The following is a 224024-nucleotide window of genomic DNA, read 5'->3' as shown; positions in this document are numbered from 1 at the left end:
CCGCCAGCCACCCGGGGACTCGCGGGGGTAGACGCCGGTGAACTCGCCCGCGAGCCCCACCGACCCGGCCGGGACGCGGGTGCGCGGGGAATCCAGGCGCGGCTGCCGCAACGCCTGCGGAAGTCCGGTCAGGTAACCGAAACCGGGCGCGAAGCCGGTGAACGCGACCGTGTAGCCGGCGCCCGTGTGGAGGTCGACGACGGCGTCTTCGGAACAGCCCGCGTCGGCCGCCACCAGGGCGAGGTCGTCGCCGTCGTAGTGGACGTCGAGGGTCACTTCGCGCGGGTCGCCGTCGGGCGGGTGCGTGAGGTCGGCGCCGTCCAGGACCGCGCGTGCCGCGGCGACGTCGCCGACCACCAGGAGGCTGCGCGCGCCGGGTACGACGTCGGTGACGCCGTCCGGGCGCGCCGCGAGCAGCGTCGCGTGTGCGGCCCGCATCTGGTCGAGCGAATCGCAGTCCAGCAGGGCGGCGTCCTCGCCACACCGCCGCCAGCGCATGCCGGGTGCCGTCAGCCGACCACGCGGTGCAGCAGGGCCGAGGTGTGCGGCTGCAGCTCCTGGCCCATCATCGCGCGCTCCTCGACGTAGCCGAGCGAGCCCTCGATCAGGCCGTACAGCCGCTGGGCGGCCTTGACCTCCTTCGCGCTGGCCGTGCGGATCACCGCGTCGGTGCCCAGCTCCCAGGACGTCTGGTTGCGCGGCTTGCCGTAGTACAGCTCGACGAGACCGGTGTTGTGCGTGAGCAGCAGCTCGAGCGTGTCGTCGGCCTGCGGCCGCCAGAAGCCGGACTCGCGGGCGGCGGGGCGGATGACGTTGCCCTCGTCGTCGAGCAGCCAGGACCGCGACTCGTGGATCAGGAACGGGCGGCCGTCGTGCGCGATCGTCAGCTGCTGCGCGAACTTGCGGGGGCCTTCGATGGTCGGGTAGTCGACCTCGCCCTCACCGCGCCAGACACCGACCATCGGCAGCAGCGCGAGGCAGGCCTCGTTGAGGTCCGGTCCCTCGCGCAGGTTGGCCGTGTCGTTGGGGATGGGCAGGTCGTCCCACAACGGGAGGTTGCGCGTGCGGGTGCTCTGCGCGCGCATGTCCGCTGCTGCGATGGCGTCGTCGCCGCTGTCGGTCATGGGTCAGCGCTGGTCCGCGTAAAGCCGGTAGACGACGTACACGGCGAACCAGGTGATCGCGACGCCGGCGAGCACCAGCAAGGTCGTAAACAGAGCTTCCACGCCCAGCAGGATAGTCCGCCGCCGCTCACCCGGCCCGGCGCAGGGTCACCGCGGTGAGCACGGTCACGGTTCTACGGCCCGACGAGCTGCACCGGCTGGCCGCGGCGAAGATGCTGCAGGACACCGGCCTCTGCACGCTCGACGAGATCGCCGCCGTGCTGCGCGGCCCCGAGCACGGCGACTGGCGGGCCGTGGTCCGTGACCGGATCACCGAGTTGGTCGAGCAGCAGCGGACGCTCGCGATCGCGGAGACGTTCCTCAACCACTTCCTGCGCTGCCCGCGCGACCACCCGATCGAGACGTGCCCCTCACTCCGGGACTACACCACCCGCGTCCTGGCCGCCGCCGGAAAGCCGTGAAGGCCACCTTGAGGGACTCAGAGTCCCTCAAGGTGGCCTTCACGGACCGTTGAACGTCAGGCGACCGAGATGGCCAGCTGGTGCAGGCCGGGGCCTTCCGCGGTGACGGACGCTTCGCCGTTGCCGCTGCGGTGCAGCGCGCGCACGGTCCACTCGCCCGGTGCCGCGTAGAAGCGGAAGTCGCCGTCGGCCGAGGAGACGACCTCGCCCGTGAAGTCGCCGCCGCCGTCCAGGAGCCGGACGAACGCGCCGCCGACCGGCCCGTCCGCGCCGGTCACCTTGCCGGCCAGGACGACCTGGCCCTTGGTGTCGTAGTCCGCCGGCGTGGCCTCCTGGACCGGTGCGCCGCAGCTGTCGTCGACCGCCATCACTTGGCTCCCAACTCGACCGGCACGCCGACCAGCGAGCCGTATTCCGTCCACGAACCGTCGTAGTTCTTCACGTCGTCGTAGCCGAGCAGCTCGTGCAGCGCGAACCACGCGATCGACGAGCGCTCACCGATGCGGCAGTAGGCGATGGTGCCCTTGCCGGCGTCGATGCCCTGGTCCTTGTACAGCTCTTCGATCTCGCCCTCGGTCTTGAAGGTGCCGTCCTCGTTGGCGACCTTCGCCCACGGCACGTTCAGCGCGCCCGGGATGTGCCCGGGGACCTGGGACTGCTCCTGCGGCAGGTGCGCCGGGGCGAGCAGCTTGCCGGAGAACTCGTCCGGCGACCGGACGTCGACGAAGTTCTTCGCGCCGATGGACTGGACGACCTCGTCGCGGAACGCGCGCAGGGTCAGGTCCTGGTCCTTGGCCTTGTAGTCGGTCGTGTCGCGCTTGACCTCGTCGGAGTTCAGCTCGCGGCCGTCGAGCTCCCACTTCTTGCGGCCGCCGTCGAGCAGCTGCACGTTGTCGTGGCCGTAGAGCTTGAAGTACCAGTACGCGTAGGCGGCGAACCAGTTGTTGTTGCCGCCGTAGAGGATCACGCGGTCGTCGTTCGAGATGCCCTTCTCCGACAGGAGCTTCTCGAAGCCCTCCTTGGAGACGAAGTCGCGGCGCACCCCGTCCTGCAGGTCCTTCCGCCAGTCGAACTTCACCGCGCCCCGGATGTGGCCTCCGTCGTAGGCGGTGGTGTCCTCGTCGACCTCGGCGAACACGACGCCGGGGGTGTCCAGGTTCTCCTCGGCCCACTGGGTGGTGACCAGGACGTCTTCACGGCTCATGGAGATGAACTCTCTTTCTGGGTTAGGACTTCAGGACGACGCGCGGGCGGGACTGAAGCGTTTGATCAGCAAGAACATTTCGCAGCCCAGGCAGAAGTTGAAGGCCGCGTTGAGGAAGGCGGCGAACAGCGCGAACGCCGTCGCGACGATGCCGAGCGGGGTGACGTCGAGCGCGAAGCCGAGGGTCCCGACCAGCGCGAACACGAACCCGACCGCCTGGGCGAACCGCAGCGGCGCCGCGTCCTCCCGCTCGGTGGCCGGGCCGAGGCGCGGGGCCACCAGGTAGCGGTACACCAGCGAGTACGGCGCGGGCTTGAGCCCGACGAACGCTCCGATGGCGAAGACGACGGTCTGGATCGCCAGCAGCGGCCACCACTGGGTGACCAGGACGACCGCGAGCACGATCGTCGTCAGGATGGCGGCGAACCGCGGGCCACGCGGGTCGACGGCCGGTCCGGCGGACATGGTTCCTCCAGCTGGAGCAGAGAAGGTGCGTGCATCCGGCACGCGTCAGCGGCATCAGGGCTGGCTGGGGACCGAAGCGATGAGAAGACGTCGTTCAGCGCCGGTCGGGCTGAACACGACACAGGCTGCTGCGGACGCGGCAGAGGTCGACTGCGCGTCGCTGCGTCAAGAAGGTGGTCAGCCCGGTCACGGGTGCGAGGGTACCCAGAGCTCCCTCAGAGTGGGAACCACGTTCATACCTTGGGACGATTCCCGCCCGATGGGACACGGGCCCGGTCAGGACGTCCGCAGAGTGAGATGCGGGCGCAGCGCCTCCAGCAGCTCCGCGCCCTTCGGGACGCCGCTGACCCGCAGCAGCTCCCGGCCGTCCGGGGCCAGCGCGATCGTGGTCGGCGTCCGCAGCACGGAGAGGGACTGCGCGACCTCGGGCTGGTTCGTGACGTCGAGTTCGACGTGGTGCAGGCCCTCGGTCCGCTCGGCGAGCGGCGCGAGGACGGCCTTCGCGTGCCGGCAGGGCGCGCAGAAGGTGGTGGAGATCTGGACCAGCGTCACGGCGGACGCCGGGTCGAGGACGGCGGCGACGGGGCCGGGCAGCTCACGCACGGGCCCGGCGTCCCGCGCCTCGCGCACGCGGCCGTTGCGGGCCCGCAGCAGCAGCCCGGCGGCCGTCCCGGCCACCAGTACCGCCACGAGCACCCACAGCCCCGTCACCGGCCACTCCTACTTGCTCAGGTCCGCGAAGGAGACGTTCGACGCCTCACCCTTGATCGTCACCGATCCGCTCTGCACCCGCACGCCGGTCGGGGTCACCGACAGCGGCAGGTCCTTCGTCGCGATCGAGGCGTTGAAGTTCGGCAGCAGCGCCTTCTGCACCGCCTGGGGAACGACCGTGGTCTCCTGGTCATTCCCGAACTGCAGCCGCTTCGGCGCGAAGGTGATCGTTCCCGCCTTCGCGTCCGCCTCGATCATCGCGAAGCAGAAGATTTCCAGATCCTTGCCCGCGAACTGAAGGTGTCCCGAAATGCGGACACCCGTGCTCGACTCGTCGACGGTCTGGCCGTCCGCGGCGGTCGTGGTGGTCGTCGGGGTCGGCTCGCTCTGCCCGGAGTCGCCGTTCTGGACGTAGTCCGTGGTCGCCGGCTCGATCCGCAGGTCCTTGATCTTGTCCAGCGGCGAGATGCGGGCCAGGTCGGCGGCCTTGATGGTGACCGCCCCGGTCAGCTTGCCGATGGTGATGGCCTTGGTGTTGCCGTTGGTGAGGTCCGACAGCGGCGCGGTGACGTCCTCGAGCTCGGCGTTCAGCGCGACGTCCTGCAGCTTGTCGCCGACCGGCACACCGGCGGCCGACACGCTGATGTGACTGTAGTCACCGCCCAGCGCCTGCGTGAGGAACGGGAAGCCGTGGATCGTCACCGACGGGTCGTCGGTCAGCTGCAGCTGTTCGCGCGCCTTCTGCGAGATCGTGTGCTCGGCGAACGCGGCGGCCCCGAAATCGGCGCCGACGAGCAGCAGCACCAGCACGACCAGGGCGATCACCCAGCGACGGCCCCGGCGGCCGCGGCGTCGCGCGTCCGGCCTCGGTGCGGGTCGGTCGTCCCGGGTCACGGGCCTGCTCACCATCGCGTCCGTACTCCTGTTTCGTCGGGGATCATCGGGGTTCGTCGGGCGCACCGGGGGTTTCTCCAGGTGTGATCGATCCAGCAAGGGTTAGGTACCCGGCCGTCGAGCCGCTATTCTCACTTAGCACCGACTAACGCCACCGTGAGGCGACGATTTTGAGAAGGCGGTGCGGCTCATGAGCCTGGACCTTCTGGTACTCACCGCGGAAGCGGACGCCACTTCGGTGCTTCCCGCGCTGGACTTGCTGCCGCACACCGTACGCGTCCGTCCTCCCGAGGTGACCGCCCTGCTCGACGCGGGGCACCGGGACGTCATCCTGCTGGACGCGCGCAGCGACCTGGCCTCGGCGAAGAGCCTCTGCCGGCTGCTCAAGGGCACCGGCGAGGACGAGGCGTCCACCCCGATCATCGCCGTCGTCGGCGAGGGCGGGCTGGTGGCGGTCAGCGCCGAATGGCGCACCGACGACATCCTCCTGCCGACGGCCGGCCCGGCCGAGGTCGACGCCCGGTTGCGGCTGGTCACGACCCGCGACGGCGGTTCCGCGCAGGTCGACGCCGAGCTGCGGGTCGGCGAGCTGGTCATCGACGAGGCGACCTACACCGCACGGCTCAAGCGGCGCACGCTGGAACTCACGTACAAGGAGTTCGAGCTGCTCAAGTACCTCGCGCAGCACGCCGGCCGGGTCTTCACCCGCGCCCAGCTGCTGCAGGAGGTCTGGGGCTACGACTTCTTCGGGGGCACCCGCACGGTCGACGTCCACGTCCGGCGGCTGCGCGCCAAGCTCGGCCCGGAGCACGAGCAGATGATCGGCACCGTGCGCAACGTCGGGTACAAGTTCGAGCGGCCCGCCAAGGGCGCGCCGCGCGGCAGCGTGCCGGTGCAGGCGCCCGCCGAGGCGCCGGCCGACACCCCCGAACTCGCGCGCTAGGTCCCCCACGCTCTGAAGGACGTTTCGCACGACCTTCGCGTTGCTCCGGTCCCGGGTACGGTCACGGGGTGAGTGGAGACGGGGAGTGGCGCCAGGAACTGGACGGGCAGCAGCTCGCGGACGTGCGGCAGCTGCTGCTGGCCGTGCGCGACGCGGACGGGCGGCCCGAGGTCGAGCCCGAGGGCGCGCTGCCGGGTGAGTTCGACGGCGGTGAGCACCTCGTCGCCTGCGTCGACGGCGACGTCGTCGGGTACGCCCACCTCGACACCACCGGCGACTCCTTCGGCCACCAGGTCGCGGAGCTGTTCGTGCACCCCGCCCACCGCAGCCGCGGGTGCGGCGCGAAGCTGCTTCAGGCGCTCGACGAGCGCGCCGCGGTCGGCTTCCGGGTCTGGGCGCACGGCGACCACCCCGCGGCCCGTCAGCTCGCGCTGAGGGCCGGGCTGGAGCGCAAGCGCGAACTGCTGATCCTGCACACCACCGTCGAGGGCGCGGACTGGCCGGAGCCGACGCTGCGCGACGGCGTCACGCTGCGCGCGTTCGTGCCGGGCCAGGACGAGGACGCCGTCGTGCGGGTCAACGCGCGGGCCTTCGACTGGCACCCCGAGCAGGGCGCGCTGACCGCCGAGGACGTCCGCGCCGACGAGGGGCGGCCGTGGTTCGATCCGGCCGGCTTCTTCCTCGCCGAGGAAAACGGCGAGGTGATCGGCTTCCACTGGACGAAGGTGCACGAGGCCACCCCGGGCCGGTTCGACGGCGAGCGCGTCGGCGAGGTGTACGTCGTCGGCGTCGATCCCGCGGCGCAGGGCGGGGGTCTCGGCCGGGCGTTGACGCTGGCCGGGCTGCGGTACCTCGCGAGCCAGGGGTTGCGTCAGATCATCCTGTACGTGGAGGGTGACAACGCTCCGGCGCTGGCCGTTTACACGAAGCTCGGGTTCGCCCGTCACGAGACCGACGTGCAGTACGGTCGGTGACCACGTTGGACGCCGTGCAAGCACTCCGTCACTGTGGGCAAACCCGCAGGTCACGGCCAGGACACGGCACCCTTTCAGAGTAGTAGCACTGCTCACACCGGCGCCCTTGTTCACTTTGCGTTCATTTGTTCACGGCCGACCGTCCACCAGGGCTGCCTAATGTCCGGATCCGGCGCGGCACCACGCCGCGGGTGTTCCGGTCAAGCTCCTGATGGAGGAAACAGCAGTGAAGATCATGCGGCCCCTGAGCGCGGTGGGCATCGTGGCGAGCGCCGCCCTCGTGCTCGCCGCCTGTGGTTCCGACCCCGCGGCGTCGAACAGCAGCGGCTCGTCCTCGGCGGCCGCTCCGGCCGCCACCGGTACGGCCGACGTGGAGTGCGGTGGCAAGAGCCCGCTGTCCGCGGAAGGATCGTCCGCGCAGAAGAACGCGATCGACATCTTCACGCAGCAGTACAGCAAGAAGTGCTCGGGCCAGCAGGTCAACTACAACCCCAGCGGTTCGGGCGCCGGCGTCAAGCAGTTCAACGCCAACCAGATCGACTTCGGCGGCTCGGACTCGCCGATCACCGGTGCGGACCTCGACGCGGCCAAGAAGCGCTGCGCGAGTGACGCCTGGAACATCCCGATGGTCGTCGGCCCGGTGGCCGTCGCCTACAAGCTCTCGGGTGTCGACAAGCTGACGCTGACCCCGTCGGTCATCGCCAAGATCTTCAGCGGTGGCATCACGAAGTGGAACGACCCGGCCATCAAGGCGGTCAAGGGCAACGAGAGCGCGAACCTGCCGGACAAGGCCATCCAGGTCGTCTCCCGCTCCGACGAGTCGGGCACCACCGACAACTTCCAGAAGTACCTGGGTGCGGCGGCGAAGGCCGACTGGACCAAGGGTGCCGGCAAGAAGTTCAACGGTGGCGTCGGCAACGGTGCGCAGGGCTCCAACGGTGTCGCGACCGCGGTGAAGGCCGCCGACGGCGCCATCACCTACGTCGAGGGCGCGTTCGCCAAGGACGGCCTGACCCCGGCCCTGATCGACAGCGGTTCCGGCGGTGTCGAGCTGAACTCGGAGAACGTGGCGAAGTCCCTCGAGGCGGCCAAGTTCCTCAAGGACGGCACGAACGACCTCGCGCTCGACCTCAACGGCATCTACGCCAGCAACACCCCGGGTGCCTACCCGCTGCTGCTGACGACCTACGAGATCGTCTGCTCGAAGTACGCGAACGCGGACGTCGCGAAGGCCGTCAAGGCGTACCTGACGGTGGCCGCCACCGACGGCCAGCAGCCGCTGTCCGCCAAGGGCTACGTGCCGATCCCGCAGTCGCTGCAGACCAAGGTCCTGGCCGCGGTCAAGGCGATTTCCTGACCGGCATTGCGACTGACAACCGAGTGATAGAGGCTGGTCAGAAGTAGCTGATGAGCGAGTCATCCTCGACGCGAACGCCCACCGGCGACCCCGGTGGGCGTTCGTCGTCCGCCACCACGCCCCCGGAGGATCCGATTTCGGAGCAACCCACCTCGACGGCGGCGCCCGAGCCGCCCGCGAGCGAGAAGCCGAAGAAGGTGCGGCCCGGTGACCGCATCTTCCAGAACCTGACCACCGGGGCCGGGATCTTCGTCGTCGCCCTGATCGGCCTGATCGGGCTCTTCCTGCTCATCCAGGCGATCCCGGCGCTGCGGGCCGACAAGGCCAACTTCCTCTTCAACCACGGCTGGTCGACCAACGACCCCACGAACATGTCGTTCGGCATCCTCGACCTCCTCGAGGTCACGGTGGCGACGTCGCTCGTGGCGCTGATCATCGCGATGCCGGTCTCGCTGGGCATCGCGCTGTTCCTGACGCAGTACGCGCCGAAGCGGCTCGCGCGGCCGTTCGCCTACGTCATCGACCTGCTCGCCGCGGTGCCGTCGATCATCTTCGGCCTCTGGGGCATCCTGGTCTTCGCCCCGGCGATCGAGCCGTTCTCGCAGTGGATCAACGACACGTTCTCGTGGTTCCCACTGCTGGCGCCGGGCAACGTCGCGCCGAGCGTGCGCGGCACGATCTTCACCGCCGGCATCGTGCTGGCCGTGATGATCCTGCCGATCATCACGTCGCTCTCGCGCGAGGTGTTCGAGCGGACGCCGACCCCGCACATCGAGGGCGCGCTCGCCCTCGGCGCCACGCGCTGGGAGGTCATCCGCACCACGGTGCTCCCGTTCGGCAAGGCCGGCTACGTCGGCGCGTCGATGCTCGGCCTCGGCCGGGCGCTCGGTGAGACGATCGCGCTGGCCGTCATCCTGCTCATCCCGCAGGGCCGCAACTTCGACTGGAGCCTCTTCGACGGCGGTTCCACGTTCGCCTCCAAGATCGCGGCCAACTACAGCGAGTTCAACAACGAGGTCTCCGCCGGCGCGTACATCGCGGCCGGCCTCGTGCTGTTCGTGCTCACGTTCCTCGTCAACTTCGCGGCCCGGTCCGTCATCGGCAAGAAGGGAGACTGAGCATGACCACCACGCTCGACGCCCCTGCCACGACCCCCGCGTTCCAGCAGGTCAGCCTGGCTCGCAAGGTCAAGAACGGCCTCGCGACGACGCTGGTCTGGCTGTCGTTCCTGATCGCCGTCGTCCCCCTGGTGTGGGTGCTGTACACGGTCGTCGCGAACGGCATCAAGCGCATCCCGTACTCCAACTGGTGGACGCAGGACCTGGGCAACTACCTGTCCGACGAGGTCGGCGGCGGTGTGCTGCACGCGATCATCGGCAGCCTGCTGCAGGGCCTGGTCTGCGCGATCATCGCGGTGCCGATCGGCATGCTCGTCGCGATCTACCTCGTCGAGTACGGCCGCGGCCGGCTCGCGAAGGTGACGACGTTCATGGTCGACATCCTCTCCGGCGTCCCCTCGATCGTCGCCGCGCTGTTCATCTACGCGCTCTGGATCACCACGTTCGGCCTGCCGCGCAGCGGTTTCGCCGTGTCGCTGGCCCTGGTGCTGCTGATGATCCCGGTGGTCGTCCGCTCGTCGGAGGAGATGCTGCGGATCGTCCCGGACGACCTGCGCGAGGCGTCCTACGCGCTGGGTGTGCCGAAGTGGAAGACGATCGTGAAGATCGTCCTGCCGACGGCGCTGTCCGGCATCATCGGCGGCATCATGATGGCGCTCGCCCGGGTCATGGGCGAGACCGCGCCGTTGCTGGTCCTGGTCGGCTACTCCGCCTACACGAACTGGGACATCTTCCACAACGAGCAGGCGGCGCTGCCGCTGCTGATGAACAACGAGCGCGTCACCAACTCCATGGACCCGGGCTCGGTCGGCTTCGACCGGATCTGGGGCGCGGCGCTGACGCTGGTGCTCATCATCGCGATCATCAACCTCCTCGCCACCGTGTTCGCGCGCCTTGTCGCCCCGAAGAAGAAGTGAGCTGTAAGCCATGGCAAAGCGAATCGACGTCAAGGACGTCGACATCTACTACGGCAAGTTCCACGCCGTCGACGGTGTCACCCTGTCCGTGCCCCCGCGCAACGTCACCGCGTTCATCGGCCCCTCGGGCTGTGGCAAGTCGACGGTGCTGCGCACGCTGAACCGCATGCACGAGGTCATCCCCGGCGCCCGCGTCGAGGGCGACGTCCTGCTGGACGGCGAGAACATCTACGCCTCGGCCGTCGACCCGGTCCAGGTGCGCCGCACGATCGGCATGGTGTTCCAGCGCCCCAACCCGTTCCCGACGATGTCCATCAAGGACAACGTCGTCGCGGGCCTGAAGCTGGGCGGCACCAAGGGAAAGAAGACGCTCGACGAAATCGCCGAGCGCGCCCTGCGCGGCGCGAACCTGTGGAACGAGGTCAAGGACCGCCTGAACAAGCCGGGCGGCGGCCTCTCCGGCGGTCAGCAGCAGCGTCTCTGCATCGCCCGCGCCATCGCGGTGCAGCCGGACGTCCTGCTGATGGACGAGCCGTGCTCGGCGCTGGACCCGATCTCGACCCTGGCGATCGAGGACCTGATCGGTGAGCTGAAGAAGGAATACACGATCGTCATCGTCACGCACAACATGCAGCAGGCGGCCCGGGTTTCCGACCAGACGGCGTTCTTCAACCTCGCCGGCGTGGGGCAGCCGGGCCGGTTGGTGGAGCTCAACGACACGGAGAAGATCTTCTCCAACCCGGACGAAAAGGCCACGGAAGATTACATTTCCGGCCGCTTCGGCTGAGTAGTCGTTGTTGCGGAAGGCCTTTCTCGCCCGTGCTCGGGGCCGGCGAGAAAGGCCTTCTTTTTTGTTGTCCACATAGTGTTGCATTGTCCGAAGTGGATTGAGTCAAAGCCATTGGCCCGCAAAGAAAAAGCCCCCGGCACCAGCCGGGGGCTTCCTCGTCGAACGAGGACTCAGATGTCGTCGTCGGAGCCGTAGCCCGGCATCTTGCCGGTGACCACGAAGATCATGCGCTTCGCGACCGACACCGCGTGGTCGGCGTAGCGCTCGTAGAAGCGGCCCAGGAGGGTCACGTCGACCGCCGCGGCGACGCCGTGGGGCCATTCGCGGTCCATCAGGACCGTGAAGAGGTGGCGGTGGATGTCGTCCACCTGGTCGTCGTCGGACTCGAGCGTCTTCGCCGCTTCGACGTCCTTCGTCTTGATGACCACTTCGGTCTGCCGGGCCAGCTTCACCGCGACCTGGCCCATCTCGGCGAAGTACGGCTTCACGGCCTCGGGCAGCACGGGTTCGGGGTGCCGCCGCCGCGCGGCCTTCGCCACGTGCAGAGCCAGGTCGCCCATCCGCTCCAGGCTTTCCGCGGCGTGGATCGCCGCCAGCACGGTGCGCAGATCGGTCGCCACCGGAGCCTGGAGGGCGAGCAGGGCGTACGCCTGCTCCTCGCACAGGGCGCGGGCGTCGTCGACCTTCGCGTCGTCGCTGATCACCTGCTCGGCGAGACTGAGATCGACCTCCAGAAGGGCCTGTGTGGCACGCTCCATGGCGTCGGCGACCTGAAGCGACATGGCCGCCAGGTTGTCGGCGAGCTGTTCGAGTTCGACATGGTAAGCCTCACGCATGGCCCAACCCTACGGGCAACCATGACCGAACACCGCATCGCTGGGTGAACCGCACGTGAACCCGGACTAACAATCCCTCGCGGCTCAGCCGGTGGTGCCGGTCTTCTTGCTGCTCGAGGTCTTGGACGTGGTCTTCGACGACGACGATTTCGACGACGACGACGAGGAAGACGACGACTTCGAGGTGCTGGTGGGTGCCGGCTGCTCGGTCTGCGGGACCGGGGCGTTCGGGTCGGGCAGCGTGGTGTTGTTGCGCAGCGCGTCGAAGAGCGCCTTCGTCTTGCTGCGGACGAGGACCTCGTTGCCGCGGCTGTTCGCGATGCCGACCGTCGGCACCGTGAGGAACGTGATCTTCGACTGGTCGAGGCCCTTCATCGACTGCGCCAGCGTCATCATCTGCTTGACACCGAGGTTGTCGCCGAAGGTGGCCTTCGCGAACGCCGTGATGAAGTCGCTGAGCTTGCCCGGGTCGAGGACGACGTCGGACGACATGACCTTCTTCAGCAGCGCGCCGATGAACTCCTGCTGCCGCTTGATCCGGCCGTAGTCGGACGTCGGGTCACCCTTGACGTGCCGCGCGCGGACGAAGTTCAGCGCCTGGTCACCGGAGATCGAGACGTCGCCGGTCTCCAGCAGCACCTTGCCGAGCACGGAGTCGTCGATCGGGATCTCGTTGTGGACGGTGACGCCGTGGACCGCGTCGACCATCTCCTTGAAGCCGTTGAAGTCGATGCCGACGAAGTGGTTGATCCGCAGCCCGGTGAGCTGCTGGATCACCTTGGTCACGCACGAGGGCCCGCCGACCGCGTACGCGGTGTTGAGCTTCGCGATCTTCTGGCCGGGGACCTTCTCGTCGGTGTTCTTGTTCTGCGCCGGGTCCCAGCGCTGGCAGTCGGGCCGGTCGATCTCGAGGTCGCGCGGGAACGACGTGACGACGACGCGCTTACGGTCGGCCGGGATGTGCGCCACCATCACGGTGTCCGAGCGCGCGCCCGGCGTGCTGTCCGCGGTGCCGACGCCCTCTTCTGCCGCGGCGCCGTCACGGGTGTCGGACCCGACCATGAGGAAGTTCTCGTCGTTGGCCTGCGCCGCGGCGTCCTGGATGTCGGACGAGTTCTCGTCGAGGGCCGAGATCTGCGTGAACTTCGCGTCGAAGTAGGTCTGGGCGCCCCACGCACCGCCGACGCCGAGGAAGACGAGCGCGGCGACGACGGCGGCGGCGATCCGCCCGAACCGGCCCGCCCGCTCGTGCTTGTGCTGCTTCTTCTCCTGCAGCCGCGTCTGCGCGGCCAGCTCGGCGGCGTCCGTCTCGGGCTCGACCGGGGTGACCACGCGCTGGAGGGCCGTGCGCGTGCTTTCGATCAGGGAGGCCGGCGAGAGGCGCTCACGGCGTTCGCGCCGCTTCGCCTCTTCGGCGTTCCCCTCGTCGTGCGCGGCCGAGAACCGGGCGAGGGTGTGGTCGATCTTGCGGCGGTACTGCGTCGCCTCGTCGATCGCTTCCATCTCGTCGGTCATGGTCAGCGGGTCGAGCTCGGAGCGCGGCGGGACCGCGCTCGCCGGACGTGCCGGGGCGTCGGCCTGGGGACGGCGGGTGTCGCCGGCGGGCCGGGCGCGTCCCGGCGCCGAGGATTCGGACGCGGCGGCGCGCTGGGCGGCCGGGCCGTCGGCCTGCGGGCGGCTGGCGGGCCGGGTGCGTCCCGGTGCCGACGATTCCGACGCGGCCGCGCGCTTCGCGGCCGGGCTGTCAGCGGTAGTTGGTGGCCGCTTCACCGCCGGTGCGTCGGGGGCCGGGGGGCGCTGGGGGGCCGGCGCGTCCGCCCGCGGCGGCACGGCGCCGTCCGGAGCGGCCGCGGGGCGGCGGGGCCGCCGGGGCGGCTGCGGCGCGGCCGACGTCTGCTGCTGGCCCGGGTTCGCGGCCGGCGGGCGGCGCTGGAGCGGGGCCTCGGGCTGCGGGGCGGCGGCGGTCGTGCGGCGGGGCTGACGCGGCCGCGGGGGACGCGGTTGACGAGTGGCGTCCGTGGGTACTGGGTTGTCGGAGGGCGGCTGCGCCGGCCGCGGCGCGCGGCGGGGCGGCTGCGCGGCCAGGGGCGGTTCGGCCGTGCGCCCGCGGTGTCCCGGCTGGTCAACGCGGTCCGGCTGGTCGCGCGGCGGGACGGGGCGGACACCGGTGGTCTTCGCGACGACGTCCGAAACGCTGATCCCGCCGTGGTCCTCCATGGACCTGCGTCTGCCGCTTCGGGGTCGCGCGGGACCATCCACGCGGCGACCGGTTCCCGGGCTGTCGTGCTCGTCCGGCACTCGGTCTCCTTTCGCGCGATCGGGGGCGGGCCGTCGACTCGGCCGTCTTCCCCCGCGAGAGGTGATCGTTCTCCCGGAGGTTTTCGTTATCGTACGGATACCCCCCGTTCGTGACGACACCCTCCCGGAATTTTCTTCACCTTGAGTCGACGAACGGCCGCCTGGCGTCGACTAACGGGTGAACGCGGTTGTGCGCAATCGGGGGTAATGCAGAGTTTACGTTACTCTGAGTGGGTTATTAACCGAGTCGTTTGCGCGTCGTGATAGGCGACTTTGTTCCGCCCGGCCCGTTTCGCGGCGTAGAGCAGGGTGTCGGCGCAGCGCAGCTGCCGCTCGGGGGTCGCGTCCGCGTCCGGCTCGGCCGCGGAATCGTGCGCGAGCCCGGCGCTGATGGTCACGCAGAGTCCTGGCTGGAGTTCTGACCAGGGGTGACGGGCGACGCGCAGCCGGGCGGCGTCGACGATGCGGACGGCGTCCCCGACGTCGACGCCGGGCAGCCACAGGACGAACTCCTCGCCGCCGTACCGGGCGCAGAAGCCGTCTTCGGGCAGCTCCTCCTGCAGGAGGTCCGCCACCCGGCGGAGAACGCGGTCGCCGACGAGGTGACCGTACGTGTCGTTGACGCGCTTGAAGCGGTCGAGATCGATCAACGCGATCGCCAGCGGGGGCCGCGGCCGGGCGGTCTGGTGGCCGGTGAGCGGTCCGTACAGGCGCTCGTCGAGGTAGCGGCGGTTGTAGCTGGACGTCAGCGCGTCACGCAGGCTGCCGTCGCGGGCGATGTCCAGTGCGGAGCGCAGGTGCTGGTAGGCGCGGCGCCAGTCGCCCTGGGTCGCGAACAGGCTCGCGACGGTCTCGTGGAGGCGGAGCAGGTCCGGCGGCTGCGGGCCGCGTGCCCGGCGCAGCGCGGCTTCGTCCTCGGCGACCATGCCCACCTCCACCACGCATTGGTTGTCGTCGTAGAGGTGGCCGCGCTTGAGGTGTGGGTACGGACGAAAGTGAATTTCGCTCAAACGGGAGGTCTTCGGTGACTCAGCGGAGTCGGGTGTTCAGAGGCTGGAGAACGGCTCGATGCCCTTGAGCTGGGCGTACTGGTCCTTGGCCCAGTAACTCACATTAGCCGTTTTGTCGTTCAGCAACTCCGTGTAGTCACCCCAGGGGATCCAGCGCCAGCCGCCGACCTCGGCCGGGTTCGGTGCGGGCTCGGTGTCGGTCCAGGCGGCGAACACCGGGCAGAACTCGTTCTCGACGATCCCCTCGAACGGCGGCGTCCGGTACCGGTACTTCGGCAGCACGCAGTGCAGCCCGGACAGCGTCGGCAGCCCGAGCTCGTAGGCGGCCCGGCGGCGGACGGCGTCCTCGAGGGACTCGCCGGGCGCCGGGTGCCCGCAGACGCTGTTGGTCCAGACCCCCGGCCAGACCTTCTTCTCGTGCGCGCGCTGGGTGATCAGCAGGGCCTGGTCGCTGCGGCGCAGGACGTAGCAGGAGAACGCCAGGTGCAGGCGGGTGTGCTCGTGGTGGCTGGCCAGCTTGGGCCCGGTCTCGCCGGTGGGCACACCGTCCTCGGTGACGAAGACGACGCGCTCGGTCTCGGTTTCGGTCGCGGTATCCACCGGCCCAGTAGACACGACGGCCACGGGCGTCCCGTACCGCAAGGCGGGTGGCCGCGCGGCTCACGGCAGGGTGATCGGCCGCTACCGCGCGTTGAGGTGCTCGACGAGCAGCGTCGTCACGGCCTCCGGCGCCTCCTCGGGCGCCCAGTGCGTGACGTCTTCGAGCATCTCGAAGCGGTAGGGCCCGGTGACCCAGTTGCCGGTGTCGAGTGCGGCGGTCGAGCCGAACGAGACGTCCTCGGTGCTCCAGACGTAGAGCGTCGGCAGGTCGATCTTGCCGATCTTCCCACCGGGCCGTCCCGCGCGGTACCAGTTGAGGGCGGCGGTGAGCGCGCCCGGCTCGGACAGCCGCTGGATGTACTCGTCGACCTTGCTCGGTGAGACCCGCCGCTCGAACATCTCCCGCAGCGCGCGGCCGTCATTCTCCAGCATCCGCCGCTCGGTGACGCGCGTCTGCCGCCACTCCGTCATGTACTGCGTCCGGAGGTACTGGTCCTCGTCGCTCTTCATGGCCGCGGAGAGCGCGGCCGGATGCGGCGTCGACACGACGGCGAGGCTGCGCAGCCGTTCGGGATGCGCGTCGGCGGTCCACCAGGCAACGGCGCCACCCCAGTCGTGCCCCACGAGGTCGAACTGCTGCCACCCGAGCTGGTCGGCAATGGCGATGACATCCCCGACGAGATGATCGATCCGGTAGTCGGCGGCCGGCTCGGGCCGCACCCCGGGCGAGTACCCCCGCTGATCCGGCGCGACGGCCCGGAAACCGAGCACCCCGAGCGTGGCCACCTGGTGCTCCCACTCGACGGCGGCTTCGGGAAAACCGTGCAACAGCATGACCGGCCGCCCGTCCTCGGGCCCGGCGGCAATCCCGTCGAAGGAACCGGCTTCGGTGGTGACGCTGATGTGGTCGATCACAACCCTGAATCTACTGGCCGCCGGGGAACACCAGGCCAACGGCGTGGGACGGTCGCCGGTTCGACCGTGCTCCCCGGTCCCAACAGGTCGGCACCGATCGGTCGGATCTGCTTGCCCACCACGATCTGGAGGTCGGCGCGTTCAGCGAGCGGGCGCAGATCCAGCTCACCCGTTCCGTCCACCGTCAGTACCTTGAGTCCATCGAGGGCGGCGAGCGGTGTCAGATCGGGTACGGACTTCACCTCGCGCAACCGCAGCTCCTCCAGGTGCTGCAGTCCGGAGAGCAACGACAGGTCGGACGGTCTGATGTCCATCAGCTCGAGGAGCCGGAGTTCGGTCAGGGTGGCGATCGGTGCCGGATCGACTTGCGGACAGGTGATCAGCCGCAGATACCGCAGCTCAGGAAACCGGTGGAGCAGAGCCAGGTCCCTGAGGTCCGGGCAGCCCTGGAAACTCAGGGACACCGGCGCGGTGAGGAACCCCAGCGGTATTAGGTCCGTGAGGTCGAAGACGTTGCTGAGCGCCAAGGACCGCAGCCCGCTCAACGGCGCGAGTTCGGCAAGCCGGGACGGATCGTCGATCCGGCTCAGCTGCAGGTGCTCCAGCTGGGGCAGGCTGGCCAGCGCCGCCCAGCCTCGGGAGGGCAGCTTGGCTTCGATCGATGTCAACCCGCGCACGTCGGTGAGTGGGGCGAGGTCGACTGCTTCCGGCTGGGGCCGGCCGATCAGTGCCAGTCCGGTCAACGAGCTGCCCGCCAAAGCCGGAAGGTCGTAGCCGGCCGGGTCGGCGATTTCGAGCATTTCGAGCTTGGGCAGGTCGTGGACGAAATCCAGGCGCCCGTAGCCGTCTTCGAACCGGCACCGCAGCCAGGTGAGGTGACGCAGGTGCTTCAGGCTCGCGAGCATCGTCGGTTCGTGCACGCTGAGAGACCCGCCCCGCAGTGGGGACCCGGCGAGCACACGCTCCGCGTATTCCGTGTAGTCGAACCTGGGCCAGGCCTCGATCAGTTCCTCGGCGACAGCCAGCTCTTCGCGGCCGCTGTACCGGGCGAGCAGGGCGATGGCTCCCGGGCCGCCGATCAACGCGGCCGTGCGCAGCAGGAGAGGCACCTCGCCCGGCTCCGGGTCGCAGTCGGCGAGGAGGTCCAGCACGAACTCTCCGGCACCGGCCAGCTCTTCCACCTGCTGGTGGTTCGACGGCGGGATCAGCGTGCTCGCCCGGTCCTCGATCTCGTTGCGCAGCCGCTCGTTCAGCTCCGGTGACGTCTCCAGGCAAGCCAACGCCACGAGGTCGAGCTTCAGGCGTTGCGCCTCGTCCGCGTCCCAGGTGAGCACGCCGTCCAGCAGGCGTTCGCGTTGCCGGGGATGGGCATGCCCGGCCGCCAGCACCACTACCTCGCGCCACTCGTCCAGGTGGGCGTTGGCGATGAGGATCCCGATGTCGTCCTCTTCGACGGCCGCCTGGGCCGCCAGGTACTCCTGGAACGTCCGGTGCACGAAGTCGATCCGGCCCGGTACCGGCTCGCGGAGGACGCCGCCGCGGTCGAGGAGGTGGCGGAACACCGTCTTCGGCGTGACGTCGATCTGGCCCATCGAACGTAGCTTCGCCGTGATCCGGGCCTGGGCGTCCGCCACCGACGTGTCCGTGTGGCCGTTGCGCACCAGCCAATAGGCTATGTGCCGCACCAGAACCAGCTTCTCGGTCAGCGAAAGCCGGACGGGCGACTCGATCCGCCGCTCGACGTCGCGGCTGTCGAGCAGCATGCGCAGCGCGACTTCGTACAGCTCCATCCGGTTGTCCGGCAGCCGTCCGTTGCCCTCGTGGTGCAACGCACAGAGCAGCGCGCACAGCAACGGGTTCTCGGCGAGCCGCCGCAACGCGCCGCGCGCGCCGATGGCGGCGACCAAGGCGTCGCGCCGGTCGTCGAGGGGCTCGCCGGGCATCGCCGCGTGCCAGCGCGTGACGAACGTCCGGACGTCGCGGGGTGTCATCGGCTGGAGCCGGACCTCGGTGAAACCCTCGCCCCTCAGCCAATCCGGGGCCACCGCGGCCGGGCGCGTGGTGACGACGTACCGCGCTCGCGGGAACGCGACGACGAGTTCGCGCAGCCACTCCCGCACCTCGCGGCGGCGGTCGTCCGGCAGCTCGTCGAGGCCGTCGACGAGCAGCACGGCTTGGCCGCGCCGCAGGCGGTTCTGCACCCACCCGCGCGGCATCTCGTCGGCGATGTGGCGGCCGACCTCGTCGAGGAACTGCTCCGGAGCCGGCAACGGTGACCGGCTAAACCGCCGCAGCCGCACCAGGAACGGCTCGAGGTCGGCCCAGCCGTCGACGTCCCGCAGCTGCCGGCTCGCGCACTGGACGGCCAGCCACTGAAGCAGCGTCGTCTTCCCCGAACCCGCCTCGCCGCGCAGCAGGATCCGCGACGAGTGCGGCAGCACGTGCTCGATCCGGTCGCCCGCCGCACCGCCGTGCTCGGTGGCGACGCTGAGGCTCAGGTAGGCGACCGACAACGGGTACAGCCGGGTCGCGTCGGCCAAGCCGGCGCCGAACAGCGCCATCCGGTCCAGCGCCGTCACGACCTGACGTCGGAAGTCGGCGGCGAAGTCGTCCGGGTGCCGGCGTTCGGGCAGCGCGGCCAGCACGCTCCGGACCGTCTCGAGGATCTCAGTCTCCCGCTGGAGGATCTCGACGAGCGCGCCGGGCTGGAAGCGGGGCAGGGTGCTCGTGACCTGCACCAGGTACGCGCAGCATTCCCGCAGGACCCGCTGGTACAGCTCGACGGCGTCGGCCGAAAGCAGGAACTCGCGCGGTACACCGGGGACGGTCCGGAGCAAGGAGCGGTACAGGAACGCGGCGTCGAGGTCGGAGGCGAACAGGTCGTCCTCGGTCAGCGCGGCGCGGTCGAACGTCTCGCGCGCCGCGTCCACCGCCGCCGCCCGCTCGTGGTCCGGCAACGCGCGGAACTCGACGTCGAGGAACGGCAGCAGGCGGTCGGCCACCCGGGACTCGAGATTGGTGAACAGCAGCCGCAGCTTGCGGCGGTCGTTGAGCCCGGTGACCTGCTTCTCGAGCAGGTCGAAGACCTTGGCGGTGGCGTCGGCGGCGATGACCCGGTCGCCCAGCCACACCTTCGCGGCCGCCTTCACGACGGCCGTGGTCAACGCGATCGCCGACGCTTCGAGGCTCACCGGATCGAGCCTAGCCGAGCACCTCCTCCGCCGTGGCCACCTTCACCAGCGGCCCGTACAGGCGCAGGATGTCGAGCGTCTTCGCGTGGCTCTCGTCGTCGACGCCGGCGCATGCGTCCGCCACCACCGTGACCGCCACGCCCGCGTCCGCCGCGGCCAACGCCGTCGACAGCACGCAGCAGTCCGTCGACACCCCCGCCAGCATCAGAGGTGCCTCGCCCACCCGGGCGGCCATTTCCGACGTCCACTTTCCGAAGGTCGTCGCGTCCACTGTGGACGCTGGCTGGAAGTCGGAGATCACTTGGTACAACGGCGATTCCGGCGGTTGCAACGCGAACGGCCACTGCGCGTAGTACTGCTTCCACGCGCCCTCCGGCTGGGTGGGCGCGATGAACCGCGTGAACACGACGTCGTCGCCGAACGCTTTCACCAGGCGCTGGATCGGGGGCACCACCTCGGCGAAGCGCGGCGTGAACCACTCGCTCGCCGGGTCGCCGAAGACGTTCTGCAGGTCGATGACCGCCAGGACCGGTTTCACGCGGCCTCCTGGGCGCGGATCCGGGAGCGTGTCGCCAGGGTGACGAGGAACCCGAGCGCCAGTGCCAGCAGCACGCCGAGGTTCGCGAACGCCCACGAGCCGTCGCGGCCGCCGAGCCCGAGCGGCTCCAGCAGGTAACCCTGCCAGTTCAGCCAGCCCGCGGACGTGTTCGTCACCAGGCCCCAGCCGAGGGCCGTCGCGACCACGATCAGCGCGATCGGGCCGACCCGGACGTCACCGTAGCGACCCGCCCGGTCGAACAGCTCCCGCTCGGCGTAGTCCCGGCGGCGCAGCAGGACGTCCGCCAGCATCACGCCGCACCAGGCCGCGACCGGGACGCCCAGCGTGACCAGGAAACCCTGGAACTGCCCGAGGAAACCGTCGCTGAAGAAGACGATGTAGACCGTGCCGAGCACCATCAGCACGCCGTCGACCAGTGCCGCGATCGGCCGCGGGATCCGCAGCCCGGCCGAGAGCAGCGCCAGCCCGGACGAGTAGATGTCCAGCACCGCCCCGCCGACCAGGCCCAGCACCGCGACGATCGCGAACGGCACCAGGAACCACAGCGGCAGCAACGTCGTCAGCGCGCCGATCGGGTCGAGGCCGATCGCCTTGCTCAGCTCCTCCGACGACCCGGCCAGCAGCAGCCCGAACACCAGCAGCACCAGCGGGGCGACCGACGCGCCGAACGTCGTCCAGCCGATCACCCCGCGCCCGGACGACGAGCGCGGCAGGTAGCGCGAGTAGTCCGCGGCCGCGTTGACCCAGCCGAGGCCGAACCCGGTCATCAGGAACACCAGCGCGCCCACCCACTGCTGCGCCGAGCCGGATGGCAGCGCACTGACCGCGTCCCAGTGGATGTCGCCCACGACGAGGATCACATAGACGACCGTGAGCACACCGGTGATCCAGGTGATCCACGTCTGCAGCTTCATGATCGCGTCGAAGCCGAGCACGCCCGCCCCGACGATCAGCGCCGCGACCACGACCAGCGCGATCACCCTCGCCGTCGTCCCGTCGCCCCAGCCGAGCCGCTGGACCACGGTGCCCGTGGCGAGCGTCGCCAGCGCCGTGAGCACGGTTTCCCAGCCCACGGTGAGGATCCACGAGATCGCCGACGGCAGCCGGTTCCCGCGGACGCCGAAGGCCGCGCGCGAGAGCAGCATCGTCGGCGCGGACCCGCGTTTGCCCGCGATGGCGACGAACCCGCACAGCAGGAACGAGAACAGGATCCCGACCACGCCGGCGACCAGCGCCTGCCAGAACGAGATGCCGAACGCGAGGGTGAACGAGCCGTAGCTCAGCCCGAGCACCGAGACGTTCGCGCCGAACCACGGCCAGAACAGCCCGCGCGGGCTGCCGCGGCGCTCGGCGTCGTCGATCACGTCGAGGCCGTTGGTCTCCACCTTGAGCTTGCGTTCGGTCGCGGTCATGGCCCGTCCCTGGTCAGTAGGCGGTCGATCGCCGCCCGGTCCGGCGCGGTCGCCGGACCCCGGCGGGTCACCGAAAGCGCCGCCGCCGCGTTGGCGCGCCGGGCAGCGTCGAGGAGGGTACTTCCGCGCAACAGCTCCGCGGCCAGTACGCCGCAGTGCGTGTCGCCCGCGCCGTTCGTGTCGACGGCGTCGACCGAGAAGCCCGGTACGTCGGTCGTCCGGCCGTCTTCGTGGACCCGGCAGCCCTTCGCGCCGTCGCGGACGACTGCAACCGGCGGCAGCTCGCCGAGCACGTCGGCTTCGCGCGCGTTGCAGCTCAAGATGTCTACAGTGGACAGTACTTCGTATAAGCCTCCAGGGTCTATTTCGGCCACGAGCGGGCCGGGGTCGAACAGGATCCTCGAGCCGGGCCGGCGGGGTAGCCACTCGAGGAGAGCCGTGCGATTGGTCTCGTGCAACAGACTGTATCCGGTCACGTACACAACGTCGTCATACTTTGGGACGACTTGATCGAGTAGCTCGGCACGCAGCCGTCCTTCGGCGCCCGTCCCGGTCGCGAAGGTGCGTTCACCGGTCGCGTCGACCAGCGTGACGACCACACCGGTGTCCAGGCCCGGCGTCGGTGCATGGGCCACCGCGATGCCTTCGCGTGACAGGGCTTCGCGAGCGAGGTCGCCGAAGGCACCGGTGCCGTGGCTGCCCGCGTACAGCACGTCGGCGCCGGACCGCGCGGCCGCGGACATCACGTTGAAACCGCCGCCCGGCAGCAGGTTCGTCGAAGACGCCATGACGTCCCCGCCCGGCGGCGGCAGCGCGGGCACCGTCATGACCAGGTCGATCACGACCTGCCCGGTGTGCACCAGCCGCCCGGTCACCGCGAACGCCGTCTCAGCTTGAGAAGTTCGTCCACCAACGGGCCGAGGTCGAGGTGGTTCACGCTGAGCACGGTCTCGGCGAGGTCCGCCGGGATGGCATCGACGCCGTGCGCGGCGCCGAGCATCGCGCCGCAGATCGCGGCGACCGTGTCGGTGTCACCGCCGAGGCCCGCGGCCAGGCGCAGCGCCGCCGCCGGGTCGTCACCCATGGCTTCGGCCAGCGCGAACGCGGCCACGACGGACTCCTGCGACGCGACCGACGTCCCGATCACCGTGCCGACCGCGTCGGCGACGGCGTCGTGGGCCATGCCCCGCACCCAGCCGCGCGCCCAGCCGATCCGGGCGGCGATTTCGCCGCCCGCCGCCCAGTATCCGCGTTCGCCGCCGACGACGGCCGCGCGTTCACCCGCGTCGAGTGCGTCGGTCAGGCTCGCGCCGTCGACCCCGGCGGAGACGACGGCCGCGACCGCCGCCGCGGCGGCGATGCCGAGGCTGGTGTTGTGGGTGACGCGCGCGGTCGCGACCACGGCGTCGACCAGGGCGTGCAGGTCCTCCGACGGCGTCGCGATGCCGACCGGGGTGACGCGCATGGCGGCACCGTTGGTGGTTCCGGTGCGCCCGGCCTCGTCGGCGGGGACGCCGTCCTGGAGGCGGGAGAGCGCGCGTTTCGTCGACGGGCCGAGCAGGTCCGCGGAGCCGCGGCGGACCATGTCCGCCTCCCAGATCAGCAGGGCGTCGGCGAAGACGCGCGGCTCGACGGTGCCGCGGCCGTCGATGAGCAGCCGGGCCAGCAGGATGGCCTGCTCGGTGTCGTCGGTGACCGAGCCGGCGGGCATGGACGGCGCGATCGGCTGCTCGGCGACGGCGGTGAGCAGCCCGGTGACCGGCCCGTAGGCGGCGGCGATGGCGGCGCGGGACATGGACTGCGTCGGCATCCCCAGTGCGTCGCCGACGGCGAGCCCGGTGAACGCGCCGAGCGCCCGGTCCCGCGCGTTCACCGGTGTCCGAAGGTGAGGTGGAACTGGAAGCGGTCCGGGTCCAGGAGGCTGACGACGCGTTCGACGAGCTGGCCCTCGACGTCGACCGAGGTGCGCTCGGCGCGGAGGAAGAGTTCGCCGATCGCGCGGCCGAGGAGTTCGGCGGCGCAGGCGTCGAGCCGTTCGGTGCTGATCCACTGGTCCCCGCCGACCGAGACCCGCCCGGCGGCTTCGAGCGTCTTGGTCAGGGAGTCGTCCCGCAGGCCGGTTTCGGGGAGTTCGGCGAGCGGCCCGATCGCGGGCACGGTCGCCGTCTCGAGGGAGATGCCGCGCCCGTGCTCCCGCCGCAACCGCCGTACCGCGATGTAGTTGTGGTCGCCGAACTCCTCTTCGAGGGCCTCGTCTTCGACGGCCTCGATGCCGAGGAGTTCGGTGGTGACGGGCGCCCCGGCGTCGGCGAGTGCGCGGGCCCAGCCGAGCCGCTGGTCGAGCTGGACGCCGTCGAACGTGACGAACGAGCCGACGCCGGCCTGGGTGGAGATGAGCTCGAGCTGCTGCAGTTCGGAGAGCGCGCTGCGCACGGTCCCGCGGCTGACCTGGTACTGGAGGGCGAGCTGGTTCTCACCGGGCAGCCGGTCACCGTGGGCGAGCCGCCCGGAGCGGATCAGGTCGCTGAGGTCGCCGACCAGCTGCTCCCGCTTGCTGTACATGTACACACCTGTACACCCTGGGTTTCCGCAGGTCAAGCGGCGACGAGCTCCCGGGTGTCCTGGGCGGCCTCGTTCGCGACCATCTCACCGGCCGTCTTCGCCGCGATTCCGGCGACGACCATGATCACGGCGAACGAGCCGATGAAGAGGACGGTGCTCAGCCAGACCATGGTCTCGACGGGCAGCGTGAACGCCCCGACGACCCGAGCGGCGCTTTCCAGCACGAAGCCGATCCCCCAGATGAAACTGGCGCGCCGCAGGGCGCTCTCGAACCGGCGCCCACCACTGAGCCGCTCCCAGGCGGCTTCGTGGTCGGCCTTGCCGTGGGTGAGGAACGGGCGCAGGGCCTTGGTCATGATCGGCTGCGCGGTGAACGCGGAGATCAGGATGACGATCCCGGTGAAGCCGCTCCCGATCGAGTCCTTGGCGATCATCATCCGCGCGTCCCCGGCGACGAAGGTCAGCAGCATGCCGACGACGTTGGTCACCAGGACGACCAGCGCAAGGCCGTTGATCGTGCGGTTCTTGGCGAACTGGAAGAGGGTCCGGGCCAGCGGAAAGACCCCGCTGAGGGCGAGAGAGAGGAAGACGCTGACACCGAGCGAGTGGAGCCCGTAGTAGACGCCGGTGGGGACGGCGATCTCGACGGCGAGGGTCTTGAGGAGCGAGGCGGGAGCGTTGTCGTTCGTCATGGGAAGAGCTTGTCGCGGCAAGGGGTTCGGCAGAGATGCCGTCCGCCACGACTTCGGGCTGACAGATGTCACGGGCTCGGCTTGCTAGGATCGGCGGTGCGATGAGCTGGCTGTTGGGGATCAGCAAGTTCGGAATGTCGCTAGTGCTGAGACGAGGGACAACTCGGCCTACCCAGTGGAAACGCTGGTCGGGTTGGCCCCTGCGCCTTGCTTACCCGATCCGGTAGGTAAGGAGTGGGAGCATGGCAGCCGGACTTCCCGAGCTGGCGGCAATCGTGGGCGCGAGCGGAATCGCGGTCGGGTCTGTCGTCAGACCGCTCTGCAAATGGCTGACCGCGAAGACCCTCGTGTCCAAGGCTCGGCCGGAGGACATCCCCGAGATCGCGAAGGCCCTGAACCCGCCGCTCGACATCAGGCGCAAGGACCGCGAGCAGCCGTGAAGCTCAGCCGCCGGAGTGCATGTCTTCCGCTTCCGGGACGCAGTCGTCGTCCGGGTCGTTGAGCCAGCCGTGCGGGAGCGTCACCTTGCCCGGTGAGCCCTGGCGTCCGCGCGGGCCGTCCGCGTTGTCGGGGAACGGGGCGTCGTGGTCCAGGCGGGTGATGAGGTCGTCCAGTTCCGGCAGGCTGGACACCATCGCGAAGCCGCGGCGCAGTTCGGAGCCGACCGGGAAGTTCATGAAGTACCAGGCCATGTGCTTGCGCAGGTCGCGCAGGGCCTTGGTCTCGCCGTCGTGCTGGATGAGCAGCTCGGCGTGCCGGCGCAGTACGACGGCGACTTCGCCCAGGTTCGGCGGGGTCGGCAGTGGCCGCCCGGCGAACGCCGCCTCCAGCTCTCCGAACAGCCACGGGCGGCCCAGGCAGCCGCGGCCGACGACGACGCCGTCGCAGCCCGTTTCCGCGACCATGCGCAGGGCGTCGTCCGCGCAGAAGATGTCGCCGTTGCCCAGCACCGGGATGCTGGTGACGGCCTCCTTCAGCGCCGCGATCTTCGTCCAGTCGGCCTGGCCCGAGTAGCGCTGGGCCGCCGTGCGCGCGTGCAGGCTGACGGCCGCCGCGCCTTCGGCCTCGGCGATGCGGCCGGCGTCGAGGTAGGTCAGGTGGTCGTCGTCGATGCCGACGCGGAACTTCACCGTGAACGGAACGCCGGCCTCGGCGGCCGCGGCGGCGGACTCGCGCACGATGTCGGCGAACAGCTTCCGCTTGAACGGCAACGCCGCCCCGCCGCCCTTGCGCGTCACCTTCGCGACCGGGCAGCCGAAGTTGGAGTCGATGTGGTCGGCGAGCCCCTCGCCGACGATGATCTTCACGGCCTCGCGCATGGTCTTCGGGTCGACGCCGTAGAGCTGCATCGACCTGGGCTTTTCGTCGGCCCCGAAGGTCATCATGTGCATGGTCCCGGGGTGCCGTTCGACGACGGCCCGCGCGGTGATCATTTCGCAGACGTAGATCCCGGCGCCGTACTCCGCGCACAGCTGCCGGAAGGCGACGTTGGTGATCCCGGCCATGGGCGCGAGCACGACCGGCGGATCGACCTCGTACGGGCCGATCTTCAGGGCGGGCTTGCTCAGCAGGGCAGTCACGTCCTCCATTGTCACCTGTGCTGTCGATCACGTCGACCAGGGGCCGGAGTCGGATCCCCGTGAACGGTTTTCGTGGACGCCACGTGTCCGGAGGGTGGAGGCGAGACGCAGGGAGACGAACGCGCCGGTCGGGGTGGATCCGAGCCGGGCCAGCATCGCGCGGATGTACGACTTCGTGCTCGGCGGGAAGGACCACTACCAGGTCGACCGGGACGAGCTGGCGCGGCTGCAGCGGGTGCTGCCCGAGGTCGCGGACCTGGCCCTCGAGAACCGCCGGTACCTGATCCGCGTCTGCCGCTTCCTCGCCGAACGCGCCGGCGTCGACCAGTACCTCGACTGCGGGTCGGGCCTGCCGACGACGGAGAACGTGCACCAAGTCGTCCAGCGCGTCGAGAAGCTGTCCAAGGTCGTCTACGTCGACAACGACCCGGTCGTCGTCGCGCACGGCCACGCCCTGCTGGAGGAGAACGACCGGACCCGGTTCATCAGCGGCGACATCTTCGAGCCCGAGACGATCCTCGGCCACGACCTCGTGCGGGAGCACCTCGACTGGAGGCGGCCGATCGCGCTGATGTTCGTGGCCACGCTGCACCACTACCAGGGTGACCGGCACCGCCCGGCCGATATCATGCGTGAGTACGTCGACGCGCTGCCTTCGGGCTCGTACGTCGCCATTTCGCACCTGTTCGACCCCGGCGAGGGCGGCGACCACGACACGGTGGACGCCTTCCAGCGGGCCGTCGCAAGCGGTTCGCTCGGCGGCGCCACCGCGCGCACCGAGCAGGAGATCGAGGAACTGCTGCCCGGCCTGGAGATCGTCGACCCCGGCATCGTGCTGCTCGCGAACTGGTGGCCTGACGGCCCGAGCCTCAAGCCGCTCAACTCCGCGCAGCGGCTCATCGCCGGGGTGGTCGCCCGCAAGCTCTGACGGCGGCTATTCCGCGAGCATCCGCGCCGCGCGGAGGAACGCCTCGCGGTCGGTCGTGGGTAGCTTGGCCAGCAGCTTCTCTTCCCGCGCCTGGATCCGGTCCTGCGCGGCCCGCCGTCGTTCCCGGCCTGCCGCGGTGATCTCCAGCAGCCGGACGCGGCGGTCGGCCGGGTCCGGCTCGCGGCTGATCAGGCCTGCGTCCTGCAGTTCGTCGAGCGTGCCGATGATGCGCGTCTTGTCCGCGCCGATCGCCTGGGCGAGCGCGGCCTGGGTGCGGACCGGGCCGTCGTCGAGGGCGCTGAGCACGACGTAACCCCACATGCTCAGCCGCTGCTCTTCGAGCACCGGCGTCTCCAGCGCGACCAGGGTGCGCACCAGCCCGCCGAGCATCGCCGCCAGATCCGGTCGCTCCGCCATGCGCCGACCCTAGCCGCTTGACAGATGATAAGCATGCGTAGACGATATGCGTATGCTTATCAATGAATTGGACGCCGTCGCGACCCGGACCAGCCTCGACCTCGTCGCCCGCAGCACACCGGCCGACTTCGGCAAGGCGACGCCGTGCGAGGCGTGGACCCTCTACGGCCTGGTGGCCCACATGACCACCCAGAACCTCGGCTTCGCCGCGTCGGCGCGCGGTGACGGCGACCTCGCCCACTGGAAGCTGGTCTCCCTCGGCGACGACCCGGTCGCCACCTACCGCGACTCGGTGGAGCGGGTCCTGGACGCCTTCGCGGCCATCGACCGCGACGAGCTGCCGCTGCCGGAGTTCAGCACCGAGATCACGTTCCGCCCGGAGCAGGTGCTCGGGTTCCACTTCGTCGACTACGTCGTGCACTCCTGGGACGTCGCACGCACCCTCGGCCTGCCGGTCCACTTCGACCAAGACGTCCTCGACGCCGCGTTGCGCATCACCGAATCCGTCCCGGGTGGACAGTCCCGGCTCGTTCCCGGCGCGGCCTTCGGGCCGGCGGTCGACGGCACGGAACTGTCCGGTTTGGACCGCGTCGTCGCGCTCCTCGGCCGTTCGCCGAAGTGGCCGGAGCGCCTAGAGTCGGTGGCATGACGACCACACCCCTGCGCTGGGGAATCATGGGCACCGGCGGGATCGCCGCGGCCTTCGCCGAAGACCTGAAGCTGACCGACTCCGGTGTCGTCGCCGCGGTCGGGTCGCGGACCGCCGGGAGCGCGGCCGCCTTCGCCGACCGGTTCGGGATCGAAACCCGGCACAGCAGCTACGAAGCTCTTGCCAATGACCCTGACATCGATGTCGTCTACGTCGCGACGCCGCACCCGATGCACCACGGCAACGCCCGGCTCGCGCTCGAGGTGGGGAAAGCCGTGCTCGTCGAAAAGCCGTTCACGATGAACGCCGAGGAGGCGCGCGACCTCGTCGCGCTGGCGCGGGAGCGCGGGCTCTTCCTGATGGAGGCGATGTGGACGCGCTTCCTGCCGCACATCCGGCACGTCCGGGAGCTGCTGCCGCAGCTCGGCGACGTCGTCACGGTCACCGCCGACCACGGGCAGTGGTTCGCCGAGGACCCGGCCTTCCGGCTGTTCGCGCCGGAACTGGGCGGCGGTGCCCTGCTCGACCTGGGGATCTACCCGGTTTCGTTCGCGTCGATGGTGCTCGGCACGCCCGAACGCGTCGTCAGCACGGCCGCGCCGGCGTTCACCGGCGTCGACGCGCAGACGTCGATGCTGTTCGGCTACGCCGGCGGCGCGCAGGCCGTGCTGAGCTGCACGTTGCGCGCGATTTCCCCGACGACGGCGACGATCGTCGGCACGGACGCCCGGATCGAGATCGAAGGCCCGTTCTACGCGCCCGCGTCGTTCACGCTCATCCCGCGCGAAGGCGACCGGAGCCGCTTCGAGTACGTCGACGAGGGCCGCGGCCTGCGGCACCAGGCCGACGAGGTGGCGCTGCGGCTGGCTGCCGGCGAGCTAGAGAGCCCGCACATGCCGCTCGACGAAACCGTCTCGATCATGGGGACGATGGACGAGGTGGTGGCCGCGACCAGGACGTGACCACGGATTGAGTAGTGCTACGGATCCGCAGGTGGGCGCCGGTACGTGACCCTGTCCGGTATGACCACCGAAGCGAATGTGCTCCTCCGGCTCGCCGGCGAGATCGACGACCTGGGGCGTCGGCTCGCAGAGGTGGGTTCCGAACTACGGACCGCCGAGGGCGAGGTACGGCCGAAGCTGGCTGAAGCGCCGAAGGGGGCTGAAGGGGCGAAGCAGGCCGAAGCGGCGAAGGCGGGTGAAGCGGCGAAGTCGGCCGAGGTGCCGACGCTGACTGGAGCGCCGAAGTCGGCGGAAGGGCCGAAGGCGACCGAAGGGCCGCAGCAGGCTGAAGCTGCGAAGCAGGCCGAGACACCGAGGCAGGGCGAAGCGCCGAAGGCGGACGAAGCACCGAAGGCGGACGAAGCACCGAAGCAGGCTGAAGCGGCGAAGGCTGCTGAAGCGGCGAGGGCTGCCGAGGTGCCGAAGCAGGCTGGAGCGGCGAACTCGGCGGAAGCGCCGAAGGCGACCGAAGGGCCGAAGGGGGCTGAAGCGGCGAAGGCGGCTGAAGAGCCGAAGCTGGCTGAAGCACCGAAGGCTGCTGACGCGGCGAAGTCGACAGAAGCGCCGAAGCAAGCTGAAGCGTCGAAGGCGACCGAAGGGCCCCAGCCGGCACCGCAGCCGTGGGCTGCTGCGCCGCCGCAGCCCACGGCGCAGCAGGCGCCGCCGCAGCCCACGGCGCAGCAGGCGCCGCCGCAGCAGTCCGTCCCGCAGCAGCCGCAGGGTCAGCAGGGGCCGCAGGCCTTGCCGCCGCAGCTGGTGCAGCCGCCGCGGGTCGCCCCGCAGCAGGCGGTGCCGCAGCAGCAGCCCGCGGCGAAGCAGGCGCAGCAGGGGCCGCCGCAGCAGGCTCAGCAGCCGCAGATGCCGCCGCCGTGGCCGCCGCAGTACGCGTGGCAGCCGCCCTACCCGCAGCCTCCTCAGCAGCAGTACTTTCCGCCGCAGCCGCCTTACCAGCCCGCTCCCCGCCAGACGCTGGGCGAGAAGCTCGGCAAGGAGGGCGCCGGCAGTCGGGTTCTGGCCTGGGTCGGTGGTGGTGTGACTCTGCTGGGCGTCGTCCTGTTGCTGGTGCTGGCCGTGCAGCGGGGGTGGCTCGGGCCGCTGCCGCGGGTGCTCGTCGGCGCCGCGTTCGGGCTGGCGTTGACCGGCACCGGCGTGTGGCTGCACCGCAAGCCCGCCGGTCGGACCGGCGCGTTCGCGCTGGCCGCTACCGGCATTGCGACGCTTTACCTGGACGCCGTCGCGGCGACGTCGTTGTACGAGTACCTGCCGGTGCTCGCCGGCCTCGCGATCGGGTTGGCCATCACCGTCGGCGGGCTGCTCGTGGCCGTGCGCTGGGAGTCGCCGCTGCTGGCGTCGGCCGTCGTCGTCGGGTGTGTCGTGTGCGCGCCGATGATCACCGGCGGCTTCAGCCCGGAACTGGTCACCTTCCTGCTGATGGTCCAGCTCGCGACGACGCCGGTGCAGCTGCGCCGTGACTGGTCCTCGCTGACGCTGGCCGCCGGCATCCCGCCGCTGTTAGCCTCCGTCATCGCCACCGTCGTCGAGGGCGGCAGCTGGGCGAACACCGCCGCGGCCGCCGGCACCTCCGTCGTCGGCGTTGGGCTCGCGCTGATCGTGGTGCGCCGCCGGGAGAACGACCCCGCCGCGCTGTCCGTGCTGGCGACGGCGGTGGTGCCGACCCTGGTCGCCGCGCTGGTGCTGCCGAAGGTCCAGGCCGTGCCGGTCGCGGCCGGGGCGGGGGTCGTCCTGCTCGCGGTGTGGGCCGCGCGCCGCTTCTGGTCCGGCCTCGCCGGGCAGCTCGCCGGGCTCGCCGGGCTGCTGGCGATCCTGCAGGCGACGGTCACCCAGTTCGACGGCCCGGCCCGCGCCGGGGTGCTGCTGGGTGAGGCGTTGCTGCTGGTCGTGGCCGCGCTGGGCGGGCGCAACCGGCTCGCGCTCGGCGCCGCGCTGGCCTTCGCCACCCTCGGCGGCCTGATCGCCGTGTTCTTCGACGTCACGCCCGTGCTGCTGATCGTCCCCCGCCCGCACTCGGCCGCCGAACTGGCCGGCGCGCTCGCGGTTTCCGTGCTGATCCTCGCCGTTTCGGTCGCGCTGCCCTGGGCGGCGGCACGGCTGGACGTCTTCAAGGGACCGGCGGACGACCTGCCCGTGTGGCTGCTGGCCGGGGTCGCCGCGCTGTACGGCGCCGGCGGGGTCGTGCTGAGCGGGTCGATGCTGGCGGTCCCCGGCCGCCCCGGATTCCTGCTCGGCCACGCGCTGATCACGGTGTCCTGGACGGTCGCGGCGCTCGTCCTGCTGTTGCGCGGGATCGACCTCGTGGCGCTGCGCGTGATCGGGCTGGTGCTGGTCGGCGCCGCGGTGCTGAAGCTGGTGCTGTTCGACCTTTCGGCTCTGGACGGCCTGGCCCGGGTCGGCGCGTTCCTCGGCGCCGGGCTGGTGCTGCTGGCGGCCGGGTCGCGGTACGCGCGGCGCGTCACCTCACGCTGACCGGGAAGAAATTGTCGGTGCCTCGTGGTTACGTGGATCACAACACCGACCCACAGGGGGTAACGCGGACATGGCACCGAAACTCGCCGACCGAGCCGGGGAACCGATCGGCTGGCTGACCACCGTGACACCGAAGGGGCGGCCCGCGCCACGGCCGGTCTGGTTCGTCCTCGACGGTGAAGACATCCTGGTGTTCAGCAAGCCTGGCACCGCGAAACTGCGGCACATCGAGGCGAACCCCGAGGTCACGCTGAACCTGAACAGCGCCGACGACGGCGGTGCGATCCTCGTCGTCAACGGGAAGGCGCGGATCGAGGAGGGCAAGGCCTCGGAAGCGCCCGGGTACCTCGACAAGTACGGCTCCCGTTACGAGGGCATCGGCTTCACGACGCCGGAGGCGTTCGACGCCGAATACTCCGTCCGCATCCGCGTGGTGCCCGAGCGTTCTTGGGGGTTCTGACGGGGTTCTGGAAGGAGACGGCCAGGCAGGCGAGGCGGCACCGGCGGTTCCCGCACGGGTTTCGTCTGCTCCACAGTGGACAGCGACGGACGGCTTCACCGGGTATCGTTTTGCCGTGCCCGAACACACCGGTGAAACCCGTAACCAGCAGCTGACGCGCAACGTCGGCGAGCTGCTGCAGGAGTTGCGGGTGGCGCAGGCCGGCGTGCAGATCCTCTTCGGCTTCCTGCTGTCCGTCGTGTTCACCGACCGGTTCCACAACGCCAGCGGGTTCGAGAAGTCGTTGCACCTGACCGCGGTGATGCTCTCGGTCGCGGCGACGGCGCTGCTGACCGCACCCGCGGCGTGGCACCGGCTGCTGTTCCGCACGGGCAGCCGTGAGCGGATCCTGACCGTCGGCAACCGGTTCGTGCTGGTCGGGCTCGTCTGCCTGGCCCTGGCGATCACGTCGACCGTCGCGCTCATCGCGAAGGTCGTCTACGGCGAACCCGCGATGATCGTCGTCGCGGTGCTCACGTTGCTGATCTTCGGCGTGCTCTGGTTCGTCATCCCGTTCCGGCTGCATCCGACCGACGGTGATCCGCTGGAAGACGCTCAGCCGACGGGACCGCCCAAGTAGAGCGTGTCCTCCTGGACGAAGCAGAGCGGGTTGCCGAACGGGTCGTCGGCGTAGAAGGAGCGTTCGCCCCAGAACTGGGTCGCGATGCCGTCGTCGATCCAGCGCGGCCCGGCGGCCCGGACCTGCTCGAACGTCGCTTCGACGTCGTCGACCGCCAGGTAGACGATCCGCGGATCCTTGTCGGGCCGCGGTTCCCGGCGTTCGAGCGGTGCTTCGACGCAGGCGAGGACCACGCTGCCGCAGGTGAAGTAGTGCCGGTTGAGCGCGATCCGCTCACCGGCGTCGCCGAGGACCCGGCCGTAGAACGCCACCGCCGTCTCGATGTCGTCGACGGGCTGGATCAACCGGAATACCCGTGGACCGCTCATGCGTCGAGACAGTACCGGATGCCGCTCTTGACAGCGGGTGGACAATAAAAAATCGACGTGCTCTCCGAAAACAAATAGGAGAACCCGCCGAATGTGTTGTCAGTCTAACCGCTGTGAGGGGAACTTGTCAAATCAGGGGTACGACGAGGAATTGCGGTCCGAACGCGCGTACACGGCCGAGCTGTACGCGCGTCTCGACCGTGAACGCGAGCAGGCGGCGCGCCGCTTTCGTGCCGCACTGGGGGAAACCGGCATCGCGCTCGTGGAGCGGGACGCCGACGTGCGCGTCCGGGCGCGTGAGACGGCCCGGCTGAACGTCGTCGACAACGGGCTCTGCTTCGGCAGGCTCGACGCCCTTTCCGGCGAACGGAGTTACATCGGCCGGATCGGGATCTTCGACAGCGAAAACGACTACGAACCGCTTCTGCTGGATTGGCGGGCGCCGGCGTCGCGCGCGTTCTACGTCGCCACCGCGGCGACTCCGGAAGACATGCGGCGGCGACGTCAGTTCCACACGATGGGCCGCCGGGTCGTCGACTTCACGGACGAGGTGTTCGGCCGGCCCGGCGACCAGGAGCGCGGTGACGCGGCGCTGCTGGCGGCCGTCAACGCGCCGCGCGGCGCGGGCATGCGCGACATCGTCGCGACCATCCAGGCCGAGCAGGACGAGATCATCCGGCTCGGCCACGCGGGGGTGCTGGTCGTCGAAGGCGGGCCCGGCACCGGCAAGACCGCCGTCGCGCTGCACCGGGTGGCCTACCTGCTCTACACCCAGCGTGAGCGGATGTCGCGCAGCGGCGTGCTGGTGGTCGGGCCGAGCCCGGTGTTCCTGGACCACATCGGCCGCGTGCTGCCGTCGCTCGGCGAGTCGGACGTCGTCTTCACGACGACCGGCGGGCTCGTGCCCGGCTTGCGCGTCACGGCCGAGGACGCGCCCGGGATCGCGGAGCTCAAGGGCTCACTGAAGATCCTCGACGTCCTCGCGGCGGCGGTCGCCGACCGGCAGAAGGTGCCCGACGAGCCGGTGCCGGTCGAGCTGGCCGACGTCACGGTGGCGCTCGACGCCGACGTCGCCGACGAGGCCAGGCTCGAGGCGCGGCGGACGGAGCTGCCGCACAACGAGGCCCGCCAGGTGTTCCGCGAGGTCGCCGTCCGGCTCCTGGCCGAGCGGGCCGTGGCGGTGATCGGCCAGGGCTGGCTGAGCCGGGAGGACCAGGGCGCGTGGGCCAACCTCCGCGCCGACGTCCGCGAAGAGCTGGCAGAGCACGAAGAACTCGCGGCCGCGCTCGACGCGTTGTGGCCGTCGCTGACGCCGGAGACGCTGCTGGCACCGCTCTACATGTCGCCCCGACGGCTCGAGGCGGCCGGAGCAGACCCGTCGTTGTTCCGCGTGGACGGCGGGGCCTGGACGGTCTCGGACGTGCCGTTGCTCGACGAGCTGGCCGACTTGCTCGGCCGGGACGACGCGGCCGAACGCGCCGCCGCGAAGCAGCAGGCGGAGGAGGACGAGGAGTACGCGGGCGGGGTCATGGACCTCCTGAAGCTGGACCGCGAGGAACTGGACGAGGACGTCCAGCTGGTCGCCACCGACCTGCTCTACGCCCAGGACCTCGCCGGCCGGTTCGCCGAGCGCGACACCCGTGACCTAGCCGAGCGCGCGGTCGAGGACCGCGACTGGACGTACGGGCACGTCGTCGTCGACGAGGCGCAGGAACTGTCCGAAATGGACTGGCGGGTGCTGATGCGGCGGTGCCCGAGCCGGTCGTTCACGATCGTCGGCGACCTCGCGCAGCGGCGGTCGGCGGCCGGGGCGAAGGCGTGGGCGCCGGTGCTCGCGCCGTACGTCCGCGACCGCTGGCAGTACCGCGAACTGACCGTGAACTACCGGACCCCGGCGGAGATCATGACCGTCGCCGGCGCGCTGCTCGCCGAGTTCGCCCCGGACGCGCGGGTGCCGGAATCGGTGCGCGCGTGCGGGATCCGGCCGTGGTCCAGACAGGTTGCGGACGGCGACTTGCAAGCCGCCATCGACGAATTCGCACAGGACGAAGCCGACCGTGAAGGCACCAGCGTCGTGATCGGCCCGGAAGGCGTGCCGGGCGCGATCCCGCCGTCGGCGGCCAAGGGCCTCGAGTTCGACGCCGTCCTCGTCGTCGAACCGGAGCGGATCCTCGCCGAGGGCCCGCGCGGCGCGGCGGAGCTGTACGTCGCGCTCACGCGCGCCACGCAGCGCCTCGGGGTGCTCCACCGGGAGGCGCTGCCGCAGGCGCTGAGCGGGCTCGCCGAAGCCGGGCTACCGGTCTCCGCAGGCCACCGCCGCTTCCTGTAGCCGGTCGGGGTGGCGAGCGGGGTCTCGGCCCGTCACCCCGGCCGGCTACGCGGTGAGCCGGCCCCAGGCGTAGTTCTGCTTGGCCAGCTTCAGGTACACGAACAACTCGGTGCCGGAGACGCCCGGGATCTTCCGGATCTCCTCACCCAGCACTTCGAGCATGTGGTCGTCGTCCCGGCAGACGAGTTCGGCCAGCAGGTCGTAGCGTCCGGCGCAGAGCACGACGTAGTGCACGTTCGGCAGCTCGGACAACTTCTCCGCCACCGCACGGGGATCCGCGCCGTCGACGCTGATCCCGACCATCGCCTGCCGCGTCAGGTCGACGTTGGCGGGATCGGTCACCGCGACGATCTGCATCAGGTCGTCGCGCAGCAGCCGCTGCACCCGCTGGCGGACGGCACCCTCCGACAGGCCGACCGCCTTGGCAAGAGCGGTGAACGAGGCCCGGCCGTCCTGCTGGAGCAGAGCGATCAACGATCTGTCCGTATTGTCCAGTCCTCGCGCACGTGATTCGTCACCCATGCCGTCCCTCCCTGTGTTTCGGCATGTGATTTGTCAAGTGCGCAGCGTATCGAGACCTGACCAGAAAGCGAGAGTCCCGGAGCAGCTTCACGTGATCCGGCGTGCGCGCCGCGCTCAGCCGAGGAATCGGTGGCCCGGGAGGAAAAACACAAGCCAATCCGAGGCTCCTCTGTGCGTCCGAGCACAGCCGGGGGCGCTCACGGGCCGCCGCCGGGTACCGTCTGGCGGCTCGTCGTCACCGAACCGGAACTCCAGGAGGACCAACACATGCCGGACGCCGTGGCCCTCGGCGGCCGACCCGCGCCCGCCGTCACGGAGAAAGGGCTGCGCAGCGGTGCGCTGGGCATGGTGTCGTCGATGGTCATCGGGATGTCGTCGACGGCCCCGGCGTACTCGATCGCGGCGACGCTCGGGCTGATCGTGCTCGCCGGTACCGGTTTCAAGGCGGCCGCGTTCGTCCTGCTTTCGTTCGTCCCGGTGCTGTTCGTCGCCTTCGCGTTCCGGGAGCTGAACAGCGCGGAACCCGACTGTGGCACCAACTTCACGTGGGCGACCCGCGCGTTCGGCGCCCACGCGGGGTGGTTCACCGGCTGGGTCGTCACGGTCGCCCAGCTGCTGGTGATGAGCAGCCAGTCCGCGCTCACCGGCCGGTACACGCTGCTGCTGTTCGGTGCGTCCGACGTCGCGGAGAACCGGTGGGTGACGACGGCGATCGGCGCCGCCTGGCTGCTCGCGTTGTGCTGGCTGTGCCACCGCGGCATCGAGGTGTCCGCGCGGGCGCAGTGGATCCTGCTCGGGGTCGAGCTGGCGGTGCTGGCGCTGTTCTCGGTCGTCGCGCTCGTCCGCGTCTTCGACGGCACCGCGGGACCGCAGGCTTCGGTGCCGCGCCTCGACTGGTTGTGGCCCGGCGGGGTCGGCGTCGGCACCGCGGTCTCGGCGGTGCTCCTGGCCGTCTTCATCTACTGGGGCTGGGAAAGCTCGCTCTCGGTCAACGAGGAGTCGGCCGACCCGCGCCACGCGCCGGGCCGCGCGGCGGTGCTCTCGACGGTGTTGCTGGTGCTGAACTACCTGCTCGTCACGGTCGCGGCGCTCGCCTTCGCGGGTGTCGGCCCCGACGGCGTCGGGCTGGGCAACGAGGCGAACTCCGACGACGTCCTGGCCGGGCTCGGTGGTGCCGTGTTCGGGGACGGGACCACCGGGAAGGTGCTGGGCGTTCTGCTGATCGTCTCGGTGCTGACCAGCGGCGCGGCGACCAGCCAGGCGACGATCATGCCCGCCGCGCGCACGACGTTGTCGATGGCCAGCCACGGCGCGCTGCCGCGGGTGTTCGGCCGCGTGCACCCCCGGTTCCGGACGCCGTCGGTGGCCACCTGGGCGTTCGGGCTGGTGTCGCTCGCGGTGTACGTGCTGCTCGCGCTGGTGAGTGACAACGTGCTCTCGGACAGCGTCGACGCCGTCGGGCTGACCATCGCCATCGAGTACACGATGACCGCCCTCGCGTGTGTCTGGGTGTTCCGCCGGACGCTGTTCGCGAGCGTGCGCAACTTCGTGCTGCGCGGGCTGTTGCCGTTCGCTGGCGGGGTGTTCTTCCTCGCCGTGCTGGTGTTCGCGCTGATCGAGTACGCGCGGCCGGACGCGGGCGAGACCACGGTGTTCGGCGTCGGCGGGGTCGCGGTGATCGGCGTGGTGTCGATCGTGCTGGGGGTGCCGCTGATGTTCGCGGTGCACCGGGCGTGCCGCGAGTTCTTCGCCGGGCGTCGCCTGCCGCGCGGTCTGGTGCCGCGCGGCGGCGACGTGATCGTTACCCGAGATCCCGCCGGCTGAGGTCCTCCTCGGTCTCGCGGCGCACCAAGAGCGTCGCGACGCCGTCCTTGACGCCGACCAGCGGCGGGCGGCCGACCTGGTTGTAGTTCGAGGCCAGCGAGTGGTGGTACGCGCCGGTGCACGGCACGGCCAGCAGGTCACCGGCGTGCAGGTCGCCGGGCAGGAGGATGCCGTCGGCGAGGACGTCACCGGACTCGCAGTGCCGGCCGACGACGGTCATCGGGGTGCGCTTCTCCTTCGAGTGCCGTCCGACGAGCCGTGTGGTGTAGCGCGCGCCGTAGAGGGACGGGCGCGCGTTGTCGCTCATCCCGCCGTCGACCGCGACGAACGTGCGGCTGCCGCGCTTGACCGCGCACACGCGGTAGACCGTGATCCCGGCCGGGCCGACGATCGCCCGGCCCGGCTCGATCGTCAAGCGTGGCAACGGAAAGCCGTGCGCCGCGCACTCGTACCCGAGCGCCACGCGCAGGCGTCGCGAGTAGCCGCCCAGGTCGAACGCGGGCTCGCCGCCGACGTACGGCACCGCGTGCCCGCCGCCGAGGTCGAGCTCCCGCAGCGTGACGCCGTGGACGTCGCGGATCCGGACGAGCACCTCGGCCATCCGCCGCGCGGCCGCCTCGTACCGGTCGACGCGCGAGACCTGCGAGCCGATGTGGCAGTGCAGCCCGGCCAGCCTGAGCCCGGGCTAGTTTCGCACGGCCTTCACGGCCGCGTCGACGTTGTCCGGGACGCCGTCGAGCAGGGAGAAGCCGAACTTCTGGCCCTCGGTGCCGGTGCTGATCGCCGCGTGCGCGCCGGCCGCGACACCCGGCGTCACGCGGATCATCACCTGCTGCGCGCCGTGCGCGAGGGCGCCGAGCTGCTCGATCTCGTCGAGCGAGTCGACGACGATCCGCCGGACGCCGTACTCGAGCGCGGCCTTCAGGTCCTCGGGCGTCTTCGCGTTGCCGTGCAACAGCATCCGTTCCGGCGGAAAGCCGATCCCGCGGGCGACCGCGATCTCACCCGCGGAGCACGTGTCGAGCGACAACCCCTCTTCGGCCACCCAGCGCAGCACGGACCGCGTGCACAGCGCCTTGCTCGCGTACGCGACTTCGACGTCCGGCAGCGCCTGCCGGTACTCACGCGCGGTGTTGCGGACCTGCTGCTCGTCGATGAGGTACGACGGCGTCCCGAAGCGGGCGGCGAGGTGGCTGACCTTCGCGCCGGCGAGGAGCAGCTCGCCGTCCTCGCCGAGTCGGGTGCTTCGCGGCCAGACTCCTGGCTCGAGGTGGTCGGCGGCTTCACAGCCGAGGCTGGGAAGAAGCTCGCTGAGCGTCACGGGTGCCTCCGGGCATCGCGGCGGATCGGACTCCCCCAGGACAACCCTCCGGCGGGCTCCGCAGGCCGGCCGCCGATGCCGTCCTGACGGGTTCCCCGCTCCCGCTGACGTGTTCTTAACGCGCGAGTAACCTCGGCCACACCCCGGCTGACCTGCGAAGAGCTGACTTCGTGCGGCGGTCGCCGTCACATAGGGCATGGTGACTACCGAGATGGACGAGACGGAGTTCGCGGACCTGGCCGAGGCGCACCGGCGTGAGCTGCAGGTGCACTGCTACCGGCTGCTGGGGTCGCTCGACGAGGCCGAGGACCTGGTCCAGGAGACGTTCCTGCGTGCGTGGCGCGCCCGCGAGCAGTACGCCGGGCGGGCGAGCCTGCGGGCGTGGCTCTACAAGATCGCGACCAACACGTGCCTCGACTTCCTCGACCGCGCGCCGCGGGTGGTGCCGTCCGTCGACTTGCCGGTGGCTTCCGGCTCGCACCTGGCGCCCCGGCCCGCGGCGGCGGTGCCGTGGCTGCAGCCCGGCCCGGACGACCTGCTCGACGCGGCGGTCGCGCGCGAGACGGTCGAGCTGGCGTTCCTCGCGGCGGTCCAGTACCTCTCGCCGCGGCAACGCGCGGTGCTGATCCTGCGCGACGTCGTCGGCTGGACGGCGAAGGAGACAGCGACAACGCTGGAGACGACCCCGGCCTCGGTGAACAGCTCGCTTCTGCGGGCGCGGGCGGAGTTGAAGGAGCAGCTGCCGTCGCGGCGCACGGAGTGGCGCGTCGAGTCGAGCGGCGACGAGCGCGCGGTGGTCTCCCGCTACATGGCGGCGATCACGGCGGGCGACGACCAGGCCATCGCGGCGGTCCTGCGCGACGACGTCCGCTGCAGCCACCAGCCGGGCGCCGGCGGCCACGAAGGGCCGGAGCCGACGTGGTACGGCGGCCGCGCGACGGTGCTGGCGGGCTGGGCGCCGGTGCTGCACGGGCCGGACGCGATGGAGCTGCGGATGCGCGAAGTGCGAGCCAACGGCGGCCCCGCCGTAGCGACGTACCTCCGCCACGACGGGGCGTTCCGCGCGTTCGGCCTGAACACGCTGCTCGTCGTGGACGGTTCGGTCGCCGAAGTGACGACGTTCGTCCCGGGCGCGTTCAAGGCGTTCGGACTGCCGGAGGTCCTGCCGGCCTGACACTCAGCGCACGGGCTCGGGAACGGTGTCGAGCTCGTGCACCATCCGCACGGCGAGCGCGAGCGCCTTGGTGTCGCTCAGCTTGGTGTCTTCCATGACGATCTTCTTCACGCGCTCGACGCGCAGGTGGTAGCGACTGGTGGGTTCGATCTGGGCGGTCATGGTGAATCCTGTCCGGTGGGTCGATCGAGCGAGTTGGTTCGATGGGGTTGGGGCGGCGGCTTCAGGTGAAGGTCGATCCGGCCGCGGTCGCGATCCGGCTCAACGGGTTGGGTGCCGCGTTCGTTGCCTCGAAGAGCGCGTGCACGAAGAGTTCCCGGGTTCGTGCACCCATACCCGGGTGAAGTGGCCTCGGCCGCCGTCGGCAGGGCTGCCGCCGCGTGCTCAGCGGGCCTTGTGGTCCTGCGCGCTGCCGCAGACGCAGCCGCGGTCGGTGCCCTGGCCGGCTGCCGTGGCCGCGCAGTAGCGGCGGGCGATCGTGTCGTGGGTGCCGAGGGGGTGCGGGCAGCTCGGGCAGCGCTCGCCTGAGCGGGGTACTTCGGTCTCGTCCGGCGCCGGTGCTGTCACGCCATCACCTTCTTCGTCCGGAGCGGCTCGCCCGCCTCATGCAGGTGCTGCAACACGTAACCGTAGGAGCGGGCCCAGCCGCACTCGGCGTAGGAAATCCCGTACCGGGCGCAGAACTCCCGGACGATCACCTGCGCGTGCTTCAGGTTCGGCCGCGGCATGCTCGGGAACAGGTGGTGCTCGATCTGGTAGTTCAGCCCGCCGAGAGCGAAGTCGACGACCGGCCCACCGCGGACGTTGCGCGAGGTGAGCACCTGCTTGCGCAGGAAGTCCAGCTTGTGCCCGCTCTCGAGCATCTCCATGCCCTTGTGGTTGGGCGCGAACGAGCAGCCCATGTACAGCCCCCACAGGAACTGGTGCACGAGGATGAAGATGATCCCGGTCAGCGGCGAGAGCACGATGAACACGGCGGCGAGGTAGGCCACCAGGTGCGCGATCAGGAGTGCCGACTCCAGTTTGCGCCGGCGGATGTCCTTGTTCAGCACCGCCTTCACGCTCGAAACGTGCAGGTTGAGGCCTTCGAGCAGCAGCAGCGGGAAGAACAGGAACGCCTGGTACTTCGCCATCCAGCGGAGGAACCCGCGCTTGCGCGAGCTCTGCGCCTTGCTGAACGCGAGCGCGGCGATGTCGACGTCCGGGTCCTCGTCCTCGTGGTTCGGGTTGGCGTGGTGGCGCGAATGCGTGCCGACCCACCAGCCGTAGCTGAGGCCGGTCAGTCCACCGTGGACGAACCCGGTCGCTTCGTTCGCCCTGCGGCTGCTGAAGATCTGCTTGTGCCCGGCGTCGTGGCCGATGAACGACAGCTGCGCGAACATCATCGCGAAGAACGCGGCGAGGAACAGCTGCCACCAGGAGTCGCCGAGGTAGGCGAACGCGACCCAGCCGCCACCGAAGGCGGCGAGGTTCAACCCGATCCGCACGATGTAGTAGCGCCGTCGACGCTGGAGGAGTCCGGCGGCCTTGACGAGCCGGGACAGCTCGGCGAAGTCGCTGCCGGTGGACACAGGGGTATCCGGAACTTGGGTGGCACTCATCGGCACAACCGCTCTGGGTAAGTCGTAAAGGCTTGTCCAGCAACGGTTTCCGGCCCCGACAGGGTCCGGGTCCGGTCCGGGAAAAGGGCACTGGGGCCTGGTCGCGGTGGTACCGCGTCCTTAGGCAAGCCTCTCACTCCACCGCCGGATTGGCAATTCCCCGCAGGTTGCCGAGCAGGTGTACAGTCAGCCACATCGGGATTACGGTGACTTACCGCACACCCGTGACCTTCCGGCCGGATCGCTCCGGTTGGAGACAGGAGCCTGTCAGGCCCGAACCCGTCTCGTACCGCAACCGTGCCAGCCGTTCGGCCGGCGAGCAGCCGCCCGCAGTCGCGCAGAGCGACGCCCGGGGCGCCCAGTTGGGTTGCTACAGCGAGGATCGAGCCGAGCAGACCGCTGTCACAGGGTGGTTCGTCGGCGAGTTGTGGTTCGGCGTCACCGCGCTTCCGACCCGTCGACGGGCCACCATGTTCACGAGAGCCCCCAGGACGAGAGCAGGCCGAAGAGCCGTTCCCGTTCGGCCGCCGTCAGCAGCCGGCTGGGGGGCCGGACGTCCGGGCGGCACAGGCCCAGCTGGGCGAGCGCGTCCTTGACGACGCTGACGTTGTTCGCGTTCCCGTTGGCGGCACGGAGTTCTTCGAAGGGCCGGATCCGCTCCCAGACGGCCATCGCCGCCGGATAGTCCCCTGTGGACAGTGAGCGGAACATGTCCAGCGAGATCGACGGGTCGACGTTCACCAGCCCGGACGTGAACCCCGTGGCGCCCACCGCGAAGTAGCCGGGGGCGGAGAGCTCGGCCAGCCCGGCGATCCACACGAACCGCTCGAAGCCGGTGTCCCGCGCGACAGAACCGAACCGCACCGGGTCCGGCACCGCGTACTTGACCCCTATGACGTTGGGCGCCGCGACGCCCAGTGCGTGCAGCTGCTCACCGCCGATGGCGGGGTTGCGCACGTAGAGCACCACGCCGAGTTCCGGCACCGCGGCGGCGATCGAGGCGTGGTAGTCGACCCAGCCGTCGCCGGAGATGTAAGGGTGCACCGGCTGGTGGATCATGACCATGTCCGCGCCGGCGTCCCGCGCGTGCGCCGCGGCCCGCGTCGCCGACGCGACGTCGTGCCCGATCCCGGCGAGCACGCTCGCCCGCCCGGCCACGGCCTCGACGGTGACCTCGAGACACTGCCGGGCCTCGTCCGCGTCGAGCGCGTAGAACTCGCCGGTGTTCCCGTTCGGCGTCACGACCTCGATGCCGCTGGTCACCAGGCGGTCGACCAGCTTCGCGTAGGTCGGGCCGTCGACGGCGCCCTCGGCGTCGAACGGCGTGACGGGGATGGCCACCACCCCGGAAAGCCGCCGCCTCTGCTGCTCGAACGTCATCGGGTCCCTTCCGGATCACGGTCTCCCCGGACGGCCCGACAGGGAGCGAAAGTGCTCGCCAAGGACGTGTCCGATCTGATATATGATGCGACATACAACATTATCACGGGCAAGGAGCAGCCATGCAGGGTCGCAGCGGCTTCCGATTCCGACGAGCGCTGCTGGTGGTGAGCCTCGCCGCCGGCCTCACGGCGTGCGGCGCCCCCGGCGGCGACGGCGGCCAGGCAGCGGCCCCGCAGGCCGTGCCGGACAAGCCGAGCAAACCGGTCGAGCTCAACATCCTCGACATCGCCGGCAACCTGCAGCTCACCAAGCAGATGATCGAGAACTTCAAGGCCGCGCACCCCGAAGTGCTCTCCAAGGTCACCTATTCGACGGCCCCCGCCCCGAGCATGGCGGGCAAGCTCAAGGCCGAGCAGGACGGCGGCGTCGCCCAGACCCACCTGGTCCTCAGCGGCACCGACGGCCTCTCCGCGGGCATAGCGAACGGCACCCTCGCGAAGATCCTCCCGGACTTCGCCGGCCGGTTCCCGAACCTGATGCAGAACTACCTGGAGCCCGCGGCCAAGATGCAGGACCTGGCCAACGGCTACGGCGTCGAGGTCGTCTACTACCCGTCCGGGCCGCTGCTGGAGTTCAACCCGGCCGCGGCCGCGACGCCACCGGCGTCACCGCAGGAGCTGCTCGACTGGGCGAAGGCGCACCCGGACAAGTTCCAGTACGCCCAGCCGTCCAACTCCGGCCCGGGCCGGACCTTCCTGATGGGGCTGCCGTACCTCCTCGGGGACAAGGATCCGAAGGATCCGGACAAGGGCTGGGACAAGACCTGGGCGTTCCTGCAGGAGCTGGGCAAGTACGTGAAGTACTACCCGTCGGGCACCACGGAGGCGATGAAGAACGTCGCCTCCGGCTCGGTCGACATGGTCATGTCGACCACGGGCTGGGACATCAACCCGCGCAAGCTCGGCACGGTGCCGAACACGGTCAAGACCGCGATCATGCAGCCGATGCACTGGGTCACCGACGCCCAGTACGCCCTGATCCCCAAGGGGCTCTCGGGCGACCAGGAGTCGGCGATCCTGCAGCTCGTCGCCTGGATGCTCAAGCCGGACCAGCAGGCCATCGCCTACGACGACGGCTACTTCTACCCCGGCCCGGCGGTCAAGGACGTCACCCTCCAGATGGCGCCGCAGAAGAGCCAGGACACGATCAAGCAGTTCGGCCGCCCGGAGTACGAGCAGTGGATCGCCCAGTACCCCAAGGAGACCTCGCTGCCGGCCGAGCAGCAGGTCAAGGCGTTCGACAAGTGGAACCAGCTGGTCGGCGGCTCGAAGGTCGGCAAGAAGTGACGTTCGAGCAGCTCCGGCTGGACGGTGTCTCGCGCAGCTTCGGCACTGCGAACGCCCTGCGCGGCCTCGACCTCGCCATCACCCGCGGCGAGTTCGTGGCCCTGCTGGGCCCGTCCGGCTGCGGCAAGTCGACGGCCTTGAACTGCCTGGCCGGCCTCCTGCCGCTGACCGGCGGCAGCATCTGGCTCGACGACACCCGCATCGACGGCCGGCCACCGGAGCAGCGCGGGTTCGGGATGGTGTTCCAGAACTACGCGCTGTTCCCGCACCTGTCCGTCCGCGCGAACGTCGGCTTCGGCCTCAAGATGCGCAAGGTCGCCCGCGCCGACGCCCGCCGGCGAGTCGACGAAGCCCTTCGCCTGGTGCAGCTCTCCGAGCACGCGGCGAAGTTCCCCGCCCAGCTGTCCGGCGGCCAGCAGCAGCGCGTCGCCATCGCCCGGGCCGTGGTGCTGGAGCCGGCGGTCGTCCTGATGGACGAGCCGCTGTCCAACCTGGACGCCAAGCTCCGCCTCGAGATGCGGATGGAGATCCGCCGCCTCCACCAGACGCTCGGTCTCACCACGGTCTACGTCACCCACGACCAGGAGGAGGCCCTCTCGCTCGCCGACCGCCTGGTGGTGCTGCGCGAGGGCGCGGTGCAGCAGATCGGCACACCCGAGGAGGTCTACGCCCAGCCGGTGAACAGCTACGTCGCGTCCTTCATGGGCTACCGCAACCTCCTGGACCTCACGGTCACCGGCCCGGCCGCCGGGTCGGTCACCGTGGAAGGCGACGGCATCCGCCTGACCGGCACCAACCGCGACGACCTCACGGACGGCCCGGCGAAGGTCGCCATCCGTCCCGAGGACTTCGTCGTGGGCGAAGGTGCCGAGAACGCCCTCGACGTCACGGTCGAGATCGTCGAGTACCACGGCCGCGAGCTGTCGGTCTCGGCCCGCTTGCCGAACGGGGTGCCGGTCTACTTCCGCACGGACAAGCGTCTCGCCCCCGGCGACCCGGCGAAGATCGGTGTCCCGGCCGAGCGGGTCCTGGTGTTCGCGCCGTGACCGCCGTGACGACCACCCGCCCGGCGTTGCGCCACCGCCTGGCCGAACGGGGCATCGACCGCGCGTTGCTGCTCCTGGTGCCCGGGTTGCTGGTCACCGCCTGCCTGTTCCTGTATCCGTTCCTCTACGGCCTCCAGTTGTCGTTCGCCCCTCGCCAGGGCGGTGTCTTCGCGAACTACGCCAGGTTCTTCGGCGACCCGTACCTGCGCGACACGATCTGGACGACGCTGGGCATCGCGCTGCCCGCGACGTTCGTCAACGTGCTCGCCAGCATCCCGATCGCCTACGTCATGCGCGGCCGGGTGCGCGGCAAGCGCCTCCTGACGACGATCCTGGTCGTCCCGATCACGCTCGGCACGGTGCTCACCGCGCAGGGCCTGCTCATGTACGGCGGCGAAGGGGGCTGGCTGAACAAGGTGCTCACCGCCGTCGGGATCACCGACCAGCCGCTCCCGCTGGTCCACAACTACACGGGTGTCGTGCTGTCGCTGGTCATCACCGGCTTCCCGTTCTCGTTCCTGCTGACGTTGTCCTATCTCTCGGGCATCGACCCCTCCTTGGAGAAGGCCGCCGCGACGCTCGGCGCCAACTGGGTGCAGCGCTTCCGGCGGATCACGCTGCCCCTGCTCGCGCCCGGCCTGGCGATCACCTTCTGCCTTTCGTTCGTGATGGCGTTCTCGGTGTTCCCGTCGGCGCAGCTCGTCGGCGACCCGGCCAACGAGACCCGTGTCATCTCGATCGCGGCCTACCACGCCGCGTTCGAGGAGTACGACTACTCGATGGGCTCGGCCGTCGCGATGATCATGGCGGTGCTCATGCTGATCGTGATCGGCCTGGTCATGGCGTGGCGCGGCACGCTGTACCGCGGAGCGACCGGAGGCAAGGGATGACCGGTTGGGTCACGCGTCCCGGACGTTGGGTCGTCTGGGCCGTCGTCGCGTTCTTCTTCGTCAACCTCGCCGGCGTGGTCCTTTCCGTCGTCGTCGATTCGTTCGGGGTGCAGTGGTTCGGCACCTGGCTCCCGGACGGCTTCACCACCCACTGGTACGCCGACGCCTGGCGCGAGTTCGGCCTCGCGGACGTCCTCCTCACGACGGCGATCGTCGCCCTGGTGGTGATCGCGGTGTCGGTGGCGGTCGGCGTCCCGGCCGCGTACGCACTGGCCCGCCGGACGTTCCCCGGCAAGCGCCTGGTGATGCTCCTGTTCGTGCTGCCGATCCTGATCCCGCCGATCACCTACGGCATCCCGCTGGCCACGGTTCTCTACAAGTTCCACCTGGCCGGCTCGATGACCGGGGTCATCCTGGCGAACCTGGTGCCGTCGGTGCCGTTCGTCGTGCTGACGATGACGCCCTTCATCGAGCAGATCGACCCGAAGATCGAAGCGGCCGCGCGCATGTCGGGCGCGCGCACGCTGTCGGTGTTCACCAGGATCCTCGGGCCGTTGCTGCTGCCGGGCATCCTGGCCGCGTCGATCCTGGTGCTGGTGCGCACCGTCGGCATGTTCGAGCTGACGTTCCTGACGGCAGGCCCGGACTCGACGACCCTCGTCGTGGCCCTCTACAACTCCGTGTTCGCCGCGGGCATCCGCGCCAACCAGTCGGTCGACGCGATGGCCACCATCTACACGGGTTCCATGCTGATCCTCCTCATCGTGGCGTTGCGGTTCGTGAATCCGACGCAGCTGGTGACCCGGATCCGCGAAGATGCTTGAGGTGTTCGAAACCATGAGCAGGGCAGTGGCCTGGGACGGCTTCTTCAACACGAGGGATCTCGGCGGCTTGCCGACCAGGTCCGGGGAGACGACCGCCTACGGCGCCTTCTTCAGATCGGCGGACCCTCGGTTCGTCACGGACTCGGGCTGGGCCCAAGCGCGCGAAGCGGGCGTCCGCACCATCGTCGACCTCCGCAACGAGGACGAGATCCAGCCCGGGGCCGGATCGCGAACAGCGCAGGCAGGTTCGGCGCAGTTCACCGCCCACTCCGCAGGACCGGCCACGCCGACTGGCATCACCCGGCTCGAAGTACCGCTCGACGACATCGACGACGTCGAGTTCTGGCAGCAGCTCAACCGTGACCAGCTCAACGGCACGCCGCTCTATTACCCCCTCTTCCTCCAGCGGAAAGCCGGCCGCTGCGCCGCCGTCGTCAAGGCGATCGCGCACGCCGATCCCGGCGGTGTCCTGTTCCACTGCGGCGCCGGCCGAGACCGGACCGGGCTGATCACGCTCCTGCTGCTCGCGCTGGTCGGCGTCGAACCCCGGGCGATCGCCGCGGACTACGACGTGTCGGCCGAGGCCGTCAAAACGCTGTTCGCCGCGATGGGCACCGACGATCAAGCTCCGATCATCGAGGCCGTCCTCGCGGAGCGAGGCACCACGGCCGAAGAAGCCGTCTTGGCGGTCCTCGATGGTTTCGATGTCGAGCACTATCTGCTCGATGCCGGTGTCTCCCGCGACGAACTCCGCAGCGTTCGCCATCGGCTCCTGGGTTCACACGCTCACTGACTGTCGCTTCCACGTGATCGACTCTACCGCCGTTCTTCGAACATGTGATCGACACGATGAGGTGAAACCGGTCTTGCGCCTCCCCTGGGAGGAGGTGCCAGGCTGAACCGCATGCGCTACTCGATCGGCGAGCTGGCCCGGCGGACGGGGCTGACCGTCAAGGCCGTCCGGTTCTACTCCGATCGCGGTCTCGTGCTGCCGGCCGAGCGCAATTCCGCAGGTCACCGGCTATACGACGGGACTGCGCTCGCGAGGCTCGACCTAATCCGCACGCTCCGCGAACTGGGGCTGGACCTCGCCACGATCCGGCGCGTCGTCGACGGCGAAGCCACCGTCGCCGACGTCGCGGCGAGGCACGTGGAAGCCCTCTCGGCGCAAATCCGGCTGCTGCGACTGCGTCGCGCTGTCCTGACCGTCGTCGCGGAGCGTGGTTCGACACCCGAGGAGACAAGCCTGATGAACCAGTTGGCCCAGCTGTCGGACACCGAGCGTCGCCGGCTCGTCGACGACTTCCTCCGGGATGCCCTCGGCGACCGTCCCGAACTCGCGGGCATCGCGCGCACGTTGACCCCCGAACTGCCGGACCACCCGGAATCCGCGCAGTTCGAGGCCTGGATCGAGCTGGCGGAGCTGACTCAGGACGCGGAGTTCCGCGGCGTCCTGCGGCGGCTCGCGGACGACCACCCCGGCGGCCTCCGCCGCGACCTCACCGCGGAGGTCCGGACGGCCGTCGACGCCGGTGTCGCGCCGGATTCGCCGGAGGCCGCCGAGATCGTCGACGGCCTCGGCCGGGATCCCGGGCGGCTGCGCGCCTGGCTGGCCGCCGCCCGGGATCCGCGTCGTGCGCGCTACCTGGAACTGCTCGCGATCGTCAACGGCTGGGCGGCTCCGGAAAGCCTGGCCCCGACGCTGGATTGGCTGGCCGAAGCGGTTTCCTGATCTCGTCGGCGAGCCACGCGAGAACGTCGTCGACGGGTCTGGCGTCCAATTGGCTCCCATCGCGCAGCCGCACCGAAAGCCCGCCCGACGAAACCTCCCGAGGGCCGATCACGGCCTGGTACGGCGCCAGCCGTCCGTCCCTGATCCGCGCGCCCAGGCTGCCCCGCGACGCGTCGACCACCTCGATGCGCAGGTCGTCGTGCCGAATCCGGTTCGCGTAGGGCAGTTCGGCGTCGGACACGGGGAGCAGGCGGAGCTGCACCGGCGCCAACCAGGCCGGGAACGCGCCGCCGTGGACCTCGATCAGCTGCGCCATCGCCCGCTCGATGCTGCCGATGATGCTGCGGTGGACCATCACCGGCCGGTGTTTCGCGCCGTCCGCGCCGACGTACTCGAGCGCGAACTGCTCCGGCTGGTGGAAGTCGACCTGGACGGTGGACAGGGTCGATTCGCGACCGGCGCTGTCGACGACCTGGACGTCGATCTTCGGTCCGTAGAAGGCTGCTTCGCCCTCTACGGCGTCGTACGCGAGTCCGGCGCGATCGAGGACGGAACGTAAGATATCCGCCGCTCGCAGCCACTTTCCGGCGTCACCGACGTACTTCCCGGAGTCCCCGGCGAGGGAGAGCCGGTAGCGTGCCGGCTGGATGCCGAGAGCGTCGTAAGCCCGCCTGATCAGGGCCAACGCTGCGGCGGCCTCGTCTTCGACCTGGTCGAGGGTGCAGAAGACGTGCGCGTCGTTCAGCTGGATCGCGCGCACCCGGCTCAGGCCGCCGAGCACGCCGGACAGTTCGGCACGGTACATCCCGCCGAGCTCCGCGAGCCGCAGCGGCAGCTCGCGGTAGCTGCGCCCGCGCGAACGGTAGATCAGCGCGTGGTGCGGGCACAGGCTCGGCCGCAGCACGACCTGCTCACCGCCGAGGTCCATGGGCGGGAACATGTCGTCGCGGTAGTGCGACCAGTGCCCGGACAGCTCGTACAGCTCGCGCTTGCCGAGCACGGGCGAATGGACGTGCCGGTAGCCCGCGCGGCGTTCGACGTCGCGGACGTACTCCTCCAGGCTGTGGCGGACGATCGCACCGTCGGGCAGCCAGTACGGCAGGCCGGCGCCGAGCAGTGGATCGGAGCCGAACAGCTCCAGCTCGCGGCCGAGCTTGCGGTGATCGTGCATTGTGGACTCCTCGCGGACGGCGAGGCGGGTGACCACAAGACGAAGCCCGGGGCAACCGCCCCGGGCTGGAAACGTCGTTCAGCGCGCCGGGACACTCTCCGGCGTCGTCGTCATGGCGCGCATCATGGGTCCACGGTAACCAGCGGCGTCCGGCGCCGCGACGGAATTACTCCGTCACCAGCTGGAACGTGTCGTGCCGAGGCTTGCCGGCCGGTCGCAGGACCAGCACGTTGGCGCCCGTCGACGTCTGACGGGTCTCGATGTGCTCGAACGACTTCGGCGTCACGCCCTCCGGGAACAGCTTGCGCCCCTTGCCCAGTACCACCGGGTAGAACCAGAGCCGGTATTCGTCGACGAGGTCGTGGGCGATGAGGGTTTGCAGCAGGTCGCCGCTGCCGTGGACCTGGATCTCGCCGCCCGGCCGGGCTTTCAGCTCGCGGACGAACTCGACGACGTCGCCGTTCACGAACGACACGCCGGACCAGTCCGAACTCGACAGCGTGCGGGACGCGACGTACTTCGGCAGGTCGTTCATGGCGACCCCGATCGCGTTGTCCGGGTCGGTGGCCTTCGGCCAGTACTGGACGAAAATGTCATAGGTCCGGCGCCCGATCAGCAGGGCGCCGGCCTTGGACAGCCACTCCGTGGCGTAAGCGGCCATGTCGTCCTCGTAGAACGGCGTCACCCAGCCGCCCAGGTCGAAGCCGCCCGACGTGTCCTCCTCGACACCGCCGGGGCCCTGGTAGACGCCGTCCAGGGACAGGAACGTCGTGACGATCAGTTCGGCCATGGTGCCTCCTCGAATCAGGGTTCTCGGAAGACCGTCGTACGAGGCAGGCGCCAGATCGACAAACCCGTCCGAGGGATTTTCAGGAGGCCAGGAACAGCTCCAGCTGCTCGACGACGAACGCGTGGTCGTCGGCCTGCGGGAGGCCGGAGACGCCGACCGTGCCGACCGGTCCGACGCCGCGGACCAGCACCGGGAACACGCCGCCGTGGGCCGCGTACCGGTCCGGGTCGAGGCGGGAGTCCTTTTCGAACGTGCCGCCCTTCGCGCGGAACTGGCTGCCGACCAGGAAGGAGCTGTGGCCGTAGCGGTCGACGACACGGCTCTTGCGCTCGATCCAGGCGTCGTTGTCGGCCGACGTCCCGGGCAGCGCGGCGTGGAAGAGGCGCTGGCCGTTGCGTCGGACGGAGATCGTCACCGGCAGGCCGCGGTCCCGCGCGGCGGCCAGCAGCTGGGTGCCGAGGGCGAGCGCGGTCTCGTTGTCGAACTTCGTGAACTGGAGGCGTTCCTCCTGGTCAGCGAGCTGGGCGAGGCGTTCGGCGTCAGTCATGCACCTATTAAATCAACACTGTTGTTTAATGGCCAGTGAACTCGGTCAGGGACAGCACGTTGCCGTCCGGATCGGGGAACCAGGCGATCCGGCCGCCGGGCGTGGTCCAGATTTTGTCGGTGTCCTGTGGCAGGTTGTCGAAGGTCAGGAACTCGACGCCCCGGGCGCGCAGTTCGGCGACGGACGCGTGGATGTCGGCCACCGCCCAGCCGAGCACGGTGAACGGGTGCGGCGTGAACTCCGGCACGGCGGTGACACGCAGCATCGTGCCCCCGCTGCGGAACACACAGGCGAAAGGAGACTGCTCGATGAACTCGAGCCCGGCGACATCCGTGTAGAAGGCACGTGAGCGCTCCAGGTCGGTCGACGGTGCGAAGGCGACCAGATCCGCTGAGTCGAGCATGGCTGCACCTTTCTCTCGGCGGTGAACGTACTCCTCGTCCGCGTCCTCGGCGTGCGTGAAGCTCGCGCCCGAGGAGGTGGGCATGGGCCGGATCCGGCGACGCACGGTGCTCGGCGGTGCGGCCGCGGTGACCGTGGCCGGTGCGCTGCCCGCGGCGTGCGCGGTGCCGGCGTCGCGCACGGGCACCATCGAAGACGTCCGCCACGTCGTGGTGCTGATGCAGGAGAACCGGTCGTTCGACCACTACTACGGGACGATGGCCGGGGTGCGCGGTTTCGGTGACCGCGCGGCCCTGCGGGACGTCTTCCGTCAGCGCGGCGGCGGTGGCGGCGACCCGGTGCTGCCGTTCCGGATCGACACGTCCGTCGTGGACGGTCAGGACCTCGGCGAGCTGCCGCACGACTGGAACAGCACGCACCGCGCGTGGAACGGCGGCGCGTACGACAGCTGGGTCGCGGCGAAGAGCCCGATGACGATGGGGCACTTCGCGCGTGACGACATCCCGTTCCAGCGTGCGCTGGCGAGCGCGTTCACTCTGTGCGATCACTACTTCTGCGCGATTCAAGGGCCCACACAGCCGAACCGGCTGTTCCACTGGACCGGCACGATCGACCCCGACGGGGTCGCGGGCGGTCCGGCCACGCACAACTCGCCGGACTACGAGCCGTCGTTCCGCTGGACGACGTACCCGGAGCGGCTGGAAGCCGCCGGGGTCTCGTGGCGCATCTACGCGAACGACGAGGAGCGTGGCGTACCCGAGCACTTCGTGGGCGACTACGGCGACAACCCGTTGTGGCTGTTCCAGAACTACCATGACGCGTTGTACTCGATGGACCCCGTGAAGCGGCGGCTGGCCGAGCGCGCGAACCTGCGGACGAAGCTGAAACCGGACTCGGGGCGGGGCAAGGACCTCGACCACGTGCTGGCCGAGTTCCTCGCGGACTGCGACGCCGGGACGCTGCCCGCGGTGTCGTGGGTCGTGGCGCCCTACGGCTACTGCGAGCACCCCGCGGCCCGGCCGGTCGACGGTGCCGCCTACGTCCAACGGATGCTGAAAGCGTTGTGGGACAAGCCGGAGCTCTGGGAATCCACGGTCGTGTTCGTCAACTACGACGAAAACGACGGGTTCTTCGACCACGTCGTCCCGCCGACGCCGGCACCCGGGACGCCCGGCGAGTTCCTGCCGGCGAAGCAGCCCTGGAACGGAGTGCCGTCCGGGCCGCCCGTCCCGATCGGGCTGGGGCCGCGGGTGCCGATGACGGTGATCTCGCCCTGGAGCCGTGGTGGCTGGGTGAACTCGCAGGTCTTCGACCACACGTCGGTGCTGCGGTTCCTCGAGACGTGGACGGGCGTGCGGGAGCCGAACATCTCGGCGTGGCGCCGGGCGATCTGCGGCGACCTGACCAGCTGTTTCGACTTCCGGACGCACGAAACGACGATCCCGCTGCTGCCGGACGTCGACGCGTTGCGCGCCGAGGCCGACCGGACGCAGGCGCGGCTGCCGAAGCCGGGCGTACGACCCGGTGCGCTGACGCAGGAGCCAGGCACGGCGAAGGCGCGTCCGCTGCCGTACCAGCCGGTCGCGTGGGTGGCCGTGGAGACGGGTGCGCTCAAGCTGCACCTGGCCAACCACGGCACGCAGGCGCTGCAGCTGGCCGCGTACGCCTACCACGCCGGTGGGACGTCACAACGCTTCGACGTCCCGCCGAACGGTGTCGTCACGGGCGAAGTCGCGTACAGCGGCGGCTACGACGTCGCGATCCACGGTCCGAACGGCTTCCTGGTGGAGGCTTCGGGCGGTGTGGGCCTCGACGCCGCGGTCACGTTCGCGCCGACGCCGTCGCTGCGGGTGACCGTGACCAACCGCGGGCCGGCGCCGGTCGTGCTGAACGGCGTCACGATCCCGCCGGGCGGCGAGCACGACTTCCCGGTGGCGACGTCGAACGGCTGGTACGACGTCACGTTCGAGGTGCCCGGCTGGCGTCGCCGCTTCGCCGGTCACCTGGAGGACGGCCGCCCGTCGCGCACCGGGCCCTAGCTGAGGGCGTCCAGGGCGAAGGCCGCCAGCATCGCGACGCCGTTCGGCATGGCGTCCTCGTCGAAGAGCACGCGGTTCGAGTGGTTCGCCGCCGCCTCCGCCGGGTCGACGCCGGGCGGGCACGCGCCGAGGAACGCGTACGCGCCCTGAACGCGTTGCAGGACGTAGGAAAAGTCCTCGGCGCCCATCAGCGGGTCGGCCATCAGCTCGACGTTCTGCGGGCCCAGCACGGCCTCGCCGATCGTCAGGACTTCGGCGGCGACGCGGTCGTCGTTGACGGTCACCGGGTAGCCCGGCTCGACGTCGGCGACGACGCGGCAGCCGTACGCCGCGCCGACCTGCTCGCAGACCTTCGGCAGCTCGGCGCGGACCAGCGCGCGCGTGTGCTCGGACAGGGCGCGGATCGTGCCCTCGAGCTCGGCGCTCTCCGGGATGATGTTCGTCGTCGTGCCGGCCTGGATCCGCGTGACCGACAGCACGGCCGGGTCGAACACGCTGACCCGGCGCGTGATCATCGTGTGCAGCGCGCCGACCATCGCCGCGGCCGCGGGCACCGGGTCGATCGTGTGCTGCGGCGCCGAACCGTGGCCGCCCTTGCCGACGACGCGCACGTGGAACGAGTCCGCCGACGCCATCTGCGGGCCCGGGCGGACCGACAGGAGGCCGCTGCGCAGGTTGGCGAGGATGTGGATGCCGAACGCGCGCTCGACCCGCGTCCCGGCGGCGTCGAGCACGCCCTCGTGGATCATGAACCGGGCGCCGTGGTGGCCCTCCTCGCCCGGCTGGAACATGAACACGACCGACCCGGCCAGCTTGTCCTTCCGCTCGGCGAGCAGGCGCGCGGCGGAGGCGAGCATCGCGACGTGCGTGTCGTGCCCGCACGCGTGCATCGACTCCTCGTCCTCGGACGCGAAGTCCAAACCGGTCTCCTCGGTGAGCGGCAGCGCGTCCATGTCACCGCGCAGCAGCACCGCCGGGCCGGGCCGGGAGCCGCGCAGGACGGCCGTCAGCGACGTCGTGGACTTGCCCTCCGTGATCTCCAACGGCAGGTCAGCGAGTGCTTCGCGGATCGCCGCCTGGGTGATCGGGAGGTGCAGGCCCTGTTCCGGCCGTCGGTGCACCGCCCGCCGGAGCGCGACGGTGCGGTCCTGCAGCGCCCGCGCGTCGTCGAGGAGGCCGGCGAACGGCGTGCCGGGCAGGGTGGGCAGGTCAGTGGGGCCGGTCATGCTCCCGATAGTGCCCCATCCGGCGCTTCGGGCGCACCGTGCGTGCGCTCGGTCGGGCGGCGGAATACGGTGTGCGCATGGCGGTGGATGAGCCGGTCACGGGCTTCGCGGTAGCCGTGGTCCGGGAGGACGGTCGGTGGCGGTGCAGTGCGCTCGACCCGGGGGCGTTGACAGAGCTGGACGCGGCGATCACTGAACTGGGCAAACTACGTTCCACCGGCGCGGCCTTCGGGCTACTGGCGGTCGACGACGAGTTCTTCGTCCTCGTCCGGCCGAGCCCGCGGGGACCGGCGTTGCTGCTTTCGGACGCGGCGGCGGCACTCGACTACGACATCGCGGCGGACGTCCTCGACGTCCTGCGCGTCGAACCGCCGGACGAGGAGGACGACTCGGTCTGGCCCGAAGGTGATCTCGAGATCCTCGCGGACCTCGGGCTGCCGGCGCCGGAGCTGGAGGTGATCGTCGGCGAGGTCGACCTGTACCCGGACGAGCAGCTGCAGATGATCGCGCAGCGCGTCGGGTTCGGCACCGAGTTCGCCAAGCTCCTGGACGAGCTCTGAGACGCCCGTCCGACACCGAAGCCGTGGAGGCGGCGCTGGAGGCCGCGCACGCCCCCGGCGCGGACGTCCCGATCGGCGCGGTCGTGTTCGGCCCCGACGGGCTCCCCCTTGCCGCGGCGCGCAACGCGCGGACCGAGCTGGGCGACCCGACGGCGCACGCGGAGGTCCTGGCCCTGCGCGCGGCCGCCCAGGTGGTGGGCGACGGCTGGCGGCTCGAGGGCTGCACGCTGGCGGTGACGCTGGAGCCGTGCACGATGTGCGCGGGCGCGCTGGTGCTGGCGCGCATCTCACGGCTGGTGTTCGGCGCGTGGGAGCCCAAGACGGGCGCGGTCGGGTCCCTGTGGGACGTCGTGCGCGACCGGCGGCTGAACCACCGCCCGGAAGTCCACGGCGGGGTGCTCGAGGCGGAGTGCGCGTCCCTGCTGGAGACGTACTTCGCGACGCGTCGCTGAGTCCGTCGGTGGGTACCCCCTCAGGGAGGTCCCCGTCGAAGGAGGAACCGTCGTGACGATGAAGGACAAGGTCCAGCAGGCAGTCGGCGGCGCTCGCGAGAAGCTCGGAGACGTGACCGGCAACCGGCGTCTGAGGGCATCCGGCCGAGCCCAGCGAAGGACCGCCCAGGTCCGCGAAGTGGCCCACGACCTGCGAGACAAGGCGAGCGGCGTGATCCGGGACGTTCAGTCCCGGCGCCGGCCCGAGCGGCCAGCCGACCCCATGTGAGGCAGCGGGAGGCCCTCCGGTATATTTCTCGGCGGTGGCGTGTCCGAGCGGCCGAAGGAGCACGACTCGAAATCGTGTGACGGCTAATCCCCGTCCGTGGGTTCAAATCCCACCGCCACCGCTCTACCGGACCCCCGGTCGGCTCAGCCGGCCGGGGGTTTTGCTGTGCCGCCACCGGGCATCGCGTTCTTGACTTGAAGAGGGCTTGAAGTGTGACCGTGGTCGGGTAACCGATCACGAAGGAGCGCACCATGACTGTTCTCGTCACCGGGGCCACCGGCCACACCGGACGCCATGTCGTCAGCGACCTGGTGGACGCTGGAGTGCGGGTTCGTGTTCTTGTCCGGGATACGGCGAAGGCGCCCGAGGGTGTGGACGTCGTGCGGGGCGACATCACTGATCTTGGCGAAGCTGCCGAGGGAGTCGACGCCGTTTACCTGCTCTGGCCCTTCTTCGATCCAAAGGGGATTGAAGCCGCCGTGGAACCCTTGAAAGGCAAGAAGGTCGTCTATCTCTCCGCGATGAGTGCGGAGCACGGTGGCGTTTGGGGTGACGTCGAAAATGCCGTCCGAAAGGTCACCGACGACTGGACGTTCCTCAGGGTCACCGGCCTCGCCACCAACGCCCTCGGGTGGGCGGAGCAAATCAGGAACGGCGTCGTGCGGGGGCCCTATGGTCAAGCCAAAAGGTCACTCGTGCACGAGCGGGACGTCGCCGATATGGCGGTGAAGGCGCTCACTTCGGACCATGCCAGGCAGACGAATCTCGTCACCGGGCCGGAGGCGATCACCCAGGCTGAACAGGTGAGACTCATCGGGGTCGCGCTGGGAACGCCGGCCGTGTGGGAAGAACAGCCGATCGCGGAAGCGAAAACGGAGCTGAGTCGGCAAATGGGTGCGGAATTCGCGGCCAGTGCACTGGGTTATTGGGCGTCGCTGGTCGAGGAACCGGAGCCCGTGTCGCTGGACGTCGTCCGCGTCACCGGGCATCCTGCGCGGGCCTTCGAGGACTGGGCCCGGGAGCACTTCAGCTGAGGTCGACCGCCGGGGTCGTCAGCGGTTCCAGTTGCGCGGCAAGGGAAGACAGCGAGGCGACCTTCTGCTGGACCGTGCGGACCACCGACGCGCACGCGCCGCTGACCGTGCTCACCACCTCGGCCGATCGGTCGTCCGAGAGGACCGCGGACGCCGCCGGCTGCGCGGCCTCGGCGATCGCGGACACCTCGGTCGCCGTCGAGACGGCCAGGGCGTCCAGCCGGTCGGCGATCAGGAGCCCCAGCGCCGCCGTCGACGCCGCCGCGCGGGCCGCCTCGGCGTACTGACCGTCCACTGTGTCCGCCCAGGTGCCGAACGTCTCCGCGCTGCCGCCGGTTTCCGCGAGGTCGACTCCGGTGCGGAACTCGGCGGCGGCCGTCGTCACCACGACGGAACCCGCGTCGACCGCCGCGGCCGAGGTGCGGATCGCCGAGGGGGCGCAGTCGAGGTGGCGCAGGACGGCGACCGGGTCCGGGGCGCCGATCCGGCCCGCCGCGGCGCGCAAGGAGGCCAGCCGGGCGGCCGTCGAGGTCAGCGCCGGGTGTTCGAACAGTTCGAGCGTCACGGTGCCACCGCGATCCGCCCCCGGAAGCCCGAACTCCTCGTGGTGTCGGCGGCCATCCGGAGCCGGCCGGCCAGGTCGGACGTCGCGTCGCCGAGGACGCGCGCGTCCGCTTCCCGGGCCGCGAGAGCGGACGACCAGCGGGCCGCGAGCTCGCGGGCCTGCGCCGAGATGCCGAACGGCGTCGAGTCGACGCGGGCTTCGGCGAACCGGCCGGCGGCCTTGTCGTCCGCGGCCGCGGCTTGGTCAAGCTGGTCGGCTGCGGTGCGCAACCGGTCGCTGTCGATCCGCGAGCCTCTGCCTTCCGGCATGGGGTGACCTCCGTCGTCAAGGGCGCTCACTCGATCGTGGAAGATCTTGCCTCATGCTCCCGGGCCGCCCGCATCGCGGTGACCTGCGGCATTGAGGCGTTCCACCAAGTGGACGTCTTGACCGCGGGGCGGGACAACGGTGACCATGAACCCATGCCCGCCACCTCGGAAAGCACGCCTATCCGGTGGCACGACCGCGCCTCCAAGCGGTCGGTTGGGGAAGGCACCGTGGAGCTGCTCCTGCGCCGCGGCCGCCTGGGCTCGCCTCCGGCCTGACGCGAGCCCGGCGTCCGAAAACCCCCGAAAACCTTGGAGCACAACCATGTCCGTAGACCTGCCTGCCCGGATTCAGCTACGCGAGGCCGTGACGCCCGCCGACGGCATCGTCGAAGGCCCGCGCGTCCTGCGTCAGACGTCCGAACCGTACGAGCTGTTCACCCTCCGCCCGCTCGGCCGGGTGATCGGCGCCGAGGTCAAAGGCGTCGATCTCAGCGAGCCTGTCACCCTTGAGCTGCGCGAAGAGCTCAACCGTGCGCTGCTCGAGTGGAAGGTGGTCTTCTTCCGCGACCAGCGGATCACGTCCGCGCAGCAGCGCGCCTTCGCCGCGAACTGGGGTGAGCTGGAGACCAACCCGTTCATCGCGCGGGGCGACGACGAGCACGTCACGCGCTTCGAGCGCACGGCTGCCATGCCCGGCTACGAGAACATCTGGCACACCGACGTCACCTGGCGGCCCAACCCGGCGCTCGGCTCGGTGCTGCGGCTGATCGAGGTGCCGCCGGTCGGCGGCGACACGATGTGGGCCGACATGGCCGCCGCCTACGACAACCTGCCCGAAGACGTCCGCGCCCGCATCGACGGGCTCACCGCGGTGCACGACTACCTCCCCGGCTTCGACCGGTTCGCCGATCCGGCGCTGCTCGCGCAGTGGCAGGAGCGGTTCCCGCCGGTCGAGCACCCGGTGGTCCGCACGCACCCGGAGACCGGGCGGCGCACCCTGTTCGTCAACCAGGCGTTCACGACGCACGTCGTCGGACTGGAACGCGCCGAGAGCGACCGGCTGCTGCGGTACCTGTTCCTGCAGGCGCACACGCCCGAGTTCCAGGTGCGGTTCAGCTGGCGGCCGGACTCGGTGGCGTTCTGGGACAACCGCGCGACGCAGCACTACGCGGTGAACGACTACCACCCGCACGTCCGGATCGCGGAGCGCGTCGCCATCGCGGGCGACCGGCCGTTCTGAGCCTTAGCCTGGGGGCATGACCGAAGAACCCCAGGCAGTGGTGACCGGTTTCCTCAAGGCTCTGGAAGACCTCGACATCGACCGCGCGCTGACGTTCGCGGCGAGCGACATCGTGTACCAGAACGTGCCGTTGCCGCCCGCTCGCGGCGTCGCCGCGGTCGAAAAGCAGCTGCGGCTGATGGCCCGGTTCGGCTCCGGGTTCGAGGCGCGGACGCACCACATCGCGGCGGACGGCAACGTCGTGCTCACCGAACGCACCGACGTGCTGCGCCGCGGCGCGTGGGAAGCGGAGTTCTGGGTGTGCGGCACGTTCGAGGTCGAAGGCGGCCGGATCGTGCTGTGGCGCGACTACTTCGACTGGACGACGGTGCTCGCGGCGAGCGCGAAGGGCGCCGGGCGGGTCGCGCTGGCCGGCGCGCGGACGCTCATCGGCCGTTATCGGGCGAGGTCCGCCGTCCGCTGACCCGGCTACGGCCGCGGTCGTGGGCCCGAAGGTCCACGACCGCGGCGGTCCCCAGTACCAGCACGAACACGCAGCTGAGAACGATCAACCCCCACATGATCATTCTCCCTCCCCCCGTGTCGTGCTGACTCCTCGTGCCTCCTGAGTGGTCTGCGCCACTTTTCCGGCGGCCGAAACAGACCGTACCGCTGCTTCACACCGGTGACTCCGGTCCTTGACCTGCATTTAAGGCAGATGCGCCGGATGGGTGACAGGCGTAACGCGAGCTGTAACTCCTCGCGCGCGATCCGTTACGCCCCAACGCCTAATCCCGCGACGGAGGCGATTCCGTCCCGCACGGTCACCGCGGTGGCGCGCTGTGCGGAGACGTCCGCGACGTAGCGCAGCACCAGGTCCGCTTCCTCGCCCGTGAGCGGTTCGCACTCGTTGTCGGCGTTGCGCCGCACCGGGATGAGCTCGAGCCGGGGTTCGTCGCCGAAGATGCAGCCGGCCAGCAGTCCGTCGACGTGCCGGCCGCGCATCGCGGGCCAGTCGAACACGAGGTTGCCGAGGCTGTAGAGGATGGCGCGGCCGCGGTACACCTCGACGGCCTGGATCGTGTGCGGGCCGTGTCCGGCGACCAGGTCGGCGCCGGCGTCGATCGCCGCCCGGCCGTAGGTCACCTGGTACTCCGTGAGGTCCGCGCCCGGCAGGCCCCAGTGCATCGAGACGACGACGTGGTCGTTGGCCGCCTTCGCCCGGCGCACGTCGGCGACGAGCCGCTCCAGGTCCTCGGGCACCGGCGCCGTGCGCACCAGCGGCGGCCGTCCCGGGACGTCGGCGACGCGCGGGTCCGGCTGGTAGGACGTGGTCGCAAGCGCTTGCGCGACGCCCGGAGCCGTCACCTGCACCCCTTGGCCGAACGGCCAGCAGAGCGACGTGTAGGCGAGGAAGGCGACCTTCTGCCCGGCGCGCTCGAGCACGGCCGGCGCGTGCGCCGCGGCGAGGCCCGCGCCGGCGCCGCAGTGCGCGATCCCGGCTTCGTCGAGCACGGCGAGGCTCGCCAGCGCGGCGGCCGGCGGGTAGGTCACGTTGTTGGCGCACGACACGACGTCGATGCCGGCGGCCGTCAGCGCTTCGACCATCTCCGGCGCGGAATGCCGCCAGTTCGGTTCGTGCGGGATGTCCGCGACGCCGGAGTTCCCGGCGGTGCCCGAGAGCGGTCCTTCGAGATTCACGAAGCGGAGATCGGCGCCCTGGAGCAGGGGATTCACCAGTTCGAACGCCTTCGACGGCTCCGCGCGGCCCTGAACGTTGACGTCCCCGCCGAGTACCAGCGTGATCACGAAACCTGCTCTGCCGATCGAGTGACGACGAAAGTAGTTGTTACGAATCGTTGCATCTTTGTCTTCCTGCTCCTCATCTGTTCGGGGGACTATGCCACGACTGTTCAAGCAAAAAGGGGACTCAGGGTGACCAAGACCCACAGATCCAAGGCTGCGCTGACCGTGGCCGTCGCGTCGGGCCTGGTGCTCGGCGGGGTGGCCGCACCGGCCGCCTTCGCCACACCCAGCGCCGACGCGGTCATCGCCGAGGTCTACGGCGGTGGCGGCAACTCCGGCGCCACACTGACCAACGACTTCGTCGAACTCGGCAACCACGGTACTGCGGCCGCGAGCCTGGCCGGCTTCAGCGTCCAGTACCTGCCCGGTTCGCCGAGCGCGTCGAGCACCTGGCAGGTGACGCAGCTGACCGGCAGCGTCGCGCCGAACGGGCGCTACCTGGTGGCCGAGGGCAAGGGCTCTGGGGGCACCGTCGCCCTGCCCGCGCCGGACGCGACCGGCACGATCGCGATGTCGGCGACCGCGGGCACGATCGCCCTCGTCTCCGGGACCACCGCGCTGACCTGCAAGACCGCCGCGGACTGCGCGGCCGACACCCGGGTCAAGGACCTCGTCGGCTTCGGCACCGCCACCGTCCGGGAGGGCAACCCGACCGCCGCGCCGTCGAACTCGACGTCCGTCGCGCGCGGGACGGCGCTCGCCGACACCGACGACAACGCCACCGACTTCACCGTCGGCGACCCGACGCCGACGAACGCCGCGGGCGAGACCACCGGCGGCAGCGGCCCCGGTGAGCCAGGGACGCCCGCGAAGATCCACGAAATCCAGGGCACCACGCGGATCTCGCCGTTCAAGGACCAGAAGGTCAGCGGCGTCACCGGGATCGTCACCGCGACCCGGACGTTCGGCTCGTCCCACGGCTTCTGGTTCACCGACCCGGCTCCGGACAGTGACCCGCGCACCAGCGAGGGCCTGTTCGTGTTCACCGGATCGACGAGCCCGGCCGTCACCGTGGGTGACGCCGTGACCGCGACCGGCACCGTCCGCGAGTTCTACCCGGACACACCCTCGACGTCGGTCTACCAGTCGCTGACCGAGCTGAGCAGTGCACAGTGGACGGTCGACTCGCACAGCAACCCGCTGCCCGCGCCGACCGTGCTGAGCCCGACGACGGTGCCCGAGACGTACGCGCCGTCGCCCGGCGGGAACATCGAGGCGCTGCCCCTGGAGCCGGCGAAGTACGCGCTGGACTTCTGGGAGGCGCACGAGAGCGAGATCGTGAGCGTCACCGACGCCCGCGTCGTCGGCCCGTCGAACTCGTTCAACGAGCTGTACGTGACGACCAAGCCGGACCAGCACAAGTCGGTCCGCGGCGGCAGCGTCTACCTGGGCTACGACAAGCTCAACAGCGGTGTCCTCAAGGTGCAGTCGCTGATCTCGTTCGACCAGCGGCCGTTCCCGAAGCTCAACGTCGGGGACGCGCTGACCGGCGTCACCTCCGGTCCGGTTGAGTACAGCACCTTCGGCGGCTACACGCTGCTGGCCAGCGTGCTCGGGGCCGAAAAGGACAACGGGCTGCAGGCCGAGACCACGCGCAAGCAGCGCACGGGTGAGCTGGCCGTGGCGACGTACAACGTCGAGAACCTGGCTCCGAGCGACCCGCAGGCGAAGTACGACCGGCTCGGCGAGGCGATCGTGACGCACCTGGCCACGCCGGACATCGTGAACCTGGAGGAGATCCAGGACAACACGGGTGCGACCGACGACGGCGTCGTCGCCGCGGACCAGACCCTGCAGAAGTTCACCGACGCGATCGTCGCCAAGGGCGGCCCGCGCTACCAGTGGCGTTCGATCGACCCGGTGAACGACCAGGACGGCGGCCAGCCGGGCGGCAACATCCGTGTGGCGTTCCTGTACAACCCGGCTCGGGTGTCCTTTGTGGACCGCCCGGGCGGGTCGTCGACCACGCCGGTCAGCGTGGTCCGTGACCACGGCAAGGCGCATCTGTCGGCGTCCCCGGGGCGCGTCGACCCGGCGAACGAGGCCTGGACGTCCAGCCGCAAGCCGCTCGCCGGCGAGTTCGTCTTCCAGGGCCGCACGGTGTTCGTCATCGCCAACCACTTCAACTCGAAGGGCGGCGACCAGCCGACGCACGGCCGCAACCAGCCGCCGGTGCGTAGTTCCGAGGTGCAGCGCACCAAGCAGGCGACGGTGCTGCGCGGGTTCGTCGACTCCCTGCTGGCGGCCGACAAGAACGCGAACATCGTGGTGGCGGGCGACCTGAACGATTACCCGTTCTCGCCGGCCGTCCAGACGCTCACCGCGGGTGGCGCGCTGAAGGACCTGATCGCGACGGTGCCGGAGGCGGAGCGCTACAGCTACGTGTTCGAGGGCCAGTCGCAGGTGCTGGACCACATCCTGGCGTCGAAGGCGCCGCGCGGGGTGGACTACGACGTCGTCCACATCAACGCGGAGTTCGCCGACCAGGCCAGTGACCACGACCCGCAGGTGATCCGGTTCCGGCCGAGCACCGGCAACGCGATCCAGGACGCGCTGTACGACCTGCTCGACTACCTGGAGCAGCTGCTCGGGAAGTACTTCCCGCAGCCGTAGTCGTCGTTTTTCCGAAGGCCGCCATCGGGCTTTGCCCGGTGGCGGCTTTTTCGTGCCCACTCCTTCGAGTGACATTGGGTGACATCGAAACCGCTCTGCGTGTTCGGTCGTCTTACCGGGCGATGGGACCACAGGGAGAGTGGCGTGGACGGTTACGCGGTGAAGGTCGAGGAGCTGGGCAAGCTCATCGGCGACCTCGGCACGGCGGCGGACGGAATGGCCGACGCGAACAGGAAGCTCGGCGGAGGTGGAGCGTTCGGTTCGCTCGGCCAAGCCGACCTGGGCCGGGCGGGCGTCGAGTTCGAGGAGGCATGGAGGTACGGCATCGGCCGGCTCGGCGACGCGGCGGCCGGAATCACGGAGCGGCTGAAGGAGGCGAAGCAGAAGTACGAGCAGATCGAAGCCGAGTTCGGCGGAGAGCTGGGGAGGTTCGGCTCCGCGGTGTTCGGCACGGGTGATGGTCCGGTGGGCGGCGGGGTCACGGGCGGGGTGCCGGGCGTGGGTGAGCTGGCGGACCAGCCGGGCGACGGTCCGGTCGGTGGCGGGTACACGGGTGGGGTGCCGGGCATTGATCGGCTGGCCGGGTCCGGGGCAGTGGGCGGGGAAGGTGGGCTCGGAATCGGCGACTCAGCTGGAGCAGTGGCACCCGCGAGCGATCAACCGGCCGGGTCCGGGGCAACCGGTGTGGATCTCGGCTCGGTCGGTGGTGGCTACACGGGCGGAGTGTCGGGGATCGACCGGCTGGCTGAGCGTGAGAGCCCCGGCGACCCGCCAGTGGGCGGCGGCGCCACAAAAGGCATCGCCGACATCCTGAACGGTCTCGACCGGTGAGCGCCCGCGACTTCCCCGCCCTGGGCTTCGATCCCGCGCCCGGTGAGCTTGACGGCGTCGCCGACCTGGCCGGCAAATACCGCGTCGTGAGCCGCGATCTCGCCGAGGCGAACGTTTCGCTGCGCGAGATCGTCACCAAGCAGGGCGTCTGGCAGGGCGAAGCTAGCGAGGCGTTCACCCGGCGCGTCGGGCCGTTGCCCGGGTACCTCGACGGCGCGGCCAAGTCGATGGGGCAGGCCGCCGACGCGCTGGATGCCTGGTGCCACGACCTCGGTGACCTGCAGAAACGCGCAGCCGATCTGGAGGCCCGCGCGGAGGCGGCGGCGCGCGCGGCGGAGGAGGCTCGGGCGAACCCCGACCTCGCGCTGGCGAACCGGACGTTCCAGGACCAGCCGTCGTTGCAGATCGCGCAGCGGCTGCTGGACAACGCCGGCCGGCAGCTCGAGAACGCTCTCGACGGCTGCCAGAACGTCCAAGACGCGGCGAAACAACTGCTGGCCGAGCACACCCAGGCCGCGGGCCGGGTCGCGGCGCTGCTGCGGAAGGCGAAGGAACTGGCCCCGGACGAGCCGGACCTGCTCGACAAGCTGGGCGACGCGGTGGGCGGCGCCCTGACGGACCTGTCGAACACCCTGGCCGACTCGGTCGACGACGCCTGGGACTTCGTCCAGGACCACGCCGAGGTGATCTCGAAGGTCTCCGATGTCACGGGCGATCTGGGCAACATGCTTGGCATCGTCGGCGACTGCTTGCCCCCGCCCGTCGACGTCGTCATGGGCGCGATCGCCACGGGGCTGGGCATCGGAGCCCTGCAAGGCCACCTGGTGGCGAAGGCGGCCGGGGCCGATGTGGCTCCCGAGACCCTCACGTTCGATGCCCTCGGAACGGTCACTTCGTTGTTGGGTGCCGTTCCCGGCGTGTCGGGAACCGTCTCCAAAGCAGTCGCTCTCGGCAGCTTGGGACTGCTCGGGGAACAGGTGGGAGGCGAGCTGGCCGCCGACGGCATGGGCCAGGAGTTCGAAGGCCCGATCGGCGACCTCGAGCAGTACTGGGTACCGAAGAACGCCGACCAGTGGAGTGTGGTCGCGGCTTCGCCGGCCGGGGTCGCGTACTGGAACGCCGTCGACGTCGGAACCAAGGCCGACAACGCGCCGGAACGGCGTCGTGAGCGGGCGGAAGACGAGGTGTGGAACTGATGCCGCTGCAGATCGACCTGCCGCCCGGGTTCGCCGGGATGCCGGTGGGCAGTGACGACAGGATGAACCGCGGGCACGCCTGGACCGTCGCCGAAAACCTCGCGGCCGGCGCCGGGACGACGATCGAGCAGTTCGGCAGCTACCTGATGGCGCTGGTGCCGGCCATGCAGGCCAACGGCATCCGGGTGTTCGGCAAGTTCGCCGTCGGGCCGCGACAGGGGGACGTCGCGACGCTGACACTGGGCATGGCGCAGTGGCCGGAACACGCCGGGAACCCGGACGCCGTCGTCGCGGCGATGGTCACCGAGTACCGGGTCCGTCATCCACGCGCCGTGGCGCATCCGGTACGGCTGCCGATCGGCCCGGCCGTGGTCGCGATCAGCGGCGGTGAATACCGGTTCCCGGAACGGGACGTGCGCACGCAGATCAAGGCCGAGTACCAGATCCCGTTGCCGGACGGGCGATCCGTGGTGATCCTCGCGGTGGTCGCGGAGTCCGAGGACGCCTGGCCCGCCGTCGCCGAGGCGACGGCGAAGGTGGCTTGGAGCCTGCGCAGCGGGCAGGAGAACGGCGGCCCGCAGTGATCGGGACAGTCCGGAGGCCGGCTTGAGCAATCCACAGCTGATCGAGGAGCTGCGCTGGCAGCTCAAGCAGATCGAGGAACGCAGGGCCGAGAACCAGCGCCTGCTCAGCGGAACCTCGCCGGACCGGGTCGTCACTGTGGTCGCCGGGCCCGGCGGTGGGGTCCGCGAGGTGAGGCTCGCGCCGGAGGCCATGCGGCTCGATGCCGCCGCGCTCGGGCGAGCCATCACCACAGCCATCCGGGAAGCCACCGGAGCGCCGCAACAGCCGCTCCGCCGACGGACCGCGGGGGAGGACGACGAGCCCTACGACACCGTCTTCGACGTCTGAGCTAGGCCTGCGGTGGTTCCTCCCCGCGCTTCGCCGCCGCGCGCTTGGCTCGCCAGCCCAGGCCCAGGACCGCCTGGACCAGTTCCTGGTAGCTCGGCTTGACCTCCTCGAGGTAACGCTCGAGGTAGGCCGCGCGGGCCGTCGAGACCGGGTGGGGGTTGTCGCCCGGGGGGAGCCACGTCAGGCCCTGGATGTTGTGCAGCGCCATCTTCCACCAGCGCGTCGCGCGCTCGGACGCGCGCTGTTCGCGTTCGGCGGCCACCTCGATCGCGGCCTTCGCTTCCTCGATCTCGCCTTCGAGCTCCTGCGCGCGGTTCAGCTCCCAGGCGCGCAGGTTCTCCGCCGAGCCCCGCGAAAGGGCGATGGTCTCCTTGTACCGCATGGCCGCGGTGGCACCGTCGTCGGTCATTGCGCGTTCTCCGGACGCTGGAACGGGATGATCACTTCGGGTGCGCCGTGCGTCGTCCGGTCGAAGAACAACGCGCGGCCCGGCCGCGGTGACCAGTGCACGACCTGGCCGGCCGCGAACGGCGCGAGCTCGTTGCCCTGGACGTCGAGTGCGGCCCACGCGCCGATGTCGTCGGTGCCCGCGAACCCCAGCGTGTCCTTGAGCCGGGCGATGCTGCGCCACCAGCCGATCGTGTGGATGCCGTGGGTCGGGCCCTGTTTCAGGATCACGCGCAGGTGGTCGAGCCCGCTCTTCAGCTGCCCGATCGCCTTCGCCTCGAGGTGGGGCAGGGCCGCGTCGACGCCGTAGAGCAGCAGGATCTTCGCGCCGCCGGTCATCGAGCCCGTCATCGACTCGAGGACGCCGGTCAGGTCGTCGACGAGGGTCGCCGCGTGGCCGTCCTCGCGCAGCCGGTAGGTCAGCTCCAGCGCGGCCGGCGCGCACGCCTCGATGGGGCAGCTCAGCAGGAACTCGACCTCGCCGGCGTCGTACTGCCGGGACAGCGAGCGTGCCGAGGAGTCCATGATGGACAGCGCCTCGGCGGTGGCGGACCCGAGCACCGCGACGTTGCGGCCCGGTGCCCGCGGCAGCTCGACGCCGCACGCCGCTTCGGTGACGTCGATCGACTGGCCCAGCAGCGCCCGCGGCTTGGACGTCGGCTTCAGGTCGAGGAACGCCGGGAACTGTTCCAGGATCGGTGAATGCGCGCCGTCGAACAGACGGGGCCGCGGGAACCGGCCCTGGTACTCCTCCCACAGCCGGTGCTGCAGCCGGACGAACACGTTCTTGCTGCTCGCGTCCGGCACGTGGGACAGCTGGTTGCCGTGCGCGATGCCGGAGTCGTGGTTGATCACCGCGTGCCACTTCGGGGCCGACACGGCCGCGTTGTTCGTCTCGGCCAGCACGCGCCGCGCCTTCGGCATCGCGATCCGCAGCGTGCACTGCTCGAACACCGCGGGCTTGCCCCAGAACGCTTCGATGCCGGCGACGTCCTGGCTGGCCAGCACCATGTGGATGCCCTGCGACCGGCCGCGGCGGGCGATGTCCTCGAGCAGCTGGGTCGCCGTCGCGGTCACCTGGTCGCGCCCGGCGAACAGGTACTGGAACTCGTCGATCACCGCGACGATCCGCGGCCAGTGCCCACCGGGGTCGGCTTCGCGCAGGTCGGCGAGGTTCGTGACCTCGTGCTCCTTCGCCGCCGACGAACGCCGTCGCAGCTCGTCGGCGAGGAAGCGCAGCAGCGCCAAGCCGAACTCGCGGTCGGTGTTGACGTTGACGCCGACCAGCCGCGCGTGCGGCAGCCAGGTCTGGTCCTTGCGCCCGGGCGCCAGGCCGGCGAACGAGACGCCTTCCTTGAAGTCCAGCAGGTACAGCGCCAGCTCGTTCGGCGTGTACCGCGCCGCGAGGCTGCCGAGCAGCGCGTACAGGAAGTTCGTCTTGCCCGATCCGGACGGTCCGCCGATCAGCGCGTGCGGGCTCGCGTCCCCGATCACGACCTCGACCGGCTCGCCCTCGAAGAAGCCCACCGGGCCACGGAGTTCCCGCGCCGAGCTGTGGTGCCCGAGCTCCACGGGCAGCAGGTCGTCGAACGACCGGGGCCCGCCCTGCTTGGCGATCAGCGCCTTGGCGATCTTGTCGGTGGCGCGGAGCACCTGCGAGGACGGCATCGGCGGATCGAGGTCGACGATCAGGTCGGTGCCGGTCATGCTGCTGATCGCGTGCCGGTCGTCGGTCAGGCTCAGGGTTTCGACCGGGGCGCTGACCGCGGTCGGCACGTCGATCATGATCAGGCAGATGCCCGCGGCCAGCGCCCCGCTCGCGACGCGCTTGAGGTCGCGGGCGCGCTCCGGCTCGAGGGTTTCGCCGTTGCCGTACAGCACGGCGACGCGGAACGGCTCGATCCGCTGCTGCTGCGCGATCCGCAGCTCCCGCAACGACGTGTGGCCCGCCTGCATCCCGGTGGCGTGGATCCGGCGGATGTGCCCGGCCAGCTCGTCGAGGAGGTCCTCCAGCCGTCCCGGGTCGTACAGCGAGAGCGCGCTGGTGCTGTTCAGCGGGTACAGGTCGGGCAGGATCGCGGTCAGCTGCCCGACGTCCCACAGGTGCACGCGCACGGCACCGGGTTCGAACGTCGAAAGCACGCGGATCAGCAGGTTCTGCACGATGCCGTCGATCGTGGGCCGGGTCTTCGGCGCCGACGTGATCGCCAGGTGCGACTCGTCGAGCAGCGGGACCGCGACGTCGAACTTGCGGGTCGGGTCGCCGCCGGCGGCCGTCGCCGAGCCGACGCGCCACAGCCCGGGCGACGTGAGGCCGGCGTTGTGGCCGACCTGGCCGAGCCAGTCACCCGGCGGCAGCCCGGCCGGGCCGGGTGCGTTCTGCGCGACCAGCTCGCGCAGCGTGGCCGGGCCTTGGCTCCAGTCGGTGTAGTAGGCGCTGCGGACCGAGCCGAGCGCGCCGAAGACCTCGTGCGCGGCGGGGTGGCGGGACCACTCGTTCTGCTGCTCGGTGCTGGCGTGGTTCATGCCGACCTGGACGATCGCGCGTTCGAGCTCGAGCTTGGCCAGGTCGGCTTCGGCGGCTTGACGGGCTCCGGCCGCGGCTCCCAGCACCAGCCCGATCTGGTGGCGGACCCGGTCGAGTGCGGTTTCGACGCGGTTGCGTTGCTCGGCTGACTTGTTGGCCATCGGCGTCCCCAAGAAAAGGTGTCCCGGAAAGGATTACAGGCGCGATCGGTATCCGCTCACCAGATCCTCGGCGGAGGCCAGGCGGCCGAGGAGCTGATCCAGCCCCTCGCCGGCCTGCGCGTACTGCGAGGGGAGCCAGGGATCGGCCTTGGCCTGGGCGTCCACCAGCGCTTGCCGGGCTTCCCCGAGCAGGCTTGTGGCCCGCTCGGAGTGGGCGCGCGCGTCGGCGAGCCCGGCCACGACCGCGGTGAGCAGCTGGTGAAGTTCGGCTAGTGTCATCCGGCTAGAGACGCGCCGAGTACGAGTCGGCGGACGAGATGCTGGCCTGGATGGTGCTCTGCATGCCACTGATGTCGTGCAGAGCCTGGGCCAGCAGGCCGTGGGCCTGACTCACTTCGTGCTGGCTGCTCCCCTGCGTCGCTTGTGCGAGCGACTGCTGGGCTTCTTCGAGAGACTGCGCTGCTTGCTGGAGGGCGGCGATGCCTGCGGACGCCTTTTCGTTGGCGAGCGCGATGCCAGCGCGGATCTCTTCGACTCCGGCCATCGGGCCTCTACTCCTCGAGTCTGGTTGTTCTTTGCGGGGGCGGAAATCTATTGAAACAGATCCACGACTCACCGTGATCATCTGATGATGCCCAGTGATCGCGAGTCCGGAATCAGCAAGGCCCCGGACGCAGGAACGTCCGGGGCCTGGCCGATCACGGTGCGTGCGGGGGTCAACCCGGCACGAACACCGCATATTGGCGTCGTTGGCCTGCACTGCCCCAGGTCAGAGCGTTTTTCGTGCCACTTCGGGCCTCTCTGAACGGGGGCGGTCGAGGTTGTGGGGAGACTATCGCGGCCTGGCCGATGGGTCGCGCTCAGCCCTGTTCGTAACTCCCTGCCACCGCACAAGAAACTTCAGTTCAGTTTTGAAGATGTCTCACGTTAGGCCTGGTGGACGAGCGTGCACACGTCCGGGCGACGCAGTCGTGGATTTGCCCGGCGCGGAAGCGGGATTGCGGGGCGGGACACCGGATCCCGGGCCGGAAACGGCGAAACGCCGGGCGCCCTGTAAGGGCTTCCCGGCGTTTCGCCTGATCAAGCGCGGAGGATACAGGATTCGAACCTGCGAGGGCGTGAACCCAACACGCTTTCCAAGCGTGCGCCTTAGGCCGCTCGGCCAATCCTCCGCAGGAGACGATACCGGATGCCCTTCCGCCGCTTCGAAGGCGGGTCAGGCGGTGACGTCGGCGATGACGCAGGTGATGTTGTCGGGGCCGCCGCCTTCGTTGGCCAGGCGGATCAGCTCCGGGACGAGTTCGGCCGGGTCGGTGCCGCTCTCGAGGGTGTCGCGCAGGGTCTGTTCGGTGACCGGGCCGCTGAGGCCGTCCGAGCAGAGCAGGTAGCGGTCGCCCGGCTTCGCTTTGAACGTCCAGATGTCGGGGTCGCTCGAGCCCGTCGTCTGCAGGGCGCGCATCAGCAGCGAACGGCGCGGGTGGGAGGCGGCGTCTTCGGCGGCGACGCGGCCGTCCTCGACCAGGGCCTGGACGAGCGTGTGGTCGCGGGTCAGCCGGCGGAGGCCGCCGTCGCGCAGGAGGTAGCCGCGGGAGTCGCCGACGTGGGCCGCGGCGAACGTGACGCCGTCGAACAGCAGGGTCGTGAGGGTGGTGCCCATGCCCTCGGTCGTGGGCTCCTGCGCCGCGACCTCGGTCAGCCGCTCGCCGATCGACTTGACGACACCGGCGAGCGTCGCCGTCAGGTCGATGGTCGTGAGGTCGACCCGGCGCAGGTCGACGTCCAGCTCACGCAGCACGTCGACGGCGGTCGCGCTGGCCACTTCGCCGTGCGGCTGACCGCCGATGCCGTCGGCGACGGCGAGCAGGCGGGCACTCGCGTACAGCGAGTCCTCGTTGATCCGGCGCCGCCTGCCGACGTCCGACCCCGCGGCGTACCGCAGGACGTACCGATCGTGTGTCATGCTCCCATGAAAGCATTGGTTGACTGAGTTCACAAGCATGTCGGCTGAATGGACCATCCTCCGATAGAGTCCTCGCCATGGACGACGACGCCACGGTCAGCGCGGCAGACATCGCGCGCCTCGCCGGGGTCGGCCGGGCCGCGGTGAGCAACTGGCGCCGCCGCTACCACGACTTCCCGCAGCCGGTCGGCGGCACGGCGTCGAGCCCGCTGTTCAGCCTGTCCGACGTCGCCGGCTGGTTCCACGCCCGCGGCAAGAAGTTCGAGCTGACCGAAGGTGAACGCGCCTGGCAGCGCCTGCGTGCCCTCGGTGACGACCTCGACCTCGCCGAGCGCGTGAGCCGCGCAGGTGCCTTCTTCGCCTTCCAGGCCGGGCTTTCCGACACCTTCGACCGCAAGCTCGCCGACCCCGAGCTGCTCACGCTGCTCAGCGAGATGACGCACCGGGCCGGCCCGGTCGAGGCGTTCGAGTTGTTGTGCCGCCGGTACTTCGAGGCCCACTCGCGACGGTTGTCGACGACGCCGGAGCCGGTCGCCGAGCTGATGGCGCGGCTCGCCGGGCCCGTGTCGGCCATCCTCGACCCGGCCTGCGGCTTCGGCGCGCTCGCCCTCGCGAGCGGCGCGAAGACCGTGCTGGGCCAGGACAGCGACCCGATGACGGCGTCGATCGCGTCACTGCGGCTGCGGTTGCGCGGCGTCGAGGCCGAGGTCCACGCCGTCGACGCGCTGCGCGAAGACGCCTTCGAGGGCCGGACCGCCGAAGCCGTGCTGTGCGATCCGCCGTTCAACGAACGCGCCTGGGGTCACGACGAGCTGGTCGGCGACGCGCGCTGGGAGTACGGCCTGCCGCCGCGCGGCGAACCGGAGCTCGCCTGGGTTCAGCACTGCCTGGCGCACGTCGAACCCGGTGGCACGGTGGCGATCCTGATGCCGGGCGCGGCCGCCGGGCGGCGCAGCGGAAAGCGCATCCGCGGCAACCTGCTGCGCGCGGGCGCGGTCCGCGCGGTGGTCACGCTGACGTCGGCGGGCCCAGACCTCTGGCTGCTGCGGCGGCCGGTGCCCGGCCGGCGCCCGCCGTCCACCGTGCTGCTCGCCGAGTCGGGCGACGATCTGTCCACAGTGGAAGAAGAGTGGCTGGAGTTCCTGGCACGGCCCGAAACCGGCGTCCGGATCATCGACCTGCTCGACGACGACGTCGACCTCTCGCCGGCCCGCTGGCGGGCCAGGGACGAGGATCCCGGGCAGGCGTTCCAGGCCGTGCGGGAGCGGTTCGACGAGCTGGCGCCGCAGCTGCCGCCGCTGGAGACGGCGGACGTCGAGCAGACGTTCACGACCATCGGCGAGCTGGTCAAGGCCGGGGTCGTCGAGGTGCGGCACGCCGCGCGGGTGGACGCCGAGCCGCCGGTCGCGGAGGCGGGTGACGTCGTCGCGTCGGTGACCGGCACCGCTTACGTCCACAGTGGACCCTCGCAGCCGGTGGGGGCCGGGCTGACGATCTACCGCGTCGACCCAAACCGGCTGGACGCCGACTTCCTCGCCGGCTGCCTGCGCGCCGCCGACCTCCCGGCCCCCTCGGCGTCGACCCGGATCGACAGCAGGCGGGTGCGGGTCCCACGCTGCCCGCTCGACGTCCAGTACCGGTACGGCCTGGCCTTCCAGCAGCTGGCCGAGTTCGACGACGTTCTGCGCGAGGCGGCCGAAACCGGGCGTGAGCTGGTCCGGCTAGGCTTTGCCGGACTGGTCGAAGGACGGCTCCGCCCCGGAGGCGGCTAGCCGAAGGGGAACGGATGCTGATCGCCGACCGCTACGAGCTCGACGAACTGCCGCTCGGCCGCGGCGGGATGGGCGCGGTGCACGGCGGGCACGACCGCAGGCTGGGCCGGCGCGTCGCGATCAAGCTGCTCAGGCTCCCTGGCCGTGACGAAGAGCTCGAAGCCCGCTTCGCCCGCGAAGCGCGGATCCTGGCGACGCTCGACCATCCGGGCGTACCGGCGTTGTACGACTACGGCACGCACGACGACCGGTTGTTCCAGGTCATGCAGTTCGTCGAGGGCGTGACGGTGGCCGACCTGCTCGCCGAACACGGGCCGCTGCCGGTGCCGTGGGCCGCGGCGATCACGGCGCAGGCGTGCGCGGTGCTGACCGCCGCGCACGCGCTCGCGGTGTGCCACCGCGACCTCAAGCCGTCGAACCTGATGCTCGGCCCGGACGGCGGGGTGAAGGTGATGGACTTCGGCCTCGCCGTGCTGCGCGAGGCCGACGCCGCGCAGTTCACCCGGGCCGGGCAGCTGCTGGGGACGCCGTCGTACATGGCCCCCGAGCAGATCCAGCGCGGTGGCGCCGAACCGCGCAGCGACCTCTACGCCCTCGGCTGCGTGCTGCACGAGATGCTCACCGGGCAACGGCTCTTCGACGGGCCTACCGCGTACGCGGTGTTCGAGCGGCAGGTCAAGGAGCTGCCGCTCCCGGTGGCGGGGATTCCGAAGCAGCTCAACGGGTTGCTCGCCGAGATGCTGGCCAAGGACCCCGAGGACCGGCCGTCCGGCGCGGCGGCGCTGTACGACCGGCTGGGGCCGTTCGTCACCGGGCTGCCGCCGCTGCCGGGGTTCCTGGCCCCGCCGTCGGTGGCCAGCCCGGGCCGGATGTACGCGCGGATGCTGGGCCGCGTCAACGGCTGACGCGCACCGCACCCCGCTCGGCCAGCGGCAGGCCGGCGAGCCGGATCCGGCGGTAGGTCGTCGCGTTCTGCACCGCGATGCTGACTCCGACGGTGAACGCGATCGACGCCGACGACAGCGGGCCCGCGACCCCGAGCACGGTGGCCAGCGCGACCAGGCCGACCCGGACGCCGATCGTCAGCACCCAGAGGACGAGGGTGACGGCCGATCCCTTCTGGAACGTCGTGCCCTCGCGCGCGGTGAGCGTCGTCGTGGTGCTGCGGAGCACGCCGAGCCCGGCCAACAGGACCAGGTCGACGCCGAGGAAGCCGAGCTCGGCGGCCGACGCACCGGGGAGCGCCTTCAGCGTCAGGTAACCGCCCACCACGACGAGGAGCAGCGGCAGCGTCACCAGCGACTTGCGGTCGAGCAGCGTGCCGCGCAGCTGCTTGTAGACGACCCGGTAGAGGACGAGGCCGGCGGCGGCGACGTAGAGCAGGACGGTGGCGATGCTGGACATCGGAGGCTCCATGGTTTCGAAGGTGCCTCCAGCTTCCGAGAAAACCCGCCCGGACACGTCGGCGTACGGATCGGTCCCGGGTGGACCCCGGCCTCAACCCCCGGGTGGACGCGCTACTCCTCCCAGACCGGCGCCGGCGGCAGGCCGCGCTCGGCGCGGGCGGCGTCGGACAGCTCCTGGATGAGGTCGGTCTTGGCCCGCGTGTACGCGTCACCGGACATTCCGGACGCCGCCAGCTTCTGCTTCAGCTCGCCGTACCGGAGCGCGGCTTCCGGGTACTTCCGCAGGTGGGCGGCCAGGATGCGCTCCTTGTTGTGCTCCCAGTTCGACGGCGGGAAGACGTGCAGGTGGTGGGTGCGGACGTCGCCGTCGCGCCGGACGAACAGCAGCCGTCCCGGGGCGCCGAAGTCCTCGGCGCGGTAGCCGAGGCCGTCGAACAGGTCGGGCGGGACGGCATCGAGGTCGGGCGCGAGCGCGGCGACGTCGATGATCGGCTTGGCCGGGAGGCCCGGCACCGACGTGCTGCCGACGTGCTCGACCTCGGTGAACCGGTCGCCGGCCACGGCGAGGATCTCGGCGCGGGCCTGGGCGAAGTGCTGGGGCCAGGACGGGTTGTAGGGGGAAACGATCACCATCGGGTCATCATCTACCCAATCGTGACCTTCGTGGACGAACCTCTGGTGGGTCAACACCGTCTTTAGGGGTGTCCAAGAGCGTGATCGAGTCTTCTGGGGGTACGGGATCGTGAAGAGGCTTCTGGTGGGAGCGGCGGCGCTGGCCACGGCGTTCGTGCTGGCCGCGTGCTCCGGCGGGGCGTCCGGTGCCGGTGGGACCGTCGGCGGCGGAGCGGTCGCGGCGGGCGCCGGCGGCGGATCGCCGACTCCGACGTCGACCAGCGCGTCCCCGACGCCCACCACGTCGGCCAGCGCGACGCCGTCGTCGACGCCGGCCCCGTCGACGACCAAGCCGGCGCCGACCAGCACCACCCCCAAGCCGAAGCCCAAGCCCAAGCCGGCCCCGAAGCCCGCCGCCGACCCCGGTGTGCCGTGCGCGGCCGCCGCCGCGTCCGCGGGCACCGCCGCCTGCGTGGACCTCTCGGCGCACAAGACCTGGATCCTGCAGGGCGGCAAGGTCGTCTACGGGCCGGTTCCGATGCTGCCGGGCCGCAAGGGCTACGCGACCCCGACCGGCACGTTCCACGTGCTCTCGAAGGAGAAGGTGCACCTGTCGAAGGAGTTCGACAACGCGCCGATGCCGAACTCGGTCTTCTTCTACCCGGGTGACGCCTTCCACACCGGCAGCCTGTCGGTGTACTCGCACGGCTGCATCCACCTGTCGGCGGGCGCGTCCCTGAAGTACTTCAACACCCTGCACGTCGGCGACGTCGTTCAGGTCGTCCCGTAACCCGTCGTCCACGAAGCACGAAACGGGCCGTCTCCGGATCTCCGGAGGCGGCCCGTTTTTTCGTGCGCACAACCTCCGGCGAGGCCAGACGTCTTGGTGGGTATAGGGGATCACCACGGATTACGGGGGAAACATGCGAGTACGGCGTGCGCTGGCGGCTCTGTCCACTTTGGCCGCGGCGGCGGTGCTGACCGCCTGTTCGGCCGGGGGCACCGCGGACGTCCGGCTGGCGGCCGGGACGGTCCCGCCGTCGTCCACTTCGGACACGACGGCGGCGACGACCGCTCCGGCCGAGCCCGAGATGGCGCCCGGCGTGCCGTGCACGATCACCGCGAAGGCCTGCGTTTCCCTGTCCGGGAAACAGGCCTGGCTGCTCGACGAGGGCAAGATCGTCTACGGCCCGGTGAAGATCATGCCCGGCAAGAAGGGCAGCACGACGCCGGTCGGGACGTGGCACGTGCTCTACAAGGAGAAGATGCACCTCTCCAAGGAGTTCAATAACGCGCCGATGCCCAACTCGGTGTTCTTCTACAACGGCGTCGCGTTCCACCAGGGCAGCCTCGCCAAGTACTCGAACGGCTGCGTGCACCTTTCGGCCGCGGTGTCGCTGAAGTTCTTCTCCTCGCTCGACAAGGGTGACGAGGTCCAGGTCGTCAGGTGAGCAGGTCCGCGGGGGTCGTCCCGGCCGCGGTGAGGGGCAGGCCGAGGGCGACGCGCTCGGTGAGCCACGGGCTGGGCCGGTAGCGGGGGTCGCCGGTGGACGCCTCGAGGCCGCGCAGGATGCGCAGGACCACCTCGCCGCCGACCAGGTCGCCCCAGGCCAGCGGGCCGCGCGGGTAGCCGAGTCCCAAGTGGACGGCCGTGTCGATGTCCGACGGCGTCGCGAGATGCCGTCCCGCGATGAAGCAGGCGGTGTTCACAATGGACGCCAGCAGGCGCTGGGCGATCGGGGCCGGGCCGTCGCGGACCACCGTCACCGGGTTGCCGGTGGCGGCCAGCGCGCCCCAGGCCGCGCGGCCCACGGCCGGGTCGAGGCCAGGGTGCACCGACAGCGTCAGCCGTCGTTCGTAGCCGCCCAGCGGGTCGACGCCGGCGACGCGCGACAGCGGCAGGCCACCGCGGGTGGCTGCCTCCACAGTGGACTCGCCGTAGAGCGGGACGAGCAGGACCGCGTCCGGGTAGGCGTCCGACACCACGTGCACGCCGGCCGCCGACAGCACGCGGGCGAGGGGTTCGTCGGCGGTGAACACCGGGCCCGTCGGCTTCGGCGGCGCCGCCGGCTCGTCCGGGTTCTGCTGCTTGCCCTCGACGTGCCGGTAGAAGCCCTCGCCGTTCTTGCGGCCGAACAGGCCGGCGGCGACGCGCGGGCGCGTCAGCCACGACGGCCGCAGCCGCGGGTCGCCGTGGAAGCCGCTCCAGATGCTCTCCAGCACGGCGTGGGACACGTCGAGGCCGGTGAGGTCGAGCAGCTCGAACGGGCCGAGCTTCAGGCCGAGCACGTCACGGGCGATCCGGTCGACGTCGGCCGGCTCGGCCAGCGCCTCGTCGAGGATCTGCAGCGCCTCGGTGCCCAGCCCGCGGCCGGCGTGGTTGACCAGGAAACCGGGTGCGTCCTTCGCGAGCACCGGCTCGTGGCCCCAGGCGCGGACCAGTTCGAGGGCCTCGGCGGGCAGCCAGTCGTGCGTCCGGGTGCCTGGGACCACCTCGACCAGGCGCATCAGCGGCACCGGGTTGAAGAAGTGCAGGCCGACGAGCCGGCCGGGGTCGCCCAGCTCGGCGGCGATCTCGGTGACCGACAGCGAGCTGGTGTTGGTCGCGAAGACCGTCTCCTGTGGACAGACGCGCTCGAGGCTCGCGAACAGCGACCGCTTCGTCGCGAGGTCCTCGCGCACGGCTTCGATGACCAGGTCGACGTCCTCGGCGGGCGCGTCCGGCGCGTCGACCGGGACGAGCCGGTCCTTCACGGCCTGCGGGTCCTCGTCGAGCTTGCCCTTGGCGGCCAGCTTGTCGGCCATCCCGCCGACGAATTCGATCGCCTTCGCGACGGCGTCGGGCTGCACGTCGGCCAGCTCGACGGTCACCCCCGCGGTCGCGGCGAGCTGGACGATCCCGCGGCCCATCACCCCGGTCCCGATCACCCGGATCCTGCCGACCTTCCCGGCCCACCCCGTCACGTCGTGCCCGCCTTCCGCCGTTGCCTACCGCGCGACGGTACCGTCTCGGCCGTGGCCGGGAAGCGCCTGACGCGGGCGGAAAGCCGCGAAGTGACCAAGGCGCGGCTGCTCGACGCGGCGGCGCCTGGTGCGGGACACCACCGAGGTGCTGCCTACAGACCCACGAACTCCGCCATCCGCCTCGCCGAGTGGGTGAAGAACTCGTCGGCCGGGTCGACGCTGCCGACGTACTGGCCGAACAGGTCGAAGTTGATCGCGCCGAACAGCTGGGTCCACGCCATGAGCAGCCGGGCCACGGTCTCGGGTCCGGCGACGATCCCGAGGGCCTTCGTGAGCGTCTCGGCCTGGGCGCGCAGCCCGGGCGGGACGTCGCCGTCGATCGCCCGCAGCTCGGTGTGCGTGAGCACCTTGACCAGGGCGAGCGCGACGCGGGCGGCGGGCGCGACGGTGTCCTGCGGGGCCTGGTACCCGGGGATCGGTGAGCCGTAGATCAGCGCGTACTCGTGCGGGTGCGCTTTCGCCCACTCGCGCGTCGCCTGCCAGATCGCGAGCCACCTTTCGCGCGGCTCGCCCGTGCCCGGGTCCCCGGTTTCCGCGGCTTCGCCGATCGCGTTGTAGGCGTCGACGATCAGGTCGGTCAGCAGCCGGTCGCGGCTGGGGAAGTAGCGGTACAGCGCGGACGAGACCATGCCCAGCTCACGCGCCACCGCGCGCAGGGAAAGCCCGTTCGCGCCGACCTCGGCGAGCTGGCGGCGGGCTTCGTCCTTGATCTCCTGGGTGAGTTCGGCGCGGGCACGTTCGCGCGCGGTCCGGGTCGCGGTCATGGCCGCCAGTGTGCCATGCGCGAGAGCGCTGAACAAAATCGAGAGCACTGCTCTTGACAGTGCGCGCCGAAAGGGTGTTCACTGCTCTTAACCGAGAGCACTGCTCTCCCGAACTTCGGAGGACGCCATGACCGAGACCCGCTACCTCAAGCCCGGCAAGTCCACCAACGTCTTCAACGAGCTGGTCGCGAAGCTGACCAAGATGGGCGTGAGCCTGCTGGGCAGCCGGGTGCTGACCGTCGTCGGCCGCAAGTCCGGCGAGCCGCGCTCGACCCCGGTCAACCTGCTGACCATCGACGGTGTCGACTACCTCGTCGCGGCGCGCGGCGAGACGCAGTGGGTGCGCAACCTGCGTGCCGCGGGCCAGGGCCAGCTTCGGGTCGGACGGCGCGACGACACCTTCACCTACCGCGAGCTGGGCGACGACGAGAAGCCCGCCATCCTGCGCGCCTACCTCAAGCGCTGGAAGTTCGAGGTCAGCGCGTTCTTCGAGGGCGTCGACGCCAAGGCGTCGGACGAGAAGCTGCGCGAGATCGCGCCCGGTTACCCGGTCTTCGAGATCTTCACGAAGTAGGTTTTCAGGGGGTCGGTTTGCGCCGCCGCGTCACGTTCGCCGCGACCAGGACGACCCCGACCAGGAACGCGACGAGCCCGATGAGGAACCACAGCTTCTGGCCGGTCATGAAGCTGCCGGTGATGACGCCGAGGCCCTGCAGCACCCAGACGGCGCCGACGAGCAAGAGCACAACCCCGACCGCGAAGGTGATCCAGCGCTTCATCGGCCCAGTCTATGCAGGTCGCTCGCCGGGGACGAGCTTGTGCCGGTAGGCGTAGACGACGGCGTGCACGCGGTCGGGCAGCCCGAGCTTCGAGAGCACCCGCGAGACGTGCGTCTTCACGGTCTCCTCGCCGACGTGCAGCTGCCGCGCGATCTCGGCGTTGCTGCAGGCGTTGGCGAGCAGGAGCAGCACCTCCCGCTCCCGCGACGTCAGCCGCGCGAGCTCGGGTGGTTCGGCGGCCGCGGGCTCCAGCACCGACGCGAACTTCGCGACCAGCCGCCGGGTCACCGACGGGTCGATCAGCGCGTCACCGCGGGCCGCCACCCGCATCGCCGCGACCAGCTCCTCCGGCGCCAGGCTCTTCAGCAGGAACCCGCTCGCCCCGGCCCGCAGCGCTCGGTAGACGTACTCGTCGGCGTCGTAGGTGGTCAGCACGATGACCCGGGTGTCGTTGCCCGGCGCGGAAAGGATCGCCTCGGTCGCGGCGAGGCCGTCGAGGCGGGGCATCCGGACGTCGAGGACGGCGACGTCCGGGCGCAGGCGGGCCGTCTCGGCCACCGCCTCGCGGCCGTCGGACGCCTCGCCGACGCAGGTGAAGTCGGGCTGGGTGTCGAGCAGCGCGCGCATCCCGGAGCGGAACATCGCGTGGTCGTCGGCCAGCAGGACGCGGATCATGTGCTCTCCACCGGGAAGGTCGTGCGCAGCTGCCACTGCGTGCCGTGTTCGCCGTAGGTGACCTGGCCGCCGAACAGCGTGACGCGCTGGCGGATCCCGGCCAGGCCGCGGTGCGCGTGCTCGCGCTGGGGGACGCGGCCCGGGCACAGGGCGTTGGTCACCGCGAGCACGATTTCGGTGCGGCCGTGGTTCAGTTCGACCTCGACCGGGCCCTCACCGTGGCGCAGCGCGTTCGTCAGGGCTTCCTGCGCGATCCGGTACAGCGCGACGTCGAGCGAGCCGGGCAGCTCACGCGGCTCGCCGAGCAGCGTCAGGCGGATCGGGAGGCCGGCCGCGCGGACCGTCTCGACCAGCTCGTCGAGGTTGTCCAGACCGGGCTGGGCGGCGGTGTCCTCGGCGTGCAGGAGGTCGAGCAGCCGGCGCAGGTCGGCCATCGCCGAGCGGCTCGCGGACTCGACCGCGCCGAGGGACTTGCGCACCGGCGAGTCGCCGTCGGGCAGCCCGAGCCGGGCCGCGCCGGCGTGCACGCCGATGGCGCTGACGTGGTGGGAGATGACGTCGTGGAGGTCGCGCGCGATCGTCGTGCGCTCCTCGGTGACGGCTCGGCGCACGGCTTCTTCTTCGTGCTGACGGCGTTCGTCCGCGGCCCGCTCGAGGTCGGCGATGTAGGCGCGCCGGGCCGTCGTGTACCGGCCCACCAGCCACGGCAGCAGCGCGCTCACGCTGACGCTGACCGCGATCAGCCGCAGGTCGCTCGCGGTCCGGCCGCCGCCTTCGATGCAGCCCGCGGTGACGCCGGCGAGCATCGCGAGGAGTGCGAGCACCGCCGGTTTCGGGCGCAGCCAGGCGCCCGCCCGGTACCCGGCGATCAGGATGCCGGCGTTGTTGCCGACGACGTACCCCGCGGTGGTGCTGATCAGCAGCGGTGAGGCGGCGAACAGCACGGCGTGCGCCAGCGACACCCAGCCCGAGTACCGGGCCGGGCCGGCGAGCGCGGCGTTGACCGCGACGCCGGCGAACAGCACCACCCACGGCTGCCAGTGGCCGTTGCCGAGCGGCCCGCGGACGCTGAACAGCAGCGCGTCACACGCGACGCAGACCACCGCGACGAGCAGCGACTGCCGCCGCAGTGACCCGCTGATGTCGTACACGCCCGCAACTCTGCCCTAACCGGGCTGCCGCAGGTCCCGAACGCCCCAATGTGGCGTTGGGTGCGTTGGACGCACCGAACGCCACATTGGGGCGTTAGTTCGTGGGGCGGGGCTGGTAGTCGCCGCCGCGGCGCTGGCCTGGTTGGCGCTGGCCGCCTGCGCCCGGCTGCAGGGCCTGGCCGAGGGAGGTCGCCGTCGCTGTTTGGCCGTTGACCTTCGCCACCACCGTGACGTTCGTGTCGCCCTGCTTCACGTCGCCCGTCTTCTGGGTCGAGCCGTCGAGCGTGTACGTCTGCTTGTAGCCGTCCTTGCTGGTCAGCGTCACGGACGTGGCGCTCAGCTCGGTGACGTCGCCGGTCTGCAGCCGCTCGGTCGTGTAGCCGCCGTTCGGGTCGGCCACGACGAAGTCGCCGTGCAGGGCCTCCCGCAGCGCGGCCATGCCGCCGCCGAAGGTGCCGCCGGGACCGCCGCGGAACTGGCCGCCGCCGGGGCCGCCCGGGCCGCCGAAGCCGCCGGGACCGCCCGGCTGCGCGGAGTTGTCGGCGCTGCTGGTGCCCGCCCAGATCGCCGCGCCGCCGCCGGCCGCGATCACCACGGCGATGCCGGCCGCGATCGCCGTCTTCTTGCCGGACCAGCCCTTCTTCGGCGCGGCCGCCGCGGGGTCGCCCCAGTTCGCCGCGGCCGGTTGGCTCGCGGGTGCCGGCCCGCCCTGCGGCGGGGTGTTCGGCGTCGGCTCGGTCGTCATCGTGTCCTCCGGTCGTACCCACACTGGTCCAGCCCAGGCTCACCGCCGTGGCTGTGTTTGAGCTGTGCGAAGCGTCAGCGGGTGCTGTGGCTCCTTTACCCAGGCGAAGGACCTCACAGGGAACGCACAGCGAGCCCACAGCAAACCCTGTGGACCGACCGGGAAGGTGGCACTATGACCGCTATGAACGCCACGTCACCAGGCCCTGGCAAGGCCGACCTGCGCCGCGCCGACGGGAGTCCCGTCCGGGTCCTCGTCGTCGACGACGAGGCGACGCTGGCCGAGCTCGTCTCGATGGCCCTGCGGATGGAGGGCTGGGAGGTGCGCAGCGCGGGCGACGGCACGGAGGCCGTCCGGATCGCGCGCGACTTCCGGCCCGACGCGGTCGTCCTCGACGTCATGCTCCCCGACTTCAGCGGCCTCGAAGTGCTGCGGCGGATGCGGTCCGAGGCGCCCCACCTGCCGGTGCTGTTCCTCACGGCGAAGGACGCGGTCGAGGACCGGATCGCCGGGCTGACCGCCGGCGGCGACGACTACGTCACCAAGCCGTTCAGCCTCGAAGAGGTCGCGCTGCGCCTGCGCGCGCTGCTGCGCCGGGCGGGCGGCGTCACCGGCGCGAGCGGGTCGACGCTGGTCGTCGGCGACCTCACCCTGGACGAGGACAGCCGCGAGGTGCACCGCGGCGGCGACCTGGTGCCGCTGACCGCGACCGAGTTCGAGCTGCTGCGCTACCTCATGCGCAACCCGAAGCGGGTGCTGTCGAAGGCGCAGATCCTGGACCGCGTGTGGAGCTACGACTTCGGCGGCCAGGCCAACATCGTCGAGCTCTACATCTCCTACCTGCGCAAGAAGATCGACGCCGACCGCGAGCCGATGATCCACACCATGCGGGGCGCCGGGTATGTCCTCAAGCCAGCGGGCTGAGCGGCGGCGGTTCCGGACGCAGCGGCCGTGGTCGTTGCGGCGGCGGCTGATCTTCCAGCTCGCCGCGCTGCTCGCGCTCGTGTGCGTCGTCGTCGGCGTCGTCACGGAGTTCGCGCTGAGCGAGTTCCTCAACGGCCAGCAGGACAACCGGCTCGCCGCGGCCACCGAACGCGGCCACGGCGGGGAACGGCCGCCCTGGATGTACGGCGATGCACCACCGCCGGATCCGCTGCGGGCGCTCGGCCAGGGTGACGGCACGCTCGCCGTCGTCCAGAAGGGGTCGGTCGCGCAGGCCGGGGTGCTCGACTCGAGCGTGGCGTCGCCGAACAAGCGGAAGGCGCCGCTCAAACCGGTCTCGACGGAGCAGGTCGTGGCCCTGCTGGCGATGCCGTCGGACGGGAAGCCGCGGAGCATCGACCTCGGCGGCACCCTCGGTGAGTACCGCGTCGTCTCGACCACGACGCCCAACGGCCAGCACACGGTCATCGGCCTGCCGCTCAAGGACGTCAACGAGACGCTCTGGCGGCTGGGCTTCATCCTCGGCGGCGTCGCGCTCGCCGGGATCCTGGTCGCCGGCGCGGTCGGCGCGGCGACGATCCGCCGCACGATGCTGCCGCTGGACCGGCTGGCCGCGACCGCGTCGCGCGTCTCCGAGCTGCCGCTGGACCGCGGTGAGGTCGCGCTGTCCGAGCGGGTCCCGGAGGCCGACACCAACCCGAACACCGAGGTCGGCAAGGTCGGCTCGGCGCTGAACCGGATGCTGCAGCACATCGCGAACGCGCTGACCGCGCGGCAGGCGAGCGAAAGCCGGGTCCGGCAGTTCGTCGCGGACGCGAGCCACGAGCTGCGGACGCCGCTGGCCGCGATCCGCGGGTACGCGGAGCTGACCCGGCGCAGCGGCGAGCAGGTGCCGCCGGACATCGCGTTCGCGATGAGCCGCGTCGAGTCGGAGTCGCGCCGGATGACGACGCTGGTGGAGGACCTGCTGCTGCTGGCCCGGCTGGACTCGGGCCGCCCGGTGGTGCCGGAGTGGGTCGACCTGTGCCGGCTGGTGGCCGACGCGGTCGCGGACGCGCACGTCGCGGGCCCGGACCACAAGTGGCTGATGGACGTCCCCGGCGAGCCGATCGGCGTGCTCGGCGACGCGGGTCAGCTGCACCAGGTGGTGATCAACGTGCTGGCCAACGCCCGCACGCACACCCCGGCGGGCACCACGGTGACGACCACACTGTCCACTTCGGACGGTTTCGTCCGGCTCCGCGTGGCCGACGACGGCCCGGGCATCCCACCGGAGATCCTCCCGGACATCTTCGAGCGCTTCGCCCGCGGCGACAACTCGCGTTCGCGGGCGGCGGGGAGCACGGGGCTGGGCTTGGCGATCGTGGCAGCGGTGGTGAGCGCGCACCGCGGGCGGGTCGGGGTGCAGAGCCGCCCGGGACGGACGGAGTTCGAGATCGTCTTCGCGGAGGCTCCGGCGCCGGGGTGACACCCCGCCGACTTGTCCACATCCCCCGAAATCCCTCCACAACCCCGCATCTTTCGTAGCGAAAGTGGCGGCTCAGCCGGGGTGGCGGGCGACCACTGTGGCCAGGTCGGGGGCAGCTGTAGTTCGGTGGCCAACAGGTCCGGGTGCTGTAACCAGTGCAGCGGGGTCACGTTCGGGACGTCGGCGAACAGCTCGGTCGCGGCCTCGTACCGCTCGGGATTCCGCTCGACGCTGACCAGCGTCGTGCCGGGTCTCGCCGATCGTGCCACCCGCGACGCCGCCGGCGGGCAACCGCAGCAGGCGGCCTTGGGCGGGTCGGCAGGACCACGCGAAACCCGCGCGCGTCGCTCACCTCACACGATCGTGGCCGATGCACAGCGCGGGCACAGGTTCGGCACAAGTTCACCACATGTGGTGCCGAGACGGTGGGGCTCATGACGACCACGCTGTCGGCGCCCGAACACGCCCAGCCCGCGCCCCAGGCCGCACCGGAACCGCGGTGGATCAAGCCTTCCGTGGCCGCGCTGCTGCTCGGGACCGGGCTGCTCTACCTGTGGGACCTGGCGAAAACGGGCTGGGGCAACGACTTCTACGCGATGGCCGCCCAGGCCGGGACGTGGAGCTGGAAGGCGCTGTTCTTCGGCTCGCTCGACCCGGGCAACGTCGTCACGGTCGACAAACCGCCCTTCTCCCTGTGGGCCATGGGGTTGTCGGGCCGGATCTTCGGGTTCTCCAGCTGGAGCCTGCTGGTGCCGGACGCGCTCGCCGGCGTCGCGTCGGTCGGCCTGCTGTACCTGGCCGTGCGCCGGCTTTCCGGGCCGGGTGCCGGGCTGCTCGCCGGGGCCGCGCTCGCGGTGACGCCGGTCGCCGCGCTGATGTTCCGCTACGACAACCCGGACGCCTTCCTCGTCCTGCTGCTGGTCGCCGGCGCGTACTGCGTCGTGCGCGCGCTGGACAAGGCGAGCACGCTGTGGCTGGTGCTCGCCGGCGTCGCGATCGGCTTCGGGTTCCTCGACAAGATGCTCCAGGCGTTCCTCGTGGTGCCCGCGTTCGTGCTGGCGTACGCGGTCGCCGCGCCGACGTCGCTCGGGCGCCGGATCGGCCAGCTGTTCGCCGCGGCCGGCGCGGTGGTCGTTTCCGCCGGCTGGTGGGTCCTGGTCGTCGCGCTGTGGCCCGTCGCGGACCGGCCCTACATCAGCGGCTCGACCGACAACACCGTGCTGGAACTGGCTTTCGGTTACAACGGCCTCGGCCGGATCTTCGGCGAGGGACGCGGTGGCGGCGGCGTCACGCCGCCAACCGGCGCACGGGGTGGCTTCGGAGGGGGCGCGTTCGGCGGCCAGACCGGCCTGACGCGGCTGTTCAGCGGCGAGTTCGGCGCCGAAGCGTCGTGGCTGCTGCCCGCCGCGCTGATCGGCCTGGTCGCGGGGCTGTGGTTCACCCGCCGCGCGCCGCGCACCGACCGGACCCGCGCGGCCCTGCTGATCTGGGGCGGCTGGACGGTCGTCACAGTGCTCGTCTTCAGCTACATGAGCGGCATCATCCACCCGTACTACACGGTCGCGCTGGCGCCCGGGATCGCCGCCACGCTGGGGATTTCCGCGCGTGAGCTGTGGCGGGGACGGGCGAACTTCGCGGCCCGCGCGGTGCTGGCCGTCATGCTCGCGGTGTCCGCGGTCTGGGGATTCGTGCTGCTCGACCGGACGCCGGCGTGGCAGCCGTGGCTGCGGTACGCGCTGCTCGTGCTGAGCGCGCTCGCGGTGGTCGCGCTGCTCTTCGGCGCCGACCGGTTCCGGCGGCTCGGCCCGGCCGTCGCCGTCGTCGGGCTGTGCGGCGCGCTGCTCGGGACGGCGTCCTTCACCTTCGCGACGGCGGCAACCGCGCACTCCGGTGGCACGCCGTCGTCCGGCCCGGCCGTCGCGAGTGGACGCGGGTTCGGTGGCTTCGGTGGAGGCGGCGGCCGCGGCGGGTTCGGCGAGGGACAGGCCGACACCGCGGTGATCGACCTGCTGAAGAACACCACGACGAAGTGGGCCGCGGCGCAGAGCGGCGCGATGCAGTCGGCGGGGCTGGCCCTCTCGAGTGGACGGCCGGTGCTCGCGATCGGCGGCTTCAGCGGCAGTGACCCGGCTCCGACGCTGCAGCAGTTCCAGCAGTACGTCGCCGCGGGCGACATCCACTACTACGTCGCCGGCGGGCGCGGCGGCTTCGGCGGGGGCCGGGGCACGTCGGGCGAAATCCAGACGTGGGTGGAACAGAATTTCGCGCCGTCGACGGTCGGGGGCACCACCGTCTACGACCTGACGAAATCGATCAGCTGACAGAAAAGAGAATTGTTTCAGGCGTGTTAACAGTGGCGGAATCATTCGGTGGTCCCGGCGCCCGTGCAGTAGGCGGGGATACGGACACCTGTTCGAATGATGGCTCGGTCAGCGGTATGTTCCGAACGATTGTTCGCTCGTTCGTGGAAGCGCCGCTGATGATCGCGACACCCCGCGCCGACGTGTGACAACGCCGCCGTGGTGCCCGTGCGCCTGCACGGGCGGATCTCTTCAGGAGTGCGGCGATCTTGGCCGGGCGGCCGACAGAAACACGCGCGTACTTGATCTTCATCACCCGTGAAGGTGCTGGTAACCCGGCCTGGACGTCACCCTTTCGGAGGCACCCGAAGGGCGTTGTGGGGATCTTGTCCTTCTCGCTAGAGTCTCCGCCGGGAGAGGGACAAGGGGTGGTCGATCCGGTGCGTGCGGCGCCGGGTTTTCACTGGGCGTAGGTGCTCCCTTGTCCGCGTTCTCCCGCCTTGACCCGATCAGGTGCGTCTGGAAGAGAGCAGCGATGACCGTGCGCGGTGGCGCAGCCTTGCCCGAACCACCTCCTCGTCGTCGCGGTAGGTAGACCCCGTTCCCCCTTTGGTGTCGCTCCACTCCACTTCCCCCGCCATCTGGAGTTTCGCTGTGACTTCCCGCCCTCGTCGTCTGCTGACGGCGCTCCTGACACTGCTGACCCTTTTCGGGGTCACCGCCCTGTCCGGCTGCAGTGACAGTTCCGCCTCCGGCGACGGCGGCAAGATCACCCTCGGGTTCAGCGCGTGGCCGGGCTGGTTCCCCTGGCAGGTGGCGCAGGAGCAGGGCCTGTTCGCCAAGAACGGCGTGAACGTCGACCTCAAGTGGTTCGACAACTACACCGACAGCATCAACGCGCTTTCCAGCGGCGCGATCGACGCCAACAGCCAGACGCTTAACGACACGCTTTCCTCGGCTTCGGGCGGCGCGAAGCTCTCCATCGTGCTGGTAAACGATAACTCGACCGGCAACGACAAGATCATCGCGCGGGACGGGATCACCGCCGTCGCCGACCTCAGGGGCAAGAAGGTCGCCGTCGAGCAGGGCACCGTCGACCACTACCTCCTGCTGCTGGCGCTGCAGGAAGCGAAGCTGACCGAAAAGGACATCCAGCTGGTCAACCTGCCGACCGACGCCGCCGCGGCCGCGTTCGTCGCGGGCCAGGTCGACGCGGTCGGTGCGTTCGCGCCCTTCACCACCAAGGCCCTCGAACGCCAGGGCAGCCGCGCGATCTCCTCGTCGGCCGAGTTCCCCGGCGCCATCCCGGACCACCTGGTGACGTCGCAGAAGCTGGTCAAGGAGCACCCGAAGGACGTGCAGGCGCTGGTCAACACCTGGTTCGACACGCTGACCTGGATCAAGAACAACAAGGACGCGGCGATCAAGATCATGGCCAAGCGCGGCGGTGTCTCCGACGAGGAGTACAAGACCTACGACGCCGGCACCACGATCTTCACGCGCCAGCAGAACCTCGACGCGTTCACCCCGGGTGTCACCGCGCAGCACCTCGACTTCTCGGCGAACAAGATCGTCGACTTCATCACGAGCACCGGCCTCGCCCAGCAGCGGCCGTCGCTCGACGGCCTGTTCGACGACCAGTTCGTGAAGGCAACGCCGCAGTGACGGGTCCGACCCAGCGCACCACCGCCAGCTCCCCGGCCGACGAACGCGCGGCCGAGGAGCTGGAGGCCGAGCAGGGGCTCGCCGACCGCGCCGAGGCCGGCCGGGGGCGCCCCGGCTGGGCACCGCTGCCGCGCCGGGCCGCGCCGAAGCCGGCGTCGGCGCTGTTCTCCCTGCGCACGCCGATCGGCTCGTCGGCCCGTTGGAAGCTGGCGGTGCTGTCGTTCGCGATCCCGTTGCTCGCCTGGGTCGTGCTGAGCGTGAGCGGCGCCGTCGACTCGACGTTCCTGCCGTCCCCGGTCGCGGTCTTCCGCGCCGGGGTCGACATGGTGAGCACCGGCGAGCTGTTCGACGACCTGTGGGCGACGACGCAGCGGGTGCTCGAAGGCTTCGGCCTCGCGGTGCTCGTGTCGGTGCCGCTCGGCATCCTCATGGGTGGTTTCACCGCGGGGCAGGCGTTCTTCGAGCCGCTGATCGGGCTGCTGCGCTACCTCCCGGCGAGCGCGTTCATCCCGCTGCTGATCATCTGGCTCGGCATCGGCGAGCCGTCGAAGGTCGCCATGCTCTTCATCGGGACGGTCTTCTTCAACACGCTGATGACCGCGGACGTCGTGCGCGCGGTGCCGGGCGCGCTGCTCGACGTCTCCTACACCCTCGGCGCGCGCCGAGGCGAGGTGCTGCGCAAGGTCGTCGTGCCGCACGCGCTGCCGGGCATGATCGACGCGATCCGGATCAACGCCGCCGCGGCGTGGAACTTCGTGGTCGTGGCCGAGCTGATCAACTCGCAGGCCGGCCTGGGCTACCGGATCGTGCGGGCGCAACGGTTCCTGCAGACGGACACGATCTTCGCGGTGCTCGTGGTCATCGGCCTCGCCGGGCTGACCATCGACGTCGTGCTGCGGCTGGTGCGCACCCGGGTCGGGAAGTGGACGGCATGACACTGGAACTGCGGAACGTCGCGAAGGACTACACCGTCCGCGGCCAGGTGACGCGCGCGCTCGACGGCGTCGACCTCGAGGTGCTGCGCGGCGAGTTCGTCTGCGTCGTCGGCGCGAGCGGCTCGGGCAAGTCGACGCTGTTGTCGCTGGTGGCCGGGCTCAGCCGGCCGACCGAGGGCGAGATCCTGCTCGACGGCGTCCCGGTGACGGGCCCCGGCCCGGACCGCGGGTTGGTGTTCCAGTCCGGCGCGCTCTACCCGTGGCGCAGCGTCGAGAAGAACGTCGCGTTCGGACTCGAGCTGCTTTCGCTCGACCCGGCCGAGCGCGCCGAGCGCGTGAACTGGTACCTCGCCGAGACCGGGCTCGACACGGTGCGCCGCTCGTTGCCGAAACAGCTTTCGGGCGGCCAGAAGCAGCGCGTCGCGATCGCGCGCGCCCTGGCGTGCGAGCCGGAAGTCCTGCTGCTGGACGAACCCTTCGGCGCCTTGGACGTCCAGACCAAAGAGGACATGCAGGTGCTGATCCGCCGGATCTGGGCCGACACCGGCACGACGGTGCTGATGGTCACCCACGACGTCGAGGAAGCGGTGTTCCTGGGCGGCCGGGTCGTGGTGCTCGCCTCCGACCCGGGCCGGATCGCCGCGGACGTCGAGGTGGCGCTGCCGGCCGAGCGGGACCTGGGGGTCAAGCGCGAGCCGGAGTTCCTCGCGCTGCGCGCCCGGATCGAGGACCTGGTCCGGGAGCAGCACCGCGGCCACGTCAGCCGGGTGGCCGCGGTCGAGTGAGAACGGTGGACGGGAAGGTGGCGGGATGAGGCACGGCAGGTCGACCGCGGAACGGGCGAGCGGCGGGGGATTCCTCGCGCGGCTCGGCATTCGCGGCAAGCTGAACCTGCTGCTCCTGCCACCCCTGGTCGCGGTGCTGCTGGTTTCGGTGCCGTTCGTGCTGACGCAGGCGAGCAGCGCCACGGCGGCCGCGCAGTCGGCGACCGTGGCGCGCCACGCCCAGCAGCTCGGCGGCCTGGTCTGGCAGCTGCAGCGGGAACGGCTGCTGACCGGCGCCTTTCTCGCGACGCCGTCGATGTCGCCGGACGAGCTGGTCAAGCAGCGCCGGGCGGTCGACACGGCGGTCGAGAACGTCCGGGCGCAGCTCGGCTCGGACGCGCCGGACGAGCTTTCCGCGGCCCTGACCCGGATCGGCTCGCTGAACGAGCTGCGGCAGAACGCCGAGCGCCGTGGCGTCGCGCTCGACAGCGTGGCCCGCACCTACCACGCCGTGATCGGCGCGGTCATCGACTCGCTGCGGCTCGTCCCGCAGCTCACCAGTGACGCCGAAGGCACCCGGGAGCTGACCGCCCTCGAAGCGCTGCTGCGCGCGAACGAGGAGAACTCGTTGCGCGGCATGGCGTTGATCGTGACGGCGGTGGCGCCCGACGCCGGCAAGTCCATCCTGGACGACGCGACCCAGCAGGCGCCGATCTTCACCGACCGGTTCGTCCAGCAGGCCGACAACGCGTCCGACAACCAGCAGGCCGAGCTCGTGGTCAACGTCGAGCAGAGCGACGCGGGCCGCCGGATCGAGGACCTCGCCGCCCAGATCGGCAACCCGCGCGACGCCGCGGCCACCGGCCGGTACGTCACGGACGTCCTCAGCGCGGCGGAAACCCAGGCGGGGCAACGCAAGCTGGTCCAGGAGCGGGTCACCGGCGAGATCGCCGACTCGGCGACCGGCCGGGCCGACTCGGCGACGCGGCTGGCCTGGGTCGTCGGTGTCGGTGCCGCCGCGCTGTTCCTGCTGGTCGCCTTCCTCGCCGTCGCGGTCTCCCGCTCGATCGCCCGGCCGCTGCGGCGGCTGACCACGGCGGCGACGTCGGTCGCCGACCTCGCCGGCACCGAGCTCGTCCGCGTGACCGACACCGAGGAGGCCGAGGAGCAGGTGCCGCGGCTGGCCACGATCGACGTCTCCTCCGGTGACGAGCTGGGCGAGCTCGCCGCGGCGTTCAACCGGGTCCAGACGACCGCCGCCGAGCTGGTCGAACGGCAGGCGCTCACGCGGCGCAACACCAGCCTGATGTTCGCGAACGTCGCGAAGCGCACGCAGAACCTCGTCGGCCGCCAGCTCGCGCTGATCGACGAGGTCGAGCGCAACGAGCAGGACACCCGGCTGCTGGCCAGCCTCTACCGGCTCGACCACCTCTCCACCCGCCTGCGCCGCAACGCCGACAACCTGCTCGTGGTGTCCGGCACCCGCGACGAGACCCGCATCGCGGGCCCGATCGAGCTGGCGACGGCCCTGCGCTCGGCGCTCGCCGAGATCGAGGACTACCAGCGCGTCAAGCTCGGTGTCGTCGCGGAGATCCTGCTGTCCTCGGCGCTCGGTGCCGACCTCGTGCTGGTGTTCGCCGAGCTGCTGGAGAACGCGACGGCGTTCTCGCCGCCGGGCTCGACGGTCGAGGTGGACACGATGTTCCTCACCGACGGCTCGTGCCTGGTCAGCATCGTCGACCACGGCATCGGCATGACCGCGGAGAAGATCGGGGCCGAGAACAAGCGGCTCGTCGAGCGCGAACGCCTGGAGCTGGCGCCGACCAGTGTGCTCGGCCTGTTCGTGGTCGGCCGCCTCGCACGGCGTCACGAACTCGGCGTCGAACTGCTCGCGACGCCGACCACCGGCGGCGTCACCGCCCGACTGACGATCCCGCCGTCCCTGTTCAGCCACCGCACCGGACTGCTCCCGAAGGCCGAACCCGCGCCGGCGATCCCGGCGCAGGCGGCACCCCCGATCACCACGCCGAAACCGCGGCACGCCGCCCCGGCGCCGTCGCCGCGTTCGGTGTCCACTTTGGACATGTTCCGGCCGGCCGAGCCGGAGCGCCAGAAGGAACTGCCGTCGCCGGCGATCCCGGCGCTGCTCGCCACCGGCCACCTCAACGGGTTCCGCTGGTTCGACCAGCTGGAGCCGGTGTGGCCGGACGCCGAACCCGCGGAGCCCGCCGCTGTCGAGAAGCCCGAGTCCCGTGGCGGCCTGCGCCGTCGCGTCCGCGGCGCGCAGCTGCCCAGCCCGGGCACGACCGCCGCCGTCGCCGTCGAGGACAAGCCGCGGCACGACCCCGAGGCGACCAGGATCGCCATGGACGGCTTCCAGGAGGCGTTCGCCAGGGCCGCCGGGGTCACCGCCACGCCGGCCGACCCGCCGGACGCCGTCGTGGCCGAACCCGAGCCGGTGCCCCCGGCGCGTGCCGCCGCCCCGGTCACCGCCCCGATCTCGCGGGACGGCCTGATCCGGCGCGTCCCCGGCGCCCAGCTCGCCCCGGGCCTCCGCAAGCAGGAGGCCGAGGGCAGGCCGATCGCCCGGCCCGTCGTGACCCGCGGCATGCGGGACCCGGCGGCCGAGCGCGCGGCGTTCGACTCGTTCGCCGCCGGCCTGGCCAAGGCGGACGTGCTTACGGCAGACACCCCGCCGCCGGGCGTGGTCGCCGGTCGTGTGATGGAACGTCTCGAAATGGACGCAGGAGAAGAGAGCAGGAAATGAGCATCCCCGCAGCTGGTGTCAGCGTCGAAGCCCAGAACTTCAACTGGCTGGTGAGCCGCTTCGCGCAGCACACCGCGGGCGCGATCGCGGCCATCGCGGTCTCGGCCGACGGCTTGCTGATCGCGGTGTCCTCGGAGCTCGAGCGCTCCAACGCCGACCGCCTCGCCGCGATCTCGTCCGCCATGCTCGGCCTCGCCCACGGCGTCTCCGACAGCCACCCGCTCGGCGCGCCCGACAAGGTGATCATCGAGCTGGAGCACGGTTATCTGCTGGTCTGCACCATCAGCATCGGCTGCTCGCTCGGCGTCCTCGCCAACAAGCAGGCCAGCCTCGGCACGATCGCCTACGAGATGGCGATGTTCGCCAACCGCGCCACCGAGGTCCTCACGCCCGGCCTGATCGAGGAGCTCAAGAACACCGTGGGTTCGTGATGGCCGGCGACGACCCGGACATCTCGCTGCTGCGGCCGTACCTGATGACCTCGGGACGGGCGCAGCCGGTGGACCAGAGCCTCGAGATCGAGGCGCAGGTGATGACGTCACGCCTCGGCGCGGCGTCGCACCCGAAGCTGACCTTCGAACGCCAGGAAATCGTCTCGCTCTGCCGCAGCACGATGTCGGTCGCCGAAGTGGCCGCCATGCTCGGCCTGCACATCGGTGTCGCGCGCGTGCTCGTGGCCGACCTCGCCGAGCTGGGCTACGTCGTCGTCCGCCGGCCGGGGAGCCACAACTCGCACGACCTCGGCATGATCGAAAGGGTCATTCGTGGACTCGAAGCCATTCACTGAGCAGGCGGCCCGCCCGCCGGCCCCGGTCAAGATCGTCATCGCGGGCGGTTTCGGCGTCGGCAAGACCACGGCGGTGACGTCGATCTCGGAGATCAAGCCGCTGACGACGGAGGCCGCGATCACGTCGGTGGCCGCGAACGTCGACCGCACGGGCCACGTCCCGTCGAAGACCACGACGACGGTGGCCCTCGACTTCGGCTGCATCACGATCGACGACGAGGTGAAGCTGTACCTGTTCGGCACGCCCGGCCAGGACCGCTTCGGCTTCATGTGGCAGGACCTGGTCCAGGGCGCGCTGGGTGCCCTGGTCATCGTGGACACCCGCCGCATGGACGACTGCTACCCGGCGGTCGACTACTTCGAGAACGCGGGCCTCCCGTTCGTGGTGGCGGTCAACATGTTCGACGGCGCGCTGGGCCACAACCTGGACGACATCCGCTGGGCCCTGGCGGTGAGCGAGGACGTCCCGCTGATCACGTTCGACGCCCGCCAGAAGCTCTCGGTGCGAGATGCGTTGCTGGCGGTCCTGCACAACACGTTCCAGCGAGCACGGGCCCAGGCGGGCGCGGGCACCTGAGCTGGAGGCCACCGAGAGGGTTCTCGGCGGCCCCGCTACACTGATCCACGGACCCCGCGCGGCGTCCACCCTGTGAACCTCCCCAGGGCCGGAAGGCAGCAAGGATAAGCAGGCTCTGACGGGTGCGCGGGGTCCCCTTTTTTTGCCCCTAGAACACGCCCAGGATGTCTTCCGGGGGTTTCGGGGCCGGGGGTGCGTCCTCGTCCGTGATCGGCTTGGCCCGGCCCGCCAGTTTCTCCAGCTCCGGGCCCTCCACGCACCTTGCCGGGAAGGCCGCCGAGGCCGTCCGGGACGCCAGTTCCGCGGTCGGCAGGGGCGCCGCCGAGGCTGCGAACACCAGGTTTCCGAAGCGCCTCCCGCGCAGTACGCCCGGGTCCGCCAGGAGCACTACCTGCGGAAACACCTCCCGCAGCGTGGCCAGGAAGCGGCGGGCGAAGGGGAGCCCGGCGCCGTCGGTGATGTTGGCCAGGTACGTGCCGCCCGGGCGGAGGACGGCCGCGATCGTGCGCAGGCTCTCCAGCGTGGCCAGGCCGCCCGCCAGGGCCGCCCGCTCGAACGCGTCCACCACCACCAGGTCCGCCGTGTCCTCGCGGCGCGTCGCCAGGCCCTCGCGGCCGTCCGTCACGCGCACCCGCAGGCCCGGCACCTTCAGGCCCAGCTGGGTGCGGACCAGCTCCACCAGCTCACCGTCCGCGTCGAACACCAGCTGGCGCGATCCCGGCCGGGTGAAAGCCACGTACCTCGGCAGGGTGCACGCCGCGCCGCCGATGTGGAGCGCGTCCAGGGGGCCCGGGGGCAGCAGGTCCACCACGTCGCCGAAGCGGCGGACGTAGTCGAACTCCAGGTCGGCCGGGTCGTCGAGGTCGACGTACGACTGCGCGACCCCGCCCACCGACACCAGCCACGCGTTCGCGCGGTCGGCGTCGCGGAGCAGCTCCGCCGTCCCGAAACGCACCGGATAACGGCCCGGGACCGGGGCGGGCTTGCGCGTACGGCTCACGGAACCCGACCTTAGCGGCGGTCGGAAACATTCTTGCCGGACCGGCGATAAGGGAACGGAACGATCAACGATCCGAGGGGGATCACCTTGCGTGTGAACGCAGTTCTCGTTGCCGCGGCCCTGGCCGTCGGCGTGCTCGCGACGCCCGCTTCGGCGGACGTGCTGCCCGACCGGGCCCAGGCCGTCTCGCTGCTGGAGACCGGCGGGCCCGGCGTCGCGAAGGCCGCCGAAACGGCGTTGCTCGGCTCGCCCGCCGACCTGACCGCCTTCCTGACCACCGGCCAGTACCGGGCCAAGGACGATGACGACCGGATCCTGGTCGACCAGGCCCTGTCGACCGGCGGCCCCGCCACCCGGCGCGCCGCCCAGCAGGCGCTCGACGGCACCACCGCCGACATCCGCGAGTTCCTCGCCACCGGACTGCCCCGGGCCCGGGAGGCCGACGACCGGATCACGGTCAACCAGGCCATGGCGGCCGGCGGCCCGACCGTGAAGGCCCGCGCCCAGCGGGCGCTCGACGGCACGCCCGCCGACGTCCGCGCGTTCCTGGACCACGGCCTGCAGCAGGCGAAGGACATCGACGACCGGATCACGGTCAACCAGGCCATGGCGGCCGGCGGCCCCGAGGTGCAGGCCGCCGCGCAGACCGCCCTCGACGGCGACCCGGCCGACGTCCGGTACTTCCTGGCCGTCTGGAAGCAGGTCGCCGCCAACGGCGACACCGAGGTCACCGCGGTCCAGGCCCAGGTCGACGCCGCGAAGGCGGCCGCGGCCCGGCACGACGCCGCCGGCGTCCGGGCCGCGGCGGACCAGGCCGCGAAGCTCGCTTCGGACGCGCGGAAGGCGAACACCGACCGGCTCGCCGCCCAGCAGGCCGAGAACCAGCAGGACGGCCAGGCCGCGGCGGGCGCCGAGGCGACCGCGCTGCAGCAGGCCAAGGAGGCCGCGGCCCGGGCCGCGCAGGCCAAGACCGACAACGACAAGCTGCTGGCCGACGCGGCCGACCCGGCGCTGACGGTGCCCAACGGCCGTCGCGCGTCGGTCTACCTGCTGCGCAACGGGGGTGCCGCGGTCAAGGCCGCCGCCCGCGCCGCGCTCGGCGGTTCGGACGACGACGTCGTCACCTTCGTGCGCAGCGGGCTCGCCGCCGCGCAGGAGACCGACGACCGCGCCGCCGTCGCGGCGATCGCCGCCGACCCGAAGGCCCGCCCGGGCCTGCGGCAGGCCGCCCGCGACGCACTCGCGGGCCCGTACGCCGGGGTCGCCGCGCTGCTGCGCACCGGGGACTACCCGGGCCGCGACGCCGACGACCGGGTCGAGGTCAACCAGATCCTGGCGGCCGGCGGACCGTCGACGAAGGCGGCGGCCCAGCGGGCGCTCGACGGCAGCGTCGCCGACGTCCGTGAGTTCCTGGCGCACGGCCAGTACTCCGCGCGCCTGATCGACGTGCGGGTGAAGGTGACCCAGACGCTGTCGAACGGTCCCGAGGTCAACGCCGTCGCGCAGGGTGTGCTCGACGGCCCGGACTCGGGCCTGCAGGCCTACCTCGACGGCGAACTGGGCAGGGCGCGGGCGCGCGACGCCTTCACCGCCCAGCACGTCGCCAAGGTGAACGCCCTGGTCGCCGAGGCGAACGCCCTGCGCTGACCCGCACGGGGAAGGTTGTCGGACGTGCCCGGTACCCTCGCGACGTGGCTCTCGCGCTGTACCGCAAGTACCGTCCGGCAACCTTCGCCGAGGTCGTCGGGCAGGAGCATGTGACCGAACCCCTCCGCACGGCGTTGGCCGCCGGGCGGATCAACCACGCCTACCTCTTCTCCGGCCCGCGCGGCTGCGGGAAGACGTCGAGCGCGCGCATCATGGCGCGCTCGCTGAACTGCGTGAAGGGGCCGACACCGGACCCGTGCGGCGAATGCAACTCGTGCAAGGCGCTCGCGCCGGAGGGCTCCGGCAGCGTCGACGTCACGGAGCTCGACGCGGCCAGCCACGGTGGTGTCGACGACGCCCGTGAGCTGCGCGACAAGGCGTTCTACGCGCCCGCGGAGTCGCGCTACCGCGTGTTCATCATCGACGAGGCGCACATGGTCACCACGCAGGGCTTCAACGCCCTGCTGAAGATCGTGGAAGAGCCGCCGGAACACGTCATCTTCATCTTCGCGACCACCGAGCCGGACAAGGTGCTCACCACCATCCGCTCGCGGACGCACCACTACCCGTTCCGGCTGATCCCGCCGGGTGCGATGCGCACGCTGCTGGAGAGCAACGTCGCGTCCGAGGGCGTCGAGGTCGAGCCGGCGGTGTACCCGCTGGTCATCCGGGCCGGCGGCGGTTCGGCGCGTGACACGCAGTCGGTGCTCGACCAGCTGCTCGCCGGCGCCGGGCCCGAGGGTGTCAGCTACAGCCGCGCGGTCGCGCTGCTGGGCGTCACCGACGTCGCGCTGATCGACGACATGGTCGACGCGCTCTCGACCGAGGACGCCGGCACGGTGTTCGGCACGGTCGAGAAGCTCACCGAGGCCGGGCACGACCCGCGCCGGTTCGCGACCGACCTGCTCGACCGGCTGCGCGACCTGGTGCTGCTGCGCGCGGTGCCGGAGTCCGCGGGCGGGCTCGTGGCGGCGCCCGAAGAAGAACTTTCGCGGATGGTCGGCCAGGCCGAACGCCTCGGCCTCGGCACGCTCTCGCGCTACGCCGACATCGTCCACAACGGACTCCTGGAGATGCGCGGCGCGACGTCGCCCCGGCTCGTGCTCGAGCTGCTGTGCGCGCGGATGCTGCTGCCGTCGGTCACCGAGGCGGAAAAGGCGCTGCTGGCCCGGATCGAGCGGCTGGAACGCCGCGCGACGGTCGCCGGTGGCGGCGGCGCACCCGCCGAGGGCGGTGTCGAGCCGCCGGTGCGCGCGGCGCCGGAGAAGGAGTTCTCACGGCCTTCGCAGCGTCCGGCGTCGGCGGGACCGGCGCCCGTCGCGGTGCCGGAGCCGCCCGCGGCCGAACCGACCCCGCCGGCTCGTCCCGCTCCCGCCGAACCGCCCGCGGCCAAGCCCGCGGAGGGTGGCTGGGGCACGCCTCGCACGCCGGGCGGCGGGACACCCGCGCAGCCGGCCGCCGCCGCTGCCCCCGCCGCGCCTGCCGCCGACACCAGCGGCTGGGGTGCGACCCGGACGCCGGGTGGCGACGCGCCCGCCCCGGCCGCCGAGCCCGAGCCGGCCGCCGCGTCCGCCGCACCGGCGGAGTCCGGTGCGCTGGACGCCGCCGGGATCCGGAACATCTGGCCGCAGCTGATGACGTCGTTGCGCAAGTTCACCGGCGGCCGCAGCCTCGAGGCGATGCTCACGCAGGCGACGGTGGCGACCGTCGAGGGCAACTCGCTGACGCTGACCCACAAGTCCGAGCCGCTGGCCCGCCGGCTCTCCGACCAGGACAACGCCCGCAAGATCGCCGGCGCCCTGACCGACGTCCTCGGCGGCGAGTGGCAGGTCCGCTGCGTCCACGGCAACGCCCCGGCGGCGGCCCCCGCGGCCCGCGCGCAGCAGGCGGCGCCCGCGCCGAAGCAGTCGTTCACCCGCCAGTCGGCGGCCGCTCCGGCGGCGCCCGCGGCTCCGGCCCAGCCCGCCCGGCCCGCCCCCGCGGCTCCGGCCCCGCCGGCGCGCCCGAGGGTCACGACGACCGAGCCGGACATCCCGCTGCCCCCGGAACCCTCCGGCGAGGACGACGAGGACCTCTACAACGAGGACGCCAGCCCGGCCCCGCCGCCACCCCCGCCGCCGCCGGACCAGGACCCGGACGAGCTGGCCCGCAAGCTCATCTCGGACCACCTCGGCGCCCGCCCGCTGGACTGACCGAGGTCCGGGTACCGGCGTCAGGAAGCCCAGGGGCCGATGCCGGTGACCCGGTCCGCCGTGATGCGGACGATCACCGCGGTCGGCGAGTTCTGGTTGCCCAGCAGGTACTTCGGCACGCCCAGGTAGCGCTGGGCCTGGCGGTCCATCAGCGCCGTGAACTCGTCGGCGATGTCCGGGCCGACGATCGACGCCGTGCCGCGGACCAGCAGGTACTGCGGCAGGCCACGGGAGTCGTGGCCGTCGTGGTCCTCGATCAGGACCGTCACGCGCGGGTCGTTGCGGATGTTGCGCACCTTGGGACGGCGGCCTTCCATGCCCATCACGATCTCGTCGCCCTCGCGGCTGGCCCAGACCATCGACGTCTGCGGCGAGCCGTCCGGGTTGATCGTGGTCAGCACGGCGTTGAAGGGCCGCTCGAACAGCCGGTGCGCGCTTTCGGGAAGTTCCATGGCCTCGAGCCTAGGAACCCGACAGGTACCGCCGGGTACCTTTCGCCCGGCCGGGCGGCTCAGCCGGCCAGGTAGGCCTCGATCGCGGCGGTGATCGACGCCGCGAACTGCTGGCGTCCTTCCGCGCTGCTCATCCGGGCCGCTTCGGCCGCGTTGCGCATGTTCCCGCACTCGACGAGCGCGATCGGCCGCGTCGAGAGGTTCAGGCCGCCGAGGTCCGCGCGCGCCGAAAGGCCGTTGCCGCCGATGTAGTTCGACGTGCTGAAGCCGCCCGTGCGCAGGGTGTCGCGCAACGTCTGCGCCAGCCGGGTCGACGGCGCGCCCTGCGCGGCGTTCAGCGGCGGCGACGAGTAGGCGACGTGGAAGCCGTTCGCGCCGGGCGAGTTGGAGCCGTCGGCGTGGATCGAGACGACGGCGTCGGCGTTCGCGTCGTTGCCGATCGCGGCCCGCTTGTCGACGCACGGGCCGACGCCGGTGTCGTTCTGCCGCGTGTAGACGACGCGGATCCCCTTGGCCGCCAGCGCGTTCCCGACCCGCTGGGCGACGTCCCAGGTGAACGCGTGCTCGGGGTAACCGGCGTTCGTCGACGTCCCGGTGGTGTTGCACGGCTTGGTCTGCCCGCGCCCCGCGGGCACGAGCCGGTTGATCTCCGCGGCGTGCGAGCCGTTGCCGCCGTTGTGCCCCGGGTCCAGCACGACGACCTTCCCGGCGGCGACCGGCGGAGCGGCCGCCGAAGACGGCGGTGCGGGAGGCGCGACCGACGACGGCGAAGGCGTGACGGTCGCCGGGGTCGGCGTGACCGTCCGGGTGACGACGGGAGCGGGCGCGGGAGCCGCCGGGGTGTCTTCTTCGCAGCCGGTGAGCAGCAGGGCACCGGCCAGCAGGAGGGGAGCAATCGCGCGTCGCACGGCGACCACGGTGCCACACCCCGGGCCCGCCCGTGGCGCGACTACCCTGGTGGTGACACAGGCGTGCAGAGAGGACCGAGTGCGATCATGGTGCAACCCGGCGGCGGTTTCGACATCTCCCAGCTGATGCAGCAGGCCCAGCAGATGCAGCAGAAGCTCGTCGAGGCCCAGGAGGAGCTCGCCAACACCGAGGTCAGCGGCAGTGCCGGCGGCGGGCTGGTCACCGCGACCGTGTCCGGCGACAGCCAGCTGAAGAGCCTCCAGATCGACCCGAAGGTCGTCGACCCGGACGACGTCGAGACGCTGTCCGACCTGATCGTGGCGGCGGTCCGCGACGCGTCGGCGAGCGCGCAGAAGCTCACCGAGCAGAAGCTCGGCCCGCTGGCCGGCGGCCTTGGCGGCGGTGGCGGCATGCCGGACCTCGGCGCCCTCGGCTTCGGCGGCTGACGAACTTGTACGAAGGTGTCGTCCAGGACCTGATCGACGAGCTCGGGCGGCTGCCCGGGGTCGGGCCGAAGAGCGCCCAGCGGATCGCGTTCCACCTGCTGGCCACCGACCCGGCCGACATCGGGCGGCTGCAGGACGTGCTCGGCAAGGTCAAGGAGGGCGTGCAGTTCTGCGAGGTCTGCGGCAACGTCTCCGAGCAGCAGAAGTGCCGCATCTGCCGCGACGAGCGGCGCGACCTCACGGTCATCTGCGTCGTCGAGGAGCCGAAGGACGTCCTGGCGGTCGAGCGCACGCGCGAGTTCAAGGGCCGCTACCACGTGCTGGGCGGCGCGCTCGACCCGTTGTCCGGGATCGGGCCGGAGCAGCTGCGGATGCGCGAGCTGCTCAAGCGCATCGGCGAGGCGGACATCAGCGAGATCATCATCGCGACGGACCCCAACACCGAGGGCGAAGCGACGGCGACGTACCTGGTCCGCATGCTGCGCGACTTCCCGGGGTTGAGCGTGACGAGGCTGGCATCGGGCCTCCCGATGGGCGGTGACCTGGAGTTCGCGGACGAACTGACCCTGGGCCGCGCGCTCTCGGGCCGCCGGGTGCTCTGACGGGTCCACGCGAGATCTGGGGGAACGATTCGGGTGAAGACAGTCGTGGTTCCTGAGACGCCGGTCGAGCGCCGGCTGCCCGCGCCCGTGTGGTGGGTGGTGCTGTCCGGAACGCTGCTGCTGGTCGCCTTCGCGGGCTACACGGTGTGGGCCGGGGTCTGGACGGCGACGGGTGTCTACCTCGAGGACTTCCGGTCCTACGTCGCGACGGGCGCGGCGGTGCGCGCCGGGATGCCCCTGTACGAACCGGGGGTCTCGCACCTGCCGACGATCGGCGGCACGTTCAAGTACACCCCGTTCGCGGCCGGGGTGTTCGTCCCGTTGACCGTGCTGCCGAAGCTGTTGCTGCCGTTGTTCGCCGTGCTGGTGAACCTGTTCTCGTTGCTGGCCGTGGTCTGGGTGTCACTGGGGCAGCTCGGGTACGCGCGAGACCACGGCAGGGTGGCTGCGACGGCGGCGTTGGCGGCGCTCGCCCTGCCGATGCAACCGGTGCTGATCAACTTCACGACGGGCCAGGTGAACCTGGTCCTGCTCCTGCTGGTGGTGCTGGACCTGACCGGCCGGAACCGCTGGTGGACCGGCGCCGGCGTGGGACTGGCGGCCGGGATCAAGCTCACACCGGCGATCTTCGTGGTGTATCTGCTGGTGACCCGCCGTTTCCGAGCGGCGGGGATGGCGGTGGCGACGTTCGGTGCGACCGTTCTGGCGGGTTTCGCAGTCCTTCCGCACGACTCGGCGATGTTCTGGTCGGCGAACCTGGCGGATCCCTCGCGCATCACGGGTGACAACGACGCGATGTCCCCGCAGAACCAGTCGATCCGCGGTGCCCTCGCCCGTCTGCTGTCCGTCCCGGACGTCCCGGGCCGGATCTGGATCCCCGTGGCCGCGGTGGTTGCACTGGCGGCCCTGTGGATCGCCGTGCGGGCGCACCGCCGGAACCGCGAACTGCTGGCGCTGAGCGTGGTGGGCGCGCTGATGGTCCTCGTGACCCCGTGGACGTGGACGCACTACTGGGTGTGGTTCATCCCGTTCTTCGTGATGGCGGCCTGCGGGGCACTGCGCTCCCGCACCTGGTGGCCGGCCCTGCTGGTGGTCTTGGCCTACCTGCTCCTGTTCCCCTGGAAGGTGGGCACGGGCCGCGCGGATGTTCCGGTGGTCGGTCTGGTGATCCTTCCGGAAAACCACTCGCCCTTGACGCTGGCCCTGGCCCACGCGCTTTACGTGGTGTTGGCCCTGGTGCTGCTGGTGCTGGCGGCCTTGCGTCCGGCCTGGCTCGACGGTGGTAAAGAAACGATGGCGGAATTGACCGGCCGAAATTCTGCGGAAGCAGAACAACTGCGCCGAATGCGCGATTGACAACCGTCACGAATGTCCTCCACGGAATTCGGGTACGGATGCCGCCGAATCGACCCGTAGTCGAAATGTGATGTGTGTCACCGACTTGTGCGGTAAAAAGTTCTCCGCTTCTCGCGATGTGCCCGAAGGGCGGAATGCGCTTCGCGAAACGATGAGGGGGAACTCTGGTGGATCGCTCACGGATGGCCGGGAGATCGGCGATCGGCGGTGTGCTGCTGGTGACCGGACTGCTCGCCGCCGTTCCGGCGTCGGCGGTGTCGCACAGCTCGGCCGCCGCCGACGGAACCTACGGCTTCACGGCCAAACTCAGCATGGACGGGCGGGCCTGCAGCGGCGTGCTAGTCGCGCCGGACTGGGTCGCCACGGCCGCCAGTTGCTTCCCGGAGAACCCGCAGGGCGGCGCGCCGGTGAAGGCGACCACGGCCGTCGTCGGGCGGACCGACCTCACCGGGTCCGCCGGCCACGCCGTCGGGGTCACCGGCCTGGTGCTCGCCGCCGGGCGTGACCTCGCACTGGCCCGGCTCGCCGCCCCGATCACCGACGTCACCCCGATTGCGCTGTCGGCCACCGCGCCCGCGGCGGGCGAAAAGCTGCGGGTCGCCGGGTTCGGGCGCACCGACACCGAGTGGGTGCCCGACAAGCTGCACAGCGCGGTCTTCACCGCCGGGGCGAACACGGCCACCACGGCGAGCCTCACCGGGGACGCCGGCGCGGACACCTGCCGCGGTGACGCCGGCGGCCCGGCGTTCCGCGAGGTCTCCGGCCGCGCCGAGCTGGTCGGGGTCAGCAGCGCCTCCTGGCAGCACGGCTGCTTCGGCGAGACCGAAACCAGGCAGGGGAGCACCGCGGCCCGGACCGACGACGTCGTCGCCTGGATCCGGCAGACGGTGCTCGCGCCCACGGCGAAGGGCATCGGCCACACGATCGTCGTGAGCTGGAACGGGTTGCCGTCGGCGGACAACGCCGCCTACTCCGTCTACGGTTCGACAACCGCGGACGTCCCGGTCGACGCGGCCCACCTGCTCACCACGACGTCGTCGCTGTCGTACACCCAGTCGCAGCTGCCGGCGAAGCAGACGCGGTACTACCGGGTCGTCGCCATCCCGGCGTCCGGCCCGGCCAGCGCGCCGACGGCGGTCGTCTCGGCGGTGACGCCGTTGTCCAAGGGCACCGACTTCACCGGTGACGGCCTGGAAGACGTCGGCGCGGTGTACGACTTCAAGAACGCGCGTGTCGGGCTCTACGTCTGGCCCTCGCTCGGCCCGGGGTCGGTCGAATCCCCGGTCCTGGGCGCCCCCGCGCTCAAGTGGGACAGCGGGAACGGCTCGGTGAACGCCAACCAGGCGCGCTGGCTGACCGGTGACTTCAACGGTGACGGCCGCAGCGACTTCGCGATGGTCTACGACTACCTCAACAACAGTTCGACCATCTGGCTCTGGTACGCCAACGCCACCGGTGGGTTCGACCCGCAGGGCGTCAAGTGGGACAGCTCGAACTTCTCGCCGAGCAAGGCGCGCTTCGTGGCCGGCGACTTCGACGGCGACGGCCGGACGGACATCGGCGCGGCCTACGACAACGGGAACGCGAGCATGTCGTTTCTGACCTGGCACGCCACGGCGAGCGGGATCGACGCCCCGGTGACCCAGTGGACCACCGGCACCGGCGTCTGGGGCCTCGCCCAGTCGACGTGGGTCGCGGGCGACTTCACCGGTGACGGCCGTGCCGACCTGGCGTCCTTCTACGACTACCGCAACAACACGACGAACCTGTTCCTCTGGACCGCCAACGCGGCCGGCAAGTTCGACGACAAGGGCGTGAAGTGGAACGGCTCGAGCTTCACCACGGCCAAGGCGCGCTTCGTGACCGGCGACTTCGACGGTGACGGCCGCGTCGACATCGGCGCGGCGTACGACAACGGCAACGCCGACACCTCGTTCTCGACGTGGCACGCGACGGGCGACGGCTTCGACGCCCCGGTCGTCAAGTGGTCCAGCGGCGCCGGGAACTGGTCGTGGGCCAAGTCGCAGTGGACCGCGCCGGACATCGACGGTGACGGCCGGGCGGACGTGATCGCCGGCTACGACTACGGGAACTCGAACACCAACCTGTTCTACTGGCACACGGCCCAGAACGGCGCCCTCGAGGACCGCGGCGTCAAGTGGTCCAGCGGCGGCACGTTCAGCGCCGGCCAGGCGGTGTTCCTCTAACCGGCGTCGAAGCGGCGCAGGTCGTACAGGTCCATCAGCCTGATCACCTTGTTCGCGTACTCCGGGTCGGTGGCGTACTTCCGCGCCACCGCCCGGATGAACGCGTCGGGGTCGGTGCGCACCGGCAGCGCCGCCGCGTAGTTCGGCGAAGTCGTCAGCAGCCGGCCGTAGTCACGGAACGAGTCGTCGACGGACGCGTACGAGCGGAAGAACGCGTCCACCGGGTGGCACGGCGCCGGAACGCACTCCGACGTCTGGTAGCGCGCGCACCGCAGCGCGATCGGGCCCGGGCTCGTCGGCCGGACGCACTTGAAGCCGAAGTAGTTCAGCTCGGCCGTTGACAGTCTGCTGCGGCCCCAGTTCGACTCCAGGATCGACTGCGCCACCGTGACCGACGCCGGGATGTCGTACGCGGCGCGGATCCGCAGGGCGATCGGGCCCGCGGCGTCGACGTACGCCTGCTGGTAGCCCGCGTTCAGCGCGTCCGCGCGGACCGAGCCCTGGTCGATCGGCGGGACGAGCAGCAGGGCCGCCGCGAGTCCGAAGTGGATCATGGCGGCAAAGCTGCCCGATCCCCGCGGCCGCGGCGACCCGCGTCACCCCAAAGAGAAGCGTCAGCAGTAGCCGAGCTGCGCCAGGGAGTCCACGATGATCTCGGACGGGTGGTACTTGTCCATCCAGGACTCGCCGCGGCGGTTCTGGTACGTGTCGAGGAAGTTCTGCAGCTTGTCGCCGCGCATTTCGGTGAGCACGACGGTCTCGCCGAGGTGCTGCGGCGTCTCGGTGCGCTCGCGGTGCACCGCGCACGGCAGGCCGAGGTAGTAGCACTCCGCAGAGAGGCCACCCGAGTCGGTGACGACGTACTCGGCGCGCGCGACCAGCGGCAGGAACTTCAGGTACCGCATCTTCGGCTGCGCGATGAACTTGTCGTCGAACAGGTTGTCCAGGCCCAGCGAGCGGATCTTCTCGCGCTCGGGCGCGCCGGCCATGTAGAGGATCGGCATCTGGCGGCTCTGCTCGCGCAGGATCTCCAGCGCCTCGCGGTACTTGTCCGCGCGCGAGACCAGCTCGAAGCGGTGCAGCGTGGCCAGGCCGAACTTCTCCGGCAGGTTCGGCATGTCCAGCGGCTGGTTGATGGCCAGGCGCATCGCGTCGATCGCGGTGTTCGCCTCGGTGTCGACGACGACGCCGCGGGCGTTGCGCAGGTTGTTGACCTCGCGGATGCTCGGCGCGAAGTGCATGTCGACGATCTTCGCCGCGATCTTGCGGTTCAGCTCCTCGGGCAGCGGCGACAGGATGCTGCCCGACCGCGCGCCCGCCTCGACGTGGCCCACCCGCGACTTCAGGATCCGCTTGCCGATCAGCGCGCCGTACGGCGTGGTGAACGTGTCGCCGTGCACCAGCACCAGCGGCGGGCGGCCGTCCTCGTTGAGGGCGGCGCGCAGCTCGTGACGGCGGCTCCAGGCGGTGCGCATGACCTGCGCGGCCCAGCCCGGCACCTGCGACGGCGACTCCAGGTTGTGCGCCTTCTCCTCCGGCACCAGCCAGACGTCGGGCGCCGGCATGTCCAGGTCGGCCAGCACGTCGGCCACCTCGTCGACGTGCTGCGCGGTGAACCAGATCTTGGGCCGCATCCCGCGCTCGCGGATCCCGTGGTAGACGGGCGCGATCTTGATCAGTTCCGCGGTGGTGCCGAGAATGAAGGAAATCACCGTGAAGGCCCATTTCTGGTCGGGTGCGGTGGCGCAAGGATACTGGCCGACCCACCGCCGGGACCGCCGGGTAGCCTCGGCCCGGTGAGTGCGAACCCGCTCCTCCCCTCGCTCAGCGTCGTGATCCCGGTCTACAACGAGCAGGACTGGATCGAACGCAGTGTCGGCGCGCTGCTCGCCTCGGCCGAGGCGGCGAACTGGCCGATCGAGGTCGTCGTCGTGGACGACGGCAGCACGGACGCCACGCCGTCCCGGCTCGACGAGCTGCGCGAACGCCACGGCATCACCGTGCTCAGCCAGGCCAACGGCGGCCGGTTCGAGGCCCGCAGCGCGGGCATCGCGAAGTCGTCCGGCGAGTGGATCGCGCTGCTCGACAGCCGCGTGATCCTCGACGAGCCGACCCTGACGTTCCTGCGCGACCAGCTCGTGGACCACCCCGAGCGCGCGGTCTGGAACGGGCACATCAACGTCGCTTCCGAGCACAACCCGTACGCGGGTTTCATGGCCGGCCTGGTCAAGGTCCCGTGGCGCAAGTACTGCGCGAATCCGCGGTTGATGTCCTACGGCATCGAGGAGTTCGACGTCTACCCGAAGGGGACGACCTTCTTCTGCGCCCCCCGGGCCCTCCTCGAAGGCTCGGTCACGGCGTTCGCGTCGCTGTTCGACGACATCCGCTTCGCCAGCGACGACACCCGCATGCTGCGCTGGATCGCCGAGCGCGAGCGGATCTGGCTGGCCCCCGAGCTGTCCGCGACCTACAACGGGCGCGACTCCTTCAAGAAGTTCTCGCAGCAGGCCTACTTCCGCGGCACGACCTACGTGGACTCCTACATCGCCTCGCCCGGCCCGGCCCGCAACGCGCTGTTCGGCGCGCTCGCCGTCGGCGTCCTGGGGCTCGTCTTCGCCGCGAAGAAGCCGAAGACGACCCTGGCGGCCGGGGTGCTCGGCGCCGTCGCGGCCGGCGAGGTCGTGAAGAAGTGCGGCGCAACCGGGCCGGAGGCCCGCGCGGTCACCAAGCTGCTGCCGGTGTTCGCCGGCGGCTTCGGCGCCGGAGTCCTGCGCGGCCTCGCGATGGCCGTGCGGACCCGGCTCCGGCGCCGATGAGCACCGAGGTGGAGACACCGGCCGCGGCCCGCAGCGGCCGCACGACCGCGGGCAGCCTCGGCGGCTCGCTGATCGTGTCGATCGGCCTCGGCTACGTCCTCACCGTCGCCTGCCAGCGACTGCTGCCGCCGCAGGAATACGCGATCTTCGTGACGTTCTGGGGCCTGGTGATGGGCCTCGGCAGCACGCTCTCGCCGCTGGAGCAGGAGCTCTCCCGCCAGTCGGCGGTCGCCGCGCTCACCGGCGGCAGGGCGGGCCGCCCGGCGCTGCGCGCGGTGGCGGTCGGCGTGCTGGTCGCGGCCCTTTTTTCGCTCGCCCTGCTGATCCCGCCGGTCAACGAAAAGCTCTTCCACGGCGACTGGTCGCTGGCCCTGATCGTGCTGGCCGGCGGCGTCGCGTTCGCCTGCCAGTTCGGCACCCGCGGGCTGCTGATCGGGCAGCACAAGGTGAAAGCGTTTTCGCTGCTCGTGGTGGCCGAACCGGCGATCCGGGCGCTCGTCCTGGGCGTCCTGTTCGTCTCGGTCGCCTACAACATCGTCTCGCTGGCCATCGCGGTCGCCGCGGGGTCGTTCGCCTGGCTGCTGTTCGCCCGGCCGGCCCGGCGGCTGCTCGACCCGCACGTCGAGGGTGACGGCTGGGGCGTCACCTCCCGCCGGATGGGCATGCTGCTGGTCGGCGCGGCCCTGACGGCGGCGGTCATCACCGGTTACCCGGCCCTGGTCGGCCTGCTGGCCCCGGGCGGGGACGGCGACCGCGTCGGCGCCCTGTTCGCCGCGCTGGTCATCGCCCGGCTGCCGCTGACGCTGATCGGGCCGGTGCAGTCGCTGGCCGTCCCGTTCGTCGTGCGGCTCTCGGTCACCGCCGAAGGCCGCCACAAGCTGCGCCGCGTGCTCGCGCTCGGCGCGGCCGCGTCCCTGGTCCTCGCCGCGCTCGGCGCCCTGGTCGGGATGTGGCTCGGCCCGTGGGCGGTGCGGTTCATCAGCGGCCCCCGGTACGACATCGACGGCTGGTCGGTCGCGGGGCTCGTGTGGTCGTCGGTGCTGCTGGTGCCGATGCAGCTGCTCACGGCCGTGCTCGTGGCCCGGACCCAGGCCAAGCTCGTGCTGGTCACCTGGGCCGTGGTCACCGGCACGGCGTCCCTGCTGCTGGTGCTCCTGCCCGGCGACACCGTGTTCCGCGCGGTCGTCGCGCTGGCGGCCGCCCCGACCCTCGGCCTGGCCGTCGTGCTCGCCTTCGTCCTGCGCCGCGCACCCGAATCGGCGGCCGTGACAACCTCGGACACCGATGAAACGTCTTCATAGCCGCCCAGTAAGGTGCGCTTCGGGCTCGCCGGTGGGGACGGGAAACGGCGTGCGATGCCGTTGAGGTTTGGACAGCGAATTCGATGAACGTTCTACTCGTTTTGCTCGCGTTCTGGCTGCCGGGTCTGGTGTTCGGCGCGGCGATCCAGCTCCGGGGCTGGACGCTGGCCGCCGCCGCGCCGATGCTGACGTTCGGCCTGGTCGCGCTCGGCATCCCGGTCCTGGGCCGGTTCGGCATCCGCTGGACGATGCTCAACGTCGCGCTGTGGACGCTGGTGCTGTCCGCGGCCGGGTTCGGGCTGGCCTTCGCCGTGACCCGGTTGACGCGCCGCCGCCACCCCGACTGGGAAGAGCCGGAGCGGCTGGCGCGCACCGTCCGCGACCACGTGCTGATCGGCCTCGGCGTCGCCGCCGGCATGGGCATCGGCACCGTGACGGTCCTGCGCGGCTTCCGGAACATCGACAACGTCCAGCAGGGCTGGGACGCGCCGTTCCACGCCAACCTGGTGCGCTGGATCGCCGAGCACGGCGACGCGCGCCCGTCGACCGTCGGCACGATCGCGAACCTGCCGAACGAGACGCACTACTTCTACCCGGACACCTACCACGCGCTGCTCGCCCTGGTCTTCGGCAAGGGCGGCCTGACGATCATGCCGACGCTGAACCTCGCGGCGCTCGCGGTGGTCCTCACCGTGCCGCTCGGCGTCGCCGCGATGTGCCACGCCTGGCGGATGCCGGCGATCGGCGTGGCCGCGGCCGCCACGGTGTCGGCGTGCTTCACGGTGTTCCCCTACGACTCGCTGTGGCGCGGCCCGCTGTGGCCGTTCGTCGCCGGCGTCGCGCTGATCCCGGCCATGCTGGCGGTGGCGCGCCACCTGCTGGAGCCGCGGTCGATCGCTGGGCCGGTCGCGATCGGCGTCGGCACCGCGGGGCTGGCCGGCCTGCACACGAGCGTCGTGTTCGTCGTCATCGTGTACTTCCTGCTGATCCTGCTCGCGGTGGTGTTCCGCTTCGAGAAGATCACCTGGCGGCGGTCGCTGCCGTCGCTGGTCGCGAGCGTCGTGCTGGCGGCCGCGTTCGGCATCCCGGTCGTGCTGCCGTCGCTGTACAACGCGGGTGGCGTGACGAGCGCCTTCTGGGCGTCCGAGGCCACGGTGTCCGGCGCGTTCGGCGAGACGATCACGTTCTCGCCGATGGCCGCGTTCCCGCAGTGGTGGATCGGCATCCCGGCCATCATCGGCGTGTTCCTGCTGGTCAAGCACCGCCGGATGCTGTGGATGGTCGGCGCGTACGTCGTGCTGGGCGCGTTGTTCGCCGCGACGGTGTCGATGGAGAGCAACCTGATCCACACGCTGAGCAGCCCGTTCTACAACGACCACTGGCGCATCGCGGCCCTGGTGCCGCTGGCCGGCTGCGTGGCGTTCGGCGAGTTCGTGAACACCGCGTCGGGCTGGTTCGCCGAGAAGGTCGCCCCCCGGCTGCCGAACCTCAAGCCGGCGACGCTCACCCTGGTCGGCGTCGTCGTGCTGGCCCTGGTGGTCGGCGGGCTGAGCCGGGGCGGCTACATCGGCCGCAACGCCGCCCGCCTGCAGCTCAACTACAGCGGCGGCCCGTCGGTCAGCAAGGACGAGGAGACCGCGTTCGCCTGGCTCGCGCAGCACACCGCGCCGGGCGAGCGGGTCCTGAACGACAAGGCCGACGGCTCGGTCTGGATGTACGCACTGGCCGGCGTGATGCCGACGCAGTGGAACTTCTACGGCGCCGAGCTGAACACGGACGCGGGCTACCTGAGCGTCTACGCCAACGAGGTCGAGAAGTACCCGGAAGTGCGCCGTCTGCTCACCAACCTGAAGGTGCGCTACGCCTTCGTCGGGGACGGGAAGGTCACCAAGACGACCCCCAACGACGTCGGCCTCCTGGGCCTGGACAAGAGCCCCGGGTTCAAGCTGGTCTACCACAACGCCGGGGCCTCGATCTACGAGATCGAGGGGCAGCAGGGCGTCGTCGCTTCCGGGGCCGCGCCTGGGTCTCCGGCCGGTAACGGGCAGTGAAAGGCTAAAGTGATCGCGTGTCCGTGACCCCCGTGACCCACCGCCGGGTACTGATCGTGATGCCCGCGCTGAACGAGCAGGCGAGCGTCGCTTCGGTCATCGAGCAGGTGAAGAAGGCACTCCCGGGCGGCGACCTGCTGGTCGTCGACGACGGTTCGGTCGACGACACCGCCCGCCTGGCCCGCGCTGCCGGCGCCGAAGTGGCCCGGCTCGCCGTGAACCTCGGGGTCGGCGGGGCCATGCGCACCGGCTTCCGGTACGCCGCCGCCCGCGGCTACGACGTCGTCGTGCAGGTGGACGCGGACGGCCAGCACGACCCCGACGAGCTCGAGGCCCTCCTGCGCGGCCTGGACGACGCGGACATCGTGATCGGCTCCCGGTTCGCCGGCAAGGGCTCCTACAAGGCCAGCGGCCCGCGCAAGTACGCCATGGTCGCGCTGTCGCTGGTGTTCTCGCGGCTGGCCAAGACCAAGCTCACCGATGTGACGTCGGGGTTCAAGGCGATGGGCCCGCGGGCGATCCGGCTGTTCGCCGGCTACTACCCGGCCGAATACCTCGGTGACACGGTGGAGTCGCTGGTCATGGCCATCCGGGCCGAGCTGGCCATCAAGGAGATCCCGGTCGTCATGCGCGAACGTGCGGGCGGCACCCCCAGTCACTCACCCGTCAAGTCCGCCGTCTACCTCGGCCGGGCCGGGCTCGCGCTGCTGCTGGCGCTGGTGCGCCGCCGCCCCGCGGTCGACTCGTCCGACTCGGCATAAGGAGCTTGCGAAGATGGCCGGTTGGCGCATCCTCAGCATCGTCATCGCCTGCTTGGTGCTGTTCGTCGTCATCGAGATGATGCGGCGCCGCAAGCTCCGCGAGAAGTACGCGGGCGTGTGGCTGGTCGTCGCCGTCGGCGTGGTGGTGCTGGCCGTGATCCCGTCGGCCGCGCAGTTCCTGGCCAACCTGAGCGGGGTCGAGACCCCGTCGAACTTCGTCTTCCTCCTCGCCGGTGTGGTGCTGGCGCTGGTGTCGCTGCACCTGTCCACCGAGGTCGGTCACCTCGAGGAGGAAGTGCGCACCTCGGTCGAGGAGATCGCGTTGCTGCGCTGCGAGCTCGAGGACGCCAAGCGCGAGCTGGCGCGCCGGATCGCCGACCTGGAAGCGAAGACGGCGGCCCCGGACGACGTCAAAGGACTGCCCGAGGTCGAGCGCGTCAGCAAGTGACGGCTTGATCGACGCGCTGCTGGCCGCGCCCGCGCGGCTCGGCGGGGTCCGGCTCCTGGCCGTCGACGGCCCGTCGGGGGCCGGGAAGTCCACTCTGGCCGCGGAAGTCGCCGCCGGACTGCGTTCCCGCGGCTGTCACACGGCCCTCGTGAGCACCGACGCCTTCGCGACGTGGGACGACCCGGTCGGGTGGTGGCCGCGGCTCGTCGAGGGCGTCCTGAAGCCGCTCGCGGACGGCGTCGACGGCGCTTATCGGCGAATGGACTGGTCCACCGGGGTCCCGCAGCCGGGGGAACTCGTCCGGGTGACGAAGCCGGACGTCCTGGTGCTGGAAGGGGTTTCGAGCGGCCGGGCTTCGGTCCGGCCCCTGCTTTCCCACCTGTGCTGGATCTCCGGCGGTACGGAGGCCGAGCGGCTGGCCCGGTCCGTGGCCCGCGACGGCGAGGCCTCGAGGGCGGAACTGGGCCGCTGGCAACGGTTCGAGCGCGGCTGGTTCGCCGTGGACGGCACCCCCGAGGCCGCCGGGACCCGACTTTCGTAGGGAACGGATCGGTCACTCAGCGTGGCCGAGGGGGCCCGGATCGATCAAGCGACCCGGAAGCAGTCACCACGGGTGGTCTAACGGTGGTACCGCCATCTGAGTCATGGATCCGGCACCCGGTGCAGCCAGAGCCCACAAATGGTCACATTCTGTCGTGATTTACGGACACATTGCGGTCAAATCGGCGCCCACGTAGCGCGATCGTAACCTCACGTGCTTAAGTGCGAGCCGAGTTCCCGCTAGTGTCGGCGAGCACACCGATCGTCCGGCGTGTTCCTGACCGACCGGACGGTGACTTAAAACCCGAACATCTCCCAAGGGGTGCCAGATGCAGCAATTGCGGCTGACCCGAACACGCCGCGTGGCCCTGATCGGGCTCGCCGGCGCGCTCGCGGTTTCGCTGTCCGCCTGTGCGGATTCGAAGCGTGACGAGGGCGCTGGAGGTGGGACCGGAGGCACCATGATCTTCGGTGCCGCCGGAAACCCGAAGATGTTCGACCCGGCGTTCAACGACGAAGGCGAGACCTTCCGGATCACGCGTCAGATCTACGACACGCTGATCCAGAACAAGCCGGGCACGGCCGACCTCGAAGCGTCTCTCGCCGACAAGTGGGAGTCGAGCAACGACGGCAAGACCTGGACGTTCAGCCTGAAGTCGGGCGTCAAGTTCTCCGACGGCACCCCGATGGACGCCACGGCGGTCTGCTTCAACTTCGACCGCTGGTACAACATGAAGGGCGCCGCCGCCCAGAGCCAGATGATCTACTACGGCGACGTCTTCGAGGGTTTCGCCAAGAACGAGGGCGACGCCACGGGCGAGCCGGTCTACAAGAGCTGCGAGGCGAAGGACCCGGCGACCGCGGTCGTGAACCTGAACAAGGCCAAGGGTGCGTTCCCGTCGGCGTTCACGCTGCCGTCGTTCGCCATCCAGAGCCCGACCGCGCTCAAGGCGCACAACGCCGACACGGTCACCCAGAGCGGCGACTCGTTCACCTACAGCGAGTACGCGAACAAGTTCCCGGTCGGCACCGGCCCGTTCAAGTTCGAGAGCTGGGACCAGGCCAAGGGTGAGATCACGCTGGTCAAGAACGACAGCAGCCCCACGCCGCCGAAGCTCGACAAGCTGATCTTCAAGGTGATCCCGGACGAGAACGCCCGCAAGCAGGCGCTCAAGGCCGGCGACATCAACGGCTACGACTACCCGAACCCGGCCGACTACGGCCTGCTGCGCAACGACGGTGAGCAGGTCCTCATCCGCCCGTCGTTCAACGTGCTGTACCTGGGCATCAACCAGGCCAACAACCCGAAGCTGAAGGACGTGCGCGTCCGGCAGGCGCTGGCCTACGGCATCAACCGCGAGCAGTTCGTGAAGTCGAAGCTGGCCGAGGGTTCCGAGGTCGCGACCGAGTTCGTCCCCAAGGTCATCTCGGGGTACACCGACGACGTCACCAAGTACCCGTACGACCCGGAGAAGGCCAAGAGCCTGCTCCAGCAGGCCGGGGCGACGGACCTGACGCTGAAGTTCTACTACCCGACCGAGGTCACCCGGCCGTACATGCCGAACCCGGCGGACACGTTCACGGCGATCTCCGAGGACCTGAAGAACATCGGCATCAAGATCGAGACCCACGCCGAGCCGTGGAACGGTGGTTACAAGGACGACGTCCAGAAGGCCGGCAAGCAGGACCTCCACCTGCTCGGCTGGACGGGTGACTACAACGACGCCGGCAACTTCGTCGGCACGTTCTTCGGCCGTGAGAAGAAGGAGTTCGGCTTCAACAACGCGGAGCTGTTCTCGGCCCTGGGCGCGGCGGACGCTTCGCCCGCCGGTGACGCCCACGCCAAGGCGTACCAGGAAGTCAACAAGAAGATCATGGACTTCCTGCCGGCGGTCCCGATCGCCTACCCGACCCCGGCGATCGTGGTCGGCCCGAAGGTCAAGGGCCTGGTGGCGAGCCCGCTCACCGATGAGCGTTTCAACACCGTGTCCGTGAGCTGATTCTGGATTTCGGCCAACGGCAGGGGGTGGGTGCTACCGCACCCACCCCCTGCGCCTGGTTCCCGGGCTGGCAACAAAGGACTGCAAGTGCTCCGTTTCCTCGTGCGTCGGTTGCTACAAGCGATCCCGACGCTCTTCATCCTGTCCATCCTGATCTTCGCCTGGCTTCGATCCCTGCCGGGCGGTCCCGCCGCGGCGCTGCTGGGTGACAAGGCGACGCCGGAGAAGGTCGCCAACCTCAACCACGTGCTCGGCCTCGACCAGCCGATCATCGTGCAGTACTTCGGGTTCCTCGGCCGGGCGTTCACCGGCGACTTCGGCAACTCCCTGGTGTCGACCCAGCCCGTCATGGGCGAGATCATCACCTTCCTGCCGGCGACCATCGAGCTCGGTCTCTCCGCGATGATCATCGCGATCGTCGTCGGCATCCCCGCCGGTTACCTGTCCGCGCGCTTCCGCGGCGGGCCGGTCGACAACGTGATCATCGTGCTCAGCCTGATCGGTGTCGCGGTGCCGGTCTTCTTCCTCGGCTACATGATGCAGGACCTGCTCGCTTCGCCGCTGGGACTGCCGTCCCAGGGCCGGCAGGCCGCGGGTCTCGACGCCACCGCGATCACGAACTTCGCCATCCTCGACGGCATCATGACGAGCGAGTGGGACGCCGTCTGGGACGCGATCAAGCACCTGATCCTGCCCGCGTTCGCGCTCGCCACCATCCCGCTCGCGGTGATCACCCGGATCACCCGCGCCTCGGTGCTGGACGTCCTGAACGAGGACTTCATCCGCACGGCCAACTCCAAGGGCCTGACCCAGCCGGTGGTGCGCCGCCGGCACGTCCTGCGCAACGGCCTGCTGCCGGTGGTCACCACCATCGGCCTGCAGACCGGCGCCCTGCTCGGCGGCGCGGTGCTGACCGAGCGGGTGTTCAACTTCCGCGGCCTCGGCTTCCTGCTGGCCGAGGGGATCGAACGGCGTGACTACCCGCGGCTGCAGGCACTCCTGCTGTTCGGTGCCGTGGTGTACGTGCTGGTGAACATGCTGGTCGACGTCTCGTACGGGATCATCGACCCGAGGGTGCGTGTGCGATGAACACTCTGCTGAACAAGAAGAAGGAACCGATCGACAAGCTCGCCGCGGCGAGCGGGCGCAGCCTCGGCGGGGAAGCCCTCCGCCGGATGCTGCGCAGCCCGGTCGCGATCACCGGCGGCGCCATCACCGGCCTGTTCCTGCTCCTGGCGATCTTCGCGCCGCTGCTGGCCCCCAAGGACCCGCTCGACCGCGCGCTGCAGGACAAGGTCGAGCTCGGCCGGGGCATCATCCCCGGCTCGATGCCGGGCTACCCGCTCGGCGTGGACGACTTCGGCCGCGACTTCCTGTCCCGGCTCATCGTCGGCGCCCAGCAGACACTGCTCGTCGGTGTGCTGGCCACGGTGATCGGCGTCCTCATCGGCGTGATCATCGGCGGGATCGCGGGCGCGTTCGGCGGCTGGGTCGACACCGTCCTCATGCGACTCGTCGACGTCATGCTGTCGTTCCCCTCGCTGCTGCTGGCCATTTCGATCGCGGCGCTGTTCGCGAAGCCGAGCCAGTGGACGGTCATCCTGGCCGTGTCGATGGTCGGCGTGCCGATCTTCGCCCGGCTCCTGCGCGGCTCGATGCTGGTCCAGCGCGACGCCGACCACGTGCTGGCGGCGACCTCGCTGGGCGTGAAGCGCGGGGCGATCGTGTTCCGGCACATGCTGCCGAACTCGCTCGGCCCGGTCATCGTGCAGGCGACGCTGACCCTGGCGACGTCCATCCTGGAGGCCGCGGCGCTGTCGTTCCTCGGTCTGGGCGACCCGGACCCGTCCCGCGCGGAGTGGGGGCTGATGCTGGGCAAGGCCTCGCGCCAGTTCCTCGACATCCGCCCGGAGCTCGCGTACTACCCGGCGATCGCGATCATCATCGTGGCGCTCGGGTTCACGCTGCTCGGTGAGTCCCTCCGTGAAGCCCTCGACCCGAAGAACAGGCGGTGAGAACCCATGGCACTCCTTGAAGTCCGTGACCTGACGGTCGACTTCGTCCGCCGTGGCGAGCGCTCGTTCACCGCGGTGGACGGGGTCAGTTTCGACGTCGAACCCGGCCAGACCGTCGGCCTGGTCGGCGAGTCCGGCTGCGGCAAGTCCGTGACGTCGCTGGCGATCATGCGGCTGCTGGCCCGGCGCGGCAACAAGGTCAGCGGTTCGGTGCGCTTCGAAGGCACCGACCTGCTGAAGCTGTCGGACCGCGAGATGCGCGACCGCCGCGGCCGCGACCTCGGCATGGTGTTCCAGGACCCGCTGTCCTCGCTGAACCCGGTCATCCCGATCGGACTGCAGATCACCGAGGTGCTGGAGCGCCACCGCGGGATGTCGCGCAAGGCGGCGTCCGTCGAAGCGGCGGACCTGCTGGACAAGGTCGGCATCCCGGACCCGTCCCGGCGGCTTTCCGAGTACCCGCACCAGCTTTCCGGCGGGATGCGGCAGCGCGCGCTGATCGCGATCGCGCTGGCGTGCCGGCCGCGGCTGCTCATCGCCGACGAGCCGACCACCGCGCTGGACGTCACCATCCAGGCGCAGATCCTGGCGCTGCTGCGGGAACTGGTGCAGGACACCGGAACCGCGCTGATCATGATCACGCACGACCTCGGCGTCGTCGCCGGCCTCTGCGACGAGGTCAACGTGCTCTACGGCGGCAAGATCGTCGAGCGGGCGGAGCGGCACCAGCTGTTCGGCGAGCCGAGGCACCCGTACACGCACGGCCTGCTGGCCTCGATCCCGCGGCTCGACGCGGGCCGCGGCGAGAAGCTCATCCCCATCCGGGGTTCGGTGGCCGACAACATCCCGTGGGACGGCGGCTGCGCGTTCGCACCCCGCTGCCCCAACGCGCTGCCGGTCTGCCGCGAGGTCTCGCCGCAGCTGGTGCCCGACCACGGCGGGCTGCTGCGCTGTCACAACCCCGTGCGGCCGGCGGTCGCGGCGGGAGGAGGGGCCCGATGAACCAGCCTGCTGGTGACGTGCTGCTCGAGGTCACCGACCTCAAGGTGCACTTCCCGATCAAGAGCGGCGTCGTGTTCGACCGGACGGTCGGGCACGTGTTCGCGGTCGACGGCGTCGACCTGGCCATCCGCCGCGGGGAGACCTACGGCCTGGTGGGCGAGTCCGGCTGCGGCAAGTCCACGCTCGGCCGGGCGATCCTGCGGCTCAACGAGCCGACGTCGGGTTCGGTGAAGTTCGACGGCACCGACGTCGCCAAGCTCAAGGGAGAGGAACTGCGGAAGGCCCGGCGCCGGATGCAGATGATCTTCCAGGACCCGATGTCCAGTTTGGACCCGCGGCAGTCGGTCGAGTCGATTCTGGTCGAGGGCATGCACGCGCACGGCCTCGACCAGGACAAGGAAGCCACCCAGCGGCGGCTGCGGCAGCTGCTGGCCGCGGTCGGCCTCCCGGAGACGTCGCTGCGGAAGTACCCGCACGAGTTCTCGGGCGGGCAGCGCCAGCGCATCGGCATCGCGCGGGCGCTGGCGGTGGAGCCGGACCTGATCGTCGCGGACGAGCCGGTGTCGGCGCTCGACGTGTCGGTGCAGGCTCAGGTGGTCAACCTGCTGGAGGACCTGCAGGACCAGCTCGGCCTGACGTACGTGGTGATCGCGCACGACCTCGCGGTGGTGCGCCACATCTCCGACCGCATCGGCGTGATGTACCTCGGCGCGCTGGTCGAGGAGACGGACGCGGACTCGCTCTACCGCGACCCGCTGCACCCGTACACGCGGGCACTGCTTTCGGCGATCCCGGTGCCGGACCCGCAGGTGGAGGACACGCGTGAGCAGATCCTGCTCGCGGGCGACCTCCCGTCACCGGCGAACCCGCCGTCGGGCTGCCGCTTCCACACGCGCTGCCCGTGGAAGCAGGAGAGCCTGTGCGACACGGACCGCCCGCAGCTGCGTGAGATCGGCGCCGGCCACCGGGTGGCGTGCCACTACGCGGAGGACATCCGCGACGGGCGCATCCAGCCGCACGAGGTGAAGGCGGAACTGGTGGAGCTGAGCGGGGCGCTGAACCCCGACCTGGGCCCGCCGGACGTCGGCACGTCCGCCGAGATCCTCTGAGTCTCTGCCTCGGTCGAAAGGCCCCTTCGGGTACGTCCCGGAGGGGCCTTTCACGTGTCATCCTTCGCTGGTGAAATACGTGGTCCTGATCTACGGCAACCCTTCGTCGCGCGCGGCGTGGGAGGGGATGAGCAACGAGCAGCGGGCCGCCGGGCTCGCGTACTACCGGCAGCTGAACGACGACCTCGACGCGTCCGGCGAGCGGATCGTCTCCGAGCGGCTCGCCTTCCCGGAGTCCACGAAGCAGGTCAGCGTCGGCGACGCCGGCCCGATGACGACCGACGGGCCCTTCGCCGAGGCGAAGGAGTTCCTCGCCGGCTTCTACCTGCTCGACTGCGCGAGCTTCGAGCGCGCGGTGGAGATCGCCGGGCGGATCCCGGAGGCGTCGTTCGGGGTGGTGGAGGTACGGCCGGTGATGGGCCTGCCGTGATCGGCGACGTCCTCCGCGACCTGGCCCCGCAGGTGCTCACGGCGCTGGTCCGGCGCTACGGCGACTTCGACGCCTGCGAGGACGCCGTCCAGGAGGCGCTGCTGGCGGCGTCGCAGCAGTGGCCCGTCGAAGGCGTGCCGGACCACCCGAAGGGCTGGCTGATCACGACGGCGTCCCGGCGCCGGATCGAGCAGTGGCGCAGCGAGACGGCGCGGCAACGACGTGAGGAGGCGGTGGCGTCGGCCCCGCCACCGGAGCCGGCCCCGGGTGTCGACGACACGCTGACGTTGCTGCTGCTCTGCTGCCACCCGTCACTGACCAGGCCGTCCCAGGTGGCGCTGACGCTGCGCGCGGTCGGCGGCCTGACGACGGCTGAGATCGCCCGCGCGTTCCTGGTCCCGGAAGCGACGATCGGCCAGCGCATCAGCCGCGCGAAACGCAGCCTCCGAGGTGAGCGGTTCACCCCGTCCGAGGATCCCGACCGCCTGGCCGCGGTGCTGCAGGTGCTGTACCTGATCTTCACCGAAGGCCACACGGCGAGTTCGGGCGACGAGCTGAACCGCGTCGAGCTGACCACGGAAGCGATCCGCCTGGTCCGCCAGCTGCCCCCGGGCGGCGAGGTCACGGGCCTGCTGGCCCTGATGCTCCTGACCGAGGCCCGCCGCCCGGCCCGCGTCGACGAGTCCGGTGCGTTGGTCCCGCTAGCTGAGCAGGACCGTTCCCGCTGGAACGCGGCCTTCATCGAGGAGGGCGTCTCCTTGATCACGAGCGCTTTGTCGACCTCGCCGGTCGGCCCGTACCAGCTGCAGGCAGCGATCGCGGCAGTCCACGACGAGGCCCCTTCCTCGGACGAGACGGACTGGACGGAGATTCTTACGCTGTACGACCTCCTGCTGGTGGTGGCACCGGGCCCGATGGTGACGTTGAACCGGGTGGTGGCGTTCGCCCAGGTCCACGGGCCCGATGCGGGCCTGAAGGAGCTGACCGACGCCGGATTGGAGCCCCACCACCGGGTGGAGGCGGTCCGGGCGCACTTGCTGGAGCTGTCGGGGGATCTCTCGGGGGCGCGGGAGGCGTACCTGGCGGCGGCGAAGGGGACGTTGAGTCTGCCGGAGCAGTCTTACCTGCGATCCAGGGCAGCGAGGCTGAGCGGTTCCTGACCGAGGTCGCCCGCAGCCGCGTTCCCAGCCGAAGCTGGTGACGCGCGACTCGGCGCCCAGCCCGAGCGTGATCGAGCCAGACCGCAGCCGAGGTCGACCACCCACATCCTGGCGGCGAACGCCGCGCCGTGTTGGCTGTCCCGGGCGGCTACGGGTGCCCGGAAGGTGTTGCCCTCTGCCGCCCCTGACGACGAGCGGCCCCCACCCTCCCCGGGGGGCGTCCCACGTCCAGTCTACCGGCCACCCCCCACGAAACCCGCTGATCAGCCACGTTATAACCAGGTTGTCCACATGGGGACCACTCCTGTGGACAACCTGGGGGTAAGCCGAACCCGCATCGAGACGGCGGATCGGCCCGAGCTGCGGGAGGATCGAACCCATGCAGGTCACCGTGCTGGGCGCGTCGGGGCGGACCGGGTTTCACGTTGCGCGGCTGCTGGCCGCCAAGGGGCACACCGTCCGGGCCGGGCTTCGCAGTCGTCGGCGGGCCGAAGTCCTTCAGGACCTCGACGTTCAGCCGGTCGTGGCCGACGTGACCGCCGATCCGGAGGATCTCGTCGAGGCCTTCCGGGGCTCCGAGGTCGTCATCAGTGCCATCGGGGCGCCGGATCCGGAGCCCGCTTCGGTGAACCTCGTGGACCGGGACGGGGCCGCCACCGCCATCCGGGCCGCCGAGAAGGCCGGGGTCGCGCGGTACGTCCAGCTCTCCGCGCAGTTCGCCGACAGCCCCGACCAGGGCGACCGGCTCGTGCGGTCGATCCTGCTCGCCAAGCAGATCTCCGACATCGCCCTGCAGAAGTCCGCGCTGACCTGGACGATCGTCCGGCCGGGCACGCTCACCGACGGGCCCGCCACCGGGCGGGTCAAGGTCGCCGGGCACCTCGAGCCCGGGCGGATCACCCGGCAGGACGTCGCCGCCGTGCTGGTCGGGGTGCTTCAGGAGCCGCTCACCGAAAACCAGGGGTTCGACGTCGTTTCCGGGGAATTCCCGGTGGGGTCGGCGCTCGCCGCCCTCGGCTGAAAAAGCTACTTAAGTCGTACACCGGGGGATACCTGAGTTGGGCTCGCCGTGCGGACCGCCCCCGGTACCCTGCGGTGACAGGACGACCGAGTAGCAGGGGGTACGAGCAGTGCACGTCGACCAATGGCTGGAGGCGATCCCGCCGCTCTCGGTGTACCTGATCGTCGGCGCGGTGATCATGATCGAGAGCCTCGGAATCCCCCTGCCGGGTGAAATCGTGCTGGTCAGCGCCGCTTTGCTGGCGTCGCAGCACAGCAACCTCAACCCGCTGTGGATCGGCATCCTGGCCAGCGCCGGCGCGATCGTCGGCGACAGCATCGGTTATCTGATCGGGAAAACCGGCGGTCAACGGCTGTTCGCCTGGGCGGGCCGGAAATTCCCGAAGCATTTCGGCCCGACGCACATCGCCAACGCGGAACGCATCTTCAACAAACGCGGCATGTGGGCCGTGTTCCTCGGCCGCTTCATCGCGTTCCTGCGGATCCTCGCCGGCCCGCTCGCCGGGTCGCTGAAGATGCACTACCCGAAGTTCCTGATCGCCAACGCGCTCGGCGGCATCGTCTGGGCCGGCGGCACCACCGCGCTCGTCTACTACCTCGGCGTGGTCGCCGAAAAGTGGCTCGGCAACTTCTCCAAGTACGGCCTGATCGCCGCGATCGTCATCGGCGTCGTCGTGTTCTTCGTCATGAAGAAGCGCCTCGGCAAGAACCACGAAGGCGAAGAGACGCCCAAGCAGGAAGAGCCGGCCGCCTAAGCCGGGACTTCCTCCGGCAGCAGCTCCGGGTCGGGCTTGCGCGCCGACCGGAGCGAGCCGAGGAGAACGCCGCCGATCACGACCACCGCGGCGGCGATCTCCAGGCCGGTCGGCCGCTCACCCAGGATCAGGAACGACGCCGTCAGCCCGACCACCGGCACCAGCAGCGAGAACGGCGAGACGACACCCGCCGGGTTGCGGCGCATCAGGGTCGTCCAGATGCCCGACCCGACGATCGTGCCGAACAGCACGACGTAGGCCAGGCCGCCGAGCGCGGTCAGGCCGGTCGGCGTGCCCAGCGTCGTCAGCGAGCGCCACTGCGCGGCCGGGCCCTCCATGACCAGCGACAGCGCGAACATCGGCAGCGGCGGCACCACCGACATCCACAGCGTGAAGTGCAGCGGGTTGTCCGGCTCCGCCCGCCGCGTGCTCAGGTTGCCGAACGCCCAGCTCAGCGCGGCCAGCACGGTGAGCACCATCGGCAGCAGCGCTGCGTTCCCGGCCTGCTGCCACGCGATCGCCGTCATCCCGGCGACGGCCAGCAGGATCCCGGCCAGCTGCCGCGGGGTGACGCGTTCCCGCAGGAAGACGGCGCCGAGCAGCACCGTGAACGGCGCCGACGCCTGCAGCACCAGCGAGGCGAGCCCGGTCGGCATCCCGGTGTTCATCGCGATGAACAGGAACGCGAACTGCCCGGTGCCGAATCCGAGCCCGTAGCCGAGCAGGTACCGCACCTTCACCTTCGGCCACGGCACGAACAGGATCGTCGGGACGGCGATCACGGCGAACCGCAGCGCCCCCGCGAACACCGGCGGGAACTGCCCGAGCGTCGCGTGGATGGCCAGGAAGTTGAGCCCCCACAGGACGGCGACGAACACGGCCAGCAGGCGATCGCGGGAGGACATGCCTCCACTCTGACAACTGCGACCGTGAAGGACCAGCGAGAATATCTGCAGGAATCTTGTAGCCGCGCTTCAAGTACGCTGACGGCGTGGATCTGGGTCGCCTGCGCACGCTGCGGGAGTTCGCCGATCGCGGGAGCGTGACGGCCGCCGCGAGGGCGCTGCACTGCACGCCGTCCGCGGTGTCGCAGCAGCTGCGCGCCCTGCAGGGCGAGGTCGGCCTGCCGCTCACCGAACCGGCCGGCCGCGGCCTGCGGCTGACCGACGCCGGCCGCGCGCTGGTCGCCCGGGCCGACGAGGTGCTGGCCGCGCTGGAACGCGCCGAGTCCGAGCTGGACACCTACCGCAGCGCGCCGCGCGGGCGGGTGCGGATCGCGATCTTCCAGTCGGCCGGGCTGATGCTGCTGCCGGGGCTGCTGACCCGCGTCGCCGGGCACGACGGCCTGGAGGTCGACGTCCGGGACGTCGACATGACACCACCGGAGGTGCCCGGCCTGGTCGCGGACTACGACGTCGTCGTGGCGCACCGCGACGAGCACGCGCCGGAGTTCGACCAGGACCGTCTGGACGTCGTCCCGCTGCTGCGCGAACCGCTCGACGTCGCGCTCCCGGTGGGCCACCGCCTGGCGAACCGGCGCCGCGTCGAGCTGCCGGAACTGGCGGACGAACGCTGGATCAGCGTCGACTTCGGCTTCCCGGTGGACGACGTGCTGCGCTCGCTGACCGTCCGCACCGGCGTCCGCCCGGTCGTCGTGCAGCGGATCAACGACTTCCGGATCACCGAACGGCTGGTCGCGGCCGGGCACGGCATCGCGCTGCTGCCGCGGTACACGATGGACACCCGCCGCGGCAGCGGCCTGGTCGGCCGTCCGCTGGCGGGGATCCGCGCGGCCCGGCTGGTGGAGGCGGTCTGCCGCACGGGCGCGCTGCAGCGCCCGGCCGTGGCCCAGGTGATCGAGGAACTGCGCGCGGAGGTCGCTCAGCTCACGGCGTGAGCGCGCAGGTAGTCGAGCGCGATCCGCAGCGCGTCCTCCAGCGCCGTGAGGTCGTGCCGGACGTGGGCCAGCAGCAGTCCACCGTGGACGGACGTCATCGCCGCCTGTGCGAGCCGCGCCGGGTCGGCGTCGGGGGCCAGCTCTCCCTTGTCCCGCAACGTGGTCAGCCCGCGCACCAAGTGGGACTCCCATGTCCGGTACGCCCGGTCGACCAGCGGCGCGAGCTTCGGGTTGTCGCCGACCTCGCCGGCGAGGTTGCCCAGCGGGCAGGCGATCGGCGCGCCCGCGCGGCGGTGGACGTCCAGCAGCTGCTCGGTCCACGTCTCGAAGTCCGCCCAGGACGTCAGCGCGAAGATCGCGGGCTGGTTGCCGAGGATCTGCTCGAGGTAGCGCTCGATCACGGCCTCGACCAGCTGATCCTTGTTCCTGAAGTAGTGGTACATCTGCGATTTCCCGGCCCCGCTCGCGGCGAGCACCTTGTCGACGCTCGTGCCCGCCACGCCGTCGACGTACATCAGCGCCGCCGCGGCGTCGACGATCGCGTCGCGCGTCCGCTTGCCCCGCGGGGTCGTGGCCGAGGCTTGCGTCTCCATGTACCGGATAGTACAGTTCGGCCCACTGTACCGATCAGTACAACCGCTAGGGGGATCCATGACGCTCGACCACGCGCTGACCGGCCTGAACGACCACCTCCGGGGCGTCCTGCCGCCGGAGGTCTTCGAGGTCCTCGAGGCGGACCGGCGCCGGGCCGCCGGGGCGGAGTTCGCCGAAGCGGGTGACAAGATCGAGGACTTCGAGCTGCCGGGGGCCGACGGCGAGCCGGCGAACCTGGGCGATCTCGTCGCGAACGGGCCGGCGGTGCTCGTCTTCTACCGCGGCCAGTGGTGCCCGTACTGCAACCTGACCCTGCGCACCTACCAGCAGGAACTCCTGCCCGAGCTGACCTCGCTCGGCGCGACGCTGGCGGCGATCAGCCCGCAGCGGCCGGACGGTTCCCTGCCGGTGGCCGACCTCGAGTTCCCGGTGCTGTCGGACGTCGGCAGCACCGTCGCGCGGGGACTCGGGCTGAGCTACCCGGTTTCCGGCCCGGTGCGGGACGCGATGGCGACCCTCGGCACGGACCTCGAGCAGGTCAACGGCGCCTGGGAGCTGGTCCACCCGGCGGTCGTGGTGGTCGACCGCGAACGGGTGCTCCGGTACGTCGACGTCCACCCGGACTTCGTCACGCGCACCGAACCGGCGGCGATCCTCGAAGCCGTCAAATCGCTTTAGCGCCGCGCTTCACGCTGTAGGTGATCACCGAACCCAGGACCAGGGCGACGCCGAGGGAGAGCAGCATGCTGATCCCGGGTTCGGTGATGATCTGGCCACCCGCGTAGCCGAGGAAGGCCACATAGGACGTCCAGAGCGTGACGCCGACGGCCGACGCGGTGAAGAACTCCGCCATCGGCCACCGGAGGGAGCCGGCGAGCAGGGCGCCGACCGTGCCGCCCGAGGGCAGCCAGCGGGCGATCACCAGCACCGGGCGCGGGTGGCGCTGCAGCCGCCCGTCCAGCCAGCCGATGCCGGCGGCGATCTTCTTGCGCCGGCTCAGCCGGTCCAGCGCCGCCCGGCCGCCGAACCGGCCGAGGGCGTAGAGCGCCTGGTCGGAGACCAGGCACCCGGCCGTGGCCACGGCGATCACCAGCGCCAGCGACGTGCCGCCCTGCGCCGCCGCGACGCCCATCGCGAGGATCGTCACCTCGGTGGGCAGCAGGGGCACCAGCGAGACGACGAACAGCACCAGCAGCCCGGTCGTAGTCGCGTCCACACCTCCATTAACCGCCCGCCCGGCCCGGATGAATCCCGATCAAGGGGGACTCACAGGAAGCCGACAGCTCTTCCACAGATTGGGTGACGGTCGCGGCCGGAATACGGGGTAACCGTGCGGGCATGGACACTTTGTCGGGAAAGGTCGCCCTGGTCGCGGGCGGGACCCGTGGTGCGAGCCGGGCGATCGCGGTCGAGCTGGGCCGCGCCGGTGCCTTCGTCTACGTGACCGGCCGCAGCAGCGGTGCGAAACGATCGGAGGTCGACCGGCCGGAGACGATCGACGAGACCGCCGAGCTGGTCGAGCAGGCGGGTGGCCGGGCCGAAGCGGTCCGCGTCGACCACCTGGAACCCTCCGAGGTCGCCGCGCTGGGAAAACGGATCGACGACGCCCACGACGGCCTGGACATCCTGGTCGACGGCATCTGGGGTGGTGACCAGCACCTGAGCTGGGGCAAGCCGGTCTGGGAGCACGACCTCGACGCCGGGCTGCGGATGATCCGCCTGGGCGTCGACGCGCACCTGATCACCGGCCACCACCTGCTGCCGCTGCTGATCCGGCGGCCGGGCGGCCTGGTCGTCGAACTTACCGACGGCACGGCCGAGTACAACGCGAACTACCGCGAGGGCACGTCGCTGCCGTTCTACGTTGCGAAGGCGTCCGCGCACCTGCTGGCGAAGGGTGAGGCGGCGGAGCTGAAGGAGCACGGCTGCACGGCCGTCGCCTACACCGCGGGCTACCTGCGTTCGGAGATGATGCTGGACCTCCACGGCGTCACGGAGGAGAACTGGCGGGACGCGCTGGAGGAGAACCCGTACTTCGCGATCTCGGAGACGCCGACCTTCGGTGCCCGCACGATCGTCGCGCTGGCGAGCGACCCGGACCGGCAGCGCTGGTCGGGCCAGACCGTCAGCAGCGGCCAGCTGGCCCGCGAGTACGGGATCAACGACGTCGACGGCAGCCGCCCGGACGCCTGGCGCTACATGGTCGAGGTGATCGACCCGGGCAAACCGGCGGACACCACCGGCTACCGCTGACCGAGGGCGGCACTTTCACGAGAAAGTGCCGCCCTCGAACCGTCGCAGGTCTAGCGGTTGGCGCGGTTGACCGCCGAGACGACGGCGCGCAGCGACGCCGTGACGATCGACGGGTCCACGCCGATGCCCCAGAACACCCGGTCCGAGATCGCGCACTCGATGTACGACGCGGCGCGCGCGTCGTCACCCGGCGAGAGCGTGTGCTCGGAGTAGTCCAGCAGGCGCAGGTCGAAGCCCACCGTCGACAGCGCGTCGAAGAACGCCGCGATCGGGCCGTTGCCGCGGCCGGTCACCTCGTGCTCGTCGCCTTCGACGCGGACGGTCGCGGTGATGTCGTACTCGCCGTCGCCGTTGTCGCGGACGTGCTGGCGGACCAGCTCCAGCGGCGTCTTCAGCTCCAGGTACTCGGCCGCGAAGGCGTTCCACATCGTCGTCGGGTCGACCTCGCCACCCTCGGTGTCGGTGTAGCGCTGGATGACCTTCGAGAACTCGATCTGCAGGCGCCGCGGCAGGTCGAGCTGGTGCTCGGCCTTCATGATGTAGGCGACGCCGCCCTTGCCGGACTGCGAGTTCACCCGGATCACGGCCTCGTACGTGCGGCCGACGTCCTTCGGGTCGATCGGCAGGTACGGGACCTCCCACGGGTACTCGTCGATCGGCACGCCCTGCTTGTCGGCGGCGTCCTTCAGCGCGTCCAGGCCCTTGTTGATCGCGTCCTGGTGCGAGCCCGAGAACGCCGTGAACACCAGGTCGCCGCCCCACGGCGAGCGCTCGGGCACCGGCAGCTGGTTGCAGTACTCGACGGTCCGCTTGATCTCGTCCATGTCCGAGAAGTCGATCTGCGGGTCGATGCCCTGGCTGTAGAGGTTCATGCCCAGCGCGACCAGGTCGACGTTGCCGGTGCGCTCGCCGTTGCCGAACAGGCAGCCCTCGATCCGGTCCGCGCCGGCCTGGTAACCCAGCTCGGCGGCGGCGATGCCGGTGCCGCGGTCGTTGTGCGGGTGCAGCGACAGGATCACCGAGTCGCGGCGGGCCAGGTTGCGGCTCATCCACTCGATCGAGTCGGCGTAGACGTTCGGCGTCGCCATCTCGACGGTCGCCGGCAGGTTCAGGATCACCGGCTTCTCCGGCGTCGGCTGCCAGATCTCGGTGACGGCGTTGCACACCTCGAGCGCGTACGACAGCTCGGTGCCGGTGTAGGACTCCGGCGAGTACTGGAACCGGAAGTCGGTGTCGGGCTGCTTTTCGGCCAGCTCGACGACCATTTCGGCGGCCTGCGTCGCGATCTTCTTGATGCCTTCGCGCTCCTCGCGGAACACGACGCGGCGCTGCAGGATCGACGTCGAGTTGTAGATGTGGACGATCGCGCGCGGCGCCCCTTCGAGGGACTTGAAGGTCCGCTCGATCAGCTCGGGACGGCACTGGGTCAGCACCTGGATGCTGACGTCGTCCGGGATGGCGCCCTCGTCGATGATCTCGCGGACGAAGTCGAAGTCGGTCTGGCTCGCGGCCGGGAAGCCGACCTCGATCTCCTTGTACCCCATGCGTACGAGCAGGTCGAAGAACTTGCGCTTGCGCGCGGGCGACATCGGGTCGATCAGGGCCTGGTTGCCGTCCCGCAGGTCGACGGCGCACCACAGCGGCGCGCGGTCGATGCGCTTGGCGGGCCAGGTGCGGTCGGGCAGGTCGATGTTCTCGACGACGTCGTACCAGGGGCGGTAGCGGTGCACCGGCATGGACGTGCCGCGCTGGGTGTTCCAGACGGGCTGCTCAGCGGGCGCGGGACGAGAGGGTTTGCGGATCTTGCTCATGGGATTGAGGGTGTCTCCAGCTCGACGGGTGCGACCGGCACCACGAAGCCCCGCGACGGGGAGCCGGTCCGGTCAGGCCCCGTCGCGGCAGCGAAGCAGGAGAGCACGCGCCACGACCACACCATAACCATCGAGCGCGGCCGGAGGGAAGTGAGGTCGCGATCGACTTGTTACGTCCGTTCGACCATCCGAGTTACCAGCGGGTAGCAATCGGCCCAGCCCCGTGCGAAACTGCGGGCATGGCTGAGCACGCAGAGTCGTCGGCGTCTTCGTCGTCCTCGTCGACTTCCTCGTCGACTTCTTCGGAGGACACGGAGACGCGCGTCGCCCGCCGAGCGCCGGTCGACTGGCGCCGCGCCGGGGGCAAGGTGGCCAACGCGGTGGCGTCGATCGTCCGCTGGGTGGGGTTGATCTTCGCCGCGATCCTGGTGATCCACGTGATCTTCACGGTCGGCTCGGCCAACCCGGACAACGGCATCGTCTCGTTCGTCCACTCCTGGGCGGACGGTCTCGCGCTGGGCTTCAGCGACCTGTTCACCCCGAGCGACGCCAAGCTGCGAGTGCTGGTGAACTACGGCATCGCGGCGATCTTCTGGCTCGTGGTCTCGGGAATCCTGGCCAAGGTGATCCGCCGGGTGGGCGGCGCTTCCTGATTTCACGGTGATCACGATCGGTTGACCCGTGGCTGGGACCCGTAACGCACTGTCGCCGCCGGGCGACATCAGCACGCCGGAAGGGGTGCTGATCATGTCCGTTTCACAGCCTGTCGCGACGTCGCCGAGCGCGGTCGCCCGCATCGGGAGCCGCTGGTACTTCGTCGTCACCATCGTTTCGTTCGGCTTCTTCGCGTGGGTCCCGTTCGTGCACGCCGCTCTGCGGCTGGGCCGGAAGTCGCTCTACGTTCGCGCGGTGGCCTTCGGGGCGGCGGCCACGGTCGTCGGCGTGCTGTTGTCCCTGGCACCCACGGACGCCGCGGGCAAGGTTGTCAGCACGACCGGGAACCTGCTCACCTCGCTCGCCTTGATCGTGGCCTTGGCTGTGATCGCGGTCGCCTGCGTCCAGCAGTCCAGGCTGCGCCGCGAAATCCTGCGCCACGTCCCCGGTGAACACCTCGACGGCCCCGACCCGGCCCTCGCCGCCGCGCTGGCCGCGCGCGATCGCCGTACCGAAGCGCGGAAGCTCGCCATCGAAGACCCGCTCATCGCGCGCGACCTGGGGATCGGCCGTCCCGACCTGCCGCGGAACTACGACGACGGTGGACTTGTCGACCTCAACAACGCGCCGGCGGACGTGATTGCGTCGGTTTGCGGGCTGGATGCCGACACCGCCGCGGCCATCGTCGACATCAGGACGACCGTCGGCGGGTTCGCCGCGGTCGAAGACGTCGGCGCCGTGGTGCCCTTCGGGGCGGTGGACCGCATCCGCGACCGGGCCGTCGTCCTGCCGGCCTAAAGCGCCGGGTTGCCCCACTTGCCGGTGAACGCGAACTCCTCCAGAGGGATCCGGACCCGGTCCGCCTTCTCGCGCTCGATGCGCCAGTCCTCCTCCAGGACGTCCGGGTGGCCCGGCGATCCCACCGCGATGGCGACGCGAGGTACCGCGTCCGCGGGCAGCGAGAACGACGCACTGACGTCGGGAGCCGAGAAGCCCGCCATCTGGTGGGCGATCAGCCCCAGCTCCACCGCCTGCAGCACCAGGTTCTCCGAAGCCAGCCCCAGGCCGTACTCGGCGTAGGGCACCGCGCCCTTCTCGTTCGTCGTCACCATCACGCCGATCAGCAGGAGGCTCGCGCGGCTCGCCCACGCCTGGTTGCCCGAGTTGAGCGTCGCCAGGATCGCGTCGAACGCCGGCGTGCCGCGGACGCCCACCAGGTAGCGGGCCGGCTGGGTGTTGCCGAACGACGGCGCCCAGCGGGCCGCCTCCAGGAGGGCCCGCACCTGTTCGGGGGACACCGTCGCCGACTCGTCGTAGGCCCGGGGACTCCAGCGTTCCGCCATCAGGGTCGCGATCGGGATGCTCGTCACAGCTGGTTTGCGCACGATCAACACCGTACATAGGAGTGCGCTGCATCACTCGGAAGGAAGGGCTCCGTGCATTTCGTTGGTGTTACGGAAGATTTACTTCCACGCTGCCCGCATTCGCGCCCGGCCCCACGTCGAGAGGGTGGCGGGGCGCCGAACCCCCGGTAGGCTCCTGGTCAAACATGGGACGCGGGGGCTCCTCGGTGCCCACCAGGGAGCAGACCCGGCCCGTCGAGGAGGTTCGGGCGTGGCCCTCGTGGTCCAGAAGTACGGCGGATCGTCGCTGGAAAGTGCCGACCGGATCAAGCGCGTCGCGGAACGGATCGTCGCCACCAAGAAGGCGGGCAACGACGTCGTCGTCGTCTGCTCGGCGATGGGTGACACCACCGACGAGCTGCTCGACCTGGCGCAGCAGGTCAACCCGGCGCCGCCGGAGCGGGAGATGGACATGCTGCTCACCGCGGGTGAGCGCATCTCGAACTCGCTGGTCGCCATGGCCATCGCGGCCCAGGGGGCCGAGGCGTGGTCGTTCACCGGTTCGCAGGCCGGCGTCGTCACGACGTCCGTGCACGGCAACGCGCGCATCATCGACGTCACGCCGAGCCGCGTCACGGAGGCCCTCGAGCAGGGTTACGTCGCGCTGGTGGCGGGCTTCCAGGGCGTCGCGCAGGACACCAAGGACATCACCACGCTGGGCCGCGGCGGGTCGGACACCACCGCCGTCGCGCTGGCCGCCGCGCTGAACGCCGACGTCTGCGAGATCTACTCCGATGTGGACGGTGTGTACACCGCCGACCCGCGGATCGTGCCGGACGCGAAGAAGCTCGACGTCATCCCCTACGAGGAGATGCTGGAGCTCGCCGCGAGCGGGTCGAAGATCCTCCACCTGCGGTCGGTCGAGTACGCGCGTCGTTACGGCGTCCCGATCCGAGTCCGCTCTTCCTACAGTGACAAGCCGGGCACGACGGTGACCGGTTCTATCGAGGAGATCCCCGTGGAACAAGCGCTGATCACCGGTGTGGCACACGACCGCTCCGAGGCCAAGATCACGGTCACCGGGGTGCCGGACACCGCCGGTGCGGCGGCCCGGATCTTCCGCGTGATCGCCGACGCCGAGATCGACATCGACATGGTGCTGCAGAACGTGTCCAGCACCGTCTCCGGCCGCACGGACATCACGTTCACGCTGTCGAAGGCCAACGGCGCCAAGGCCGTCAAGGAGCTGGAGAAGGTCAAGGCCGAGATCGGCTTCGAGTCGGTCCTCTACGACGACCACGTCGGCAAGGTCTCGCTGGTCGGCGCCGGGATGCGGTCGCACCCGGGTGTCACGGCCACCTTCTGCGAGGCGCTGGCCCAGGCGGGCGTCAACATCGAAATCATCAACACCTCGGAGATCCGCATCTCGGTGCTCATCCGGGACGCGCAGCTCGACGAGGCCGTGCGCGCCATCCACGACGCGTTCGAGCTCGGCGGCGACGAGGAAGCCGTGGTCTACGCGGGGAGTGGTCGCTGATGGCGGAGGGACTGCGGGTCGGGGTGGTCGGCGCGACCGGCCAGGTCGGCGCGGTGATGCGCAAACTGCTGGCGGAGCGGGAGTTCCCGGTCGCCGAGCTCCGGTACTTCGCCTCGGCGCGCTCGGCGGGGTCGAAACTTCCTTGGCGTGACAGCGAAATCACCATCGAGGACGCGTCCACGGCGGATCCGTCCGGTTTGGACATCGCGCTGTTCTCCGCGGGCGGCTCGACGTCCAAGGCGCAGGCGCCGCGGTTCGCCGACGCCGGTGTCACGGTGATCGACAACTCCTCGGCGTTCCGGATGGACCCGGACGTGCCGCTGGTCGTCAGCGAGGTCAACCCGGAGGCCATCAAGGAGGCGCGGAAGGGGATCATCGCGAACCCCAACTGCACCACCATGGCCGCGATGCCGGTGCTCAAGCCGCTGCACGACGAGGCCGGGCTGGTCCGGCTGGTCGCCTCGACCTACCAGGCGGTGTCCGGCAGCGGGCTGGCCGGCGTGGACGAGCTGGCCGGCCAGGTTCGCGCGGGAGCGGAGCACGCGTCGCTGCTCACCCACGACGGCGCGGCGATCGAGTTCCCCGCGCCGAACAAGTACGTCCGCCCGATCGCGTTCAACGTCCTCCCGATGGCCGGGTCCATTGTGGACGACGGTGAGCTCGAAACGGACGAGGAGAAGAAGTTCCGCAACGAGAGCCGCAAGATCCTGAGCATCCCGGGGCTGGGCGTGTCCTGCACCTGCGTGCGGGTCCCGGTGTTCTCGGGGCACTCGATCTCGGTCAACGCGGAGTTCGCGCAGCCGCTGACCGTCGAGCGGGCGACGCAGCTGCTGTCGCACGCCCCCGGCGTCGAGCTGTCCGACATCCCGACGCCGCTGCAGGCGGCGGGCAACGACCCGAGCTACGTCGGCCGCATCCGTGTCGACCAGGGTGTCGAGGGCGGCCGCGGCCTCGCGCTGTTCATCGCGAACGACAACCTGCGCAAGGGCGCCGCGCTCAACGCCGTGCAGATCGCGGAGCTGATCGCGCAGCAGTGACCGAGCCCGCCCGGCCCCGGACATCCGGGGCCGGGCGGCCTCACTTCTTCGGCTTCTTGTGCCGGGGCTGGATCGGCGGCAGGCCGAACGCCATCCGCAGTTCCGGCTTCTGCAGCGGCTTCAGCACGGCCAGCATCAACCCGCCCCACAGGAACAGCCCGACCGGCGTGCCGGTGGGGCCGCCCGATGCCGAGCTCATCACGAGGCTCACGATCAGGCCGATGAGCAGGACCGCGATGAACGCGCATTCCAGCCAGACGACCGTGAAGAGGATCTTGCGTTCGCGCCGGCTCAGCAGCACGCTGAACACCACGAGGACGACCAGGAGTACCGAGTTCACCGTCACGACCACCAGCGGCCAGGTGACGTCGCCGCTGTCGTCCACGCTCGCCGCCAGCGACCAGACGAAGACGGCGAGGGCCAGGTAGAGCACGGCCTGGGCGGCGATCGCCAGGCGCATCGTCCTGATCCCGCGCCGCACCTCCCGTTCCGCGTTCGCACCGGAAGCAGGTAGCGGCTGATAAGGGGCCGGCTCGGTCATGGCGGGCACGCCTCTCTCGGGAACCACGGCAGCGACCGGTGCAGGAGACCACAGGTGCCGCGGGACCGGTCCCCTTCACCCGTCCCGGGCGCGTTCCTCCACAGTGGACACCCCGGAAATCGCCTTGTCCGATTCGCCGTCAGCGGTCATCCTTGGCCCGCAAGCGAATCAGGGGAGGAAGTCATGTACACCGCTGTCGACGGCGCGCGCGTCCCGATCCGGATGTGGGCGGACCCCGCGTCCGTCGAAGACCAGGCCATGCGGCAGCTGCACAACGTCGCCAACCTGCCGTGGGTGCACGGGGTCGCCGTGATGCCCGACGTGCACTACGGCAAGGGCGCGACCGTCGGCAGCGTCATCGCGATGCGCGACGCCGTTTCGCCCGCCGCGGTCGGCGTCGACATCGGCTGCGGGATGAGCGCCGTGCGGACGTCGCTGACCGCGGCCGACCTGCCCGACGACCTCGGCAAGCTGCGCCGGCGCATCGAATCGGCCGTGCCGGTCGGGTTCGGGCTGCACAAGACGCCCGTCAACCCGGCGAAGGTGCACGGTGTCGGCGGCTGGGACGCGTTCTGGAAGGACTTCGGCGAGCTGCACACCGGCGTCCAGGAGCTGCACGACCGGGCCGCGCGCCAGATCGGGAGCCTCGGCGGCGGCAACCACTTCATCGAGGTCTGCATCGAAGAAGGCGAAGGCCGCGTCTGGCTGATGCTGCACTCGGGTTCGCGCAACATCGGCAAGGAGCTCGCGGAGCGGCACATGGCCGTGGCGCGCAAGCTGCCGCACAACGCCGACCTGCCCGACCGGGACCTCGCGGTGTTCGTCGCGGGGACGCCGGAGATGCAGGCCTACCGGCGCGACCTGTTCTGGGCGCAGGACTACGCGGCGCGCAACCGCGCCACGATGGTCGCGCTCGTGAAGCTGGCGCTGGCGGAGGTCGTGCCGGGCACGACCTTCGACGACGCGATCTCGTGCCACCACAACTACGTCGCCGAAGAGACCTACGACGGCGTCGAGCTGCTCGTCACCCGCAAGGGCGCGATCCGCGCCGGCTCGGGCGACCTGGGGATCATCCCGGGCAGCATGGGGACCGGTTCGTACATCGTGCGCGGGCTCGGCAACGAGTCGTCGTTCCGGTCGGCGTCGCACGGCGCCGGCCGCCGGATGTCGCGGACCAAGGCGAAGAAGCTGTACACCGCGGACGACCTGGCGGAGCAGACGGCGGGCGTCGAATGCCGCAAGGACACCGGCGTCGTCGACGAGATCCCGGCGGCGTACAAGGACATCGACGCGGTCATCAAGGCCCAGACGGACCTGGTCGAGGTCGTCGCCCACCTCAAGCAGGTCGTCTGCGTCAAGGGCTGACGCGGTACCTTGGGTGATATGACCAGTCGGGGGAGGACGGCCGCGCTGCTGGCCGGGATCGCACTGCTGCTGAGCGGGTGCGACCAGGTGAGCAGCGCGGTCGACCAGGGCAGCAAGACCGCGGACAAGGTGGGCGCGTGCGCCGAGGCGCTCGGACTCGCGGACCTGAACCCGCTCGTCGACCCGCAGAAGCTCAAGGAGCGGGCCGAGGACAAGGAGCGGCGGCTGCGCGAGCTGGCCGGGAACGTCTCCGACCAGGACGTCAAGAACGCGCTCCTCGGCATGGCCGACTCCTACGTCGAGGTGCAGAAGGAGCGCATCGAGGACGCCGGCGTCGTGGCCAGGTGGGCCAAGCGCAACGTCGCCAAGCTCGACGCGCTGCGCACCGCCTGCAGCTAGCCGGCCGGGGCTTTGGCCAGCGCGGGCACCGATGCCGGTCCGGGCGTCCGGCGACGCCGCCGGATCAGGCCGCCCGACGCGACCACCAGGCCGCCGAGGCCGGCCGCCGCGAAGCCCCAGGCCGGGCTCGAGTGGTCGATCGCGAAGCCGACCACCGGGCTGCCCAGCGCGAGTCCCATGCGGGTGAACGAGTCCTGCAGGCCCATCGCCTCGCCGCGCACCCGCGGCGGCGCGAGCCTGCTGACCGTCTCGGTCGTCGCGGCCAGGGTCGGCGCGCAGAGCAGGTTCGTCGGGATCAGCACGAGCATCAGCAGCCACCACGGCTGCGGGGCCAGCCCGACCGGCACCACCAGCAGCGCGAGCAGCAGCATCAGCACACCCTGGGACAGCGACCGCTTCACCGTGCCGTGCACGATGCCGCCGAGGATCGACGCGGCGCACATCACCACGATCACCAGCCCGGTCACCCCGAGGTTGCCGTGCTCTCGCAGGGTCGCCAGCGTCGCCAGTTCGGTGCCGATGAGCACGAACAACGCACCGGCCGCGACCAGCAGCGTCCCCACCAGCGGCCCGGTCAGCCAGCTGCGCAGCGGCGGCCGGGCCTCGGGCGCCACCCCGGGCTCGACGGCGTCGCGGATCGGCGGGTTCACCAGCCAGATCAGGAACGCCGTGCCGCCGAACAGCACGCCCAGCGCGGTGAGCGTCCACGTCGGCGAGAACGCGGTGATCGCCGCGATCCCGGTCGCGGGGCCGATCATGAACGTCGCCTCGATGGCGATGCTGTCGAGCGAGTACGCCGCGCGGCGCTGCTCGGCCGGCACGAGCGTGGCCAGGACCTGACGGGCCAGTGAGCCCGCGGGCACCGAGAGCATCCCGGCCGGGACGGCGACCGCGGCCAGCGCCCCGAACGGCAGGTGCGGCGCCGTGCACCAGAACACCGTCGTGCCGATGCCGCAGACCGCGACGACCGGGCGCAGCCCGTACTTGTCGAAGGCGCGGCCGATCACCGGCGCCCCGATGGCCATCCCGAGGGTGACGCCGGCGCCGACCAGCCCGGCGGCGCCGTAGCCGCGGCCGAGCCCGGTGACGACGTACAGCGTCATCAGCACGCCGTTCATGGTCATCGGCAGCCGGGCCAGGAACATCAGGGCCATCGTCGAGGGGACGCGGGGGACGGAGAGCACCCGGCGGTAGGGCTGCAGAGGCACACCTCGATGAGAACCCAAGGTGGTACGCGCGTGCAACTTGTTTCTCGCGCTGCGTGGTCCTGGCGCTCGAATATTTTGAGAGCTACTCTCATTTGGTAGTAACTATCAAGTGGTGGTCACTATGAATCAGTTGTATCCGCGCAGGTGGTGGGCGCTCGGAGCGCTCGCGGTGAGCCTGCTGACCGTCGGCCTGGACCTGACCGTGCTGAACGTGGCCGTGCCGACACTCGCCGTCGACCTCGGCGCCACGACCACGCAGCTGCAGTGGTTCGGCAACGCCTACACGCTCGCGCTGGCCGCGCTGCTGCTGCCCGCCGGTCTGCTCGGCGACCGGTTCGGCCCGAAGAAGCTGCTGCTCGGCGCCCTCGCGGTGTTCGGGCTGGCGTCCCTGTGGTGCGCCTTCGCGACCTCGCCCGGCGAGCTGATCGCCGCCCGGGTCGTGCTCGGCGTCGGCGCCGCGTTCCTGATCCCGCTGTCGCTCTCGCTGCTCAACGTCCTGTTCCCGCCGGAAGAGCGGGCGAAGGCGCTGACGACCTGGGTGCTGGCGACGTTCGTCGGCATCCCGCTCGGCCCGCTGCTCGGCGGCTGGCTGCTCGACCACTTCGCCTGGGGTTCGGTGTTCCTGATCAACGTCCCGCTGACCGTCGTCGGCCTGGTCGCGGTGCTGTTCCTGGTGCCGCTGACCCGCGGCTCCGGCGCGGGCGCGATCGACTACGCCGGCATCGCGCTGTCGGCGGCCGGGCTCGTCGCGCTCACCTACGGTTTCGTCTACGCGGGTGAGCACGGCTGGGCCGACCCGATGACGTACGGGCTGGTCGCGCTCGGCGCCGCGCTGCTCGCGGTGTTCTGGTGGGAGCAGACGCGGGTGGCCGCGCCGCTCGCCGACCTCGGGTTGTTCCGGGAGCCGCGGTTCGTCTGGGGCGCGGTGCTCGCGACCGTCGCGTCGTTCGCGCTGATGGGCCTGCTGTTCGTGCTGCCGCAGCTGTTCCAGGCGGTGCAGGGCGCCGACGCGCTGCAGACCGGGCTGCGGCTGCTGCCGCTGATCGGCGGGATGCTGGTCTCGGCGAAGATCGCCGAGCGGCTGGTCGCCGTGTTCGGGGTGCGGGTGGTCGTCACCGGCGGGTTCCTGCTGCTCGCGGCCGGTCTGGGCTGGGGTTCGACGACGTCGGCCGCGTCCGGGTACGGCCTGACCCTCGGCTGGGAGATCGTCATCGGCCTCGGCACCGGGTGCACGTTGCCGCCGCTGATGTCGATGGCGATGGGCGCGCTCACCGAAGGCCGCTCGGGTGCCGGTTCCGCGCTCATCCAGGTGCTGCGCCAGGTCGGCGGCACCATCGGCGTCGCGGTGCTGGGGACGGTCCTCAACGGCGTCTACCGCGCCGGCGTCGCCGTCGACGGCCTGCCGGGGCCGGTGGCCGACGCGGCGCGGGGCAGCGCGTCCGGCGCGGTCGCCGTGGCCGGGAAGCTCCACCTGCCCGCCCTCGCCGACTCCGCGCGGGCCGCGTTCGCCGACGGCATGGCGGCGACGCTGTGGGTCTGCGCCGGGCTCGGCGTCGCCGGTGCCGTCCTGGCGGTGCTGTTCCTGCCCGGCCGTGTGGCCGCCGGGACCGAGCCGCGAGAATCGGAGCATGACGTCGTCGCCGGCTGAGCCCCAGGGGTTGCGGGAACGGAAGAAGGCCAGGACGCGGGCCGCGATCCAGCGGCACGCGTTGCGGCTGTTCCGCGAGCGGGGTTACGCGGCCACGACGGTGGACCAGATCGCGGCCGCCGCGGAGATCTCGCCGAGCACCTTCTTCCGGTACTTCCCGACGAAGGAGGCGACGGTCCTCTACGACGCCCTCGACCCGCTGATGGTCGAGGCCGCGCTGGCCCAGCCGGCCGAGCTGAGCCTGATGGGCGCGCTCCGGGCGACGCTGCGCGAGGTCTACGAGAGGATGCCGGAGGACGCCTGGCAGGACGAGCGCGACCGGCAGCTGCTGGTGTTCAACGAGCCGGAGCTGCGCGCCCCGATGCTGGAGCAGTACGGCGACGGCATAGACCTGCTCGCCGACCTCGCCGCCCGGCGCGTCGGCCGGTCCGCGACCGACTTCGAGGTCCGCAACTGGGCGGGCGCGGTCGTCGGCGTCGTGCTCGCGGCGTTCTACACCGCGGGCGGCGACCCGGACCGCCTCCTGCATTCCCTCGACGACGCCTTCGCCCATTTGGAGGCCGGTCTTCCGCTTTGAAGCATTCTCCGGTTTGTGCTTCCACCTCGGGAAGCGGTTTCCGGGGAATCGTGTGGGTGGCGGTGCGAGCGTGGGGGACGCCCTTCTGGAGCAGTTTCGACACGCGGTCCAGCGGAGTGATGAAGCGAAAAGATCACCGTTTACGCCTGTGTGGGTGACCGAAGTGTTCCATAGTGGACGACGGTGACCAGCTGTGATGCCTCGGCTCGCCCGGGATGATCTTCAGGGGGAGGCGCAAGGTTTTGCCGTTAATCAATTGCGGTCGAGTTCGCCGCTTCCGCATCCGGCACGTAAGGGTTAGAAAACTTCCCTATCCGGTGATCGGGTGGCTTATCTCCGATACGGCGGGTATCGCTTTAACCCGTCAGGTCTCCCGAGGCCAGGAGGTAAAGGGTATGAAAGGCAAGTTCGGGCGGTCCATCGCCCTGGTAGCCGCCGGCAGTCTGCTGGCAGTCGCGACGGCGGGGATCGCTTCGGCGAGCCCGGACGGGGGCAAGGGTTCCTCCAGCACCCAGGCCCTCGCCGCGCAGGTTCTGCAAATGCGTGACGACCTGACCAAGGTGGCCTACGCGGGCAACGTCGGCGCCACGCGGTCCGACCTGGGCCAGATGAGCCCGGTGCTGTCGGACATCGCCGCCGGCAAGCGCTACACGATCCAGACCGACACCCAGCAGCTCGCCGGGCTGGCCAAGGGCCGCGCGGACGAGTCCGCCCGGCTGCTGACCGACCCGACGGCCAAGGCGCGCCAGCTGCCACCGTTGCCGCTGCCGATCCCGTCGTTGCCGGACCTGCCGGGCCCGCTGAAGATCGTCAGCGACCTGGTGAAGGCCCTGCTGGGCGCGGTAACGGGCATCTTGGGCGGTTTGCTGGGCGGCCTCCCGGTGCCGCCGCTGCCGGTCCCGCCCCTGCCTGTACCGGCAGGCTGAGTACGTCTACCGCAGAAACAGGGGGGCCCGGAGCCCGGCCGCGGACATTCCTCCGCGCCGGGCTCCGGGTCGTTTCCCGGGGCGGTGCCGGTGGCAGCTTGCGCTCTTGGCAAGCCCGGTCGCCGAGGGGTGGTCCGGTGGGCGTCCGCGCGTTCGGTTGCCTGCGGGAGGTTCGGCTGCGGTGGCAGCTCGCGCTCTTGGTGATGCCCGTCGCCCAGGCTGGTCCGGCGGGCGTCTTCGCGTTCGATCGCCTGCGGGAGGTTCGGCTGTGGCGGTAGCTCGCGCTCTTGGTGATGCCTGGTCGCCGGGGCTGATCCGCCGTTCACCCGTGGCAGGCACGGCTGCGGCGGTAGCTCTCGCTCTTGGCAAGCCCGGTCGCCGAGGCTGGTCTGGCAAACCTCCGCGCATTCGGTCACCCGCAGGAGACTCTCGCTCTTGGCGCCACCTGAGCGCCGGGGCTGGCCCGCCGGGCGTCCGGGGGTGCTCAGTCGCCCGCGGCAGCTATGGCTGCGGTGGCAGTTCGCGGTTTTGGTGATGCCCGGTCGCCGAGGCCGGTGTCCGCGCCTCTGGGTGCGTTCGATCACCGTGGCAGGCTCGGCTGCGGTGGTTGTGCCGGTCACTCAGGTGTAGTCCGTCCCATGTGGACAATCCTGGCCCCGGTGTCAGTCGCGAATGGACAGACCCTGCCGCAGGGCGCCGGCCATTTCGGCTAGGGCTTCGCGGAATCTTGTGCCCACCCCGGTGAAGTTGATGAATCCGTGGATCAGGTCCTCGTGGCGGCGCAGCGCCACCTCGACTCCGGCGTCGGCGAGCTTCTTCGCGTATGCCTCTCCTTCGTCGCGCAGGGGGTCGAAGCCCGCTGTCACCACCAGGGCCGGGGGAAGGCCGCTCAGGTCGTCCGCGCGCAGCGGGGACAAGCGCGGGTCGGTCAGGTCGCTGCCCTTCGGCACGTAGTGGCCCTCGAACCACTTCATGTGCACGTCGGTGAGGAACAGGTTTTCGGCGAACAGGTCCTGTGAGCGGTAGCGCTGCGCGAAGTCCGTTGCCGGGTAGATCAGCAGCTGGAACGCCGGTGCCGGGCCGCCGCGGCGTACTGCCTGCTGGGCCGTCACCGCGGCGAGGTTGCCGCCCGCGCTGTCGCCGCCGACCGCTATCCGCGCTGGGTCGGCGCCTAGGTCGCCGGCCTTGGCGTGGGCGAAGTCGAACGCCGCCAGTGCGTCGTCGGCGGCTGCCGGGAACGGGAACTCCGGGGCCAGCCGGTACTCGATCGACAGCACCCGCACGCCGGCGTGCTTGGCCAGGAAGCGGACGGCGTTGTCGTGGCTCGCGCGGGTGCCGATCACCCAGCCGCCGCCGTGGAAGAACACCAGCAGCGGCGACTTCTCCGGCAGCCCGACCGGCGTGTAGAGCGTCGCCGGCAGGTCGCCGTCCGGCGTCGGCACGGCGATCTCGCGCACCGAGACCGGCTCGATCGGCTTGCCGCTCACCAGGTGCCTGCCCACGTCGAGCAGCGCGCGGGAGCTTTCGACCGAGCCGCTGACCAGCTCCGCGCGGGCGATCTTCTGCAGCCGCAGCAGCAGCTGGGCGTCGAGCGCGAGGTCCTGCCCGTCGAGGCGCACCGGGCGGCCCGCCACCGCCCGCCGCACCGGCCGGGGCAGCCAGAACGCGAGCTGGGACGCGGCGGCCTGGACGCGGACCGGGAACGGGATCGCCATCGTTGCCTCCTGTGCATCGGTGCGGCGCAGATGTTACTTGTCGGTAGGTAGCAGGTCCAGTGCGGCGCCGGGTGTGACCGGGGCCTCCGTCCCAAAGTCTGGTCCTCCAGTTAAGTGGAGGGGTTAGCCTGGAAAGCGTGACTTCAGCCAGGACGGTCAATGTGCTCGGGATCGGCGGCTCTCTGCGCGAGGGCTCGCAGTCCGAACGCGCGTTGCAGATCGCGCTCGCCGCGGCCGCGGAAACCGGCGTCCGGACGCGGCTGCTGTCGGGGCCGGACCTGGTGCTGCCCTTTTACGACGCGGGCGAGTTGGAGCGTGACGAACGCGCGAAGCAACTCGTCGACGCCGTCCGCCACGCCGACGGCCTCATCGTCGTCTCGCCCGGCTACCACGGCGCGCTGTCCGGGCTGGTCAAGAACGCCCTGGACTACGTCGAGGACCTCCGAGACGACGTCCGCCCCTACCTCGACGGGCGCGCCGTCGGCCTCGCCGCCGTCGCCTACGGCTGGCAAGCCGCGGTGACGACGCTCGAGCAGCTGCGCACGATCACGCACGCGCTGCGCGGCTGGGCCACACCGCTGGGTGGTTCGATCAACTCGGCCGAGACCAAGTTCGACGACGGCGGCGGCGCGTCCGACGAGAAGAGCATCCGCACGCTTCGCCTGATCGGCCGCCAGGTCGCCGAGTTCGCCGTGTCGCGCCACTCCTAAAGTTTCACCCGGTCGTTGCCGGGTAACCGAAGTACGTGATGCCTGCCATGTAGGGGCACTGTTCCGCGGCTGCGGGATGTTGTTCCCAGTGAGACGCTCGACGCCGAGCGTCCCCGGACAGAAAGCAGGCGAAGAATGGGTCAGGCGATCTACACCGCGGTGGCGACGGCACGCGGAGACGGCCGCAACGGCGAGGTCACCTCGTCCGACGGCGTCATCGACGAGTCGTTGGCCATCCCGAAGGAGATGGGTGGCCCCGGCGGGGACAAGACGAACCCCGAGCAGCTCTTCGCCGCCGGCTACTCGGCGTGCTTCCACAGCGCGCTGCAGCTGGTCGCGCGTCAGGCCAAGGTGCCGCTGCACGACACGACCGTCACGGCCGAGGTCAGCGTCCTCAAGCAGGACGTCGGGTTCGGACTCGGCGTCGCGCTGAAGGTCTCGCTGCCGGGTGCCGAGCAGGCGCAGGCCGACCAGCTGGTCGAGCAGGCCCACCAGGTCTGCCCCTACTCCAACGCCACCCGCGGGAACATCGAGGTCGCGCTCTCCGCGACCGTCTGATCCCCGCCTCAGTTCGAGGAAAGGATCACCGCACATGTCCACCTCTCCGATCAAGAGCCCGCTGGCCGAGGCCGACAAGGAGATCACCGGCAACGCCCTCCAGGCGACGCTGGTCGACCTCGTCGATCTCTCGCTGATCGCCAAGCAGGCGCACTGGAACGTCGTCGGCGCGAACTTCCGCAGCGCGCACCTGCAGCTCGACGAGCTCGTGACCACCGCGCGCGAGTACGTCGACCAGGTCGCCGAGCGGGCGAACGCCATCGGCGTCTCGCCGAACGGCAAGGCGAAGACCGTCGTCGAGAGCTCCGGGCTGCCCGACTACCCGGACAACTGGCAGTCGGTCGAGTCGACGGTCGCCGCGATCGTCGACATCCTCTCGGCCCTCATCGGGCGGCTGCGCAAGCGCATCGACGAGACCGACAAGAGCGACCTCGTGACGCAGGACCTGCTGATCGAGATCACCCGTGCCCTCGAAGAGGCGCACTGGATGTGGCAGGCCCAGCAGGCCTGACCTCGTCCGCGAACGGCCGGTTCCCACGGGAGCCGGCCTTTCGCGCGCTCAGTGGTGGAACGCCGTCGCCTTGGCTGGGTCCTTGGGGCGGCCTCCTTCCTCCTGCAGCTCCGGGAGGATCCGCGCCAGGTCGGCCAGGAGCAGGTCCGCCAGGTCGTGCGTGAAGCCGTTGCGGACCACGATCCGCAGCACCGCCAGGTCCGTGCGGTTGTCCGGGAACGTGTACGCCGGCACCAGCCAGCCGCGCTCGCGCAGCCTGCGGGAGACGTCGAACACGTCGAAGCCCGCGTCCGGGCGGGTGGTCACGGCGAACACCGGCAGCTGGTCGCCGCGGGTCAGCAGCTCGAACGGGCCCAGGCCGGCGATCCCGGCCGACAGGTGCATCGCCACGTCACGCGACGCCTGTTGCACCGCGCGGAATCCCTCGCGCCCGAGCCGGACGAACGTGTAGTACTGCGCCGCGACTTCGGCGCCGGGGCGGGAGAAGTTGAGCGCGAACGTCGGCATGTCGCCGCCCAGGTAGTTGACGTTGAACACGAGCTCCGACGGCAGCGCCGCCTGGTTCCGCCAGATCACCCAGCCGACACCCGGGTACACCAGCCCGTACTTGTGCCCGGAGGTGTTGATCGACGCGACCCGCGGCAGCCGGAAGTCCCACTCCAGGTCCGGGTCGAGGAACGGCGCGATCATCGCGCCGGACGCGCCGTCGACGTGCACCGGGATGTCCCAGCCCGCGCGCTCCTGCAGTGCGTCGAGCGCCGCCGCGATCTCGGCCACCGGCTCGTAGCTGCCGTCGAACGTCGACCCGAGGATCGCCACCACACCGATCGTGTTCTCGTCGCAGCGCGCGACCGCCTCCTCCGCGGAGAGGTGGTACCGGTCTCCCTCCATCGGTACCAGCCGCGGCTCGACCTCCCAGTACTCGCAGAACTTTTCCCAGCAGACCTGGACGTTCACGCCCATCACCAGGTTCGGTTTCCCGGTGCGGCCCAGCTTCGACCAGCGCCGCTTCAGCGCCATCCCGGCGAGCATGCAGGCCTCGGACGACCCGGTGGTCGAGCAGCCCATGACGTCGGCCGGGTCGGGAGCGTGCCACAGGTCGGCGAGGATGTTCACGCAGCGCCGCTCCAGCTCGGCGGTCTGCGGGTACTCGTCCTTGTCGATCATGTTCTTGTCGACGCACTCGGCCATCAGCTCACGCGCCTGCGGCTCCATCCACGTCGTGACGAACGTGGCGAGGTTCAGGCGGGCGTTGCCGTCGAGCATCAGCTCGTCACGCACCAGCTGCAGCGCCGTGTCCGGCGGCAGTGGCGTGTCAAGCAGCTTGTCGTGCGGCATGACGAAGCCCGACGCGAGCGCCGGGTTGGTCCCGGCGTACATCGGATTCGTGCCGCCGACGCGGCTCGGGCTGTCGGTTTTCCCCTGATGCAACACCATGAAAGCGACGTTAGCGCCATCCGCCGACAGCGGCGCGCGCGAAAGGTCGGTCCTGGTCCGAATCGGACCGGAACCGACCTTTCGCGGCAAAAATCAGCGCCGGATCGCGAGCAGAACCCACGTGATTGGACCCGGAACTCGCGTGATCAAGGACGGAACCGACGTGATCGAAGCCGGGCCTCGCGTGATCGGGCCCCGAACCCGCGTGATGAGGGTTGGAACTCGCCGGTTCCGGGCCCAATCACGCGGGAGACGGGCCGATCGTGCGGGAGACGGGCCGATCGTGCGGGAGACGGGCCGATCGTGCGGGAGACGGGCCGATCGTGCGGGAGACGGGCCGATCGTGCGGGAGACGGGTCAATCACGAGGGAGACGGGTCCGATCACGCGAAACACGGGTCCGATCACGCGGATACAGCCTCGATCACGCGGGAGACGAGGCCGGTCACCTGGGATACGGCCTCGATCACGCGGGTCACGCGAGCCAAGAGGTCAGTGCCAGGACTTGGCGCGGGCGTACTGGTCCGGCCAGCGAACGTCGCCGTCGAGGACGTTGGCCGCGCGCAGCGGCCAGTGCGGGTCGCGCAGCAGGGCCCTGGCCAGGAAGACCGCGTCCGCCGAACCCGAGGCGACGATCTCCTCCGCCTGCTCCGGGTCGGTGATCATGCCCACCGAGCCGGTCGGCACGCCCGTCTCGGAGCGGATCCGGGCGGCGAACGGGACCTGGTAGCCCGGCCCGACCGGGATGTCCGGGTTCGGGGTGTTGCCGCCCGAGGACGCGTCGATCAGGTCGACACCCCGCTCCGCCAGCAGCTTCGTGAGACGCACCGAGTCCTCGATCGTCCAGCCGCCTTCCGTCCAGTCGGACGACGACAGCCGCGCGAACAACGGCACCGACTGACCCACCTCGGCACGCACCGCGTCGGTGATCTCCAGCGCCAGCCGGGTGCGGCCCTCGAAGTCGCCGCCGTAGCGGTCCGTGCGGGAGTTCGACAGCGGCGACAGGAACTGGTGCACCAGGTACCCGTGCGCGAAGTGCAGCTCGAGCAGGTCGAACCCGGCGTCCAGGGCTCGGCGCGCCCCGGCCGCGAACGCCGCCGGCAGCGCGCTCACCTCGTCCGTCGAAAGGGGACGCGCCGGGGCGTACGGGCCGAACGCCTGCCGGTCCGCGCCGACGCTCTGCCAGCCACCCTCGTCGACAGGGACGCTGCCGGAGCCTTCCCACGGGCGTTTCGTCGATCCCTTGCGGCCCGCGTGGGCCAGCTGCATGCCGATCGACGTGCCCTGGGCGTGCACGAAGTCCACGATCCGGCGCCACGCGTCGGCGTGCGCCTCGCTCCAGATGCCGGTGTCCTGCGGGCTGATCCGGCCTTCGGGCGTGACGGCGGTGGCCTCGGTCAGGACCAGGCCGGCGCCGCCGGTGGCGAACTGGCCGAGGTGGACGAGGTGCCAGTCGCCCGGCAGGCCGTCGGTCGCGGAGTACTGGCACATCGGGGACACCCACGCGCGGTTCGGCAGCGTCAGGCCGCGGACGGTGATCGGGCTGAAGAGTCGGCTCACAACTCCGGTCAACGACACGTGCCCGCGGTCTCTTCCCGTCGCCAGCGCGGGTACCGGCGAGTAGCGTCACACCCATGGGTGTCGCTGCAGACGAACGTCAGGCGTTGAGCTCGCTCTTCGAAGACCTCGGGCCCGACGCGCCGACGTTGTGCGAAGGCTGGACGACGCGGGATCTCGCCGCGCACCTCGTCGTGCGCGAGCACCGGGTCGATGCCGCGCCGGGCATCGCCGTGCCCGCGCTCGCCGGGTACACGAAGAAGGTCCAGGACCGCTACGCCGCGAAGCCGTGGCCGAACCTGGTCGACCAGGTGCGGCAGGGGCCGTCGAAGTTCTGGCCCACCTCGATCGGCCCGCTCGACGAGCTGACCAACGGCGCGGAGTTCCTCGTCCACCACGAGGACGTCCGTCGTGCTCAGCCGGACTGGAAGGCGCGCCCGGCCGACCCGGCCCGGGACGCCACCGCGTGGCGCTCGGCGAAGGGCGCCGCGAAGCTCAACCTGCGCAAGTCGCCGGTCGGCGTCACCCTCCGGACCACCGACGGCCGCGAGGCCGCGGTCAAGACCGGGCCGGACCCGGTGACGGTCGTCGGGGACCCGGTCGACCTGCTGCTGTTCGTGTTCGGCCGCGACGCCGTGAACCTGGACTTCCAGGGTGACCCCGCCGCCGTCGCGAAGCTTCAGGCGGTCAAGCGGGGGCTCTAGGCTGTGCGCCATGCCGATGATCAGTGTTTCGATGTTCCCCGGCCGCACGCCCGCGCAGAAGAGCGCCCTGGTGCGCGAGCTGACGGACGCCTTCATCCGCACCTGCGGGGGTAAGCCGGAGGGCGTCCAGGTGACGCTGATCGAGGTGGGCGCGGACCACTGGGCCACCGGCGGCGTCCTGCACTCCGATCGCTGAAAGCCGTGAAGGCCAGGCGGATTCACGCGGTGGTTGCAACACCCGGTGTCTGCTGCTCGAAGAGTAACGCGGTGAGGACCTCGGCTGGTGTTCGCCAGCCGAGGGTCTCCCGCGGCCGCCCGTTCAACTCCGCCGCCACCCGCACCAACTCCGCCGCGTCATGCTGGGACAAGTCGGTGCCTTTCGGGAAGTACTGACGCAGGAGACCGTTGGTGTTCTCGTTGCTGCCCCGCTGCCACGGCGAGTGCGGGTCACAAAAGTAGATCTCCAACCCGGTGTCCACGGTGATCTTCCGGTGATGGGCCATCTCCTTGCCCTGATCCCAGGTCAACGACCCCAGCAGCAACGGCGGCAACGTCGCGATCATCTCCGTCATCGCCACCGCGACCGTGGCCGCGTCCCGTCCGTCGGGCAGGTGCAGCAACATCACAAACCGGGTCGAGCGTTCCACCAGCGTCCCGATCGCCGACCGGTTGTCCTTGCCCAGGATCAGGTCCCCTTCCCAATGACCCGGGACGGACCGGTCAGCGACCTCGGCCGGCCGTTCACTGACGTTGACCATGTCCTGGATCCCGCCCGAGGGCCGTCCCCGGCGGGCCTGGGCCTGGCGTTGCGGCATCCGCAATGCCCGCCCGGTCCGCAACGCCGCCGTCAGCTCCCGGCGCAACGCACCTCGGCCTTGCACATACAGCGACTGGTAGATCGTTTCGTGTGACACCCGCATCTCCGGCCGGTCAGGAAAATCCAGGACCAGTCTCTCGGAGATCTGCCGGGGCGACCACTTGCGGTTCAGCCCGGCCTGCACCACCGTCCGCAACGCGCGGTCGGTGGCCAGCTTCGCCGGTTTGGGGCGTTTCGCGCGGTGCTCGGCCCGGTGCTGGGCGCTGCTGGCCCGGTAGTTGCCGGTCAGGCCGGTGTTGCGGGCCAGTTCCCGTGACACGGTCGAGGCCGGGCGTCCGATCGCGCGGCCGATGGCTCGGGGGCCGTGACCTGCGGCGGTGAGGCAGGCGATCTCGTCCCGCTCGGCGATGCTCAACCGGGTTGGGCCAAGCCGGGCTGGTGCGTTGCTGATCACCCCGCCAGCTTGGCGGAACAGCCGCACCCCGGTAGTCGGGGCGAAGCCGGCCGCTGTCGCGGCCGGCTTCGCTGCCGTCCCGGCCCGGATCTGGTCCCAGAAGTCCAGCTGGACTGATCGTGGTAGCCAGCGGTGCACTCGCACCATCTGCAATCCCACCTTTCATTGAGGTGGTGTTGCAACGACCCCATGACTCCGAGCCACCTTGAGGGACTCAGAGTCCCTCAAGGTGGCCTTCACGGACTAGCGCAGGCCGAGCGCCCGCTGGGCGAAGTTGACCTCGATGGAGGTCTGCTTGATCGTCTCGGCGATCACCAGCGAGCCGTGGCCGGCGTCGTAGCGGTAGAACTCGTGGTGCAGCTCGCGCCCGCCCAGCCGGTCGAGGTAGTTCTCGATCTGCCGGATCGGGCAGCGCGGGTCGTTGTCCCCCGCGAGCACGAGCACCGGCGCCGTGACGGCGTCGACGTACGTGATCGGCGAGCACTCCCGGTACACCGCCGGCACGTCGTCGGGCGAACCGCCGAAGAGCGCGCGGTCGAACGAGCGCAGCTGCTCCATCTCGTCCTCGTACGCGGCGACGTAGTCGGCCACCGGCACCCCGGCGACGGCCGCCGCCCACCGGGTCGGCTGGGTGCCGATCGCCAGCAGGGACAGGTAACCGCCCCACGAAGCGCCGTTGACGACGCACTTCTTCGGGTCGCTGAGTCCACTTTGGACGGCCCAGTCGTGCACCGAGGCGACGTCCTCCAGTTCGGTCAGCCCCGGACGGCCCTCGATGGCGTCGCGCCAGGCCGAGCCGTAGCCGGTCGAGCCGCGGTAGTTGACCTCGACCACGGCGAACCCGGCGTCGAGCCAGGTCGCGCGGTAGGCCGAGAAGCGGTCCTCGTCGGCCGCGTGCGGGCCGCCGTGCAGGGAGAACACCGTCGGCAGCGGACCCTCCGGCGCCCCGGACGGCCGCGAGACCAGCGCGTGGATCCGCCCGCCGACCCCTTCGACGAACGCGTCGGTCACCGGCTCGGACCCCGGTGCCCGGTCGCCCGGCGGCTCGAGCAGCACCGCGTCGGCGCCGTCGGCCGTGCGCGCCCGGACGGCGGCCGGCTCGGCCGCGCTCGACCAGGAGTACTCGACGGTCCCGTCGGGACGGACGCCGGCGCCGCCGATCCGGCCCGCCGGAGTGTCCACAGAGGACAGCTCGGCCGAGTCGAGGTCGTAGCGGTACAACGCACTGCGGCCTTCGTGGAAGTGGACGACGAGCAGGGCCCGCGCGTCCGGGTACCAGCCGGCGACGACCTCGCCGGGCAGGTCCAGCTCGATCTCCGTCTCGGTGTCCTCGCGGACGTCCCAGACCAGCAGCTCCTCGCGGCCCCGCCGTTCGTGCAGGACCAGCAGCCGCTGGTCGCCGGGCAGCGGGGAGAACTCCAGGGCGGACAGGCCCTTGCCCTCGCCGTCCCACTTCTCGGCGACCGCAGCGAAACCGTCGGTCGCGAGCACGCGCAGCGCCGGGTGGCGCGAGTCGCCGTGCTCGGAGTGGGAGATGGCGATCAGGCTCTCGTCGCGGGAGAGCGACGTGATGCCGGCGTCGTCCGCGTGGCTGTAGAAGCGGTGGGTCTCGCCGTCGATCCGGGCGAACAGCTCACTGCCGTCGTCGGTCGAGACGCCGACCGCGACGAGCTTCGTGCCGATCTCGAGGCCGGCCGGGTAGCCGTCGTGGACGTCCGGCACCGCGTTCTCGGGCTTGCTGCCCTCGGTCGCGGCGAACGGCTCGCGCACCCACGAGCCGAACTCGTCGCCGTCGGTGTCGTCGAACCACCAGATCCACTCGCCGTCCGGGGACGGCGTGGCGTGCATGGTGCCGTTGGGCCGATCGGTGACGCGGCGGTGCTCGCCGGTCGCCCGGTTCCAGGCGTAGACCTCCCAGACACCGCTGGAATTGGAGACGTAAAGGTTCGAATCGGGGGCGTCGCGAGCCCAGTCGGGCACGGAAATGCGCGGCGCGTGGAAGCGGGCGCGCCAGCGGGCTTCGGTCTCGGCCTCGTCGAACAGCCGGTCCGGGACCACCGCGGGCGGATATTGGTTGGCTGACTGCGTGCTCACCCCTCGATCCTGCCACCTTCTGGCCGTACTGTGTGCGGGGTGCTGGAGGGTTACGCGCCGGGCTACGGGCGAGACGCGGTTTCGATGATGTCCGCGCGCACGGCTGCCGAGCGCGCGACGTTCGCCCAGCCGCTGTTCGGGCCGGGGATGTGGGTGGTCGACCTCGGCTGCGGCCCGGGCTCGATCACGCTGGGGCTGGGCGCCGAGTCGCGCGTCACCGGGGTCGACGTCGACGCCGGCCAGATCGCGATGGCGCGCGACGTCGCGCGCCGCGCCGGTCGGTCCACTGTGGACTTCCTGGCGGCGTCGGCCTACCGGCTGCCGTTCGCCGACGGCAGTTTCGACGTCGCGTTCTCGCACGCGCTGTTCGAGCACCTCGCCGCACCGCTGGACGCGCTGGCGGAGCTGCGTCGCGTCCTGAAGCCGGGCGGCAGGCTCGCGCTGTCCACTTCGGACTGGAGCAAGGCGCGGCTGCGCCCGAAGACGGCGAACGTCGACGCGGCCCTGCGCGGCCACTACCTCCTGCGCCGCCGGGCGGGCGGTGACCCGTTCGCCGGGCGCCGGATCGCCGACCACTGCGCGGCGGCGGGGTTCACGGAGATCGTCTCGCGCGCCCGCTACCGCGAGGACATGACGTACCGGGACCTCGCGAAGTACGTCGAGTCCCGGTTGGACGCGGCGATCGCGGACCCCGACTACGGCCGGGACCGGGACCAGCTGGCGAGCGCCGCGCGATCCGCGTGGACGTGGGTCAGAAGTGGTGACGGCGATTTCAGCCAGTGCTGGGTGGAACTGACCGCGACGCGGTAGTACCCGGAAACCAGAAGAGCCGGTGTCCGAAGACACCGGCTCTTACTCGTCGGGGTGGCGGGATTCGAACCCACGACCTCCTCGACCCGAACGAGGCACGCTACCAAGCTGCGCCACACCCCGAGGTACTGCTTAACGGGTCGTGGAGAAGTCTAGCGGACGTTGTCGCGGGCTTTACGGCGGGCCGCCTTACGGGGTTCGTCGGCGCCCGATCCGCGCGGGACCAGCGTCAACAGGCTCGCTTCCGGCGGGCACGCGAACCGCGCCGGGGCCCACGGCGACGTGCCAAGGCCGGCCGAAACGTGCAGCCACATGTGCGCGCCCCAGCGGGAGGCGCCGCGGGCGCGGCTGCGATCCAGGTCACAGTTGGTGACGATCGCGCCGTAACCCGGGAGACGCAGCTGGCCGCCGTGGGTGTGGCCGGCGAGCACGAGGTCGTAACCGTCCGTGGCGAACGTGTCGAGGACCCGCGGCTCCGGCGAGTGCGTCACGCCGATGCGGACGGCCGCGCCGCTGTCGGCCGGGCCGGAGATGTCGGCGTAGCGGTCGCGGCGCAGGTGCGGGTCGTCGACGCCGGCGGCGAACACCCGCTGCCCGCCGACGTCGATCGTGCGGCGCACGTGCGTCAGGTCGGTCCAGCCGTGCTCGACGAACGCCGCGCGCAGGTCGCGCCACGGCAGCTGGACGCCGTGGATGCGCTTCTTCTTGCCCTTCGGCATCAGGTAGCGGGCCGGGTTCTTGGGTTTCGGCGCGTAGTAGTCGTTGCTGCCGAAGACGAACACGCCGGGCCGCTCGAGCAGCGGGCCGAGCGCGCGCAGCACCGACGGGACGGCCTGGTGGTGCGACAGGTTGTCCCCGGTGTTGACGACGAGGTCCGGGTTCAGCTCGTTCAGGGCGGCGACCCAGCGCTGCTTGCTGTGGTGGCTCGGCAGCATGTGCAGGTCCGAAACGTGCAGGATGGTGAACGGTCGCGACCCCGGCGCGAGCACCGGGAGCTCGGCGGTGCGCAGGGTCCAGTGGCGCCGTTCGATGCCGACGGCGTAACCGAGGGTCGCGGCGCCGAGCGCCAGCGTCCCCGCGGCGAGGCGTGCCGCCTTCGCCCCCGACGTGGATTTGTTACTGAGCGTGCTCACGGGGTCCAGGATACGTGCTCAACAGTTGGATGACTTCGCCGCCGTTACGGGGAACCTGCCGCTTAGCATTTGCGTCGGCCCGTAGAAGGGAATCGAGCCGGGGGGCTTGGGGAGAGCGATGGAGCAGTTCGGGCCGTACCGGATCGAGGGCCTGCTCGGCCGCGGTGGCATGGGCGAGGTCCACCGCGCCTACGACACGGCGCACGACCGCGTCGTCGCGCTGAAGCTGTTGTCCGGGCCGAACGCGGCGGACGAGGCGTTCCGCGCGCGGTTCCGCCGTGAGTCGCAGATCGTGGCGCGGCTGCGGGAGCCGCACGTGATCCCGATCCACGCGTACGGGGAGATCGACGGGCAGCTGTACCTCGACATGCGGCTGGTCGAGGGCAAGGACCTGAAGGAGCTGCTCGAAGACGGGCCGCTGACGCCCGGGCGCGCGGCGGGGATCGTCGAGCAGGTGGCGGGCGCGCTGGACGCCGCGCACGAGGACGGCCTGGTGCACCGCGACGTCAAGCCGTCGAATGTGCTCGTCACGACCGGCGACTTCGTGTACCTCGTGGACTTCGGCATCGCGCGCTCGATGAGCGGCGAGGGCACGTCCATCACCGGCACCGGCAACGTGATCGGCACGCTCGACTACATGGCGCCGGAACGCTTCGGCGACGCCCCGATCACCGGGCTCGTCGACGTCTACGCGCTTGCGTGCGTGTTCTTCGAATGCCTCACCGGGCACCGTCCGTTCCAGGCCGACGGTGCGGCCGCGCAGATGGGCGCGCACCTGACCGCGCCGCCGCCCGTGCTTTCGCAGGCGCGGCCGGGCGTGCCGGCCGCGCTGGACGCCGTGGTGGCGCGCGGGATGGCGAAGAACCCGGCCGACCGCTACCCGACGGCGGCCGCGTTCGCCGAAGCCGTCCGGAACGCGCTGGCCACGCCGACGTCGGCGCCGGTGCCGATCCCGACGTGGCAGAAGACCCTGCCCGGACCGGTGACCCCGCCACGTCCGATGCCGACTCTCCCGGCGCAGCACGCCGTGTCCGCGCCAATGACGCCGCCGCGCCCGACCTACGTCGGCCCGCCGACCGGGCCGTACCCCGGCCCGCCGACGGGCCCGCGGCCGATGACCGGGCCGGCGCCGTCCCCGCCGCAGCCGCCGAAGTCCCCGCGGGGCCGGTGGATCGCGTTGTGCAGCGCGCTCGCCGGGATCGTCGTGGTCGCGTTGCTGGTCACGTACTTCGTGAGCAGGGACAAGACGACCCAGACGGGCAGCCCGGGGCCGACGCCGCCAGTGACCGTCAACCCGCCCGCGACGTCGACGCCGCCCGCCACGTCGTCGTCCTCGACGCCACCACCGTCCACATCGGAATCGAAACCGCCGCCACCGCAGCACGACGAGAAGCTGTATGCGGCGCTTCCGGCGGTCTACAAGCAGAACACGTGCGAAGACGCGGCGACCCCGGCCGGCGCGGCCGCCGCCGTCGAGTGCGGCGATTCGAACGTCGGCGACGTCAAGTCGGGCAACGTGGTCTTCCCCCAGCCGACGGGCGCGAAGTTCCTGCGCTTCGCCGACGCGGCGGCGATGGACGCGTTCTTCCAGGACATCGTCAAGACCCAGGGCCTCACCCGCAACGACGCGCAGGGCGCCTGCCGGCCGCTGAAGTACCCGAAGATCTGGGGCACGTACTACCGCGCGGAGACCCGCAACCCGGTCCCGGGCGACTACCTGACGTGCTTCCTCGGCGAGCCGGCCCAGCTGGTGTGGACGGACGCGAAGACCCTCACGGCCGGCATCCTCCTGTCCACGAAGGTCACGAACACCGACCAGCTGGACCAGCTCTACTACTGGTGGAACGAGCAGATCCTGGTGGACATGCCCGGCTGAGGGCTACCGGCCCGGCCCGCCCATGTACTGCGGGTCGGGCTGCGGCAGGTCCACGTGCGGCTGGCTGCCGTCCATGATGTTCTTCATCGCGCCGAACCACGTCCGCGCCGGGGCCTTGCCGCCGAAGATGTTCCCGCTGCCGCAGACCCGGACGTTGCCCGGGCCCGCGTCGCAGATACCGCCCTGGCCGCCGCCGAACTTGAACGTCATCGCCGCGCCCGCCATCTGGGGCGTGCCGCCGACGAAGGTCGCAGAGACGTTGCCCTGCGTGGTGCCCGTCTTGCCGATGATCGGGCGGTCCCAGCCGACGGCGGCCGCGGCGGCCGCCGACGTGCCGCCCGGCTGGTCGTCCTTGCTCATGCCGACGGCCAGGGTGTTCGCCAGGCCTTCGGGCACCGCCTGCTCGCAGCCGGCTTCCTTGACCGGCACCGGCTGGCCGTTGCGGTCGGTCACGCCGGCGATCGGCGTCGGCGGGCACCAGACGCCGCCGGAGAGGATCGTCGCCGCGACGTTGCCCAGTTCCAGGCCGCTCAGCGGCGAGAAGCCCAGCGTGAACGCGCCGAAGCCCGGCCAGCCCGGCCGGGGGCCGTAGTACTCGGCCTGGCTCTGGCTCTTCTCGGCCTTGTCCGCCTTCGGGTCGACCGTGCCGCCGCCGATGTTGCTCGCCATCGTGTCGCGCATGCCGAGCCGCTTGGCCATGTCGATGCCCGGTGCCGTGCTGCCCAGCCGGTCTTCCAGTTCGACGAAAGCGGTGTTCGGTGAGGTCGCGAGTGCGGTCTGCACCGTCGCGCCCTGGGCGATCCGGCTGTAGTCACCGGCGTTGCCCACGCAGTACCAGTTCGAACGCAGGGGCGGCCCGGTCGGCGGGCACGTCTTCGCGCCACCGGTGAACACGCGGGAGGTGTAGGAGTCGGGCACCTCGATCGGCGAGTAGATCCCCGCCACGCCCTTCTCCATCGCCGCGGCCGTGGTGAAGATCTTGTACGTCGACCCGGCGCCACCCGTGTTGTAGACACCCGCGGGCAGCGCGTACGTCGTCTGGCCCTGATCCTGGTCCTGGCCGTAGTCGCGGTTGGCCGCCAGCGCCACCACCTCGTGCCGGTTCTTGCCCGGCCGGATCAGCGACAGCGTGTTCGCGACGTACGGCTGGGTCTTCTTGACCTGCGCCTCCGCCGAGACCTTCGCCTCGTGGTTGGCCCGCTGGTCCAGCGTCGTCTTGATCGTGTAGCCGCCCGTGTAGAGCTGGTCCTTGCTCATCCCGGACTTGACCAGGTAGTCCTCGACGTACTGGCAGAAGAACCCGGCCTCCGGGCCCGCGCCGATGCAGTTGGCCGGCGGCTTCGCCGGGAAGTCCGGCACGACACCCAGCGGCTCGCCCTTGAAGCGGTCGGCGTCGGCCTTGGCCAGCTTCTTGTTCTCGACCATCCGGTCGAGGACCAGGTTGCGGCGCGCGGTCGCCTTGTCCGCGTGCTTCCACGGGTCGTTGTTGATCGGGTTGTTCACCAGGCCGGCCAGCAGCGCGGCCTGCGGCACGGTCAGCTTCTCCGGCGTGGTGTTGAAGTACGCGTGCGCGGCGGCGCCGATCCCGTAGATCTGCCGGGAGAACTCGACGATGTTCAGGTAGCCGGCCAGGATCTGCTGCTTGGTCAGCTTCGTCTCGAGCTGGATCGCGATCCGCGCTTCCTTCAGCTTGCGGGCGACCGACTGCTCCTGGGCCTTCTTCTGCCCGACCGTGTCACCGCGGTAGACGACGTTGATCAGGTAGTTCTTGATGTACTGCTGCGTGATCGTCGACGCACCCTGCGTGTCCGCGCCGGTGCTGTTGCTGACGGCCGCGCGCAGCGTGCCCTGCCAGTCGACGCCGTGGTGGTCGTAGAACCGCTTGTCCTCGACCGAGACCAGGGCCCACTTCATGGCCTCGTTGATCTGGTTCTCGTTGATCGGCAGCCGGTACTGGTCGTACAACGTCGCGATCGGGGTGCCGGCGCTGTCGGTGACGGTCGTGACCAGAGGCGGCGGGATGTCCGCGAGGTCGGACGACGTCTTCTCGACGGTCTCGCTGGCCTGGTTCGACATCACACCGGCCGCCCCCACGACCGGGAAGAGCATGCCGGCGACGAGCACCCCCGCGAGCAGGCAGAGGCCGATGAGCTTGAACAAACCATCCGCTTTTCGCACGAGGGCCAGGCTACCCGGAGTGAGTCAGGCGCCGGTGACGCCGTGTCCCCACAGGTGTGAGTTCAGTGACAAAACCGACCCCCTTCGGTGACATCTGGTAACAGAAGGCATTCTAGGTCTTGGCGGGGGGAACCGAGGGCCCCTACAGTCCGTCAACGTCTCACGAAGAAAAGCCGTCAGACGGATCAATGCGAGTGGGAGCTCGCTTGGTCCGAACGGCGGCACCGGCACCGGGGAGGTGCCCGGTCAACCGACGTGAGCAGAGGGAGACACGCTCGCGGGGGCAAGGAGCGCAGTGCCTTTCCCCGCTGGTGCGTCGAACACCAGGTAGGGAGCTGGGGGTATGGAAACCAACCAGTCGAGCTGGCGAATCAACGCGTCCTGCCGGGACGCCGATCCGGACGGCCTGTTCGTCCGGGGTGCGGAGCAGAACCGGGCGAAAGCCGTCTGCATGGGCTGCCCGGTCCGCACGGAATGCCTCGCCGAAGCACTCGACGGCCGGATCAACTTCGGTGTCTGGGGCGGTATGACCGAACGGGAACGGCGGGCCCTGCTGCGCCGCCGTCCCGACGTGGTGAGCTGGGCCGAGCTGCTCGAAGCGGCCAAGAGGGACGCCCTGGAACGGGTCGAAGTCGGCTGACCGCTCGTGAGTGTTTAGGGCGGTTAGAACCGCCCTAAACACTCACGACGCGAGCTTCACGCCGATGTCGCGCAGGCCCTCGAGGTCGTGCACGTCACCGGCCAGCGCGGGCACCCGGGCCAGCGCCACCTCGGGGTGGGCCCGGGTGAACCGCGCGAGCAGCCGTTCCTCACGGCCGGCGAGCTCGACGCGGTCGGCGTGCAGCCGCAGCACGGCTTCGGCCAGCGGCGCGTTCACGTCGCCCTCCTGCAGGGACTCGGCCGCGGCCAGCGCCTCGCTGCCGGACAGCTTCGCGAGCACCGGGTGCGTCCGGTTCGCGATCAGCCCGGCCAGCGGCATCGACTCGGCCGAGAGCCGTTCGACGAAGTAGGACGCCTCGCGCAGCGCGTCCGGCTCCGGCGCGGCCACGACCAGGAACGACGTCCCCGACGAGCGCAGCAGCTCGGCGGTCTTGCGGGCGCGCTCGCGGAAGCCGCCGAACATGCTGTCGAAGGCCTGCATGAACGCCGACGCGTCGGTCAGCAGCTGGCCGCCGATGATCGTCGAGACGGCCTTGGCGAACATCGAGAACCCGGCGTTGACGACCTTGCGCAGGCCCCAGCCGCCGGCCTTCGCCGGGCCGGTGAGCAGCCGGATCATCCGGCCGTCCAGCGCGGACGAAAGCCGGGTCGGCGCGTCGAGGAAGTCCAGCGCGGAGCGGCTCGGCGGGGTGTCGACGATGATCAGGTCCCAGTCGCCGGTGGCCGCGAGCTGGCCCAGCTTCTCCATCGCCATGTACTCCTGCGTGCCGGAGAACGACGTGGAAATGGTCTGGTAGAAGGGGTTCTGCAGCAGCTGCTCGGCGCGTTCCGGCCCGGCGTGCACGCGCACCATGTCGTCGAACGTGCGGCGCATGTCGAGCATCATCGCCCACAGCTCGCCCTTGGGTTCGAACCCTTCGACCTGCACCTGCCGCGGGTGGTTGCCCAGCTCGCGCAGGCCGAGCGCCTGCGCCAGGCGCCGCGCGGGGTCGATGGTGAGCACGACGGTCTGGCGGCCGCGCTCGGCCGCGCGCAGCGCCAGGGCCGCGGCGGTGGTGGTCTTGCCGACGCCGCCGGAACCGCAGCAGACGATCACGCGGCTCTCCGGCGCGTCGAGCAGTGCGTCGATGTCGATGTCGGTCACAGCCGCACCCCCTGGTCGGTCAGTGCCTCGGCCAGCTCGTAGAGCGCCCCGACGTCGACGCCGCCGGTGAGGTCCGGCAGCTCGAGCGTCGGCAGGTCGGCTTCGGCGAGCTGCTCGCGGGCCCGCTGTTCGGCGGCGACCCGCACGGCGTGCTCGACGGTCTCCTCGACCAGCGCGTCCAGCGTGGTGTCGGGCAGCTTCAGCCCGGCCGACGCGAGCCCGGTGCGGACGCGGGAGGCGTCGACGCGCCCGTCGGCCGCGGCCAGCACCGAGCGGGCCGGCAGCCGCGGCGGGCGGACCCGGTTGACCAGCACCGCGCCGGGGCGCAGGTCGGCGCCGTCCAGCTCGGCCACGGCCTCGACGGTCTCGCGGACCGGCATCTCCTCCAGCAGCGTGGCGATGTGGATCACGGTCTCGCCGGAGTGCAGCAGCCGGACGACGCCGTCGGCCTGGCCGCGGATCGGGCCGGTCTTCGCCAGGTCGGTCAGGGCCTTGGTGACGTCGAGGAACTTGACGACCCGGCCGGTCGGCGGCGAATCGACGACCACGGCGTCGTACGTGTGCCGCCCGTCGGACTCGGTGCGCCCGACGCACTCCTTGACCTTCCCGGTGAGCAGGACGTCCCGCAGGCCCGGCGCGAGCGTGGTCGCGAACTCGATCGCGCCCATCCGCCGCAGCGTCCGGCCGGCGAAGCCCAGGTTGTAGAACATCTCGAAGTACTCGAGCAGCGCGGCTTCGACGTCGATGTGCAGCGCGCGCAGCTCACCACCGCCGGGGACGGACGCGATCCGCTGCTCGGCGTAGGGCAGCGGCTCGGTGTCGAAGAGCTGGGCGATGCCCTGACGGCCCTCGACCTCGATCAGCAGCACCCGGCGCCCCTCGCGGGCGAGCGCGAGGCCGAGCGCGGCCGCCAGCGTCGTCTTGCCGGTCCCGCCCTTGCCGGTGACGAAGTGCAGCCGGGCGCGGGCAAGCTCGTCGGTCCAGCCGGCATGGGAAGTGGTCACTTCTTCACCCTAAACCGGTGCTCAGCTGGCCAGCAGCATGACGCTGACCGCAGCCGCGACGGCGGCCACCAGCAGCCAGGTGGCCAGGCCCGGCAGCACCGTGAGCATCAGCACACCGACGACCACCAGGAGGGTGAACGTGACCACGCCGCCGAGCGCGACCTGCCCCGAACTCTGCGTCCGGTCGCGCACCTTCGCCATCACGACCAGCACGAGCGGCAGCCCGGCCGCGGCCAGCAGGGCCGTCGCGATCACCCGCCACGTTTCCACGTGCCCACGCTAGCGGTCCGGCGCCGGATGTGAGGTGGCCCACAACGAGTGATCGTTCACTCGGACGGGGTCACCCGGACGTCAACCCTTTCCGGGGCCCTTTTCCGGCGGCGGCCCCCGGCGCCCTTGCCCGCTTGGCTACGCTCCCGGGCTATGAGCGCCACCAAGTGGGAGTACTCGACGGTCCCTCTGCTGATCCACGCCACGAAGCAGATCCTCGACCAGTGGGGCGAGGACGGCTGGGAGCTGGTCACCGTCCTGCCGAACCCGACGGGCGAGCAGCACGTCGCGTACCTCAAGCGTCCGAAGGGCTGATCGGCGTGAGCTGGAGCGAACGGCTGAAGGAACTCGGCGTCGAGCTGCCCGGCGTGGCCGCTCCGCTGGCCGCCTACGTGCCCGCCGTGCAGAGCGGCAAGCACGTCTACACCTCGGGTCAGCTGCCCTTCGTCGACGGCGTGCTCGCCGCGACCGGCAAGGTCGGCGCGGAGATCAGCCCCGAGGAGGCGAAGGGGCACGCGCGCACCTCGGCGCTCAACGCGCTCGCGGCGGTGCACGCACTGGTCGGCATTGACAACGTCGCGCGGATCGTCAAGGTTGTCGGCTTCGTGGCTTCCGCGGAGGGCTTCACCGGCCAGCCCGCGGTCGTCAACGGCGCGTCCGAACTGCTCGGGGAGGTCTTCGGCGACGCGGGTGTCCACGCCCGCTCGGCCGTCGGCGTCGCGGAGCTGCCGATCGGGTCGCCGGTGGAGGTCGAACTGATCGTGGAGGTGCAGTGATGGATCCGGACATCGAGCAGTCCACCCACGAGCTGCTGCTCCGGCTGGCCGGGCGGCTGCCCGACCAGCTGCTGTGGCGCTTCCGGGACTGGCTCGGCGAGGGCGCGATGGGCACCCTCGCCCGGACGCTGCCGAGGTCTTTGCTTAAGCACAGGATTGACCTCGACCAGACCGAGTACCGGCTGCTCGTGGCCGGGCTGATCCCGCACGGCGCCGACTGGCACCAGGTGAGTTCGACCCTGGGGGTAGACGACGTCACCGAGAACAGGTACACATTCACGTCGAGTGCGCCCGAATGGGTTAACTCGGTCGACTCCGTGTCCGTTCTGATCCACGCAACGTTGCGGGGACGCCCGGACGTGGGGGAAGTGCGGCAGAGCTGGCGGCACGTCGGTGTCGTCGGTCAAGGGACGGCCAAGCGTGTCCTGCTGATCACCGCGCTGTCGGGGCTGCCGAGGTTGACCGGCGAACTGCAGCGGGTGCTGCGGGTACTGGGCGACGAAGAGCCCAGCGTCGAGGTCATCCCGCCGCGATTCGACCTGCCGGGCTACCACCGGGCCGCGCTGGCCGATTCAGAGCTGGTCTGCGTGGGCGCGGTGGCGGGCAACCGGCTCGTAGCCGCTTAACGCTCGCTCCGCCAGCGAGCCGGGAGGGAGCAAGGCAATGGTGGAGGTCCACGACGGCCCGCCCATGGACGGGTTCTCGGTGCCCCTGCGCCTGCACAACCTGTTGCTGGCCTTGGCGGGCCGCATCGACGACAGCGCGCTCACCGAAGCACGTGAGCTGATCGCCCGCGCGCACATCGACGAGGCCGTCGAGCTGACGACCGGCACGCTCATCGCGGGCCGGATCCCGGTCAGCTCCATCGAACAGCGCGAACTCGCGCTGGTGCTGGAGATGAGCCGGTCGGACGCGACGCTGGCGAACGACCTGCTGGTCGACGAGGCCGACCCGGTCAACACGCACCGGTTCACCGGCGAGAACTCCCCGGAGTTCGGCATCGCCGAGGCCCTCGACCGGACGCTGCAGGTGCTGCCGGACGTCCGGTCGGTGCACGCGGTGTGGCGCAACACCCCGGCCGGGAGCGTGCCGGGCGCGCTGCCGCAGCGCGTGGTGCTCGTCGAGCTGGGCCCGGAGGGCAACCCGCCCGCCGTCGCCTTCCGCGTCGACACGGCGCTGCGCCGGGCCGGCATCCACTCGGTCGTCGAGGTCAGCGGTCCGGGCGTCGCGCACTCCGAGTACCACCAGGCGGCTTCGGCGGCCGCGTCGCCGGCGTGGGTGACCGGGAGCGCGACGTCGAGCACGTCGTCCTACCGGCCCGAGCCGGCCGCGAAGCCGGCGGCCGCCGCGTCGCCGGAACCGGTCGCGGAGTCGGGCAGCAGGCACAGCATGCGGTCGAGCGCGGCGACGACCACGGCACCGGAGCCGGTCGCCCCGGTGGTGCCGATCGTTTCGCCGCCGCCACCGGCGCCCGAGCCGCCCCGCAAGGCGCGGTCGTCGGAACGGCCCGAGACGCGGGCGGAGCGCACGGCCGACCTGACCCCGGCCGAGGTCGCGCAGCTGCGGCAGGCGCTGGCCGAGGACCCGGAGAAGGGCCGCGAGATCGCCGCGGGCAAGCCGTCGATGCACGAGGTCGTCGAACTGCCGGCCTTGGATCTGGACGACCCGAGCCTCAGCGAGCGCGACCGGGCGCTGCTGCGTGAGCTGCACGCCGAGCTGGCCGAGCGCGAGCGGGCCGAAGCGGCGAAGATGCGGCTCAACGGCGCGTCCCGCTCCGGTGGTGACCAGCGCGGCTGGACCGCCCCCTAGGTTCTCCCTCGCGAAAAGGCGGCACTTTCCCGGGAAAGTGCCGCCTTTTCACTGTCTGGGATGCCACAACTGCGCGACGGAACGTCGGGTGGCGGAGGTATGTTTCCCGGGTGGAGCAGCCCAAGGAGTTCGTCTTCGACATCCCCGTCGGCGCCGGGGTAGCCACCCGCGCCAACACCGACGGGCCGCCCGCCGTCCCCAAGGACGCGGCCACGGTGATCCTCGTCCGTGACGGTGCCGAGGGCGTCGAGATCTTCCTTCAGCACCGGGTCAAGGGCATGCCCTTCGCCGGCGGCATGACGGTCTTCCCCGGCGGCGGGGTCGACAAGCGCGACGCCGACGCATCCGTGGCGTGGGCCGGCCCGGGGCCGTCGTGGTGGGCTTCCCGGTTCGGCTGTGACGACGCGCTCGCGCGGGCGCTGACCTGCGCGGCGGTGCGCGAGACGTTCGAGGAGTCCGGCGTGCTGCTCGCGGGCAGCGCCGAGGAGGTGCTCGTCGACGTCGCGCCGTACGCGGCGGCGAGGCAGGCGCTGGAGACCCGCGAGGTGTCGCTGGCCGGGTTCCTCGCCGAAGCCGGCCTCACGCTGCGCGCGGACCTGCTGCGCCCGTGGGCGCACTGGATCACGCCCGAGCAGGAGCCGCGCCGGTACGACACCCGGTTCTACGTCGCGAAGCTGCCGGACGGCCAGCAGGCCGACGGCGCGACGTCCGAGGCGTCGAGCTCCGGCTGGCAGCGCCCGGAGGACGCGATCGCCGACGCCCGCGAAGGCCGCCGGATGCTGATGCCGCCGACCTGGCTGACGCTCAGCGAGCTGGCCGAGTTCGAGACGGCCGACGACGTGCTGAACGCGCAGCGCGAGATCGTCCGCATCGCGCCGACGCTGATCCGTGAGAACGACCAGGTCCGCGTCGTGCTGGAGCGCCGATGAGCGCCCCGGCCTACGGCGTCCTGCGGCCGGTGTCGGAGACGGCGTCGGTGCTGCTGGAGAACAACCCGTCGTCGATGACGCTCGAAGGCACGAACAGCTGGGTGCTGCGGGCGACGCCGGAGCGGTCGGCGGTCGTCGTCGACCCCGGCTACCGCGATCTGGAGCACCTCGAGCTGCTGGCCGCGGTCGGCGAGGTCGAGCTGATCCTGTTGACGCACTTCCACCCCGACCACGCCGAGGGCGCGCCGTGGTTCGCCGAACGCACCGGCGCGCCGGTGCGCGCGTTCGACCCCGCGCTCTGTCTCAATGCGACGTCCATTGAGGACGGTGAGCTGATTTCCGCCGGTGGCCTGGAGATCCGGGTGCTGCACACGCCCGGGCACACCGACGACTCCGTGTCGCTGGTGCTCGACGGCCAGGTGCTGACCGGTGACACCGTGCTCGGCCGCGGCACCACCGTGCTGCATGATCTCGGCGACTACCTGCGGTCGCTGCGCAAGCTGATCGAGCTGCCGTCGGGCACGCTCGGGCTGCCGGGCCACGGTCCGGAGCTGCCCGATCTGCCCTCGACCGCGCGCGAGTACCTTGCCCATCGGGAACAGCGGCTCGATCAGGTGCGTTCGGCCTTGGAGGTGCTCGGGGCGGACGCCACACCGCGCCAGGTGGTCGAGGTCGTCTACGCCGACGTCGACCGGGCACTGTGGGCGCCCGCCGAATGGAGCGTGCAGGCGCAGCTGGACTACTTGCGGTCGGAGGGACAGGGATGAGCAACGTCGAGGTGGAGTTCTACTGGCGGCCCGGGTGCGGGTTCTGCGCGGCACTCGACCGGCCGATGTCGAAGAGCGGCTTCAACGTCCGGAAGATCAACATCTGGGAGGACCCGTCCGCGGCCGCGCGCGTGCGCGAGGTCGCGAACGGGAACGAGACCGTCCCGACGGTGATCGTCGGCTCGGTGGCGATGGTCAACCCGTCGTTCGCCGAGGTCGAAGCCGCGGTCAAGGCCGCTCAGGCGGCCTGAGCGCGTCCCACTCCAGGCTGGGCCGCTTTCCGTGCAGGAAGGCGGCCCAGACCTTGCGCAGTCCGGTTTCCTCCTCGAGGCCCTTCGGCGCGTCTTCGAGCATCGGCGCGTCCCAGACGTCGTGGGTGCCGAACAGGAACGGGATGTCGAGGCAGTGGCACGCGCCGAACCGGTTGCCAGGCGCCCGCCAATCGAACCGGTAGACGAACGCGTCGAGCTTCCCGGCGAGCCGGCCGCTCATGAAGAAGCTGTTGGCGGCCTCGACGGTTTCCGGCGGCGCGTCCGGGACGAACGCGCGCAGCTCCTCCTTGGTCCAGCTGATCAGGGCCCGCCCGGGGCCGGCCGCTTCGACGAGGTCCTCGGCGACCAGGTCGCTGTCGGCCACCAGCTGGAACGGCGGTTCGATCGAGCCGGGTTTCGCGGTCTTCGCGACGACCGCGAGCTGAGCTTCGATCAGCTGCTCTTTCGTCGCTTTGCGGATGTCCACTTCTCGTTGCAGCAGCAGGGCGTTCTGGTTCGCTTCGTCCCATGTGGACGGTGGCATGCCGACCGGTGCGCTCTGCAGGGCGATTTGCTGCACGAGGCCACGCGCGCGCGGTGACGACCACAGGGCGAGCGTCGACTGCGCACCCGCCGACTGGCCGCCCAAGGTGACCTGGGCGGGATCCCCGCCGAACGCGGCGATGTTGTCGCGGACCCATTCGAGGGCCGCGAGCTGGTCGGCGATCCCGAGGTTGGGCGGAACGCCCTCGGCGGCCAGGAACCCGAGGGCGCCGAGCCGGTAGTTGAGCGTCACGACGACGGCGTCGGCCTCGCGGGCCAGGCGCGTGCCGGTGTACCAGACCTGGCCGCCTGAGCCGCTGGAGAACCCGCCGCCGTGGATCCAGACCAGCACCGGGCGGCGGCCGGTGGTCGACGGCGTGAAGACGTTGAGCGACAGGCAGTCCTCGCTCTGCGGCAGCGGTATCGGCCCGAGGGCGTGTTCGAGCCGGGACGGCGGCTGCGGCGCCGCGGGGCCGGGTTCGAGGGCGTCGCGGACGCCGGTCCACGGCTTCGGCGGGGCCGGCAGCTCGAAGCGTTTTGCTTCCGCGTAAGGGATTCCCCGGAACGCGCCGTTCAGCCCTCGGACCTGCCCGCTGGTGGTCTCGACGATCATCAGGCCTCCTCTTCGAAGAACACGGCGGCGCCGTACGCGTCTTCGGCGCGGACGAAGAACCCGCGGTCGCGGGTGGTGGTCGGGACGTGCTGTTCGACCAGTTTCCGCGCGCTCCCCAGATCGTCCACCGCGACACCGTGCGCCGCAAAGTAGGGCAGCCGCGGCGCGGTTTCGCCGGGCAGGACGGTGTCGAGGTCGCTCGCGCCGACGACGTCGACCAGCTGTTCGCCGCCGGTGATGACGTCGTAGCGGCGCCGGTAGCTCTCGACTTCGTCGTCGGCCACGACGAGCAGGATCCCGGCGACGCGGCGGGCGCCGTTCGGGTGGCCGAGGTAGCGCGGCTGGTGGACGTACTCCGGGGTGAGGTGCTCGGCGGTGTGCAGGATGCCTTCGGGCGTCTTGTCACGGCTGATGTGGACGCTGCGGAACCGCGCGGTGCGGGTGCCTTCCGGCAGTTCGACGTCGCGCTGCAGCGAGAGCACCCCGGACGTCGAGAGCCCGGCTTCGCGCAGCCGGCGTTCGGCGGCTTCGGAGTCTTCGCACCCGAAGGAGACGCCGTGCAGTCCGTCGCCTCGGGCGTCCAGGATGGGCAGCACCCGCCACGGGTCGCCGGCGGCCTCGTCGACGACGCCGATCAGCTCGAGGAAGGACTCGCCGAAGTAGGCGCAGCGGTTCGCCGTGCAGCTCGGCTGCAGCTCGCCGCCTTCGCTGCGCGACGCGAAGTGCCGCGACGGCGGGCTGAGCGTGAAGCCGAGTTCTCCGTAGCGCTGCCAGGTCTTTTCGTAGTTCCTGGTCACGAAGACCGTGTGGTCGATGTTCATGGGTTCAGCGTGCGTCCGGCTGACCAGGTACTCCATCCGTCGCGGGATTGTGCGCGAAATCCGACGTTGTCTAGGCTGATTTGATGGATTCCGGCCTGCTCGACGACCTCGATCGCCGGCTCGCGCACGCTCTCCAGCTCGACGGCCGGGCCTCGTTCAGCACGATCGCCGCGGTGCTCGGCGTCTCGGACCAGACGATCGCGCGCCGCTACCGGAAGCTGCGCTCGTCCGGGGTGCTGCGCGTGGTCGGCGTCCCGGAGGCGGCGCCGCTGGGCCAGGTCCACTGGCTGGTGCGGCTGCGGTGCGTGCCGGACGCGGCGGCCACGATCGCGACGGCGCTGGCCCGGCGGGCCGACACCCAGTGGGTGAGCTTGATGTCCGGCGGCACGGAGATCGCGTGCTTCGTCCGCGCGCCCCAGCGCGAGGACGCGGGCGGCCTGCTCCTGGGCCAGCTGCCGCGGACACCGCGGGTCGTGTCGATGACCGCGTACCGGGTCCTGCACCGCTTCGCGGGCGGCCCGGCGGGCTGGCCGGGCCGGTCGAGCGCGCTGCCGGAGTCGCAGGTTGCTGCCCTTCGCCGGGTTCCCGCCGGGTCGGTCTACCGCCCGGAGCCGGAGGACCCGGCCCTGCTGACGGCGCTGGCCCACGACGGCCGGGCCGACATGTCGACATTGGCGGCGGCCACGGGCCGGTCGGAGTCGACGACCCGGCGGCGTCTGGAGCACCTGCGCGACTCGGGAGCGCTGTACTTCGACGTCGAGATCGACGCGGCCCTGCTGGGCTACCCCCTCACGGCCACGCTCTGGCTGACGGTCGCCCCCTCGGCCCTGTCGTCGGCGGGCCGGGCACTGGCAACGCACCCGCAGGTGGCCTTCGCGGCGGCGACCACGGGCCCGGCGAACCTGGTGGCCAACGTCGGCTGCCGCGACGACGCGGCCCTGTACGCATACCTGGCGGACGACCTGGGCGGGCTGGCCGGCGTCCGGCAGGTCGAGACGGCGCCGATGATTCGGACGTTGAAGCGCTTCGGCACCTTGGATCCGTGATCGGTGTAGCAGCGGCCGCCCGGTCGGCGACTCAGTGGCCATGGACGACGAGCGCGCCATCGACTTTGTCCTGAACGGGCAGCAGCACCACCTGAGCCGCACGCAGGTGCTGGCCGCGGCGGCCCGCGGCGGGCCGGAGCCGATCTACAAGCACTGGGTCTCCGTCGACGACCAGCTGTGGCCGCCGCGGCAGCTGTTCGAGCGCGCGGCCGGGGTGAACCGGTCCGAGTTCATCTCGCACGCCGCGATCCGCTACCTCCGCCGGCTCGGCTTCTCGACCAGCCCGCTGCCCCAGGAGTCCGAGGTGCCGCCGGAAACTGCCCCGGCGCCACCGGCGATCGATGTCGGGGCGGCGGTCACGTCCTTCATCGAGCTGCTCCGGTTCTTCGGTGACGAAGACCTGTCCAGCCGCGTCCTGCGCCTGGAGGACCGGCTCGAAGGAGCCGACCGCGACACCGTCGACGACCGGGTCGCCCCCGAAGGGATGACCGACGGCCTGCTCCAGGCTGCACTGCTGGTGCGGCAGCACGCCGGCCGGATCAACGACCTCATCCACGCGGCGATGATCGTCCGGGCGCTGCCGAAGGTCCTCGAGCCGGGCGAGCGCGTCGCCGTGCGGCCGTCGCTGGCCGCCGGGAACGATCCGAGCCGGAAGTTCGACCTCGAGACGAACCTCCGGGTGGCGGAGTTCAAGGCGGGACAGTGGAAGGGCCGCGACGCGATGCGCAAACGCGGGCTCGTCGCCGACCTGGTCGGCCTGGTGCTCGGCCGCGGTGATCGTCGCGCGGAGCTCTACGTGCTCGGCCACCTGCCCATCGAGTTCCTCCGCACCAGCAACTCGACCATGGAGTGGGCCCTCGGCCGCTCCTCGCCCCACCTCCGGCGGGCCTACGCCGACCGTTTCGGGAGCGCGTCGTACACCGTGCGCCAGTTCACCGAGGGCCCGGCCGCCGACGTGGCCGTGAAGGACCTGGCCGAGGTGCTCCGGATCGCGTGACTCAGCGGGCCAGCATCGGCATCAGGTAGTACGTCAGCGCCACCTCCCCGGTCTCCGCCGCTCGCAGGACGCACGCGCGCATCCCCGGCTGGATGGACAGCACCACGCGCTCGCCGGTGAACGCGCCCAATGCGTCCAGCAGGTACCTCGCCTGGAAGGACGGGGACGTCCGGCCGCCGCTGACGTCCGCCTTCAGGGTTTCCTCGGCTTCGCCCGTGTCCTGGCGGGCGCTCGCCAGGCGGACCTGGGTGTCGCCGACCTCCAGGGTCAGCACCCGGCGGTCCTCCGCGTACACCCCGACGCGGCGGACCGCGGCCGCGAGGGCGTCCGCGTCCAGCGTCACGATGGTGTCGACCGCCCCCGACGGGATGGCCTCCTCCGACAGGAAGCCCGCGTCGAGGACGGCGGTGCCGACCAGCCCGCCCGCCCAGCTCAAGCCGAACCGGCCCGGTCCGCTGTGGAGCCCGACGACACCGCGAGCCTGCCTCGCGGCCTCGGTCAGCAGGGCCGCGGGCACCAGGACGTCCAGCGCACCCGGTGACCGCAGCGGCAGCCGGGCGACCGCCATCCGGTAGCGGTCCGACGCCGTCAGCGTCAGCTCACCGTCGCCCGCCTGGACACGGACGCCGGTGAACAGCGGCAGCGGGTCGTCCTTGGCCGCCGTCCCGGCGACGATCCGCAGCGCCGAGGCGAACACGTGTCCGTCCACTTCGGACACTTGGGGTAGCTCCGAAGCCGGCGATTCGACCACAGAAGGGAGCACCGGCAGCGCGAACCGGGCCTGGTCGAGGCGCAACGCCAGCCTGCTGCCCTCGACGACCACGCGCACCGGCTCCGCGCCGAGCATCTTCAGCGTTTCGGCGAGCGGGGCCGCCGGCACGGCCACCTCGCCGTCGGTGTGGGTGGTCGCCGGGCAGTCGAACCGGACCGTGAGATCCGGGTCGCGGCCGGCGACCGTCAGCCCCGCCGCGTCCGCCCGCAGCCGCAGTGCGGTGCGCGCGGGCAGCAGGCGCGACGCGGCGGAGACGGCCGCCGAGAGGCGGTGGGCAGGCGCGGTGACGTCCATGCCGGAAAGCTAGCGCCGACCACCGACAAAAACGGCTCAGACGCTGGTCAGCGCCACTTTCGAGGCCGCGGGCCTGGTGACCGGCCGCATCGTGCCGCGCAGCAGCCAGACGACGCCGGCGAGCACCAGCCCGGCGACGCTCGCCACCAGGAACGCCGTGCTCGGGCCCGCGTGCTCGACGACGTACCCGCTGACCGACTGGCCCATCGCCAGCCCCAGCGTGACCGCCGTCAGCACCCAGCCGAACGCCTCAGCGGCCGTGCCCTCGGGCGCGACCACCTCGATCGCCGCCGAGTGGGCCGTGGACTGCGGGGTGATCAGCGCGCCCGCGACCAGCATCGCCAGCGCCAGGCCCCACAGCGACGACGGCCACGCGAGCAGCGCCACCAGCGCGCCGAACGCGCCCAGCAGCACCGGCAGCCGCAGGCCGAGCCGGCGCGGCCACGGCGAAAGGCTGTACAGGACGCCGAACGCGACCGAGCTCAGCGACCACGCCGACAGCAGCAGGCCGCCCACCGAGGCGTGCCCGGCTTCGGTGGCCGACGCCGGCACGGCGACCTCGACGAACCCGATCACGATGCCGAAGCCGAGCGCGGCCACGGCGAGCGTCCGCATCCCGGGACTCGACAGGGCGCCCAGCAGCGAAGTGCGTGAACTGACGGCCGGGCCCCAGGCCCGCACGGCCGGGCTCAGCGCGAACAGCACCGCGCCGGTGAACTGCAGGGCCACACCCAGCACCAGGCCGGTGCCCGCCCACGGAGCCATGACCAGCAGCCCGGCCACGCCGGGGCCGAGGATGAAGAAGACCTCCATGCTGATCGCCTCGTACGAGAACGCCGCGTTGCGCGCGCCGCCCGGCGGCAGCAAACGCGTCCACAGCGCGCGCGACGCCGACCCGACCATCGGCTCCGACAGCCCGGTGGCCGCGCCCAGCGCGACCAGCACCGCGGTCGGCGCGTGCGACTCGATCGCGGTGACGAGCGTGGCCATCAGCAGCGCCAGCAGAGTGGCGACGACGAGCAGCGGCCGCGTCGGCCCGAACCGGTCGATCAGCCGGCCCTGGATCACCGCGCCCACCGAAACACCGGCGAGCGAGCCGGCCGAGACGAGCCCGGCGGCGGCGAAGGAACCGGTCTCACGCTGGACGTAGAGCAGGGCCGAGATGCCGATCATGGCGATCGGCAGGCGGGCGAGCACGGACGCGACGGCGGGCCGCCGGGCCGCGCGGGTCGTCAGCGCGGTGCGGTAGTCGGCGAGGGACGTACGGCTTTCGTGGTTCGAGGTTGACTGGGACACGCGTGCCAGTATGCCGCAGAGTGGTACGTGAGTACCAGTTATTTGACGGTCAGGTGCGTCACCGGCAAACTGGAATGGATCTTGCCGCTGGAGCAGGACGGTCTCGATCCGGTAACACTCACGACATTCTCCGTGGACTCCTGCAACGAAACGGCGCAGACGGCGTCCTTGAGAGTGAATGGCCTTGAATTCGTGGGTATGGGCCGTGATGGTTGAACAACAGCACAGAAACCCAACTCCCTCCGGCATATGGGTCGGGGCCTGGTCCGGAGGGCGGGGAGCGCGGATCGTCGGGGGATGGTCCGCGCGACGAACGAAGAGCCGGTGCGCCACGTCGGGGGTGGCGCCCGGCTCTTTGTTTTTCTACGAGAAAGGCCTCCTGACCCGCAGGTCAGGAGGCCTTTCTCGTAGAAAAAACGGGATCAGCGGGCGCGGCGGGCCAGGCGCTCCGGGTCCAGGATCAGGACGCTCTTGCCTTCCAGCCGCAGCCAGCCGCGGTGCGCGAAGTCGGCCAGTGCCTTGTTCACGGTCTCGCGGGAGGCGCCGACGTACTGGGCGATCTCTTCCTGCGTCAGGTCGTGCGTGACCCGCAGCAGGCCCGCCTCCTGGCTGCCGAACCGCTGTGCGAGCTGCAGCAGCGCCCGCGCCACGCGGCCCGGGACGTCGGTGAAGATCAGCTCGGCGACCATGTTGTTCGTCCGGCGCAGGCGGCGCGCGACCACGCGCAGCAGCTGCTCGGCGATCTCCGGCCGGGTCGAGATCCACTGGCGCAGGGCCGGGCGATCCATGGTGACGGCGCGGACCTCGGTGACCGTGGTCGCGCTCGACGTCCGGGGGCCGGGGTCGAAGATCGACAGCTCGCCGAACATGTCGGACGGGCCGAAGATGCCCAGGAGGTTCTCGCGGCCGTCCGGGGACTTGCGGCCGATCTTCACCTTGCCGGACTGGATGATGTAGAGCTTGTCGCCGGGTTCACCCTCGTTGAAGATGACATGGCCGCGGGGGAACTCCACGGATTCCAAGGTCTGGGCCAGCGCCTCCGCCGCTGCCGGCTCCACACCCTGGAAAATGCCCGCACGGGCCAGGGTTTCGTCCACCTCGGGTGCCTCCTCGTCGAGAAACGATCACGCTCGGCGTCGGTCGCAGAGCGTGACGCCAGTCACTTGCGCGTCAGTCTAGGGCGTACAGCCGAGATCGCTCGCCGGGCGCGCGGCCCGCCAAACGATCTCGTCCGAACGTGGAGCCTAACTCCGCACGCGACGCGCGCGTAGCCTGGCTGCCCGTCCGCCCAGCCTACGCAGCCGGAACAGCTCCAGCGCACGGCCGATGCCGTGCCCGTAGAGCGCCCGCACCTCGTTGGGCTGCGCCTGCTCGAGGAACTCCTCGACCTCGTTCTCCTGCACCGCGACGTGCTTCAACCGGCTCTCCACCCGCTCCATGAACAGGGCGAAGAACATGATCACCAGGGGGACCAGGATGACGAACCAGACGGTCATGACCGGCCCCCCGTACGCAGCCCGAAACACTCAGTGAAAAGCATCTACTCCAGATCCTCGCTCATGGCGGCCGGAAACTGCGCCGAGGTGGTGCTCTGGCGTGTCGGTCGTCCACCGGTGCTGTGCCCGGCTCGTCCGACGGCGCCCGTAGGCTATCGGGGTGCCACCTGCCACCACGAACGCCCCCCGTGAGGGCGCTGGTGAAAGCCGGTTAGCTCTGGTGAGACGCGCCAGGCGGATGAAGCGTTGCCTCGACGACGTGTATCCGGACGCCCACTGCGAGCTCGACTTCACCACACCACTGGAACTGCTGGTCGCGGTCGTGTTGTCCGCCCAGACCACCGACGTCCGGGTGAACCTCGTCACGCCCGCGCTGTTCAAGCGCTACCGGACCGCCGCCGACTACGCCGGTGCCGACCGTCCCGAGCTGGAGGAATACCTCCGGTCGACGGGCTTCTACCGGGCCAAGGCGAACTCCGTCATGGGCCTCGGCGCGGCACTGGTCGAGCGCTTCGGCGGCGAGGTGCCCGGCAAGCTCGACGACCTCGTCACGCTGCCCGGCGTCGGCCGCAAGACGGCCAACGTCGTGCTCGGGAACGCCTTCGACGTGCCGGGGATCACCGTCGACACCCACTTCGGCCGGCTGGTCCGGCGGTGGGGCTGGACGGTCGAGGAGGACCCGGTCAAGGTCGAGCACGCGGTCGGCGAGCTGATCCCCCGCAAGGAGTGGACGATGCTCTCGCACCGGGTGATCTTCCACGGCCGCCGCGTCTGCCACGCCAAGAAGCCCGCCTGCGGCGCCTGCCCGCTGGCCAAGGACTGCCCGTCGTACGGCACCGGCCCGACCGGGTTCGAGGAAGCCGCGAAGCTGGTCAAAGGCGTCGAAAAGGACCACATCCTGGCGCTGGCGGCGCCCCGGTGACAACCGTCACCAAGTGGGCGCTGGCCGCCGCCGTGCTGGTGGTGGCGCTGATCGTCGCGCTGCTGCCGCGCGGCGGTGCGGACACCGCGGCGAAGCCGTCGGAGGACCTCGCGCCCGCGCGGTCCGCGGCGGCGCTGCAGCCGTGCCCGCCGCCGAGCCCGGCCGCGCCCGTGAAGCAGCTCGACGGCGTCCGCGCGGACTGCCTCGGTGACGGCGGGAGCGTCGACGTCGGCAAGGCGCTGGCCGGCGCTCCGGTGCTGGTCAACGTGTGGGCGTCGTGGTGCGAGCCGTGCAAGACCGAGCTGCCCGTGCTGCAGGAGTACGCGAAGGAGCCGGGTGCCGTGCGCGTCCTCGGCGTCCAGGTGCAGAGCCCGGCGGAGGACGGCCTGAACCTGCTGGCCGAGCTGGGCGTGCACCTACCGTCGGTGTTCGACGGTGGCGGCCAGGCCGGCCCGGTCCGGACGGCCTTGAAGGTGCCGTCGTCGCTGCCGGCGTCCTACCTGGTCACCGCCGCGGGCGAGGTGCGGTTCATCGCGAACCCGCGCGTCTTCGGGAACACTGACCAGGTGCGCGCGGCAGTGGCAGGGGAGGGAACACCGTGATCGGACCACTGGTCGAGCCGGAGTCGGTCCCGGAATGGCTCCGGCCGCTGGTCAAGGTCAGCGGCGAGGTCGACTCGAAGACGTTCACCCGGTTCAGCCCGCCCGACGGCGCCTACACCCGCTCGGCCGCGGTGCTCATCCTCTTCGGCGAGAACGACGCCACCGGGGAACCGGACGTCCTCCTGCAGCGGCGCGCCGACACCCTGGGCTCGCACGCCGGCCAGGTCGCCTTCCCGGGCGGTGGCGCCGAGGACGGTGACGGCGGCCCGGTCGGCACGGCGCTGCGCGAGGCCGAGGAGGAGACCGGGGTCGTCCCGGCGGGCATCCAGCCGGTCGCGGTGTTGCCGGAGCTGTTCGTCCCGGTGTCCGCGTTCGCCGTGACGCCGGTGCTGGCGTACTGGGCCGAGCCGTCGCCGGTGCACGCCGTCGATCCCGGCGAGACGGCGTCGGTGGCCCGCGTCCCGGTGGCCGACCTCGTCGACCCGGCCAACCGCTTCACGGTCAAGAAGGCCGGCGCGCCGTGGAAGGGCCCGGCCTTCGAGGTTTCCGGCCTGTTCGTGTGGGGGTTCACCGCCGGGTTGCTGTCCGTGCTGCTCGGCCTGGGAGGCTGGGAGCGCGCATGGGACTCGGGCGACGTCCGGGACCTCGACGAGGCGCTGGCCGCGTACCAAGCGCGAGTGGCAAGCGAGGAGTGACACTTTGAACTGGGTCGATGTGCTGGTGTTGCTGCTCGCCGTGCTGGCGGCGGTGTCCGGCGCATACCAGGGCGTGATCATCGCGCTGCCGTCGCTGGTCGGCGTCGTGCTCGGCGCGATCGCCGGCATCAAGCTCGCGCCGGTGGTGGTCTCGTTCTTCGACGACCCGGTGTGGAAGGTCGCCTTCGCCGTCGCGACCGTGGTATTCCTGGTCGCCTTCGGCGAAGCGATCGGCGTCTACGTCGGACGGCGGCTGCGGCAGAAGATCAACCCGGACAAGCTCTCCGGCATCGACAAGACGCTCGGCGCGGTCGTGCAGGCCGCGGTGGTGTTCGTGGTCGCGTGGCTGCTCGCGACGTCGCTGACCACCGTGTCGGCCATCCCGTGGCTGCCCAGGGCGATCAACAACTCGGTGGTGCTCGGCAAGGTCAACGACGCCATGCCGGCGGCCGCGCAGGACCTCCCGAGCCAGCTGCGCAAGCTGCTCGACGCGTCCGGCTTCCCGTCGATCACCGACCCGTTCGAGAAGGCCCCGACGGCGGACACCTCGCCGCCGGACCCGGCCCTGCAGAGCAGCGCGACCGTCCAGCAGCTGCACGGCAGCGTCGTCAAGATCCGCGGCACCGCCAGCTCCTGCTCGCGGTCGCTGGAGGGCAGCGGGTTCGTGATCTCGCCGCAGCGGGTGATGACGAACGCGCACGTCGTGGCCGGCACCGACACCGTCGGCATCGAGACCACGCAGGGCGACTACCCGGCCCGGGTCGTCTACTTCGATCCCGAGGTCGACATCGCCGTGCTGGCCGTGCCGCGGCTGCAGGCCCCGGCGCTGCGGTTCGCGCCGGAAACCGCCCGCGCGGGCGACAGCGCGATCGTGCTCGGCTACCCGCTCGACGGCCCGTACCGCGCGACCCCGGCCCGCGTGCGCGGCCGGATCAACCTGCGCGGGCCGGACATCTACGAGGCCAACACCGTGCAGCGAGACGTCTTCACGGTCCGAGCGGAGATCCGCAGCGGCAACTCCGGCGGCCCGATGGTGACCCCGGACGGCCGCGTCATCGGCGTCGTCTTCGGCGCGGCGGTGGAGGACCCGGAGACGGGCTTCACGCTGACGGCCGAGCAGGTTCGCGCGGAGGTGGACGCGGCACCGTCGCAAACGGCGAACGTGTCGACCGGCTCCTGCGCCGCCTAACGCCCGTACCGCAGCGCGAGGCCGTCCAGCAGGGCGCGCAGGCCCGACTCGAAGAGGTCGTCCAGGACGAGGTCGTAGCCGTTCGTGCTCAGCTCGGTCATCATCCGGGCGAAGGTCGGGTGGCCGCTGACCATCGCCGCCATCGCGGGTGCCTGGTGGTCGATCCACTGCTCCTCGGACAGCCCGGACGCGGCGAGCGCGTGCTGCTCGCGTTCGAGGTGGATCGCGACGCCCTGGACGTAGCTGAAGAACAGCACGTGCAGGTCGCACAGGGCCGCTGCGTCGTCGTCCAGCTCGGCCAGCGCCGCAAGCGCCCACTCCGCGTGCGTGGCGAGGTTGCGCAACGGCAGCGGGCGGGTGATCGGCGTGAGCTGGGCCAGCCACGGGTGCCGCCGGTGCAGCGACCACAGCGTCCGGCCGGCCAGCGTCAGCCGGTCGCGCCAATCGCCCGCCGAGACCGCGGGGTAACCGCGCTCGCCGTACGCGGTGTCGGCCATCAGCAGCACCAGCTCGTCCTTGCCGCGCACGTACCGGTAGGGCGCCATGGCCGCGACGCCGAGCCGGGCCGCCACCCCGCGCATGGACAGCGCGGCGAGCCCTTCGACGTCGGCGATGTCGATCGCCGTGCGCACGATCCGGTCCCGCGTCAGCCCTCGGTGCCCGCCGCGGTGGTCCCGGCCGGCGACGACCGTGCCGGACCGCGGCTCGGCGCGCACCAGCCCTTCCTGGTTGAGCAGGGCGAGCGCCTTCGCCGCGGTCGCCATCGCGACGCCGTGGTCGGCCGCGAGCCGCCGCGTCGAGGGCACCCGCGCGCCCGGCGGGAGCTCACCGCGCGCGATCCGGCCCCGCAGCTCCTCGGCGATGACGACGTACTTCACGGCGGCCTCCTGACCTAGTACAGACGACCATCTGTGCTAGCACAGAATTGGTCTTCGAACTGCGAGAACTCCAGTGTGGTGCGGGCAAGCGTACAACTCTGGAGGAAGCATGCGGAACGTACTGATCTCGGGTGCGGGCGTCGCCGGCGGCACCCTGGCCTGGTTCCTGGCGCGCGACGGCTGGACGGTGACCGTGGTGGAGCGCGCGCCCGGCCTGCGCACCGGCGGCCAGGCGATCGACGTGCGCGGGGTCGCCCTCGACGTCGTCGGCCGGATGGGCCTGGACGAGCGGATGCGGGCGAAGCGGACGCGGATGCGCGGGATGTCCATGGTGGACGGGGCCGGGCAGGAGCTGTTCCGGTCCGAAGAATTCACCTACAGCAGCGGGCGGCTCGACAACGACGACTACGAGCTGCTGCGCGACGACGCCGTCGCGATCCTGCACGAGGCGACCGCAGACCGCGTGGAGTACGTCTTCGGCGACTCGATCACGGCGCTGACCGAGGAGGCGCACGGCGTGCGCGTGGAGTTCGAGCACAGCGGCTTCCGGACGTTCGACCTCGTCGTCGGCGCGGACGGCCTCCACTCGGCGGTGCGGCGGCTGACCTTCGGCCCGGAGGAGCGGTTCAGCACGCACCTCGGCCAGTACCTGGCCATCTTCCCGACGGCGAACTTCCTCGGCCTCGAGGACTGGCAGATGTGGTTCCGGCACGAGGAGACCGGCGGTGCGATCTACCCGGTGCGGGACAACACCGAGCTGCGCGTGACGCTCGGCTTCGGCTCGGAGCCGCTGCCGCCGCTGACCGTCCCGGAGCAGAAGCAGCTGATCGCCGAGCGGCTGGCCGGCCTCGGCTGGGAGGTCCCGAAGCTGCTGGCCGCGATGGCCGAAGCCGAGGTGTTCTACTTCGACGCGATGGCCCAGATCCACCTGGACCGCTGGTCGACGGGCCGGATCGGGCTGCTCGGGGACGCCGGGTACTGCGCGTCGGCGTTGTCCGGCCAGGGCACCAGCCTCGCGCTCGTCGGCGCGTACGTCCTGGCGCAGGAGCTCGGCCGCGCCGGGCACGAGGAGGCGTTCCCGGCCTACGAGCGCCGGATGCGGCCGTTCGTCGCGCTCAACCAGGCGCTGGCCACGGAGAACCCGACCGGCGGACCGTCGGAGGAGTCGCTGGCGCGGGCGAAGGACGCCATCACGCTCGGCTGAGGAACTCCGCCAGGGCCGCCGACGTGCGGTCCGGCACCTCGAGGTGGGGGAAGTGCCCGACGCCCGGCCAGAACTCCGGCTCGGCGTGCGGGCCCGCCCAGCGCACGGACGACGTCGCCGTCTCGGGGAGGATGCAGGTGTCGTCGGCGCCGTGCAGCTGCAGCGTCGGCGCCGCGATCCGGCGGCCGACGGCGTCGGTGAACCGGCGCCCCTCGCCGCGGAACTGGGCGCGGAACGCCCAGCGGTAGTACTCCAGGGCGCTGTGCGCGACCCCCGGCACGAGCATCGCCTGCCGGAACGACGCCGTGCTTGCGGAGAAGTCCGAAGTGGACCGCCAGGTCTCGCCGGACCACGCGGCGAACAGGTCCTCGACGGCCTGGGCGTCTTCGCGGACCAGCCACTTCTCCGGCGCCATCGGCATCTGGAAGCGGAAGAGGTGCCCGGCCGCGCGGCCCTGGCCGCGCCAGAGCGTGCGGGCGATCGACGACCGCAGCGCGAGTGGGTGAGCGCCCCCGATCGCCGTCACCGACGACACGAGCCGGGGGTGCAGCGCGGCGACCGTCCAGGCGAGCATGCCGCCCCACGCGTGCCCGACCAGGTGCGCACGACGCGCGCCGAGGGACTTCACGAGACCGCCGATGTCCCCGGCGAGCGTCCAGGCGTCGTAACCCCGCGGTGGTTTGTCGGAGTCGCCGTAACCGCGCAGGTCGACGGCGACCGCGCGGAACCCGGCGTCGGCCAGCGCCTTGAGCTGGTGGTGCCAGGTCCACCAGAACTCGGCGAACCCGTGCAGCAGCACCACGACGGGTCCCTCGCCGAGCTCGGCGACGTGCAGCCGGATGCCGTTCGCGGACACGTCGCGGTGCGCCCACGGTCCGTCGGTCCGGACGATCGACGGGTCGGGGGACGCGTGCAACGAACTCAGTCGCGCGTGGTGGTCAAGTCGGCTTCGGGCGCCTTCTGCGGCTTCAGCGCGGCGGCGGTCTCCTTGACGCTGGCGATCGTCCGCTCAGGTGCCTTGAACTTCTTCACCTTGCGGTAGCCGAGGAACCCGGCCGCGCCCGCGACCAGCAGCATCAGGAAGAACACGATGCCGAACGCGATCCAGCGGTAGCGCACCCACTCGGCCAGGCCTTCGGCCGCGAAGAAGAACAGGAAGAACGTGCTGTACAGGAAGACCGTCAGCGCGATCAGGAAGTAGACGGCCCCCTTGAGGCCCTTCTTCACCTCGCCGACCAGCTCGGACTTCGCCAGCTCCATCTCGGCCCTGACCAGGGTGGAGATGTGCTGGGTCGCGTCGCCGACGAGACGGCCGAGGGACTGGTCGCCGGGGACGTCGGTGTCGGAGGACAGCGGGAGGTAAGGCACGGCCCCCACGCCGTCGGGGCCGGTGCGTTCGTGTTTGGGGCTGCTCACCGGGTCATCGTGCCATGACGCCCTGGAGCGGGCGCGGCGGACCGGGTGAGTGTCGGCGATCAATCCGCTTCGGCGTGAACCTTGCTTCGCCGGAGAAGCATCACCGCGGCCAGCAGGGACGCGATTCCGGAGGCGATCAGCACGGCCGCCTTCGCCAGTTCGCTCGCCTCGCCGGGCAACGCCAGCTCCGCGATCAGCAGGCTGACCGTGAACCCGACCCCGCCGAGCACCGACAACGCGCCGATGTCGCGCCAGCCCACGTCCCGGGGTTTCTCGGCGACCTTGAGCCGCACGGCCAGCCAGCTCGCGCCGAAGATCCCGACGACCTTGCCGACGAGCAGCCCGGCGAGCACCGCGAGCGGCAACGCCGTCGTGAACACCTTGCCGAGCGCGTCGCCGCTGACCGGGATCCCGGCCGCGAACAGCGCGAAGACCGGCACGGCCACGGCCGCCGACCACGGCTGCAGCCGGTGCTCGAGCCGCAGCGCCGGCGCCTCGGCCTCGCCCTCGTCGGCCCGGACGCGGGTGAGCAGGCCCAGCGCGACGCCGGCGATCGTCGCGTGGATGCCGGCCGAGTGCACCGCCACCCAGGTGACCAGCGCGAGCGGCACGTAGATCCACGGCGTCCGGACCCGCCGGTGCTGCAGGTAGGCGTACAGCGCGAGCGCCACGACGGCGACGCCCACCGCCACCAGGTCGAAACCGGTCGTGAAGACGACGGCGATGACGACGATCGCGCCGAGGTCGTCGACGACGGCCAGTGACAGCAGGAACACCCGCGCGCTCGAGGGCAGGTTGGACGCCGTCAGCGCGAGCACGCCCAGCGCGAACGCGATGTCCGTCGCGACCGGGATGGCCCAGGCGCGGTCGATCCCCGGCGTTCCCCAGCCGACGCCCAGCGCGACCAGCGCGGGCACGATCATGCCGCCGACCGCGGCGACGACCGGCAGCACGGCCTGCCGGAACCGCGACAGCTCGCCGATGACGAGCTCGCGCTTGAGCTCCAGCCCGGCGACGAAGAAGAACAACGCGAGCAGGCCGTCCTTCGCCCAGTCGCCGATGCTGAGGTTCAGGTGGAGGAACTCCGGTCCGAGCCGGAAGTCGCGCAGCGCTTCGTAGCTCTCGCGCAACGGGGAGTTGGCCCAGAGCAGCGCGACCGCGGTCGCCCCCAGCAGGATCAGCCCGCCGGTGGTCTCGGTGCGCAGGTAGCGAGCGAACTCGCTCAAGGGACGGGACACGGCGGCTCCTGGGGTCGCTGATCACTGTTGCCGACCAGACTTCCCGGCGCACCTCGACGGTATTTTAATTCGTGTTGGTCACCGAACGTTATGGCAGGGACCACACCTGGTGCCGGTGGTGGGTCACACGTTGTGCTCATAACATGCGAACCGACAACGAAGTCCAGGCAAAGGAAGACTCAGTTGTGAGCACCTCCACCGAGGTCCAGCGGGACACGAGGTTCTTCGGGCACCCACGAGGGCTGGCGAACCTCTTCGGCGTCGAGATGTGGGAGCGGTTCTCCTACTACGGGATGCTCAGCATCCTGCCGTTCTACCTGTACTACGAGATCGACCGCGGCGGGCTCGCCCTGCCGAAGGCCCCGGCGCTCGGCATCGTCGGCGCGTACGGCGGCCTGGTCTACCTCGCGACCGTGGTCGGGTCGTGGGTCGCGGACCGGCTGCTCGGCTCCGAACGGACGCTCTTCTACAGCGCCGCGCTCATCATGCTCGGGCACATCAGCCTGGCCGTGCTCCCGGGCCTGGCCGGCCTCGGCGTCGGTCTCGCGTGCGTCGCGATCGGCAGCGGCGGGCTGAAGGCGAACGCCACCGGCATCGTCGGCACGCTCTACGCGCCCGACGACGAACGCCGCGACGGCGGCTTCACGATCTTCTACATGGGCATCAACGTCGGCGCGTTCGTCGGCCAGATCCTCACCGGCCTGGTCTGGGGCAACGAGAACGACCACCGGTTCCACCTCGCCTTCGGCCTCGCCGCGGTGGGCATGGCGTTCGGCCTGATCCAGTACTCGCTGGGCCGGAAGAACCTGCCGGACAAGGCCGGCGAGGTGCCGAACCCGCTGCCGGCGTCGAACCGGCGGCTGGTCGTCGGCGGCGTGGTCGTCGTGCTCGCCCTGATCGTCGTGCTGCTGCTCAGCGGGATCGTCACGGCCGAAAACCTGGCCGACGTCGTGATCTGGACCGTCGGGATCATCTCGGTCATCTACTTCGCGGTCATCCTGTCCAGTCGCAAGCTCAGCGGCGACGAGCGCAGCCGGGTCTACTCGTTCATCCCGATGTTCATCGCCAGCGCCGCGTTCTTCTCGCTCTACCAGCAGATCTTCACGGTGCTCGCGACCTACGCCGACACCCGGCTGAACCGCCGGATCTTCGGCTGGGAGATGCCGATCCCGTGGGTCGGCTCGGTCGGCCCGGTCTGGGTCATCCTGTTCTCCCCGCTGTTCGCGCTGCTGTGGACGAAGCTGGGTTCGCGGCAGCCGTCGTCCCCGCTGAAGTTCGTCGGCAGCACGATCGTCATGGGCGTCGCGTTCCTGCTGTTCCTGCCGTTCACCGGCACGGGCACGAACGGCACCCCGCTGATCGCGATGGTGCTCATCCTGGCCGTGTTCACCCTCGGCGAGCTGGGGCTGTCGCCGGTCGGGCTTTCGCTGGCCACGAAGCTGGCGCCGGAGGCGTTCCGCACCCAGATGGTCGCGCTGAACTTCCTGTCGATCTCGTTCGGCACGGCCATGTCGGGCAAGCTCGCCCAGTACTACTCACCCGACCACGAGGGCGCGTACTTCGGCATCGTCGGCGGGGTCGCCATCGTCATCGGCATCCTGCTGTTCGCCGCGTCGCCGTTCATCCGCCGGATGATGAAGGGCGTGCACTAACCGACGGTGACGCCGAAGAGCACACCGACGAAGTACGTCACCACCATCGTGAGGGCGCCGACCCCGACGTTCCGCAGGATCGCTCGCCCCACGTTCGCGTCGCCGAGCCTCGCGCTGACCAGCCCGGTCAGCGTGAGGCCGACGACGACCGCGGCCGCGCACGCCCAGACCCGCAGCGAGACGCCGGTCCAGGCGATGGCCAGCAGCGGCAGCAGCGCGCCGACGGAGAACGCGACCAGCGACGCCCACGCCGCCTGCCACGGGCTGGTCAGGTTGCCCGGGTCGATGCCGAGCTCGGCCTCGGCGTGCGCCTGCAGCGCGTCCTTTTCGGTCAGTTCGCGGGCGACCTGCCGGGCCAGCTCGGGTGAGAGGCCCTTCTGCCGGTAGATGTCGGCGAGCTCGTGCTCCTCGGCCTCCGGCATGGTCTTCAGTTCCTGCTTCTCCAGCCGGATCAGCGCCTGCTCGGTGTCGCGCTGGGTGCTCACCGAGACGTACTCCCCGCCGGCCATGGAAAAGGCCCCGGCGACGAGCCCGGCGATCCCGGCGGTGAGGATCGTGGTGGCTTCGGTGGTCGCCCCGGCGACCCCGACGACGATGCCCGCAACGGACACGATCCCGTCGTTGGCCCCGAGAACCCCGGCGCGCAGCCAGTTGAGCTTCCCGCCCACACCTTCGTGCGGCTCATGGGGGTGCGTTTCGATCACCTGGCCAGTGAAACACAAACGGGTTCCTGAGAGAGTCCTCAGTGGACTTCTCGCTCACCGGGACATTCGGTCATGATGGGCGGCATGGACGAGCAAGTGTGGCAGCCGCTGGTCACGGTGGAGGGCCTCCCGCTCCAGGGCGGCGAGGGCCGGTTCCGGCTGCTGGAGAGCGCGGACTCGGGCCTGGCCTACCTGATCCACTACCCGGCCGGGGTCTCCTCGCCTCCCCACGCACACGACCACGACTCGATCGTGTACGTCCTGTCGGGTCGCTTGCGCGGCTCGGTCGACGGGGTGGAGTCGGTGCTGGAACCGGGCGATTCGGCGGTGCACCCGCGCGAGGTGCTGCACCAGGTGGAGGCCCTGACGGACTCGATGTGGGTGGAGTTCAAGTCGCCGCTGCCCGCCCGGCCGCCCATCGCCTGACGGGCCTGGTCTCGCGCGTCGACTCTCCAATCACGCGTGTCGACTCCGCAGACACGCGTGTCGACCGTCCAATCACGCGTGTCGACTCTGCAGACACACGTGTCGACCCTTCAATCACGCGAGTCGGCCCGCGGATTACGTGAACCGGCCCTCCGGGTGCGTGATCCCACCCTCCAGGTGCGCGAGTCGACCCGCCAGACAAACAAGCCGACTGTCCAGGCATATGGGCGGAGCGTCCGAGTTCGCGATCTGACCGTTCCGGGTACGCGTGTCGACTGTCCAAATACGCGAGCCGACCTCCAGGCGCGCGAGCCCAACTCCGTCGGCCCGTCCTCGACAGTCCCAGCCGGTACCGGATTCTGAGCGACCGCGCAAACGTCCATCCACAGTCACGCGAGTTGTCCACAGATCGCCGAGCGGCCCGTTTTCGCAGGTGGGGGCCAGTAGACTGGACAGGGGACGCCCCCCGGGGAAGGGTGGGGGCTGCTTTTCGGGAGCCGACGCCGCGGGTGCACAAAAGCGGAAACGCCCGGCCCCGCCGAGCGGGACCGGGCGCTTCCTGGAGGAAAGCTGAGACTCAGGCGTCCAGCTCGGCGAGGGCCTGCTTGGCCTTCTCGAGCTCGGCTTCCAGCGCGGCGACCTTCGCGGCCTGCGCCTCGCGGGCCTGGTTGATCACCTCGTCGATCGGACCGGACAGGTCGGAGTGCAGCTCCTTCGCCGCGCGCGACACCGCGGCGGCGGGGATCTCCAGGCCCTTCGCGACCCACTTGGAGCCGTTCTTCAGCTCGGCCTGCCATTCGCCATCGGCGGTGCCGGTGACGGTCAGGATCAGCTCGACCGTGCGGGTCTTCTTCGCCGTCGACGCGGTCGCCGCACCCTTCGGGCGGCCGCGCTTGGGCTTGGGGGCCTCTTCGGCGGCGGGCTCGGCCGAAGCCGAGTCCTCCGAAGAGGTGGACGCGGACTCGGTGACGGTCGTCGCCTCGTCAGTGGCAACGGCGGGCGCCTCAGTGGTCGCCGAAGCCGTTTCCTCGTCGTGCGTCAGGACATCCACGGTCATCGTCGTGTCGTCTCCTTGCCCGGGAAGGGGGTGTGGTTCGCGGCACAGTGTAGAACATGCGTTCGACGCGCGCCGCGCGGGGTGTCATGACAGAGCCCTCCCGGCGCGAAGCCGGAAGGGCTCTGACACCGAGAACCTAGCTCACTCCTCGGACTTGCCCGTCTTCAGGCCCGACGAGATCAGGTCCATCACCGTCGAGTCGGCCAGCGTGGTGACGTCGCCGACCTGCCGGTTCTCCGCGACGTCGCGCAGCAGCCGGCGCATGATCTTGCCCGAGCGCGTCTTCGGCAGCTCCGGCACGACCATGATCTGCCGCGGCTTCGCGATCGGCCCGATCTCCTTCGCGACGTGGTTGCGCAGCGCCTGGATGGCCTCTTCCCCACCGTCGACGGCGTTGCCGCGCAGGATGACGAACGCGACGATGCCCTGCCCGGTCGTCGGGTCGGACGCGCCGACGACCGCCGCCTCGGCCACCGTCGGGTGCGAGACCAGCGCCGACTCGACCTCGGTGGTCGAGATGCGGTGGCCGGACACGTTCATCACGTCGTCGACGCGGCCCAGCAGCCAGATGTCACCGTCGTTGTCGTACTTCGCGCCGTCGCCGGCGAAGTAGAAGCCCTGGTCCTTGAAGCGCGACCAGTACGTCTCCTTGTAGCGCTCTTCGTCGCCCCAGATGCCGCGCAGCATCGACGGCCACGGCTGGTCGAGCACGAGGTACCCGCCACCGCCGTGGGCCACTTCGGACGCCTGGTCGTCGACGACCTTCGCCGAGATGCCCGGCAGCGCCTTCTGCGCCGAGCCCGGCTTGGTGGACGTGACACCCGGCAGCGGCGAGATCATGATCGCGCCGGTTTCGGTCTGCCACCACGTGTCGACGATCGGCGCCTTGCCCGCGCCGATGTTCTCGCGGTACCAGATCCACGCCTCGGGGTTGATCGGCTCGCCGACCGAGCCCAGCACCCGCAGCGACGACAGGTCGTACTTCTCCGGGATCTCCGCGCCCCACTTCATGAACGTGCGGATCAGCGTCGGCGCCGTGTAGTAGATGGAGACCTTGTGCTTCTGGACGATCTCCCAGTGCCGGCCCTCGTGCGGGGTGTTCGGCGTGCCTTCGTAGACGACCTGCGTGACGCGGTTCGCGAGCGGGCCGTAGACGATGTAGCTGTGGCCGGTGATCCAGCCGATGTCCGCGGTGCACCAGTAGACGTCCTCGCCGGCCTTGTGGTCGAAGACGTTGTGGTGCGTGTACGCCGTCTGCGTCAGGTAGCCACCCGACGTGTGCAGGATGCCCTTCGGCTTCCCGGTGGTGCCGGAGGTGTAGAGGATGAACAGCGGGTGCTCGCTGTCGAACGCCTCGGGAGTGTGCTCTTCGGACTGATCGCCGACGAGCTCGTGCCACCAGAGGTCGCGGCCGTCGGTCCACGGGACGTCGCCCTCGAGCTGGTCGCCGGTGCGCTGCACGACGATGACCTTCTCGACGGTTTCGGCGCCTTCGAGCGCTTCGTCGACGTTGGCCTTCATCGGCGCGGCCTTGCCGCGGCGGAACTGGCCGTCGGAGGTGATCACGATCTTCGCGGCGGCGTCGTCGACGCGGGCGCGCAGCGCGGTCGGGGAGAAACCACCGAAGACGACGCTGTGCAGCGCGCCGATTCGGGCGCACGCGAGCATCGCGAAGATGGCCTCGGGGACCATCTGCAGCTGGATCGCCACGACGTCGCCGGCGGTGACGCCGAGGGACAGGAGGGCGTTGGCGGCCCGGGAGACCTCGGTCTTCAGCTCGGCGTAGGTGATGTCCCGGGTGTCACCCGGCTCGCCGACCCAGTGGATCGCGACCTGCTCGCCGTGGCCGGACTCGACGTGCCGGTCGACGCAGTTGTACGCGACGTTCAGCTTGCCGCCGACGAACCACTTCGCGAACGGCGCATTGGTCCAGTCCAGTACCGTGGTCCACTTCGTGTCCCACGTCAGCCGCTCCGCCTGCTTCGCCCAGAAGGCCTCGCGATCGGCGTCCGCCTCGCTGTAGAGCTCGGCCTGCGCGTTGGCCTGAGCAGCGAAATCGTCAGTGGGCGGGAAAGTACGGCTCTCGGTGAGCAGGTTGTCCAGGGCTGGGGACTGCTCGGTCATGGTTGCAAGGCCTCCTGTAGTGCGCCGATCACCGGCTAGCGGCACGCTAGCGACGTTAGTCCGCCTTGTAAAAGGTTGCACCCACGTTGCCCCGGGGTTTCACCGAGGCAGGCGAGCCGCGGTGACTAAGCGTTCGTTCAGCCGGGCCTTCGCGGCCGGCCACTCCGGCGCGAGCATCGAGTAGGTGACGGTGTCGCGCGAGGACCCGTCCGGCCGGATCCGGTGCGCGCGCAGGACACCCTCGCGAAGCGCGCCAAGTCGTTCGATGGCGCGTTGCGAGCGCAGGTTGCGGATGTCGGTCTCCCAGCAGACCCGTTGCGCGCCAAGGGTTTCGAACGCGTGCGCGAGCAGCAGCAGTTTCGACTCGGTGTTCACACCGGTGCGCTGCCAGTCCGCGCCGATCCAGGTGTGCCCGATCGAGAGGATCCGGTGCTGCTCGACGACCTGGTAGTACGACGTCGTCCCGGCGACCCGGCCGGAGGTGGCGTCGAGCTGCGCGAAGGGCCGCCGGGCGGGGTCGGCCAGCGCGTCCGAGATCATCCGTTCGGCGGCCGGGACGTCCGCGGGCTGCCGGACGCTGAGCCACGCCCAGATGCCCGGGTCGGCGCCGGCCTCGAACAGGCCCTTGGCGTGCTCGGGCGTCAACGGCTCCAGGCGGACGTGCTCGCCGGACAGGGTCGGTCGGGTGCTCCAGTCGCTCACGTGATCACCTTAAGCACGGCATTGGCTGTTCCTGATAGCCAATATTCGAGCGTTTCCGCAGGCCACTTCGGCGTTGCCTATGCTCGACCGACCACGACGGAAGGGCGAGATCGATGGCCGAAGAGCGGGAAGAGCTGAGCTGGGAGCTGTTCGGCACAGCGAGCCGTGAACTGGCTCACACCATCGCCGATGACGGCTTCGCGCCCGACCTCATCCTCTCCATCGCCCGCGGCGGCCTGTTCGTCGCCGGCGCGCTCGGCTACGCGCTCGACGTGAAGAACCTGCACGTGATGAACGTCGAGTTCTACACCGGCGTCGACCAGCGGCTCGACCTGCCGGTGATGCTGCCGCCGGTGCCGAACGCCGTCGACCTCACCAGCAAGAAGGTGCTGATCGCCGACGACGTCGCCGACACCGGCGCCACCCTCAAGCTCGTCCGCGACTACTGCCTCGACCACGTCGCCGAGGTGCGCTCGGCCGTCGTCTACGAGAAGCCGCACTCGACGGTCAAGTGCGAGTACGCCTGGCGCCGCACCGACAGGTGGATCAACTTCCCGTGGTCGGTGCTGCCGCCCGTGGTCAAGCACGAAGGACAGGTTCTCGACGCATGAGCGACCCGCTGAAGCCCCTGCTCGACCTCGAAGGCGTGGCGGCGGCGGCGAAGTCCGCGCAGGACGCCGTGTTCGCGGTGCACCGCCTTCCGGCGAACCTGCGCGGGGGTGCGGCGACCGCGAGCGAAGCCTCGGTCCGCGCGGCGCGCGCGTCCGCCGGGATCGAAGGCGCCAACCCGGAACTGCCCGCCGACGGCGCGGTGGACGACCCGGTGCTGGCGGGCGCCCTGCGCGTCGCGGAAACGCTGGAGGCGCTGCTGCCGACGTGGCGCCGCGCGCCTATGCAAGCGTTGGCACGTATGCACGTTCTCGCCGCGGCGGACCTCGTCACCGACCCGGATGCGTTGGGACGCCCGCATTCCGGCGGTGGCCGGCTGGAGATGCTGGCGCAGCTGGTGACCGGTGCGACGTCGGTGCCCGGCCCGGTCCTGACGGCCGTCGTGCACGGAGAACTGTTGGCGCTCAAGCCTTTCGGCAGCGCCGACGGCGTCGTCGCGCGGGCCGCGGCCCGGCTGACGATGGTTGCGACGGGCCTGGACCCGAAGGCGCTGAGCATTCCCGAGGTCGCGTTCTTCCGCCGCGTGCCGCGTTATCTCGAAGCGGCGCAAGGATTCGCGAGCGGGACGCCCGAAGGTGTACGCGCGTGGCTGCTCTTCAACTGCGAAGCGTTCGAAGCCGGTGCGCGCGAAGCGAAGTCCATCTCGGACGCCGCGTCTTAAGCGAGCACGGCGTCCAGCAGTCCGGGAAACCGCGCCTGCAGGTCGTCACGCCGTAGTTCGACCCAGCGCCGGCGGCCGTCGACGAACGTCGTCGTCAACCCCGCTTCGCGCAGCACGCGCCAGTGGTGCGACAGCGTCGCCGCCGAGATGTCGACGTCGTACGCCTCGAGCGAGCAGCTGCGCGGCTCCGTCACCGTCGACAGCTCGCGGATGACCTCCAGGCGCACCGGATCGGCGAGGGCCTGCAGCACCGTCACGATCTCGATCGCTTCGCGCGCCGGCTGAGGCAGCGTCCTGGCCACCGCGATCTCCCAACAGTTGGATCGTTTGACAACGATCGAAGTATAGCTCCATCATGACCGTATGACGATTCGACGATCATCTAATGATCGGCTGGGGATCCTGCTCGTCCTCGCGGTGGGCACGTTCACCGTCGGCACCGACGGGTTCGTGCTCAACGGCCTGCTGCCGGTCATCGCCGCCGACCTGCACGTGACGGAGTCCGTCGCGGGTCAGCTCACCACCGTCTTCGCCCTGACGTACGCGGTCGCGTCGCCGCTCATCGCCGCGTTCACCGGCACTTGGGACCGCCGGTGGGTGCTGGCCGGCGGCATGGTCCTGTTCACCGTCGGCATGGCCGGCCAGGCGCTCGGGACGTCGTTCGCGGTGGTCGCCGCGGCCCGGCTGCTCGCCGCCGTCGGCGCGGCCGCGTTCCAGTCGAACGCCTACGTCCTCGCCGGCGCGCTCTCGTCCGAGGAACGGCGGGGGCGGGCGCTGTCCACGGTCGCCGCCGGGATGAGCGTGTCGATGGTGCTCGGCGTCCCGATCGGCGTGCTCGCCGGGACCTGGTTCGGCTGGCGCGCGGTGATGTGGGGGATCGGCGTGGTCGCGGTGGTCGTCGCGTTGCTGATCCCGCTCATCCCCGAGGTCCGCGTGCCCGCGGCCGGGCTGCGCGAACGCCTCGCCGTCATCGTGCGGCCGGCGGTCGCCCGCGTCCTGGTGGTGACGGTCTTCGGCACGCTCGCCGCGTTCACCGTGTTCGTCTACCTGCCGGTGCTGGTCGCGCCGGTCGCGAGCGGCGCCGTGCTGTCGTGGGTGCTGGTCGGGTTCGGGCTCGGCCAGCTCGCCGGGACGACGCTCACCGGCCGCGCCACCGACCGGCTCGGCCCGGCGCGGGTCCTCGCGTTTTCGCTGACGGGCACCGCGGTCGTGCTCGCGGTCGTGGACGTCGCCGTGGTGTCCCTGCCGGGGGCGCTGCTGTTCGCGGTGCTCGCCGGGGCGTTCGGCGGGCTGCTGATGGTGCCGCAGCAGCACCGGCTGTTCACGATCGCGCCGGACGTCCCGACCGTCGCGCTGGGTGTGAACGGCTCGGCGATCTACGTCGGCGGCGCGCTCGGCTCGGTGCTCGGCGGTGTCGTCCTCGCCCAAGCGGGCCCGGGATGGGTCGGCCCGGCCGGCGCGCTCGCCGCCGTCGCGGCGCTTGCCCTGTGCGTCAACCCAGCTTCGCGGACCACTTCTCCTCGATCCGCCCGAACCGCCACACCGCCAGTGCGATCACCCAGGTGAGCACGAACAGCCCGACGATCCCGAACCCGACGTAGTCCAGGTCGACCGACGCGATCGCGGCCAGCGGCCCGGACGTGATGTCCAGCTTCTCGGCGAGGATCGACACCAGCTCGATCGTGCCGATCAGCAGCGCGACGGCGACCGACAGCGCCGTCACCGTGAGGTTGTAGAAGATCTTGCGCACCGGCTTCGCGAACGCCCAGCCGTAGGCGAAGTTCATGAAACAGCCGTCCACGGTGTCGAACAGGCTCATCCCGGCGGCGAACAGGATCGGCAGCACGAGGATCGCGTACCAGGGCAGGGCGAACGTCGCGGCGCCCGCGGCCAGCACCAGCAGGCCGATCTCCGTCGCGGTGTCGAAGCCCAGGCCGAACAGCAGGCCGACCGGGTAGATGTGCCACGGCTTGCGCACGGCCTTCGTCGCGCCGCGCAGCAGCCGGTTCATCACGCCCCGGTTGTCCAGCTGGCGCTCCAGCGCGGCCTCGTCGAACTCGCCGCGGCGCATCCGCCTGAAGACCCGCAGGATGCCGACGAGCACCACGAGGTTCAGGATCGCGATCACGTACAGGAACACGCCGGACACCGACGTCCCGATGAGGCCGGTGGTTTCGTGCAGCGCCGACCCGTCGTCCTCGACCTGCCCGGCCAGGGCGCGGACGCCGAGGGAGAGCAGCAGGCACAGCACGAAGACGATCGTCGAGTGCCCGAGGGAGAACCAGAAGCCGACCGACAGCGGACGCTGGCCGTCGGCCATCAGCTTGCGGGTCGTGTTGTCGATCGCGGCGATGTGGTCGGCGTCGAAGGCGTGCCGCATGCCGAGCGTGAACGCCGTGACGCCCAGCCCGATGCCGAACACGCCGGACGTTCCCAGCGCGTAGTGCTGGGGTGCGACGAAAGCCGCCAGCACCACCCAGCCCACGACGTTCAGCAGCAGGATGAAACCGGCCATCCCGCCCACGGACACCCATTCACGGCGTGAAAGCCGTGACCCGGTCGCCTCGATCGTGCCCGTCATGGCCCACCCGCCTTCCCTCTCATCTGAGAGGTTAGGCAGGTGAACAGATGAAGGGCAATGCCGTCTCAGCTGGCGCGCGCCCTCACAAGATCAAGAGCCTTGCGAACGTGCCCGCCGGACGTGTGAAGCGCCTTCGCCGCGTTCGTGACGTCCGCCCCGGACAGCAGGTGCACCAGCGCCACCTTGAGGTCGCCCCCGGCCTCGGTGAGCGCGTCGGAGCAGTCCGCCATCGTCATGCCGGTGGCTTCCTGCAGGATGCGGATGGTCCGGCCGCGCAGCTTCGCGTTGGTGGCCCGCATGCTGACCATCAGGTTGGAGTAGGTCCGGCCGAGCTTGATCATCGTCGCCGTCGAGAACGACGTGAGGATCATCTTCTGCGCCGTGCCCGCCTTCATCCGGGTCGAGCCGGCGATCGCCTCCGGCCCGGTGTCGACGGCGATGAGCACGTCGACCCCGGCGGGCTTGGCCGCCTTCGCGTTGCCCGACACGAGGCCGGTGTGGGCGCCCTGGCGCTGGGCGGCGAGCAGCGCGCCCAAGACGTACGGCGTCCTGCCCGACGCCGTCAGCCCCAGTACGAAGTCACCCGGCTGGACCATGGCGGCCATCTCGGCCGCGCCCGCCCCGTCGTCGTCCTCCGCGTTTTCGACGGCCTGGCGCAGGGCGCGCTCGCCGCCGGCGTGGTGCGCGATGAACCAGTCACCCGGCACGTTGAACGTCGGCACCAGCTCGGCCGCGTCCAGCGTGGCGAGACGCCCCGACGTCCCCGCGCCGACGTAGTGCACCCGGCCGCCGGACCGCAGGGCGTCCACGGCGTAGTCCACCGCCTGGGCCACCTGCGGCAGCACGGCGGCGACCGCGCCGGCGACCGTGCGGTCCTCGGCGTTGATCGCGCCCAGGATCCCCGCGGTGGACATCAGGTCGATGTCCGTGGTGCGGGGATTGCGGGTCTCGGTCGGCGAATCGACGTGCACCGCCTGCATGGGGACGGTCATCATGCGCCTCACATTTTCTCCGGTCATTACTTGCCGGTTTCCCGCGGACGGCGGCGACCGTCCGGCCTCACTCCCAGGCGGTGCGAGCCGACCGCGTCCCTGGTGGCGTCCAGGGCGTTGACCGACGCGTCCATGTGCCGCTGCGCGACGCCGATGAACAGGCAGTCGATGACGGTGAGCTGGGCGATGCGGCTCGCCGTGGCCCCCGAACGGAACGTGGTTTCCCGGGCGGCCGTGGTCAAAACGTAGTCGGCGACCTCGGTGATCGGGGAGCGCGGGAAGTTCGTCACGGCGACGGTGATCGCGCCGTGTTCCCGGGCCACCCGCAGCGCCTCGACGGTGTCGGTGGTCGCGCCGGTGTGCGAGACGCCGATCGCGACGTCACCGGGGCTCAGCACCGCGGCCGAGGTGAGCATGATGTGCGTGTCCGACCACGAGAAGCACACGCGGCCGATGCGGTGCAGCTTCTGCTGCAGGTCCGCGGCGACGAACGCGCTGGCGCCCACGCCGTAGACGTCCGCGCGGCCGGCGCCGGCGACGACCTCGATGACGCGCTGCAGCGTCGCGACGTCGAGCTGCTCGGCCGTCTCTTCCACGGCGCGCGCGTCGGCGAAGCTGACCTTGCTGATCACGGCGGCCAGGTCGTCCTCCGGGCCGATCTCGCCGCCGAGGTTGCGCGAGCTGCGCGCCTCGGTGCGGGCGGTGTCCGCGGCCAGCGCGATGCGCAGCTGCGGGTACCCGCCGACGCCGACGGCCTTGCAGAACCGCGTCACCGTGGTCTCGCTCGTGTTGGCGGCCAGGGCCACCTCGGTGATGCTGCGCCTCGCGACCTGCGCGGGATCCTCCAGCACCACCTTGGCCACGCGCTGCTCGGCGCGGGCCAGGCCGGGGAGCAGAGACCGGATCCGGACGAGCGGACTGGCGTCGGCTTCCCGCACGGTCGCCTGGACCGGTACAGGTTCGGACGGTGCCGCTCCGACTACGGATTCGGTATCAGTCACCGTCGGAAAGTTACTAACCGTTGGCATTTGCGACAAGGCTACCCACACCCTTCGGTACGATCGCAACCCGTCCGTGTCTGCGGATCTCGATTTGCGATTAATCGTTGACCAGAAAGTCGCCAACAGGGTCGACCTTGTTAACGAGGTCAAGCTAACGACTTGGCAACTTAGTGTCGCGACGCAAACGGCTTGGTACCGCTCAGCGGTACACGGTTGTCGGCGTTCGGCGACCGAATGGTCACCGTGCGCTCAACTGGAAACCTTCGGCGGTGAAACCAGACGGTTCTCGCTCACCGTCGAGGAGTGATCGGCCGCGTTCGGTGACTTTCACACCGTCGACCGAAACGCCGCGGCCCGTGTAGTTCGGATCGGTGCTGTAACGCCACCTGAGGCTGACCGCGGCCCCCTGGGGCAGGGCGGCCGTCACCTTCCACCAGGCACGGTGCCCGTGTCCGGAGAGCGACGTCACATCTCCGGACGGTGCACCCGGCCCGGATACCGATAGCTCGATCGGTTGCCAGTTCACCCCGTCAGTGCTGGTCTGCAGCTGTAGTGGATCGGTGCTTCCCTCGGTGTCCACGAAGGCGTAGAAGGACACGCGCGCTTGATCACTTTGGGTAGTAATGGGGCGGGTACTCAGCGTCGCGACGCTGGCGTTACCCAGCGTGCTCGTCCAGGCGTCCTTCCCGGCGGCCGGTTTCACGGCCATGGCCCGCGCCAGCGACGTCGCCCACACCTGGCGGGCAGTGTTGATCGAGCCCCAGTTGCGGCTGGGGTGCACCCGGTTCGTCAGCAAGATCGCGAACGAACGCGACTCCGGGTCGATGACCAGCGTCGTTCCGGTGAAACCGGTGTGCCCGGCGGTGACCGGCGAGGCGAGCGCGCCCATGTACCAGGGCTGGTCGAGCTCGAAGCCGAGGCCGTGCGAGTCGTCCGGGAACTGCTGGTTGTAGTTCGTGAGCATCAGACGCACGGTGTCCGCGCCCAGGATCCGGTGACCGCGGTAGGTGCCGCCGTTGAGGATCGTCTGGGCCAGCGTGGCCATGTCGCCCGCGGTGCTGAACACCCCAGCGTGCCCGGCGACGCCGCCGAGTGACCACGCGTTCTCGTCGTGCACGCTGCCGCGCACCATCCCGCGGGGCGGGTTCGCCTCGAACTCCGTCGCGGCGATCCGGTTCAGCTTCGACGCGGGCGGGTTGTAGCCGGTGTCGGTCATGCCCAGCGGCGCGGTGATCCGGTCGTGCACCACCTTGTCCAGCGTCGTCCCGGTCAGCTTCTCGACGATGAAGCCGAGGGTGAGCAGGTTGATGTCGGAGTAGAGGTACGTCGTGCCCGGCTTGTTCTTCAGTGGGCTGTCGAGCACGGCCTGCCGGCGCGACGGGATGTCCGGGTAGCCGGCCCACAGCGACGGGATCGGGTCGGCGCCGAACCCGGAGACGTGCGTGAGCAGCATCTTGATCGTGATGGCGGCCTTGTCGCCGGTCGCGAACTCCGGGAAGAAGCGGCTCACCGGGGTGTCGACGGTGAGCTGCCCGCGTTCGATGAGCTGCAGCACGGCGATCGACGTGAACAGCTTCGAGATCGACGCCATGTCGAAGATGGTGTCGTTACGCATCGGAACCTGCTGGTCCGCGGGCAGTTCGGTGCCGGCTGCGTCGGCGTACCGCACCGCGCCGCCCACCGCGTACCGGTCGACGACCACGCCGTCGTGCGCGAGCAGCCCGACCGCGCCGGAGAAGTGCGGGTGCCCGGTGGCGTCCGGTTTCGTCCAGCTCGCCAGGAAGTCCTCGGCCGACTTGATCGGCGCCGGGTCGAGGTTGACGTCCTTGGGTGGCCCGTCGCGCAGGGTCGTCCACGGCGGGGCGAACCCCTGCTGCGGCCGGTCGAACCGGCCGGCGTCGTCGTGGCGTCCGGCGGGGGTGGTGATGGCACTGGCTCCCGAGGTCAACGTGGTCAGCGCGACCAGCACTCCGGTGGCCGCGGCGATGACCTTCCTAGCACGCACGACTCTTCCTCTCAGCGGTAGAGCAGGTGACGGCGACGTCTGCGGTCGAACTCGGCCAGCTCGGCCCGCCAGGCGCCGGTGACCTCGTCGACGCCGGCCCCGGCGTCGACCATCGTCCGGAGCCGGTCGGACCCGGAGAGCTTGTCGATGTAGTTGTCGGGACGCCAGGCGAACTTGTCCGGGTGCAGCGCCTTGGCCGTGACGAGCATGGCGACGGCCGTCCGGATCGCGTCGAAGGCCCGCGGGTCGGCGACGCTCACCTGGACCCCGCCGCAGGTCTCGTTCACGAACTTGTTGAACGTCGGCACGAAGTAGATCTCCCGGAACTTCGCGCCGGGCAGGTGGAGTTCCTCGAGCTTCTCGCGCCAGCGCCAGTCGAGCCCCGGCGCGCCGATGATCTCGAACGGCCGAGTCGTCCCGCGGCCTTCGGAGAACACGGTGCCTTCGAACATGCCAGTGCCGGGGTAGACGAGCGCGGTGTCCGGCGTCGGCATGTTCGGGCTCGGCAGGACCCAGTTCAGCCCGGTCTGCGCGAACTGGACGTCACGCTGCCAGCCGCGTACCTGCACGACTTCGAGCTTGGCGAGCTTCACGCCTTCGCCCGGCAGGAACTCCTCGGCGAAGTAGCGCGCGAGCTCGCCGACGGTCATGCCGTGCTGCTGGGCGATCGGTTTCTTTCCGATCCCGGAGGCGAACTTCGGGTCGAGCACCGGCCCGGCCAGCCGGCCGCCGATCGGGTTCGGGCGGTCCAGCACGACGACGGCGACGCCGGTCCGGGCCGCGGCCACCATCGCCGTGTAGAGCGACCAGATGTAGGTGTAGAAGCGCGCGCCGACGTCCGCGATGTCGAACACGAGGGTGTCGATGCCCGCTTTGGTGAACAGCGAAGCGAGCTTCGTCGCGTCGGCGCCGTACGCGTCGTACACCGGCACGCCGGTGCGCGGGTCCGTGTAGTCGCCTTCCGAACCACCGGCCTGCGCGCTGCCGCGGAAGCCGTGTTCGGGCCCGAAGGCCGCGGCGGGCTTGACGTCGGCCGCGACCATCGAGTCGACGATGTGGTCCCCGTTCAGCAGGACACCGGTCGGGTTCGACAGCACGCCGAGCTTGCGGCCCTTGAAGGCCTGCCAGCCCTGCGCGGCCAGCTGCTCCGCGCCGGTCAGCACCCGGCCGTGGCTCTCTGCCCCGGCCGGCTCCGGCTGGGTCCCGGCCGCCGGGGAGCCGCCACCGAGGGCCGGAACCGCGAGGGCGCCCGCGCTCGCGCCGAGGAAGCGGCGCCGGTTCAGGTTCACCAGGTGAGCCCGTGGCCGAACGGGTACTTCACGGTCTGCAGGTCGGCACCCGCGGGGATGTCGACCGGCAGCTTCCCGACCGGCTTCGTCTCACCGAGGATGACCTTGGTGAGCGCCTCCAGCGTCGGGGTGATGTAGCCGTAGGTCGCCAGCCAGGTCGGCACGGCGTTCGCGTAACCCGCGTCGTACGGGATCTGCGCGGCGACCGCGACGACCGGTTTGCCCGTGTTCTGCAGGGCCTGGAGGAGCTTGGTCTGCAGCGGGAAGCCGCCGATGTTGTTGGTCAGCACGACCACGAGGTCGACGTTCTTGGCGCTCGCGGCGGCCTGCGCGATCTGGGCGTCCGTGGGGGCCTGCCCGGTCTGGTACGCGGTCGCTGTGGTGCCGTGCGCGGTGAGCTTCTGCGCGAGCGTCGCCGTCGTGGAGACGCCCCAGCCGGTCACGAGCGCCGTCGCCGGCTTCTGCTTGAGCGGCAGCACACCGGCGTCGTTCGCGATGGCCGTGATGCCGCGGTCGGCGATGTCCTGCGCGGTCTTGAGGTTGGCCGGCGTGCCGACCGTCTTCATCACCCGGTTCGCGTCGACGAACGGCGAGAACAGGATGCCGCGCTTGAACTTCAGCTTCAGCACGCGCAGCACGCTCTGGTCGATCCGCTGCATCGACAGCTGGCCCGTCTTCACGGCGTTGATCACCGAGTTGATCGCGACGTCCAGGTGCACGGGCATGAGCAGCTGGTCGATGCCCGCCTTGAGAGCGAGCACCGGGATCTCGGCGTCGCTGTGCATTTCCCGAACACCCTGCATTTCCAGTGAGTCGGTGATGACCACGCCGTTGTAACCGAGTTCGCCGCGCAGTTTGCCGGTGATGATCGGCTGCGACAGCGTCGCCGGCTCGAGCGACGGGTCGAGGCTCGGGAACTGGATGTGCGCGCTCATGATCGAGTCGATGCCCGCGGCGATCGCGGCCTTGAACGGCGGTACGTCGATGTCACGCCACTGCTGCTCGGTCCGGTCGATCCGGGGCAGGCCGGTGTGGCTGTCGGTGGCCGCGTCACCGTGGCCGGGGAAGTGCTTGGCGGTCGCCGCGACGGTCTTCGTCGGGAAGTCCGAGTTCTGGTAACCCTTCACCTCGGCCGTGACGAACTGGCTGGCCAGGCCGGGCTGCCCGGCGAAGGAGCGGACGCCGATGACCGGGTTCGCCGGGTTCGAGTTGACGTCCGAATCGGGCGCGAAGTCCTGGTTGATGCCGACCGCGCGCAGCTCGTGCCCGAGGATGGTCGCGGCCTTCGTCGCCCGGCTCGGGTCACGCCCGGCCGAGACGGCCATCGAGTTCGGGAACTCCGTGGCGGGTGCGCCCATCCGGGTGACCGTGCCACCCTCCTGGTCGGCGCCGATCTGCAGCGGGATGTGCGCCCCGCTCGCGACGGCGGCCTTCTGGAGGCCGTTGGACAGCTTCGCGACCTGGACGGGGTCGTCGAAGTTGTCGCGGGTGTCGTTGTTGAAGTAGATGACGCCGCCCAGGTGGTACTTCTGGATCACCTGCGCCGGGGTGTCGACCCCGAAGTCGGTCTGGTTCTTCGGGTTGACCTCGTCGGCGGACTTGCCGTTCACCCAGGTGACGAACAGCTGCCCGACCTTCTGCTCGAGCGACAGGCCGCGCAGCGCCAGCGTCGCCGCGGCGTCCGCCTGCGCTTCCGCGCTCACCGCCGGTGCGCTCGCAGCGGTCGCGACACCCACACCGGTGAGGGCGAGCAGCCCCGCGACGGGCAGCGCGAGCGCATGGAACCTCCGATTTCGGGTCGTCACGACCAGCCTCCCAGAAAGTTGCGGACGCCCGGTGGACGTGAGAAGTCCACTCGGAGGCGCCAATATCGGGAAGCTACTCACCGAAAACATCGATGTCCATCGACCGACCGCAGCAACGGTCGAGTTAGTACCCGGATCGGTAGGAAATTCGCCGTTCGCAAGATGCGGGTCACCCGAACGGACTGGTGGGAGGGCAACTCGAACGGCGGAGCGTGCGCTCGTGGGGGCTCTCTTGCCGGGGCGCCGACCGCCCTACCCACATGACGAGGCGGCGCCCGTGGCCAAAGGCCAACGGGCGCCGCCTGCAAAGCGCGAACATCTCGGGCGACCAAGCGTGCAACTCTGGTCGTACCTACATGGACTCGGCGTGTGGCGTCCCACTACGCAGTCCCTAGACGACGAGCCTCCCGCGGCGCGCTGCGCGTGGGTACCCGGAGTCCGCGCACGGAGGTTTGCCGGGGTGGAACAGGCTTCTCTTCTACCTGTTCCCTGGCCGACCGAACGTCCGCACCTACTTTCTACGCCGTGAGCCCGGTCACTTCAAGTGCGCGGATGGGTGCACCGGTACAGAGGCTGGATCGGGTGACACGGGCACCCTGCGCGACGGACAATTCGAGGCTGGGCCAAGCAAAGTGGAGGCCGTTCGGCCGTCTGGGTGGTCCGGCCGCGGTTAGCGGGACCGACGGCGACGGTTGAGGCCGTACCAGGTAGCTCCAGCGGCCACCGCGCCGACACCGAGGGCCACCATCCCGGCGGACCGGGTCGGGATCCGGCTGCGCAGCGACATGGGCCGGTCGAACGCGAGGATCGGCCAGCCGCGTTCGAGCGCCTCCTTCCGCAGCAGCTTGTCCGGGTTGACCGCGTGTGGGTGCCCGACGACCTCGAGGAGCGGGATGTCGGTGCTCGAGTCGGTGTAGGCGAAGCACTCGGCGAGGTCGTAGCCGTGGGTCGCCGCGAGCTGCTTCGCCGCGACGGCTTTGTTGGCGCCGTAGCAATAGAAATCGACTTCGCCGGAATAGCGGCCGTCGACGATCTGCATCCGGGTCGCCACGCTCCGGGTGGCGCCGAGCATTTCCGCGACCGGCGCGACGACCTCTTCGCCGGTCGCCGAGAGCACGATGACGTCGTGGCCGTCTTCACGGTGCTGCGCGATCAGCTCGGTCGCCTCCGCGTACACGAGCGGATCGACGACGTCGTGCAGGGTTTCGCGCACGATTGCCGAAACCTGGGCGACGTCCCAGCCGGTGCACAACGCGGAAACCTCGGCGCGCATCCGCTCGGTCTTGTTCTCGTCGGCGCCGGCGAGGGAGAACACCAGCTGCGCGTAGGCACTGCGCAACGCGGCGCGACGGTTGATCAACCCCTCCTTCAGCAACGGTTTGCTGAACGCCAGTGCGCTCGACGAAGCGATGATCGTCTTGTCCAGGTCGAAGAACGCGGCCACCGCGTGCTCCGGGCCCGGGCTCAGGATGCGCGACGGCGCGCTGATCGGTTCGGCCACGACTCCAGGATAAGAGCTTGATCGCGACGCGTCCCGTTGATCCACCACGAGCGCGTCGTGTCGCCGGAAAATCCATGACAGGAAGGGACTTCCGGCGCGCGATGCCGTTACCGAACTGTGTGCCTCGCGCGTTGCGCAATCGGGCGTCCGGCGGAGTTACAGTGAGGGAGTCCGGTGTCCAACCGGGCCGGTTCAGTCCGACCCCCCGGGGCTGAACCCCTGGCGGCCCTCGTCCCTCCCCCCTGGCGAGGGCCGCCTCTTAACCTTCCGCTTGCCTTTTTGCGAGCCGGGTTCCGAATCGCCGGACAGTTCTGTCGCGCTCTTCGCCCGTGCCGAATTCTTGAACGCTGCTCGGCGTGCCGATTGCCGCCGCGGGCGCGGCGCGATCCTGCCACACCCCACCGACGGAAACCGGTGCACGAGCCGTTCCGCGGTGGCAGTTGTCCACAACACCCCGGTTGTCCACAGCCCGGCCCCCGGCCCGTTGTGCCCTCCTGCCACCCGGCGCGACGGTGGAACCCGGGCCATCCGAGGCCCGCACCGACGACGGGGAGGAACCCATGGCGGGAGAACGACCGCTCGTGGTCGCCACGGACGAAACCGTGCTCGACGAGATACTGCGCGTGGCCGCGGTCGCGGGCTGCGAGCTCGACCGCGCCCCGGACCTGACCGCGGCGGGCGGGCAGTGGGCCCGCGCGCCGCTGGTGGTCCTCGACGAGGAAACCGCGCTGCGGCCGCCCGGGCTGCCCCGCCGTGGCGGGATCCTTCTGGTCTGCAAAGGCGCTCCGGCGCCGAGGACGTGGGAGCACGCGTTCCGCGTCGGCGTCGAGCGCGTGATCTCGTTGCCGGAGGAGGAGACCGAGCTCGCGGGGGCGTTCGCGGACGTCGTCGAGACGCCGGCCGAGGAGGCCGGCCTGGTGCTCGGCGTGGTCGGCGGCCGCGGCGGCGCGGGTGCGTCGGTCTTCGCCGCGACCCTTGCCCTGGCCGCCGACCGCGATCCCGGCGGTGCCCTGCTCGTCGACTGCGATCCGCTCGGCGGTGGCCTGGATCTGTTGCTCGGCTTGGAAAAGACACCCGGGCCGCGCTGGTCCGAGGTCCGGCTGAGCGGCCGGGTGTCGGTACCGGCGCTGGCCGCCGCGCTGCCCCAGCGCCGGCACCGCGGCGGCAGCCTGCCGGTGCTGGCGTGCGGCCGTGAAGGGGAGGGGCCGTCGGCGGAATCGCTGTCGGCGGTCCTCTCCGCCGGCCGCCGCGCGGGACGCACGGTGGTCTGCGACCTGCCGCGCACCCTCGGCGAAGCGGCGGCGGAAGCGGTCACGGTGGCCGACCTGGTGGTGCTCGTGGTGCCGGTGGAGTTCCGCGCGTGCATGGCGGCGAAGCAGGTGCTGCGGAGTCTGTCGGCCATGACGGCCCGGCTGGGCGTGGTCGCGTGTGGACGGTCCCGGTCCGGCGTCTCGGCGGCCCAGACCGCGGGGCTCCTCGGGCCGCCGCTGCTGGCGGCGATGCCGCCGGAGCGAGGTCTGCCGGGTGCGGTGGAGCGCGGCGAGTTCCCGGCCAAACCGGCGGGCCCCCTGACCGCGGCAGCGGCGAACGTCCTGGCGGTGGCCCGCCGCGAAGCCCGGGCGGCGAACCGATGACGCGCCCCGACGTCCTCCGCCGAGCGGTCGACCCGACCCGGGTCGGTGACCTCCTGCTCCCGACGCTCCTCACCTTGGCGGGCCGGGACCGGGCCGGCGCCCGGCGTTTCCTGACCCGGCTCCGCACTCCGTCCCCGGCCCCGGCGGTGAACCCGTGACGACCGACTTCGTGGACCGCGTCCGCAACCGCCTGGCCGGCGACCGCCGCCAGGCCGACCCGGTCGCCGTCGCGACCGCTGTGCGGGCCGAAGCGGGCGGCGCTCTCGGCCACGACGCGGTGCTGGACGCCGCCCGCCAGGCTCGCGACGAGTTCGTCGGCGCCGGTCCGCTGGCCCCTCTCCTCGAGGACTCGGCGACCACCGACGTCCTCGTCACCGGTCCCGGCGAGGTCTGGACGGACGGTCCGCACGGCCTCACCCGCACCGAGATCCGTTTCGACGACGAGGAATCCGTCCGCCGGCTGGCCCAGCGCCTCGCACTGGCCGCGGGACGTCGTCTCGACGACGCACAGCCCTATGTGGACGGCTGGCTGCCCGGATCCGGCCCGCACGGCCGCATCCGCGTGCACGCCGTCCTCCCGCCGGTCGCGGCCAACGGCACCTGCCTGTCCCTGCGGGTCCTCCGCCCGGCGACCCACGACCTCGCGGCGTTGCGCGACTTGGGCGCGTTCGACGCGAGCGGTGCGAAGCTGCTGGAGAACGTCGTGTCGCGGCGCATGGCGTTCCTCGTCACCGGCGGCACCGGCGCGGGCAAGACCACGCTGCTGGCCGCGTTGCTGGGCGCGGTCGACCCGGGCGAGCGGATTGTCTGCGTCGAGGACGCGGGCGAGCTGCAGCCGTCGCACCCGCAGTTCGTCGGCCTGGTCTCCCGGCCGGCCAATGTGGAGGGTGCGGGAGCGGTCGGCCTGCCCGAGCTGGTGCGTCAGGCACTGCGGATGCGTCCCGACCGGCTGGTCGTCGGTGAGGTCCGCGGCGCCGAGGTCGGCGCGCTGCTCACCGCCCTGAACACCGGTCACGACGGCGGCGCCTGCACGCTCCACGCCAACTCCCCGGCCGAAGTGCCCGCGCGCATCGAGGCATTGGCCGCACTCGGCGGCTTGGGCCGCGACGCCGTTCACAGCCAGCTCGTCGCGGCGATCCGCGTCGTGCTCCACATGCGACGCGAACCGGGCGGCCGACGATGTCTCGCCGAGGTCGGCGTGCTCCGCAGTGAACGCGGCCGGGCCCGCGTGGTGCCGGTGTGGCGCGCGGGCCGCTGGACGGTCGACCGCCACCTCTTCGTCACGACCGGAGCGCTCGCGTGCTGACTCCAGTTTTCCCTTGCCACCGAAGGAGACCACGATGATCACCGCCTGGCTCCCGCTGTGCCTCGGCGCGGCATTGGTGTGCTGGCCCGCGCGGCCCGGCAGGCTGCAGGCCGCGGTGGAACACCCGGCGACGAAGTCCCGCATCCGGCTGCCCGAGTTGTGGCCGGTCGTCCGCTGGCTGCTCCCCGCCGCGCTGGCCGGCCTGCTCGCCGGAGTCGGCGGCGCCGTCGCCGCCGGCGTGCTGACGCTGGCGTGGCGCCAGGAATGGCAAGCCCACCGCCGCGCGAACCGGGACCTCGCGCTGGCCTCGCAGACGGCGACCGCGTTGCGGACGATGGTCGCCGAGCTGCGCGCCGGAGCCCACCCGGTGACGGCAGCGGAAGCCGCCGCCGAAGTCATCCCCGCCGTCTCAGCGGACCTGCGTGCCCTGGCAGCCGCGGCCCGCCTGGACGGCGAACTACGAGCACCAGCGGTCCCGGAACTGGCCACGGCGTGGACGTTGGCGAGGCGATACGGCCTCCCCATGGCCGACGTCCTGGACGCCACCCGCCGCGACGCCGAAGCCGCCCTGGCGTACGCCCGCCGCATGCGAGCCAAACTGGCCGGCCCACGATCAAGCGCCGCGGTGCTCACCGGCCTCCCGGTGCTGTGCGTACTACTCGGCCAGGCGATGGGCGCGGCACCGCTGTCCGTACTGACCGAAACCACACCAGGCCAGCTCCTGCTGGTCCTAGGCAGCATCCTCCTCTGGGCGGGAACAGCCTGGTGCCGCACCCTGACCGGCCAGGCCCGACTCCGATGACCGCACCCGAACCGTTTGTCAGCCGGCGCGCTCTTCGTCTGGCCGCCAACCGCCCAGCGCCGCGCCCTGAGCGACCGGGTCCAGTTCCTGTGATTGCGGCCGCCTTGTTTGTTCTCTGGCACGGTCTTCGTCTGGCCGAGAACGGCCTAGCGCCGCGCCCTGAGCGACCGGGTCCGGCTCCGATGAATGCGGCAGCACCGCTTCGCCGACGCTGTCCTTGTCTGGGCGTGTACGGCCCGGCGCCCGGCCCTGAACAGCCGAGTGCGGCTCCGGTGACCGCACCCGCACTGTTTCTCAGCCGGCGCGCTCATCGTCTGGCCGCCAACCGCCTAGCGCCGTGCCCTGAGAGACCGGGTCCGGCTCCGATGACCATGGCTGCGCTGCTTCGCCGGCGCTGTCCTCGTCCGGGCGGGAACGGCCCGATGCCGCGCCTCGACCGGCTGGATGCGGCACTGATGACCGCGGCCGCCCTGTTTGTTCGCCGGCGTGGTCGTCGTTTGGCCGGGAACCGCGTGGTGCCGTGCCTTGACCGGCGACCGGGTCCGGCTCCGATGACCATGGCTGCACTGTTGTTGTTCGCCTGCGCTGTCCTCGTCTGGGCGGGAACCGCGTGGTGCCGCGCCCTGACCGGACGGGTGAGACTCCGATGACCGCGCCCGCGCTACTGCTGTTCGCCTGCGCCGTACTCGTCTGGCCGGGCGACGCCACCGCGGCACGGCGGTTCGCCTGGCTGAAGGCAAGCCGGCCACCCCCGCCGGCGCGCACCCGGCCAAGCGCGGTGCCGCACGTCGCGGCGACACTGGGCGGCGTCTCGCTGGCCGTACTGATCGGCGGCGTGACCGGGACCGTCGTCGGCGCGCTCGTGACAGCCGCCGGGTGGTGGGTGATCCGCCGTTCCCGTCGGCCACGAGCACCGGCGGCCGACATCACCACCAGGCTCCGGCTGGCGGGGATGCTCGACCTCCTGGCCGCCTGCCTGCGAGCGGGACTCCCGGTACCGACAGCACTTGACGCCGTGTCCGGCGCCGCACCAGTCGAGGTGGCTGCGGCGCTGCGCTCGGCAGCGGCGCTGCTGGCCCTCGGTTCGGACCCCGGCGACGCCTGGGCACCGGTGCAGGACCTTCCCGGCCTCGGCGAGCTGGCGGTCGCCGCGATCCGGACGTCCCGCTCGGGCGCCGCGTTCGCCATGGCCGCCGGCGACCTCGCCGAGCGGCTCCGAGAGCAACTGGCGACGGAGGCCGAGGAACGTGCCGAACGGGCGGGAGTGGCACTAGCCCTGCCAGTCGGCCTGTGCTTCCTGCCCGCCTTCTTCTGCCTCGGCGTACTGCCGGTCGTCCTCGGCCTGGCCGGACGTCTCGGCCCGCTCTTCTGACCACACCCATCGAAAGGAACCCCATGCGCGACGACGACGGCTCCACGACGGTCGAATACGCGATCGTCACGGTCGCGGTAGCAGCCTTCGCGGCCGTCCTCTACACCCTGCTGACCGGCGACTCGGTCGTCTCATGGCTGACGAACCTGGTCATGAAGGCCCTGTCGGTCCCATCATGACCCGCCGCGACGACGGCTCGGTCACCGTCGAGGCGGCACTGGGCCTGGCCGGGCTCACGGTGGTGACAGTGTTGCTGCTGGCCGCGCTGACGTCCTTGATGGCCCAGCTGAGCTGCACAGACGCAGCCCGCGAGGCGGCACGCCTGGTGGCCAGAGGCCAGCCACACGAGGCCGAGGCGGCGGTCCACCAGATCGCCCCACCGGGCGCAACGTTGGAGGTCCAGCACTCGGACGGCGAAATCACGGTAAGCGTGGCAGCCAACCCAGCCGACTGCCTCCTCCCGGCAATCAACCCGAGGGCAACGGCCTACGCACTGGCCGAGCCAGGCACCGAGGCAGCCGATGCCCCAGGTTGACGCGCAAGAGGCCCACCGTCCTCGCGCAGATACGCCAACTACCCAGCCACACGAGAAAGGGCGGCCGACGACGAACACCAGAGCGGCGACTGCCCGGGCGCAACGCAAGCAGCGCCCGGCGGCGAGTAGCGGAGGGGCGATCATCTGCACGGCGCCGACCGCCCGGGTACAAGGCGAAGGGCGGCTGGCAACGGACAGCGGTGCGGCGACCATCTGGACCGCGATGGCCGTCGCGGCGGTGACCGGCGTCGCCGTGCTCGGGTTCTGGCTCGGGGGCCTGGTCATTGCGCGGCATCACGTCGAATCGGCCGCCGATTTGGGTGCGCTCGCCGCGGCCTCCCACGCCTCAGAGGGACCGGACCAGGCCTGTGACCGTGCTCGATGGGTGGCCGAGCGGATGGGGGTCACGCTTCTGACCTGCCGATGGCAACGGCTGGATGCCCTGGTCGAGGTCGAAGCGCCGAGTTCGGGGTTCGCCGGACTGCCCGGTCCGTCCGCCCACGCCCGGGCTGGTCCGGCCGGCCAACCGTGACCGGCTGCGACGCCCAGCCCGTTCTCAGCGAACGACGGTTCACCAACGCGGCCGCGGGGTACATCAATATCTCGCCACCCCGAGCCACCGCTCGCCGCGGTCTGAGCTGATCTGCCGGTGCGGTCGACCGGCGGACGCCGACCGGTCGGTATGCGGGGGTGACCGGCTGCTTCCGGCGGCTGCGCGATGAGCGGCTGTTGGTCACGCGCAGCGGTCATCGGTGCACGGTGAGCGGTCAAAACCGCGTCCCACCTGGGCTGATGAACGCCGTCCGGGCGGCATCGAGGGCCGTCGGCGGGCTGGTGAGGACGGGAATCGCACGACGAACGGTCCCTGTTTCCCTGCCGTTCACCGTGCATCGCGTACCGCTGGGTTCGGTCCAGCGGTAGGGACTACGAGGCGTTCATCGCCCAGTAACCACCGGTTGTCGCGTGGGGGTTCCGGGCAATGTGCAACTTGCCGTTAAGTGAGACGTGCGACACCACGGCAGGTCTCCAGGGGTCGCAACGAACCAGACCTCACAGGCAGGAAAGACATGTTGGACGCGAATTGGCCGGACAGCTGGCGCGGCGCCTTCCGCATCGAACTGCGGGCGGAGGCGATCGGTCTCGCCTGGCGTGGCTGGCCGGTGCTGCCGGGCGTCAACCCCGCGCCGCTGACCGACGGCGACGACCTCACCTGGCGCCGTCCCGTCCCGGCCAGTGACAACTGGCGCGAGCAGATCGGCACCCACGCCCACGAGGTCGCCACCTGGTTCTCCGACCGCACGCACAGCCTGCTCGTCGCCACCGGCACCGTGCTCGACGCCATCGAGGTCGACGACGAACTCGGCAAGCGCGCCTGCCGCCTGCTCCGCGCCCTGGGCCACCCCGCCCCCATCATCGCGCTGCCGAACGGCCGCTGGCTCTTCCTCACCACTGTCGCCGACCACGTGCCGGCCGAGCTCGCCTCCCGCGCCACGATCCAGTGGCACGGCAAGGACAGCTGGATCCCGCTGCCGCCTTCGCCGTTCCAGCACGGTGTCGTGCACTGGCGCGTCAAGCCCGAGGTCTGCGGCTGGCACCTGCCGGACGCCGCCGAGGTGCAGGACGTGCTCGTCCGTGCGCTGGCCGGCGCCGACGCCGCGCTGCTGGTCCAAACCACCGCGGCCTGAACCACCGAACCACCGCCCCCGGCCGGTCCCAGCCCGGTCGAGGCGGAGCAGGACACAACTCCATGGACCACATGTGTGGCCGTTCTAGGTGCCGTGTTGACGCAACGCCCCGAGCACGGTTCCCAGAACTGCCACCGCCCCTGCCTTGTCCAGCGGTTCGTTGCCGTTCCCGCACTTCGGCGACTGAACGCAGGACGGGCATCCCGTCGGGCACTCGCAGGAGACGATCGCCTCCCGCGTTGCGACCAGCCACGGGACAATCGCGGCATAACCGCGCTCGGCAAATCCCGCACCCCCGGGATGGCCGTCGTGCACGAACACCGTTGCCTCCCCGGTGTCTTCGTGCCACGCGGTACTCACCCCGCCGATGTCCCATCGGTCGCACGTAGCAAACAGCGGTAGCAGGCCGATCGCCGCGTGCTCGGCGGCATGCAGGGCACCGGGGACCCGTGCCGGAATCAATCCGGCACCCCCCGGTGTCCTGCCACCCTCGTGAACGGGCCCCCGACCGTTCGCCAGGGTTTCCTTCCCGGTCCCCACCGGCCCCGCAGATTCGGTCCCCACCCGATGGCCCCCGGTCCCTGCCTCGCCATCGGCTGAACCCGAATCCACGGAACTCGCGGAATCGCCCGGCCCAGCCGGATCTGCGGAACTTGCGGAACGGCTCGAACCAGCCGGTTCTGCGGAACGGCCCGGAGCAGCCGAATCCGCGAGACTCGCGGAACGGCCCGAACTTGCCGGTCCCGGACCCGTGAAATCACTCGGCCCAGCCGAAGTTGGGCTCGGGGAACCACTCGGAGCAGCCCGATCCGGAGCCACAGGACCGGCCGCCTTCGGATCCGCGAAACTTGCGGTATCGCTCAGACCAGCCGGAACTGCGGCACTCGCGATACCGCTAGAACCAGCCAGAGCCGCGGAATCGCTCGAACCAGCCAGCTCCAGATCCGCGGAACTCGAAGAAACCCTCGCCCCAGCTGAGCGCACAAAACCGCTCGACCCAGCGCGTACCGCGGCCGTTCCCAGCAGTTCCGACGAGATCGTGTACCAGACCGCTCTCGTGTGCAGGCTCTGTTCCGGCAGGTCGAGCGGCGTCGAGTCCAGCACCTCACCCGACGGACGTCGCCGCAGGTAGCCGACTACCTGGGATGTCACCGCTACCTCGCCCAGGCAGACCGTTACTCCGCCGAAGTCCTGCTTCTCCAACGTGCTCAGCACCGAGATGTCGACGATCTCGCGTGGTGTTGTCGTCCAGTCCGGGTTTTCCGCGTGGACCATCGCCAGCCCGGTCTCCAGGTCCAGCTCGTCGACGACGTACGACGACCCCTGGTGCAGGTAGACCGCGCCGGGGTGGACGGCGAAGCACGCCGAGCCCGGGTCGACCGTTCCCAGCATCCGGCCGGAGTCGGACTCCACCACCGCTATCTGGTCGCCGCCGGTGCCGCGGATGCCGACGTCGGCGTGCGGGCGGTCGTGGGACGTCCAGTACCAGCCGCTCGAGCGGCGCCGCAGCAGCTTCTGGTCGGCCAGTTCGGCCAGTACGTCCAGGGCCGCGTTGCCGCCGAACATCTCCAGCTCGGGGACGGTCAGGGGCAGCTCGGCCACGGCGCACGCGAGCTGCGGCACCAGCACGTACGGGTTCGCCGGGTCGAGGACCGCCGTCTCCACCGGCCGGTCGAGCAGCGCCGCCGGGTGGTGGACCAGATAGGTGTCGAGCGGGTCGTCCCGCGCCACGAAAACCACCAGTGCCGAGTCGCCTGAACGGCCCGCGCGGCCGGCCTGCTGCCAGAACGACGCGAGGGTGCCCGGGTAGCCGGCCAGCACCACCGCATCCAGGCCCGCGATGTCGACGCCCAGCTCGAGCGCGTTGGTCGTCGCGACGCCCAGCAGCCGCCCCGACAGCAGCGCCGCCTCAAGGGCTCGACGCTCCTCCGGCAGGTAACCAGACCTATACGCCGCAACGGCTACCGACAACCTGGGGTCCACTTCGGACAGTATTCGACGGGCACCCAGCGCGGCCAGCTCCGCGCCCCGGCGCGAGCGGATGAAGGCCAGCGACCGCGCGCCCTCGACGACCAAGTCGGCGAGGATCCGTGACGCCTCCGCACCGGCCGACCGCCGGACCGGCGCGCCGTTCTCACCGGTCAGTTCTTCGAGCAGCGGCGGCTCCCACAACGCGACCGTCCGCGCGCCGCGCGGCGACGCGTCATCGGTGACCGCGACACACGGAACCCCGGTGAGCCGCGAAGCGAACGAAGCCGGCGAAGCCGTGGTCGCCGACGCGAGCACGAACACCGGTGAAGCGCCGTAGTGCTCGGCCACCCGCCGGAGCCGGCGAAGCAGCAGGGCCACGTGCGACCCGAAGACCCCGCGATAACTGTGGCACTCGTCGACGACCACGCAGCCGAGCCGCCGGAAGAACGGCGCCCACCGCCCGTGCGCCGAGAGGATCCCGCGGTGCAGCATGTCCGGGTTGGTGAAGACCCAGTTCGCGTGCGCGCGCACCCAGTCGCGCTCCACCATCGGCGTGTCCCCGTCGAAGGACGCCGCCCGGACGCCCGGCACGTCCAAAGAGGACACCGACCGCAGCTGGTCCGCGCCCAGCGCCTTGGTCGGCGAGAGGTACAGCGCCGTCGACTTCTCGCCCGCGGCGAGCCGCGACAGCACCGGCAGCTGGTAAGCCAGCGACTTACCGGACGCCGTGCCGGTCGAAACCACGACGTGCCGGCCCTCGTACGCGTGCGAGGCCGCCTCGGCCTGGTGCTCCCACGGCGCCGGCACGCCGCAGTCACTCAGCGCGTTCACGACCGCCGGATCGGCCCACGACGGCCACGGCACGCACCGCGCCGCCCGGCCCGGCAGGTCCGCGACGTGCGTGATCGGGTCTTCGCGCGCCGGGATGCCCGCGGTCACCCGCCCCAGCAGCCGCCGCCCACGTGATTCGTCCACTCGCCGAGCTTGGCACAGGGGTCCGACAGTTCCGGCGCATCCCAGCAGGGCCAACGGATCAGCAGCAGAGTGATCGATCAAGTGAGGAGGCTCACAAGGTAACGGATTGTACCGTCCCCGGGACGGCTTGTCGGGCCTGGTTGCAGTACCAATACACTCCCGCAATCCACACCCTCTGTGGTGAGCGTCATGTGAGACGTGCATTGCTGCCCGGCTAGCGTGTCGCTCGGTACAGGGTCCATGCCAGCGTAGGCCGTGTCGAACCCTCGGCTCGTCGACGCTGGCGCATGTCGACGTCTCCTGGAGGACGAATGGCACGGCAGTTCCTCGCGGAGGGCGGCAACATCACGCTCTCCGGAGGTGGCTACACGATTGTCGGTGTAGTCGCCGTGGTCGCGCTTGCCGCACTCGTCATCGGCTACGTCTTGCTCAAGGAGGTGCTGGCCGCGGGCCAGGGCACCGCCAAGATGCAGGACATCGCCAAGGCGGTGCAGGAAGGTGCGGCCGCATATCTGAAGCGGCAGCGGAACACTCTCGCCATTTTCGGCGCGATCGTGTTCCTCCTGCTTTTCGCACTCCCCGCCGACGACTGGAACGAGAAGATCGGCCGCTCGATCTTCTTCCTGGTCGGCGCGGCTTTCTCGTTCGCGATCGGTTACCTCGGCATGTGGCTGGCGACGCAGGCGAACCTGCGCGTGGCCGCCGCGTCGCGTGAGGAAGGCGGCCGCGAGACCGCCATGCGCGTGGCCTTCCGCACCGGTGGTGTGGTCGGCATGATCACCGTCGGCCTCGGCCTCTTCGGTGCCGCGGTCGTCGTGCTGGTGTACACCGGCCAGGCCCCGAAGGTGCTCGAAGGCTTCGGTTTCGGCGCTGCGCTGATCGCCATGTTCATGCGTGTCGGCGGCGGTATCTTCACCAAGGCCGCCGACGTCGGCGCCGACCTCGTCGGCAAGGTCGAACAGGGCATCCCGGAGGACGACCCGCGCAACGCCGCGACCATCGCGGACAACGTCGGTGACAACGTGGGTGACTGCGCCGGCATGGCCGCGGACCTCTTCGAGTCCTACGCCGTGATGCTCGTCGCCGCCCTGATCCTGGGCAGCACCGCCTTCGGCGTGCACGGCCTGATCTTCCCGCTGATCGTGCCGGCCATCGGCGTGATCACCGCGGTGATCGGTGTCTACATCACGAAGGCGCGCGTCGGCGAGGGTGGCCTCGTCACGATCAACCGCTCCTTCTACATCTCCGCGGTCATTTCCGCGGTGCTGTCGGCGATCGCGGCGTTCGTCTACCTGCCGAGCAGCTTCTCGGACTTCGGCGCCGGCTTCGAAAACTCGGGCAACCCGGCGGTCATCGCGACCATCGCGGTGATCATCGGCATCGTGCTCGCCGCGGTCATCCTGAAGCTGACCGGTTACTACACCGGCACCGAGTACAAGCCGGTCAAGGACGTCGCGCAGACGTCGGAGACCGGCGGCGCGACCGTCATCCTCTCCGGCATCTCGGTCGGTTTCGAGTCCGCTGTGTACACCGCGCTGGTGATCGGCGCGGCCGTGTTCGGCGCGTACCTGCTGGGCGGCGGCGTCGCGCTGTTCGCCGTGGCGCTCGCCGGTACCGGCCTGCTGACCACCGTCGGCGTCATCGTCGCGATGGACACCTTCGGTCCGGTCTCGGACAACGCGCAGGGCATCGCCGAGATGTCGGGCGACGTCGACGAGAAGGCGGCGCAGATCCTCACGGAGCTGGACGCGGTCGGCAACACGACCAAGGCCATCACCAAGGGCATCGCGATCGCCACGGCGGTGCTCGCGGCGACGGCGCTGTTCGGCTCCTACTCCGACGCGATCTCGAAGACGCTGGCGGGCATGGGGTCCGGGATCGCCGACGGCATTTCCGGGGCCAACTCGTTCGTCAACACGATCGTCAGCCCGAACACCCTCGTCGGCGTCATCGTCGGCGCGGCCGTGGTGTTCATGTTCTCCGGTCTCGCCGTCAACGCGGTCTCCCGCGCTGCCGGCGCGGTGGTCTACGAGGTCCGTCGCCAGTTCCGCGACATCCCCGGGATCATGGAGGGCACCACCCGTCCCGAGTACGGCAAGGTCGTCGACATCGTCACGCGCGACTCGCTGCGTGAGCTGACGACGCCGGGTCTGCTGGCGGTCTTCGCCCCGATCGCGGTCGGTTTCGGCCTGGGCACCGGCGCGCTCGCCGGCTACCTGGCCGGCGCGATCGCCTGCGGCACCCTGATGGCGATCTTCCTCGCCAACTCCGGTGGCGCGTGGGACAACGCGAAGAAGCTGGTCGAAGACGGCAACCACGGCGGCAAGGGTTCGTCCGCGCACGAGGCCACCATCATCGGTGACACCGTGGGTGACCCGTTCAAGGACACCGCCGGCCCGGCGATCAACCCGCTGATCAAGGTGATGAACCTGGTCTCCGTGCTGATCGCGCCCGCCGTCGTGCAGTTCTCGATCGGCCCGGACCAGAACACCGCCGTGCGCATCATCATCTCGCTGGTCGCGCTCGCCGTGATCGTCGCGGCGATCGTGGTGTCGAAGCGCCGGGGAACCGTCCTCACGGACACCCCGACCGAGATCACGGCCTGACACACGCAGTACCCGCTTCCCGGGCCCGGCACGCAGCGTCGCGTGCCGGGCCCGGGGTGTGTCAGCACTTCCCACACTGGCCCGGCGACTTGCGAAGCGGCACCGAGTCGGTACCGTCGGGCTCTCGGGGGACGTCGTCGAGCAGGAGGTGTGCAGGTGCGGCCGCGGTCAACCGTCTTAGCCGCTCTGACCACGACGATCACCATCGGCCTCGCCGGCTGCGGCCAGCAGGCCGCCACGCAGTCGCCGGCGCGGGACCAGGGTCTGCCGGTGACGACCGTGGTGCCGCAGGCCGATCCCGCGGCGAGGTGGGCGGACGGCTACTGCGGCGCGGTGGGTGACCTGGTCCACGCGCTGGCCTCGCTCCCGGCCGTCGATCCGAGCACGCCGCAGCAGGCGTCCCGGACGACGGGCGACCTCCTGGCCTCGGTGGTGAGCGGGCTCGACCGGAGCCTCGCCGGCCTGAACGCGCTCGGCGCGCCGCCGGTACCCGCCGCGGACGCCGGCCGCGCGGACGTCATCGGGCAGTTCACCGAGATCCGCACGCAGGCCGAGAACGCACGCCGGCGCATCGCCGCCGTCCAGGGTGACGCGCAGGCGTCCAAGGCGGCTCTCGGCGAGGCCCGCGCCACGCTGGACCGCCTCGACGCCCTGGACTACCTCAGGGGCCTCGAGAACGTGCCCGCCCTGGAGGCGGCCCGGCAGCGGGCGCCCAGCTGCGGTCAGCTCGACGAGCCGCCACGCTGAAAGATCCGGTGACCCTCGCCACGAATCGAACTTGTGTTCTAGTATGGCGCGGTGGATCGGACGATCTCGCTCTTCTCCGCGGAGGCCAGCGGGCCCGGCCTGGGCGACCTGGCCGGGCTGTTGTGCTGCCACGGCCAGATCACCGGTTTCGGGCGCACCGCCGCGCGGCTTTCGGTGGTCGTCGAGGAGCCGTGGCGGGCGCACGTCCTGGCGCGTGAGCTGCGGCAGCGCGGCGCGGACGCCCAGGTCTCCAGGGCCGACTGCGGCAACCCGCAGGTGCGGACGTCGTTCCGGGTGGACCTGCTGCCGCTGGCGCTCAGGTGGCTGCGTGAGGGCTGCGCCGGCCCGGTGGAGGACGACTCGGGCAAGGCGGTGCCGGACGGTTTCCGGCTCAGCGGCGCGGTGCTGCGGATGTGGGCGCTGGCCGGCGGCCGCCCCGGGACGCAGGGGTACCTCCTCGGCGTCGACCCGCTGGCGCCCGGCATGCACGAGCGGCTGGTCGAGGCGCTGACGCCGTTGGGCGTGATGGCGAAGTTGACCGGCCCGAAGGCCGAGGTCCCGGCGGTGAAGGTCACCGGGAAGCGCAGGTTGGAGGCGTTGCTGGAGCTGATCGGGGAGCCGCCGCGAGGCGCCGAAGGGGCGTGGCCCGGTGCGGCGCCGGAGGCGGCTCCGCACCCGGAGGCCGTGACGAGCACGGCCTGACCGGGTGCGGCTGCCGCGTCAGGGCCGGGGCAGGGTGCAGCCGGACTGGGTGAGCGCGATTTCGCTGGCCGCGGTGAGGCAGGCCGGAATGCCGTAGGTCTCCTGGCCGTAGTTGGTCAGGTGGTGCACCGTCACGTTGCCGGACTGGTCGACCTCGCACGGGTTGTTCTCCGTGCAGCGCTGGCCGTCCTCGTTGCCGGTGTTGTTGACGCCGACGACCTTGCCGCCGGAGATGATCGGCGAGCCCGAGGTGCCGCCGATGGTCTGGCAGGCGGAGGTGTAGCGGATCGAGTCCTTCCAGGTCCAGCTGCCCTCCTTCAGGCGGTAGACGAACCCGTCGATGTTGCAGGAGTAGACGCGCTTCCAATAACCGGAGACGACGTCGATCGCGGAGCCCGCGGCCGGGTGCGCGTTCGACAGCTCCAGCGGCGAGATCCCGTAGCTCGACTTGATCTGCGCGTAGGTGGTGGTGAGCTGGTAGAGCGACACGTCGGTGTCGGTCATCGTGCCGTAGATGATCTTCTTCGCCCGGAGCGTGGCCTTGTTGCTCCCGCTGGCGGTGAGCAGCGTGAACGTCCGGCTCGACGCCTGGTTGGTGATCACCTGCCCGGGGCCGGGGAAGCCGCTTTCGAGGCAGTGGCCGTTGGACATGACGATCGCGGGCGCGGTGTCCGGCGTCGCGGCCGGCTTGACCACCGAGCCCGAGCAGTTCGACAGCGCCACGGTGCCGGCGAAGTTCGCCGCGGCGGCGTTCGCCGGAGTGACTCCCAGTAATACGGTGGCGGTCACGGCGGTGAACAGGGCGCCGAGCAGGCGTCGGGTCATGGCGGATCCTTTCGGCTGGACGGGGAATCCAGTGAAGCGGTCACGTCCCCGCGCCCACCACCGTCGAACGGAGGGTATCCAGATGGTCACGCGCTAGGCTGCGCGGCACGTGGCCGAAATCACGTGCCCGGTGTAGAGAGGAAACATCGCCGAGGTCAGCGGCGATGCGGTGGACACAGGCTCAGCGGCGTGTTGGGCCACCTCCACGCCGTCCGGGCTGGGAGAGCGTGCACACTGACAGGTCGAGACGCGGGCTTGGACCCCCCGTCAGGGGTTCGGACGTGGTGCAGTCCCGCGGCGGCGGGACGAGATGAGCGGAGAGCAGGACAGCGTGGCAGGAGCACGGACCAAGAAGAACGGAGCCGGGGCGGACAACGGCGCCGGGCACCGGCGGCTCGTTATCGTCGAGTCACCGACCAAGGCCCGCAAGATCGCCCCTTACCTCGGCGGCGGTTACGTCGTCGAGTCCTCCGTCGGGCACATCCGCGACCTGCCGCGTGGAGCCGCCGACGTCCCCGCCCAGTACAAGGGCGAGTCGTGGGCCCGGCTCGGTGTCGACGTCGACAACGACTTCAAGGCCCTCTACGTGGTCACCCCGGACAAGAAGTCCAAGGTCACCGAGCTCAAGGGGCTGCTGAAGGACGTCGACGAGCTCTACCTCGCGACGGACCCCGACCGCGAGGGCGAAGCCATCGCGTGGCACCTGCTCGAGACGCTCAAGCCGAAGGTCCCGGTCCGCCGGATGGTCTTCCACGAGGTCACCGAGCAGGCGATCCTCGCGGCCGCCGACTCGACCCGTGAGCTGGACGCCGACCTCGTCGACGCCCAGGAGACCCGCCGCATCCTCGACCGCCTCTACGGCTACGAGGTCTCGCCGGTGCTGTGGAAGAAGGTCATGCCGAAGCTTTCGGCGGGCCGCGTGCAGTCGGTGGCGACCCGGATCGTGGTCGAGCGGGAGCGCGAGCGGATGCGCTTCACCTCGGCGTCGTACTGGGACATCTCCGCGACGATGGACGCCGGCGAAGAGGCGTCACCGCGGAACTTCCCGGCCCGCCTGGTCGCCGTGGACGGCGCCCGCCTGGCCACCGGCCGCGACTTCGGCTCGGACGGGCAGCTCAAGGCGTCGAACAACGAGATCCGCGTGCTGGCCGAGGCCGACGCGCGACGCCTGGCCGACGCGCTGAAGCAGCGTGACTTCAAGGTCTCGAGCGTCGAGGAGAAGCCGTACACGCGGAAGCCGTACGCGCCGTTCATGACCTCGACGCTGCAGCAGGAGGCGGGCCGCAAGATGCGGTTCACCTCGGAGCGCACCATGCGGATCGCGCAGAAGCTGTACGAGAACGGTTACATCACTTATATGCGTACCGACTCGACGACCCTCTCGGAGTCGGCGATCTCGGCGGCGCGCAGCCAGGCCACGCAGCTGTACGGCAAGGAGTACGTCTCGCCGTCGCCGCGCCAGTACACCCGCAAGGTCAAGAACGCGCAGGAAGCGCACGAGGCGATCCGTCCCTCGGGCGAGGTCTTCCGCACGCCGGGCCAGGTCGCGAGCGAGCTGGACACCGACGAGTACCGCCTCTACGAGATGATCTGGCAGCGCACGATCGCCTCGCAGATGGCCGACGCCAAGGGCACCACGATGTCCGTGCGCATCGTCGGCAACGCGACGTCGGGCGAGGAGTGCACCTTCGCCGCTTCGGGCCGCACGATCACCTTCGCAGGCTTCCTGAAGGCGTACGTCGAGGCCGTCGACACCGAGACCGGTGGCGAAGCCGACGACAAGCAGAGCCGCCTGCCGGTGCTCGAGAAGGACCAGGACCTCACCGCGACCGAGCTGTCCCCGGACGGGCACACGACGTCGCCGCCGGCGCGCTACTCGGAGCCGAGCCTGGTCAGCAAGCTGGAAGAGCTGGGCATCGGCCGACCGTCGACGTACGCGTCGATCATCAAGACCATCCAGGACCGCGGTTACGTCTGGAAGAAGGGCTCCGCGCTCGTTCCGTCGTGGGTCGCGTTCGCCGTGATCGGCCTGATGGAACGGCACTTCGAGCGGCTCGTCGACTACGACTTCACCGCCGGCATGGAGGACGAGCTCGACCGCATCGCCAACGGCGACGAGCAGCGCGGCCAGTGGCTGTCGAAGTTCTACTTCGGCGGCGACATGGGCGTCGACGGCTCGATCGGCCGCCTCGGCGGGCTGAAGAAGCTGGTCGAAGGCAGTGTCGAGGACATCGACGCTCGGGAGATCAACTCGATCCCGCTGTTCAGCGACTCCGACGGGCACACCGTCGTCGTCCGGGTCGGCCGCTACGGCCCGTACCTGGAGCGCGAGGTCGACGGGAACTCGCAGCGCGCGAACCTGCCCGAGGACCTGCCGCCGGACGAGCTCTCGCTGGAGATCGCGGAGAAGCTGTTCGCGACCCCGCAGGAGGGCCGCACGCTGGGCGCCGACCCGGTGAGCGGGCACGAGATCGTCGCGAAGGAAGGCCGCTTCGGGCCGTACGTCACCGAGGTCCTGCCGGAGCCCGAGCCGCTGCCCGAGACCGCGACGGCCGCGCAGAAGAAGGCCGCGAAGGCGAAGCAGCCGAAGCCGCGCACGGGCTCGCTGTTCAAGTCGATGGACATCGAGACGGTGAACCTCGAAGACGCGCTGAAGCTGCTTTCGCTGCCGCGCGTGGTCGGCAAGGACCCGGAGTCCGGCGACGAGATCACGGCGCAGAATGGGCGCTACGGGCCGTACCTGAAGAAGGGCACGGACTCGCGGTCGCTCACGACCGAGGACCAGCTGTTCTCGATCACCGTCGAAGAGGCGCTGAAGATCTACGCCGAGCCGAAGCAGCGCAGCCGCTCCGCCACCGCGAAGCCGCCGCTCAAGGAGCTCGGCGAGGACCCGGTGTCGAAGAAGCCGATGGTCGTCAAGGACGGCCGGTTCGGCCCGTACGTCACCGACGGCGAGTACAACGCGACCCTGCGCAAGGGTGACGACATCGACGAGCTCACCGCCGAACGGGCGTCCGAGCTGCTGGCGGAGAAGCGGGCGAAGGGGCCGGCGCCGAAGCGCAAGGCGCCGGCACGCAAGCCGGCGTCAACGACGGCGAAGACGGTCAAGGCGGGAACGAGCAAGACCGCCAAGGCCGCGGCCACGAAGACCGCTCCCAAGCGCACCACGGCCACGAAGGCCAAGTAGCTCCCAGGAAGTCCGTGAAGGCCTCCTTACCGGCTGTTATGGCCGGTAAGGAGGCCTTCACGGCGTTCGGACCGCTCGAAGACCGTTCGGCGACTCGTCCGGTGGAGTCGAACATATGTGCGAGAAATTGTCGGTGCCAGGGTGTTCAATCGAGGGGTGAACAACTCAGTCGCCGTCTTCGACGTCATCGACGAGGTCATCGCCCCGCTCTCGGCCGAGGTCCCGGAGCGGCCCTCCGTGATGGAGTTCTACGACCCCGAGTTCGAGATCCCGCCGGTGCTGGCGGACACCGAGCCCCGCTTCTCGCGTCCGGACGAGCGGCCGCGGAGCCTGGCCGACGAGGTCGAGCAGTACACCCGGTTCGTCGCCGGGATGGCCGCGATCGGCCTGGCCCCGGGCGGCGAGGTCACGGCGGAGGCCGTCGGGCTGTACCGGGCGTTGCGGGGCGGCTTCATCCGCGGCGTCGTCACCGGCGTCTTCCCGGCCCGGCGCGAGCCGTGGGAGGTCCGGTTCTTCGGCGACGAGGACTACACCACGGTGTTGCACAAGCTGGGCAACCGCGCGCGGCTGCGGTCGGGGTTCCTCAGCGAGCTGCCCGGCTGGGTGTTCGACGGGCTGCCCGACCGGCCACCCGGGCCGGGCCGGGAGGTGCGCATCGAGACCGACGAGGGCGGCCTGATCCCGCGCCGGTGCGAGGAGGCCGTCGAGCTGATCCGCGAGTGCGCGGCGCGGCCGCGGCTGGGCACGGTGCTGGTCGACCTCGCGGTGCGGAACTCGATACTGGCCGAGTACCCGCACGGCGCGTTCGGCCTGGTGGACAACGACCTCGGGCGCTACCAGTTCAGCGCGGCCGTGGGGCGGAGCGGGCGCTGGACCGTCACGTGGGGACCGGCGTCGCGGAGCACGGCCGAGCAGTGGATCGTCGAGGCGGTGCAGAGCCATGCCTGAGCCGGCAGCGCGGAGGGATCTCACGGTGCGCGACGCGATCCTCGCCGCCGTCGAGGAGAACAGCGGCGTACCGGTGTGGCGGGGCGCGGCCGCGGCGCCGGTCGAGCCGCGTGACACGGGAACGGCGGACCATCGCGGACGGAGCGAGGTGCGGCGTCATGGCTGAGCGCACGGCGGCGCGCGAGCTGCTGGAGCTGGCGGCCTGGCCGGTGCTGGCGGCGATGCCGGACCGCGAGCCGGTCGACCGGCTGTACAACCCGGACGTCAGCGACCACGACATCCTCGTCCACGGCCCGGTCTCCGACGACCCGGCGGACCTGGCCGAGGAGGTCGAGCGGCACGTGGCGTGGGCCGCCTGGATCGACGGCACGCCGTTCGGCGAGGACGGCGAGCTCAACGACGTCGGCTTCGAGGTCGTGTCGCTGATGCTGCGCGGTTCGGTGCGCGCGGCGCTGTGCGGCGTGTTCGACGAGGGGCCGGAGACCGCGGACATCCGGTGCTACGCCGACGGCGAGCGGGCGTTCATGATGGGCTCGCTGCCCGGCCGCACCGCGATCCACCTCGCCGACTTCGACGAGCTGCCGGAGATGCTGGTGGCGGAGCTGCCGGAGGTGCCGTTCGGCAGCCCGCGCCGCGCGATCTGGGTCTCGGTGGACGCCGACGGCCTGGTCCACGACGGCCAGGACGACGACGTCGGCGCGATGCGCGAGGTCCTGGCCCGTCCGCGCTCGGGCACGGCGGTGCTGGACATGCTCGCGTTCGGCGGGCTGTGCGCCGAGTTCCCCGACCACGGGTTCGTCCTGGTCGACACGGACCTGGGCCGCTTCGCGCTGGCGGCCCTGGACCGTGGTGACGGCCGGCGCCAGCTGGTGCTGAGCCCGTTCAGCCGCGAAATGCTCCGCGACTGGTGCCGGAAGATGATCGATCTGGGGCAGGAGGAGATTTCCTGACCCGATGACCGAGGGGCGATTGCTCCATCCGGGCTCGATCGCCACGCGCGAAACTGGCCATCTTGACACCCTGGGTGTGACCAGTCCTGAGCTGGTCGCTGACCGTGACTGTGACGGGCTTCACTACGATCTGTCACCATTGGCGGTCGACCGAAGCCTCGGCGGACTGGACACTGCTGGGGGTTCGGGCGTGGGCTTGCGCTGCGTGACGAACCCTCCTTTGGAGACAGAGCCATTGGGCGGATGCGTTATCCGCCTTGGTCGCTACCCTGGAAAGGCGAGGACATTCAGTAGTGAGGTGGTCACCATGAGCGCGAACGGTGAGGCTCCCTTCTTCAGTGCCCCCGAGCTCACTCAGCGCGACGGCACACTGTCCGAAGCACCAGGCGAGATGTTCGCGGATCCGGTCTCCGGACTGGTCACCACGGACCCCGAGCCCCGCACCGCGATGCCGAACGGCCACGAGCCCGACGCCATCTCGGTCGCCGGGCCCGTGCAGCACGACGAGGAGGTCGTACGCCGGATGGTGGAGGAGACCCTCCGCGAAGAAGGCGTGACCGGGGCCCAGGCCCCGGGAGCGATCCCACCCGCCGGCACCACGGGCACGCTCGGCGAGGACGTGGCTCCGCCGCTCGGGGTGCTGCCACGGCAACGCAACCGGCAACGGACCTGGCCGAAGCGGGCACCGCAGATGCTCCGGCCCGTCCGGCAGCAGCAGGCACCGCCGGCGGCGGAGGACGACTTCGACGAAGACCTCGAGGTCGTGCCCGTCAAGCGGCGCAAGCTGCCGAAGATGCCGGCGATGTCGATGCCGGCGATCGGACGTCCGTCGTCGAGTGCTTCGGGCGTGATACTCGCGGTGGTGCTGCTGATCGTGTTCGGGTTCGTCGCCATCGAGATGGTGTCGAGCCTGGTCAGCAGCGTGACGGGGTTGTTCGACTGACGTTCTCCTGCTGATCCCCACCCCACTGGGACCTCGGGGTCGTCCGCGTGCCAGAGGCCGATCGGGCTACCCTGGCTACACGGTCGGGCTAACTCACGAGGGTGCCCGGCACCGCGGTGACTAGTGGGGTGGGCGTATCAGCGAGGGCGTGCGATCGGTACCCGGGGCCGGCCCGGGCGGGTCGTCGGGCGCCGAGGCGTCCACGATCAGCCGGGTCCGGCGGGTACTGGCGATCAAACCGTTCCGGCGCCTCTGGGGCGTCACGTACCTGTGCAGCGTGGCCGACTGGCTGAACATCCTGGCCCTCACCGGCCTGGCCACGAAGCTGACGAACAACTACTTCGCGCAGAACTTCGCCTTCGTGGGCGTCGTGCTGACCGGGCTGGCGCCGGGGCTGCTGTTCGCCCCGGTCGGCGGCCTGCTCGCGGACCGGTTCGACCGCCGCAAGGTCATGATCGTGGCGGACCTGCTGCGGTGCGGCTTCCTGCTGTCCATCGCCTTCGTCAGCGCGCCGTGGTGGCTGCTGGTCGGCAACTTCCTGGTCGGCAGCGCGGCGAGCATGTGGATCCCCTCGAAAGAGGCCGCGGTCCCGAACCTGCTCCGCCGGCCCGACCAGGTAGAGACGGCCAACCAGCTCGGCATGGTGATGACCTACGGCCTGGCCGTCGTCACCGCGGCCGGCGCGAACGCGATCCTCACCGGCATCAACACGAACTTCCTCCACGTTCCCGGCGAAGACACCAGCCTCCGCATCGCGAAGCTGGTCGTCGTCATCACCGCCCTGCTCTACCTGGCCAGCGCGATCCTCATCGCCACCCGGATCCCCGAGCTTTCGCTGCGCAACGTCCACGCGCTGCCGGAGCAGAAGGTCAAGGCGGCCGACGAGGAGAAGCTCGGCATCGGCACGATGATCGCCGACGGCTTCCGCTTCATCCGCACCACGCCGCTCGTGCGCGGGCTGCTGGTCGGCGCGTTCGGCGCGTTCGCCGCCGGCGGCGCCGTGATCGGCTCGGCCAAGCCGTACTCCTCCAGCCTGCTGGCCGGTGACTCGGCGTTCAGCCTCCTGGTGCTGGCCGTGTTCGTCGGCCTCGCCTCCGGCATGGCCTTCGCGCCGAAGCTGTCCCGGCGGCTCCCGCACGACCGGCTGTTCGGCGTCTCCATCATCGCGGCCGGGCTCTCGCTCGCGCTGGTCGCGTTGTCGCCGCACCTGTCGGTCTCGCTGATCACCGTGGTCCTGGTGGGGTTCTGGGCCGGGACGGCGTTCCTCACCGGTGTCACGATCATCGGCTCCCGCGTCGAAGACGCCATCCGCGGCCGGATCAACGCGATCTACCAGCTGATGATGAAGCTCGTCCTGTTCGGCACCACGGTCACCGTGCCGCTGATCGTCGGTGTCGTCGCGACGCGCACCATCACCGTCTGGGGCAGCCCGGTCACGATCGACGGCACCCGGCCGATCATGCTCGCCGGCGCGGCGATCGCGTTGATCGCCGGCTTCTTCGCCTACCGGCAGATGGACGACAAGCGCACCGAGCCGATCCTGTCCGACCTGCGCAACGCGCTGCGCCGCACCCCGAGGCGCGTCAACGGTTTCCTCATCGCCGTCGAGGGCACCACCGCGATCAACACCGCGATCCAGGCCGTCAACCTCGCCGACTGGATGCGCGGCGGGACCCGGCCGGTCGTCGTGGCGGCCGACCCGGCGCTCGACGACAAGCGGCTGACGGCGCTGGTTTCCGGCGCGTCGCTGACCGGTGCGCGTGCCCAGGCGCTGG

At 70.7% G+C, this 224024-nt stretch carries 222 protein-coding genes, 3 tRNA genes, 1 other RNA gene and 1 pseudogene (2 of these 227 running past the window's edge); 130 read left to right on the top strand and 97 right to left on the bottom strand.

Annotated features, from left to right (window positions below):
* Both VA596_RS08005 and VA596_RS08000 read right to left on the bottom strand, forming a co-directional pair.
* Positions 1-498: the 5' portion of a 5-oxoprolinase subunit B family protein gene (locus VA596_RS08005; RefSeq protein ID WP_323324675.1), read on the bottom strand. It extends 99 nt beyond the left edge of the window; only the first 498 of its 597 coding nucleotides appear in the window; the start codon lies at positions 496-498; its stop codon lies off the left edge, out of view.
* Positions 499-509: 11 nt separating this feature from the next.
* Positions 510-1124, bottom strand: coding sequence for a heme-binding beta-barrel domain-containing protein (locus tag VA596_RS08000; RefSeq protein ID WP_323324674.1), 615 nt, complete (start codon positions 1122-1124; stop codon positions 510-512).
* A gap of 155 nt (positions 1125-1279) precedes the next feature.
* Here VA596_RS08000 and VA596_RS07995 point away from each other — a divergent pair, with 155 nt between their 5' ends.
* Positions 1280-1585, top strand: a complete 306-nt coding sequence (locus tag VA596_RS07995; protein ID WP_323324673.1) for a MerR family DNA-binding protein — start codon at positions 1280-1282, stop codon at positions 1583-1585.
* Positions 1586-1641: 56 nt separating this feature from the next.
* Here VA596_RS07995 and VA596_RS07990 read toward each other — a convergent pair whose 3' ends face one another.
* The 5 genes from VA596_RS07990 to VA596_RS07970 all read right to left on the bottom strand — a co-directional run bounded on the left by VA596_RS07990 (position 1642) and on the right by VA596_RS07970 (position 4874).
* Positions 1642-1953, bottom strand: a complete 312-nt coding sequence (locus VA596_RS07990) for a DUF1416 domain-containing protein (RefSeq protein ID WP_323324672.1) — start codon at positions 1951-1953, stop codon at positions 1642-1644.
* Complete coding sequence (locus VA596_RS07985) at positions 1953-2789, bottom strand: sulfurtransferase (RefSeq protein WP_323324671.1); 837 nt, start codon at positions 2787-2789, stop codon at positions 1953-1955. The genes VA596_RS07990 and VA596_RS07985 overlap by 1 nt, the downstream gene beginning before the upstream one ends.
* 30 nt (positions 2790-2819) lie before the next feature.
* Complete coding sequence (locus VA596_RS07980) at positions 2820-3254, bottom strand: DUF4395 domain-containing protein (protein ID WP_323324670.1); 435 nt, start codon at positions 3252-3254, stop codon at positions 2820-2822.
* Positions 3255-3530: 276 nt separating this feature from the next.
* The gene (locus tag VA596_RS07975) at positions 3531-3965 is read right to left on the bottom strand and encodes a TlpA family protein disulfide reductase (RefSeq protein WP_323324669.1); all 435 of its coding nucleotides are present in this window, start codon (positions 3963-3965) and stop codon (positions 3531-3533) included.
* A 9-nt stretch (positions 3966-3974) separates the two neighbouring features.
* Positions 3975-4874 (bottom strand): LmeA family phospholipid-binding protein, encoded by a 900-nt coding sequence (locus VA596_RS07970; RefSeq protein WP_323324668.1) that lies wholly within the window; start codon positions 4872-4874, stop codon positions 3975-3977.
* A 175-nt stretch (positions 4875-5049) separates the two neighbouring features.
* Between VA596_RS07970 and VA596_RS07965 the strand changes: the two genes are divergently transcribed.
* The 6 genes from VA596_RS07965 to pstB all read left to right on the top strand — a co-directional run bounded on the left by VA596_RS07965 (position 5050) and on the right by pstB (position 10955).
* Positions 5050-5802, top strand: a complete 753-nt coding sequence (locus tag VA596_RS07965) for a winged helix-turn-helix transcriptional regulator (protein ID WP_323324667.1) — start codon at positions 5050-5052, stop codon at positions 5800-5802.
* Between the two features lie 68 nt (positions 5803-5870).
* Positions 5871-6776: a mycothiol synthase gene (gene mshD / locus VA596_RS07960; protein ID WP_323324666.1), complete on the top strand. Its 906-nt coding sequence runs from the start codon at positions 5871-5873 to the stop codon at positions 6774-6776.
* Between the two features lie 226 nt (positions 6777-7002).
* Positions 7003-8133 (top strand): phosphate ABC transporter substrate-binding protein PstS, encoded by a 1131-nt coding sequence (gene pstS, locus VA596_RS07955; protein WP_323324665.1) that lies wholly within the window; start codon positions 7003-7005, stop codon positions 8131-8133.
* Between the two features lie 197 nt (positions 8134-8330).
* The gene (pstC, locus tag VA596_RS07950; RefSeq protein WP_323325709.1) at positions 8331-9251 is read left to right on the top strand and encodes a phosphate ABC transporter permease subunit PstC; all 921 of its coding nucleotides are present in this window, start codon (positions 8331-8333) and stop codon (positions 9249-9251) included.
* Positions 9252-9253: 2 nt separating this feature from the next.
* Positions 9254-10168, top strand: a complete 915-nt coding sequence (gene pstA / locus VA596_RS07945; protein WP_323324664.1) for a phosphate ABC transporter permease PstA — start codon at positions 9254-9256, stop codon at positions 10166-10168.
* Between the two features lie 10 nt (positions 10169-10178).
* A complete protein-coding gene (pstB, locus tag VA596_RS07940; RefSeq protein WP_323324663.1) occupies positions 10179-10955 on the top strand; it encodes a phosphate ABC transporter ATP-binding protein PstB in 777 nt (258 codons plus the stop codon).
* 173 nt (positions 10956-11128) lie between these two features.
* Here pstB and phoU read toward each other — a convergent pair whose 3' ends face one another.
* The 12 genes from phoU to VA596_RS07880 all read right to left on the bottom strand — a co-directional run bounded on the left by phoU (position 11129) and on the right by VA596_RS07880 (position 25033).
* Positions 11129-11794 (bottom strand): phosphate signaling complex protein PhoU, encoded by a 666-nt coding sequence (gene phoU / locus VA596_RS07935; protein ID WP_323324662.1) that lies wholly within the window; start codon positions 11792-11794, stop codon positions 11129-11131.
* An 84-nt stretch (positions 11795-11878) separates the two neighbouring features.
* On the bottom strand, positions 11879-14011 hold the full coding sequence (locus VA596_RS07930; RefSeq protein WP_323324661.1) for an LCP family protein: 2133 nt from the start codon (positions 14009-14011) through the stop codon (positions 11879-11881).
* Positions 14012-14313: 302 nt separating this feature from the next.
* Positions 14314-15018 carry a GGDEF domain-containing protein gene (locus VA596_RS07925; protein ID WP_323324660.1) on the bottom strand — a complete coding sequence of 235 codons (705 nt, stop codon included), beginning with the start codon at positions 15016-15018 and terminating at the stop codon, positions 14314-14316.
* A gap of 120 nt (positions 15019-15138) precedes the next feature.
* Entirely contained in the window at positions 15139-15702 is a 564-nt protein-coding gene (gene idi / locus VA596_RS07920; protein ID WP_323324659.1) for an isopentenyl-diphosphate Delta-isomerase, read from the bottom strand.
* An 81-nt stretch (positions 15703-15783) separates the two neighbouring features.
* The gene (locus tag VA596_RS07915; protein WP_323324658.1) at positions 15784-16617 is read right to left on the bottom strand and encodes an alpha/beta fold hydrolase; all 834 of its coding nucleotides are present in this window, start codon (positions 16615-16617) and stop codon (positions 15784-15786) included.
* Positions 16614-19808, bottom strand: coding sequence for an NACHT domain-containing protein (locus VA596_RS07910; protein ID WP_323324657.1), 3195 nt, complete (start codon positions 19806-19808; stop codon positions 16614-16616). The genes VA596_RS07915 and VA596_RS07910 overlap by 4 nt, the downstream gene beginning before the upstream one ends.
* A gap of 10 nt (positions 19809-19818) precedes the next feature.
* Positions 19819-20346 carry a cysteine hydrolase family protein gene (locus VA596_RS07905; protein WP_323324656.1) on the bottom strand — a complete coding sequence of 176 codons (528 nt, stop codon included), beginning with the start codon at positions 20344-20346 and terminating at the stop codon, positions 19819-19821.
* Positions 20343-21779, bottom strand: a complete 1437-nt coding sequence (locus VA596_RS07900; RefSeq protein WP_323324655.1) for a purine-cytosine permease family protein — start codon at positions 21777-21779, stop codon at positions 20343-20345. The genes VA596_RS07905 and VA596_RS07900 overlap by 4 nt, the downstream gene beginning before the upstream one ends.
* Entirely contained in the window at positions 21776-22654 is an 879-nt protein-coding gene (locus VA596_RS07895) for a PfkB family carbohydrate kinase (RefSeq protein ID WP_323324654.1), read from the bottom strand. The genes VA596_RS07900 and VA596_RS07895 overlap by 4 nt, the downstream gene beginning before the upstream one ends.
* The gene (locus tag VA596_RS07890; RefSeq protein ID WP_323324653.1) at positions 22651-23652 is read right to left on the bottom strand and encodes an ADP-ribosylglycohydrolase family protein; all 1002 of its coding nucleotides are present in this window, start codon (positions 23650-23652) and stop codon (positions 22651-22653) included. Before VA596_RS07890 ends, VA596_RS07895 begins: the two co-directional genes overlap by 4 nt.
* Entirely contained in the window at positions 23649-24341 is a 693-nt protein-coding gene (locus VA596_RS07885; RefSeq protein WP_323324652.1) for a GntR family transcriptional regulator, read from the bottom strand. Before VA596_RS07885 ends, VA596_RS07890 begins: the two co-directional genes overlap by 4 nt.
* Positions 24342-24373: 32 nt before the next feature.
* Positions 24374-25033, bottom strand: a complete 660-nt coding sequence (locus VA596_RS07880) for a VC0807 family protein (protein WP_323324651.1) — start codon at positions 25031-25033, stop codon at positions 24374-24376.
* A gap of 242 nt (positions 25034-25275) precedes the next feature.
* On the opposite strand from VA596_RS07880, the gene VA596_RS07875 reads away from it, so the two are divergent.
* Positions 25276-25473, top strand: a complete 198-nt coding sequence (locus VA596_RS07875) for a hypothetical protein (RefSeq protein WP_323324650.1) — start codon at positions 25276-25278, stop codon at positions 25471-25473.
* Between the two features lie 3 nt (positions 25474-25476).
* On the opposite strand, the gene dusB is transcribed toward VA596_RS07875, so the two are convergent.
* Positions 25477-26622: a tRNA dihydrouridine synthase DusB gene (gene dusB / locus VA596_RS07870; RefSeq protein ID WP_323324649.1), complete on the bottom strand. Its 1146-nt coding sequence runs from the start codon at positions 26620-26622 to the stop codon at positions 25477-25479.
* 85 nt (positions 26623-26707) lie between these two features.
* On the opposite strand from dusB, the gene VA596_RS07865 reads away from it, so the two are divergent.
* On the top strand, positions 26708-27541 hold the full coding sequence (locus VA596_RS07865; protein ID WP_323324648.1) for an SAM-dependent methyltransferase: 834 nt from the start codon (positions 26708-26710) through the stop codon (positions 27539-27541).
* A gap of 6 nt (positions 27542-27547) precedes the next feature.
* Here VA596_RS07865 and VA596_RS07860 read toward each other — a convergent pair whose 3' ends face one another.
* A complete protein-coding gene (locus tag VA596_RS07860) occupies positions 27548-27958 on the bottom strand; it encodes a MarR family winged helix-turn-helix transcriptional regulator (RefSeq protein WP_323324647.1) in 411 nt (136 codons plus the stop codon).
* A 52-nt stretch (positions 27959-28010) separates the two neighbouring features.
* On the opposite strand from VA596_RS07860, the gene VA596_RS07855 reads away from it, so the two are divergent.
* From VA596_RS07855 to VA596_RS07835, 5 genes are all read left to right on the top strand, one after another.
* Complete coding sequence (locus tag VA596_RS07855) at positions 28011-28607, top strand: TIGR03086 family metal-binding protein (protein WP_323324646.1); 597 nt, start codon at positions 28011-28013, stop codon at positions 28605-28607.
* Positions 28604-29569 carry a Gfo/Idh/MocA family protein gene (locus tag VA596_RS07850; RefSeq protein ID WP_323324645.1) on the top strand — a complete coding sequence of 322 codons (966 nt, stop codon included), beginning with the start codon at positions 28604-28606 and terminating at the stop codon, positions 29567-29569. Before VA596_RS07855 ends, VA596_RS07850 begins: the two co-directional genes overlap by 4 nt.
* A 60-nt stretch (positions 29570-29629) precedes the next feature.
* Positions 29630-32092, top strand: a complete 2463-nt coding sequence (locus VA596_RS07845; RefSeq protein WP_410171849.1) for a DUF2339 domain-containing protein — start codon at positions 29630-29632, stop codon at positions 32090-32092.
* A gap of 70 nt (positions 32093-32162) precedes the next feature.
* Entirely contained in the window at positions 32163-32552 is a 390-nt protein-coding gene (locus VA596_RS07840) for a TIGR03667 family PPOX class F420-dependent oxidoreductase (RefSeq protein ID WP_323324644.1), read from the top strand.
* A gap of 115 nt (positions 32553-32667) precedes the next feature.
* Positions 32668-33171 (top strand): DUF6328 family protein, encoded by a 504-nt coding sequence (locus tag VA596_RS07835; protein WP_323324643.1) that lies wholly within the window; start codon positions 32668-32670, stop codon positions 33169-33171.
* Here VA596_RS07835 and VA596_RS07830 read toward each other — a convergent pair.
* The gene (locus VA596_RS07830) at positions 33147-33539 is read right to left on the bottom strand and encodes a VOC family protein (RefSeq protein WP_323324642.1); all 393 of its coding nucleotides are present in this window, start codon (positions 33537-33539) and stop codon (positions 33147-33149) included. The two genes, VA596_RS07835 and VA596_RS07830, sit on opposite strands and share 25 nt — an antisense overlap.
* 124 nt (positions 33540-33663) lie before the next feature.
* On the opposite strand from VA596_RS07830, the gene helR reads away from it, so the two are divergent.
* Positions 33664-35868, top strand: a complete 2205-nt coding sequence (gene helR, locus VA596_RS07825) for an RNA polymerase recycling motor ATPase HelR (RefSeq protein WP_323324641.1) — start codon at positions 33664-33666, stop codon at positions 35866-35868.
* A 45-nt stretch (positions 35869-35913) separates the two neighbouring features.
* Here helR and VA596_RS07820 read toward each other — a convergent pair whose 3' ends face one another.
* Positions 35914-36390: an Lrp/AsnC family transcriptional regulator gene (locus tag VA596_RS07820; RefSeq protein WP_323324640.1), complete on the bottom strand. Its 477-nt coding sequence runs from the start codon at positions 36388-36390 to the stop codon at positions 35914-35916.
* A gap of 267 nt (positions 36391-36657) precedes the next feature.
* On the opposite strand from VA596_RS07820, the gene VA596_RS07815 reads away from it, so the two are divergent.
* Positions 36658-38214 carry an APC family permease gene (locus VA596_RS07815; protein ID WP_323324639.1) on the top strand — a complete coding sequence of 519 codons (1557 nt, stop codon included), beginning with the start codon at positions 36658-36660 and terminating at the stop codon, positions 38212-38214.
* Here VA596_RS07815 and lysA read toward each other — a convergent pair.
* A pseudogene (gene lysA / locus VA596_RS07810) lies at positions 38192-39535 on the bottom strand (diaminopimelate decarboxylase). The gene VA596_RS07815 and the pseudogene lysA overlap by 23 nt on opposite strands.
* A 211-nt stretch (positions 39536-39746) precedes the next feature.
* On the opposite strand from lysA, the gene VA596_RS07805 reads away from it, so the two are divergent.
* A complete protein-coding gene (locus tag VA596_RS07805) occupies positions 39747-40709 on the top strand; it encodes an RNA polymerase subunit sigma-70 (RefSeq protein WP_323324638.1) in 963 nt (320 codons plus the stop codon).
* A gap of 3 nt (positions 40710-40712) precedes the next feature.
* On the opposite strand, the gene VA596_RS07800 is transcribed toward VA596_RS07805, so the two are convergent.
* The 4 genes from VA596_RS07800 to VA596_RS07785 all read right to left on the bottom strand — a co-directional run bounded on the left by VA596_RS07800 (position 40713) and on the right by VA596_RS07785 (position 43690).
* Complete coding sequence (locus VA596_RS07800; protein ID WP_323324637.1) at positions 40713-40871, bottom strand: DUF6307 family protein; 159 nt, start codon at positions 40869-40871, stop codon at positions 40713-40715.
* A 222-nt stretch (positions 40872-41093) separates the two neighbouring features.
* Entirely contained in the window at positions 41094-41276 is a 183-nt protein-coding gene (locus VA596_RS07795) for an RGCVC family protein (protein ID WP_323324636.1), read from the bottom strand.
* Positions 41273-42310 carry a fatty acid desaturase family protein gene (locus VA596_RS07790; RefSeq protein WP_323324635.1) on the bottom strand — a complete coding sequence of 346 codons (1038 nt, stop codon included), beginning with the start codon at positions 42308-42310 and terminating at the stop codon, positions 41273-41275. The genes VA596_RS07795 and VA596_RS07790 overlap by 4 nt, the downstream gene beginning before the upstream one ends.
* Before the next feature lie 474 nt (positions 42311-42784).
* Complete coding sequence (locus VA596_RS07785) at positions 42785-43690, bottom strand: dihydrodipicolinate synthase family protein (protein ID WP_323324634.1); 906 nt, start codon at positions 43688-43690, stop codon at positions 42785-42787.
* Between the two features lie 122 nt (positions 43691-43812).
* On the opposite strand from VA596_RS07785, the gene VA596_RS07780 reads away from it, so the two are divergent.
* The 6 genes from VA596_RS07780 to VA596_RS07755 all read left to right on the top strand — a co-directional run bounded on the left by VA596_RS07780 (position 43813) and on the right by VA596_RS07755 (position 49531).
* Positions 43813-45039, top strand: coding sequence for an extracellular solute-binding protein (locus tag VA596_RS07780; RefSeq protein ID WP_323324633.1), 1227 nt, complete (start codon positions 43813-43815; stop codon positions 45037-45039).
* Positions 45036-46085 carry an ABC transporter ATP-binding protein gene (locus tag VA596_RS07775; protein ID WP_323324632.1) on the top strand — a complete coding sequence of 350 codons (1050 nt, stop codon included), beginning with the start codon at positions 45036-45038 and terminating at the stop codon, positions 46083-46085. Before VA596_RS07780 ends, VA596_RS07775 begins: the two co-directional genes overlap by 4 nt.
* Positions 46082-46975, top strand: coding sequence for an ABC transporter permease (locus VA596_RS07770; protein WP_323324631.1), 894 nt, complete (start codon positions 46082-46084; stop codon positions 46973-46975). The genes VA596_RS07775 and VA596_RS07770 overlap by 4 nt, the downstream gene beginning before the upstream one ends.
* Positions 46972-47799: an ABC transporter permease gene (locus VA596_RS07765; RefSeq protein WP_323324630.1), complete on the top strand. Its 828-nt coding sequence runs from the start codon at positions 46972-46974 to the stop codon at positions 47797-47799. Before VA596_RS07770 ends, VA596_RS07765 begins: the two co-directional genes overlap by 4 nt.
* Position 47800: 1 nt before the next feature.
* Complete coding sequence (locus VA596_RS07760) at positions 47801-48592, top strand: tyrosine-protein phosphatase (protein WP_323324629.1); 792 nt, start codon at positions 47801-47803, stop codon at positions 48590-48592.
* Between the two features lie 111 nt (positions 48593-48703).
* The gene (locus tag VA596_RS07755; protein ID WP_323324628.1) at positions 48704-49531 is read left to right on the top strand and encodes a MerR family transcriptional regulator; all 828 of its coding nucleotides are present in this window, start codon (positions 48704-48706) and stop codon (positions 49529-49531) included.
* Here VA596_RS07755 and thrS read toward each other — a convergent pair.
* The 4 genes from thrS to VA596_RS07735 form a co-directional block, all read right to left on the bottom strand.
* Positions 49464-50702, bottom strand: coding sequence for a threonine--tRNA ligase (gene thrS, locus VA596_RS07750; RefSeq protein WP_410171848.1), 1239 nt, complete (start codon positions 50700-50702; stop codon positions 49464-49466). The genes VA596_RS07755 and thrS overlap by 68 nt on opposite strands.
* 166 nt (positions 50703-50868) lie before the next feature.
* Positions 50869-51492 (bottom strand): dihydrofolate reductase family protein, encoded by a 624-nt coding sequence (locus VA596_RS07745; protein WP_323324626.1) that lies wholly within the window; start codon positions 51490-51492, stop codon positions 50869-50871.
* 79 nt (positions 51493-51571) lie between these two features.
* Positions 51572-52039, bottom strand: coding sequence for a heme-degrading domain-containing protein (locus VA596_RS07740; RefSeq protein WP_323324625.1), 468 nt, complete (start codon positions 52037-52039; stop codon positions 51572-51574).
* Positions 52040-52064: 25 nt separating this feature from the next.
* Positions 52065-52526 (bottom strand): VOC family protein, encoded by a 462-nt coding sequence (locus VA596_RS07735; protein WP_323324624.1) that lies wholly within the window; start codon positions 52524-52526, stop codon positions 52065-52067.
* Between VA596_RS07735 and VA596_RS07730 the strand changes: the two genes are divergently transcribed.
* Complete coding sequence (locus tag VA596_RS07730; RefSeq protein WP_323324623.1) at positions 52525-54480, top strand: phosphocholine-specific phospholipase C; 1956 nt, start codon at positions 52525-52527, stop codon at positions 54478-54480. The genes VA596_RS07735 and VA596_RS07730 overlap by 2 nt on opposite strands.
* On the opposite strand, the gene VA596_RS07725 is transcribed toward VA596_RS07730, so the two are convergent.
* A complete protein-coding gene (locus tag VA596_RS07725; RefSeq protein ID WP_323324622.1) occupies positions 54477-55706 on the bottom strand; it encodes a M20 metallopeptidase family protein in 1230 nt (409 codons plus the stop codon). The genes VA596_RS07730 and VA596_RS07725 overlap by 4 nt on opposite strands.
* Positions 55707-55783: 77 nt before the next feature.
* On the opposite strand from VA596_RS07725, the gene VA596_RS07720 reads away from it, so the two are divergent.
* From VA596_RS07720 to VA596_RS07700, 5 genes are all read left to right on the top strand, one after another.
* A complete protein-coding gene (locus VA596_RS07720) occupies positions 55784-56266 on the top strand; it encodes a tRNA adenosine deaminase-associated protein (RefSeq protein WP_323324621.1) in 483 nt (160 codons plus the stop codon).
* Between the two features lie 23 nt (positions 56267-56289).
* Positions 56290-56718 carry a nucleoside deaminase gene (locus VA596_RS07715; RefSeq protein ID WP_323324620.1) on the top strand — a complete coding sequence of 143 codons (429 nt, stop codon included), beginning with the start codon at positions 56290-56292 and terminating at the stop codon, positions 56716-56718.
* Between the two features lie 58 nt (positions 56719-56776).
* Entirely contained in the window at positions 56777-56986 is a 210-nt protein-coding gene (locus VA596_RS07710; RefSeq protein WP_323325705.1) for a CsbD family protein, read from the top strand.
* Between the two features lie 33 nt (positions 56987-57019).
* Positions 57020-57107 (top strand) — tRNA-Ser (locus tag VA596_RS07705).
* A 130-nt stretch (positions 57108-57237) separates the two neighbouring features.
* On the top strand, positions 57238-58020 hold the full coding sequence (locus tag VA596_RS07700) for an SDR family oxidoreductase (protein WP_323324619.1): 783 nt from the start codon (positions 57238-57240) through the stop codon (positions 58018-58020).
* Here VA596_RS07700 and VA596_RS07695 read toward each other — a convergent pair.
* On the bottom strand, positions 58013-58585 hold the full coding sequence (locus tag VA596_RS07695; RefSeq protein WP_323324618.1) for a hypothetical protein: 573 nt from the start codon (positions 58583-58585) through the stop codon (positions 58013-58015). The genes VA596_RS07700 and VA596_RS07695 overlap by 8 nt on opposite strands.
* Entirely contained in the window at positions 58582-58893 is a 312-nt protein-coding gene (locus VA596_RS07690; protein WP_323324617.1) for a hypothetical protein, read from the bottom strand. Before VA596_RS07690 ends, VA596_RS07695 begins: the two co-directional genes overlap by 4 nt.
* A gap of 322 nt (positions 58894-59215) precedes the next feature.
* On the opposite strand from VA596_RS07690, the gene VA596_RS07685 reads away from it, so the two are divergent.
* Positions 59216-60133 (top strand): TauD/TfdA dioxygenase family protein, encoded by a 918-nt coding sequence (locus tag VA596_RS07685; RefSeq protein WP_323324616.1) that lies wholly within the window; start codon positions 59216-59218, stop codon positions 60131-60133.
* A gap of 16 nt (positions 60134-60149) precedes the next feature.
* Positions 60150-60596 (top strand): limonene-1,2-epoxide hydrolase family protein, encoded by a 447-nt coding sequence (locus tag VA596_RS07680; protein ID WP_323324615.1) that lies wholly within the window; start codon positions 60150-60152, stop codon positions 60594-60596.
* A gap of 290 nt (positions 60597-60886) precedes the next feature.
* On the opposite strand, the gene VA596_RS07675 is transcribed toward VA596_RS07680, so the two are convergent.
* Positions 60887-61921, bottom strand: coding sequence for a CapA family protein (locus tag VA596_RS07675; RefSeq protein ID WP_323324614.1), 1035 nt, complete (start codon positions 61919-61921; stop codon positions 60887-60889).
* Between the two features lie 126 nt (positions 61922-62047).
* Here VA596_RS07675 and VA596_RS07670 point away from each other — a divergent pair, with 126 nt between their 5' ends.
* The 5 genes from VA596_RS07670 to VA596_RS07650 all read left to right on the top strand — a co-directional run bounded on the left by VA596_RS07670 (position 62048) and on the right by VA596_RS07650 (position 67470).
* Positions 62048-64531, top strand: coding sequence for an endonuclease/exonuclease/phosphatase family protein (locus VA596_RS07670; protein ID WP_323324613.1), 2484 nt, complete (start codon positions 62048-62050; stop codon positions 64529-64531).
* A 144-nt stretch (positions 64532-64675) separates the two neighbouring features.
* Entirely contained in the window at positions 64676-65362 is a 687-nt protein-coding gene (locus tag VA596_RS07665; protein WP_323324612.1) for a hypothetical protein, read from the top strand.
* A complete protein-coding gene (locus VA596_RS07660; RefSeq protein WP_323324611.1) occupies positions 65359-66558 on the top strand; it encodes a putative T7SS-secreted protein in 1200 nt (399 codons plus the stop codon). Before VA596_RS07665 ends, VA596_RS07660 begins: the two co-directional genes overlap by 4 nt.
* Complete coding sequence (locus VA596_RS07655; protein ID WP_323324610.1) at positions 66558-67142, top strand: hypothetical protein; 585 nt, start codon at positions 66558-66560, stop codon at positions 67140-67142. Before VA596_RS07660 ends, VA596_RS07655 begins: the two co-directional genes overlap by 1 nt.
* A 22-nt stretch (positions 67143-67164) precedes the next feature.
* The gene (locus tag VA596_RS07650; protein ID WP_323324609.1) at positions 67165-67470 is read left to right on the top strand and encodes a YbaB/EbfC family nucleoid-associated protein; all 306 of its coding nucleotides are present in this window, start codon (positions 67165-67167) and stop codon (positions 67468-67470) included.
* Position 67471: 1 nt separating this feature from the next.
* Here VA596_RS07650 and VA596_RS07645 read toward each other — a convergent pair whose 3' ends face one another.
* The 6 genes from VA596_RS07645 to VA596_RS07620 all read right to left on the bottom strand — a co-directional run bounded on the left by VA596_RS07645 (position 67472) and on the right by VA596_RS07620 (position 72565).
* Complete coding sequence (locus VA596_RS07645) at positions 67472-67879, bottom strand: hypothetical protein (RefSeq protein ID WP_323324608.1); 408 nt, start codon at positions 67877-67879, stop codon at positions 67472-67474.
* Entirely contained in the window at positions 67876-70605 is a 2730-nt protein-coding gene (locus VA596_RS07640; protein WP_323324607.1) for an FtsK/SpoIIIE domain-containing protein, read from the bottom strand. The genes VA596_RS07645 and VA596_RS07640 overlap by 4 nt, the downstream gene beginning before the upstream one ends.
* A 33-nt stretch (positions 70606-70638) precedes the next feature.
* Positions 70639-70884, bottom strand: coding sequence for a hypothetical protein (locus VA596_RS07635; protein WP_323324606.1), 246 nt, complete (start codon positions 70882-70884; stop codon positions 70639-70641).
* A 4-nt stretch (positions 70885-70888) separates the two neighbouring features.
* Positions 70889-71149 carry a hypothetical protein gene (locus VA596_RS07630; protein ID WP_285457569.1) on the bottom strand — a complete coding sequence of 87 codons (261 nt, stop codon included), beginning with the start codon at positions 71147-71149 and terminating at the stop codon, positions 70889-70891.
* A 543-nt stretch (positions 71150-71692) separates the two neighbouring features.
* Positions 71693-71777: transfer RNA gene (locus VA596_RS07625), tRNA-Ser, on the bottom strand.
* Positions 71778-71821: 44 nt separating this feature from the next.
* Positions 71822-72565 (bottom strand): PP2C family protein-serine/threonine phosphatase, encoded by a 744-nt coding sequence (locus tag VA596_RS07620; RefSeq protein ID WP_323324605.1) that lies wholly within the window; start codon positions 72563-72565, stop codon positions 71822-71824.
* A gap of 77 nt (positions 72566-72642) precedes the next feature.
* On the opposite strand from VA596_RS07620, the gene VA596_RS07615 reads away from it, so the two are divergent.
* On the top strand, positions 72643-74337 hold the full coding sequence (locus VA596_RS07615) for an N-6 DNA methylase (protein WP_323324604.1): 1695 nt from the start codon (positions 72643-72645) through the stop codon (positions 74335-74337).
* Between the two features lie 14 nt (positions 74338-74351).
* Positions 74352-75242: a serine/threonine-protein kinase gene (locus VA596_RS07610; RefSeq protein ID WP_323324603.1), complete on the top strand. Its 891-nt coding sequence runs from the start codon at positions 74352-74354 to the stop codon at positions 75240-75242.
* Here VA596_RS07610 and VA596_RS07605 read toward each other — a convergent pair.
* Positions 75232-75741, bottom strand: a complete 510-nt coding sequence (locus VA596_RS07605; RefSeq protein ID WP_323324602.1) for a hypothetical protein — start codon at positions 75739-75741, stop codon at positions 75232-75234. The two genes, VA596_RS07610 and VA596_RS07605, sit on opposite strands and share 11 nt — an antisense overlap.
* 113 nt (positions 75742-75854) lie before the next feature.
* A complete protein-coding gene (locus VA596_RS07600; protein ID WP_323324601.1) occupies positions 75855-76376 on the bottom strand; it encodes a GrpB family protein in 522 nt (173 codons plus the stop codon).
* A gap of 109 nt (positions 76377-76485) precedes the next feature.
* On the opposite strand from VA596_RS07600, the gene VA596_RS07595 reads away from it, so the two are divergent.
* Together VA596_RS07595 and VA596_RS07590 are read left to right on the top strand one after the other, a co-directional pair.
* Positions 76486-77145, top strand: a complete 660-nt coding sequence (locus VA596_RS07595) for a L,D-transpeptidase (RefSeq protein WP_323324600.1) — start codon at positions 76486-76488, stop codon at positions 77143-77145.
* A 133-nt stretch (positions 77146-77278) separates the two neighbouring features.
* Entirely contained in the window at positions 77279-77806 is a 528-nt protein-coding gene (locus VA596_RS07590) for a L,D-transpeptidase (RefSeq protein ID WP_323324599.1), read from the top strand.
* On the opposite strand, the gene VA596_RS07585 is transcribed toward VA596_RS07590, so the two are convergent.
* Positions 77799-79319: a 3-hydroxyacyl-CoA dehydrogenase gene (locus VA596_RS07585; RefSeq protein ID WP_323324598.1), complete on the bottom strand. Its 1521-nt coding sequence runs from the start codon at positions 79317-79319 to the stop codon at positions 77799-77801. The genes VA596_RS07590 and VA596_RS07585 overlap by 8 nt on opposite strands.
* 152 nt (positions 79320-79471) lie before the next feature.
* Entirely contained in the window at positions 79472-80143 is a 672-nt protein-coding gene (locus VA596_RS07580; RefSeq protein WP_323324597.1) for a TetR/AcrR family transcriptional regulator, read from the bottom strand.
* A gap of 127 nt (positions 80144-80270) precedes the next feature.
* Between VA596_RS07580 and VA596_RS07575 the strand changes: the two genes are divergently transcribed.
* The gene (locus tag VA596_RS07575; RefSeq protein ID WP_323324596.1) at positions 80271-80717 is read left to right on the top strand and encodes a nitroreductase family deazaflavin-dependent oxidoreductase; all 447 of its coding nucleotides are present in this window, start codon (positions 80271-80273) and stop codon (positions 80715-80717) included.
* A gap of 4 nt (positions 80718-80721) precedes the next feature.
* On the opposite strand, the gene VA596_RS07570 is transcribed toward VA596_RS07575, so the two are convergent.
* The 4 genes from VA596_RS07570 to VA596_RS07555 all read right to left on the bottom strand — a co-directional run bounded on the left by VA596_RS07570 (position 80722) and on the right by VA596_RS07555 (position 83493).
* Positions 80722-80922, bottom strand: a complete 201-nt coding sequence (locus VA596_RS07570) for a hypothetical protein (protein ID WP_323324595.1) — start codon at positions 80920-80922, stop codon at positions 80722-80724.
* 9 nt (positions 80923-80931) lie between these two features.
* A complete protein-coding gene (locus VA596_RS07565; RefSeq protein ID WP_323324594.1) occupies positions 80932-81597 on the bottom strand; it encodes a response regulator transcription factor in 666 nt (221 codons plus the stop codon).
* Positions 81594-82748: a sensor histidine kinase gene (locus VA596_RS07560; RefSeq protein WP_323324593.1), complete on the bottom strand. Its 1155-nt coding sequence runs from the start codon at positions 82746-82748 to the stop codon at positions 81594-81596. The genes VA596_RS07565 and VA596_RS07560 overlap by 4 nt, the downstream gene beginning before the upstream one ends.
* Positions 82749-82842: 94 nt before the next feature.
* Positions 82843-83493 (bottom strand): hypothetical protein, encoded by a 651-nt coding sequence (locus tag VA596_RS07555; protein WP_323324592.1) that lies wholly within the window; start codon positions 83491-83493, stop codon positions 82843-82845.
* A 174-nt stretch (positions 83494-83667) separates the two neighbouring features.
* Here VA596_RS07555 and VA596_RS07550 point away from each other — a divergent pair, with 174 nt between their 5' ends.
* The 11 genes from VA596_RS07550 to ffs all read left to right on the top strand — a co-directional run bounded on the left by VA596_RS07550 (position 83668) and on the right by ffs (position 95839).
* Entirely contained in the window at positions 83668-84417 is a 750-nt protein-coding gene (locus VA596_RS07550; protein WP_043776006.1) for a response regulator transcription factor, read from the top strand.
* Positions 84395-85903 carry a sensor histidine kinase gene (locus VA596_RS07545; RefSeq protein ID WP_323324591.1) on the top strand — a complete coding sequence of 503 codons (1509 nt, stop codon included), beginning with the start codon at positions 84395-84397 and terminating at the stop codon, positions 85901-85903. The genes VA596_RS07550 and VA596_RS07545 overlap by 23 nt, the downstream gene beginning before the upstream one ends.
* A gap of 434 nt (positions 85904-86337) precedes the next feature.
* Entirely contained in the window at positions 86338-88224 is a 1887-nt protein-coding gene (locus tag VA596_RS07540; RefSeq protein WP_323324590.1) for a glycosyltransferase family 39 protein, read from the top strand.
* 633 nt (positions 88225-88857) lie between these two features.
* The gene (locus VA596_RS07535; protein ID WP_323324589.1) at positions 88858-89868 is read left to right on the top strand and encodes an ABC transporter substrate-binding protein; all 1011 of its coding nucleotides are present in this window, start codon (positions 88858-88860) and stop codon (positions 89866-89868) included.
* Positions 89865-90803, top strand: coding sequence for an ABC transporter permease (locus VA596_RS07530; protein WP_323324588.1), 939 nt, complete (start codon positions 89865-89867; stop codon positions 90801-90803). The genes VA596_RS07535 and VA596_RS07530 overlap by 4 nt, the downstream gene beginning before the upstream one ends.
* Positions 90800-91588 carry an ABC transporter ATP-binding protein gene (locus VA596_RS07525; protein WP_323324587.1) on the top strand — a complete coding sequence of 263 codons (789 nt, stop codon included), beginning with the start codon at positions 90800-90802 and terminating at the stop codon, positions 91586-91588. The genes VA596_RS07530 and VA596_RS07525 overlap by 4 nt, the downstream gene beginning before the upstream one ends.
* 25 nt (positions 91589-91613) lie before the next feature.
* Complete coding sequence (locus tag VA596_RS07520) at positions 91614-94334, top strand: sensor histidine kinase (RefSeq protein WP_323324586.1); 2721 nt, start codon at positions 91614-91616, stop codon at positions 94332-94334.
* Complete coding sequence (locus VA596_RS07515; RefSeq protein WP_323324585.1) at positions 94331-94765, top strand: roadblock/LC7 domain-containing protein; 435 nt, start codon at positions 94331-94333, stop codon at positions 94763-94765. The genes VA596_RS07520 and VA596_RS07515 overlap by 4 nt, the downstream gene beginning before the upstream one ends.
* Positions 94765-95121: a DUF742 domain-containing protein gene (locus tag VA596_RS07510; RefSeq protein ID WP_323325703.1), complete on the top strand. Its 357-nt coding sequence runs from the start codon at positions 94765-94767 to the stop codon at positions 95119-95121. Before VA596_RS07515 ends, VA596_RS07510 begins: the two co-directional genes overlap by 1 nt.
* Complete coding sequence (locus VA596_RS07505) at positions 95099-95698, top strand: GTP-binding protein (RefSeq protein ID WP_323324584.1); 600 nt, start codon at positions 95099-95101, stop codon at positions 95696-95698. The genes VA596_RS07510 and VA596_RS07505 overlap by 23 nt, the downstream gene beginning before the upstream one ends.
* 46 nt (positions 95699-95744) lie before the next feature.
* Positions 95745-95839, top strand: an RNA gene (gene ffs, locus VA596_RS07500) — signal recognition particle sRNA small type.
* A gap of 7 nt (positions 95840-95846) precedes the next feature.
* Here ffs and VA596_RS07495 read toward each other — a convergent pair.
* The gene (locus VA596_RS07495) at positions 95847-96698 is read right to left on the bottom strand and encodes a spermidine synthase (RefSeq protein WP_323324583.1); all 852 of its coding nucleotides are present in this window, start codon (positions 96696-96698) and stop codon (positions 95847-95849) included.
* A gap of 93 nt (positions 96699-96791) precedes the next feature.
* On the opposite strand from VA596_RS07495, the gene VA596_RS07490 reads away from it, so the two are divergent.
* Together VA596_RS07490 and VA596_RS07485 are read left to right on the top strand one after the other, a co-directional pair.
* Complete coding sequence (locus tag VA596_RS07490) at positions 96792-98345, top strand: ALF repeat-containing protein (RefSeq protein WP_323324582.1); 1554 nt, start codon at positions 96792-96794, stop codon at positions 98343-98345.
* 44 nt (positions 98346-98389) lie between these two features.
* Positions 98390-100537, top strand: a complete 2148-nt coding sequence (locus tag VA596_RS07485) for a DNA polymerase III subunit gamma and tau (RefSeq protein WP_323324581.1) — start codon at positions 98390-98392, stop codon at positions 100535-100537.
* A gap of 20 nt (positions 100538-100557) precedes the next feature.
* On the opposite strand, the gene VA596_RS07480 is transcribed toward VA596_RS07485, so the two are convergent.
* Together VA596_RS07480 and VA596_RS07475 are read right to left on the bottom strand one after the other, a co-directional pair.
* On the bottom strand, positions 100558-100989 hold the full coding sequence (locus VA596_RS07480; RefSeq protein ID WP_323324580.1) for a TIGR03618 family F420-dependent PPOX class oxidoreductase: 432 nt from the start codon (positions 100987-100989) through the stop codon (positions 100558-100560).
* A gap of 59 nt (positions 100990-101048) precedes the next feature.
* Entirely contained in the window at positions 101049-101897 is an 849-nt protein-coding gene (locus VA596_RS07475) for an N-acetylmuramoyl-L-alanine amidase (RefSeq protein WP_410171847.1), read from the bottom strand.
* An 87-nt stretch (positions 101898-101984) separates the two neighbouring features.
* Here VA596_RS07475 and VA596_RS07470 point away from each other — a divergent pair, with 87 nt between their 5' ends.
* The 4 genes from VA596_RS07470 (at position 101985) to VA596_RS07455 (ending at position 106509) form a co-directional block, all read left to right on the top strand.
* Entirely contained in the window at positions 101985-102344 is a 360-nt protein-coding gene (locus VA596_RS07470; RefSeq protein WP_323324578.1) for a YbaB/EbfC family nucleoid-associated protein, read from the top strand.
* 5 nt (positions 102345-102349) lie between these two features.
* Positions 102350-102946 carry a recombination mediator RecR gene (gene recR / locus VA596_RS07465; protein ID WP_323324577.1) on the top strand — a complete coding sequence of 199 codons (597 nt, stop codon included), beginning with the start codon at positions 102350-102352 and terminating at the stop codon, positions 102944-102946.
* Between the two features lie 33 nt (positions 102947-102979).
* Positions 102980-104302 carry a glycosyltransferase 87 family protein gene (locus VA596_RS07460; RefSeq protein WP_323324576.1) on the top strand — a complete coding sequence of 441 codons (1323 nt, stop codon included), beginning with the start codon at positions 102980-102982 and terminating at the stop codon, positions 104300-104302.
* 182 nt (positions 104303-104484) lie between these two features.
* A complete protein-coding gene (locus VA596_RS07455; RefSeq protein ID WP_323324575.1) occupies positions 104485-106509 on the top strand; it encodes an FG-GAP-like repeat-containing protein in 2025 nt (674 codons plus the stop codon).
* Here VA596_RS07455 and VA596_RS07450 read toward each other — a convergent pair.
* Positions 106506-107063, bottom strand: a complete 558-nt coding sequence (locus VA596_RS07450) for a glucosaminidase domain-containing protein (protein WP_323324574.1) — start codon at positions 107061-107063, stop codon at positions 106506-106508. The genes VA596_RS07455 and VA596_RS07450 overlap by 4 nt on opposite strands.
* A gap of 60 nt (positions 107064-107123) precedes the next feature.
* A complete protein-coding gene (locus VA596_RS07445) occupies positions 107124-108221 on the bottom strand; it encodes a UDP-N-acetyl glucosamine 2-epimerase (protein ID WP_323324573.1) in 1098 nt (365 codons plus the stop codon).
* A gap of 84 nt (positions 108222-108305) precedes the next feature.
* Here VA596_RS07445 and VA596_RS07440 point away from each other — a divergent pair, with 84 nt between their 5' ends.
* From VA596_RS07440 to VA596_RS07370, 15 genes are all read left to right on the top strand, one after another.
* Positions 108306-109325, top strand: coding sequence for a glycosyltransferase family 2 protein (locus tag VA596_RS07440; protein ID WP_323324572.1), 1020 nt, complete (start codon positions 108306-108308; stop codon positions 109323-109325).
* Complete coding sequence (locus VA596_RS07435; RefSeq protein ID WP_323324571.1) at positions 109322-110626, top strand: hypothetical protein; 1305 nt, start codon at positions 109322-109324, stop codon at positions 110624-110626. The genes VA596_RS07440 and VA596_RS07435 overlap by 4 nt, the downstream gene beginning before the upstream one ends.
* 83 nt (positions 110627-110709) lie before the next feature.
* A complete protein-coding gene (locus VA596_RS07430; RefSeq protein WP_323324570.1) occupies positions 110710-112677 on the top strand; it encodes a DUF6541 family protein in 1968 nt (655 codons plus the stop codon).
* 59 nt (positions 112678-112736) lie between these two features.
* Positions 112737-113438, top strand: a complete 702-nt coding sequence (locus VA596_RS07425; RefSeq protein WP_410171869.1) for a glycosyltransferase family 2 protein — start codon at positions 112737-112739, stop codon at positions 113436-113438.
* A gap of 13 nt (positions 113439-113451) precedes the next feature.
* Positions 113452-113886 carry a DUF2304 domain-containing protein gene (locus VA596_RS07420; RefSeq protein WP_323324568.1) on the top strand — a complete coding sequence of 145 codons (435 nt, stop codon included), beginning with the start codon at positions 113452-113454 and terminating at the stop codon, positions 113884-113886.
* A 4-nt stretch (positions 113887-113890) separates the two neighbouring features.
* On the top strand, positions 113891-114427 hold the full coding sequence (locus VA596_RS07415; RefSeq protein WP_323324567.1) for a uridine kinase family protein: 537 nt from the start codon (positions 113891-113893) through the stop codon (positions 114425-114427).
* Between the two features lie 328 nt (positions 114428-114755).
* Positions 114756-116426, top strand: a complete 1671-nt coding sequence (locus VA596_RS07410) for an ABC transporter substrate-binding protein (protein ID WP_458364004.1) — start codon at positions 114756-114758, stop codon at positions 116424-116426.
* An 87-nt stretch (positions 116427-116513) separates the two neighbouring features.
* Complete coding sequence (locus VA596_RS07405) at positions 116514-117515, top strand: ABC transporter permease (RefSeq protein WP_323324565.1); 1002 nt, start codon at positions 116514-116516, stop codon at positions 117513-117515.
* Positions 117512-118441, top strand: coding sequence for an ABC transporter permease (locus VA596_RS07400; RefSeq protein WP_323324564.1), 930 nt, complete (start codon positions 117512-117514; stop codon positions 118439-118441). Before VA596_RS07405 ends, VA596_RS07400 begins: the two co-directional genes overlap by 4 nt.
* 6 nt (positions 118442-118447) lie before the next feature.
* Positions 118448-119443 (top strand): ABC transporter ATP-binding protein, encoded by a 996-nt coding sequence (locus VA596_RS07395; RefSeq protein ID WP_323324563.1) that lies wholly within the window; start codon positions 118448-118450, stop codon positions 119441-119443.
* Positions 119440-120552 carry an ABC transporter ATP-binding protein gene (locus tag VA596_RS07390; protein WP_323324562.1) on the top strand — a complete coding sequence of 371 codons (1113 nt, stop codon included), beginning with the start codon at positions 119440-119442 and terminating at the stop codon, positions 120550-120552. Before VA596_RS07395 ends, VA596_RS07390 begins: the two co-directional genes overlap by 4 nt.
* A 70-nt stretch (positions 120553-120622) precedes the next feature.
* Positions 120623-120982, top strand: a complete 360-nt coding sequence (locus VA596_RS07385; RefSeq protein WP_323324561.1) for a YciI family protein — start codon at positions 120623-120625, stop codon at positions 120980-120982.
* Positions 120979-122142, top strand: coding sequence for an RNA polymerase sigma factor (locus tag VA596_RS07380; protein WP_323324560.1), 1164 nt, complete (start codon positions 120979-120981; stop codon positions 122140-122142). The genes VA596_RS07385 and VA596_RS07380 overlap by 4 nt, the downstream gene beginning before the upstream one ends.
* Before the next feature lie 379 nt (positions 122143-122521).
* The gene (locus VA596_RS07375) at positions 122522-123163 is read left to right on the top strand and encodes an SDR family oxidoreductase (protein ID WP_323324559.1); all 642 of its coding nucleotides are present in this window, start codon (positions 122522-122524) and stop codon (positions 123161-123163) included.
* Between the two features lie 109 nt (positions 123164-123272).
* The gene (locus tag VA596_RS07370) at positions 123273-123917 is read left to right on the top strand and encodes a DedA family protein (protein WP_323324558.1); all 645 of its coding nucleotides are present in this window, start codon (positions 123273-123275) and stop codon (positions 123915-123917) included.
* Here the strand turns inward: VA596_RS07370 and VA596_RS07365 are convergent.
* Positions 123914-124822: an EamA family transporter gene (locus VA596_RS07365; RefSeq protein ID WP_323324557.1), complete on the bottom strand. Its 909-nt coding sequence runs from the start codon at positions 124820-124822 to the stop codon at positions 123914-123916. The genes VA596_RS07370 and VA596_RS07365 overlap by 4 nt on opposite strands.
* An 86-nt stretch (positions 124823-124908) precedes the next feature.
* Here VA596_RS07365 and VA596_RS07360 point away from each other — a divergent pair, with 86 nt between their 5' ends.
* Positions 124909-125814 (top strand): LysR family transcriptional regulator, encoded by a 906-nt coding sequence (locus VA596_RS07360; protein ID WP_323324556.1) that lies wholly within the window; start codon positions 124909-124911, stop codon positions 125812-125814.
* Here the strand turns inward: VA596_RS07360 and VA596_RS07355 are convergent.
* On the bottom strand, positions 125799-126407 hold the full coding sequence (locus tag VA596_RS07355) for a TetR/AcrR family transcriptional regulator (RefSeq protein WP_323324555.1): 609 nt from the start codon (positions 126405-126407) through the stop codon (positions 125799-125801). The two genes, VA596_RS07360 and VA596_RS07355, sit on opposite strands and share 16 nt — an antisense overlap.
* Before the next feature lie 58 nt (positions 126408-126465).
* On the opposite strand from VA596_RS07355, the gene VA596_RS07350 reads away from it, so the two are divergent.
* Positions 126466-127086 carry a peroxiredoxin-like family protein gene (locus tag VA596_RS07350; protein WP_323324554.1) on the top strand — a complete coding sequence of 207 codons (621 nt, stop codon included), beginning with the start codon at positions 126466-126468 and terminating at the stop codon, positions 127084-127086.
* Here VA596_RS07350 and VA596_RS07345 read toward each other — a convergent pair.
* Entirely contained in the window at positions 127073-127624 is a 552-nt protein-coding gene (locus VA596_RS07345) for a DedA family protein (RefSeq protein WP_323324553.1), read from the bottom strand. The genes VA596_RS07350 and VA596_RS07345 overlap by 14 nt on opposite strands.
* Positions 127625-127746: 122 nt before the next feature.
* Between VA596_RS07345 and VA596_RS07340 the strand changes: the two genes are divergently transcribed.
* Positions 127747-128661: an SDR family oxidoreductase gene (locus VA596_RS07340; RefSeq protein WP_323324552.1), complete on the top strand. Its 915-nt coding sequence runs from the start codon at positions 127747-127749 to the stop codon at positions 128659-128661.
* Positions 128662-128711: 50 nt separating this feature from the next.
* Here VA596_RS07340 and leuA read toward each other — a convergent pair whose 3' ends face one another.
* Positions 128712-130472, bottom strand: a complete 1761-nt coding sequence (leuA, locus tag VA596_RS07335; protein ID WP_323324551.1) for a 2-isopropylmalate synthase — start codon at positions 130470-130472, stop codon at positions 128712-128714.
* Positions 130473-130711: 239 nt separating this feature from the next.
* Between leuA and VA596_RS07330 the strand changes: the two genes are divergently transcribed.
* Positions 130712-131125: a hypothetical protein gene (locus VA596_RS07330; RefSeq protein WP_323324550.1), complete on the top strand. Its 414-nt coding sequence runs from the start codon at positions 130712-130714 to the stop codon at positions 131123-131125.
* Between the two features lie 94 nt (positions 131126-131219).
* Positions 131220-131924 carry a ComEA family DNA-binding protein gene (locus VA596_RS07325; protein WP_323324549.1) on the top strand — a complete coding sequence of 235 codons (705 nt, stop codon included), beginning with the start codon at positions 131220-131222 and terminating at the stop codon, positions 131922-131924.
* Here the strand turns inward: VA596_RS07325 and VA596_RS07320 are convergent.
* On the bottom strand, positions 131921-132511 hold the full coding sequence (locus VA596_RS07320; protein WP_323324548.1) for a nitroreductase family protein: 591 nt from the start codon (positions 132509-132511) through the stop codon (positions 131921-131923). The two genes, VA596_RS07325 and VA596_RS07320, sit on opposite strands and share 4 nt — an antisense overlap.
* Positions 132512-132740: 229 nt before the next feature.
* On the opposite strand from VA596_RS07320, the gene VA596_RS07315 reads away from it, so the two are divergent.
* Both VA596_RS07315 and VA596_RS07310 read left to right on the top strand, forming a co-directional pair.
* Positions 132741-134006 carry an aspartate kinase gene (locus VA596_RS07315; RefSeq protein ID WP_323324547.1) on the top strand — a complete coding sequence of 422 codons (1266 nt, stop codon included), beginning with the start codon at positions 132741-132743 and terminating at the stop codon, positions 134004-134006.
* On the top strand, positions 134006-135043 hold the full coding sequence (locus VA596_RS07310; protein WP_323324546.1) for an aspartate-semialdehyde dehydrogenase: 1038 nt from the start codon (positions 134006-134008) through the stop codon (positions 135041-135043). Before VA596_RS07315 ends, VA596_RS07310 begins: the two co-directional genes overlap by 1 nt.
* A gap of 40 nt (positions 135044-135083) precedes the next feature.
* Here the strand turns inward: VA596_RS07310 and VA596_RS07305 are convergent, their stop codons facing one another.
* Positions 135084-135584: a hypothetical protein gene (locus tag VA596_RS07305; RefSeq protein WP_323324545.1), complete on the bottom strand. Its 501-nt coding sequence runs from the start codon at positions 135582-135584 to the stop codon at positions 135084-135086.
* 183 nt (positions 135585-135767) lie between these two features.
* Here VA596_RS07305 and VA596_RS07300 point away from each other — a divergent pair, with 183 nt between their 5' ends.
* Positions 135768-136949, top strand: coding sequence for an RtcB family protein (locus VA596_RS07300; protein ID WP_323324544.1), 1182 nt, complete (start codon positions 135768-135770; stop codon positions 136947-136949).
* An 18-nt stretch (positions 136950-136967) separates the two neighbouring features.
* The gene (locus VA596_RS07295; protein WP_323324543.1) at positions 136968-137348 is read left to right on the top strand and encodes a hypothetical protein; all 381 of its coding nucleotides are present in this window, start codon (positions 136968-136970) and stop codon (positions 137346-137348) included.
* On the opposite strand, the gene VA596_RS07290 is transcribed toward VA596_RS07295, so the two are convergent.
* Positions 137345-138493, bottom strand: a complete 1149-nt coding sequence (locus tag VA596_RS07290) for an MFS transporter (protein ID WP_323325701.1) — start codon at positions 138491-138493, stop codon at positions 137345-137347. The genes VA596_RS07295 and VA596_RS07290 overlap by 4 nt on opposite strands.
* Before the next feature lie 184 nt (positions 138494-138677).
* On the opposite strand from VA596_RS07290, the gene VA596_RS07285 reads away from it, so the two are divergent.
* The 3 genes from VA596_RS07285 (at position 138678) to VA596_RS07275 (ending at position 141707) form a co-directional block, all read left to right on the top strand.
* Positions 138678-140204, top strand: a complete 1527-nt coding sequence (locus VA596_RS07285) for a DHA2 family efflux MFS transporter permease subunit (RefSeq protein ID WP_323324542.1) — start codon at positions 138678-138680, stop codon at positions 140202-140204.
* Positions 140185-140781, top strand: coding sequence for an acyl-CoA-like ligand-binding transcription factor (locus tag VA596_RS07280; RefSeq protein WP_323324541.1), 597 nt, complete (start codon positions 140185-140187; stop codon positions 140779-140781). Before VA596_RS07285 ends, VA596_RS07280 begins: the two co-directional genes overlap by 20 nt.
* Before the next feature lie 395 nt (positions 140782-141176).
* Positions 141177-141707, top strand: coding sequence for a hypothetical protein (locus tag VA596_RS07275; RefSeq protein ID WP_323324540.1), 531 nt, complete (start codon positions 141177-141179; stop codon positions 141705-141707).
* 662 nt (positions 141708-142369) lie between these two features.
* Here the strand turns inward: VA596_RS07275 and VA596_RS07270 are convergent.
* The gene (locus tag VA596_RS07270) at positions 142370-143422 is read right to left on the bottom strand and encodes an alpha/beta hydrolase (protein ID WP_323324539.1); all 1053 of its coding nucleotides are present in this window, start codon (positions 143420-143422) and stop codon (positions 142370-142372) included.
* Between the two features lie 137 nt (positions 143423-143559).
* On the opposite strand from VA596_RS07270, the gene VA596_RS07265 reads away from it, so the two are divergent.
* The 3 genes from VA596_RS07265 (at position 143560) to VA596_RS07255 (ending at position 145201) form a co-directional block, all read left to right on the top strand.
* Entirely contained in the window at positions 143560-144132 is a 573-nt protein-coding gene (locus tag VA596_RS07265; RefSeq protein ID WP_323324538.1) for an NADPH-dependent FMN reductase, read from the top strand.
* Between the two features lie 135 nt (positions 144133-144267).
* Positions 144268-144690 carry an organic hydroperoxide resistance protein gene (locus VA596_RS07260; RefSeq protein WP_323324537.1) on the top strand — a complete coding sequence of 141 codons (423 nt, stop codon included), beginning with the start codon at positions 144268-144270 and terminating at the stop codon, positions 144688-144690.
* Between the two features lie 34 nt (positions 144691-144724).
* Complete coding sequence (locus VA596_RS07255; RefSeq protein ID WP_323324536.1) at positions 144725-145201, top strand: Dps family protein; 477 nt, start codon at positions 144725-144727, stop codon at positions 145199-145201.
* A 48-nt stretch (positions 145202-145249) separates the two neighbouring features.
* Here VA596_RS07255 and VA596_RS07250 read toward each other — a convergent pair whose 3' ends face one another.
* Positions 145250-146638 carry a glutamate decarboxylase gene (locus VA596_RS07250; RefSeq protein WP_323324535.1) on the bottom strand — a complete coding sequence of 463 codons (1389 nt, stop codon included), beginning with the start codon at positions 146636-146638 and terminating at the stop codon, positions 145250-145252.
* Between the two features lie 491 nt (positions 146639-147129).
* Entirely contained in the window at positions 147130-148197 is a 1068-nt protein-coding gene (locus VA596_RS07245) for an NADH:flavin oxidoreductase/NADH oxidase (protein ID WP_323324534.1), read from the bottom strand.
* A gap of 74 nt (positions 148198-148271) precedes the next feature.
* Here VA596_RS07245 and VA596_RS07240 point away from each other — a divergent pair, with 74 nt between their 5' ends.
* Both VA596_RS07240 and VA596_RS07235 read left to right on the top strand, forming a co-directional pair.
* A complete protein-coding gene (locus VA596_RS07240; protein ID WP_323324533.1) occupies positions 148272-148898 on the top strand; it encodes a TIGR03085 family metal-binding protein in 627 nt (208 codons plus the stop codon).
* A gap of 10 nt (positions 148899-148908) precedes the next feature.
* Positions 148909-149094 carry a tautomerase family protein gene (locus VA596_RS07235; protein ID WP_323324532.1) on the top strand — a complete coding sequence of 62 codons (186 nt, stop codon included), beginning with the start codon at positions 148909-148911 and terminating at the stop codon, positions 149092-149094.
* A 22-nt stretch (positions 149095-149116) separates the two neighbouring features.
* On the opposite strand, the gene VA596_RS07230 is transcribed toward VA596_RS07235, so the two are convergent.
* Together VA596_RS07230 and VA596_RS07225 are read right to left on the bottom strand one after the other, a co-directional pair.
* Entirely contained in the window at positions 149117-150316 is a 1200-nt protein-coding gene (locus VA596_RS07230; RefSeq protein WP_323324531.1) for an IS30 family transposase, read from the bottom strand.
* A 96-nt stretch (positions 150317-150412) separates the two neighbouring features.
* Positions 150413-152263 (bottom strand): prolyl oligopeptidase family serine peptidase, encoded by a 1851-nt coding sequence (locus VA596_RS07225; protein ID WP_323324530.1) that lies wholly within the window; start codon positions 152261-152263, stop codon positions 150413-150415.
* A 39-nt stretch (positions 152264-152302) separates the two neighbouring features.
* Here VA596_RS07225 and VA596_RS07220 point away from each other — a divergent pair, with 39 nt between their 5' ends.
* Positions 152303-153073, top strand: coding sequence for a methyltransferase domain-containing protein (locus VA596_RS07220; protein WP_323324529.1), 771 nt, complete (start codon positions 152303-152305; stop codon positions 153071-153073).
* Between the two features lie 49 nt (positions 153074-153122).
* On the opposite strand, the gene VA596_RS07215 is transcribed toward VA596_RS07220, so the two are convergent.
* Both VA596_RS07215 and VA596_RS07210 read right to left on the bottom strand, forming a co-directional pair.
* A tRNA-Pro gene (locus VA596_RS07215) sits at positions 153123-153196 on the bottom strand.
* A gap of 29 nt (positions 153197-153225) precedes the next feature.
* Complete coding sequence (locus VA596_RS07210) at positions 153226-154206, bottom strand: metallophosphoesterase (protein WP_323324528.1); 981 nt, start codon at positions 154204-154206, stop codon at positions 153226-153228.
* A gap of 118 nt (positions 154207-154324) precedes the next feature.
* Between VA596_RS07210 and VA596_RS07205 the strand changes: the two genes are divergently transcribed.
* Positions 154325-156082 carry a serine/threonine-protein kinase gene (locus VA596_RS07205; protein WP_323324527.1) on the top strand — a complete coding sequence of 586 codons (1758 nt, stop codon included), beginning with the start codon at positions 154325-154327 and terminating at the stop codon, positions 156080-156082.
* Positions 156083-156085: 3 nt separating this feature from the next.
* Here the strand turns inward: VA596_RS07205 and VA596_RS07200 are convergent, their stop codons facing one another.
* Positions 156086-158260 carry a transglycosylase domain-containing protein gene (locus tag VA596_RS07200; protein ID WP_323324526.1) on the bottom strand — a complete coding sequence of 725 codons (2175 nt, stop codon included), beginning with the start codon at positions 158258-158260 and terminating at the stop codon, positions 156086-156088.
* Between the two features lie 343 nt (positions 158261-158603).
* Between VA596_RS07200 and VA596_RS07195 the strand changes: the two genes are divergently transcribed.
* The gene (locus VA596_RS07195) at positions 158604-158900 is read left to right on the top strand and encodes a WhiB family transcriptional regulator (protein WP_323324525.1); all 297 of its coding nucleotides are present in this window, start codon (positions 158604-158606) and stop codon (positions 158898-158900) included.
* 42 nt (positions 158901-158942) lie between these two features.
* Here VA596_RS07195 and VA596_RS07190 read toward each other — a convergent pair whose 3' ends face one another.
* From VA596_RS07190 to VA596_RS07180, 3 genes are read right to left on the bottom strand one after another with little or no spacing between them, the layout of a single operon-like run.
* On the bottom strand, positions 158943-160064 hold the full coding sequence (locus tag VA596_RS07190; protein ID WP_323324524.1) for an ArsA family ATPase: 1122 nt from the start codon (positions 160062-160064) through the stop codon (positions 158943-158945).
* Positions 160061-161068: an ArsA-related P-loop ATPase gene (locus VA596_RS07185; RefSeq protein ID WP_247058882.1), complete on the bottom strand. Its 1008-nt coding sequence runs from the start codon at positions 161066-161068 to the stop codon at positions 160061-160063. The genes VA596_RS07190 and VA596_RS07185 overlap by 4 nt, the downstream gene beginning before the upstream one ends.
* Positions 161069-161089: 21 nt before the next feature.
* Entirely contained in the window at positions 161090-161338 is a 249-nt protein-coding gene (locus VA596_RS07180) for a hypothetical protein (RefSeq protein ID WP_323324523.1), read from the bottom strand.
* 153 nt (positions 161339-161491) lie between these two features.
* Here VA596_RS07180 and VA596_RS07175 point away from each other — a divergent pair, with 153 nt between their 5' ends.
* The 7 genes from VA596_RS07175 (at position 161492) to VA596_RS07145 (ending at position 165870) form a co-directional block, all read left to right on the top strand.
* Positions 161492-161653, top strand: a complete 162-nt coding sequence (locus VA596_RS07175; protein ID WP_020642049.1) for a DUF4177 domain-containing protein — start codon at positions 161492-161494, stop codon at positions 161651-161653.
* A gap of 5 nt (positions 161654-161658) precedes the next feature.
* Positions 161659-162114, top strand: a complete 456-nt coding sequence (locus VA596_RS07170) for a RidA family protein (protein ID WP_323324522.1) — start codon at positions 161659-161661, stop codon at positions 162112-162114.
* On the top strand, positions 162114-162740 hold the full coding sequence (locus VA596_RS07165) for a hypothetical protein (RefSeq protein ID WP_247058879.1): 627 nt from the start codon (positions 162114-162116) through the stop codon (positions 162738-162740). Before VA596_RS07170 ends, VA596_RS07165 begins: the two co-directional genes overlap by 1 nt.
* A 37-nt stretch (positions 162741-162777) precedes the next feature.
* A complete protein-coding gene (locus VA596_RS07160; protein WP_323324521.1) occupies positions 162778-163923 on the top strand; it encodes a hypothetical protein in 1146 nt (381 codons plus the stop codon).
* A gap of 110 nt (positions 163924-164033) precedes the next feature.
* Entirely contained in the window at positions 164034-164852 is an 819-nt protein-coding gene (locus tag VA596_RS07155) for an NUDIX hydrolase (RefSeq protein ID WP_323324520.1), read from the top strand.
* Positions 164849-165619 (top strand): MBL fold metallo-hydrolase, encoded by a 771-nt coding sequence (locus VA596_RS07150; protein ID WP_323324519.1) that lies wholly within the window; start codon positions 164849-164851, stop codon positions 165617-165619. Before VA596_RS07155 ends, VA596_RS07150 begins: the two co-directional genes overlap by 4 nt.
* Complete coding sequence (locus tag VA596_RS07145) at positions 165616-165870, top strand: glutaredoxin family protein (protein ID WP_323324518.1); 255 nt, start codon at positions 165616-165618, stop codon at positions 165868-165870. Before VA596_RS07150 ends, VA596_RS07145 begins: the two co-directional genes overlap by 4 nt.
* Here VA596_RS07145 and VA596_RS07140 read toward each other — a convergent pair.
* On the bottom strand, positions 165848-167026 hold the full coding sequence (locus tag VA596_RS07140) for a carboxylesterase family protein (RefSeq protein WP_323324517.1): 1179 nt from the start codon (positions 167024-167026) through the stop codon (positions 165848-165850). The genes VA596_RS07145 and VA596_RS07140 overlap by 23 nt on opposite strands.
* Positions 167026-167847 carry a VOC family protein gene (locus VA596_RS07135; protein WP_323324516.1) on the bottom strand — a complete coding sequence of 274 codons (822 nt, stop codon included), beginning with the start codon at positions 167845-167847 and terminating at the stop codon, positions 167026-167028. The genes VA596_RS07140 and VA596_RS07135 overlap by 1 nt, the downstream gene beginning before the upstream one ends.
* 83 nt (positions 167848-167930) lie before the next feature.
* On the opposite strand from VA596_RS07135, the gene VA596_RS07130 reads away from it, so the two are divergent.
* Together VA596_RS07130 and VA596_RS07125 are read left to right on the top strand one after the other, a co-directional pair.
* Entirely contained in the window at positions 167931-168893 is a 963-nt protein-coding gene (locus VA596_RS07130; protein ID WP_323324515.1) for an Lrp/AsnC family transcriptional regulator, read from the top strand.
* A 40-nt stretch (positions 168894-168933) separates the two neighbouring features.
* Positions 168934-169890 carry a hypothetical protein gene (locus VA596_RS07125; protein ID WP_323324514.1) on the top strand — a complete coding sequence of 319 codons (957 nt, stop codon included), beginning with the start codon at positions 168934-168936 and terminating at the stop codon, positions 169888-169890.
* Between the two features lies 1 nt (position 169891).
* On the opposite strand, the gene VA596_RS07120 is transcribed toward VA596_RS07125, so the two are convergent.
* The 4 genes from VA596_RS07120 to VA596_RS07105 all read right to left on the bottom strand — a co-directional run bounded on the left by VA596_RS07120 (position 169892) and on the right by VA596_RS07105 (position 173748).
* Positions 169892-170956, bottom strand: coding sequence for a DNA polymerase III subunit beta (locus VA596_RS07120; RefSeq protein ID WP_323324513.1), 1065 nt, complete (start codon positions 170954-170956; stop codon positions 169892-169894).
* A 36-nt stretch (positions 170957-170992) separates the two neighbouring features.
* The gene (locus tag VA596_RS07115; protein WP_323324512.1) at positions 170993-172252 is read right to left on the bottom strand and encodes an MFS transporter; all 1260 of its coding nucleotides are present in this window, start codon (positions 172250-172252) and stop codon (positions 170993-170995) included.
* Between the two features lie 422 nt (positions 172253-172674).
* A complete protein-coding gene (locus VA596_RS07110) occupies positions 172675-173349 on the bottom strand; it encodes a Crp/Fnr family transcriptional regulator (protein ID WP_003081747.1) in 675 nt (224 codons plus the stop codon).
* A 147-nt stretch (positions 173350-173496) separates the two neighbouring features.
* A complete protein-coding gene (locus VA596_RS07105; protein WP_013230551.1) occupies positions 173497-173748 on the bottom strand; it encodes a hypothetical protein in 252 nt (83 codons plus the stop codon).
* Positions 173749-173986: 238 nt separating this feature from the next.
* Between VA596_RS07105 and nth the strand changes: the two genes are divergently transcribed.
* From nth to VA596_RS07085, 4 genes are read left to right on the top strand one after another with little or no spacing between them, the layout of a single operon-like run.
* A complete protein-coding gene (nth, locus tag VA596_RS07100) occupies positions 173987-174670 on the top strand; it encodes an endonuclease III (protein ID WP_323325699.1) in 684 nt (227 codons plus the stop codon).
* Positions 174667-175272, top strand: coding sequence for a TlpA family protein disulfide reductase (locus tag VA596_RS07095; protein ID WP_323324511.1), 606 nt, complete (start codon positions 174667-174669; stop codon positions 175270-175272). The genes nth and VA596_RS07095 overlap by 4 nt, the downstream gene beginning before the upstream one ends.
* Entirely contained in the window at positions 175269-175967 is a 699-nt protein-coding gene (locus VA596_RS07090; RefSeq protein ID WP_323324510.1) for an NUDIX hydrolase, read from the top strand. Before VA596_RS07095 ends, VA596_RS07090 begins: the two co-directional genes overlap by 4 nt.
* Before the next feature lie 4 nt (positions 175968-175971).
* Positions 175972-177156: a MarP family serine protease gene (locus VA596_RS07085; protein ID WP_323324509.1), complete on the top strand. Its 1185-nt coding sequence runs from the start codon at positions 175972-175974 to the stop codon at positions 177154-177156.
* On the opposite strand, the gene VA596_RS07080 is transcribed toward VA596_RS07085, so the two are convergent.
* A complete protein-coding gene (locus VA596_RS07080) occupies positions 177153-178034 on the bottom strand; it encodes a GntR family transcriptional regulator (RefSeq protein ID WP_323324508.1) in 882 nt (293 codons plus the stop codon). The two genes, VA596_RS07085 and VA596_RS07080, sit on opposite strands and share 4 nt — an antisense overlap.
* 109 nt (positions 178035-178143) lie before the next feature.
* Here VA596_RS07080 and VA596_RS07075 point away from each other — a divergent pair, with 109 nt between their 5' ends.
* Entirely contained in the window at positions 178144-179238 is a 1095-nt protein-coding gene (locus VA596_RS07075; RefSeq protein ID WP_323324507.1) for an FAD-dependent monooxygenase, read from the top strand.
* Here VA596_RS07075 and VA596_RS07070 read toward each other — a convergent pair.
* From VA596_RS07070 to nhaA, 3 genes are read right to left on the bottom strand one after another with little or no spacing between them, the layout of a single operon-like run.
* Complete coding sequence (locus VA596_RS07070) at positions 179225-180154, bottom strand: alpha/beta fold hydrolase (RefSeq protein WP_323324506.1); 930 nt, start codon at positions 180152-180154, stop codon at positions 179225-179227. The genes VA596_RS07075 and VA596_RS07070 overlap by 14 nt on opposite strands.
* A gap of 5 nt (positions 180155-180159) precedes the next feature.
* Complete coding sequence (locus VA596_RS07065; protein WP_323324505.1) at positions 180160-180654, bottom strand: phage holin family protein; 495 nt, start codon at positions 180652-180654, stop codon at positions 180160-180162.
* A 59-nt stretch (positions 180655-180713) separates the two neighbouring features.
* Positions 180714-181892, bottom strand: a complete 1179-nt coding sequence (gene nhaA, locus VA596_RS07060; RefSeq protein ID WP_323324504.1) for a Na+/H+ antiporter NhaA — start codon at positions 181890-181892, stop codon at positions 180714-180716.
* Between the two features lie 185 nt (positions 181893-182077).
* Between nhaA and VA596_RS07055 the strand changes: the two genes are divergently transcribed.
* Positions 182078-183544: a peptide MFS transporter gene (locus tag VA596_RS07055; RefSeq protein WP_323324503.1), complete on the top strand. Its 1467-nt coding sequence runs from the start codon at positions 182078-182080 to the stop codon at positions 183542-183544.
* Here the strand turns inward: VA596_RS07055 and VA596_RS07050 are convergent.
* The gene (locus tag VA596_RS07050) at positions 183541-184248 is read right to left on the bottom strand and encodes a VIT1/CCC1 transporter family protein (protein ID WP_323324502.1); all 708 of its coding nucleotides are present in this window, start codon (positions 184246-184248) and stop codon (positions 183541-183543) included. The genes VA596_RS07055 and VA596_RS07050 overlap by 4 nt on opposite strands.
* A 72-nt stretch (positions 184249-184320) precedes the next feature.
* Between VA596_RS07050 and VA596_RS07045 the strand changes: the two genes are divergently transcribed.
* Entirely contained in the window at positions 184321-184674 is a 354-nt protein-coding gene (locus VA596_RS07045) for a cupin domain-containing protein (RefSeq protein ID WP_323324501.1), read from the top strand.
* Positions 184675-185251: 577 nt separating this feature from the next.
* Here VA596_RS07045 and VA596_RS07040 read toward each other — a convergent pair.
* The 3 genes from VA596_RS07040 to VA596_RS07030 all read right to left on the bottom strand — a co-directional run bounded on the left by VA596_RS07040 (position 185252) and on the right by VA596_RS07030 (position 188557).
* Positions 185252-185731: a DUF6319 family protein gene (locus VA596_RS07040; RefSeq protein WP_323324500.1), complete on the bottom strand. Its 480-nt coding sequence runs from the start codon at positions 185729-185731 to the stop codon at positions 185252-185254.
* 141 nt (positions 185732-185872) lie between these two features.
* Positions 185873-187855, bottom strand: a complete 1983-nt coding sequence (gene acs, locus VA596_RS07035; protein WP_323324499.1) for an acetate--CoA ligase — start codon at positions 187853-187855, stop codon at positions 185873-185875.
* Positions 187856-187954: 99 nt separating this feature from the next.
* On the bottom strand, positions 187955-188557 hold the full coding sequence (locus VA596_RS07030; RefSeq protein WP_323324498.1) for a GNAT family N-acetyltransferase: 603 nt from the start codon (positions 188555-188557) through the stop codon (positions 187955-187957).
* A gap of 113 nt (positions 188558-188670) precedes the next feature.
* On the opposite strand from VA596_RS07030, the gene VA596_RS07025 reads away from it, so the two are divergent.
* Complete coding sequence (locus VA596_RS07025; RefSeq protein ID WP_323324497.1) at positions 188671-189168, top strand: phosphoribosyltransferase; 498 nt, start codon at positions 188671-188673, stop codon at positions 189166-189168.
* Positions 189165-189887 (top strand): Fic family protein, encoded by a 723-nt coding sequence (locus VA596_RS07020; RefSeq protein WP_323324496.1) that lies wholly within the window; start codon positions 189165-189167, stop codon positions 189885-189887. The genes VA596_RS07025 and VA596_RS07020 overlap by 4 nt, the downstream gene beginning before the upstream one ends.
* Here VA596_RS07020 and VA596_RS07015 read toward each other — a convergent pair.
* Positions 189884-190189, bottom strand: coding sequence for an ArsR/SmtB family transcription factor (locus VA596_RS07015; protein WP_323324495.1), 306 nt, complete (start codon positions 190187-190189; stop codon positions 189884-189886). The two genes, VA596_RS07020 and VA596_RS07015, sit on opposite strands and share 4 nt — an antisense overlap.
* Before the next feature lie 61 nt (positions 190190-190250).
* Between VA596_RS07015 and VA596_RS07010 the strand changes: the two genes are divergently transcribed.
* Positions 190251-191453, top strand: a complete 1203-nt coding sequence (locus VA596_RS07010) for an MFS transporter (protein WP_323324494.1) — start codon at positions 190251-190253, stop codon at positions 191451-191453.
* On the opposite strand, the gene nicT is transcribed toward VA596_RS07010, so the two are convergent.
* From nicT to VA596_RS06975, 7 genes are all read right to left on the bottom strand, one after another.
* A complete protein-coding gene (gene nicT, locus VA596_RS07005) occupies positions 191380-192468 on the bottom strand; it encodes a Nickel transporter NicT (protein WP_323324493.1) in 1089 nt (362 codons plus the stop codon). The genes VA596_RS07010 and nicT overlap by 74 nt on opposite strands.
* 65 nt (positions 192469-192533) lie before the next feature.
* Positions 192534-193463, bottom strand: a complete 930-nt coding sequence (locus tag VA596_RS07000; RefSeq protein WP_323324492.1) for an N-acetylmuramic acid 6-phosphate etherase — start codon at positions 193461-193463, stop codon at positions 192534-192536.
* Between the two features lie 23 nt (positions 193464-193486).
* The gene (locus tag VA596_RS06995; RefSeq protein WP_323324491.1) at positions 193487-194461 is read right to left on the bottom strand and encodes a MurR/RpiR family transcriptional regulator; all 975 of its coding nucleotides are present in this window, start codon (positions 194459-194461) and stop codon (positions 193487-193489) included.
* Positions 194462-194699: 238 nt separating this feature from the next.
* Positions 194700-196430, bottom strand: coding sequence for a serine hydrolase (locus tag VA596_RS06990; RefSeq protein ID WP_323325697.1), 1731 nt, complete (start codon positions 196428-196430; stop codon positions 194700-194702).
* A 47-nt stretch (positions 196431-196477) separates the two neighbouring features.
* Positions 196478-197755 (bottom strand): exo-beta-N-acetylmuramidase NamZ family protein, encoded by a 1278-nt coding sequence (locus tag VA596_RS06985; RefSeq protein WP_323324490.1) that lies wholly within the window; start codon positions 197753-197755, stop codon positions 196478-196480.
* Complete coding sequence (locus VA596_RS06980) at positions 197752-199509, bottom strand: glycoside hydrolase family 3 protein (protein ID WP_323325695.1); 1758 nt, start codon at positions 199507-199509, stop codon at positions 197752-197754. The genes VA596_RS06985 and VA596_RS06980 overlap by 4 nt, the downstream gene beginning before the upstream one ends.
* Positions 199510-200230: 721 nt before the next feature.
* The gene (locus VA596_RS06975) at positions 200231-201061 is read right to left on the bottom strand and encodes an HAD family hydrolase (RefSeq protein WP_323324489.1); all 831 of its coding nucleotides are present in this window, start codon (positions 201059-201061) and stop codon (positions 200231-200233) included.
* Positions 201062-201621: 560 nt separating this feature from the next.
* Between VA596_RS06975 and ssd the strand changes: the two genes are divergently transcribed.
* The 9 genes from ssd (at position 201622) to VA596_RS06930 (ending at position 208395) form a co-directional block, all read left to right on the top strand.
* On the top strand, positions 201622-202695 hold the full coding sequence (gene ssd, locus VA596_RS06970; protein WP_323324488.1) for a septum site-determining protein Ssd: 1074 nt from the start codon (positions 201622-201624) through the stop codon (positions 202693-202695).
* Positions 202692-202853, top strand: coding sequence for a hypothetical protein (locus VA596_RS06965; protein ID WP_323324487.1), 162 nt, complete (start codon positions 202692-202694; stop codon positions 202851-202853). The genes ssd and VA596_RS06965 overlap by 4 nt, the downstream gene beginning before the upstream one ends.
* The gene (locus VA596_RS06960; protein ID WP_323324486.1) at positions 202850-204001 is read left to right on the top strand and encodes a TadA family conjugal transfer-associated ATPase; all 1152 of its coding nucleotides are present in this window, start codon (positions 202850-202852) and stop codon (positions 203999-204001) included. Before VA596_RS06965 ends, VA596_RS06960 begins: the two co-directional genes overlap by 4 nt.
* A 34-nt stretch (positions 204002-204035) precedes the next feature.
* Entirely contained in the window at positions 204036-204803 is a 768-nt protein-coding gene (locus tag VA596_RS06955) for a type II secretion system F family protein (protein ID WP_323324485.1), read from the top strand.
* A 646-nt stretch (positions 204804-205449) separates the two neighbouring features.
* Positions 205450-206175, top strand: coding sequence for a type II secretion system F family protein (locus VA596_RS06950; protein WP_323324484.1), 726 nt, complete (start codon positions 205450-205452; stop codon positions 206173-206175).
* Between the two features lie 23 nt (positions 206176-206198).
* Positions 206199-206354, top strand: a complete 156-nt coding sequence (locus VA596_RS06945) for a DUF4244 domain-containing protein (protein WP_323324483.1) — start codon at positions 206199-206201, stop codon at positions 206352-206354.
* Complete coding sequence (locus tag VA596_RS06940; RefSeq protein WP_323324482.1) at positions 206351-206710, top strand: TadE family type IV pilus minor pilin; 360 nt, start codon at positions 206351-206353, stop codon at positions 206708-206710. The genes VA596_RS06945 and VA596_RS06940 overlap by 4 nt, the downstream gene beginning before the upstream one ends.
* Positions 206711-206849: 139 nt before the next feature.
* Entirely contained in the window at positions 206850-207242 is a 393-nt protein-coding gene (locus VA596_RS06935; RefSeq protein WP_323325693.1) for an Rv3654c family TadE-like protein, read from the top strand.
* Positions 207243-207777: 535 nt separating this feature from the next.
* Positions 207778-208395: a bifunctional DNA primase/polymerase gene (locus VA596_RS06930; RefSeq protein WP_323324481.1), complete on the top strand. Its 618-nt coding sequence runs from the start codon at positions 207778-207780 to the stop codon at positions 208393-208395.
* An 84-nt stretch (positions 208396-208479) separates the two neighbouring features.
* Here the strand turns inward: VA596_RS06930 and VA596_RS06925 are convergent, their stop codons facing one another.
* A complete protein-coding gene (locus VA596_RS06925; protein ID WP_323325691.1) occupies positions 208480-211305 on the bottom strand; it encodes a DEAD/DEAH box helicase in 2826 nt (941 codons plus the stop codon).
* Between the two features lie 347 nt (positions 211306-211652).
* Between VA596_RS06925 and VA596_RS06920 the strand changes: the two genes are divergently transcribed.
* The 3 genes from VA596_RS06920 (at position 211653) to VA596_RS06910 (ending at position 215396) form a co-directional block, all read left to right on the top strand.
* Complete coding sequence (locus VA596_RS06920) at positions 211653-213947, top strand: sodium-translocating pyrophosphatase (RefSeq protein ID WP_323324480.1); 2295 nt, start codon at positions 211653-211655, stop codon at positions 213945-213947.
* Positions 213948-214103: 156 nt separating this feature from the next.
* On the top strand, positions 214104-214694 hold the full coding sequence (locus VA596_RS06915; RefSeq protein ID WP_323324479.1) for a hypothetical protein: 591 nt from the start codon (positions 214104-214106) through the stop codon (positions 214692-214694).
* 51 nt (positions 214695-214745) lie between these two features.
* Positions 214746-215396 carry a hypothetical protein gene (locus tag VA596_RS06910; protein WP_323324478.1) on the top strand — a complete coding sequence of 217 codons (651 nt, stop codon included), beginning with the start codon at positions 214746-214748 and terminating at the stop codon, positions 215394-215396.
* Positions 215397-215414: 18 nt separating this feature from the next.
* On the opposite strand, the gene VA596_RS06905 is transcribed toward VA596_RS06910, so the two are convergent.
* A complete protein-coding gene (locus tag VA596_RS06905; protein WP_323324477.1) occupies positions 215415-216221 on the bottom strand; it encodes a S1 family peptidase in 807 nt (268 codons plus the stop codon).
* A gap of 310 nt (positions 216222-216531) precedes the next feature.
* On the opposite strand from VA596_RS06905, the gene topA reads away from it, so the two are divergent.
* The 6 genes from topA to VA596_RS06875 all read left to right on the top strand — a co-directional run.
* Entirely contained in the window at positions 216532-219408 is a 2877-nt protein-coding gene (topA, locus tag VA596_RS06900; RefSeq protein ID WP_323324476.1) for a type I DNA topoisomerase, read from the top strand.
* Between the two features lie 156 nt (positions 219409-219564).
* Positions 219565-220356 (top strand): ESX secretion-associated protein EspG, encoded by a 792-nt coding sequence (locus tag VA596_RS06895; protein WP_323324475.1) that lies wholly within the window; start codon positions 219565-219567, stop codon positions 220354-220356.
* Between the two features lie 25 nt (positions 220357-220381).
* Positions 220382-220522 (top strand): hypothetical protein, encoded by a 141-nt coding sequence (locus tag VA596_RS06890; protein ID WP_323324474.1) that lies wholly within the window; start codon positions 220382-220384, stop codon positions 220520-220522.
* Complete coding sequence (locus VA596_RS06885; protein ID WP_323324473.1) at positions 220515-221306, top strand: hypothetical protein; 792 nt, start codon at positions 220515-220517, stop codon at positions 221304-221306. The genes VA596_RS06890 and VA596_RS06885 overlap by 8 nt, the downstream gene beginning before the upstream one ends.
* A 307-nt stretch (positions 221307-221613) precedes the next feature.
* A complete protein-coding gene (locus tag VA596_RS06880; RefSeq protein WP_323324472.1) occupies positions 221614-222249 on the top strand; it encodes a hypothetical protein in 636 nt (211 codons plus the stop codon).
* Positions 222250-222397: 148 nt separating this feature from the next.
* Positions 222398-224024, top strand: partial view of a bifunctional MFS transporter/dTMP kinase gene (locus tag VA596_RS06875; protein WP_323324471.1) — the 5' portion only. The gene runs 506 nt beyond the window's last position; only the first 1627 of its 2133 coding nucleotides appear in the window; it begins with the start codon at positions 222398-222400; its stop codon lies off the right edge, out of view.

This window comes from Amycolatopsis heterodermiae (assembly GCF_034929455.1).
In the GTDB taxonomy this organism is placed as follows: domain Bacteria; phylum Actinomycetota; class Actinomycetes; order Mycobacteriales; family Pseudonocardiaceae; genus Amycolatopsis; species Amycolatopsis heterodermiae.
This window is presented reverse-complemented; position numbering and strand designations above follow the sequence as displayed.

Bases quoted from the DNA above. Each gene is read 5' to 3' on its own strand.
- VA596_RS08000 (WP_323324674.1), bottom strand. From the start codon at position 1,124: ATGACCGACAGCGGCGACGACGCCATCGCAGCAGCGGACATGCGCGCG.
- VA596_RS07990 (WP_323324672.1), bottom strand. From the start codon at position 1,953: ATGGCGGTCGACGACAGCTGCGGCGCACCGGTCCAGGAGGCCACGCCG.
- VA596_RS07985 (WP_323324671.1), bottom strand. From the start codon at position 2,789: ATGAGCCGTGAAGACGTCCTGGTCACCACCCAGTGGGCCGAGGAGAAC.
- VA596_RS07980 (WP_323324670.1), bottom strand. From the start codon at position 3,254: ATGTCCGCCGGACCGGCCGTCGACCCGCGTGGCCCGCGGTTCGCCGCC.
- VA596_RS07970 (WP_323324668.1), bottom strand. From the start codon at position 4,874: ATGGTGAGCAGGCCCGTGACCCGGGACGACCGACCCGCACCGAGGCCG.
- VA596_RS07965 (WP_323324667.1), top strand. From the start codon at position 5,050: ATGAGCCTGGACCTTCTGGTACTCACCGCGGAAGCGGACGCCACTTCG.
- pstA (WP_323324664.1), top strand. From the start codon at position 9,254: ATGACCACCACGCTCGACGCCCCTGCCACGACCCCCGCGTTCCAGCAG.
- pstB (WP_323324663.1), top strand. From the start codon at position 10,179: ATGGCAAAGCGAATCGACGTCAAGGACGTCGACATCTACTACGGCAAG.
- phoU (WP_323324662.1), bottom strand. From the start codon at position 11,794: ATGCGTGAGGCTTACCATGTCGAACTCGAACAGCTCGCCGACAACCTG.
- VA596_RS07930 (WP_323324661.1), bottom strand. From the start codon at position 14,011: ATGGAGGACCACGGCGGGATCAGCGTTTCGGACGTCGTCGCGAAGACC.
- VA596_RS07925 (WP_323324660.1), bottom strand. From the start codon at position 15,018: ATGGTCGCCGAGGACGAAGCCGCGCTGCGCCGGGCACGCGGCCCGCAG.
- VA596_RS07900 (WP_323324655.1), bottom strand. From the start codon at position 21,779: ATGACCGCGACCGAACGCAAGCTCAAGGTGGAGACCAACGGCCTCGAC.
- VA596_RS07885 (WP_323324652.1), bottom strand. From the start codon at position 24,341: ATGTACAGCAAGCGGGAGCAGCTGGTCGGCGACCTCAGCGACCTGATC.
- VA596_RS07880 (WP_323324651.1), bottom strand. From the start codon at position 25,033: ATGACGAACGACAACGCTCCCGCCTCGCTCCTCAAGACCCTCGCCGTC.
- VA596_RS07875 (WP_323324650.1), top strand. From the start codon at position 25,276: ATGGCAGCCGGACTTCCCGAGCTGGCGGCAATCGTGGGCGCGAGCGGA.
- dusB (WP_323324649.1), bottom strand. From the start codon at position 26,622: ATGGAGGACGTGACTGCCCTGCTGAGCAAGCCCGCCCTGAAGATCGGC.
- VA596_RS07860 (WP_323324647.1), bottom strand. From the start codon at position 27,958: ATGGCGGAGCGACCGGATCTGGCGGCGATGCTCGGCGGGCTGGTGCGC.
- VA596_RS07855 (WP_323324646.1), top strand. From the start codon at position 28,011: ATGCTTATCAATGAATTGGACGCCGTCGCGACCCGGACCAGCCTCGAC.
- VA596_RS07850 (WP_323324645.1), top strand. From the start codon at position 28,604: ATGACGACCACACCCCTGCGCTGGGGAATCATGGGCACCGGCGGGATC.
- VA596_RS07845 (WP_410171849.1), top strand. From the start codon at position 29,630: ATGACCACCGAAGCGAATGTGCTCCTCCGGCTCGCCGGCGAGATCGAC.
- VA596_RS07840 (WP_323324644.1), top strand. From the start codon at position 32,163: ATGGCACCGAAACTCGCCGACCGAGCCGGGGAACCGATCGGCTGGCTG.
- VA596_RS07830 (WP_323324642.1), bottom strand. From the start codon at position 33,539: ATGAGCGGTCCACGGGTATTCCGGTTGATCCAGCCCGTCGACGACATC.
- VA596_RS07820 (WP_323324640.1), bottom strand. From the start codon at position 36,390: ATGGGTGACGAATCACGTGCGCGAGGACTGGACAATACGGACAGATCG.
- VA596_RS07815 (WP_323324639.1), top strand. From the start codon at position 36,658: ATGCCGGACGCCGTGGCCCTCGGCGGCCGACCCGCGCCCGCCGTCACG.
- VA596_RS07805 (WP_323324638.1), top strand. From the start codon at position 39,747: ATGGACGAGACGGAGTTCGCGGACCTGGCCGAGGCGCACCGGCGTGAG.
- VA596_RS07800 (WP_323324637.1), bottom strand. From the start codon at position 40,871: ATGACCGCCCAGATCGAACCCACCAGTCGCTACCACCTGCGCGTCGAG.
- VA596_RS07790 (WP_323324635.1), bottom strand. From the start codon at position 42,310: ATGAGTGCCACCCAAGTTCCGGATACCCCTGTGTCCACCGGCAGCGAC.
- VA596_RS07785 (WP_323324634.1), bottom strand. From the start codon at position 43,690: ATGACGTTCGAGCAGCAGAGGCGGCGGCTTTCCGGGGTGGTGGCCATC.
- VA596_RS07780 (WP_323324633.1), top strand. From the start codon at position 43,813: ATGCAGGGTCGCAGCGGCTTCCGATTCCGACGAGCGCTGCTGGTGGTG.
- VA596_RS07765 (WP_323324630.1), top strand. From the start codon at position 46,972: ATGACCGGTTGGGTCACGCGTCCCGGACGTTGGGTCGTCTGGGCCGTC.
- VA596_RS07755 (WP_323324628.1), top strand. From the start codon at position 48,704: ATGCGCTACTCGATCGGCGAGCTGGCCCGGCGGACGGGGCTGACCGTC.
- thrS (WP_410171848.1), bottom strand. From the start codon at position 50,702: ATGCACGATCACCGCAAGCTCGGCCGCGAGCTGGAGCTGTTCGGCTCC.
- VA596_RS07745 (WP_323324626.1), bottom strand. From the start codon at position 51,492: ATGGCCGAACTGATCGTCACGACGTTCCTGTCCCTGGACGGCGTCTAC.
- VA596_RS07740 (WP_323324625.1), bottom strand. From the start codon at position 52,039: ATGACTGACGCCGAACGCCTCGCCCAGCTCGCTGACCAGGAGGAACGC.
- VA596_RS07730 (WP_323324623.1), top strand. From the start codon at position 52,525: ATGGGCCGGATCCGGCGACGCACGGTGCTCGGCGGTGCGGCCGCGGTG.
- VA596_RS07735 (WP_323324624.1), bottom strand. From the start codon at position 52,526: ATGCCCACCTCCTCGGGCGCGAGCTTCACGCACGCCGAGGACGCGGAC.
- VA596_RS07725 (WP_323324622.1), bottom strand. From the start codon at position 55,706: ATGACCGGCCCCACTGACCTGCCCACCCTGCCCGGCACGCCGTTCGCC.
- VA596_RS07720 (WP_323324621.1), top strand. From the start codon at position 55,784: ATGGCGGTGGATGAGCCGGTCACGGGCTTCGCGGTAGCCGTGGTCCGG.
- VA596_RS07710 (WP_323325705.1), top strand. From the start codon at position 56,777: ATGAAGGACAAGGTCCAGCAGGCAGTCGGCGGCGCTCGCGAGAAGCTC.
- VA596_RS07700 (WP_323324619.1), top strand. From the start codon at position 57,238: ATGACTGTTCTCGTCACCGGGGCCACCGGCCACACCGGACGCCATGTC.
- VA596_RS07690 (WP_323324617.1), bottom strand. From the start codon at position 58,893: ATGCCGGAAGGCAGAGGCTCGCGGATCGACAGCGACCGGTTGCGCACC.
- VA596_RS07685 (WP_323324616.1), top strand. From the start codon at position 59,216: ATGTCCGTAGACCTGCCTGCCCGGATTCAGCTACGCGAGGCCGTGACG.
- VA596_RS07680 (WP_323324615.1), top strand. From the start codon at position 60,150: ATGACCGAAGAACCCCAGGCAGTGGTGACCGGTTTCCTCAAGGCTCTG.
- VA596_RS07655 (WP_323324610.1), top strand. From the start codon at position 66,558: ATGCCGCTGCAGATCGACCTGCCGCCCGGGTTCGCCGGGATGCCGGTG.
- VA596_RS07645 (WP_323324608.1), bottom strand. From the start codon at position 67,879: ATGACCGACGACGGTGCCACCGCGGCCATGCGGTACAAGGAGACCATC.
- VA596_RS07640 (WP_323324607.1), bottom strand. From the start codon at position 70,605: ATGGCCAACAAGTCAGCCGAGCAACGCAACCGCGTCGAAACCGCACTC.
- VA596_RS07635 (WP_323324606.1), bottom strand. From the start codon at position 70,884: ATGACACTAGCCGAACTTCACCAGCTGCTCACCGCGGTCGTGGCCGGG.
- VA596_RS07630 (WP_285457569.1), bottom strand. From the start codon at position 71,149: ATGGCCGGAGTCGAAGAGATCCGCGCTGGCATCGCGCTCGCCAACGAA.
- VA596_RS07620 (WP_323324605.1), bottom strand. From the start codon at position 72,565: ATGACACACGATCGGTACGTCCTGCGGTACGCCGCGGGGTCGGACGTC.
- VA596_RS07615 (WP_323324604.1), top strand. From the start codon at position 72,643: ATGGACGACGACGCCACGGTCAGCGCGGCAGACATCGCGCGCCTCGCC.
- VA596_RS07610 (WP_323324603.1), top strand. From the start codon at position 74,352: ATGCTGATCGCCGACCGCTACGAGCTCGACGAACTGCCGCTCGGCCGC.
- VA596_RS07605 (WP_323324602.1), bottom strand. From the start codon at position 75,741: ATGTCCAGCATCGCCACCGTCCTGCTCTACGTCGCCGCCGCCGGCCTC.
- VA596_RS07600 (WP_323324601.1), bottom strand. From the start codon at position 76,376: ATGGTGATCGTTTCCCCCTACAACCCGTCCTGGCCCCAGCACTTCGCC.
- VA596_RS07590 (WP_323324599.1), top strand. From the start codon at position 77,279: ATGCGAGTACGGCGTGCGCTGGCGGCTCTGTCCACTTTGGCCGCGGCG.
- VA596_RS07580 (WP_323324597.1), bottom strand. From the start codon at position 80,143: ATGACCGCGACCCGGACCGCGCGCGAACGTGCCCGCGCCGAACTCACC.
- VA596_RS07575 (WP_323324596.1), top strand. From the start codon at position 80,271: ATGACCGAGACCCGCTACCTCAAGCCCGGCAAGTCCACCAACGTCTTC.
- VA596_RS07570 (WP_323324595.1), bottom strand. From the start codon at position 80,922: ATGAAGCGCTGGATCACCTTCGCGGTCGGGGTTGTGCTCTTGCTCGTC.
- VA596_RS07565 (WP_323324594.1), bottom strand. From the start codon at position 81,597: ATGATCCGCGTCCTGCTGGCCGACGACCACGCGATGTTCCGCTCCGGG.
- VA596_RS07555 (WP_323324592.1), bottom strand. From the start codon at position 83,493: ATGACGACCGAGCCGACGCCGAACACCCCGCCGCAGGGCGGGCCGGCA.
- VA596_RS07550 (WP_043776006.1), top strand. From the start codon at position 83,668: ATGACCGCTATGAACGCCACGTCACCAGGCCCTGGCAAGGCCGACCTG.
- VA596_RS07545 (WP_323324591.1), top strand. From the start codon at position 84,395: ATGTCCTCAAGCCAGCGGGCTGAGCGGCGGCGGTTCCGGACGCAGCGG.
- VA596_RS07540 (WP_323324590.1), top strand. From the start codon at position 86,338: ATGACGACCACGCTGTCGGCGCCCGAACACGCCCAGCCCGCGCCCCAG.
- VA596_RS07525 (WP_323324587.1), top strand. From the start codon at position 90,800: ATGACACTGGAACTGCGGAACGTCGCGAAGGACTACACCGTCCGCGGC.
- VA596_RS07520 (WP_323324586.1), top strand. From the start codon at position 91,614: ATGAGGCACGGCAGGTCGACCGCGGAACGGGCGAGCGGCGGGGGATTC.
- VA596_RS07515 (WP_323324585.1), top strand. From the start codon at position 94,331: ATGAGCATCCCCGCAGCTGGTGTCAGCGTCGAAGCCCAGAACTTCAAC.
- VA596_RS07510 (WP_323325703.1), top strand. From the start codon at position 94,765: ATGGCCGGCGACGACCCGGACATCTCGCTGCTGCGGCCGTACCTGATG.
- VA596_RS07480 (WP_323324580.1), bottom strand. From the start codon at position 100,989: ATGGAACTTCCCGAAAGCGCGCACCGGCTGTTCGAGCGGCCCTTCAAC.
- VA596_RS07470 (WP_323324578.1), top strand. From the start codon at position 101,985: ATGGTGCAACCCGGCGGCGGTTTCGACATCTCCCAGCTGATGCAGCAG.
- VA596_RS07455 (WP_323324575.1), top strand. From the start codon at position 104,485: ATGGCCGGGAGATCGGCGATCGGCGGTGTGCTGCTGGTGACCGGACTG.
- VA596_RS07450 (WP_323324574.1), bottom strand. From the start codon at position 107,063: ATGATCCACTTCGGACTCGCGGCGGCCCTGCTGCTCGTCCCGCCGATC.
- VA596_RS07435 (WP_323324571.1), top strand. From the start codon at position 109,322: ATGAGCACCGAGGTGGAGACACCGGCCGCGGCCCGCAGCGGCCGCACG.
- VA596_RS07430 (WP_323324570.1), top strand. From the start codon at position 110,710: ATGAACGTTCTACTCGTTTTGCTCGCGTTCTGGCTGCCGGGTCTGGTG.
- VA596_RS07425 (WP_410171869.1), top strand. From the start codon at position 112,737: ATGCCCGCGCTGAACGAGCAGGCGAGCGTCGCTTCGGTCATCGAGCAG.
- VA596_RS07420 (WP_323324568.1), top strand. From the start codon at position 113,452: ATGGCCGGTTGGCGCATCCTCAGCATCGTCATCGCCTGCTTGGTGCTG.
- VA596_RS07410 (WP_458364004.1), top strand. From the start codon at position 114,756: ATGCAGCAATTGCGGCTGACCCGAACACGCCGCGTGGCCCTGATCGGG.
- VA596_RS07400 (WP_323324564.1), top strand. From the start codon at position 117,512: ATGAACACTCTGCTGAACAAGAAGAAGGAACCGATCGACAAGCTCGCC.
- VA596_RS07395 (WP_323324563.1), top strand. From the start codon at position 118,448: ATGGCACTCCTTGAAGTCCGTGACCTGACGGTCGACTTCGTCCGCCGT.
- VA596_RS07390 (WP_323324562.1), top strand. From the start codon at position 119,440: ATGAACCAGCCTGCTGGTGACGTGCTGCTCGAGGTCACCGACCTCAAG.
- VA596_RS07375 (WP_323324559.1), top strand. From the start codon at position 122,522: ATGCAGGTCACCGTGCTGGGCGCGTCGGGGCGGACCGGGTTTCACGTT.
- VA596_RS07365 (WP_323324557.1), bottom strand. From the start codon at position 124,822: ATGTCCTCCCGCGATCGCCTGCTGGCCGTGTTCGTCGCCGTCCTGTGG.
- VA596_RS07355 (WP_323324555.1), bottom strand. From the start codon at position 126,407: ATGGAGACGCAAGCCTCGGCCACGACCCCGCGGGGCAAGCGGACGCGC.
- VA596_RS07350 (WP_323324554.1), top strand. From the start codon at position 126,466: ATGACGCTCGACCACGCGCTGACCGGCCTGAACGACCACCTCCGGGGC.
- VA596_RS07340 (WP_323324552.1), top strand. From the start codon at position 127,747: ATGGACACTTTGTCGGGAAAGGTCGCCCTGGTCGCGGGCGGGACCCGT.
- leuA (WP_323324551.1), bottom strand. From the start codon at position 130,472: ATGAGCAAGATCCGCAAACCCTCTCGTCCCGCGCCCGCTGAGCAGCCC.
- VA596_RS07330 (WP_323324550.1), top strand. From the start codon at position 130,712: ATGGCTGAGCACGCAGAGTCGTCGGCGTCTTCGTCGTCCTCGTCGACT.
- VA596_RS07325 (WP_323324549.1), top strand. From the start codon at position 131,220: ATGTCCGTTTCACAGCCTGTCGCGACGTCGCCGAGCGCGGTCGCCCGC.
- VA596_RS07310 (WP_323324546.1), top strand. From the start codon at position 134,006: ATGGCGGAGGGACTGCGGGTCGGGGTGGTCGGCGCGACCGGCCAGGTC.
- VA596_RS07305 (WP_323324545.1), bottom strand. From the start codon at position 135,584: ATGACCGAGCCGGCCCCTTATCAGCCGCTACCTGCTTCCGGTGCGAAC.
- VA596_RS07300 (WP_323324544.1), top strand. From the start codon at position 135,768: ATGTACACCGCTGTCGACGGCGCGCGCGTCCCGATCCGGATGTGGGCG.
- VA596_RS07295 (WP_323324543.1), top strand. From the start codon at position 136,968: ATGACCAGTCGGGGGAGGACGGCCGCGCTGCTGGCCGGGATCGCACTG.
- VA596_RS07290 (WP_323325701.1), bottom strand. From the start codon at position 138,493: ATGTTCCTGGCCCGGCTGCCGATGACCATGAACGGCGTGCTGATGACG.
- VA596_RS07285 (WP_323324542.1), top strand. From the start codon at position 138,678: ATGAATCAGTTGTATCCGCGCAGGTGGTGGGCGCTCGGAGCGCTCGCG.
- VA596_RS07280 (WP_323324541.1), top strand. From the start codon at position 140,185: ATGACGTCGTCGCCGGCTGAGCCCCAGGGGTTGCGGGAACGGAAGAAG.
- VA596_RS07275 (WP_323324540.1), top strand. From the start codon at position 141,177: ATGAAAGGCAAGTTCGGGCGGTCCATCGCCCTGGTAGCCGCCGGCAGT.
- VA596_RS07270 (WP_323324539.1), bottom strand. From the start codon at position 143,422: ATGGCGATCCCGTTCCCGGTCCGCGTCCAGGCCGCCGCGTCCCAGCTC.
- VA596_RS07260 (WP_323324537.1), top strand. From the start codon at position 144,268: ATGGGTCAGGCGATCTACACCGCGGTGGCGACGGCACGCGGAGACGGC.
- VA596_RS07255 (WP_323324536.1), top strand. From the start codon at position 144,725: ATGTCCACCTCTCCGATCAAGAGCCCGCTGGCCGAGGCCGACAAGGAG.
- VA596_RS07250 (WP_323324535.1), bottom strand. From the start codon at position 146,638: ATGGTGTTGCATCAGGGGAAAACCGACAGCCCGAGCCGCGTCGGCGGC.
- VA596_RS07240 (WP_323324533.1), top strand. From the start codon at position 148,272: ATGGGTGTCGCTGCAGACGAACGTCAGGCGTTGAGCTCGCTCTTCGAA.
- VA596_RS07235 (WP_323324532.1), top strand. From the start codon at position 148,909: ATGCCGATGATCAGTGTTTCGATGTTCCCCGGCCGCACGCCCGCGCAG.
- VA596_RS07230 (WP_323324531.1), bottom strand. From the start codon at position 150,316: ATGGTGCGAGTGCACCGCTGGCTACCACGATCAGTCCAGCTGGACTTC.
- VA596_RS07205 (WP_323324527.1), top strand. From the start codon at position 154,325: ATGGAGCAGTTCGGGCCGTACCGGATCGAGGGCCTGCTCGGCCGCGGT.
- VA596_RS07195 (WP_323324525.1), top strand. From the start codon at position 158,604: ATGGAAACCAACCAGTCGAGCTGGCGAATCAACGCGTCCTGCCGGGAC.
- VA596_RS07175 (WP_020642049.1), top strand. From the start codon at position 161,492: ATGAGCGCCACCAAGTGGGAGTACTCGACGGTCCCTCTGCTGATCCAC.
- VA596_RS07165 (WP_247058879.1), top strand. From the start codon at position 162,114: ATGGATCCGGACATCGAGCAGTCCACCCACGAGCTGCTGCTCCGGCTG.
- VA596_RS07160 (WP_323324521.1), top strand. From the start codon at position 162,778: ATGGTGGAGGTCCACGACGGCCCGCCCATGGACGGGTTCTCGGTGCCC.
- VA596_RS07150 (WP_323324519.1), top strand. From the start codon at position 164,849: ATGAGCGCCCCGGCCTACGGCGTCCTGCGGCCGGTGTCGGAGACGGCG.
- VA596_RS07145 (WP_323324518.1), top strand. From the start codon at position 165,616: ATGAGCAACGTCGAGGTGGAGTTCTACTGGCGGCCCGGGTGCGGGTTC.
- VA596_RS07140 (WP_323324517.1), bottom strand. From the start codon at position 167,026: ATGATCGTCGAGACCACCAGCGGGCAGGTCCGAGGGCTGAACGGCGCG.
- VA596_RS07135 (WP_323324516.1), bottom strand. From the start codon at position 167,847: ATGAACATCGACCACACGGTCTTCGTGACCAGGAACTACGAAAAGACC.
- VA596_RS07130 (WP_323324515.1), top strand. From the start codon at position 167,931: ATGGATTCCGGCCTGCTCGACGACCTCGATCGCCGGCTCGCGCACGCT.
- VA596_RS07125 (WP_323324514.1), top strand. From the start codon at position 168,934: ATGGACGACGAGCGCGCCATCGACTTTGTCCTGAACGGGCAGCAGCAC.
- VA596_RS07120 (WP_323324513.1), bottom strand. From the start codon at position 170,956: ATGGACGTCACCGCGCCTGCCCACCGCCTCTCGGCGGCCGTCTCCGCC.
- VA596_RS07105 (WP_013230551.1), bottom strand. From the start codon at position 173,748: ATGACCGTCTGGTTCGTCATCCTGGTCCCCCTGGTGATCATGTTCTTC.
- nth (WP_323325699.1), top strand. From the start codon at position 173,987: ATGAAGCGTTGCCTCGACGACGTGTATCCGGACGCCCACTGCGAGCTC.
- VA596_RS07075 (WP_323324507.1), top strand. From the start codon at position 178,144: ATGCGGAACGTACTGATCTCGGGTGCGGGCGTCGCCGGCGGCACCCTG.
- VA596_RS07045 (WP_323324501.1), top strand. From the start codon at position 184,321: ATGATGGGCGGCATGGACGAGCAAGTGTGGCAGCCGCTGGTCACGGTG.
- VA596_RS07040 (WP_323324500.1), bottom strand. From the start codon at position 185,731: ATGACCGTGGATGTCCTGACGCACGACGAGGAAACGGCTTCGGCGACC.
- acs (WP_323324499.1), bottom strand. From the start codon at position 187,855: ATGACCGAGCAGTCCCCAGCCCTGGACAACCTGCTCACCGAGAGCCGT.
- VA596_RS07025 (WP_323324497.1), top strand. From the start codon at position 188,671: ATGGCCGAAGAGCGGGAAGAGCTGAGCTGGGAGCTGTTCGGCACAGCG.
- VA596_RS07020 (WP_323324496.1), top strand. From the start codon at position 189,165: ATGAGCGACCCGCTGAAGCCCCTGCTCGACCTCGAAGGCGTGGCGGCG.
- VA596_RS07010 (WP_323324494.1), top strand. From the start codon at position 190,251: ATGACGATTCGACGATCATCTAATGATCGGCTGGGGATCCTGCTCGTC.
- nicT (WP_323324493.1), bottom strand. From the start codon at position 192,468: ATGACGGGCACGATCGAGGCGACCGGGTCACGGCTTTCACGCCGTGAA.
- VA596_RS07000 (WP_323324492.1), bottom strand. From the start codon at position 193,463: ATGATGACCGTCCCCATGCAGGCGGTGCACGTCGATTCGCCGACCGAG.
- ssd (WP_323324488.1), top strand. From the start codon at position 201,622: ATGGCGGGAGAACGACCGCTCGTGGTCGCCACGGACGAAACCGTGCTC.
- VA596_RS06965 (WP_323324487.1), top strand. From the start codon at position 202,692: ATGACGCGCCCCGACGTCCTCCGCCGAGCGGTCGACCCGACCCGGGTC.
- VA596_RS06955 (WP_323324485.1), top strand. From the start codon at position 204,036: ATGATCACCGCCTGGCTCCCGCTGTGCCTCGGCGCGGCATTGGTGTGC.
- VA596_RS06950 (WP_323324484.1), top strand. From the start codon at position 205,450: ATGACCGCGCCCGCGCTACTGCTGTTCGCCTGCGCCGTACTCGTCTGG.
- VA596_RS06945 (WP_323324483.1), top strand. From the start codon at position 206,199: ATGCGCGACGACGACGGCTCCACGACGGTCGAATACGCGATCGTCACG.
- VA596_RS06940 (WP_323324482.1), top strand. From the start codon at position 206,351: ATGACCCGCCGCGACGACGGCTCGGTCACCGTCGAGGCGGCACTGGGC.
- VA596_RS06930 (WP_323324481.1), top strand. From the start codon at position 207,778: ATGTTGGACGCGAATTGGCCGGACAGCTGGCGCGGCGCCTTCCGCATC.
- VA596_RS06920 (WP_323324480.1), top strand. From the start codon at position 211,653: ATGGCACGGCAGTTCCTCGCGGAGGGCGGCAACATCACGCTCTCCGGA.
- VA596_RS06905 (WP_323324477.1), bottom strand. From the start codon at position 216,221: ATGACCCGACGCCTGCTCGGCGCCCTGTTCACCGCCGTGACCGCCACC.
- topA (WP_323324476.1), top strand. From the start codon at position 216,532: ATGAGCGGAGAGCAGGACAGCGTGGCAGGAGCACGGACCAAGAAGAAC.
- VA596_RS06885 (WP_323324473.1), top strand. From the start codon at position 220,515: ATGGCTGAGCGCACGGCGGCGCGCGAGCTGCTGGAGCTGGCGGCCTGG.
- VA596_RS06880 (WP_323324472.1), top strand. From the start codon at position 221,614: ATGAGCGCGAACGGTGAGGCTCCCTTCTTCAGTGCCCCCGAGCTCACT.